The organism is Halomonas sp. BDJS001 (assembly GCF_026104355.1).
Lineage (GTDB): Bacteria > Pseudomonadota > Gammaproteobacteria > Pseudomonadales > Halomonadaceae > Vreelandella.
The window spans coordinates 3,285,166-3,515,112 of the sequence record NZ_CP110535.1 but is presented as its reverse complement, the minus strand read 5'-3'; the positions used below and the strand labels follow the sequence as shown (position 1 = coordinate 3,515,112).

Annotated in this window: 208 protein-coding genes, 1 tRNA gene, 5 pseudogenes and 1 riboswitch (2 of these 215 cut by a window edge); of the genes and pseudogenes, 131 read left to right on the top strand and 83 right to left on the bottom strand. The window is 55.3% G+C overall.

What is annotated here, in order from left to right; all coding sequences use genetic code 11:
- Positions 1 to 492, top strand: partial view of a peroxiredoxin gene (locus OM794_RS16370; RefSeq protein WP_022522333.1) — the 3' portion only. Its footprint begins 159 nt before the window's first position; 492 of the gene's 651 nt are visible here — the last part of the coding sequence; its start codon lies beyond the left edge, outside the window; the stop codon is at positions 490 to 492.
- A gap of 59 nt (positions 493 to 551) precedes the next feature.
- Here the strand turns inward: OM794_RS16370 and OM794_RS16365 are convergent, their stop codons facing one another.
- From OM794_RS16365 to OM794_RS16355, 3 genes are all read right to left on the bottom strand, one after another.
- Positions 552 to 1,820, bottom strand: coding sequence for a PAS domain-containing methyl-accepting chemotaxis protein (locus tag OM794_RS16365; RefSeq protein WP_226247620.1), 1,269 nt, complete (start codon positions 1,818 to 1,820; stop codon positions 552 to 554).
- 420 nt (positions 1,821 to 2,240) lie between these two features.
- Positions 2,241 to 2,438 (bottom strand): zf-HC2 domain-containing protein, encoded by a 198-nt coding sequence (locus tag OM794_RS16360; protein ID WP_226247913.1) that lies wholly within the window; start codon positions 2,436 to 2,438, stop codon positions 2,241 to 2,243.
- A gap of 22 nt (positions 2,439 to 2,460) precedes the next feature.
- Positions 2,461 to 3,030 (bottom strand): sigma-70 family RNA polymerase sigma factor, encoded by a 570-nt coding sequence (locus tag OM794_RS16355; RefSeq protein ID WP_226247618.1) that lies wholly within the window; start codon positions 3,028 to 3,030, stop codon positions 2,461 to 2,463.
- Positions 3,031 to 3,203: 173 nt separating this feature from the next.
- On the opposite strand from OM794_RS16355, the gene OM794_RS16350 reads away from it, so the two are divergent.
- Positions 3,204 to 3,980 carry a ZIP family metal transporter gene (locus OM794_RS16350; protein WP_226247616.1) on the top strand — a complete coding sequence of 259 codons (777 nt, stop codon included), beginning with the start codon at positions 3,204 to 3,206 and terminating at the stop codon, positions 3,978 to 3,980.
- A gap of 2 nt (positions 3,981 to 3,982) precedes the next feature.
- On the opposite strand, the gene OM794_RS16345 is transcribed toward OM794_RS16350, so the two are convergent.
- Positions 3,983 to 4,462 (bottom strand): MerR family transcriptional regulator, encoded by a 480-nt coding sequence (locus tag OM794_RS16345; RefSeq protein WP_226247614.1) that lies wholly within the window; start codon positions 4,460 to 4,462, stop codon positions 3,983 to 3,985.
- Positions 4,463 to 4,530: 68 nt separating this feature from the next.
- On the opposite strand from OM794_RS16345, the gene OM794_RS16340 reads away from it, so the two are divergent.
- The gene (locus OM794_RS16340; protein ID WP_226247611.1) at positions 4,531 to 6,720 is read left to right on the top strand and encodes a heavy metal translocating P-type ATPase; all 2,190 of its coding nucleotides are present in this window, start codon (positions 4,531 to 4,533) and stop codon (positions 6,718 to 6,720) included.
- 25 nt (positions 6,721 to 6,745) lie between these two features.
- On the opposite strand, the gene OM794_RS16335 is transcribed toward OM794_RS16340, so the two are convergent.
- Complete coding sequence (locus OM794_RS16335; protein ID WP_226247609.1) at positions 6,746 to 7,762, bottom strand: isocitrate dehydrogenase; 1,017 nt, start codon at positions 7,760 to 7,762, stop codon at positions 6,746 to 6,748.
- Positions 7,763 to 8,382: 620 nt separating this feature from the next.
- Between OM794_RS16335 and OM794_RS16330 the strand changes: the two genes are divergently transcribed.
- The 3 genes from OM794_RS16330 to cfa all read left to right on the top strand — a co-directional run bounded on the left by OM794_RS16330 (position 8,383) and on the right by cfa (position 12,117).
- Positions 8,383 to 9,873, top strand: a complete 1,491-nt coding sequence (locus tag OM794_RS16330; protein ID WP_226247607.1) for a SulP family inorganic anion transporter — start codon at positions 8,383 to 8,385, stop codon at positions 9,871 to 9,873.
- A 17-nt stretch (positions 9,874 to 9,890) separates the two neighbouring features.
- Positions 9,891 to 10,748 carry a universal stress protein gene (locus OM794_RS16325; protein WP_226247605.1) on the top strand — a complete coding sequence of 286 codons (858 nt, stop codon included), beginning with the start codon at positions 9,891 to 9,893 and terminating at the stop codon, positions 10,746 to 10,748.
- Positions 10,749 to 10,962: 214 nt separating this feature from the next.
- A complete protein-coding gene (cfa, locus tag OM794_RS16320; protein WP_226247603.1) occupies positions 10,963 to 12,117 on the top strand; it encodes a cyclopropane fatty acyl phospholipid synthase in 1,155 nt (384 codons plus the stop codon).
- Here the strand turns inward: cfa and OM794_RS16315 are convergent.
- The 3 genes from OM794_RS16315 to crcB are packed head-to-tail and all read right to left on the bottom strand — an operon-like array spanning position 12,110 to position 13,896.
- On the bottom strand, positions 12,110 to 13,084 hold the full coding sequence (locus tag OM794_RS16315; RefSeq protein ID WP_226247601.1) for an arsenic resistance protein: 975 nt from the start codon (positions 13,082 to 13,084) through the stop codon (positions 12,110 to 12,112). The two genes, cfa and OM794_RS16315, sit on opposite strands and share 8 nt — an antisense overlap.
- A 42-nt stretch (positions 13,085 to 13,126) precedes the next feature.
- Entirely contained in the window at positions 13,127 to 13,513 is a 387-nt protein-coding gene (locus OM794_RS16310; RefSeq protein ID WP_226247598.1) for a fluoride efflux transporter FluC, read from the bottom strand.
- On the bottom strand, positions 13,510 to 13,896 hold the full coding sequence (crcB, locus tag OM794_RS16305) for a fluoride efflux transporter CrcB (RefSeq protein WP_226247596.1): 387 nt from the start codon (positions 13,894 to 13,896) through the stop codon (positions 13,510 to 13,512). The genes OM794_RS16310 and crcB overlap by 4 nt, the downstream gene beginning before the upstream one ends.
- Positions 13,897 to 14,064: 168 nt before the next feature.
- Here crcB and OM794_RS16300 point away from each other — a divergent pair, with 168 nt between their 5' ends.
- Entirely contained in the window at positions 14,065 to 14,919 is an 855-nt protein-coding gene (locus tag OM794_RS16300; RefSeq protein WP_226247593.1) for a universal stress protein, read from the top strand.
- 11 nt (positions 14,920 to 14,930) lie between these two features.
- On the opposite strand, the gene OM794_RS16295 is transcribed toward OM794_RS16300, so the two are convergent.
- Positions 14,931 to 16,127, bottom strand: a complete 1,197-nt coding sequence (locus OM794_RS16295) for an MFS transporter (protein ID WP_226247591.1) — start codon at positions 16,125 to 16,127, stop codon at positions 14,931 to 14,933.
- A gap of 79 nt (positions 16,128 to 16,206) precedes the next feature.
- Here OM794_RS16295 and OM794_RS16290 point away from each other — a divergent pair, with 79 nt between their 5' ends.
- Positions 16,207 to 16,548 (top strand): TraR/DksA family transcriptional regulator, encoded by a 342-nt coding sequence (locus OM794_RS16290; protein WP_226247589.1) that lies wholly within the window; start codon positions 16,207 to 16,209, stop codon positions 16,546 to 16,548.
- Positions 16,549 to 16,573: 25 nt separating this feature from the next.
- Here OM794_RS16290 and OM794_RS16285 read toward each other — a convergent pair whose 3' ends face one another.
- Positions 16,574 to 18,265, bottom strand: a complete 1,692-nt coding sequence (locus OM794_RS16285) for a 2-isopropylmalate synthase (RefSeq protein ID WP_226247586.1) — start codon at positions 18,263 to 18,265, stop codon at positions 16,574 to 16,576.
- Positions 18,266 to 18,466: 201 nt separating this feature from the next.
- Here OM794_RS16285 and OM794_RS16280 point away from each other — a divergent pair, with 201 nt between their 5' ends.
- Complete coding sequence (locus OM794_RS16280) at positions 18,467 to 18,952, top strand: Lrp/AsnC family transcriptional regulator (RefSeq protein WP_226247584.1); 486 nt, start codon at positions 18,467 to 18,469, stop codon at positions 18,950 to 18,952.
- A 72-nt stretch (positions 18,953 to 19,024) separates the two neighbouring features.
- Positions 19,025 to 19,381, top strand: a complete 357-nt coding sequence (locus tag OM794_RS16275; protein ID WP_226247582.1) for a RidA family protein — start codon at positions 19,025 to 19,027, stop codon at positions 19,379 to 19,381.
- Between the two features lie 33 nt (positions 19,382 to 19,414).
- Here OM794_RS16275 and OM794_RS16270 read toward each other — a convergent pair whose 3' ends face one another.
- The 4 genes from OM794_RS16270 to OM794_RS16255 all read right to left on the bottom strand — a co-directional run bounded on the left by OM794_RS16270 (position 19,415) and on the right by OM794_RS16255 (position 25,712).
- Complete coding sequence (locus OM794_RS16270) at positions 19,415 to 20,278, bottom strand: MurR/RpiR family transcriptional regulator (protein WP_226247580.1); 864 nt, start codon at positions 20,276 to 20,278, stop codon at positions 19,415 to 19,417.
- Positions 20,268 to 22,034, bottom strand: a complete 1,767-nt coding sequence (locus tag OM794_RS16265) for a putative bifunctional diguanylate cyclase/phosphodiesterase (RefSeq protein ID WP_265153911.1) — start codon at positions 22,032 to 22,034, stop codon at positions 20,268 to 20,270. The genes OM794_RS16270 and OM794_RS16265 overlap by 11 nt, the downstream gene beginning before the upstream one ends.
- Complete coding sequence (locus OM794_RS16260; protein WP_226247575.1) at positions 22,031 to 24,268, bottom strand: ATP-binding protein; 2,238 nt, start codon at positions 24,266 to 24,268, stop codon at positions 22,031 to 22,033. Before OM794_RS16260 ends, OM794_RS16265 begins: the two co-directional genes overlap by 4 nt.
- Before the next feature lie 88 nt (positions 24,269 to 24,356).
- Positions 24,357 to 25,712, bottom strand: coding sequence for an aldehyde dehydrogenase family protein (locus tag OM794_RS16255; protein WP_226247573.1), 1,356 nt, complete (start codon positions 25,710 to 25,712; stop codon positions 24,357 to 24,359).
- A 220-nt stretch (positions 25,713 to 25,932) separates the two neighbouring features.
- On the opposite strand from OM794_RS16255, the gene OM794_RS16250 reads away from it, so the two are divergent.
- From OM794_RS16250 to lpxL, 12 genes are all read left to right on the top strand, one after another.
- Positions 25,933 to 27,081, top strand: coding sequence for a GNAT family N-acetyltransferase (locus OM794_RS16250; RefSeq protein ID WP_265153910.1), 1,149 nt, complete (start codon positions 25,933 to 25,935; stop codon positions 27,079 to 27,081).
- 181 nt (positions 27,082 to 27,262) lie between these two features.
- Positions 27,263 to 27,601 carry a cell division protein FtsB gene (gene ftsB / locus OM794_RS16245; protein WP_211594773.1) on the top strand — a complete coding sequence of 113 codons (339 nt, stop codon included), beginning with the start codon at positions 27,263 to 27,265 and terminating at the stop codon, positions 27,599 to 27,601.
- Positions 27,598 to 28,305 (top strand): 2-C-methyl-D-erythritol 4-phosphate cytidylyltransferase, encoded by a 708-nt coding sequence (gene ispD / locus OM794_RS16240; RefSeq protein WP_226247571.1) that lies wholly within the window; start codon positions 27,598 to 27,600, stop codon positions 28,303 to 28,305. Before ftsB ends, ispD begins: the two co-directional genes overlap by 4 nt.
- Before the next feature lie 16 nt (positions 28,306 to 28,321).
- Entirely contained in the window at positions 28,322 to 28,810 is a 489-nt protein-coding gene (gene ispF / locus OM794_RS16235) for a 2-C-methyl-D-erythritol 2,4-cyclodiphosphate synthase (protein WP_264167759.1), read from the top strand.
- Positions 28,803 to 29,834 (top strand): tRNA pseudouridine(13) synthase TruD, encoded by a 1,032-nt coding sequence (gene truD, locus OM794_RS16230; protein WP_226247568.1) that lies wholly within the window; start codon positions 28,803 to 28,805, stop codon positions 29,832 to 29,834. The genes ispF and truD overlap by 8 nt, the downstream gene beginning before the upstream one ends.
- 116 nt (positions 29,835 to 29,950) lie before the next feature.
- Entirely contained in the window at positions 29,951 to 30,697 is a 747-nt protein-coding gene (surE, locus tag OM794_RS16225) for a 5'/3'-nucleotidase SurE (RefSeq protein WP_088698873.1), read from the top strand.
- Positions 30,684 to 31,361 (top strand): protein-L-isoaspartate(D-aspartate) O-methyltransferase, encoded by a 678-nt coding sequence (locus OM794_RS16220; RefSeq protein ID WP_226247566.1) that lies wholly within the window; start codon positions 30,684 to 30,686, stop codon positions 31,359 to 31,361. Before surE ends, OM794_RS16220 begins: the two co-directional genes overlap by 14 nt.
- The gene (locus OM794_RS16215) at positions 31,358 to 32,317 is read left to right on the top strand and encodes a DUF368 domain-containing protein (RefSeq protein ID WP_226247564.1); all 960 of its coding nucleotides are present in this window, start codon (positions 31,358 to 31,360) and stop codon (positions 32,315 to 32,317) included. Before OM794_RS16220 ends, OM794_RS16215 begins: the two co-directional genes overlap by 4 nt.
- A 6-nt stretch (positions 32,318 to 32,323) precedes the next feature.
- Positions 32,324 to 33,412, top strand: coding sequence for a peptidoglycan DD-metalloendopeptidase family protein (locus tag OM794_RS16210; protein WP_226247562.1), 1,089 nt, complete (start codon positions 32,324 to 32,326; stop codon positions 33,410 to 33,412).
- Between the two features lie 163 nt (positions 33,413 to 33,575).
- Entirely contained in the window at positions 33,576 to 34,547 is a 972-nt protein-coding gene (gene rpoS, locus OM794_RS16205) for an RNA polymerase sigma factor RpoS (protein WP_088698869.1), read from the top strand.
- Between the two features lie 133 nt (positions 34,548 to 34,680).
- Entirely contained in the window at positions 34,681 to 35,781 is a 1,101-nt protein-coding gene (gene alr / locus OM794_RS16200; protein ID WP_226247559.1) for an alanine racemase, read from the top strand.
- A gap of 12 nt (positions 35,782 to 35,793) precedes the next feature.
- On the top strand, positions 35,794 to 36,708 hold the full coding sequence (lpxL, locus tag OM794_RS16195) for an LpxL/LpxP family Kdo(2)-lipid IV(A) lauroyl/palmitoleoyl acyltransferase (protein WP_226247557.1): 915 nt from the start codon (positions 35,794 to 35,796) through the stop codon (positions 36,706 to 36,708).
- Between the two features lie 81 nt (positions 36,709 to 36,789).
- On the opposite strand, the gene speD is transcribed toward lpxL, so the two are convergent.
- The 5 genes from speD to OM794_RS16170 form a co-directional block, all read right to left on the bottom strand.
- Entirely contained in the window at positions 36,790 to 37,584 is a 795-nt protein-coding gene (gene speD, locus OM794_RS16190; RefSeq protein WP_226247555.1) for an adenosylmethionine decarboxylase, read from the bottom strand.
- Positions 37,581 to 38,009 (bottom strand): OsmC family protein, encoded by a 429-nt coding sequence (locus OM794_RS16185; RefSeq protein ID WP_088698865.1) that lies wholly within the window; start codon positions 38,007 to 38,009, stop codon positions 37,581 to 37,583. The genes speD and OM794_RS16185 overlap by 4 nt, the downstream gene beginning before the upstream one ends.
- A 71-nt stretch (positions 38,010 to 38,080) precedes the next feature.
- Positions 38,081 to 38,503: a gamma-glutamylcyclotransferase gene (locus OM794_RS16180; RefSeq protein WP_226247553.1), complete on the bottom strand. Its 423-nt coding sequence runs from the start codon at positions 38,501 to 38,503 to the stop codon at positions 38,081 to 38,083.
- Between the two features lie 3 nt (positions 38,504 to 38,506).
- Positions 38,507 to 39,175, bottom strand: coding sequence for an N-acetylmuramate alpha-1-phosphate uridylyltransferase MurU (gene murU, locus OM794_RS16175; protein WP_226247551.1), 669 nt, complete (start codon positions 39,173 to 39,175; stop codon positions 38,507 to 38,509).
- Positions 39,175 to 40,179, bottom strand: a complete 1,005-nt coding sequence (locus OM794_RS16170) for an aminoglycoside phosphotransferase family protein (protein WP_226247550.1) — start codon at positions 40,177 to 40,179, stop codon at positions 39,175 to 39,177. The genes murU and OM794_RS16170 overlap by 1 nt, the downstream gene beginning before the upstream one ends.
- A gap of 70 nt (positions 40,180 to 40,249) precedes the next feature.
- Between OM794_RS16170 and OM794_RS16165 the strand changes: the two genes are divergently transcribed.
- Genes OM794_RS16165 through apaG form a run of 5 tightly spaced genes read left to right on the top strand, consistent with a single transcriptional unit; the run spans position 40,250 to position 46,062 of the window.
- Complete coding sequence (locus OM794_RS16165) at positions 40,250 to 42,703, top strand: LPS-assembly protein LptD (RefSeq protein ID WP_265153909.1); 2,454 nt, start codon at positions 40,250 to 40,252, stop codon at positions 42,701 to 42,703.
- Between the two features lie 35 nt (positions 42,704 to 42,738).
- The gene (locus OM794_RS16160; protein WP_226247548.1) at positions 42,739 to 43,764 is read left to right on the top strand and encodes a peptidylprolyl isomerase; all 1,026 of its coding nucleotides are present in this window, start codon (positions 42,739 to 42,741) and stop codon (positions 43,762 to 43,764) included.
- Positions 43,764 to 44,834, top strand: coding sequence for a 4-hydroxythreonine-4-phosphate dehydrogenase PdxA (pdxA, locus tag OM794_RS16155; RefSeq protein WP_226247547.1), 1,071 nt, complete (start codon positions 43,764 to 43,766; stop codon positions 44,832 to 44,834). Before OM794_RS16160 ends, pdxA begins: the two co-directional genes overlap by 1 nt.
- Positions 44,835 to 44,860: 26 nt before the next feature.
- Positions 44,861 to 45,688 (top strand): 16S rRNA (adenine(1518)-N(6)/adenine(1519)-N(6))-dimethyltransferase RsmA, encoded by an 828-nt coding sequence (rsmA, locus tag OM794_RS16150; protein WP_226247545.1) that lies wholly within the window; start codon positions 44,861 to 44,863, stop codon positions 45,686 to 45,688.
- Positions 45,685 to 46,062 carry a Co2+/Mg2+ efflux protein ApaG gene (gene apaG / locus OM794_RS16145; protein WP_226247543.1) on the top strand — a complete coding sequence of 126 codons (378 nt, stop codon included), beginning with the start codon at positions 45,685 to 45,687 and terminating at the stop codon, positions 46,060 to 46,062. Before rsmA ends, apaG begins: the two co-directional genes overlap by 4 nt.
- On the opposite strand, the gene OM794_RS16140 is transcribed toward apaG, so the two are convergent.
- Together OM794_RS16140 and OM794_RS16135 are read right to left on the bottom strand one after the other, a co-directional pair.
- On the bottom strand, positions 46,059 to 47,507 hold the full coding sequence (locus OM794_RS16140; protein ID WP_226247541.1) for a GMC oxidoreductase: 1,449 nt from the start codon (positions 47,505 to 47,507) through the stop codon (positions 46,059 to 46,061). The genes apaG and OM794_RS16140 overlap by 4 nt on opposite strands.
- The gene (locus tag OM794_RS16135; protein ID WP_226247539.1) at positions 47,507 to 47,686 is read right to left on the bottom strand and encodes a hypothetical protein; all 180 of its coding nucleotides are present in this window, start codon (positions 47,684 to 47,686) and stop codon (positions 47,507 to 47,509) included. The genes OM794_RS16140 and OM794_RS16135 overlap by 1 nt, the downstream gene beginning before the upstream one ends.
- A gap of 194 nt (positions 47,687 to 47,880) precedes the next feature.
- Here OM794_RS16135 and OM794_RS16130 point away from each other — a divergent pair.
- Together OM794_RS16130 and OM794_RS16125 are read left to right on the top strand one after the other, a co-directional pair.
- A pseudogene (locus tag OM794_RS16130) lies at positions 47,881 to 48,698 on the top strand (symmetrical bis(5'-nucleosyl)-tetraphosphatase).
- Complete coding sequence (locus tag OM794_RS16125; protein WP_226247536.1) at positions 48,698 to 49,852, top strand: polynucleotide adenylyltransferase; 1,155 nt, start codon at positions 48,698 to 48,700, stop codon at positions 49,850 to 49,852. The pseudogene OM794_RS16130 and the gene OM794_RS16125 overlap by 1 nt, the downstream one beginning before the upstream one ends.
- A gap of 4 nt (positions 49,853 to 49,856) precedes the next feature.
- Here OM794_RS16125 and folK read toward each other — a convergent pair whose 3' ends face one another.
- Complete coding sequence (folK, locus tag OM794_RS16120; RefSeq protein ID WP_226247534.1) at positions 49,857 to 50,405, bottom strand: 2-amino-4-hydroxy-6-hydroxymethyldihydropteridine diphosphokinase; 549 nt, start codon at positions 50,403 to 50,405, stop codon at positions 49,857 to 49,859.
- Positions 50,402 to 50,782 (bottom strand): dihydroneopterin aldolase, encoded by a 381-nt coding sequence (folB, locus tag OM794_RS16115; RefSeq protein WP_088698852.1) that lies wholly within the window; start codon positions 50,780 to 50,782, stop codon positions 50,402 to 50,404. Before folB ends, folK begins: the two co-directional genes overlap by 4 nt.
- Positions 50,783 to 50,872: 90 nt before the next feature.
- On the opposite strand from folB, the gene plsY reads away from it, so the two are divergent.
- Positions 50,873 to 51,445 carry a glycerol-3-phosphate 1-O-acyltransferase PlsY gene (plsY, locus tag OM794_RS16110; protein ID WP_226247532.1) on the top strand — a complete coding sequence of 191 codons (573 nt, stop codon included), beginning with the start codon at positions 50,873 to 50,875 and terminating at the stop codon, positions 51,443 to 51,445.
- A gap of 8 nt (positions 51,446 to 51,453) precedes the next feature.
- On the opposite strand, the gene tsaD is transcribed toward plsY, so the two are convergent.
- Positions 51,454 to 52,503 (bottom strand): tRNA (adenosine(37)-N6)-threonylcarbamoyltransferase complex transferase subunit TsaD, encoded by a 1,050-nt coding sequence (gene tsaD, locus OM794_RS16105; RefSeq protein ID WP_226247530.1) that lies wholly within the window; start codon positions 52,501 to 52,503, stop codon positions 51,454 to 51,456.
- 224 nt (positions 52,504 to 52,727) lie between these two features.
- On the opposite strand from tsaD, the gene rpsU reads away from it, so the two are divergent.
- The 3 genes from rpsU to rpoD all read left to right on the top strand — a co-directional run bounded on the left by rpsU (position 52,728) and on the right by rpoD (position 57,132).
- Entirely contained in the window at positions 52,728 to 52,943 is a 216-nt protein-coding gene (rpsU, locus tag OM794_RS16100; RefSeq protein ID WP_008956349.1) for a 30S ribosomal protein S21, read from the top strand.
- Positions 52,944 to 53,189: 246 nt separating this feature from the next.
- Positions 53,190 to 55,055, top strand: coding sequence for a DNA primase (gene dnaG / locus OM794_RS16095; RefSeq protein WP_226247528.1), 1,866 nt, complete (start codon positions 53,190 to 53,192; stop codon positions 55,053 to 55,055).
- A 226-nt stretch (positions 55,056 to 55,281) separates the two neighbouring features.
- Complete coding sequence (rpoD, locus tag OM794_RS16090) at positions 55,282 to 57,132, top strand: RNA polymerase sigma factor RpoD (protein WP_226247526.1); 1,851 nt, start codon at positions 55,282 to 55,284, stop codon at positions 57,130 to 57,132.
- A 90-nt stretch (positions 57,133 to 57,222) separates the two neighbouring features.
- On the opposite strand, the gene OM794_RS16085 is transcribed toward rpoD, so the two are convergent.
- Together OM794_RS16085 and OM794_RS16080 are read right to left on the bottom strand one after the other, a co-directional pair.
- Positions 57,223 to 58,794 carry an AbgT family transporter gene (locus tag OM794_RS16085; RefSeq protein WP_226247524.1) on the bottom strand — a complete coding sequence of 524 codons (1,572 nt, stop codon included), beginning with the start codon at positions 58,792 to 58,794 and terminating at the stop codon, positions 57,223 to 57,225.
- A gap of 202 nt (positions 58,795 to 58,996) precedes the next feature.
- The gene (locus tag OM794_RS16080) at positions 58,997 to 59,644 is read right to left on the bottom strand and encodes a hypothetical protein (protein ID WP_226247522.1); all 648 of its coding nucleotides are present in this window, start codon (positions 59,642 to 59,644) and stop codon (positions 58,997 to 58,999) included.
- 209 nt (positions 59,645 to 59,853) lie between these two features.
- Here OM794_RS16080 and OM794_RS16075 point away from each other — a divergent pair, with 209 nt between their 5' ends.
- A complete protein-coding gene (locus OM794_RS16075; RefSeq protein WP_226247520.1) occupies positions 59,854 to 61,221 on the top strand; it encodes an L-serine ammonia-lyase in 1,368 nt (455 codons plus the stop codon).
- A gap of 11 nt (positions 61,222 to 61,232) precedes the next feature.
- On the opposite strand, the gene OM794_RS16070 is transcribed toward OM794_RS16075, so the two are convergent.
- Positions 61,233 to 62,129, bottom strand: coding sequence for a LysR family transcriptional regulator (locus OM794_RS16070; protein WP_226247518.1), 897 nt, complete (start codon positions 62,127 to 62,129; stop codon positions 61,233 to 61,235).
- 130 nt (positions 62,130 to 62,259) lie between these two features.
- Between OM794_RS16070 and OM794_RS16065 the strand changes: the two genes are divergently transcribed.
- The 4 genes from OM794_RS16065 to mtgA all read left to right on the top strand — a co-directional run bounded on the left by OM794_RS16065 (position 62,260) and on the right by mtgA (position 66,077).
- Positions 62,260 to 63,243, top strand: a complete 984-nt coding sequence (locus OM794_RS16065) for an MBL fold metallo-hydrolase (RefSeq protein ID WP_226247516.1) — start codon at positions 62,260 to 62,262, stop codon at positions 63,241 to 63,243.
- A gap of 46 nt (positions 63,244 to 63,289) precedes the next feature.
- The gene (locus OM794_RS16060; protein WP_226247513.1) at positions 63,290 to 64,399 is read left to right on the top strand and encodes an S-(hydroxymethyl)glutathione dehydrogenase/class III alcohol dehydrogenase; all 1,110 of its coding nucleotides are present in this window, start codon (positions 63,290 to 63,292) and stop codon (positions 64,397 to 64,399) included.
- 96 nt (positions 64,400 to 64,495) lie between these two features.
- Positions 64,496 to 65,350 carry an S-formylglutathione hydrolase gene (fghA, locus tag OM794_RS16055; RefSeq protein ID WP_226247511.1) on the top strand — a complete coding sequence of 285 codons (855 nt, stop codon included), beginning with the start codon at positions 64,496 to 64,498 and terminating at the stop codon, positions 65,348 to 65,350.
- 10 nt (positions 65,351 to 65,360) lie between these two features.
- On the top strand, positions 65,361 to 66,077 hold the full coding sequence (gene mtgA / locus OM794_RS16050; protein WP_226247509.1) for a monofunctional biosynthetic peptidoglycan transglycosylase: 717 nt from the start codon (positions 65,361 to 65,363) through the stop codon (positions 66,075 to 66,077).
- Positions 66,078 to 66,092: 15 nt separating this feature from the next.
- Here mtgA and OM794_RS16045 read toward each other — a convergent pair whose 3' ends face one another.
- Both OM794_RS16045 and OM794_RS16040 read right to left on the bottom strand, forming a co-directional pair.
- The gene (locus OM794_RS16045; protein ID WP_226247507.1) at positions 66,093 to 66,782 is read right to left on the bottom strand and encodes an EAL domain-containing protein; all 690 of its coding nucleotides are present in this window, start codon (positions 66,780 to 66,782) and stop codon (positions 66,093 to 66,095) included.
- A 144-nt stretch (positions 66,783 to 66,926) separates the two neighbouring features.
- Complete coding sequence (locus tag OM794_RS16040; RefSeq protein WP_413229642.1) at positions 66,927 to 67,841, bottom strand: DMT family transporter; 915 nt, start codon at positions 67,839 to 67,841, stop codon at positions 66,927 to 66,929.
- Positions 67,842 to 67,981: 140 nt separating this feature from the next.
- Between OM794_RS16040 and OM794_RS16035 the strand changes: the two genes are divergently transcribed.
- The 3 genes from OM794_RS16035 (at position 67,982) to OM794_RS16025 (ending at position 71,264) form a co-directional block, all read left to right on the top strand.
- Entirely contained in the window at positions 67,982 to 68,371 is a 390-nt protein-coding gene (locus tag OM794_RS16035) for a DUF4168 domain-containing protein (protein ID WP_088698839.1), read from the top strand.
- A 255-nt stretch (positions 68,372 to 68,626) separates the two neighbouring features.
- Positions 68,627 to 70,537, top strand: coding sequence for a DUF294 nucleotidyltransferase-like domain-containing protein (locus OM794_RS16030; protein WP_226247503.1), 1,911 nt, complete (start codon positions 68,627 to 68,629; stop codon positions 70,535 to 70,537).
- Between the two features lies 1 nt (position 70,538).
- The gene (locus OM794_RS16025) at positions 70,539 to 71,264 is read left to right on the top strand and encodes a 3'-5' exonuclease (RefSeq protein WP_226247500.1); all 726 of its coding nucleotides are present in this window, start codon (positions 70,539 to 70,541) and stop codon (positions 71,262 to 71,264) included.
- Between the two features lie 97 nt (positions 71,265 to 71,361).
- Here the strand turns inward: OM794_RS16025 and OM794_RS16020 are convergent, their stop codons facing one another.
- The 4 genes from OM794_RS16020 to OM794_RS16005 form a co-directional block, all read right to left on the bottom strand.
- Positions 71,362 to 73,002 carry a BCCT family transporter gene (locus OM794_RS16020; RefSeq protein ID WP_226247498.1) on the bottom strand — a complete coding sequence of 547 codons (1,641 nt, stop codon included), beginning with the start codon at positions 73,000 to 73,002 and terminating at the stop codon, positions 71,362 to 71,364.
- 242 nt (positions 73,003 to 73,244) lie between these two features.
- Entirely contained in the window at positions 73,245 to 74,120 is an 876-nt protein-coding gene (locus OM794_RS16015; RefSeq protein WP_226247496.1) for a glycine betaine ABC transporter substrate-binding protein, read from the bottom strand.
- 166 nt (positions 74,121 to 74,286) lie between these two features.
- Positions 74,287 to 75,117, bottom strand: coding sequence for an ABC transporter permease (locus OM794_RS16010; RefSeq protein WP_226247494.1), 831 nt, complete (start codon positions 75,115 to 75,117; stop codon positions 74,287 to 74,289).
- Positions 75,117 to 76,319: a quaternary amine ABC transporter ATP-binding protein gene (locus OM794_RS16005; RefSeq protein WP_226247492.1), complete on the bottom strand. Its 1,203-nt coding sequence runs from the start codon at positions 76,317 to 76,319 to the stop codon at positions 75,117 to 75,119. The genes OM794_RS16010 and OM794_RS16005 overlap by 1 nt, the downstream gene beginning before the upstream one ends.
- 381 nt (positions 76,320 to 76,700) lie before the next feature.
- On the opposite strand from OM794_RS16005, the gene OM794_RS16000 reads away from it, so the two are divergent.
- Positions 76,701 to 77,123: a hypothetical protein gene (locus tag OM794_RS16000; protein WP_226247490.1), complete on the top strand. Its 423-nt coding sequence runs from the start codon at positions 76,701 to 76,703 to the stop codon at positions 77,121 to 77,123.
- A 253-nt stretch (positions 77,124 to 77,376) separates the two neighbouring features.
- Here the strand turns inward: OM794_RS16000 and OM794_RS15995 are convergent, their stop codons facing one another.
- The 5 genes from OM794_RS15995 to OM794_RS15975 form a co-directional block, all read right to left on the bottom strand.
- Positions 77,377 to 78,777 carry a sigma-54-dependent transcriptional regulator gene (locus OM794_RS15995; RefSeq protein ID WP_226247488.1) on the bottom strand — a complete coding sequence of 467 codons (1,401 nt, stop codon included), beginning with the start codon at positions 78,775 to 78,777 and terminating at the stop codon, positions 77,377 to 77,379.
- Between the two features lie 11 nt (positions 78,778 to 78,788).
- A complete protein-coding gene (locus tag OM794_RS15990; protein ID WP_226247486.1) occupies positions 78,789 to 80,234 on the bottom strand; it encodes an ATP-binding protein in 1,446 nt (481 codons plus the stop codon).
- 53 nt (positions 80,235 to 80,287) lie between these two features.
- Complete coding sequence (locus OM794_RS15985; protein ID WP_413229645.1) at positions 80,288 to 81,475, bottom strand: PQQ-dependent sugar dehydrogenase; 1,188 nt, start codon at positions 81,473 to 81,475, stop codon at positions 80,288 to 80,290.
- An 83-nt stretch (positions 81,476 to 81,558) separates the two neighbouring features.
- On the bottom strand, positions 81,559 to 82,434 hold the full coding sequence (locus OM794_RS15980; RefSeq protein ID WP_226247484.1) for an AEC family transporter: 876 nt from the start codon (positions 82,432 to 82,434) through the stop codon (positions 81,559 to 81,561).
- Between the two features lie 78 nt (positions 82,435 to 82,512).
- On the bottom strand, positions 82,513 to 83,427 hold the full coding sequence (locus tag OM794_RS15975; protein ID WP_226247482.1) for a LysR family transcriptional regulator: 915 nt from the start codon (positions 83,425 to 83,427) through the stop codon (positions 82,513 to 82,515).
- A 215-nt stretch (positions 83,428 to 83,642) separates the two neighbouring features.
- On the opposite strand from OM794_RS15975, the gene OM794_RS15970 reads away from it, so the two are divergent.
- A complete protein-coding gene (locus OM794_RS15970) occupies positions 83,643 to 85,607 on the top strand; it encodes a ligand-gated channel protein (protein WP_226247480.1) in 1,965 nt (654 codons plus the stop codon).
- A 161-nt stretch (positions 85,608 to 85,768) separates the two neighbouring features.
- Here OM794_RS15970 and OM794_RS15965 read toward each other — a convergent pair whose 3' ends face one another.
- Positions 85,769 to 87,901: a TonB-dependent receptor domain-containing protein gene (locus OM794_RS15965; protein ID WP_226247477.1), complete on the bottom strand. Its 2,133-nt coding sequence runs from the start codon at positions 87,899 to 87,901 to the stop codon at positions 85,769 to 85,771.
- A 322-nt stretch (positions 87,902 to 88,223) separates the two neighbouring features.
- Here OM794_RS15965 and OM794_RS15960 point away from each other — a divergent pair, with 322 nt between their 5' ends.
- The 5 genes from OM794_RS15960 (at position 88,224) to OM794_RS15940 (ending at position 94,106) form a co-directional block, all read left to right on the top strand.
- The gene (locus OM794_RS15960) at positions 88,224 to 89,159 is read left to right on the top strand and encodes an ABC transporter substrate-binding protein (protein WP_226247905.1); all 936 of its coding nucleotides are present in this window, start codon (positions 88,224 to 88,226) and stop codon (positions 89,157 to 89,159) included.
- A 56-nt stretch (positions 89,160 to 89,215) separates the two neighbouring features.
- A complete protein-coding gene (locus OM794_RS15955; RefSeq protein ID WP_226247903.1) occupies positions 89,216 to 90,184 on the top strand; it encodes a FecCD family ABC transporter permease in 969 nt (322 codons plus the stop codon).
- A gap of 38 nt (positions 90,185 to 90,222) precedes the next feature.
- The gene (locus OM794_RS15950) at positions 90,223 to 91,350 is read left to right on the top strand and encodes a FecCD family ABC transporter permease (RefSeq protein ID WP_226247475.1); all 1,128 of its coding nucleotides are present in this window, start codon (positions 90,223 to 90,225) and stop codon (positions 91,348 to 91,350) included.
- A complete protein-coding gene (locus tag OM794_RS15945; RefSeq protein ID WP_226247473.1) occupies positions 91,347 to 92,165 on the top strand; it encodes an ABC transporter ATP-binding protein in 819 nt (272 codons plus the stop codon). The genes OM794_RS15950 and OM794_RS15945 overlap by 4 nt, the downstream gene beginning before the upstream one ends.
- A gap of 132 nt (positions 92,166 to 92,297) precedes the next feature.
- A complete protein-coding gene (locus OM794_RS15940; RefSeq protein ID WP_226247471.1) occupies positions 92,298 to 94,106 on the top strand; it encodes an ABC transporter ATP-binding protein in 1,809 nt (602 codons plus the stop codon).
- A 10-nt stretch (positions 94,107 to 94,116) separates the two neighbouring features.
- On the opposite strand, the gene OM794_RS15935 is transcribed toward OM794_RS15940, so the two are convergent.
- Positions 94,117 to 94,692 carry a hypothetical protein gene (locus OM794_RS15935; RefSeq protein ID WP_226247470.1) on the bottom strand — a complete coding sequence of 192 codons (576 nt, stop codon included), beginning with the start codon at positions 94,690 to 94,692 and terminating at the stop codon, positions 94,117 to 94,119.
- Between the two features lie 127 nt (positions 94,693 to 94,819).
- Here OM794_RS15935 and OM794_RS15930 point away from each other — a divergent pair.
- Positions 94,820 to 94,896, top strand: a tRNA-Ile gene (locus OM794_RS15930).
- A gap of 287 nt (positions 94,897 to 95,183) precedes the next feature.
- On the opposite strand, the gene nadS is transcribed toward OM794_RS15930, so the two are convergent.
- Together nadS and OM794_RS15920 are read right to left on the bottom strand one after the other, a co-directional pair.
- Positions 95,184 to 95,468, bottom strand: a complete 285-nt coding sequence (gene nadS, locus OM794_RS15925; RefSeq protein WP_226247468.1) for a NadS family protein — start codon at positions 95,466 to 95,468, stop codon at positions 95,184 to 95,186.
- A 16-nt stretch (positions 95,469 to 95,484) separates the two neighbouring features.
- On the bottom strand, positions 95,485 to 95,643 hold the full coding sequence (locus tag OM794_RS15920; RefSeq protein WP_265153906.1) for a type II toxin-antitoxin system RelE/ParE family toxin: 159 nt from the start codon (positions 95,641 to 95,643) through the stop codon (positions 95,485 to 95,487).
- Between the two features lie 231 nt (positions 95,644 to 95,874).
- Between OM794_RS15920 and OM794_RS15915 the strand changes: the two genes are divergently transcribed.
- From OM794_RS15915 to OM794_RS15905, 3 genes are all read left to right on the top strand, one after another.
- Positions 95,875 to 96,291, top strand: coding sequence for a DUF6088 family protein (locus OM794_RS15915; protein ID WP_226247466.1), 417 nt, complete (start codon positions 95,875 to 95,877; stop codon positions 96,289 to 96,291).
- Positions 96,288 to 97,250 (top strand): nucleotidyl transferase AbiEii/AbiGii toxin family protein, encoded by a 963-nt coding sequence (locus OM794_RS15910; RefSeq protein WP_226247465.1) that lies wholly within the window; start codon positions 96,288 to 96,290, stop codon positions 97,248 to 97,250. Before OM794_RS15915 ends, OM794_RS15910 begins: the two co-directional genes overlap by 4 nt.
- A 242-nt stretch (positions 97,251 to 97,492) precedes the next feature.
- Positions 97,493 to 97,738: a helix-turn-helix domain-containing protein gene (locus OM794_RS15905; protein WP_226247900.1), complete on the top strand. Its 246-nt coding sequence runs from the start codon at positions 97,493 to 97,495 to the stop codon at positions 97,736 to 97,738.
- Positions 97,739 to 97,818: 80 nt separating this feature from the next.
- On the opposite strand, the gene OM794_RS15900 is transcribed toward OM794_RS15905, so the two are convergent.
- Positions 97,819 to 98,130 (bottom strand): AzlD family protein, encoded by a 312-nt coding sequence (locus OM794_RS15900; RefSeq protein WP_226247464.1) that lies wholly within the window; start codon positions 98,128 to 98,130, stop codon positions 97,819 to 97,821.
- Positions 98,127 to 98,849, bottom strand: coding sequence for an AzlC family ABC transporter permease (locus tag OM794_RS15895; RefSeq protein ID WP_226247463.1), 723 nt, complete (start codon positions 98,847 to 98,849; stop codon positions 98,127 to 98,129). The genes OM794_RS15900 and OM794_RS15895 overlap by 4 nt, the downstream gene beginning before the upstream one ends.
- A gap of 173 nt (positions 98,850 to 99,022) precedes the next feature.
- On the opposite strand from OM794_RS15895, the gene OM794_RS15890 reads away from it, so the two are divergent.
- From OM794_RS15890 to OM794_RS15850, 10 genes are all read left to right on the top strand, one after another.
- Entirely contained in the window at positions 99,023 to 100,159 is a 1,137-nt protein-coding gene (locus tag OM794_RS15890) for a C4-dicarboxylate TRAP transporter substrate-binding protein (RefSeq protein ID WP_226247461.1), read from the top strand.
- A gap of 56 nt (positions 100,160 to 100,215) precedes the next feature.
- On the top strand, positions 100,216 to 100,845 hold the full coding sequence (locus tag OM794_RS15885) for a TetR/AcrR family transcriptional regulator (protein WP_226247459.1): 630 nt from the start codon (positions 100,216 to 100,218) through the stop codon (positions 100,843 to 100,845).
- A complete protein-coding gene (locus OM794_RS15880; RefSeq protein ID WP_226247457.1) occupies positions 100,842 to 101,342 on the top strand; it encodes a TRAP transporter small permease subunit in 501 nt (166 codons plus the stop codon). Before OM794_RS15885 ends, OM794_RS15880 begins: the two co-directional genes overlap by 4 nt.
- Positions 101,343 to 101,352: 10 nt before the next feature.
- Complete coding sequence (locus tag OM794_RS15875; RefSeq protein ID WP_226247455.1) at positions 101,353 to 102,660, top strand: TRAP transporter large permease; 1,308 nt, start codon at positions 101,353 to 101,355, stop codon at positions 102,658 to 102,660.
- 36 nt (positions 102,661 to 102,696) lie between these two features.
- Complete coding sequence (locus OM794_RS15870) at positions 102,697 to 103,923, top strand: metal-dependent hydrolase family protein (RefSeq protein ID WP_226247454.1); 1,227 nt, start codon at positions 102,697 to 102,699, stop codon at positions 103,921 to 103,923.
- A gap of 260 nt (positions 103,924 to 104,183) precedes the next feature.
- A complete protein-coding gene (locus OM794_RS15865) occupies positions 104,184 to 104,810 on the top strand; it encodes a class I SAM-dependent methyltransferase (protein ID WP_226247452.1) in 627 nt (208 codons plus the stop codon).
- A 46-nt stretch (positions 104,811 to 104,856) separates the two neighbouring features.
- A complete protein-coding gene (locus tag OM794_RS23405) occupies positions 104,857 to 105,291 on the top strand; it encodes a GNAT family N-acetyltransferase (RefSeq protein ID WP_226247450.1) in 435 nt (144 codons plus the stop codon).
- A 179-nt stretch (positions 105,292 to 105,470) separates the two neighbouring features.
- Positions 105,471 to 107,471: a TonB-dependent siderophore receptor gene (locus tag OM794_RS15860; RefSeq protein ID WP_319001057.1), complete on the top strand. Its 2,001-nt coding sequence runs from the start codon at positions 105,471 to 105,473 to the stop codon at positions 107,469 to 107,471.
- A gap of 168 nt (positions 107,472 to 107,639) precedes the next feature.
- The gene (locus tag OM794_RS15855; RefSeq protein WP_226247447.1) at positions 107,640 to 108,983 is read left to right on the top strand and encodes a serine hydrolase domain-containing protein; all 1,344 of its coding nucleotides are present in this window, start codon (positions 107,640 to 107,642) and stop codon (positions 108,981 to 108,983) included.
- A gap of 211 nt (positions 108,984 to 109,194) precedes the next feature.
- A complete protein-coding gene (locus OM794_RS15850) occupies positions 109,195 to 109,455 on the top strand; it encodes an EexN family lipoprotein (RefSeq protein ID WP_226247445.1) in 261 nt (86 codons plus the stop codon).
- 170 nt (positions 109,456 to 109,625) lie between these two features.
- Here OM794_RS15850 and OM794_RS15845 read toward each other — a convergent pair whose 3' ends face one another.
- Positions 109,626 to 110,459: an ABC transporter ATP-binding protein gene (locus OM794_RS15845; RefSeq protein WP_226247443.1), complete on the bottom strand. Its 834-nt coding sequence runs from the start codon at positions 110,457 to 110,459 to the stop codon at positions 109,626 to 109,628.
- A gap of 282 nt (positions 110,460 to 110,741) precedes the next feature.
- Here OM794_RS15845 and OM794_RS15840 point away from each other — a divergent pair, with 282 nt between their 5' ends.
- Positions 110,742 to 112,883, top strand: a complete 2,142-nt coding sequence (locus tag OM794_RS15840; RefSeq protein WP_226247441.1) for a TonB-dependent receptor — start codon at positions 110,742 to 110,744, stop codon at positions 112,881 to 112,883.
- Between the two features lie 68 nt (positions 112,884 to 112,951).
- Here the strand turns inward: OM794_RS15840 and OM794_RS15835 are convergent, their stop codons facing one another.
- The 6 genes from OM794_RS15835 to OM794_RS15810 form a co-directional block, all read right to left on the bottom strand.
- Positions 112,952 to 113,989, bottom strand: coding sequence for a FecCD family ABC transporter permease (locus OM794_RS15835; protein WP_226247439.1), 1,038 nt, complete (start codon positions 113,987 to 113,989; stop codon positions 112,952 to 112,954).
- Positions 113,986 to 114,990, bottom strand: a complete 1,005-nt coding sequence (locus OM794_RS15830) for a FecCD family ABC transporter permease (protein WP_226247437.1) — start codon at positions 114,988 to 114,990, stop codon at positions 113,986 to 113,988. The genes OM794_RS15835 and OM794_RS15830 overlap by 4 nt, the downstream gene beginning before the upstream one ends.
- Positions 114,984 to 115,901, bottom strand: a complete 918-nt coding sequence (locus OM794_RS15825; protein WP_413229641.1) for an ABC transporter substrate-binding protein — start codon at positions 115,899 to 115,901, stop codon at positions 114,984 to 114,986. Before OM794_RS15825 ends, OM794_RS15830 begins: the two co-directional genes overlap by 7 nt.
- A gap of 108 nt (positions 115,902 to 116,009) precedes the next feature.
- Positions 116,010 to 116,345: an AzlD domain-containing protein gene (locus tag OM794_RS15820; RefSeq protein ID WP_226247434.1), complete on the bottom strand. Its 336-nt coding sequence runs from the start codon at positions 116,343 to 116,345 to the stop codon at positions 116,010 to 116,012.
- On the bottom strand, positions 116,342 to 117,082 hold the full coding sequence (locus OM794_RS15815; RefSeq protein ID WP_226247432.1) for an AzlC family ABC transporter permease: 741 nt from the start codon (positions 117,080 to 117,082) through the stop codon (positions 116,342 to 116,344). Before OM794_RS15815 ends, OM794_RS15820 begins: the two co-directional genes overlap by 4 nt.
- Positions 117,079 to 117,609: a helix-turn-helix domain-containing protein gene (locus tag OM794_RS15810; protein WP_226247430.1), complete on the bottom strand. Its 531-nt coding sequence runs from the start codon at positions 117,607 to 117,609 to the stop codon at positions 117,079 to 117,081. The genes OM794_RS15815 and OM794_RS15810 overlap by 4 nt, the downstream gene beginning before the upstream one ends.
- A 129-nt stretch (positions 117,610 to 117,738) precedes the next feature.
- Here OM794_RS15810 and OM794_RS15805 point away from each other — a divergent pair, with 129 nt between their 5' ends.
- Positions 117,739 to 119,043, top strand: coding sequence for an MFS transporter (locus OM794_RS15805; protein WP_226247429.1), 1,305 nt, complete (start codon positions 117,739 to 117,741; stop codon positions 119,041 to 119,043).
- A 70-nt stretch (positions 119,044 to 119,113) separates the two neighbouring features.
- Here OM794_RS15805 and sstT read toward each other — a convergent pair.
- The 3 genes and pseudogenes from sstT to OM794_RS15790 form a co-directional block, all read right to left on the bottom strand.
- A pseudogene (gene sstT, locus OM794_RS15800) lies at positions 119,114 to 120,337 on the bottom strand (serine/threonine transporter SstT).
- Positions 120,338 to 120,592: 255 nt separating this feature from the next.
- The gene (locus tag OM794_RS15795; RefSeq protein WP_226247427.1) at positions 120,593 to 120,913 is read right to left on the bottom strand and encodes a hypothetical protein; all 321 of its coding nucleotides are present in this window, start codon (positions 120,911 to 120,913) and stop codon (positions 120,593 to 120,595) included.
- A 139-nt stretch (positions 120,914 to 121,052) separates the two neighbouring features.
- On the bottom strand, positions 121,053 to 121,682 hold the full coding sequence (locus OM794_RS15790; protein WP_265153905.1) for a CDP-alcohol phosphatidyltransferase family protein: 630 nt from the start codon (positions 121,680 to 121,682) through the stop codon (positions 121,053 to 121,055).
- A 269-nt stretch (positions 121,683 to 121,951) separates the two neighbouring features.
- Here OM794_RS15790 and OM794_RS15785 point away from each other — a divergent pair, with 269 nt between their 5' ends.
- The 7 genes from OM794_RS15785 to OM794_RS15755 all read left to right on the top strand — a co-directional run bounded on the left by OM794_RS15785 (position 121,952) and on the right by OM794_RS15755 (position 130,844).
- Positions 121,952 to 123,604 (top strand): DASS family sodium-coupled anion symporter, encoded by a 1,653-nt coding sequence (locus OM794_RS15785; protein ID WP_226247423.1) that lies wholly within the window; start codon positions 121,952 to 121,954, stop codon positions 123,602 to 123,604.
- Between the two features lie 192 nt (positions 123,605 to 123,796).
- Positions 123,797 to 124,312 (top strand): CinA family protein, encoded by a 516-nt coding sequence (locus tag OM794_RS15780; protein ID WP_226247422.1) that lies wholly within the window; start codon positions 123,797 to 123,799, stop codon positions 124,310 to 124,312.
- Positions 124,313 to 124,511: 199 nt separating this feature from the next.
- Positions 124,512 to 125,177: an ammonia-dependent NAD(+) synthetase gene (nadE, locus tag OM794_RS15775; protein ID WP_413229640.1), complete on the top strand. Its 666-nt coding sequence runs from the start codon at positions 124,512 to 124,514 to the stop codon at positions 125,175 to 125,177.
- 88 nt (positions 125,178 to 125,265) lie between these two features.
- Entirely contained in the window at positions 125,266 to 126,414 is a 1,149-nt protein-coding gene (locus OM794_RS15770) for an exonuclease SbcCD subunit D (RefSeq protein WP_226247421.1), read from the top strand.
- Positions 126,411 to 129,476, top strand: coding sequence for an AAA family ATPase (locus OM794_RS15765; RefSeq protein ID WP_226247420.1), 3,066 nt, complete (start codon positions 126,411 to 126,413; stop codon positions 129,474 to 129,476). Before OM794_RS15770 ends, OM794_RS15765 begins: the two co-directional genes overlap by 4 nt.
- Positions 129,477 to 129,612: 136 nt before the next feature.
- Positions 129,613 to 130,356 carry a tellurite resistance TerB family protein gene (locus OM794_RS15760; protein ID WP_088699777.1) on the top strand — a complete coding sequence of 248 codons (744 nt, stop codon included), beginning with the start codon at positions 129,613 to 129,615 and terminating at the stop codon, positions 130,354 to 130,356.
- Positions 130,356 to 130,844, top strand: coding sequence for a phosphatidylglycerophosphatase A (locus OM794_RS15755; RefSeq protein WP_226247418.1), 489 nt, complete (start codon positions 130,356 to 130,358; stop codon positions 130,842 to 130,844). The genes OM794_RS15760 and OM794_RS15755 overlap by 1 nt, the downstream gene beginning before the upstream one ends.
- A gap of 89 nt (positions 130,845 to 130,933) precedes the next feature.
- On the opposite strand, the gene OM794_RS15750 is transcribed toward OM794_RS15755, so the two are convergent.
- From OM794_RS15750 to OM794_RS15725, 6 genes are all read right to left on the bottom strand, one after another.
- Positions 130,934 to 132,316: an NAD-dependent succinate-semialdehyde dehydrogenase gene (locus tag OM794_RS15750; protein WP_226247416.1), complete on the bottom strand. Its 1,383-nt coding sequence runs from the start codon at positions 132,314 to 132,316 to the stop codon at positions 130,934 to 130,936.
- 216 nt (positions 132,317 to 132,532) lie between these two features.
- The gene (locus OM794_RS15745) at positions 132,533 to 133,351 is read right to left on the bottom strand and encodes an IclR family transcriptional regulator (protein WP_265153904.1); all 819 of its coding nucleotides are present in this window, start codon (positions 133,349 to 133,351) and stop codon (positions 132,533 to 132,535) included.
- Between the two features lie 94 nt (positions 133,352 to 133,445).
- On the bottom strand, positions 133,446 to 134,738 hold the full coding sequence (locus OM794_RS15740) for an NAD(P)/FAD-dependent oxidoreductase (RefSeq protein WP_226247411.1): 1,293 nt from the start codon (positions 134,736 to 134,738) through the stop codon (positions 133,446 to 133,448).
- A gap of 12 nt (positions 134,739 to 134,750) precedes the next feature.
- Positions 134,751 to 135,479: an amino acid ABC transporter ATP-binding protein gene (locus OM794_RS15735; RefSeq protein WP_226247409.1), complete on the bottom strand. Its 729-nt coding sequence runs from the start codon at positions 135,477 to 135,479 to the stop codon at positions 134,751 to 134,753.
- Positions 135,479 to 136,141, bottom strand: coding sequence for an amino acid ABC transporter permease (locus OM794_RS15730; protein WP_226247407.1), 663 nt, complete (start codon positions 136,139 to 136,141; stop codon positions 135,479 to 135,481). The genes OM794_RS15735 and OM794_RS15730 overlap by 1 nt, the downstream gene beginning before the upstream one ends.
- 116 nt (positions 136,142 to 136,257) lie before the next feature.
- On the bottom strand, positions 136,258 to 137,043 hold the full coding sequence (locus OM794_RS15725; protein WP_226247404.1) for an ABC transporter substrate-binding protein: 786 nt from the start codon (positions 137,041 to 137,043) through the stop codon (positions 136,258 to 136,260).
- Between the two features lie 419 nt (positions 137,044 to 137,462).
- On the opposite strand from OM794_RS15725, the gene OM794_RS15720 reads away from it, so the two are divergent.
- The 3 genes from OM794_RS15720 (at position 137,463) to OM794_RS15710 (ending at position 141,800) form a co-directional block, all read left to right on the top strand.
- Positions 137,463 to 138,635, top strand: a complete 1,173-nt coding sequence (locus tag OM794_RS15720; RefSeq protein WP_226247402.1) for an iron-containing alcohol dehydrogenase — start codon at positions 137,463 to 137,465, stop codon at positions 138,633 to 138,635.
- 63 nt (positions 138,636 to 138,698) lie between these two features.
- Positions 138,699 to 140,120, top strand: coding sequence for a hypothetical protein (locus OM794_RS15715; RefSeq protein WP_226247399.1), 1,422 nt, complete (start codon positions 138,699 to 138,701; stop codon positions 140,118 to 140,120).
- Positions 140,121 to 140,213: 93 nt separating this feature from the next.
- A complete protein-coding gene (locus tag OM794_RS15710; RefSeq protein WP_226247397.1) occupies positions 140,214 to 141,800 on the top strand; it encodes a sigma 54-interacting transcriptional regulator in 1,587 nt (528 codons plus the stop codon).
- A 17-nt stretch (positions 141,801 to 141,817) separates the two neighbouring features.
- Here the strand turns inward: OM794_RS15710 and msrA are convergent, their stop codons facing one another.
- Together msrA and OM794_RS15700 are read right to left on the bottom strand one after the other, a co-directional pair.
- Positions 141,818 to 142,471: a peptide-methionine (S)-S-oxide reductase MsrA gene (gene msrA / locus OM794_RS15705; protein ID WP_226247395.1), complete on the bottom strand. Its 654-nt coding sequence runs from the start codon at positions 142,469 to 142,471 to the stop codon at positions 141,818 to 141,820.
- Between the two features lie 105 nt (positions 142,472 to 142,576).
- Positions 142,577 to 143,485 (bottom strand): LysR family transcriptional regulator, encoded by a 909-nt coding sequence (locus OM794_RS15700; RefSeq protein ID WP_226247392.1) that lies wholly within the window; start codon positions 143,483 to 143,485, stop codon positions 142,577 to 142,579.
- Positions 143,486 to 143,637: 152 nt separating this feature from the next.
- On the opposite strand from OM794_RS15700, the gene OM794_RS15695 reads away from it, so the two are divergent.
- The 10 genes from OM794_RS15695 to OM794_RS15650 all read left to right on the top strand — a co-directional run bounded on the left by OM794_RS15695 (position 143,638) and on the right by OM794_RS15650 (position 156,534).
- Positions 143,638 to 145,149 carry a CoA-acylating methylmalonate-semialdehyde dehydrogenase gene (locus tag OM794_RS15695; RefSeq protein ID WP_226247390.1) on the top strand — a complete coding sequence of 504 codons (1,512 nt, stop codon included), beginning with the start codon at positions 143,638 to 143,640 and terminating at the stop codon, positions 145,147 to 145,149.
- Positions 145,150 to 145,175: 26 nt separating this feature from the next.
- Entirely contained in the window at positions 145,176 to 146,852 is a 1,677-nt protein-coding gene (locus OM794_RS15690; protein ID WP_226247388.1) for a GMC family oxidoreductase, read from the top strand.
- A 196-nt stretch (positions 146,853 to 147,048) separates the two neighbouring features.
- A complete protein-coding gene (locus OM794_RS15685) occupies positions 147,049 to 147,252 on the top strand; it encodes a cold-shock protein (protein WP_088699784.1) in 204 nt (67 codons plus the stop codon).
- A gap of 242 nt (positions 147,253 to 147,494) precedes the next feature.
- Complete coding sequence (locus OM794_RS15680) at positions 147,495 to 149,264, top strand: SLC13 family permease (protein ID WP_226247386.1); 1,770 nt, start codon at positions 147,495 to 147,497, stop codon at positions 149,262 to 149,264.
- Between the two features lie 90 nt (positions 149,265 to 149,354).
- Positions 149,355 to 150,020 (top strand): alpha/beta hydrolase, encoded by a 666-nt coding sequence (locus tag OM794_RS15675; protein WP_226247384.1) that lies wholly within the window; start codon positions 149,355 to 149,357, stop codon positions 150,018 to 150,020.
- 40 nt (positions 150,021 to 150,060) lie between these two features.
- Positions 150,061 to 150,756, top strand: a complete 696-nt coding sequence (locus tag OM794_RS15670; protein ID WP_265153903.1) for a hypothetical protein — start codon at positions 150,061 to 150,063, stop codon at positions 150,754 to 150,756.
- Complete coding sequence (locus tag OM794_RS15665; RefSeq protein WP_226247378.1) at positions 150,753 to 152,243, top strand: complex I subunit 5 family protein; 1,491 nt, start codon at positions 150,753 to 150,755, stop codon at positions 152,241 to 152,243. The genes OM794_RS15670 and OM794_RS15665 overlap by 4 nt, the downstream gene beginning before the upstream one ends.
- Entirely contained in the window at positions 152,240 to 153,745 is a 1,506-nt protein-coding gene (locus tag OM794_RS15660) for a complex I subunit 5 family protein (RefSeq protein ID WP_226247376.1), read from the top strand. Before OM794_RS15665 ends, OM794_RS15660 begins: the two co-directional genes overlap by 4 nt.
- Positions 153,742 to 155,514 (top strand): complex I subunit 5 family protein, encoded by a 1,773-nt coding sequence (locus tag OM794_RS15655; protein WP_226247373.1) that lies wholly within the window; start codon positions 153,742 to 153,744, stop codon positions 155,512 to 155,514. Before OM794_RS15660 ends, OM794_RS15655 begins: the two co-directional genes overlap by 4 nt.
- 36 nt (positions 155,515 to 155,550) lie before the next feature.
- On the top strand, positions 155,551 to 156,534 hold the full coding sequence (locus tag OM794_RS15650) for a YihY/virulence factor BrkB family protein (RefSeq protein ID WP_226247371.1): 984 nt from the start codon (positions 155,551 to 155,553) through the stop codon (positions 156,532 to 156,534).
- A gap of 71 nt (positions 156,535 to 156,605) precedes the next feature.
- Here OM794_RS15650 and OM794_RS15645 read toward each other — a convergent pair whose 3' ends face one another.
- Together OM794_RS15645 and OM794_RS15640 are read right to left on the bottom strand one after the other, a co-directional pair.
- On the bottom strand, positions 156,606 to 158,015 hold the full coding sequence (locus tag OM794_RS15645) for a PhoH family protein (protein ID WP_226247368.1): 1,410 nt from the start codon (positions 158,013 to 158,015) through the stop codon (positions 156,606 to 156,608).
- A gap of 194 nt (positions 158,016 to 158,209) precedes the next feature.
- Positions 158,210 to 159,079, bottom strand: a complete 870-nt coding sequence (locus tag OM794_RS15640; protein WP_226247366.1) for a LysR family transcriptional regulator — start codon at positions 159,077 to 159,079, stop codon at positions 158,210 to 158,212.
- Between the two features lie 115 nt (positions 159,080 to 159,194).
- Between OM794_RS15640 and OM794_RS15635 the strand changes: the two genes are divergently transcribed.
- Positions 159,195 to 160,061, top strand: a complete 867-nt coding sequence (locus tag OM794_RS15635) for a cation diffusion facilitator family transporter (protein ID WP_226247363.1) — start codon at positions 159,195 to 159,197, stop codon at positions 160,059 to 160,061.
- Between the two features lie 101 nt (positions 160,062 to 160,162).
- Positions 160,163 to 160,420 (top strand): hypothetical protein, encoded by a 258-nt coding sequence (locus tag OM794_RS15630; protein ID WP_226247360.1) that lies wholly within the window; start codon positions 160,163 to 160,165, stop codon positions 160,418 to 160,420.
- 92 nt (positions 160,421 to 160,512) lie between these two features.
- Here the strand turns inward: OM794_RS15630 and OM794_RS15625 are convergent, their stop codons facing one another.
- On the bottom strand, positions 160,513 to 160,698 hold the full coding sequence (locus OM794_RS15625) for a DUF3008 family protein (protein WP_035584858.1): 186 nt from the start codon (positions 160,696 to 160,698) through the stop codon (positions 160,513 to 160,515).
- Positions 160,699 to 160,911: 213 nt separating this feature from the next.
- Between OM794_RS15625 and ybaK the strand changes: the two genes are divergently transcribed.
- From ybaK to OM794_RS15610, 3 genes and pseudogenes are all read left to right on the top strand, one after another.
- On the top strand, positions 160,912 to 161,379 hold the full coding sequence (gene ybaK, locus OM794_RS15620; RefSeq protein WP_226247358.1) for a Cys-tRNA(Pro) deacylase: 468 nt from the start codon (positions 160,912 to 160,914) through the stop codon (positions 161,377 to 161,379).
- A gap of 101 nt (positions 161,380 to 161,480) precedes the next feature.
- Positions 161,481 to 162,914 carry an ATP-dependent RNA helicase DbpA gene (gene dbpA / locus OM794_RS15615; RefSeq protein WP_226247355.1) on the top strand — a complete coding sequence of 478 codons (1,434 nt, stop codon included), beginning with the start codon at positions 161,481 to 161,483 and terminating at the stop codon, positions 162,912 to 162,914.
- Positions 162,915 to 162,947: 33 nt separating this feature from the next.
- Positions 162,948 to 163,825, top strand: a pseudogene (locus OM794_RS15610) (PA4780 family RIO1-like protein kinase).
- A gap of 91 nt (positions 163,826 to 163,916) precedes the next feature.
- Here OM794_RS15610 and OM794_RS15605 read toward each other — a convergent pair.
- Together OM794_RS15605 and tal are read right to left on the bottom strand one after the other, a co-directional pair.
- Positions 163,917 to 164,078, bottom strand: a complete 162-nt coding sequence (locus OM794_RS15605) for a hypothetical protein (RefSeq protein WP_413229639.1) — start codon at positions 164,076 to 164,078, stop codon at positions 163,917 to 163,919.
- A 64-nt stretch (positions 164,079 to 164,142) separates the two neighbouring features.
- Positions 164,143 to 165,089, bottom strand: a pseudogene (tal, locus tag OM794_RS15600) (transaldolase).
- A gap of 356 nt (positions 165,090 to 165,445) precedes the next feature.
- On the opposite strand from tal, the gene OM794_RS15595 reads away from it, so the two are divergent.
- The 9 genes from OM794_RS15595 to OM794_RS15555 all read left to right on the top strand — a co-directional run bounded on the left by OM794_RS15595 (position 165,446) and on the right by OM794_RS15555 (position 175,662).
- Entirely contained in the window at positions 165,446 to 165,919 is a 474-nt protein-coding gene (locus OM794_RS15595) for an RpiB/LacA/LacB family sugar-phosphate isomerase (protein WP_226247350.1), read from the top strand.
- A gap of 87 nt (positions 165,920 to 166,006) precedes the next feature.
- A complete protein-coding gene (locus tag OM794_RS15590) occupies positions 166,007 to 167,737 on the top strand; it encodes a dihydroxyacetone kinase family protein (protein ID WP_226247348.1) in 1,731 nt (576 codons plus the stop codon).
- Positions 167,738 to 167,775: 38 nt separating this feature from the next.
- Entirely contained in the window at positions 167,776 to 168,756 is a 981-nt protein-coding gene (locus tag OM794_RS15585) for a sugar-binding transcriptional regulator (RefSeq protein WP_226247346.1), read from the top strand.
- A gap of 399 nt (positions 168,757 to 169,155) precedes the next feature.
- Complete coding sequence (locus OM794_RS15580) at positions 169,156 to 170,262, top strand: MDR/zinc-dependent alcohol dehydrogenase-like family protein (protein WP_226247344.1); 1,107 nt, start codon at positions 169,156 to 169,158, stop codon at positions 170,260 to 170,262.
- A 47-nt stretch (positions 170,263 to 170,309) separates the two neighbouring features.
- Positions 170,310 to 170,954 (top strand): DUF2291 family protein, encoded by a 645-nt coding sequence (locus OM794_RS15575; protein WP_226247341.1) that lies wholly within the window; start codon positions 170,310 to 170,312, stop codon positions 170,952 to 170,954.
- Between the two features lie 9 nt (positions 170,955 to 170,963).
- A complete protein-coding gene (locus tag OM794_RS15570; protein ID WP_226247339.1) occupies positions 170,964 to 172,511 on the top strand; it encodes a sugar ABC transporter ATP-binding protein in 1,548 nt (515 codons plus the stop codon).
- Between the two features lie 25 nt (positions 172,512 to 172,536).
- A complete protein-coding gene (locus OM794_RS15565) occupies positions 172,537 to 173,628 on the top strand; it encodes an ABC transporter permease (RefSeq protein WP_226247336.1) in 1,092 nt (363 codons plus the stop codon).
- A 78-nt stretch (positions 173,629 to 173,706) separates the two neighbouring features.
- Positions 173,707 to 174,663, top strand: a complete 957-nt coding sequence (locus OM794_RS15560) for a D-ribose ABC transporter substrate-binding protein (protein WP_226247333.1) — start codon at positions 173,707 to 173,709, stop codon at positions 174,661 to 174,663.
- A gap of 87 nt (positions 174,664 to 174,750) precedes the next feature.
- Positions 174,751 to 175,662: a ribokinase gene (locus OM794_RS15555; protein ID WP_226247331.1), complete on the top strand. Its 912-nt coding sequence runs from the start codon at positions 174,751 to 174,753 to the stop codon at positions 175,660 to 175,662.
- 118 nt (positions 175,663 to 175,780) lie between these two features.
- On the opposite strand, the gene OM794_RS15550 is transcribed toward OM794_RS15555, so the two are convergent.
- Entirely contained in the window at positions 175,781 to 176,257 is a 477-nt protein-coding gene (locus OM794_RS15550) for a 6,7-dimethyl-8-ribityllumazine synthase (RefSeq protein ID WP_226247328.1), read from the bottom strand.
- 97 nt (positions 176,258 to 176,354) lie between these two features.
- A riboswitch (FMN riboswitch) is annotated at positions 176,355 to 176,524 on the bottom strand.
- A gap of 228 nt (positions 176,525 to 176,752) precedes the next feature.
- Here OM794_RS15550 and OM794_RS15545 point away from each other — a divergent pair.
- The 3 genes from OM794_RS15545 to OM794_RS15535 all read left to right on the top strand — a co-directional run bounded on the left by OM794_RS15545 (position 176,753) and on the right by OM794_RS15535 (position 180,833).
- On the top strand, positions 176,753 to 177,796 hold the full coding sequence (locus OM794_RS15545; protein WP_226247326.1) for an AbrB family transcriptional regulator: 1,044 nt from the start codon (positions 176,753 to 176,755) through the stop codon (positions 177,794 to 177,796).
- 86 nt (positions 177,797 to 177,882) lie between these two features.
- Positions 177,883 to 179,781 carry an ABC transporter ATP-binding protein gene (locus OM794_RS15540; RefSeq protein ID WP_265153902.1) on the top strand — a complete coding sequence of 633 codons (1,899 nt, stop codon included), beginning with the start codon at positions 177,883 to 177,885 and terminating at the stop codon, positions 179,779 to 179,781.
- Positions 179,782 to 179,825: 44 nt separating this feature from the next.
- Positions 179,826 to 180,833 carry a zinc-dependent alcohol dehydrogenase family protein gene (locus OM794_RS15535; RefSeq protein ID WP_226247324.1) on the top strand — a complete coding sequence of 336 codons (1,008 nt, stop codon included), beginning with the start codon at positions 179,826 to 179,828 and terminating at the stop codon, positions 180,831 to 180,833.
- A gap of 84 nt (positions 180,834 to 180,917) precedes the next feature.
- Here the strand turns inward: OM794_RS15535 and OM794_RS15530 are convergent, their stop codons facing one another.
- Positions 180,918 to 181,184, bottom strand: coding sequence for a hypothetical protein (locus OM794_RS15530; protein ID WP_088699147.1), 267 nt, complete (start codon positions 181,182 to 181,184; stop codon positions 180,918 to 180,920).
- A 173-nt stretch (positions 181,185 to 181,357) separates the two neighbouring features.
- On the opposite strand from OM794_RS15530, the gene OM794_RS15525 reads away from it, so the two are divergent.
- From OM794_RS15525 to OM794_RS15515, 3 genes are read left to right on the top strand one after another with little or no spacing between them, the layout of a single operon-like run.
- Positions 181,358 to 181,618, top strand: a complete 261-nt coding sequence (locus tag OM794_RS15525; protein ID WP_226247322.1) for a hypothetical protein — start codon at positions 181,358 to 181,360, stop codon at positions 181,616 to 181,618.
- Positions 181,582 to 182,505, top strand: coding sequence for a hypothetical protein (locus tag OM794_RS15520; RefSeq protein ID WP_226247319.1), 924 nt, complete (start codon positions 181,582 to 181,584; stop codon positions 182,503 to 182,505). Before OM794_RS15525 ends, OM794_RS15520 begins: the two co-directional genes overlap by 37 nt.
- 40 nt (positions 182,506 to 182,545) lie before the next feature.
- On the top strand, positions 182,546 to 183,397 hold the full coding sequence (locus OM794_RS15515; protein WP_226247317.1) for a mechanosensitive ion channel family protein: 852 nt from the start codon (positions 182,546 to 182,548) through the stop codon (positions 183,395 to 183,397).
- On the opposite strand, the gene OM794_RS15510 is transcribed toward OM794_RS15515, so the two are convergent.
- The gene (locus tag OM794_RS15510; RefSeq protein ID WP_226247315.1) at positions 183,394 to 184,128 is read right to left on the bottom strand and encodes a YebC/PmpR family DNA-binding transcriptional regulator; all 735 of its coding nucleotides are present in this window, start codon (positions 184,126 to 184,128) and stop codon (positions 183,394 to 183,396) included. The genes OM794_RS15515 and OM794_RS15510 overlap by 4 nt on opposite strands.
- 210 nt (positions 184,129 to 184,338) lie before the next feature.
- On the opposite strand from OM794_RS15510, the gene OM794_RS15505 reads away from it, so the two are divergent.
- Positions 184,339 to 184,956, top strand: coding sequence for a LysE family translocator (locus OM794_RS15505; RefSeq protein WP_226247313.1), 618 nt, complete (start codon positions 184,339 to 184,341; stop codon positions 184,954 to 184,956).
- 58 nt (positions 184,957 to 185,014) lie between these two features.
- Positions 185,015 to 185,506 carry a glutathione peroxidase gene (locus OM794_RS15500; RefSeq protein WP_226247310.1) on the top strand — a complete coding sequence of 164 codons (492 nt, stop codon included), beginning with the start codon at positions 185,015 to 185,017 and terminating at the stop codon, positions 185,504 to 185,506.
- An 11-nt stretch (positions 185,507 to 185,517) separates the two neighbouring features.
- Here the strand turns inward: OM794_RS15500 and OM794_RS15495 are convergent, their stop codons facing one another.
- Entirely contained in the window at positions 185,518 to 185,904 is a 387-nt protein-coding gene (locus tag OM794_RS15495; protein ID WP_226247307.1) for a hypothetical protein, read from the bottom strand.
- Between the two features lie 340 nt (positions 185,905 to 186,244).
- Between OM794_RS15495 and fabV the strand changes: the two genes are divergently transcribed.
- The 3 genes and pseudogenes from fabV to OM794_RS15480 all read left to right on the top strand — a co-directional run bounded on the left by fabV (position 186,245) and on the right by OM794_RS15480 (position 188,894).
- On the top strand, positions 186,245 to 187,456 hold the full coding sequence (gene fabV / locus OM794_RS15490) for an enoyl-ACP reductase FabV (RefSeq protein WP_088699154.1): 1,212 nt from the start codon (positions 186,245 to 186,247) through the stop codon (positions 187,454 to 187,456).
- Between the two features lie 55 nt (positions 187,457 to 187,511).
- Complete coding sequence (locus OM794_RS15485; protein ID WP_226247305.1) at positions 187,512 to 187,727, top strand: hypothetical protein; 216 nt, start codon at positions 187,512 to 187,514, stop codon at positions 187,725 to 187,727.
- A 190-nt stretch (positions 187,728 to 187,917) separates the two neighbouring features.
- A pseudogene (locus OM794_RS15480) lies at positions 187,918 to 188,894 on the top strand (GlxA family transcriptional regulator).
- Between the two features lie 7 nt (positions 188,895 to 188,901).
- On the opposite strand, the gene OM794_RS15475 reads toward OM794_RS15480, so the two are convergent.
- Positions 188,902 to 189,696, bottom strand: coding sequence for an SDR family NAD(P)-dependent oxidoreductase (locus tag OM794_RS15475; RefSeq protein ID WP_226247302.1), 795 nt, complete (start codon positions 189,694 to 189,696; stop codon positions 188,902 to 188,904).
- 220 nt (positions 189,697 to 189,916) lie between these two features.
- Between OM794_RS15475 and OM794_RS15470 the strand changes: the two genes are divergently transcribed.
- The 7 genes from OM794_RS15470 (at position 189,917) to OM794_RS15440 (ending at position 197,324) form a co-directional block, all read left to right on the top strand.
- Positions 189,917 to 191,131 (top strand): aspartate aminotransferase family protein, encoded by a 1,215-nt coding sequence (locus OM794_RS15470; protein WP_226247299.1) that lies wholly within the window; start codon positions 189,917 to 189,919, stop codon positions 191,129 to 191,131.
- Between the two features lie 50 nt (positions 191,132 to 191,181).
- Complete coding sequence (locus OM794_RS15465; RefSeq protein WP_088699157.1) at positions 191,182 to 192,246, top strand: arginine N-succinyltransferase; 1,065 nt, start codon at positions 191,182 to 191,184, stop codon at positions 192,244 to 192,246.
- Positions 192,246 to 193,277: an arginine N-succinyltransferase gene (astA, locus tag OM794_RS15460; RefSeq protein ID WP_226247297.1), complete on the top strand. Its 1,032-nt coding sequence runs from the start codon at positions 192,246 to 192,248 to the stop codon at positions 193,275 to 193,277. The genes OM794_RS15465 and astA overlap by 1 nt, the downstream gene beginning before the upstream one ends.
- A 199-nt stretch (positions 193,278 to 193,476) precedes the next feature.
- Positions 193,477 to 194,949 (top strand): succinylglutamate-semialdehyde dehydrogenase, encoded by a 1,473-nt coding sequence (astD, locus tag OM794_RS15455; RefSeq protein ID WP_226247294.1) that lies wholly within the window; start codon positions 193,477 to 193,479, stop codon positions 194,947 to 194,949.
- Positions 194,946 to 196,313 (top strand): N-succinylarginine dihydrolase, encoded by a 1,368-nt coding sequence (gene astB, locus OM794_RS15450; protein ID WP_226247291.1) that lies wholly within the window; start codon positions 194,946 to 194,948, stop codon positions 196,311 to 196,313. The genes astD and astB overlap by 4 nt, the downstream gene beginning before the upstream one ends.
- Positions 196,314 to 196,399: 86 nt before the next feature.
- Positions 196,400 to 196,876 (top strand): DUF523 domain-containing protein, encoded by a 477-nt coding sequence (locus tag OM794_RS15445; protein WP_264167774.1) that lies wholly within the window; start codon positions 196,400 to 196,402, stop codon positions 196,874 to 196,876.
- Positions 196,877 to 196,898: 22 nt separating this feature from the next.
- Entirely contained in the window at positions 196,899 to 197,324 is a 426-nt protein-coding gene (locus OM794_RS15440; RefSeq protein ID WP_226247288.1) for a GNAT family N-acetyltransferase, read from the top strand.
- A 78-nt stretch (positions 197,325 to 197,402) separates the two neighbouring features.
- Here the strand turns inward: OM794_RS15440 and OM794_RS15435 are convergent, their stop codons facing one another.
- Positions 197,403 to 198,341: a DMT family transporter gene (locus OM794_RS15435; RefSeq protein ID WP_226247286.1), complete on the bottom strand. Its 939-nt coding sequence runs from the start codon at positions 198,339 to 198,341 to the stop codon at positions 197,403 to 197,405.
- Between the two features lie 98 nt (positions 198,342 to 198,439).
- Here OM794_RS15435 and OM794_RS15430 point away from each other — a divergent pair, with 98 nt between their 5' ends.
- The 3 genes from OM794_RS15430 (at position 198,440) to bluB (ending at position 200,697) form a co-directional block, all read left to right on the top strand.
- The gene (locus OM794_RS15430; RefSeq protein WP_226247283.1) at positions 198,440 to 198,928 is read left to right on the top strand and encodes a MarR family winged helix-turn-helix transcriptional regulator; all 489 of its coding nucleotides are present in this window, start codon (positions 198,440 to 198,442) and stop codon (positions 198,926 to 198,928) included.
- A 277-nt stretch (positions 198,929 to 199,205) separates the two neighbouring features.
- Positions 199,206 to 199,961: an NAD(P)H-dependent oxidoreductase gene (locus tag OM794_RS15425; RefSeq protein ID WP_226247280.1), complete on the top strand. Its 756-nt coding sequence runs from the start codon at positions 199,206 to 199,208 to the stop codon at positions 199,959 to 199,961.
- Between the two features lie 58 nt (positions 199,962 to 200,019).
- Positions 200,020 to 200,697, top strand: coding sequence for a 5,6-dimethylbenzimidazole synthase (bluB, locus tag OM794_RS15420; protein ID WP_226247277.1), 678 nt, complete (start codon positions 200,020 to 200,022; stop codon positions 200,695 to 200,697).
- Between the two features lie 8 nt (positions 200,698 to 200,705).
- Here the strand turns inward: bluB and OM794_RS15415 are convergent, their stop codons facing one another.
- Both OM794_RS15415 and OM794_RS15410 read right to left on the bottom strand, forming a co-directional pair.
- Complete coding sequence (locus tag OM794_RS15415) at positions 200,706 to 202,226, bottom strand: diguanylate cyclase domain-containing protein (protein WP_226247274.1); 1,521 nt, start codon at positions 202,224 to 202,226, stop codon at positions 200,706 to 200,708.
- A 115-nt stretch (positions 202,227 to 202,341) separates the two neighbouring features.
- Positions 202,342 to 203,325, bottom strand: a complete 984-nt coding sequence (locus OM794_RS15410) for a helix-turn-helix transcriptional regulator (RefSeq protein ID WP_226247272.1) — start codon at positions 203,323 to 203,325, stop codon at positions 202,342 to 202,344.
- Positions 203,326 to 203,473: 148 nt separating this feature from the next.
- Here OM794_RS15410 and OM794_RS15405 point away from each other — a divergent pair, with 148 nt between their 5' ends.
- From OM794_RS15405 to OM794_RS15370, 8 genes are all read left to right on the top strand, one after another.
- Positions 203,474 to 204,109: a glutathione S-transferase family protein gene (locus tag OM794_RS15405; protein WP_226247269.1), complete on the top strand. Its 636-nt coding sequence runs from the start codon at positions 203,474 to 203,476 to the stop codon at positions 204,107 to 204,109.
- 202 nt (positions 204,110 to 204,311) lie between these two features.
- Entirely contained in the window at positions 204,312 to 204,788 is a 477-nt protein-coding gene (locus OM794_RS15400) for a GNAT family N-acetyltransferase (protein ID WP_144810958.1), read from the top strand.
- A gap of 9 nt (positions 204,789 to 204,797) precedes the next feature.
- Positions 204,798 to 205,709: a LysR family transcriptional regulator gene (locus OM794_RS15395; RefSeq protein WP_226247267.1), complete on the top strand. Its 912-nt coding sequence runs from the start codon at positions 204,798 to 204,800 to the stop codon at positions 205,707 to 205,709.
- Between the two features lie 150 nt (positions 205,710 to 205,859).
- Entirely contained in the window at positions 205,860 to 206,105 is a 246-nt protein-coding gene (locus tag OM794_RS15390) for a hypothetical protein (protein ID WP_265153896.1), read from the top strand.
- Positions 206,072 to 207,268 (top strand): amidase, encoded by a 1,197-nt coding sequence (locus OM794_RS15385; RefSeq protein ID WP_320442887.1) that lies wholly within the window; start codon positions 206,072 to 206,074, stop codon positions 207,266 to 207,268. The genes OM794_RS15390 and OM794_RS15385 overlap by 34 nt, the downstream gene beginning before the upstream one ends.
- 55 nt (positions 207,269 to 207,323) lie before the next feature.
- On the top strand, positions 207,324 to 207,551 hold the full coding sequence (locus OM794_RS15380) for a hypothetical protein (RefSeq protein ID WP_226247262.1): 228 nt from the start codon (positions 207,324 to 207,326) through the stop codon (positions 207,549 to 207,551).
- Positions 207,544 to 209,037: a sodium:solute symporter family protein gene (locus OM794_RS15375; RefSeq protein WP_226247260.1), complete on the top strand. Its 1,494-nt coding sequence runs from the start codon at positions 207,544 to 207,546 to the stop codon at positions 209,035 to 209,037. The genes OM794_RS15380 and OM794_RS15375 overlap by 8 nt, the downstream gene beginning before the upstream one ends.
- A gap of 75 nt (positions 209,038 to 209,112) precedes the next feature.
- On the top strand, positions 209,113 to 210,435 hold the full coding sequence (locus OM794_RS15370; RefSeq protein ID WP_226247258.1) for a DUF2252 domain-containing protein: 1,323 nt from the start codon (positions 209,113 to 209,115) through the stop codon (positions 210,433 to 210,435).
- Positions 210,436 to 210,455: 20 nt separating this feature from the next.
- Here the strand turns inward: OM794_RS15370 and OM794_RS15365 are convergent, their stop codons facing one another.
- From OM794_RS15365 to OM794_RS15355, 3 genes are all read right to left on the bottom strand, one after another.
- Positions 210,456 to 212,255: a GGDEF domain-containing protein gene (locus OM794_RS15365; RefSeq protein WP_226247256.1), complete on the bottom strand. Its 1,800-nt coding sequence runs from the start codon at positions 212,253 to 212,255 to the stop codon at positions 210,456 to 210,458.
- Between the two features lie 300 nt (positions 212,256 to 212,555).
- Positions 212,556 to 213,608 carry an SPFH domain-containing protein gene (locus tag OM794_RS15360; RefSeq protein ID WP_226247254.1) on the bottom strand — a complete coding sequence of 351 codons (1,053 nt, stop codon included), beginning with the start codon at positions 213,606 to 213,608 and terminating at the stop codon, positions 212,556 to 212,558.
- A gap of 2 nt (positions 213,609 to 213,610) precedes the next feature.
- On the bottom strand, positions 213,611 to 214,105 hold the full coding sequence (locus OM794_RS15355) for an NfeD family protein (RefSeq protein WP_226247252.1): 495 nt from the start codon (positions 214,103 to 214,105) through the stop codon (positions 213,611 to 213,613).
- Between the two features lie 173 nt (positions 214,106 to 214,278).
- Between OM794_RS15355 and OM794_RS15350 the strand changes: the two genes are divergently transcribed.
- Complete coding sequence (locus OM794_RS15350) at positions 214,279 to 214,995, top strand: trimeric intracellular cation channel family protein (protein ID WP_226247250.1); 717 nt, start codon at positions 214,279 to 214,281, stop codon at positions 214,993 to 214,995.
- A gap of 2 nt (positions 214,996 to 214,997) precedes the next feature.
- Here OM794_RS15350 and OM794_RS15345 read toward each other — a convergent pair whose 3' ends face one another.
- Entirely contained in the window at positions 214,998 to 217,994 is a 2,997-nt protein-coding gene (locus OM794_RS15345; RefSeq protein WP_226247248.1) for a hypothetical protein, read from the bottom strand.
- Positions 217,995 to 218,103: 109 nt separating this feature from the next.
- Between OM794_RS15345 and OM794_RS15340 the strand changes: the two genes are divergently transcribed.
- Positions 218,104 to 218,817 carry a DUF3581 family protein gene (locus OM794_RS15340; RefSeq protein WP_226247245.1) on the top strand — a complete coding sequence of 238 codons (714 nt, stop codon included), beginning with the start codon at positions 218,104 to 218,106 and terminating at the stop codon, positions 218,815 to 218,817.
- Between the two features lie 96 nt (positions 218,818 to 218,913).
- Here the strand turns inward: OM794_RS15340 and OM794_RS15335 are convergent, their stop codons facing one another.
- From OM794_RS15335 to OM794_RS15320, 4 genes are all read right to left on the bottom strand, one after another.
- Positions 218,914 to 220,650, bottom strand: a complete 1,737-nt coding sequence (locus OM794_RS15335; protein ID WP_226247243.1) for a potassium/proton antiporter — start codon at positions 220,648 to 220,650, stop codon at positions 218,914 to 218,916.
- A 569-nt stretch (positions 220,651 to 221,219) separates the two neighbouring features.
- Entirely contained in the window at positions 221,220 to 222,086 is an 867-nt protein-coding gene (locus tag OM794_RS15330; protein ID WP_226247241.1) for a transglutaminase family protein, read from the bottom strand.
- Positions 222,083 to 224,512: a circularly permuted type 2 ATP-grasp protein gene (locus OM794_RS15325; RefSeq protein WP_226247239.1), complete on the bottom strand. Its 2,430-nt coding sequence runs from the start codon at positions 224,510 to 224,512 to the stop codon at positions 222,083 to 222,085. Before OM794_RS15325 ends, OM794_RS15330 begins: the two co-directional genes overlap by 4 nt.
- 82 nt (positions 224,513 to 224,594) lie before the next feature.
- Complete coding sequence (locus OM794_RS15320; protein ID WP_226247237.1) at positions 224,595 to 227,945, bottom strand: DUF2126 domain-containing protein; 3,351 nt, start codon at positions 227,943 to 227,945, stop codon at positions 224,595 to 224,597.
- Between the two features lie 365 nt (positions 227,946 to 228,310).
- Here OM794_RS15320 and OM794_RS15315 point away from each other — a divergent pair, with 365 nt between their 5' ends.
- Positions 228,311 to 229,792 (top strand): circularly permuted type 2 ATP-grasp protein, encoded by a 1,482-nt coding sequence (locus OM794_RS15315; protein WP_226247236.1) that lies wholly within the window; start codon positions 228,311 to 228,313, stop codon positions 229,790 to 229,792.
- 4 nt (positions 229,793 to 229,796) lie between these two features.
- Positions 229,797 to 229,947: the 5' end (the start) of an alpha-E domain-containing protein gene (locus OM794_RS15310; RefSeq protein ID WP_226247235.1), read on the top strand. Its footprint extends 860 nt past the window's final position; only the first 151 of its 1,011 coding nucleotides appear in the window; its start codon is at positions 229,797 to 229,799; its stop codon lies off the right edge, out of view.

Below are 229,947 nucleotides of genomic sequence, written 5' to 3'. Positions count from 1 at the left end.
CAGCTGAGTGCCGAGTGGAAGAAACGCGGCACCAAAGTGATCGGTGTTTCCGTAGATGGCGTTGAAGACCACAAGCGCTGGGGCAATGACATCCAAACCGTCAGCGGTAGCGAAGTCGATTTTCCGATCATCGCCGATGATGGGCTAACGGTGTCAAAACTGTACGACATGCTGCCAGAAGATGCCTACCTGCCGGATGGGCGTACGCCCGCAGATAGCGCCACGGTGCGCTCGGTGTTTATTATCGGGCCAGATAAGCAGTTGAAGCTTTCCATGACCTACCCGATGACCGTAGGGCGTAACTTTGCAGAAATCCTACGCGCCCTGGATGCATTGCAAACCACGACGAAACACGGCGTTGCCACCCCAGCCGATTGGACGATAGGTCAGGACGTGATTATTCCGCCTAGCGTTTCTGACGCCGATGCCAAGCAGAAGTATGGCGAGTATGAAACGGTTCTGCCTTACCTGCGTAAGACGCCACTGCGCTGATTGCGTTAATAGAGTGGAGTAAAAAGCCAGCGCCTATGCGCTGGCTTTTGCATGGTGCATCAAGCGGACTCTAGCGCAAGCTGTTCAATAGACGTTGAAACGCTGCGTGCCCCAGTGAGTATCTCATTGACGATAATCTCAATTTCACTCACGCTGGTTTGGCTCGACTTGCCTTGCTCCACTACCTGCTGCATGGCTTGAGTGGTGCGCTCTACCAAGGCGCTGTTCTCTTTTAGCACTCGGGTAATATCGTCCACCGCTTCACTAGAGCCTTTGGCCAGGCGGCGCACTTCGTTAGCCACCACCGCAAATCCGCGACCCTGTTCACCTGCGCGTGCGGCTTCCACCGCGGCATTCAGTGATAGCAGGTTAGTCTGGTTAGCGATACGGGCAATCGACTCGGTAATACTATTGATACTCTGTGCCTGTTTGTTAAGCGCGGCGATTAGCTGCTGCGCTTCTGCTAAGGTTAGCGCCGCTTGCTCTGAATCACGCACCACGCGTTGCAGGTGGCTAAGACCGTTTTGGGCGATCTGCTCTGTTTGAGAAGAGGTGCTTTGGGCGGCAGTGACAGCCCGTGTGGCGGATTCTGCTGCCTGAACGGAGCGGGTGATATCGGTGGCGAACTTGACCACTTTGACGACGTTTCCATGGCTATCTTGAATCGGGTTATACGTTGCCTCTAGCCATACGCTGGCGCCACGAGAATCCAAACGTTCAAACTTCCCTTGCATGTACTCACCCTGTGCCAGCCGTTCCCAGAAACGTGGATTGGCTTGTGAAAAATTGGCAGGGCAAAACATTCGGTGGTGCGCGCCCACTAATTCATCATTTCGATACCCCATCACCTGCTCAAAATTGGAGTTGGCATTGAGAATTTCACCACTGGGGGTAAATTCAATCACCGCCATGGAGCTGTTTAGCGCGTCCAGGATGGCATTTTTCCGCTCCGCCTCTTGATGGGCAGCCGTAATGTCATTGGCAATTTTGAGTACCTCTACAACCTTACCCCGCCGATTACTGATCGGTATGTAGGTAGCCTCTAACCAAATTTCCTCGCCCTGGGCATTAGAACGACGAAAGCGGCCTTGTTGACTATGCCCAACTGCCAGGGTTTCCCAAAAGGTGCGGTACTCAAGGCTACGGCTATCTTCTGGGAAGCAGAAAATGCGGTGGTGTTGCCCCTTCACTTGGTCAAGCGTGTAGCCCACGGTGGTTAGGAATTGCTCGCTTGCCTTTTTAATCACCCCTTCAGGTGTAAAAGAGATGTAAGCGGTGTGTTGATATAGTGCACTGTGTAAACCATTGGAAGTGAGAAGTGTGAGCATTGCTAGTCCTGTCAGCGGGGCTATGTAAGTCTTGTGTACAAGATTAGAGCAGTCCTGGTCTATAAGCATTACTTTGTATCTAGATGACACAAAATGTTGCATTTGTAAGTTTTTGGCGTTTTTGATCATTAGTTTTGGCTAATTACCAGGTCAACTAGCCGGACTGTTCATAATAAATAGCTTTAGATGATGCCACCTGAGTAGCTGCTGGTTAGAGAAACTTGCAAAGCGGTGAAAGCTAATCGTTACTTGCAGCTCTTTGTATATTAAGTGTATAAGAATTTATTGTAGAGCAAGTCTTGAATAAAATCACTCATATGTATTGGTTTTGTACAATTTTTTATTGAACGTACGAAGCATTCTGCTGATGGGAAGTGGAAGTTAGAGAGGGCGGTGGTTTGTAGTGTTTGGCTGATGAGACTAATCGTCTAACGTTTGGCGCAAATTATGCTGGGAGGCCGGGTGATGGGTGCCAACTTGGTGTAACAGGTCGAATTGACGGGCGCAGTTGCGACAGGCTTTGCACATCGACAGATGCATACGCAGGGCCATCTTTTCACGCACCGATAGTGTTCTGTCTTGTTTTAAAGACATCAACCTCGTGGCTTCGCGGCACATGAGCATAGCAAGCTCCTTCAAGCTAGTTTAACCAACCATGATCCAAGCACTCTCTTAGCCGTAAACGCGCACGGTGTAAGATGACCCAGCAGTTGGTTTCAGTAATGCCGATTTCCTTACAAATCTCTGATGTGGAAAGCCCCATTAATTCACGCAGGGTAAATACCCGTGCAATGCTCTCCGGTAAGGCGATAAGGCAGGCATCAAATACCTGCCAGAAGCGCTGGTTTTCTAATACCTGTTCAGGCTCGCCCCAGTGGCTAGGGCGGGCAGCGCTCTGCCAGTGACCATCCTGCTGAAACAGGCGGTCAAGGGTATCGTCATCCAAGTCCAGCTCTAACGGTTGCCAAGCTCCTTGGCGGCGCTGTTGCCGGAGTTGATTTAGAATTTTGTATTTCAAAATGCCAAACACCCAGGTCTCGAATTCTGAGCGCCCTTCAAAGGTGGCACTTTTCTCAAAGGCGGTGAGTAAGGTTTCCTGTACCGCATCTTCAGCGGCGGTGGCATCACGTAGCTGCAACCGCGCAAAGGCCACTAAGCGTGGGCGTAGCTGGGTAAAGTGGGCCGCGGCTAATTTAGCGGAAAAAGGCACGATGATCCCTTTAGTAATGTCTCCAGGGCGCACACTTACACCGTGCTGATGAAGACCACCATTATTTATTCATTGGGTGTTAGTGCGTTAAAATACGCACTGATACTACGTTAGACAACAACCTGCCGTTCTCTTTAATGCCTTTCTGATAGCCAACTGGGTTTATGCTGTCCATGGAAAATACGTTGTTACTAGGTTTTTTGGGCAGCTTAATTGCTGGACTGTTGACGGCGGTGGGTGCGTTGCCGGTGCTGTTAGGCAAAACACCTAGCCGGGGTTTTCGCGACCTTGCGTTGGGCTTTGCGGCGGGTGTGATGCTGGCTGCTTCATTTTTCTCGCTGATTATCCCCGCGCTGGATGCTGCAGAAATCTACTATGCCGGTGGCCCTGTGCCCGCCGGGATTGTTTGTGCGGCTATCTTGCTGGGTATGGGCGCCATTGCACTGCTTAACGAGCACTTGCCGCATGAACACTTTGCCCAGGGGCGTGAGGGGCCGGAAGCCGCTTCGCTGCGCCGGGTGTGGCTGTTTGTCTTTGCGATCACCATTCACAACCTGCCGGAAGGCATGGCGGTAGGCGTCGGCTTTGGTGCCAATGGGTTAGAGGGCGGCATGCCGCTGGCGATCGGCATTGGCCTACAGAATATGCCGGAAGGGCTGGCCGTGGCGGTTGCGCTAATGGGCGAGGGCTACTCAAAGCGGCGCTCCTGGTCAATTGCCGCCCTGACTGGGCTCATCGAGCCTATTGGCGGGCTATTTGGCGCCAGTATTGTCAGCGTTTCCCAAATTCTGCTGCCCTGGGGGCTGGCGTTTGCCGCCGGTGCCATGCTGTATGTGATCAGCCACGAAATCATTCCCGAGACTCACCGCTGCGGGCATCAGAAAAAGGCCACCTTTGGTTTGGCCATGGGCCTGGTGATTATGCTGTTTTTGGATGTGTGGCTGGGCTAGTCCTAACCTATGATTTCCGCGCCACCGTGGGGGCCCGCCTGGTGACACAGGCGGTGGTCGCTAAGTACGTCGATGATATGGCACTGGCCAACACTGCCTCCCGCGCACTGATTGATCATGCGTTTTAGCTCATCGCGTACCGCGGTGAGTCGCGCCAGTCTCGCTTCTACCTCGGCAAGATGACGTTTTGCCAGCGTATCCACCTCATGGCAAGGCATCGCGGGGTGGTCAGCCATTTCCAGCAATTCTCTTACCGCCTCCACCGAAAAACCAAAATCCCGCGCATGACGAATAAACGTCAAACGGCGGATAGCAGCTGTGGTGTAGCGCCTTTGGTTACCTTCGTTGCGCGGTGCTGAAGGCAGCAGTCCAATCTGTTCGTAGTAGCGCACCGTTTCTGGCTTGCAACCGGACTCACGTGCCAACTCACCGATGCCAATATGCCGCTCCTGGGCGGGCTGGTCTGAGAGATGTTCTTTCATTACTTGAACCTCTAGTGACTACAGGTATTACGCTGCTCTTAATATAGATGAACTGGGAGCGAAGAGCGATGAGTGGCACCACCCCTGCTAAAACGTCACAACACCAGACGCCACCAGCAGCGAGCGCACCAACTACCCTGCGCGTGCAGGGCATGGACTGCGGCGGCTGCGAACGTAAGGTAGAAACGGCGCTAAAGCGCTTAAGCCACGTTGAACTAGTTTCAGCGAGTTCTGTCACCGGCTCGGTGCGATTAACCGCGTCGCCTGGTAAAACCCTGCCACATTCCGATATTGAGTCAACGATCACGGCGCTGGGCTACCAGGTAATCGATGAGTCGGTGAACACAACTGAATCGGAAAAGTCGTTCTCATGGTGGCAGTCGCCTAAAGGGCGTTTGGTGATTGTCAGTGGTGTATTGCTGGCGCTTGCCTGGGGGCTTAGATTCGCCTGGCCCACCCTGGACAGTTGGCCATTCATCGCCGCAACGGTCGTTGGCCTTGTGCCGGTTATTCAGCGTGCTTGGCAAGCGCTTAAGATGGGTAACCCTTTCACCATTGAAATGCTGATGAGCATCGCAGCCCTAGGGGCACTGGCGATAAACGCCGCCGCTGAAGCGGCAGTGGTGGTGTTTCTATTTGCCGTGGGGGAGATGCTGGAAGGCGTTGCCGCCGCTCAGGCGCGCCGCAGTATTTCGGCGCTTTCCAAGCTGACTCCCTCTACTGCGCGGTTGATGGAGCAGGGCGAAGCTCGGGAAGTTGCTGCCGCGTCTCTGGTGCCGGGGCAACGAGTGCAGGTACGCCCTGGCGACCGTCTGCCCTGTGACGGGCAAATTATTGCCGGTCACTCCTCGATTGATGAATCGCCTGTGAATGGTGAGTCGGTGCCACGGGAGCGTAGCGAAGGCGAGTCAGTATTTGCTGGCACCGTCAATCTGGATGGAGTGCTTGAAGTTGAGGTAACCCGCAGCGCTGAAAACAACACCATCGCCCGAGTGATTAAGCTCGTGGAGGAGGCTCAGGCGGCCAAAGCACCGGTGGCGCGTTTTATTGACCGCTTTGCGTTTTACTATATGCCGGCGGTCGTCGGGGTGGCGCTGCTGGTGGCTATCGTTCCGCCGCTGGTGTCGCCAATGCTGTGGTCTGAATCCATCTACCGCGCCCTGGCGCTACTGCTTATTGCTTGCCCCTGTGCGCTGGTGATTTCGACGCCCGCGGCCATTGCAGCCGGGTTATCGGTGGGCGCTCGCAACGGTCTGCTGATGAAAGGCGGTGCGGTATTAGAGCAGTTAGGCAAACTCAAGCGGGTCGCGCTGGATAAAACCGGCACGCTGACCGCGGGTAAGCCCACAGTGACAGATATAGAGAGCTTTAATGGCGTCAGTGACGATGAAATAGTGCGCCTTGCCGCCGCCCTGGAGCAGGGGTCAAGCCACCCTCTTGCTGTGGCGATTAGCGATTATTTTCAAAATAATAACGGCCAGCAGTCAAAAGCTACGTTGCCTAAAGTTAACGCTAGCCGTGCGTTAGCGGGGCACGGCGTTGCCGGACAGGTGGAAGGGCGTGAATTAATGCTAGTGAGTCCGCGCTACTTACAAACGCTCACCCAGGGCAGCAGCAAGCTAGACACCACTATTACTGCACTGGAAACCCAGGGTAAAAGCCTTGCAGTTCTGTTAGAAAACCAGCGGCCTATCGGTCTAATTGCCTTGCGGGATGAGCCCCGTGAAGATGCTCGCGAAGGTCTTCAAGCGCTAGAGCGCCTAGGTGTGCAAGCCGTGATGCTCAGCGGTGATAATGCCCGCACTGTGGCGGCCATTGGTGAACAGTTGGGCATTGAAGCAGAAGGCGAGCTGATGCCGGAAGATAAAGCCCAGCGCGTGCGCGAGTGGCAGGCGCAAGGGCTTGGGCCAGTGGGTAAAGTGGGCGATGGCATCAACGATGCACCGGCACTCGCAGCGGCAGAAGTGGGTATTGCCATGGGTAGCGGTACCGATGTGGCGCTTGAAACCGCCGACGCCGCGCTGCTTAAAAATCGAGTGGAGGGGATTGCCGAAATGATAGCGCTTTCCCGGGCAACCATGCGCAATGTAAAAACCAACGTGGCCTTGGCGCTTGGCTTCAAAGCGCTGTTTTTGGTCTCTACGGCGCTGGGGATTACGGGGATGTGGGTCGCGGTAATGGCTGACACTGGGGCGACCGTGCTGGTCACCCTCAATGCATTGTACTTATTGCGTTACCGCTTTAATGAAATTGGCTAGAAAGTGATCGACTTAAACGAGTCAACTAGTGGCTCTGTACGTACTCGACCAACGCCTGGGCGAAGGAGTCGGTAGAGCCAGTGCCGCCCATATCGGGGGTGACCATATCGCGGCGGGTTTCCAGCACGGTACGAATACCCTGGCGGATGGCGGTGCCTTTCTCCGTCATGCCCAGGTGGTCAAGCATCTGCGCCGCGGCCAGCAGCAGGGCACAGGGGTTGGCGATGTTTTTGCCTTCGATATCCGGCGCTGAGCCGTGCACCGCTTCAAAGATCGCCGCTTTTTCGCCGATATTGGCCCCTGGAGCCAAACCCAAACCGCCGACTAAGCCAGCACAAAGGTCAGAGAGAATGTCGCCAAACAGGTTGGTAGTGACCACTACATCAAACTGGTGTGGGTTCATGACCAGCTGCATGCAGGCGTTATCGACGATCATCTCCTGGAACTCGATCTCAGGGTACTCTTTGGCAATCTCCCGCGCCACGTCCAGGAACAAACCCGAGCTGGTTTTGATGATATTGGCTTTATGTACCGCGGTGACTTTTTTGCGGCCGTTGCTTTTGGCCAGTTCAAAGGCGTAGCGGACAATGCGTTCGGAGCCTTTGCGGGTGACTTTGATCACCGAAATGCCGGTGTTGCCGTCGTCGATCATCTCCTGGCCGTCGGAAAGGTACGCACCTTCGGTGTTTTCCCGAACCGTGATCATATCGATGTCGTCGTAGCGCGAGCGGGTGCCGGGGAAGCTAATCGCCGGGCGCACGTTGGCATAAAGGTCAAAGTGACGACGTAGCTGTACGTTAATTGAGGAGAAGCCTTTGCCAATCGGCGTGGTCAACGGGCCCTTAAGCGCAATGCCGTATTTTTCGATGGCGTCCAGTGATTCCTGGGGAATCAGCGTTCCATGCTTTTCAAGGGCACCTAAGCCCGCATCAATGTGCTGGTAGGTTAAGCCGCAATCTAACGCGTCGAGTACTTTTAGCGTGGCATCCATAATCTCGGGGCCGATGCCGTCGCCCTTAATGACTGCAATAGATTGGCTCATTTGCTGCTCCTCTTTAATCTGCTTATCGGCGGAAAAACCGTGCCGCTTCAACGTGAATAGTTGGCAATCAATGTCTCTTTTAGCGGCGCAATGATACGTCAAAAGAGGATCAAAGGTCACTCTGTCTAAAGTCGCGACATATCTCTGGGGGCTTTCAGCCCAGGGTTAGACGTTAGGTGCAATGCAGCAGAATTACTGGTAGGATACGGCACTTTGTCGCACCTTGCTTTCGGCAATACGCTCCTTGCGACACGACTTAGGTACAACCCTTTCTTTTCGCAACTGTAAAAGAATCTCTGCCAATGACTGCATTCATACATTGCTTTTCAGGGCTGATGACTCCGCCCTAGCCCCTCGCCCTCTCTATGGTGCTGGTAGTGCATTCACTGTGCTGTCATCGCTTTCTGGTACTTGTTAGCGGCCTAAGCTCTTAACGGCTAGGTGCTTAACGTTCAAGTTTCCAGTACCTGAATTTAGCGGTATCTAACGCTAGCTCATCACTATTTAAAATAAAAAGCTGATCATCCCAGCGTGCCAATATGTTGGCAGTGCTTCCCATAGTTGGCTGCGCTGTTCAACTGCTTTTGGCCTGTTATTAACCAAAAACGTGGATCCCTCGCATGTACGAAAAGTTTAAACAATCTTGGCTCTCCAACCTCAAGGGCGACACCCTGGCGGGGATTGTAGTAGCGCTAGCGCTAATACCCGAGGCCATTGCGTTCTCGATCATCGCAGGCGTTGACCCCAAGGTCGGCCTGTACGCCTCCTTCGCTATTTGTGTGATTATCGCCTTTACTGGTGGCCGTTCCGGCATGATCTCAGCCGCAACCGGCGCCATGGCGCTACTCATGATTACCCTCGTGAAAGAGCACGGTTTAGAGTACCTGCTGGCCGCCACGCTGTTGACGGGCGTGCTACAGATTGTGGCAGGTTATCTAAAGCTTGCTGAGTTGATGCGATTCGTATCGCGCTCGGTGGTGACAGGGTTTGTCAACGCTCTGGCTATCCTAATCTTTATGGCTCAGTTACCAGAGTTAACCGACGTTACCTGGCACGTTTATGCCATGACCATTGCGGGCTTAGCCATCATTTACGGCTTCCCCTATGTGCCGGTAGTGGGTAAAGCCATTCCTTCGCCACTGGTATGTATTGTTGTACTCACTGCCGTGTACATGCTGACTGGCATGGATATTCGCAGCGTTGGCGATATGGGCGAGTTGCCCGATAGCCTGCCGATGTTTTTGTGGCCTGAAGTACCACTGAATTTTGAAACCCTGATGATCATCCTGCCTTATTCGTTAATGTTAACGGTGGTTGGCCTGCTGGAATCGATGATGACAGCAACGATCATCGATGACTTAACCGATACCAAGAGCGATAAAAACCGCGAGTGTAAAGGCCAGGGTATTGCCAACATTGGCGCGGGTTTGATTGGCGGTATGGCGGGTTGCGCCATGATTGGCCAATCGGTGATCAATATTAAATCCGGTGGCCGTCGCCGTACCTCAACATTAATTGCTGGTATCGCACTACTGCTGATGGTGGTTTTCCTGGCCGATTGGGTATCCCAGATCCCCATGGCCGCGCTGGTGGCGGTAATGATTATGGTCTCTATCGGTACCTTTAGCTGGGAGTCGATTCGTGATCTGAAAAAGCATCCTTTGAGCACCAATATCGTCATGGTGGCCACCGTTATCGTAACGGTAGGTACTCACAACTTGGCGATTGGCGTATTTGTTGGTGTGCTGTTAGCGGCGATGTTCTTTGCCAACAAAGTCGGCAACATTATGTATATCGGCTCTAAAGAAATAGAACCGGGGAAAGAGCGTGAATACGAAGTCGTCGGTCAGGTGTTCTTTGCCTCTTCCGAGCGCTTTATCGGTGCCTTTGACTTCAAAGAGAGTATCGACAAAGTCACTATTAACCTATCCCGTGCCCACTTCTGGGACATCACTGCTGTCCAGGCGCTGGATCGCGTGGTGATTAAGTTCCGCCGTGAGGGCACCGAAGTAGAGATGGTGGGCTTGAGCGAAGCCAGCGCGACGGTGGTCGACCGCTACGCGGTGCACAACGACCCCGAAGCGGTTGAAAAGTTAATGGGCGGCCACTAACCAGCAAGGAGAGCGATATGACAGAACAGGTATTTGCCGCTATTGACGGCTCCCAGTTTTCTGAAGGTGTCTGCGATTACGCCGCCTGGGCAAGCTTGGCTATGGATGCACCGTTAACCTTTGTGCATGTGGTCGATAATCACTCCGAGGTGCCCGAAGAGCAAAACCTTTCCGGCAACCTGCGTTTCGGTGCCCGTGAAAGGCTGATGAAAGAGCTTTCCGAGCTCGACGAGCAGCGCGCTAAGGTGAATCGTGAGCAGGGTAAGTGGATGCTGGAAGCGGCCAAAGCGCGAGCTTTGGAAGACGGGGTAAGCGATCCTATTACCCGCCAGCTCAATGGTACACTGGTCGAAACGCTAGTAGAGCTTGAAAAAAATATGCGGCTGCTGGTAGTGGGTAAGCGCGGTGAAACCGCTCATCAGGCCAGTGGCCATCTCGGCTCTAATCTTGAGCGGGTAGTACGTGAACTTCACCGCCCCATCCTGATGGTGCCGAAAACCTTCAAACGTCCTGAAAAGATCTTGATGGCCTTTGACGGCAGCAAAACCGCCCGTAAAGGGGTCGAGATGCTGGCCCGGTCGCCGCTCTTTGCTGGCGCCAAGTGCCATGTGCTGATCGTAGGTGCGGAAACGGCTGAGCGCCGCTCTGAGCTTGAGTGGGCGTTAAACACCTTGCGCGACGGCGGTCATCAAGCCGAAGGCGCCATTCGTGCTGGCGAGGTAGACGAAGCCCTGCAAACCTACGAAAGAGAGCATGCCATCGACTTGCTGGTGATGGGCGCCTACGGGCACTCGCGTATTCGCCACCTATTAGTAGGGAGTACAACGACGGCAATGCTTCGTGGTAGCCACATACCGGTGTTGATTCTGCGTTAACGCTCAACCAAGCGGTAGCGCATCACCGTTAGCTTACGTTGCGATTTATTTCCTGCAGCCGACCCTCTTTTGTTGAGAGGGCCGGCTTTTTATTACCTTTAATGGTTAAAAAATAATTCATCAAATGATGCTAATATTGCAATGCGGTTCTATGCTGATAGACAGGTTGTGACCTATTCATCCCCTGGAATAGCGAGAGGAGCCTGCTGTGAACATGCCCATGTTGAAAAAGTCGCCTATTGGCTTCGATGAAGCTTCCCCCTCCCACCGTTTTGTCGCCGAATTACTCGCCCAAGCCGATATCCGGCTTGATGGTCATCGCCCTTGGGATATTCAGTTGAATGCGCCCGGCGTTATCGATAGCGCCCTTTCGCGAGGCAATCTGGGGCTTGGCGAAAGCTATATGAAGGGGGAGTGGGACGCAGAGCGGCTGGATGAACTGTTTTACCGCTTAATGCGTGCCCGGCTAGGGCAGCGCATCAAACCCACTCAACTCGCTTATCACTCGCTGCGCTCACGCCTGCTGAATCGTCAAACAGCCAAGCGTGCCTGGGAGGTGGGCCAAAAGCACTACGATCTAGGCAACGATTTCTATGCGGCGATGCTCGATCAGCGCATGACCTATACCTGCGGCTACTGGAAAAATGCCCAAAACCTGGACGAGGCCCAGGAGGCCAAACTCGATCTGGTCTGTCGTAAACTGCAATTAAAGCCTGGTATGCGGGTGCTGGATATTGGCTGCGGCTGGGGCAGTTTTATGGCCTATGCGGCCGAGCATTATGGGGTGGAGTGCGTGGGCCTGACGATCTCCAAAGAGCAAGCGGAGTTTGGACAGCGGCTGATCAAAAAAGGGCTGCCGGTAGAGTTTCGTTTGCAGGATTACCGTAATGAAAGCGAGCAGTTTGACCGCATTGTGAGCATCGGTATGTTTGAGCATGTGGGCCATAAAAACTACCGAGAGTATATGAATGTCGCTAACCGCTGTTTGAAAGATGACGGGCTGTTTTTGCTGCATACCATCGGCAAAAACATAGCCAACACGGTGACTGACCCCTGGATTGATAAGTATATCTTCCCCAATGGCGAGCTACCCGCCTTGGGGCAAATCATGGATGCCGCTGAAGCACTGTTTGTAATCGAGGATCTGCATAATTTTGGGGCCGATTACGACCATACCCTGATGGCATGGCACAACAACTTTGAGAAGCACTGGCCCACATTTGCAAGCCAGTATGGCGAGCGTTTTTATCGCATGTGGCGCTACTACTTGCTGAGCTGTGCCGGTGCCTTTCGGGCCAGGGAAATCCATCTGTGGCAACTGGTGATGAGTAAGCAGGGGGTGCTGGGAGGATACACCCGGGTTAGTTAAGTTTTTGCTCTGGTAGCTCTGGTATTAGCCTGCTAGGTACCCAGCGTAAGAACGCCACCATGCCCAATAGTTCTACCAGTGACTGAAACACCACCACCACGACTGCTGCCTGCCATGCGCTAGGTAGCGTCAGGGCGATGGGCAGCATCACAAAAGAGTTACGCGTGCCAAAGCTAAACGCTAGCGTTCTCGCGCTGGCGATGGGTAGTTTAAACAGCTTGCCAAGCCCCTTACCCAATAAAGCTGCAAAGAGTAAAAAACCAATAAAGATGAATACCACCTGCACCAGCACTTGGCTAAGCCCGAACACCGCGTTGACCTGGGAAGTGGCAATTATAAACACCACTAAGGCCAACAAGGGCACTGGCAGTATTCCCAGGTAATACACGGTGCGTTTAACTGCCTTGTGACGCTGGCCTATGTACTCGGTTAACCAGGCGAGTGCTAAAGGCGTGAGAATAAGCCCAGCAAAAGCGCTCAGCAGCTCGCGGGAGAGGGTCAGCCCAAACCACTCACTGCCCAAGAACAGCCACAAATAAACTGGCAGTGTGACCATCTGCACCAGCAGAAGAAGGGGGGTAGCGGCAACCGCCTGAGCGCTATCCCCCTTACCTAAATGGGTGAAGGTGATAAACCAATCGGTGCAGGGCACTAACAGGACAAGCAGAACCCCTGCCAGCACGGCGGGGGAGAGTGGTAGCCAAACAACGGTAACGGCTAAAAAGGCCGGAATGGCCATAAAGTTACCGACCATCAGTGCGGCCATAAAGCGCGTGTCTTTAAAGCTATTGGCAACGCGCAGTAGGGGGATTTGGGTAAAGGTGGCGTAGAGCAGTAGGCCGAGCAGGGGCCAAAGTAGCCCTTCGAGCTGCTCAGCAACGACCGGCGCCTCGACGCCTAGCGTTAACCCCACACCAATGAATAGCAGGTAGAGCCAAGACTGATGCTTTTCCATGTGATCGCGCATCTGGCTAACCCTTTGGTCGACGTATGCTATTAAAACGGATTGTTAACGATTAAGCGCCATACGCTCACCCACCACGGCGGCGCCCAGCCAAAGGGGCAGACTAACCACTATATAAACCAGCGCTATCCCCGGTCGGCCTATCTGCACCAAATGCCATGTCTCTAAGCTAAACAGTGAAAAGGTAGTAAAGCCGCCGCAAAAGCCAGCGACCAGTAATGGCTGTAACGGCGCTAGCTGACCGTGAGGAAAGCGCGAGATAGTGGCCGCCAGCCAGCCAATCAAACAGGAGCCCAGCACGTTGACGACGAGCGTCCCCCACGGAAAGTAGCCCCCCAATGCCGCCTGAGAGAGCAGTGAAATGCCATAGCGCAGCACGCTGCCCAGTCCACTGCCCAGCCCTACGGCTAAGTAGGCTTTCCAGGCACTCATAGCGAGCCCCCCGCTACCATCCAGCCCAGCGCAACCATCGCCAGGCCCAATAGCAGTGTGGCGCCCACGTTAAGAGCGGCACGCAGTGCCTGACCGCCCTGCCACAGCTCAAGCGTTTGTAAACTAAAAGAGGAAACGGTGGTGTAGCCACCCAGCAGGCCTGCCACGGTGAAGAGCCATACAGGTGAGGGAAGGCTGGCTAACCCTTGACTGCCAAGCAGCCACCCGGCAAAAAAGGCGCCACTGGCGTTAACGGCCAGAGTGCCCCAGGGGAAGGCCTTGCCAAAATGGCGGGCCATTAGGTTGGAGATTGCAAAACGTCCCATGCCGCCTAGCGCACCGCCAAGCGCGACTAACAGCACGCCCGTTAGACCATACCCCATACTCTCCCCCGAGTCGCCAGCTTCAATAGGCCGCTAAGTTTAGCATGTGCGTTTTATAGCGTCCGAAGCACGTCAGAGCGTTTTAGGGTGTCGCAGGTCAATGAGTTCGTGTAGAAAAGGAAGAGAATAACAATAATGTTGATGCACCCGCTCAAGGAGAAGTACCCCATGTCAGATCGCGTGTTGGCAGCTATCGATAGTTCTCAGTTTTCAGAAGGTGTGTGTGATTACGCAGTATGGGCTGCCAAAGCACTGAATGCGCCACTTAGTTTTATTCATACTGTGGATAACCACGCCCAGGTAGCCGAGCCGGATTTAACCGGTAATCTGGGGTTGGGTACCCGAGAACACCTGCTGGAAAAGCTGTCAGACATTGAGGAGCAGCATGCAAAAGTCTCCCGTGAACGCGGCCGCCTGTTACTCGACGCCGCCAAGGAACGCGCGGCCAACGCCGGTATTGCCGACCCCCAGTGCTTGCAGCGCAATGGCACCCTGGTGGAAACCCTGGTCGAGCACGAAAAAGACGTAAGGCTTTTGGTGGTGGGCAAACGGGGTGAGACGGCGCACCAGGCCAGCGGTCATTTAGGCTCCAACCTTGAGCGTGTGGTGCGGGAAGTGCACCGGCCAATTCTTATGGTGCCGAAACAGTTTACTCAGCCGCACAATGTGATGATGGCGTTCGACGGCAGTAACACTGCGCGTAAAGGCGTTGAAATGCTGGCCAAAAGCCCCCTGTTTGAGGGTGCCACTTGCCACGTGGTGATTGTGGGTGCGGAAACCGCTGAAAACCGCTCGCAGCTGAGCTGGGCGCTGGAAACCTTACGCGAGGCCGGGCACACCGCCGAAGGGGCGATACGCGCGGGCGAGGTGGAAGAGACGCTGCGTAACTATAAGCAAGAGCATAATATCGACATGCTGGTGATGGGCGCCTACGGCCACTCGCGGATTCGTCACCTGCTGGTCGGCAGTACCACCACCACGATGTTGCGTAAAGCCCAACTGCCGGTGCTGATTTTGCGCTGATTGCGGCACGTTTATGGCTCAGCCGGGATAGTGGAGGCTTCCCGTAGTACGCGCTGAGCCAGTAGCCAACCGGCGATGATAAACACCAGCATGCCCAATAGAAGTGCATGAAAAGGTGCGCCCGCGCTAAGGGCTAACCCCAGTACGGCGGGCGCGACGCCGGTGGAGAACACCATGGCAGCGCTAAGCGCCGAGCGAACCCGGCCTAGGTGCTCAGCCCCCCACAGCTTAATGAGCAGGCCTGAGGCAATCAGCTCTTGCGCGCCCATGGCCAAGCCGCCCCCTACCATCAATGCCCAAATGCTGATATGCCCGCCAATGGTGAGTGCCATCACCATGGCAAAGGCGTAGGGGAGTAGGTAAAGGCGGGCTAGCTTTACGGGGCCCAGTTTATCCACCCAGCGGCCTCCTAATAAGGCCCCCGGCAGTTTGGCGATTCCCATACCCGTCAGCGCCAGGGCATAAACCGCCAGGGAGCTCTCCAGAGACTCCGTTAATTGAGCTTGATAGATAAACAGCCCCGTCATGGTGATGGGAAGGGCCATTAATAGCGGCATTAGCAGCAAAAAGCGTTTTTCTCGAAAGGGGCGAGGGCCGTGAGGCGTTTGTTTTGTTGGCTTAACACCCGGTGCACCAGGCCAGGGTGCTTTTAACAGTAGCCACAGCCAAGGCAAGGCGATGACGCCACACAGTAGCCACCAGAAGGTTTGCCAACTGCTCCAGATAAGCGCAGCCGCCACTAACGGGGGCAGCAGCGCTTCTCCCAGCGGTATCCCTAGGTTAGCCAGGCCAATGGCACGGCCGCGCATGGTGGAAAACTCTCGGGCAGCGAGGGTGTTACCCAAATGGGTCAACATGCCCTGGCCGCATAGCCGCACTATGCCAAGGCCGACTATCCCCAGCCACCACCAGGGCGATAAGGTAAGCAGTACAACGCCGGTTAACAGCAGTGACAAGACGATTGCCGCAAAGCGCTGTGGGTTAATCCAGTCGATGGAGGGCCCAAAGCGCAGCATGCAGAAACCCGCTATCAGGGTAACCACGGCATAGGCGGTGCCAAACTGGCCGACGCTAAGACCCAGGTGGTCTGAAAGGGGCGCTTGAAAAAGACCAATAAAGTAGCTCTGCCCAAGGCTTGAGCTAAACATCGCTAGAAAAGCGATACTGAGTACGCTGCGGTGATCGCGCAGCAGGGTGCGATAGCCCATCGTAACGTTCCCTTCGCGATCAAATAATTAGTAGGTTAACGATTGTTGGTAAATGATTGTAGGCTAGTGGGAGGTGCAGATGAATCACCCTGAGGTGGATATAGTCGTTATCCGTGAGCAATTGCTGGCTCTTGACGCCACGCTCCGCGAGGAGAGCGCCAGCAGTGAAGCGTCCCGTGATACGGTGATGCTGGATCAAACATCGGTGGGTCGGCTGTCGCGAATGGATGCGATGCAAGGGCAGGCGATGGCTAAAGCAGGCGAGCAGCGCCGTCAGCTAAAGCTAAAGCAGATTGCTGCTGCCCTGCAACGTATTGAAGGGGAAAGCTTCGGTGAGTGTGTCGAGTGCGGCGAATGGATTGGGGCCAAACGCCTCACCTGGGATCCGTTAGTGCTGAAGTGTATTGAGTGTGCCGATTAGATCCAGCCTCTTAGAGTCAAGCCGTTTACGCTTCGGCGGCAGCTTCTTGCTGCTGCTCAGTTGTCTGACCTAGGTTACTCGTTGAGTTAATACCCGACAGCAGCGCCTTGAGCGATGCACTCACCGTATCGCTGTCCTCGGCCACTGCGCAGAGCCGCTGGCCATCGATATTTAGCTGTACAAAGGCGATGGCATTGGCTTCACTGCTGGCGCCCAGTGAGTGCTCGCTGTAATCGATAATTCCCACACTGCTGCCGGAGTGGCGCTGCCAGGCATCGGTAAATGCAGACATCGCACCGTTACCCTTGCCAGAGAGGCGCAGGGTTTTATCCCCCTGTTGCAGCGTGACCTCAATGCCCTCTTGCTGCCCTTTGGAGAGCTGGTAATCCATTAGGGATAGCGGTGCTTCCTGGGTGAAGTTGTCGAACATCACCTGGCGAATCATTTCGCTGGAGAGTTCGCTAGCGCGCCGTTCGCTCTCTTGCTGAACAAAGGGCGCCAAGGCCAGCATCATCCAGCGCGGTAGGTTAATGCCGTAATCCCGCTCAAGCAGGAAAGCCATGCCGCCCTTGCCGGACTGACTATTGACGCGAATCACCGCCTGATAGTCGCGGCCGATATCGTGGGGGTCGATGGGCAGATAAGCCACTTGCCAAGGCTCGTCGGGCTTTTGATGCTTGAGGGATTTACGAATCGCATCCTGGTGACTGCCCGAGAAGGCGGTGTAGACCATCTCGCCCACCCAGGGGTGGCGCGGGTGTATAGCGATACCGGTGCACTCGTTAACTACCTGAATGATTTCATCAGGATTGGATAGATCCAGTTCAGGATCGATGCCCTGACTGTAGAGATTCATTGCCAGGGTGACGATATCCATATTGCCCGTGCGCTCGCCATTGCCCAGCAGGGTGCCCTCGACTCGTTCGGCGCCGGCCAACAGGGCGAGTTCGGCAGAGGCTACCGCGCCACCGCGGTCATTGTGGGTGTGCACCGAGATAATCACGCTGTCACGGCGGCTGATGTGCTGGCAGAAGTACTCAATCTGGTCGGCGTGATGGTGCGGCCCGGCCACTTCCACCGTGGTGGGCAGGTTGAGAATGCATTTATTCTCTGGCGTCGGCTGCCACACATCCATCACCGCTTCGCAGATCTCCAGCGAGAAATCGATCTCGGTGCTGGAAAAACTTTCCGGGGTGTACTCGAAACACCACTCAATCTCGGGGTATTGGTCGGCGTAGGTTTTGACCCAGGTGGCCCCTTGTACCGCGATATCGACAATCCCAGCACGATCCATCTCGAACACTCGCTCGCGCTGAATGGTGGAGGTGGAGTTATACAGGTGAACAATGGCGCGCTTGGCACCCACCAACGAGGCAAAGGTCTTCTCAATCAGATGTTCACGGCACTGCACCAGTACCGCAATGGTGACGTCTTCGGGAATTTGATTCTCTTCGATCAGCCAGCGCACAAAGTCGTAGTCGGGCTGGCTGGCCGAAGGAAAGCCTACCATGACTTCTTTAATGCCCACTTTAACGATCTGCTGCCAGAAGCGCTGCTTCTGCTCAACGGTCATCGGCTCAAGCAGCGCCTGATTGCCGTCGCGTAGGTCTTCGCTCACCCAGATCGGGGCGTGATCCAGATCACGATCCGGCCATTGGCGATTGAAGGCAGGCACACGGGGCGCAGGGCGATATTTGCGATGATCGAAAGCAGACATAGTGAACTTCCTGAAGTAGAAAAGAACCGTTTTATGGATAGCGGCTGCTTGTGGCGGCCGTGCTGAGTGATTCGCTGCTTTTGGCAACTCGTATAGTGTAAAGGGTTTGCAGCGCTAGGTTCTTGCGAAGATAGGGAATGTTAGATAATAATTGGCAGGAAGTTTCTTTAATATTTTATTTTTTGGCAGGAGCTGCCTTTTATGTCGGTATCGCCACTGGTATTGGATCGTTTTGATCGCCATATTCTGGATATTGTGCAGCAGGAGGGGCGCATCAGTAATCAGGAGTTGGCTGATCGAATCGGGCTTTCGCCTTCGCCCTGCTTGCGCCGGGTGCGGGCTCTGGAGGAGCACGGCCTAATACTGCGCTACCGTGCGGAGGTCGATTCCCGCCAACTGGGCTATCAGTTAATGGCGCTGCTGCATATTTCCATGGATCAGCATACGCCGGAGCGCTTTGATAATTTTGAGCGTCATATTCGTGAGATACCTAATGTGATCGAGTGTCTGATCATTACCGGTCAGGCGGCGGATTTTCAGCTCAAAATCCTAGTGCGCGATATGGACGACTACCAACACCTGCTGCTGCATGTGATTAACCGCATCGAGGGAGTGACCGGCGCACATACCAGCTTTGTGCTCCGGCGGGTCTTTGAGCATCGCCCGGTGCCGACTGATCGGCTTTGATAAAGAAGGCATGGTCAAGGGTAAGTCAGGCGGTTTAGACTGCTTTTTCTCAACCTATTAGGAGTTTGCACTATGACCATCCAACGTCACGATACAAAAGCTCGCATGAGCCGCGCGGTGATTCACCAGGGTGTGGCCTATCTGTGCGGCCAAGTGGCTGGCCCGGAGGCCCGTGAGGGCGATATCACCGCCCAAACGGAAAGCATGCTGGCGCGGGTGGATGCGCTACTGAAAGAGATTGGTTCAAGCCGTGAGCAGTTATTAAGCGCAACTATTTACCTGAAAGAGGGTGGTGACTTTGCCGCCATGAACGAGGTATGGGATGCCTGGGTACCCGCAGGCTACGCACCGGCGCGCACCTGCGTCTGCGCGCCCATGCCCGCCGATGAACTCAAAGTGGAAATCACCGTCACCGCCGCGGTGAGCTAACTCCTCACCCCTCACTCCTTACTATTTAACCATTCACTTCCCAGACTTTTCCACCGGAAAGCGGGTATCGCGCAGGCTGTCTTTGATTTTCTTGAGGTGGGGTAAGAAGTCTTCACCGCGCCTCAAGGTCACCCCGGTAGCCAGCGCATCAATCAGCGTTAACTGAATGACCCGCGAGGTCATCGGCATGTAGTGGTCGGTGTCTTCGGGGGTGGCGACGTCCAGGGTGGCGGTGCACTCGTTGGCTACCGGCGAGTTGGGCGCGGTGATACCGAGTACCACTGCTCCGGCTTCCCGTGCAAGACGGGCGATATCCACCAACTCACGGGTGCGCCCGGTGTAGGAGATGATCACTACCACATCCCCGGTGTGGCAAGCGGCGGCGACCATGCGCTGCATCAGCACATCGATGTAGGCCATCACCGGCAGGTTGAAGCGGAAGAACTTGTGTTGGGCATCCTGGGCCACCGCGCCGGAGGCGCCCAAGCCAAAAATGTGGATCTGCTTGGCCTGGGTAAGGTAGTCGACCATGCGCTCGACGGCGCTCATATCGATTTCGCGCTGGGCTTGATCAAGGGCGGCGATGGTGGCGCCAAAGATCTTGTGGGTGTACTGGGTGGCAGTGTCACCAGGCTCTACTGCGCGGGTCACGTAGGGCGTACCACCGGCTAAGCTCTGAGCCAGTTTGATCTTGAAATCAGGGTAGCCTTTGGCGCCAAAGTTGCGGCAGAAACGATTAACCGTAGGTTCGCTGACGCTTGCCGCCTGAGCCAGGCTAGCAATGCTGAGACTGGTGGCGACCGTTGGGTCTTCAAGAATTACATTGGCGACTTTACGCTCTGAGCGGTTGAGTTCTTCTAAACGTTCGCGTAAGCGGTCAAGTAAGTCATGAGCCATTAACGGTCTCCATATGGGGGGTGGAACAAAGTGGCTTCCATTCGCTGCACCAGGCCACAAACGCTTCGGCAGGCAGCGGACGAGCATAGAAGTAGCCTTGTGCGGCTTCACAGCCGATAGAGCTTAAATAGGCTGCCTGGGCTGAGTTTTCGATGCCTTCTGCCACTACATCGCAGCCCACACTATGAGCAAGCTGAGTAATGGTATGCGCCAGTTGACGGTCAATCGCGCTGGTTTCCAAGTCCATCACAAAGGCACGATCTATCTTAAGCGTCGAGAAAGGCAACGTTTTAATATACGCCAACGACGATTGACCGGTGCCAAAATCGTCAATGGCCACGGCGATATTCATTGCAGCCAATTGGGCAAGCTGCTGACGAGCGTGATTCATATCGCTCATCAGCCCCGATTCGGTGACTTCCAGGGCCAGGAAGCGCTCGGGAATTTGCCGCTGTTCAAGGCGAACAAGCAGCTGTTGGGCAAAGTCTTTGCGGCTTAACTGACGAGCGGCCACATTCACCGCAATATGAAAATCGTCATTGAGCAGCCCTTGTGCCCGCCAGGTGCTGATATAGCGCATGGCTTCATCGAGCACCCAGTCGCCTATGCAGAGAATATCACCGCTGGCCTCTGCCAGCGGAATAAATTCACCTGGAGAGATGAGGCCGAACTCCGGGTGCTGCCAACGTAGCAGCGCTTCCGCGCCGAGAATCTTGTGGTCAGCCAGCGATAGTTTGGGTTGAAAGGCGAGCGACATCTCGCCACGCTCGGTGGCGCCACGAATCGCCTGCTGAATATGTAGCCGATGCCGTTGCTTGGTCTCAAGCGCTGGTGTGTAGTACTGAACCTTGAGCGATTCCAGAGGTGGCAGCGCTAAGGCCGCCATATGTACCAAGCGTTCTGCCTCAAAGTAGCCTGCATCGGCACTAATGCCGATACGGGCACTGAGGGGAAGCAGCAACTCCTCCAGCGCCTGATCATGGTCGAAACACTCGAGCAGTTGCTCGGCCAGGTGCAGCAGCTGGGTGGAGTTTGCCGTGGGGGTAATGACCAGCAGCTCGCTTCCCCCCCATAACCCGAGTAGGCAGTCAGCGTCGAGCTGTTGGCGCAGCCGTTGGCTAACCGAACACAGCAGTTGATCGGCAACCCGGTAGCCGTGCAGCCGCACCACATCATCGAGTTTATCAATCGCGATAAACAGTAGCCCCGTGCCGGAAGCTTTCAGGGCCGCCTTACGCAACGCCTGGTCTAATCCACGCCGGTTAGGCAACTGGGTAATGGGGTCGGTGCGTGACTGGCGATCTAGCTCTTGGGTGCGTTTGGCGACCATCTGTTCGAGAGTGTCGGCCTGCTTATCACGCACTTGGTAGCGGTGTTCAATGTTTAAGGTATTGCGTATGCGTTGCAATACTTCATCTTGCTTGAATGGTTTGGTGATGAAATCGCGTACGCCCATACTCAGGGCCCGATGGCGGGTCACGTCATCAATTTGCGCCGTCAGCACGATAATCGGCGGCATCTGCTCGGCAAAATGTGCTCTGAGCTCTTCAATCACTGCGTAGCCGTCTAGGTGCGGCATACGGATATCCAGCAGCAGTAGATCCGGTAACTGCTGCTGGCAGTGGCGAAGCACCTCACGGGGGTCATTAATCCCGTGGATGTTTTCAAACCCATACTCGTCAAGAAGATCAAACATGAGCTCGATGTTAACCGTGCTGTCATCCACTATTAACAGATGTTTTTCAGTAAGGCTCATGGTTCCTTCCCTGACGCAGTCTGAATGAACTGGGCAATGGTGGCTTCTAGTTTATCAAGTTCGAGCGGTTTGGTGAGGTAGCCGTTAAAGCCTGCTTCCAAACCGCGCTTGATGTCGCCCGGCAGAGCGTTGGCCGATAGGGCCACCACCGGCAAGGCTTGCAGCTGTGGGTCGCGGCGCATCGCTTCCAATGTCTGGTAGCCGTTCATGCCTGGCAGGTGGACATCCATGAGTACCAGGGCAGGCGAGCAGTGGCGCATTATTTCCAGGCCAATTTCAGCGCTGGGCGCAATCTGCAGCGTTATCTCGCCCAGCTCTTCAATGATGTCTTCCATCAGCCGCTGATTGGCGGGGTTGTCCTCAATATAGAGCAGCGTAAAAGCATTACTAGGCTGAGCATGAACCGGCTGAATCGCAGGAGGCGCGTCGGCGGTAGCGTCTGCGTTAGCAGTGGGTAAGGTAAACCAAAAGGTCGCGCCCTGGCCGGGCTGACTGTCTACGCCCATCTCGCCGTTCATACGCTCGACCAGCTCGCGGGTAATCGCCAGGCCAATACCGGAGCCTTCGATGCTGCCACCTTCTGCATCAAGGCGATTAAAGGGTTCGAATAGCTCGTGCTGGCGTTCAGGGGCGATGCCAGGGCCAGTGTCGGTCACGCTGATGCGCACATGGTCAACCAAGTGGGCCACGGCTATATCGATTGAGCCGTTGGTGCTGTTGTACTTGATCGCATTGGAGAGCAGGTTCAAAAGTATTTGTTTGGTGCGTGTGTAGTCGGCGTTGACCTGCCAACGATCATTGGGCGTCGTATAGCGAAAATGGATGCCTGCTGCCTCGGCGCTGGGTTCCAGTGTGGAGCAGGCGTCGTTAAACACGTTGGCGAGAATAATCGGCTCGATGGAGAGCGTCATATGACCCGCTTCGATCTTGGCCAAATCCAGCACTTCGTTAATCAGGCTAAGCAGATGCTGGCCACTCCGCTCGATTTGGGAGACCTGGCGATGCTGTTTGTCGCCCAGCGGTTCGCGGCGGCTATTGGCCAAAATCTGAGAGAAACCGATTATGGCGTTGAGCGGGGTGCGTAGTTCGTGGCTCATCGACGATAGGAACTCGCTTTTCGCCCGGCTAGCGGTTTCCGCCTGGTCGCGGGCCGCAGCCAAATCACGCATGACCTGTTCGCGCTCGGCCATTTGGCTGTAAAGGTTGATCAATAGCGAGCAGGTGTCGGTAAACGGTTGTAGCCAATCCAGCAACGCTTGGTTAAGCGGCTGTTTACTGTTGGCAATGGCATACATACCGACTAACTGTTCGCCGCTGAAAATGGGCACGCCGAGGTAATTATGCAGGGGCGGATGCCCGGGAGGAAAGCCGCCGCGTTGGGCGTGGCCATACACATCGTCGGTCATAATCACTTCACCGAACGCAAACACCCGGCCCACCAGCGAGTGGGGGTTCGTGATGGTCATGTCGCCGCTACGCAGCTGCTCCATCAGGAGGCGAGACTCTTCACTCCATGACAAATCAGTAATGGCGTGGATTTTAAGGGCATTGGTGGTGTTGGTGGGCAGTACTTCGCCAATCAGGGCGTAGTCGCTATCGGTCAGTTCGCGCAGCGCCTCCATTAGAAACACCCACAGCCGTTTCCCCGACATCAGCGCTTGATAATCCGTAATGCCTTGGTGGAGTACTTTGAGCAGTTTCTGCTCTTTATGCATCCTTTGAGCAGTGTGGGATAGCTCTAGCTGTAGCTTGTGTTGGCGGAGTAGCTCTTCAACCTGACCCGCTAAACTGCTGAGTAGCGTTAAATCCCGCTCGCTAAACTGGCGCGGCTGGCGATCAATAATACACAGCGTACCAATGGCCATGCCTTCCAGCGGTCGCAGTGGATAACCCGCGTAAAAGCGAATGCGCGGCGCGTCGTTGACCAGCGGGTTGTCTGCAAAGCGCGCATCCTTATGGGTGTCCTCAATGACCAGAGGAGCGTCATGGGCGATGGCATGGGCGCAGAATGAGACGGTTCGATTGGTTTCGCACGCCTCAAGCCCCTGATGTGATTTGAACCACTGGCGCTCTTTATCGATCAACGAAACTAATGCAATGGGCACGCCGAACAGGTCGCGTGCCAGTTGCGTCAAACGCTCAAAAGCCGAGTCGTGAGGCGTATCGAGTACCTCTAGAGCATGCAAAACCGCCAGGCGCTCTGTTTCGTTATGAGGAGTGTCTGGGGCGTGCATGGCCGTTCCAAAGCTGAGAGTTAATAAAACCTTCTATAAGGGCGTTAGACTAATAGGTAGTTACATATCGGACATTAACCCACAAGCTTTAGCCAAGACCTATAAGTTTTATTAGCCAGCGCCGGTAAGGTGGATACAGCATGCGGCTAGCCGAGCGTTTAGCTTGATAGAAGATGCCACGCAAATGGCTAAAACGTTCAAAACCGTGACGACCATGGTAGGCCCCCATGCCGCTTTCGCCGACCCCGCCAAAAGGTAATGAGGGCACAGCGTGATGGAGCAGGGTGGCATTAAACACTAGTGCGCCGGAGCGTGTCGTTTGCAGCAACTGCTGCTGTAAGCCCTTGTCATGTGTGAAGGCATACAGCGCTAGCGGGTGGGGGCGGGCATTGACATAGCGTATTGCCGCTGACATATCGCTCACGCCAACCACCGGTAAACAGCGGCCAAAAATCTCTTCGCGCATCACCTGAAGCTCCCGGTGCGGGTCGATAACCAGCGCAGGGGCATGAGGGCCGTGGTCGATGATTCTGCAGCCGTGATTATGGGCTTCTTGCAGCATGGCATCGAGCCGCTGCTGGTGGGCCTCGTTAATCGCGTGGGTGGCCGCATTATCATCGGGTCGCTGGCGTTGAATAGCTTCGCTCAACGCTTTGACCACAGCACTAATATGGCGGCTTTCAACCAGCACGTAGTCGGGAGCGATACAGGTTTGCCCGCCGCTCATGCCTTTACCAAAAATAATATCCGCCGCCGCTTTATCGAAATCCGCATCGCCTGCCACGATGGCGGGCGACTTACCGCCTAGCTCAAGCGTCGTTGGAGTCAAATTCGCCGCGGCTGCTTGAGCCACTTGCCGACCTACCGCGCTGGAGCCTGTGAACACCAGGTGATCGAATGGCAAAGCGCTAAAACGACGCGCCACCTCTGCATCGCCTTCGACGACCTTCAGTTCTTCAGGGGTAAAGTATTGAGGCACCAGCCGTTGCAGGAGGGTGCTGGTAGCGGGGGAGTGCTCGCTGGGTTTAAGCATTACCACATTGCCTGCTGCAAACGCATCCACTATCGGCATTAGCGCCAGGCTCCAGGGGTAATTCCAGGGTGATATCACCCCGACAACACCCAGCGGCTGTGGCGCAATGCGTGCCCGGGCAGGCATTAACCGCCACGGCATACTGACTGACCAAGGGCGCATCCAATGCCATAGATGCAGTCGGGTGTGGCGGATAGCATGCAGCACTGCGCTGATTTCAGCCATGCGTATTTCCACATCGCTGCGCTGGCCAAAATCCGTTTGAATCGCACGGATAATCTCAAGCTGGTGGTGCTTGGTCATACGCGCTAGACGGGCCAACCGGTCACGACGCACCGTTAGCGTCGGGTAGGGCATTTGATCGGCCGCTTGGCGCTGCGTTTGAAAGTCACCCGTTAGATCGCGCGTCATGGCCTCTCCTTATGTGTCGTTCCCGGCGTGGCGTTAACGTTAAGTACGGTAGTTCAATCGCCGCATCTGCTTTCATTGGTTTCGTTGGCACAGCCCTTGATTTAGCTCTTTGAATTAGCCCGTTGATCTGGCCAGCGGGTATAGACGATGAGTGTAAACGGTTTCTATAAACAGTTAGTGTAAAGTGGTCTTTTAGCCTCTATCCGCTCGGGAAGGTGTTATGCCGTTACCCCCACTGTCGACCACTATTCTACCCACCATTGAGGCCATTACGGCAAGCCAGTGGGATTCACTGGTCGATGACGATCAGCCATTTTTGCGTCACGCGTTTTTACACGCCCTGGAGGCCAGTGGGTCTGTCAGCGAGGCTACGGGCTGGGAGCCGTGCCACCTGAGTGTATGGCAAGGCGAACAGTTGGTCGCAGCGCTGCCCATGTATTGCAAGCATCACTCCTACGGTGAGTATGTGTTTGATTGGGGCTGGGCGGAAGCGCTGGAGCGCGCCGGGGGGCGTTACTACCCCAAAGCCCTCAGCGCGGTGCCGTTCACGCCGGTGCCAGGGGCGCGCACGTTAATTGCCAGGCACGCTGATGCCAGTGCCGTCCGTGCACTGCTGGCCAACGCGTGGCGGGAGCAGTGCGAACGCCTTGATCTATCAAGCTGGCACCTGCTGTTTGCCAACGAGGCAGATGTCACCGCCTGGCAGGCACAGTGTCCTGAGTTGATCAGCCGCGAAGGTGTACAGTTTCAGTGGCGGGATCGCGGCTTCGGTGACTTTGAGGGCTTTCTAGCCAGCCTGACCTCGAAACGGCGCAAAATGATCAAGCGCGAGCGGCGTTTGGTCGCAGAGCAAGGCTTACAGGTAGCGCGTTTGGAGGGCGAGGCGATCACCTCAGCGGATATGGCGCACTTCTATCGCTGCTATGCGATCACCTACCATGAACGTGGTCGCCCCCCTTATTTAAATCATGATTTTTTTGAGCGCCTGCGCCAAACCATGCCGGAGACGCTGGTGCTGGTACAGGCTTACATTGAAGGGCGCCCGGTGGCGGCAGCGCTCTATTTTCGTGGCAGTAGCACGCTCTATGGGCGCTACTGGGGAAGCGAAGTGGTCGCTGATTGCCTGCATTTTGAGGCCTGCTACTACCAGGGGATCGACTACTGTTTACAGCGTGGCTTAACCCTGTTTGATCCAGGTACCCAGGGCGAGCATAAGCTGGTACGCGGCTTTGCACCCCAGCGCGTGCGCTCGCTGCACTATATTAGTCATCCTGGGCTTGCCGCGGGTGTCGCCCAGTTTTGCCATCAAGAGGGCGAACATGTCAGCGCCTACCGTGAGGCGGCCCACCAAGCGCTGCCCTTTAAGTAGTCATTTAAGCTGCCATTTAAACGAGGCACGGCTCGCTGGTGTTGCGCCTTGATGGCATAATGCGCGCCAATCAGCGCGTCTGTTTGATACAACTGCTGTTTTAAAACGTGATTTTTACCTGCAGCTTAATCGATCGTAAGCAAACGTTAGGCTGTAATAGATAGGTTATCGGAGAGCAGTAATGCGTAAATGGCTAGTGTTGACATTGCTTGCTGTCTTCGCGCTGCTGCAATACGAGCTGTGGTTAGGCAACGGCGGCTGGCGCGATTTACAGCACGTGGAGCAGCGGGTGGCGATGCAAGAGGCGGCCAATGTGCCCATGCGCGAGCGCAATGCGCGGCTGGCGGCAGAGGTGACGGATTTAAAAACCGGTTTAGACGCGATTGAGGAGCGTGCCCGCAGCGATATGGGCATGGTGCGCACCGATGAGCAGTTCTTCTGGGTGCCGGGAGTGGCGATTGAAAATGAGCTGATCGGTATTAATGCAGGTCTGGTTGCTCCCCAGGAGCCGCCGCAGTGAGTCAAGTCTGGTTAATTGTTCCTGCGGCGGGTCAAGGTCGTCGTATGGGGGCCGATAAACCCAAACAGTATTTGACCTTGGCCGATGAACAGCCGGTGCTGGCGCATACCTTGGCGCGTCTTCATCGTGCTTTTCCTAGCGCTCGTCTGGTGCTCTGCCTGGATGCCGATGACCGCTGGTTTTTACCTCACTGGGTGCCTTTTAATGACTGGCAGCGGGTGGTGGGCGGCAGCGAGCGAATGGACAGCGTATTAAATGCTCTTCATGCGATGGCGGCCGACGATGACGATGTGGTGTTAGTACATGATGTGGCTCGTCCCTGTATTACCGTGAACGATCTTCTTGCGCTTTATCAAGCCGCGGCGACCCACTCCGCAGGTGCTCTTCTGGCGATGCCGGTAGCCGATACCATGAAACGTGCCGATGACCAGTGCCAAAGCGCGCGCACTGAACCCCGGGAGGGGTTGTGGCACGCACTAACCCCCCAGGGCTTTCGCTATGCGCTGCTGAGGCGAGCACTGGAAACTGCTCGCCAGCAGCAAACGCTGGTGACCGATGAGGCCTCGGCGGTTGAAGCCTTGGGCGAGTGCCCACAATTGGTAACGGGGCGGCGCGACAACCTGAAAATTACCCACCCGGATGACTTGGCGCTGGCAGCCGCGATTATGGCGGCACAAGCCGCTAACACGCCAGGCAGGCTTTAATCACTAGGAGCTTATAATGCGTATTGGCCACGGATTCGATGTACACCGTTTCGGCCCCGGCGATCATTTAATGATCGGCGGCGTGAAGCTGCCGTTTGAGCACGGTTTTGTGGCCCACTCCGATGGCGATGTGCTGCTTCATGCCATTAGCGATGCACTGCTGGGCGCCTGTGCGCTGGGCGATATTGGCCGCCACTTTCCGGACACTGACCCGGCATGGGAGGGCGCTGATAGTCGCGAACTGCTACGGCACGTGGTCATGCTTGTTCAGGAACAAGGCTATGGGGTAGTCAATATCGACGCCACGCTGATGGCCCAGGCGCCCAAAATGGCGCCACATATCGAGGCCATGCGGAAAGTCATTGCCGCCGATCTAGACGTTGGGCTTGGCCAAGTCAACGTGAAAGCCACCACCACCGAACGGTTAGGCTTCACCGGGCGTGGTGAAGGTATCGCCGCGGAGGCAGTGGTGGTGCTTGACCGTGCTGAGGCACTTAATGATTAATATGCCGGTGTGGCAGCGCTGTCTCGATGCACAGTTCGGTTCTCCTAAACCGGGCCAGTACCGTGCCCAGCCGGAAGATTTTTGGGTCGATGAGCAGCTTGATTTTACCCCTGAAGGGCACGGGGAGCATCTGTGGTTGCGCGTTGAAAAGCGCAATCAAACCACGTTAGATGTAGTCAAAACCTTAAGTCGGCTTTGTGGCGTAACGCCCCGTGATATTGGTTACTCTGGCATGAAAGACCGCATTGCCGTCACACGCCAGTGGCTAAGTGTGCATCTGCCCGGCCGTGATGCGCCGTCGGAGCTTGAGCAGTCGCTTACTGCGCTGGGTATAACGGTCGTGGAGCAGGCGCGCCACCCCCGTAAGCTGAAACGTGGCGTTCACCGTACGAATCGTTTCGTTTTGCGCTTGAGCGGTGAAGCCATCGAGGGCGACGATTTTATTGGTCGCTGGGAAGCACTCTGTCAGCATGGCGTGCCCAACTATTTTGGCCCCCAGCGCTTTGGCCCGGAGGGACGCAATCTTCAGCGTGCCGAAGCATTACTTAACCGAGGTTGGCGTAAACGCGACGACCGCCAGGGTATGATGCTCTCCACCGCGCGCAGTTTTCTGTTTAATAAACTGCTCAGCGCGCGCATCGCTGATGGCACTTGGTCACAGCCGCTGGCGGGCGATACGTTAATGCTGGACGGCACGCAAAGCGTGTTTCGTATCGATGCCACCGATGCGACGCTACAGGGGCGTGCCGCGGAACTGGATGTGCACCCCACCGGGGTGTTGTGGGGTGTTGGCGAAGCTGGTGAGGGCGACGCTGGGGTTTATGAGGCGCGCTTGCTGCAGCACTATCCAGGTTTATGTAGTGGCTTAGAGCGCAGCGGGGTAAAACAGGCGCGCCGAGCACTGCGTATGCGGCTGCTTAACCCCAAACTCACTTGGGAGCCTGGCGCCGTCCGACTTTCGTTTGCACTGCCGCGGGGTAGTTTCGCCACCGCCGTGCTGGGTGAGCTGATATTAGCGAGCTGACGTAAGGTGGGCTGAATGCAGCCGTCAGTGCCTGGATGACTAATCAGGCTTAAAGGTTAGTAAAAGTGATGGATATGAGCCGTCACATTACGCGCTTATGATCAAGGAGACCCGCCATGCGGCGACTACTGCTTTCCAATGATGATGGTGTGCACGCACCGGGACTGCGTGCGCTGCACGATGCGCTGTTGGCCCATGCCAATATTCGCGTAGTGGCGCCTGACCGTGACCGTAGCGGTGCCAGCAACTCGCTTACTTTGTCACGACCACTCTCGTTGACGCCGCTGGATAATGGCTTTTACAGCGTCGATGGTACGCCCGCGGACTGCGTCTATTTGGGCGTTCACGGTGTGTGGGACGAAAAACCCGATTTAGTTATCTCAGGTATCAACCATGGCAGTAATCTGGGTGACGATGTGCTCTACTCGGGCACCGTTGCAGCGGCGATGGAGGGGCGCAATTTGGGGATGACGGCGATTGCCATGTCGCTGTGTGGCGAGCGCCATTTTGCGACTGCTGCCCGGGTGGCAGGCACCTTGATTGGTGCTGCGGATCAGCTCTCGCTTCCGCCGCGAACACTGCTGAATGTCAATGTGCCCGATGTGCCCTGGGAGGAGATTAAAGGCGTTAAAGTGACGCGCTTAGGCTATCGTGGGCCGGCAGAGAAGCCGTTGGCGGTTCAAGACCCGCGTGGGCGCACGCGCTACTGGATTGCGCCAGTAGCCGCCAATGCTGATGATGGCGATGATACCGATTTTGCTGCCGTCGAAGCGGGCTATGTGTCGATTACCCCCCTACAAACAGACCTAACGCGGCACCCCGCGCTTAACGATGTGCAGGAATGGTTGGATGTTTTTGCCTGATATCTCTCCAGGAGAGTTGCGCGGTCGCGGCATGACCTCCCAGCGCACCCGTGACCGTATGGTCGAACGCCTCATGCAACAGGGCATTAGCGATGCCCGGGTGCTGGAGGTAATGGCCAGTGAACCGCGTCATCTGTTTGTTGACGAAGCGCTGGCTCATCGCGCCTATGAAGATACCGCGCTGCCGATTGGCTTTAGCCAAACGCTCTCGCAGCCGTTTATTGTGGCGCGGATGACAGAGCTCGTGCTGCGCGCCGCGCCGCGCAGAGTGCTCGAACTGGGAACAGGGTCTGGCTATCAGACGCTGATCCTGTCGCGATTGATCGAAGAGCTCTACTCCATTGAGCGTATCAGCGCGCTACACGAGCGAGCGGCGGAGCGCTTAAGACGGCTAGCAGCACCTGCCACCCTGGCGGTGGCAGACGGTGGTTTTGGTTGGCCTGACGCCGCGCCGTTTGACGTTATTTTACTCACCGCCTGTGCTCAGACGGTGCCTACAGCGCTACTTGAGCAATTGAGCCATGATGGGGTGCTCATCGCCCCATTAGAAGAGCCCGATGGCAGCCAGTGGCTTACTCAGGTAAAGCGCATCGGCAGTGCCTTTGAAAAACGTCGGCTTGAGCCCGTGCGTTTTGTACCCTTACTGCAAGGAGTAGTGGATTGAAGCGGCAACCCTTGGGAATATTTTTAAGAGGCGCAGGGATGGGCGCTGCCGACGCGGTGCCCGGCGTGTCGGGAGGAACAATTGCGTTTATTAGCGGTATTTATGAAGAGCTGATCAATACGATCAAACAGTTTGGACCCAGCGCTATTGGCGCTTGGCATCGCGGCGGCTGGCGGGCTCTTGGCAACCATTTGAATCTCGCCTTTCTGGTGCCTCTACTGGCGGGGGTCGCGGTTAGCCTGTTTAGCGTGGCGCATTTAGCACTCTGGTTGATGGAAGCGCACCCGCTGCTGCTGGATGGCTTCTTTTTTGGCCTGGTGGCTGCCTCTGCATTAGTGGTAGGGCAGGCGAGCAGCGGCTGGAAGCTGTGGTATCTAGTACCGCTACTGGTGGGGTTAGTGCTAGCCCGAGCGTTGCCAGGCATGATGCCGTTGGTGTTATTAATTGGTAATGAAGCACTGGTAGTGATGGTGGCAGGCTGTATCGCTATTAGCGCCATGCTGCTGCCGGGCGTGTCAGGCAGCTTTCTATTGCTGACCATGGGTCTCTACGGCACCATCATGGGCGCAATTCGCAGTTTGGATCTGGGCATTATTGTGCTGTTTGGCATGGGCTGTATGGTGGGCTTAGCGCTGTTTTCACGGCTGCTGTCCTGGCTGTTACGGCGCCACCATACCCCGACGATGCAACTGCTATTGGGATTTATTGTTGGTTCGCTGCCGGTTCTCTGGCCATGGCGCGAGCTGTTACGCTACCAAATAGGGCCAGAAGGGCAAATGATTCCTCTGGATTACCGCTATTTATTGCCCGCTGACTATGCCGTATTGACCGGTGCTTCGGCACAAGTGGCCGGTGTTGTCGCGCTAATGGCCGTGGGTACACTCATTGTCGTGTTACTCAACCGACATGCGGATCGTCGGCCAATCGATACCCAGCTTGGCGCTGAAAAGGAGTAGGTTTATATGCGTAAAGGTTATCTACCTAAAGCACTAATGATGTCGGCGCTGGCACTAGCAATCGCTGGCTGTGCCAGCCAGCAAGGCGGAAGCCCCCAGGTGCGGGATTTAAGTCAGGCACGCCAGGCGGTGGAAAACTCACCCCAATATACGGTTAAAGCTGGCGATACCCTGTATGGCATTGCGTGGCAGCACAATTTGGATTATCGCCAGCTCGCGGCAATGAATAACATTAGCCCGCCTTACCAAATCCGGCCAGGGCAAACCATTGCCCTGCGCGAAGGCGCCTCATCAGCGGACAGTAACCAGCCCGCTGCAAATACCTCCCGCGGCGGAGGCGCCGTGGCGACCGGGTTGAGCCCGCAGACGGCCTCCGTGGCGCGTGATGATCAAGAGTTGGATTGGTTGCTGCCCGATGAGTCGGCGATTGAGCGTAATCGGCGCCTTACGGCTGAGCGAGAGGCCGTAGATGCCGCAGAGCAAGTAGCCGAGTCCGCCAATAACCCTTCGTCAACGCCCCAGCCTGAAGTGGTCGCCGCGGCTGACCCAGAGCCCGAACCCGCCGAGCAGTCTGCGCCACAGCCTGAACCAGAACCAGAACCAGAACCAGCGCAAGCGCCAGAACCGCAGCCAGCGTCTGAACCCGAACCCCAGCCTGAAGCCTCCGCTCCTGCTCAAAACGCCAGCGTAGACCGCTCTTCGCGCACCTATACGCCCGCTGAAAACATCGCCTGGCAGTGGCCTGCTGATGGCAATGTAGTCGGAGAATTTGGTCAGGGTAATAGCATCACCGCTGGGATTGATATCGCCGGTGAAAAGGGGCAACCTGTAAAAGCGGCAGGCCCCGGCATCGTGGTCTATGCGGGCAGTGGTGTCAGGGGGTATGGCAACCTCATCCTACTCAAGCACAACGATCAATTCCTGAGTGCGTATGCGCATAATGACAGCTTACGGGTCAGTGAAAATGATGTGGTCGAGGCCGGCGAGGTGATTGCCACAATGGGGGATAGCGATGCAGAAAACGTCAGATTACACTTTGAGGTTCGCCGTGATGGGCAGCCGCAAGATCCCATGGATTTTCTGCCTTCCCGCTAATGTCCTCACAGGGAGGGTGAGCCGTCAGCGTATGACTTCGTTGCCCGAATCGCTGCATTCGAGCGTCATATAACAATTGTCACATAACAATATGGTGTGCGTCCTTGAACGCACCCCTTTGACTTTCTAAATGGCGGGTAGGCGACAAACGAGGGGTAAGGCCATGAGTATGTTGGAGAAAGATCTACAGGAGGTTGACCTGGATGCTGCTGAGGAGGCGCTTGATGATACTGATGATGTCACGGTAGAAGAAGACGCTTTCGAAAAGGCACTAGGGCGCGAGGATCGTCAATCGACCCAAAGCTTGGATGCGACGCAAATCTACCTCAACGAAATCGGCTTTTCGCCACTGTTAACGCCAGAAGAAGAAGTCTATTACGGTCGCTTGGCCCGTAAGGGTGACCCCTTGGGGCGCTCGCGGATGATTGAATCCAACCTGCGGCTGGTGGTAAAGATTGCCCGTCGCTACCTGAACCGGGGCTTGACGCTGCTGGATTTGATCGAAGAGGGCAATTTAGGCTTGATTCGCGCGGTGGAGAAGTTCGACCCCGAACGGGGCTTCCGTTTCTCGACCTACGCGACCTGGTGGATTCGTCAAACCATCGAACGGGCGCTGATGAATCAAACGCGCACCATCCGCTTGCCGATCCATGTGGTCAAAGAGTTGAATATTTACCTGCGTGCGGCGCGGGAATTAACCCAAAAATTTGATCACGAAGCCACCGCTGAAGAGATCGCCGACCATCTGGATAAGCCGGTCGATGTGGTCAAAAAGATGCTCGGACTTAATGAGCGGGTGTCGTCGGTGGATTACCCCATGGGGGGCGAGAGCGATAAGCCACTGATCGATACGCTGGCGGATGATGAAGTGCAGGGCCCTGAAGCACGCTTGGTGGATGGTGACGTCAAAGAGCATGTGGATCTATGGCTGGACGAGCTGAGTGAAAAACAGCGCGAAGTGGTGGTGCGCCGTTTTGGCTTACGCGGCCATGAGTCGGCCACCCTCGAAGAAGTGGGCGCCGAAATTGGTTTAACCCGCGAGCGGGTGCGCCAGATCCAGGTCGAAGCGCTCAAGAAGCTGCGCCGTGCACTGGAAAAACAGGGCCTTTCTTTAGAGGCGCTGTTTGAAACCTGAGTGATTCTTCGGTGCAGGTAACTTGCGCCTCCCCTCTAAGCCGGGCGAGTGACATTGAGCGCTTACCCGGCTTTTTATTGCAGAAATGTTTATTAATAAGCTTTTGTTGCTAAATCAGTAGGTGAGAAAGCACATGCGCCCCCTTGTGGCTGATATTGACCTGGACGCGCTGCGTCACAACTATCAATTGGCGTGCCGTTGCGCGCCCCAAAGCCGCTCAGTGGCAGTGATCAAAGCCGATGGGTATGGGCATGGTGCGCTGGCCTGCGCTCAGGCGCTGGAGAGCTTAGCACCGGCGTTTGCCGTCGCCTGCATTGAAGAGGCGATTACCCTGCGTGAGGGCGGCATTACCCAACCCATTATCCTGCTGGAAGGCATCTTTAGCGCCGACGAGCTGATGTTGGTGGACTCCCACGGTTTTTGGATTGCGGTGCATAGTCAGTGGCAGGTCGATGCCCTGTTGGACGCCTCACCGCAGGCGCCTATACCCGTCTGGTTAAAAGTTGACTCCGGCATGCACCGCCTCGGTTTTGCTATCGACGAGGCCGCCGCCATCTGGCGTCAGCTTAGCGCCGCGCCGAGTGTGGCTTCGCTCCATCTCATGAGCCACTTTGCCAGCGCCGATTCCCGTGATGACGGCTACTTCAAGCAGCAAATGGCCCGGCTGCAAGGGCTTGCCAGTGAGCTGGCAGCCCCGCTGTGCCTGGCCAACTCACCCGCCACCCTAGCGTGGCCAGTGGCCCACGGCGATTGGAACCGGCCAGGGGTCATGCTCTACGGCAGTGATCCCCTGGAAGAGGCCAACGACATCACCCAGCAACTGCAACCGGTGATGACGCTACGCTCGGAAATCATTGCCTTGCGTGAGCTGGAAGAGGGGGAGCCCGTGGGCTACAGCGGTCGCTGGCGTGCACCGCGGCGTTCACGCATTGCTGTGGTTGCCTGTGGCTATGGCGATGGCTACGACCGTCATGCCCGCGATGGTACGCCGGTACTGGTCAACGGCCAACGCTGCGCCATTGCCGGTAAAGTTTCCATGGATATGTTGACCATTGACGTGACGGATGTGCCTGATGTCGCGATCGGCAGCGAGGTCGTCCTCTGGGGCAGAGCCAGCAACGGCGAGGTGCTGTCAGTGGATGAAGTGGCCCGCTATTGCGATACCATCAGCTATACGTTGCTCACAGGGGTACTGCCCCGGGCGCCGCGGCGTTATTATGGGCGTTTTGCTTAAACGGTTGTTTGCATGTCGAAATCACGTTACCCGCGCTCGTTCGCCCACCCGCGATACTGGCCCACATGGCTGGCGATTGGTGCCATGTATATCGCTGCCTGGCTGCCCTGGCGGTTAAAAATGGCCATCGGCAAAGGGCTTGGCCTACTTGCCTGGCGCTTTGCCAAGCGTCGTCGGCATATTACCGAAACCAATATCGCGCTCTGTTTCCCCGAAAAAAGCCCTGAACAGCAGCGACAGCTGGTCAAAGACACTTTTATTGCCAATGGCATTGGCCTGATTGAAACCGCCACGGGTTGGTGTCGGGATAGTGAGCCTCTGCGCCACCGGGTCACCTATATCGGCGAAGAGCATATGGCCCGTGCGGAGGCTAAGGGTAAAGGTGTGATTATTGTCGGTATTCACTTTTCGACGCTTGACTTGGGCGGTGCCCTGCACTCACTGTTTTTTTCTGCCGATGTCGTTTATCGCCCCCATAACAACCCGCTGTTTGAGCGCTTTATGACCCGGGCCCGTAGACGCATTTTTGGTCAGGCGATTGACCGTCATGATCTGCGCGGTGTGGTGCGACAGCTAAAAGCGGGACGTATGGTTTGGTATTCACCAGACCAGGATTTTGGCCGTGATGTGAGTGTGTTTGCACCCCTATTTGGGCAGCCGGCAGCCTCTATTCGTTTGACGGCCAAGCTTGCGCGAATGACAGGCGCGCCGGTAGTGCCGATGATGTTCCATCGCAACCCGGATAATGCGACCTATACGATTGAAAGCCTGCCTGCTTTGGAAGGCTTTCCGAGCAATGACGAAGTAGCCGATGCCACACGGATCAATCAGTTTATTGAGCTGGCCATTCGCAAGCACCCAGAGCAATACCTCTGGTTGCACCGGCGCTTTAAGACCCGTCCTGAAGGCGAGCCAAGCGTTTATTAATCACACATAATCGTCAAAAAAAAAAGCCAGCGCTAGCTGGCTTTTTGGTGTTCTGGTGCTGCGTTGAATCCATGTGAGGGCTTAATCCAGATTGCGGGAGTAGAAAATCTCCAGCATCTCTTTACGCAGACGGCCCTCGATATCCCGTGCTTCTTCAAAGGTAATGTCGCGACGCGATGTGCCGAACAGGTAGTTATCCAGTTCGAAGTCTTTGAGCAACATCTTGGTGTGGAACATGTTTTCCTGATACACGTTGACGTCCATCATCTGGTACGCATTCTTGGTGTCTTCAGCTAGGTAGTCTTGAATGGAGGTAATACCGTGATCGATAAACAGTTTCTTACCATCTACGTCGCGGGTAAAGCCGCGTACCCGGTAATCCATTGTGACGATGTCAGAGTCAAAACTGTGAATCAGGTAGTTCAGCGCTTTTAACGGGCTGATATGACCACAGGTGGAGACATCGATATCTAGGCGGAAGGTGCTGATACCGTTGTCGGGGTGCGACTCGGGGTAGCTGTGCACGGTAACGTGGCTTTTATCCAGGTGTCCAACCACTGTTTCCGGTAGCGGGCCGGGGCCTGGCTTAATCTGCTCAGGTGCCGCCTCGTCAAGCTCATGCTCGGCAATCAAAATCGTCACGCTAGCGCCGTGGGGTTCATAATCCTGGCGGGCGATATTGAGAACATGGGCGCCGATGATGTTGGTGACGTCTTTAAGAATCTGCGTCAGACGCTCAGCATTATAGAGCTCATCGATATAGTCGATGTAAGCCGCTGTTTGCTCTTCGGTTTTGGCATAGCAGATGTCATAAATATTAAAGCTCAGCGAGCTGGTCAGGTTATTAAACCCGTGGAGTCGGAGATTGTCTGTCACGTCCGAGCCTCCTCCATAATCTCAAAGGAATGGGTGATCTTAACGCCGCCGTTAACCAGCATGATCGATGCACTGCAGTACTTTTCCGCGGAGAGCTCAACCGCACGGGCCACCTGCTTCTCTTTCAGCGCGCGCCCGGTTACCACGAAATGGACGTGGATCTTGGTAAAGACGGCGGGCACTTCATCGGCGCGTTCGGCATCCAACTCAGCGACGCAGTCAGTTACATCAGCGCGGGCTTTATCAAGAATATTCAGGATATCAAAAGCGGTGCAGCTGCCCATGCCCATCAGCAGCATTTCCATAGGGCGAGGCCCTGTGTTGCGGCCGCCATGGTCGGGCGGGCCGTCGATCACAACGCTGTGCCCGCTACCGGATTCCGCCACGAATTGGCGGCCTTCTGTCCATTTTACCCGTGCTTTCACGCGGCTCTCCTCATCTAGGCGACGAAAGGTAAGTCGCGCAGCATAACATTTCTTGGCCTGCGCGCCTCTTCTCAACGTTGATGTTGAACATTACTAATGCTCGGCATGTACCAGCCTCCCTCATAAATGGCTGTTTTGCCTGCCACACTGGGATTGTAAAGATAGATCCAGGCGAGACCAAAACAGGTGGTTATCTGCTGGCGGTCATACTCCCCCGTGGCCGGGGCGTTGACACGATAATCCTCTAGCCGGTCTAACTGGGCCAGTTGATCGATGCTTATCTCATACACCTCTATCATGACCCCTTTTGACGGCTGCCATTTAGCGCCGGGGTAGGGGCCGATATCGTAGAGCGTGAGCGCTGAGGTGACGTCGCTCCCCAGCAGCGTGGCACCCTTTAGCCAGTGAGCATTGTTGAAGCCTTGTTTCAGCGTACCGTAGACCGCCACCCGGGGCGTATCAGCGATTGCTTGGCGTAAAAAGTGCGGATGCATAGGCTAACCTCTTTCGCCCATTAGCTGGTTTTCCAGTGCGGTCAGTCGCTCTGGGGTTCCCACGTCGACCCACAGCCCTGCGTACCGTTCGCCGCTTACCCGTTGGTTATCAATAGCGGCTCTCAGGAGTGGCGCCAAGGCAAAGGCTCCCTGGGGCTGATCGGCTAATAGGGCCGGATCAATCACGCTGATACCCGCGTAGGTCAAACGCTCAGGGCTGTTTTGATTCACGCGCCCGCCCACCAACCCAAAATCCCCATTCGCATGGTGAGAGGGGTTTTCCACTAGCACCAAATGAGCCAGGTCGTTACCTTGCAGCGCGTGCTGGTCGGGGAGTGCTTGGCACCAAACGTCACCGTTAACCAGCAGAAAAGGTGCCTCGCCAAGCATCGGCAGTGCTTGCTGAATGCCCCCGCCGGTTTCCAGTGGCACCGCTTCCCGACTCCAGTGAATGCGCACTCCATAGGCGTCACCACTGCCGAGCGCATCAATAATCTGCTCGGCACGGTAGCTGACGTTGATGACGACCTCATGAATGCCCGCCTGGCGAAGTCGCTCCAGGTGGTGCACGATCAGGGGTTTACCCGCCACGGGTAGCAGTGGCTTGGGGCAGTGGTCAGTGAGTGGTCGCATCCGCTTGCCCAGGCCTGCGGCTAAAATCATCGCTTTCATTACATTTCCGCTAATCGTTGCATGATGGCAGGCCGTAAGCTGCGATTGATCCACTCGGCGAACTCAGCCTGCTCGGTCAGGTGCGAAAGGCTATCTTCCAGATGATCCAGAAAGTGCGGTAAGCGCTCCAGATAGCCACTTTTTTGATCGCGCAGGGTTAAACGGCAGAAAATCCCCAACACTTTTAGTGAGCGCTGAGCGGCCATAGCGTGGCACTGGGTGAGAAAAGTGGCAAAATCCATGCTGCTGGAAAGTCGGCCGTCGCTGCGCGCCTGGCGATAAAAAGTATCGACAAAGTAGGCAAACTGCTCATTGCTAAAGCGGCAGTAGCGTCCCCGCAACAGCGAGATTAAATCATAGCTAAGCGGGCCCGCCACGGCGTCCTGAAAGTCGATCATGAACAACTGCTGCTCATGTACCATCAGGTTCATGGCATCAAAATCACGATGCACAGTAACCACCGGCTGCGCTAAGGCGTGCTGGATTAGCTGCTCACGAACGGCGTACCAACTGTCCGGCGGCGGCAGCCTTAACCAGGCGCTGAGACACCATTCGGGAAACAGGTCGAGTTCGCGGCCCAGCAGCGCCGTATCATAAGTGGGGAGCGCGTCAGGGCCCGCGCGGTTTTGCAGCGCGGCGATCAGCGTGAGAGCCTGAGTGTGATAAGCCTGTGTGGTAGCGTCGTCACTAAATAGATGCTGAAGCGACGTATCGCCCAAGTCTTCAAGCAGCAGAAAGCCATCCGCCAGGTTGGTCGCGTGCACCATAGGTACCGGCAGTCCGGCGCTGCGCCAACGCTTGGCGATGTTAACAAACGGCTGGGAGTCCTCTTGTTCAGGGGGGGCATCCATGACCACCTGGGTGGTGCCGTCAGGCAGCGTGAGGCGAAAATAGCGCCGGAAACTCGCATCGCCCACGGCGGATGAAAGCGAAATATCGGCCTGGGATAGGCCATTTTGTTGGGCGGCCCACAGGGTGAGGGCGTTAATCCGATATGAGGACATGCAAGCTCCTTGCTGGTCGGGCATCATGCGGGCTGTATAATACCGATTCTGGATGCCAAGGATAACGAACATGGGCAAGCGATTTTCGCGCACCTTGCCGGTTGCGCATACGCTAATGGGCAGTTTGCTTGCTAGCGCCTCGTTTACGGCGGTGGCTCAGGGTCAAACCATGTCCGCTGAAGCGCTGGATTGGCAACCCTGGGGGGAAGAGGAAGCGGCTAACCAATTGTGCCGCGGGCGCTACGTCATGCCCAACTACCGCTTGCCAGCGGAGGATAACCCGGAAACGCTCTCGCTAGAGGCCAGCGACGTCGATTATGCCGCCGATGGCGAGGCGTTGCTACGCGGGGATGTAGTACTGCGACGCGGTAATGAGGAAGTCCAGGCGGAGCGGGTGTTCTTACCCGCCGACCGTCAGCAGGTCGATGCTGAAGGCAATATCGCCATACGCGACGGGCGCGCTTTAGTGCGTGGCGAGCAGGCGATGCTCCGGCTAAACGAAGACCGGGCCACCCTGGGCAACAGCCACTATGTGCTCTACGAGCAGCATTTACGCGGTCAAGCCAGTCAGCTGGAGCAGACCGGGGAAAACGAGTATCGCCTGCAGGACGCAAGCTTTACCACCTGCGACCCGGGCGCCAATAGCTGGCAGCTTGTCAGCAGTGATATTCGTTTGGATCAGGCCTCAGGCTTTGGTACTGCCCGTCATGCGCGCCTTGAGGTAAAAGATGTGCCGATTTTTTACTGGCCATGGCTGCGCTTTCCCATTGATGATCGCCGCCATACCGGGCTGCTATCGCCATCAATCGGCTTTTCCACGGACGGTGTCGACTACACTCAGCCGTTTTACTGGAATATTGCCGCTAACCACGATGCGACGATTACGCCGCGCTGGATGAGCGACCACGGGTTGTTGATGAACGGTGAGTACCGCTACCTGTTCGAGGAGAGCTCGGGCATCGTTGAAGGCGGCTATTTAAACAGTGACGACGGTGGCTCTGGCGGTGGAGAAAATCGCTTCGAGGGTGATGATCGCTGGTATGTGGATGCCCGTCATGCAGGGCGGGTAAACGGGCGCAGCAATTATCGGCTGCGCTACGGAGCGGCCAGTGACGGACGCTATTTCGATGACTTCGGTGGTGAGTTTGGCGACAGTGATCGCGCCAGTATGGAGCGCTTGGCTCAGGTCGATTACCGCGGCCAGCGCTGGCAGTTGGATGCCCGTGCCCAGGGTTTCCAGCGCCTGGAAGACCCGCTTAGCGATAGCGATAAACCCTTTTACCAACTGCCGAGCCTAAGCGCGAATGCCAACTGGCAGTTCGACAATGGGCTATACACCCAGTGGCGATCGAACGCGACCTATTTCTGGCGCGACGTGGATGAGCGTCGCGTGCCGGAGCGTGAAGCGGCTACTGGTAGCCGTTTGCACCTTATGCCTGCGGTTGGCTGGCGCTTTGAGCGGCCCTGGGGCTACCTGGAGCCGCGCACCGAGCTATGGAACACCGCCTATGAGCTGGATTATGGCGAGCGCGACACGCAGCGTAGCGATTCACCCAGTCGCAGCGTTGCGCTGACCTCCATCGACAGCGGTCTGGTCTTTGAACGTGAGCTGGCACTCGGTGGGCGGGACTACCGCCAAACCCTGGAACCGCGCTTGAACTACGCCTACGTGCCGCGCACCGATCAGAGCGAGCTGCCTGACTTCGACAGCCGCGAGCGCGCTTTTTCCTGGGATCAGCTCTGGTCAGCCCAGCGCTTTTCCGGCACCGACCGAGTGGGCGACCTTAACCGACTCTCTTACGGTATTCAGTCGCGTCTATTGGAAGATGCTTCCGGCCAAGACCGGCTCTCGTTCGGGGTAGGCCAGAGTGTTTACTTTGACGACCGCCGCATCGATAGCGAAGGCGATGCCGATACGCTGCCGGATCGACCGGAAGACAACCCTGGCGTCAATCCAGAAAGCCGTTATCAGGCTACCCGGAATCGTTCGCCGCTGGTGTCCCGCCTGGATTGGCAGATCAATGATCGCTGGAGCAGTGGCGCAGAATGGCTCTACGATGACCACCGGGAACGCACCGAACGCTCCAGCGTTGATGTCGGTTATCGGCATCCCGAAGGGCATGTAGTGAACCTTGGCTATCGTTGGGAGATCGAAGGGTTCGACCCCAGCGTATTGCCGGGCGATGATGGCTTTCGCGACTACAGCCGTGAAGAGTGGGATCTCTCATTTGCTTTGAAAGCCAGCACCAACATTGATTTGATCGGCCGCTACCTGCACGATCAAACCAATGATCGCTCACTGGAGCAGTTGGCAGGTGTGCAGTGGAACAACTGCTGTTACGGTCTGCAGTTGGTGTGGCGCGAATGGGTAGATGACAATGACACTGCCCGCATTAATGATGACTTTAATGATCGCGGGCTGTTTTTACGCTTCGTATTCCGTGGCCTAGGCGGCGTTGGCCAGGATGCGGATAGCTATTTTGAACAGACCATTCCTGGCTATCGTCCGACTGCCCTTAAATGACTTCCAGAGAATGGCTAATGAAAGAGACGTTTGTTATGAAAATGAGAAAGCCCCTGCTAGGCCGCATGAAACAGCTCTCTGCTGGAAGCCTGCTCGCTCTGTGTGTAGGCGCGGGCCTTGCGTTGGCCCCGCTAGCCCTTCAGGCGCAAGACTTCCAATCCACTCAGCGTCAGGCGTTAGACAGTGTGGTGGCAGTGGTTAACGATGATGTGATTATGCGCAGCGAGCTTAATGATCGGATGGCGCAAATCGAGCAGCAGGCGCAAGCTCAGGGCGGCAACCTTCCGCCGCGCTCCCAGTTGGAGCGTCAGGTGCTTGAACGCATGGTGATGGAAGAGATCCAACTGCAAATGGCGAAAGATGCCAATTTGAGCATTGATGATACCGAGCTCAACAGGCAGGTTCGCTCAATTGCTGAATCCAACGGCATGACGCTGGATGAATTTGCCGATGCCGTGGAAGCCGATGGCATGACGCTGGCCAGCGTGCGTGAAGACATTCGCCGCGAAATGTTGATGCGCCAAGTGCAGCAGCGGCAGATCAGTAACCGCGTATCGGTCAGTGACCGCGACGTCGAGCGCTTTCTAAATCAGCAGCCCGGTCAGTCCAGCGAGCAGAACTTTATTGAAGAGGCCCGTGCCCGCCACGTGCTGATTGCCCTGACCCCAAATCGTGATGAAAACCAAGCCCGCGCACGCGCGGAAGAGGTGCGCCAGCGTTTGACACAAGGCGAGGATTTTGCCTCAGTCGCCCGTGAGATGAGTGACGACAGCGGAACGGCCCTCAACGGTGGCGAACTGGGCTGGGTTCGCCCAGGTCAGACCGTTCCCGCCTTTGAAGAAGCGATGCGTGAGCTGGACGTTAACCAGATATCCCAGCCGGTACGTTCTCAGTTTGGCTACCACGTGATTGAGGTAGAGGAGCGTCGTCGTCAAAACGTTACCCAAGAGAGCCAGCGCGAGCAGGTGCGTCAAGCGATCTTCCAGCGTCGCGCTAACGAAGAGTTAGAGACCTGGCAGCAAGAGGTGCGCTCTCAGGCCTTTGTTGATATTCGACTCTAATGGCTGCGGGCGCTTTATCAACCGATAACGCTTTGCCGGTGGTCGTGACCACTGGCGAACCGGCAGGTGTCGGCCCAGAGCTAACGCTCATGCTGGCGGCTCGGGGCAAGCTTCCTGAAAACACGGTGGCCATTGGCGATCCGGATATGTTGCGCCAGCGCGCAACTGCGCTGGGGCTCAATATCACCATTAATGTGTGTTCGCCCGGCGAGCCTCCAAGTGGTTCCAATGGGTTGTGGGTTTGGCCTGTCGTACTGAATGCGCCTGCCACACCAGGCGTGCTCAATCCGGCCAATGCTGATTATGTGCTGGCGACGCTGTCGCTGGCCGTGGATACCTGCCAAAAAGGTTTGGCTTCCGCCATGGTGACGGCGCCGCTGCACAAAGGCGTGATCATCGACGGCGGTCATCCAGGCTTTACCGGCCACACCGAGTGGTTGCGCGACGCCTGCGGCATTGAGGAGGTGGTGATGATGCTCGCCACCGACACGGCACTGCATGCGGTGTCACCAGGCTGGCAAGGGGGTGGCGACCTGCGTGTGGCGCTGGTGACCACTCACTTGCCGCTGCGCAACGTCGCCGACGCTATCACCTTTGAGCGGGTAACGCGTATCAGCCGCTTGCTGGCGGCCGATTTGCAGCACCAGTTTGGGGTTGCCCAGCCACGCATTGCGGTGTGTGGCTTAAACCCTCACGCCGGCGAAGATGGCCACCTCGGGCGCGAAGAGCTGGATGTGATTATTCCCGCCCTTGATGCACTGCGCGCTGAGGGAGTGGATATACTTGGCCCGCTGCCTGCCGATACGCTGTTTACCCCCAGGCATTTGGCTGGTGTCGATGCAGTGCTGGCGATGTACCACGACCAGGGCTTGGCGGTGTTAAAATACGCTGGCTTTGGTCAGGCCGCTAACATTACTCTGGGCTTGCCATTTGTACGCACTTCGGTCGATCATGGCACCGCGCTGGATCTGGCTGGCAAAGGCGTGGCAGACCCCGGCAGCCTAAACGTCGCTATCACCCTTGCGCGCCGTCTAGCCGCGCAGCGGTTGTCTATAAAATCCCCCGATTGAATCCGCACTCCAAGGAACACCGTTTGATGTCTACTGTGCCCCAACACCGCGCCCGTAAACGCTTTGGCCAGAACTTTCTACGCGACCTCGGCATTATTTCGCGGATCGTTCGTGCCGTTGGCCCGCGTTCGACGGATCGCCTGGTCGAAATTGGCCCAGGCCAGGGAGCGCTGACCGAGCCGCTGCTGGAAGCCGCGGGGCACTTGGAAGTGATCGAACTCGACCGCGACCTGATTCCCGGCCTGCGGGTGCAGTTCTTCAACTACCCCGAGTTTGTGATTCATGAAGGCGACGCGCTGAAGTTCGATTTTGCCGCGCTGAAAGGCGATGGGCCCGCGCTGCGTGTGGTGGGCAACCTGCCCTACAACATCTCCACACCACTGATCATTCATCTGCTGGCGGCAGGAAGCGCCATAGAAGATATGCACTTTATGCTGCAAAAAGAGGTGGTTGAACGTTTAGCTGCAGAGCCCGGCGGTACCGACTGGGGGCGTCTGTCGGTGATGGCCCAGTACTACTGCCAGGTCGAGCAGCTGTTTATAGTGCCGCCGGAAGCCTTTGTGCCACGGCCCAAAGTCGACTCGGCCATCGTGCGCTTAACGCCCCACGCAACGCTGCCCCATACCGCGGAAGACCCCGCGCTACTGTTTGAGCTGGTAAAGCTCGCCTTTGGCCAGCGGCGAAAAACGCTACGCAATAATTTCAAAGGGCGGGTAACTGCCGATACCCTGGAAGGGCTGGGCATTGACCCCATTCGCCGCCCCCAAACCTTGACCGTGGCGGAGTACGTGGCCATAGCCAACCGTGTTACCGCCGACGAGCAGGCAAACGGTGAGCGGGGAATCCAAACGTGAGTGACCTGGCGATCAAAGTAAGCGTTGTGCCTGACTATCGTGCCGATGAGTCAAATGATGGAGAGTCACGCTTCGTATTTAGCTACACCGTGACCATCCACAATCAAAGCCCCCACAGCGTTCAGCTTATGGCGCGCTACTGGAAAATTACCCAGGGAGGCGGCGAGTACCAAGAAGTGCGCGGCAAAGGCGTCGTCGGCCAGCAGCCGCTGATCGGGCCCGGCCAAAGCTTTCGCTACACCAGCCGGGCGATTCTCCAGACCCCGGTGGGGGTGATGGAGGGTGCCTATACACTGTTAGACACCTCCACCCAGCGTGTTTTTGAGGTGGCGATTAACCCATTTAGGTTGGCTGTGCCACTCCAGCTCCATTAAGCGCTATGCGTTAGCCTACTCTCCAGATGGTCGCAAAGCCGCAGGGCCAACTGTACAAGGGTTAACGTGGGGTTGGCATGCCCTGCGCTGGCAAAAACGCTGGAGCCCGCCACGTAGACGTTATCCTGGGCAAACAGGCGACAGTCGGCATTAACAATGCCGTCCTCCGCATTCAGGCTCATGCGCGTGCCGCCCATATGGTGGCGCCCCGCCAACTCGCCTTCGCTGGGCAGTTCCACCGGCGTAGCGGCTAGCCAGGGCTCCATTTGCAGCCTACCCACCTCGTTATCGCGCAGATACTCTCCCAGCAGCAGCATACTCTCGCGAATGGTGCGGCGATCCAGATCAGATTGCCGCCATACCAATCGGCTACGCGGCACCCCCAGTTCATCCAGCTCATCGCTCAACTCAATACGATTCTCATAGCGCGGTTCCTGCTCCCAGGCGGCTCTTAGCACTGCACCGTGGATTACCCGCCCCTGGGCCTGCCAGACACGTACCCGGCCGACCAGCCTAGGCGCCTGGTCGGCTAGCTCGTCAATCAGCTCCTGGGTGGCTTCAGCATTCATGCGGTGCAAACGCAGCCCACAATTAAGTATTTGCCGTGTGTTGATGGCGTCAGCGGTAGGGGAGAGGAAAACGTTGTACTCGTCGTCCAAACCCAGGGCGGCGGGTTCAAATAGCAGCGCCTTGCCCACCGTGGCATGAGGGTGCTCCATCCAGTAGCGCCCTAAAGTGTCGGCCTGGGGGATTAGCTGGCCATTTAGTTGCTGGTTGCACCACAGCAGCAAGCGCGAGTTTTCGATGCCGCCGCAGGCGAGCACAAAGTAGCGCGCTTGAACCTTGCGGTAGTCGCCCCGGTAATTTCTAAAAGTGGCGCTGGTGACTTTGCCAGCCTGGGTTTCCAGTGCCACCAAGTTGGCTGTTAGGCAGCACTCCAGCGTGGCCGAATCGCTCAGCGTAGCGGCATGCTTCTCCTTCATGCGTGTGGGGTGACCCAGCGAAAAATAGATGCGTTTTAACCCCGCCTCAGGGATTAAATGGTCGGCTGGTGTGAGCTCCAGGCCGAGCATATTGACGGCTGCGCTGTAGTAAGGCGCTAACGCATCGCGGCCTATAGGCCAGGCCGTTTCGCTGGCGGCGGCTTTGGCATTGAAGTCGTAGCGATCCAAAGGGCGACAAATGCCGCCCCAGTGATTGGTCGACCCACCCAAATGGCGCAGCCGAGCGCCATACAGGGGAATATAGGGGTCGCCGACGACGTCGCCCCGGTAGCTCTCCTGGGAGCGTTCGCTGTAGTCCGCATCGCCGCCTTCGCAGAGCAGTACCCGATGCCCTCGCTCCGCCAGGGTGACGGCCATGGAAATGCCCGCTGCACCTGCGCCGATAATGCAGATATCCCAGGTGTCACTGTGTTCGCTGATATCCTCAAAGGCGATATACATCAGCGGTCACTGCTGTTCAGTAGCCAGCCATTAACCGTCACCGCAACGGGGGGCGGGCCAGGCTTGATAGCAGCAGCACGTGCTGCAGGTAGAAGCGCTGTGCCGGGAAGTATGAGGGCACCAAGGCCTGCCAGTGTTGCAACTCGCAGCAGGCTGCGTCGAGAGTGATCCATTGCCATAGGCGTATCGTTTTCCTTAACGGTGATTACCAGGTGGCTAAGAATGGCTTAAGAGCATCAAAGCGTACTTTTATAGTGAGCCAGGTTCGCGCTTTTAACCAGTGCTAATCATCAACATAAACCGTCTACGGCAGGCAGAGGGTATCGGTGAAGTGGTAGTATTAGCCCACTTATTTTATGAAAAAGGCTCCCGCATGAGTACCTATGCGATCGGCGATCTGCACGGCTGTCACGCCGAATTTGTAGCCCTTCTGGAGAAGCTCAGCTTCAATCCCACTCGGGATACGCTATGGCTGGTGGGTGATTTGATTAATCGTGGCCCAGGCTCTTTAGCGTGCCTGCGCGAAGTGCGTGCGCTGGGGAGCGCTGCCCGCAGCGTACTGGGCAACCACGATTTTCATTTGCTGGTCGTGGCGCGGGGCGGCGGCAAACTGAAGAAAAACGACACCCTGAGCGGTATTCTGGGCGCCCTGATCGCGAAGCGCTACTGGATTGGCTACAGAGCCAACCGCTTTGCGTGATTGAAAACGGTACGCTGATGACCCACGCCGGGCTGCTTCCCCAATGGAGCGTGATCCAGGCCGAGTCGCTGGGGCGTGAAGTGCAGGCGGCGCTGGGCAGTGACGCTTCCGGTAAGTTTTTAACCCAGCTGTTTGGCAACCAGCCAGATAGCTGGCGCGACGATCTAGACGGCATGGATCGTCTGCGGCTGATTGTTAATGTGCTCACCCGTATGCGCTTTATTGATGCCCAGGGGCGTTTGGATTTTGCCGCCAAAGAGGGGCTGGATAGTGCGCCTTCGGGTTTTCTGCCCTGGTTTCAATACCCGCGTGATGATAATACCCGACTGCTTTTCGGCCACTGGGCGGCACTGGAGGGAAGAACCCCGCAGGCGCGGGTCCCCGTGGAGGCGTTGGATACGGGTTGCGTTTGGGGGGGGCGATTAACCGCGCTCAATCTGGACAGCGGAGAGCGAACCAGTGTGGCGAGCCAGCAACGGAGTAGACAGTAGTGAAAGAGACCAATAGCGATCCACGTTTAGCGGGCTTGAACGTGTATCGGGTGGGCGGCGCCGTGCGCGATGAGTTACTCGGCTGGCCGGTCTATGACAATGACTGGGTGGTGGTGGGCGCTACGCCAGACGCCATGCGCAAGCGCGGCTTTAAGCCCGTGGGGCGCGACTTTCCGGTCTTTCTGCATCCGGATACGGCCGAGGAGTATGCCCTGGCCCGCACTGAGCGTAAGTCTGGCCATGGCTATGGCGGGTTTGAAGTGCACGCCAGCCCCGATGTCAGCCTGGAAGAGGATCTGTTGCGGCGTGATCTGACCATTAACGCCATTGCCCAGAACACCGACGGCGAATTAACCGACCCGTTTAATGGACAAGGCGATATCGAACGGCGCGTGTTGCGGCATATCTCTGCGGCATTTAGCGAAGACCCGCTGCGGGTGCTGCGTACCGCACGTTTTCTGGCCCGCTATGCGTCACTCGGTTTCACCATTGCTCCTGAAACTTTGGCGCTTATGCGCACGGTAAGCCAAAGTGGCGAACTTGAACACCTGGCCGCCGAGCGGGTTTGGGTCGAAACGGAAAAGGCCTTGGGTGAACCAAGCCCCGAGGTCTACTTCACCACCCTTGAGCGTTGCGACGCGCTCAGCGTGTGGTGGCCGGAATTGGCGGGCGAAGCGTTGGTGAAGGGCTTGGCAGCGATGGCTCAGGTGCCTGATAGCGACATGTTCCCATTGGCTCATTGGCACCATGCGCAGCTGGTATCGCCGCTAACTGCTGAGCAGCGCGATGCTTTGTCGGAACGACTCAAACTGCCCAATGCGGTTGCCCAATTAGCTCGCCATACCGCGCTTACCCATTCTTTAATAAACCATTCGCTAACAAACCAGGCGCTGCCTTCCGACGCGTTAGAGGGCGCCAACGTGTTGCGGTGGTTGGAGCGTTTGGATGGCTGGCGTAAGCCAGAGCAGGTCGAGGGGCAGCTGGCGTTAGTCAAGGTGCTGGCGCCGGAGCAGGTTGACCCGCTTGAAAGCGCCTGGAAAGCTGCGCGGGCGGTTAGCCCCCAAGCACTGATAGCCGAGGGGTATCAAGGGGCGGCGTTGGGGGAGGCCTTGCGAGATCGCCGCGCGCAGGCCGTGGAGGTGGCACTAACCTAGCCGCTTACCGGCGTGCCGCCGCCAGCAGGGGCTGTTGGTCAGCCTGGGAGATCCAGCGGCCGCGCCAACTGAAATCCACCGCCCAAAGGCGTTGGCTACCAAGCTCAAAGGCGCTCCATAGCGCGGCATAGGGCGTGCCGCAGCGGGGGTGGCGCTCCTCGGGCAGCAGCTCAGCAAGCGGCTGTAGCACAAACGCATTATGGGTGATTTCGCTACGTGGTAAGTCGATTTCGTCAACCGTGCCGCAAAGGCTACCCACGGTGAGCAAGTCGATATCCAGCGCGCGGGGGCTGAATTTGGCAATGTCGGGCAGGCGGCCATGCTCTATTTCCAGCTGCTTGCCCCATGCCTGTAGTTCGCCAGGCGTCCAGGTGCTATAAAATGCCACCACCAGGTTATAGAAATTGCGGGTGTCGGCGAAGCCGACCGGCTCGCTTTCAAACACGCGAGAGATTTGCAGGGAGCCGAAAGTATCAGCAAGCGCATCGAGGCAGCAGCGGATATGCCGAGTGGGGTGAATATTGCTGCCTAAGCTGACGGTCACCAGGTTCATGCGTGGGTCTCCTGGGCTGCCTCCGGCAGAGCGCCGCGAGTAATTTCCAGGCCGACGCTGGCGGCGTTGGGCACCGCCCCCGGTTTACGTACCGTCAAGCGCAGCCAACTGATCGGAAACTCCGTCCGCAGGCACTCAGCGAGCCGTTCGGCAAAGGTCTCGACCAGGGCGAACTGATGGGCATCGGCAAACTGCTGAATGCGCTGGCAGATAGCGGCGTAGTCCAGGGTAAGGCGTAAATCGTCGGTGGCAGCCGCCGAGCGAATGTCGGTCGCCAACACCAGGTCTAAGCTTAGTGACTGTTGAATCGAGCGCTCCCAGTCGTAGACACCAATCACAGTATCGACGCTTAACGCTTCAATCAAAATGCGATCCATCCAGCTTCCCCCTGCGGTAACAAGCGGGCGATTGTACGTTAGGATGGGGGGAAACGACAGTATATCGGGCCACAAAGCGAGCATGGCACCATGGTGTGGATAGTGGTGGGGTATTTAAGTGGCAGTTGGCTGGCAGCGCTAAGCGTTTGCCGCTTGGTGGGCGTGGGCGATCCCCGCCAATTCGGCTCGTTTAATCCCGGCTTTTCCAACGTGCTGCGCTTATATGGCCCCCGTTTAGCGGCAGCCACGCTGCTGTTAGATGCTTTAAAAGCCATGCCTGCTGTTTTGGGCGCAAAGTTGATGGGCTACCCAGTCTGGCTGCAGGGCATCGTGGGATTGGCCGTATTGCTCGGTCACAGCTTTCCACTGTGGCATGGCTTTCGTGGCGGTAAAGCGGTCGCCAGTGCCTTTGGTGTGCTGCTGGTACTGGTGCCTCAGGTAGCGCTCCTGAGTGCATCGATATGGGCGCTGCTGGCGTGGCGACTAAAAACCGCGGCGCTGGCCTCGCTGGTGAGCGCACTCCTGGCGCCGCTGGCCTGTGGCTGGCTGGCGCCGGAATATGTGATGGTGGTGGGGGGCTTCAGCCTGTTGGTGTTGGCCCGCCACGGGCTTAATATTCGCCGACTGCGACGCGGTGAAGAGCCGCCGTTTCGTGGTTCTTAGCGTGGTTGTTAGTTTGAGACAGGCGGGGTCAACTGATCCAGCGGCCAGCGGGGCGTCGCCTGCATCATGCCGGGGGCGTCGTGCTCGCCCGCTGCCAGGCGTTGAGCACCGACATAAGCAATCATGGCGCCATTGTCAGTGCAGAACCGCCCACGCGGGTAGTAGGCGCGGGCCTGGCGTTTTTCACACTCTGCTTGTAACCGTCCGCGCAGGCGATGATTGGCGCTGACTCCGCCCGCCACCACTAGGCGCTTCAAGCCGGTTTGATCCAGCGCTCGACGACACTTGATTACTAGCGTATCGACCACGGCCTCTTCAAAGGCGCGGGCAACGTCGGCACGGGCCTGGGCGTCGAGTTCACCGGCTGTTTCCAGTTGGCTAATAGCCGTCATGGTGTGGGTTTTTAAGCCCGAGAAACTGAAATCAAGCCCTGGACGGTCGGTCATGGGGCGCGGGAAGCGAAAGCGCTTAGGGTCGCCCTGTTCCGCTAACTTGGCGACCTGGGGGCCGCCTGGGTAGGCCAGTCCTAGCATCTTGGCGGCTTTATCAAACGCTTCACCTGCGGCATCGTCCACCGATTCGCCGAGCAACTGATAGCGACCCAACCCCTGAACTTCGACGAGCTGGGTATGGCCGCCGGATACCAGCAGCGCCACGAAAGGGAACTCGGGTGGTTCATCTTCCAGCATCGGTGCCAATAAGTGGCCTTCCATATGGTGTACGCCGAGCACCGGGATATTTAAAGCGCGTGCCATGCCGTGAGCCGTACTGGCGCCCACCATTAATGCGCCGACCAAGCCCGGGCCTGCGGTGTAAGTGATGCCATCCAGGTCATGGCGCGTCAGCTTGGCGTCGCTCAGTACCTGCTCAATCAGCGGCAGTAACTTGCGGGTGTGATCGCGAGAAGCGAGCTCGGGCACCACGCCGCCAAATTCTGCATGCATGGTGATTTGGCTATACAGCGCATCGGCGAGCAGCCCCTTGCCGCCGGTTAACGCGGTGTCGTAAAGCGCGACACCCGTTTCGTCGCAGGATGTTTCAATGCCCAGAACACGCATAAAGAGGGACTCTCAAAGGCTATTCAAAAGATGTAAAAGTGAAAAACACAAGTGCAGTAGTCTAACATTGTCGCAGCAGGTCAGCGTAAGCATTTGCAAAGATGGTCAACGGCGACTAAACTACTGTGCGCTGTAAAACTGGGTCGTACACCGTGTTCTAAAATGTAATATCGCAGTGTACGTACTATCCGAACTCAAGACTCCTTAAGGTAGGTGAGTGCTTAATGCCTTCTGTAAAAGTACGTGATAACGAGCCGTTTGACGTCGCCCTGCGTCGCTTCAAGCGTTCTTGCGAAAAAGCCGGTGTTCTTTCTGAAGTACGCCGCCGCGAGCACTATGAGAAGCCGACTGCTGAGCGCAAGCGCAAAGCGGCAGCTGCCGTAAAACGCCACGCTAAGAAAGTCCAGCGTGAGCAAAAGCGTTTCGAACGGCTCTATTGATCCGTACCCGAGGGGCCGGAGCAGTTAGCTGGTCGTCTCAAGAGGGATGCCAAGCGGCCGCCACTAGGTGGCCGTTTGTTTTTGACTGTTGTTTTGAAAGCCATCGTTGTTCAAAGCGATCGTTCAAGAGCGTCGCTGTTTAAGGTGATCTGGCAATGGGCCTGATGACGTTAAGCAGGGTTGTTAAGAGCGGTTTTTAAAAACAGTCTCGAAAGTTAGCGCTTTGCGCGAGGATGCCCGTAGTTCATGGCAGGCCAAATTCCACAGCGTTTCATTGATGACCTGTTAGGCCGCGTTGATGTGGTCGAGGTGGTTGGTGAGCGTGTGCAGCTTAAAAAGGCTGGCCGCAACTATTCCGGGCTATGTCCCTTCCATCAAGAGAAAACCCCATCGTTCACCGTCAGTGCTGATAAGCAGTTTTATCACTGCTTTGGCTGCGGAGCTAATGGTAATGCACTACGCTTCTTGATGGAGTATGACAAGCTACCGTTTCCGGAAGCGGTAGAGCAGTTGGCTGGACGCCTGGGTATTGAAGTGCCGCGGGAAGGCGCTGATGACCCGCGTGCTCGAGAGCGTGAAAAGAAGCGCAAAGAGGGCGTCAACCTGCTGGAACTCGCGGCCAGTTTTTATCGCGAGCGGTTAAAAATGCAGGAAGGCCAGTCCGCTCAACGCTATTTGTCGGGTCGTGGGCTCTCGGACGACGTGATCAAGGCCTATGGCATTGGTTACGCTCCGGCAGGCTGGGAGGCGCTGAAACAGCACCTCAGCGAGCGCGGTATTGGTGAGCCAGTGCAGGTCGAGTACGGCCTGTTGATTCACCGCGAAGATACCGGACGTACCTATGACCGCTTTCGTGATCGGGTAATGTTCCCGATTCGCGATTTGCGCGGTCGTACGATTGCCTTCGGTGGTCGAGTGATGGGTGATGATCAGCCCAAATACCTTAACTCGCCGGAAACACCAGTGTTCCATAAAGGCCGTGAGCTATACGGCTTGTATGAGGCGCGCCAAGCCTCGAGCAAACTTGAGCAACTGGTCATGGTCGAAGGTTATATGGATGTGGTGGCGCTGGCGCAATACGGTATTCATAACGCCGTGGCCACGCTGGGTACCGCCACCACGGAAGACCATTTGACCCGCCTGTTTCGGTTGGTGAGTCGCGTGGTGTTCTGTTTCGACGGTGACCGTGCAGGCAGGCAGGCGGCCAGTCGGGCGTTGGAAACCGCGCTGCCACAAATGATTGATGGCCGTGAAGCGCGCTTTCTGTTTCTGCCCGAAGGTGATGACCCGGACACCCTGGTGCGTCGTGAAGGCACCCAGGCATTTCAGGATCGTGTGACCTGTGCCATGCCGCTGTCGGAGTTTCTGTTCGAACAGGCGGCCCAGGGGCGCGATTTGAATACCGTGGAAGGGCGCGAACGGTTTGCCAGTCAGGTGCTCGAAGCATTGAACAAAGTGCCTGAAGGCATGCTCAAATCGTTACTGCTAGAGTCATTGGCAAAGCGTAGCGGGTTGGCGCAAGAGCAGTTGAAAGTACTGCTTGAAAAGCGTGCCCAGGCATCGCAGCGATCCGTCGCCCAAGGTGATGTATCGCAGGAGCAGTCAGGGCAAGGGGCGGCTGATGCGGCCTCGTACGCGCCCGGCGCTGTTTTGGCAACGTCAACACGCTCATCGCGCTCACGATCCCAGGCGCTCTCCCCGGTTGGGCGTATCGTGCAACTGTTACTGCATGAGCCCAATCTGGTGGCCACGCTGCCTGATCATTGGGAGTGGTTGCCGGAAGATGACGATGCGCCGCTATGCCGAGAGTTGATTGAATTGCTCAAGGCGGGTCGCTACCGCAGCCCGCAAGTGGTATTGGCGCATTTTCAAGGCAGCCAGCAGGGGCAGGCCTTGGCGGCCTTCGCCAAGCGCGAACTGTTGATTCCCAAAGCAGATCGGGAAGCAGAGCTGCAGGGTTTGGTGGAACACTTGCAGTACGTTCAGCGTCAGCGTTCTCCCCAAGAGGAGTACACGGCGTTGCTGGCGCAGGAGCGCGCTGGGCAAAAGTTGGATAAGGAGCAGCGTCAGCGTTTGGCAAGTTTGGTAATGGAGCTTGCTCAGCGCCAATGAGGCGGTGTCTTGGGCGATGGGGGTTGAATTCCTAACGTTTCAGCACCAGATATAGGGTCAGCCACCGAGCGTTGGCCTAACCGAACAAACTAACACACCTGAATTACCGCGCAAATACGTCGGGCTGGAAAATTTCCTGCTTTTTACGCTATACTGTACGGCTTGTTGAGTTTAATCGATTCAGCGCTCCAGGTGTTTCATTCTTCTTCGTCGAGATAGGGTTTCTATGGCTGGAAATGCGCAGCAGCAGTCGCGTCTGAAGGAGTTGATCGCTCGAGGCAAGGAACAGGGCTACCTGACCTATGCCGAGGTCAACGACCATCTACCCGAGGATATCGCCGACCCGGATCAAGTGGAAGACATCATTGGCATGATCAACGACATGGGTATAAGTGTCGCTGAAGAAGCGCCAGATGAAGACACTTTGATGATGTCGGATCAATCCACGGACGAGTCCGCTGCGGAAGAGGCCGTAGCGGCCCTTGCCGCCGTGGAAAGCGATGTAGGCCGCACCACTGACCCCGTACGCATGTACATGCGTGAAATGGGCACGGTTGAGCTTCTGACCCGTGAAGGCGAAATTGAAATCGCCAAACGGATCGAAGAGGGTACCCGTGAAGTGATGTCGTCTCTGGCCTATTTGCCGGGTGCCGTCGCGTCTATTTTGGACGCTTATGACGCCACTCAGGATGAAGAAGCGCCAGGGCGTCTTTCGGATCTGTTTTCTGGTTTCATCGATCCCGATGAGGGCATCCCTGGTGTTGCCGAAGCAGAGGTGCCCGAACCAGAACCCGAGTCCGAGCTTGAAGAGGATATCGACGACGACGGCGACGATGAAGACGACGACTCCACGGCCAGCGAAGGCGGCCCGGATCCTGAAGAGGCGCGTGCGCGTTTCGAGCAGATTCGTGAGCAGAACGCCTTGGTCGAAGCGGCGTTTGCCAAGTATGGCCGTGGCAGTCCCGAGCTCAAAGCCGAGCAAGCTCGTTTGGCGGTACTTTTCTCGCCCATCAAGCTGGTACCCAAGCATTTTGAGCGCTTAGTGGGTCAAGTGCGTATCAGCGTTGAGCAAGTGCGTGCCCAAGAGAAAGCGGTCATGCAACTGTGCGTGAAAAAAGCCAAGGTGCCGCGTAAGACGTTTATCAAGTCGTTTCCTGGTAATGAGTCGAGCAAAACATGGCTGGATGAATTCCAGGCAGCGCAGAGCAAGTACGCCGACCGCCTTGAGCCGCTGCGCGCCGATATCGCCCGGGCCCAGCGCAAGATCGCCTTCGAAGAGGATATGGTGCAGCTCTCGGTTGCCGACCTTAAAGAGGTGAACCGCAAGCTCTCAATAGGTGAGGCGAAAGCCCGCCGCGCCAAGAAAGAGATGGTTGAGGCTAACCTGCGTCTGGTAATCTCGATCGCCAAGAAGTATACCAACCGGGGTTTGCAGTTCCTGGATCTTATCCAGGAAGGCAACATCGGCTTGATGAAAGCGGTAGATAAGTTCGAGTACCGCCGTGGTTATAAATTCTCGACCTACGCTACTTGGTGGATTCGTCAGGCAATTACCCGTTCGATTGCCGATCAGGCACGCACTATCCGTATTCCGGTGCATATGATTGAGACGATCAACAAGCTCAATCGCGTATCGCGCCAGATGCTGCAGGAAATGGGTCGTGAGCCTACGCCGGAAGAGCTCGGCGAGCGGTTGGAAATGCCGGAAGATAAAGTACGCAAGGTGCTCAAAATCGCCAAAGAGCCGATCTCCATGGAGACGCCGATTGGTGACGACGATGACTCCCATCTGGGCGACTTTATCGAAGATGGCACTATGCTGCTGCCCATCGATATGGCCACCGGTGAAGGCCTTATCGAAGCAACGCGTAACGTGTTAGGCGGCTTGACCGCCCGCGAAGCGAAGGTGTTGCGTATGCGCTTCGGTATCGATATGAACACTGACCATACGCTGGAAGAGGTGGGCAAGCAGTTTGACGTAACCCGTGAGCGAATTCGTCAGATTGAAGCCAAAGCGCTGCGCAAGCTGCGTCACCCCAGCCGCTCCGAGCCGCTGCGTTCGTTCCTCGACGAGTGAATGCCGTAAGTTGCGAATAGTGAGTGATAGATAGTAAAAAGCCCGTCGTTCTCAGAACGACGGGCTTTTTGTTTTATGCCCTGTGAGTGCTTACAACGAGTAGTAAGTGGCAGAACCAGGGCCAACAGGTAACCCAAACACAAACACCCAAACGAAGAACAGTAGGCTCCATCCGATCAGCATGAATAGCGTATAGGGGAGCATAATAGCAACCAGCGTGCCGATGCCCATATTTTTCCGGTAACGTGTTGCTACAGCGAGGATCAGGCCAAAATAGCTCATCATCGGGGTAATGAGGTTGGTGACGGAATCACCGATACGATAGGCTGCTTGGATGACCTCGGGCGCGTAGCCCATTAACATCAACATGGGGACAAAGATGGGAGCCGTCACCGCCCACTGCGCAGAGGCGCTGCCCAACGACAAATTGACGAATGCACACATAATAATGAACAGAGCAAACAGGCCGGGGCCGCGTAGCCCGAGAGACTCCAGCAGATCGGCACCAGCAATTGCGGTCACGGTACCAAAGTTACTCCAGTTAAATAGCGCCACAAACTGAGCAGCGAAGAACACCAGAACGATGTATAGGCCCAGACTGCTCATGCTTTTAGCCATGGCGTTTACCACGTCGCGGTCATTGTGCATGGTGCCTGCTAGGCGACCATAGACAAAGCCTAATAGGGTGAATGACACCGCTACAATCACAACGATTCCGCGTAAAAACGGTGAACCGCTTATCAGCCCCGTTTCAGGGTTACGCAGTATTCCACTCTCAGGCACTACCATCACGGCGACCAGCGCGACTAATGCCAGCGCTGCTAAGCCGGTGCCTTTTAAGGCGCGCTTTTCCGTTGATGAAAGCCCTCCCATGCTTTGTTGGTCAATGTCGTTATCGGCGTAAGCAGGATCAAATTTACCCAGCTTGGGTTCTACGATGCGCTCGGTGACCAGTCCACCAATCAGCGTCACGAAGAACGTGCTGGCAAACATAAAGAACCAATTGGCCTCTGCGCCGACCACATAAGCAGGGTCAAGTAGCCGGGCCGCTTCCTGGGTAATACCTGAAAGTAATGGGTCAACCGTGCCGATTAGCAGGTTAGCGCTGTATCCCCCAGAAACACCACAGAACGCAGCAGCTAGGCCCGCAAGGGGATGGCGGCCCAGTGAGTGGAATATCATAGCGGCAAGTGGAATCAGTACCACATAACCAAGCTCTGCAGCCATATTAGACATGATGCCTGCAAAGACTACCGCGTAAGTAACAATTCGGGGGGAGCGGTTGAGTACTAGGGCGCGCATGCTCGCAGAAAGCAACCCCGAATGCTCGGCAACTCCTACACCTAGCATAGCTACCAACACGGTGCCAAGTGGTGCGAAGCTAGTGAAATTAGTGACCATTTCGGTGACCAGTCGGCGTAAACCTTCTGCATTGAGTAAAGAGTTCACGGCGATCCACTCACCCTCATTGGCGGGTCGTGGATCGGCTACGGAAACCCCCAGTGCAGCCGCAACACCGCTGGCGATAACTACCAATACGCATAGTATTGCAAACAGTGTGACGGGATGAGGCAGCAGGTTACCTAGCCACTCAACGCTATCTAGAAAACGGGTGAAAAAACCACGCTGGAGGTTTTTTTCATTATGTTTGGTTTTATTCATAAGTTTTATGTCGTCAATGTAAGGGTTTGTAGTGAAAAATGTGGCTATGAAGCATAGCGACCGACACTACGTTGAAGCGTAGCGGGTCGCAAACGGCTTTTTGCATAACGAGATTTGAAAAATGAAACGCCGTCTTGCCAAGCAAAGACGGCGCTCGTCACGGATTACCAAGTGGGCTTACATTAAACGGGTATAAGGGGAGTTAAGACGATAATTGGCGGGCTGTGTAGACGCGCCGAGCCAGTAGCAGCAGTTCCAACGTGGCGATCAAAATTAGGCTATAGCCGAGCAGTTCGACGACTTCTTCAGCAACACTCTTAAAGGTTCCCGAGTAGCTCTCTTCAAGAACGGCTTGCCAGAACTCCTGCCGCCCATACAGGCGCGAGAATATATAAGTGGTCAGCACGCCTGCCGTAAACAGGCCAAAGGCGAAGGTGTTGCTGTAATGTGCGAACTCCTCCAGAAAGCGTTGACGCTGTTTAATCACCCAAAAGAGCGTGGGAAGAATAATCAGCGCAACAAGTACCTTCCAGGTGTTATGAGCCACATAGTTATCTAAAAAGTGATCCTGCTCACGCACTAGAGAGGCGGCCACAAATGCCAGTAGCAGCAGTGTAACGGTGGGCCAGACTTTAAGTACCTGACGAATATAAATCAGCATGGCGCAGCAGGTGGCCAGCACCAGCGTTTGGGTGAATTCGGTAAAGCCCAGCTCAGAAAAGCGTACTGAGGGGAGATAGAGCGCTTCTAAATAGGCGCCTTGGGTAATTGCGCCAATAAACAGTACGTACAGCACCGCACGTACTAAGATGGTTTGAAACCCAATGGGCCAGGCAGGGGGGGAAGACATACCAACATCCTTTGTGGGTAAGCAGCGTAGCTACTACACAATTTTGCAATGACATGTGCATATAAATACATGCAGGGTTGAATGTTCATTATATCGTCACACTTATACGTTCGCACGTCGATATTGCGGTTAATCACTCGACGTTTGGTCGTCGGCGCTGCAAAGTGTCCCGTAGGCAGGTAATAACAGTGTTGTGAGGTGAAATAGGCATGGCTATTAGTGTGTTCGATCTTTTCCGAATTGGCATTGGGCCCTCTAGCTCCCACACGGTGGGGCCAATGCGTGCCGCCCGCGACTTTGCCCTGGCGCTTGACGATGCCCGCGTTACCCGGTTGGTGGTGAGGCTGCATGGTTCGCTTGCCGCCACTGGGGTGGGGCATGGTACCGACCAGGCGGTGATCATGGGGCTAATGGGCGAAGCGCCTGAAAGCGTCGATCCGGACACGATTGTCGCGCGGTTAAAGCAGCTTGAAGAGGGCGAGCCGCTGGTGCTTGCCAATGGCCAGTCAATCGCTTTCGACGCGCGTAACGACGTGGAGTGGGATGAGGCCTGCCTGCCGTTTCATCCCAATGCCATGGTGCTGAGTGCCTATTGTGATGATGAGTTGATAGCGACCAATACGTTTTACTCCCTCGGGGGCGGTTTCTATGTCGATCAGGCTAAGGCAGATCAAGGCGAGATGGGGGAAGACGCTACTGAGCTGACTTACCCCTTCAATACGGCTGCCGAGCTGCTCGCGCTATGCCAGCAGCATCAACTGCGTATTAGCCAGTTGATGCTTGAAAATGAAAAAGCCTGGCGTAGCGAATCAGCCATACGTGAAGAGCTGCTGACTATTTGGCACGCCATGAGCGACAGCATCGAGAATGGCCTGCGCGCAACAGGCCATTTGCCTGGGGGCTTGAATGTACGCCGTCGAGCGCAGCTGCTGCATCAACAGTTGCTTAATCCACCGGCCAATCAGCGCCTGATCGTGTCGAGTTTTACCGTGATGGATTGGGTCAATGTCTTTGCGTTGGCGGTCAATGAAGAGAACGCTGCCGGGCGGCGCATGGTCACCGCCCCGACCAATGGCGCGGCGGGGATTGTGCCTGCTGTATTGGCGTACTACTTGAAGTTTGAGCCCGATGCCAGCGAGGCCGATGTGGTGGATTTTCTGCTTACCGCCGGGGCAGTGGGTATTTTATGCAAAAAGAACGCCTCTATTTCCGGTGCGGAAGTAGGTTGTCAGGGTGAAGTGGGCTCCGCCTGTGCCATGGCGGCCGCAGGGCTTGCTGAAGTACTGGGCGGAACACCGGGCCAGGTGGAGAACGCCGCCGAGATTGGCTTGGAGCATAACCTGGGTTTGACCTGTGATCCGGTAGGCGGGCTTGTACAAGTGCCCTGCATCGAGCGCAATGCGATCGCTTCCGTCAAAGCGATCAACGCGGCGCGAATGGCACTACACGGCGATGGCGAGCACTTTATATCACTGGATAAAGTGATTCGTACCATGCGCGACACCGGCCGTGATATGCAGGATAAATACAAAGAGACCTCCAAGGGCGGGCTCGCTGTCAATGCCATCGAGTGCTAGGTCTTTAAGTGTTAAGCCAGCGGCTTATTGGGCAATAAGCTGTCAATGTTGGCGGCCAAGTAGTCGACCAACTGGCGTATTTTGGGCGACAGATGGCGGTGTCGTGGGTAGACCGCCCAGACAGCAGTGTCGTGGTGTCGAAAGGGCTCAAGCACGGCCACCAGTTCACCGCTGGCCAGGTAGGGGCCAACATAATAGTCGGGCAGTTGTGCAAGCCCCAGTCCTTTAAGTGCGGCATCTAATAAAGCCGGGCCTGAATTGGCGCTCCAGCGACCTTCTACGCGCACTTCACGACGCTGGCCGTTCACTTCAAACAACCAATTAGGCCGTGAGCCGATAAGGCAACGATGCTGGTTTAGCTCGCCCAGCGTGTGCGGGCGTGGCGCTTGGCGAAAGTAGCTTTGTGAACCGACGATATACTCGCGGCGGTCGCACAGGCGCCTGGCAATAAGACTGGAATCCTTCAACACTCCCATCCGAATGGCAATGTCGTAGCCCTCCTCAATCAGCTCCACCGGCCGGTTAGTGAAATGCATATGGATGTCCAACTGCGGGTGTAAACACTGAAAATCATTAACCAGTGGGGCGATAAAGCGCTCACCGAAGGTGGTGGCGGAGGTAAGTTTAAGCAGCCCATTGGGCTTATCCTGAAGCTCACTAAGTGCCTGCTCGGCATCCCTTAGACCGTCAAATAGATGGCGGCAGTGCTCCACGTAGGTAGTGCCTGCATCGGTTAAGCGGATCTGGCGGGTGGTGCGGTAGAGCAGTTGTACCCCTAACTGGTTTTCGAGCTGACTAACCAGACGGCTGATATGGGAGGTCGATACCTTCAGGTGACGGGCCGCAGCAGAGAAGGTGCCTAAACGCACCACCTCGACAAAGGCTTCGATACGGCTCCAGTGCTGCATGCTAACTCCCTGGGTCAATGGCGATTGTTGCTGTGTGACAATAATCTTGTGAGTGTATCCCGGTTTATCAAGGGCGCCTAGCTGGCCTACACTGCTACCATCGGTAGCTTATGAATGGAGCCTTTTGCTTATGTCTATATCCTTATCTCAATGGTCGCGTGGTGCCTTGGCAGTGGCCGTGAGTGCTGGCTGGGCAGTCACTGCCCAAGCAGAGTTACCCACTCAGCAGCAGGAGCAAGCGCCGGGCTGGTTTCGTATGATGGTCGGGGAGTATGAGGTGACCGCTCTATACGATGGTCATACGGCTATTGATACCTCCTTGCTAAAAGGCATGGAGCAAGAAGAGATTCTCCGCCATCTGGATGCGTTATTCATTGATGCAGAGAGTGGTATGCAAACCGCGGTAAACGCTTTTCTTATTCACACTGGCGAGAACCTCGTGCTAGTTGATGCCGGTTCTGCCGCCTGCTTTGGCCCCTCCTTGGGCCAGGTAGAGAGCAACCTGCGTGCTTCTGGCTACTCGCCGGAGGATGTTGACACGGTGCTGATGACCCATCTGCATCCTGACCATGTGTGTGGTTTGGCCAATGAGGAGGGCGAAGCGGTTTATCCCAATGCTGAACTGCGTGCCAGCCAAGCGGATGCCGATTTTTGGCTGGATGAGGAGCGTGCGGCTGCGGCGCCTGAAGCCAATCAACCCTTCTTTACCATGGCTCAAAACGCGGTAGCGCCTTATCAGGAAGCTGACCGTTTCAGCCCTTTCACGGCTGGGGATGAAGTGCTGATGGGTATCGTTGCCCAGGATACCCATGGCCACACCGCCGGACACTCAAGCTTTATGCTCAACAGCGATGATGACGCCATGCTGGTATGGGGCGATGTGGTGCACAGTTACGGTGTTCAATTTGCCGACCCTACTGTGGCCATTGAGTTTGATTCTGACCCCGAGCAGGCCATTCGCACCCGGGAAAGCGTGCTCGAAAGCGCGGTTGAAGATAAACACTGGATAGCTGGTGCCCATATGCCTTTCCCTGGTATTGGTCATATCGTAAAAGATGAAGAGGGCTACCGCTGGCTGCCGATTGAGTTTGGCCCAGTGGCAACTGACGAGTAACGTCTTAGTTTTTGTTTTTTGGAATAATGAATATTTAGGAGTCAATATGAAGTCACGCGCAGCTGTTGCATTGGAAGCGGGTAGGCCGCTTGAACTGGTTGAGATCGATGTTGAAGGCCCTAAGGCGGGAGAAGTGTTGGTTAAGATGGCTGCGACAAGCGTTTGCCATACCGATGCTTATACGCTCTCCGGCGCTGATCCCGAAGGTAACTTCCCTGCGGTGCTGGGCCATGAAGGTGCCGGCGTTGTTCAGGAAGTAGGTGAGGGCGTCACTAGCCTTAAGCCAGGCGACCATGTGATTCCGCTCTACACGGCCGAGTGCGGCAAGTGTAAATTCTGTCTGTCGGGTAAAACCAACCTATGTGGTAGCGTGCGCGCTACCCAAGGCAAAGGGGTCATGCCCGACGGCACCTCGCGTTTCTCACTCGATGGCAAAATGCTGCATCACTATATGGGTACCTCCACGTTTAGTGAGTACACCGTGTTGCCCGAAGTCTCCCTGGCAGTGGTTTCTAAAGAAGCACCCATGGATAAAATTTGTCTGCTGGGCTGTGGTGTGACCACCGGTATCGGTGCAGTGCTGAATACTGCAAAAGTTGAGCCGGGTGCTACGGTGGCGGTGTTTGGTCTTGGGGCTATCGGTTTGGCCGTTATTCAAGGCGCGGTAATGGCCAAGGCGGGGCGTATTATTGCCATCGACGTCAATGCGGATAAATTTGAGCTGGCCAAGCAGTTTGGCGCCACCGACTTTGTGAATCCGAAAGAGTACTCAGACCCCATTCAGCAGGTGATTGTTGATCTGACCGACGGCGGCGTCGACTACTCCTTTGAGTGTATCGGCAATGTCAACGTGATGCGTTCGGCGCTGGAGTGTTGCCATAAGGGCTGGGGCGAGTCGATCGTGATCGGTGTCGCCGGTGCAGGCGAAGAGATCTCCACACGTCCGTTCCAACTGGTTACCGGTCGGGTCTGGAAAGGTTCTGCTTTTGGTGGCGTAAAAGGCCGCAGCGAACTGCCGGGCTACGTTGATCGTTATATGAACGGTGAGATCAATATCGACGATTTCATTACCCACGACATGCCGTTCGAGAAAATCAACGAAGCGTTCGAGTTACTGCATGCAGGCAAGAGCATTCGTACCGTGCTGCATTACTAGGCCCAGCATTATTAAGTAGTATAGGAAGCACGTTTGAAACGCTAAAACGCGGTAGGGTAGACCTGCCGCGTTTGCTGCATTTAAAGGAACCTGCCCATGAGCATGAGTGAAACTTTAGAACTGGTGTCTGCCAACCGTAGTTTCGGTGGCTGGCATAAGCGCTACCGCCACTACTCCCGTGCGCTGGATTGCGACATGATCTTCGCCGTTTACTTGCCCCCCCAGGCGGAAAACGAGCGCGTACCGCTGCTGTGGTGGCTCTCAGGGCTGACCTGTAATGATGAAAATTTCATGCAGAAAGCGGGCGCTCACCGTATTGCCGCTGAGCTGGGCGTAGCGATTGTGTGCCCTGATACCAGCCCACGGGGTACCGATTTGCCCGGGGAGCATGAAAGCTATGATTTAGGCTCTGGGGCCGGGTTTTATGTGAATGCCACCGAGTCACCCTGGAAAGCCCACTATCGTATGTACGACTATGTGATTGAGGAGCTGCCTTCCGTGGTGCGTCAGCACTTCCCGGTTAATGGGCGTGAATCGATTAGCGGGCACTCAATGGGGGGGCACGGGGCGTTGATCCTGGCGCTACGTCACCCCGGGCGTTTCCGTTCTGTGTCAGCCTTCTCACCAGTGGTTAATCCGATGAACTGTCCTTGGGGGCAGCAGGCGTTTAACGCCTATTTGGGTGACGATCAGTCCCGCTGGCGTCAGTACGATGCCTGTGAGCTGGTGGCCAACGGTGCATCACGCCAGCGCCTGTTTATCGATCAGGGCGAAGCGGATCAATTCCTGGAGGAGCAGCTTCAGCCAGAGCGTTTAGAAGCCGTTTGCGAAGAGCACGATCATCCGTTAACGCTGCGCCGTCAGCCGGGCTACGATCACAGTTACTTCTTTATAGCCTCGTTCATTGAGGATCATCTGCGCTATCATGCAGACCACCTCATGAAGCGTTAAGGATAACTGGATGCTCAATCGCTCGCTGCGTCGTTTTATGCGTCTGATATGGCGGATTGTTTGGCGCGGCGTTTTAGCGTTTGTGCTGCTGTCAGTTGCGCTGGTACTGCTGTTCCGGATCGTTCCTCCTCCGGGGTCGATGGTGATGGTCGAGCGCAAAATTCAGAGCTGGATCCATAGCGACCCGATTCGTATGCAGCGCGAGTGGCGGGGATGGGATTCGCTCTCTACTAATGCCAAGTTAGCGGTGATTGCAGCAGAGGATCAGCGCTTTCCGCACCACCAGGGGTTTGACCTTGTCGAGCTACGTCGCGCGTTGCAGGCCAGCCAAGATGGGGGGCGACTGCGTGGTGCCAGTACCTTGAGTCAGCAAACGGCGAAAAACGTTTTTCTATGGACAGGCCGCAGTTGGACGCGCAAAGGGTTAGAAGCGTGGTTTACGCTGCTGATAGAAACACTTTGGAGCAAGCAGCGTATTTTGGAGGTCTATCTCAACGTCGCCGAGTGGGATCGTGGTGTATTTGGGCTGGAAGCTGCTGCTCAGCACTATTTCGGCGTCTCTTCCAATTCGTTAACTGAACGTCAGGCAAGCCTTCTTGCGGCTATTCTACCTAGCCCGCTAACGCGCAGCGCCGCACGCCCCGATGCCCAGGTTGAGCGGCGGAGCCAGTGGATTCGCCAGCAGATGCGTAACTTAGGTGGAGCTGATTACTTGCAGCATCTATAGCTGTTTTTAGCCCCGTTAGTCATATTTAGCGTCATCAATCTCCGCCAGTGCTTCTAAGTTGGGATGGGAGAAGTAATAGCCCTGCTGCATGGGAATGCCCAGCGTCAGCAAGCAGCGCGACTCTTCACGGGTTTCCACGCCCTCAGCAATCAGCTTTGTCCCCAGTGTCTCTGCTAGTGCCACTAAGCTACGCAGTATGGCTTGGCGACGCTTGTCGCTATCGCATCCCATTACCAGGTCACGATCGATTTTTAGCGTATCAGGTCGCAGATCGGTCAACAGATCTAGGTTGGCGTAACCGTTACCAAAGTCATCCAGCGAAGTGGTAAAGCCCATTTCGCGATAGCTCTCAATAATGGTGCGCATATGAATGCGGTCTTTGACCCGCTCGGTTTCGATAATTTCGAAATTGAGCCGCTCGGTGGGCCAGCCAACACGACGGGCTGTTTCCAGGGTGGCTTGAATGCACGCCTGCGGCTCATAAACGGCATTAGGCAGAAAGTTAATAGAGAGCCGTTCCTGCATGCCCAGTTCGCTGGCTAGTTCAATCGCTTTAATGCGACATGCCTGGTCAAAACGGTACATCAGCTCATCGGTTACCTGTTCCAGTATTGAAAAAGCGGACTCACCGTTGGGGCCGCGTACTAACGCTTCGTAGTAAATAACTTGTCGCTGACTGACATTGACGATCGGTTGAAACGCCATCGTAAATGCAAAAGGTACCGGAGAGTCGCAACGGTTACAGTGTCCGTTCACCCTGGCACAGTGGTGTTGTGCTGACATGTTTATCCAAGCCCTGGTCTACAGCTGTCGTTAGTTATAAATAGCGCGTTAATTATAAAAAACGCGTCATCGTCTAATCGCCATCACCACCCCAGTAATGGCAACCAACATCCCCAGAAGTCCTAGCAGGGGAAGACGTTCGTCAAAAAGCCACCACGCCTGAAGCGCCGTGACCGGTGGCACAAGATAAAAAAGACTCGCCACACGTGAGGCTTCCCCCTTTTTAATCAAGGCCATGAGTAACAGGATAGCGGCAATTGAGAGAATCAACACCAGCCAACCCAAGGTGAGGAGAAAGGTGCTGCTCCACTCCACTTGGCGGCTCTCAAATAACAGCGCACCTATCCCGAGCAGAGCGCCCGCCGCCAGGTACTGAATCACTGCCCCGGAAAGTAGCGGCATACTGGTGCAGTACCTCTTCTGATAGAGAGTACCCAGCGAAATCCCCATCAAAGCGGCGGTGACACACAGCAGAGCGCTAATCCCGAAACCGTCAAACAGCGACTCACCCACCTCAAGCTTACTACCCAATACCAAACTGATACCTATGAGGCCCAGTCCTAGCCCTAACCATTGACGCCAAGAGAGCTGCTCGCCTAACAGTGGCCCGGCGAAAGCGGCGGTCAGGAGCGGCTGAAGCCCAACCAGTAGTGCTGCTAAACCGGCGGGCATACCCAGGTAAATGCCATAGAAGACACCCCCCAAGTAGGCGCCATGAACTAGAAAACCCGATATAGCGATATGTGTCCATAACCTGGGTGATGAGGGCCAGGGTATGCGCATCACTAATACCAGTGGAATCAGCAGCAGCAGCGTGAGTACAAAGCGAATAAACAGGAACGTAAAGGGTTCTGCATAAGGCAGCCCGAATTTGGCGCCGATAAAGCCGGTACTCCAAAGCAGCACAAAAAGTGCTGGCATGGCGGCAAGTCCTGCCGCAGACAGATTGTTTCTTCCTAACTCTTTGAATTTTATGATCATATTCTTTCCGTGGTGGCGTGCATAACTCGATTTTTGATACGTTTTGTTCTTTTTGTTACTAACTTTTACATAAAAGATTGAACCTGGTTGAATACGGCGCGTCACAGTGGGCACATACACAACGCAATACTGAGGTTCTTATGCAACGTATGACTGCTCTGTTCTCCGCTGCCCTGCTCGCGACTGGTCTGATGACGGCTACTGCCCACGCCCAAGAAGAGCAAGGCGCTGCACAAGATCCAATGGCAACCCAGCAAGCACCTGCCCAGGATTTCTCTGACGACCAGCTCCAGCAGTTTGCCGATGCTTCTCAAGAAATTGCGGTTATTTCTCAAGAATATACTCAGCGTCTGCAGGAAGCGGAAGATGAATCAGCGCAACAGGAAGTGCGCACCGAAGCTAATGACCGCATGATCGAAGTGGTTGAAGACAGCGGCCTAGATGTTGATACCTTCAATGCTATTGGTCAATCTATTCAACAAGACCCGGAAATGATGCAGCGCGTGCAGGAAATGGCTAACCAGTCGTAAGTCATACTTGCTGAACGCGATCGAGGTCATTTTTGCTAATGTTGGTATTGCTTATATAGCAACCTCTATCTAGCAGCCTACATGACTTTGACCACAAAGCCCGGTGCTTAATTGCACCGGGCTTTTTTATGGGTCATTCAACTTCAGGATAGTTTTATTATACTGGGAGGGGTTTACCTGACTTAGCCTTCCCGCCACACTTTAGATAACGCGTTGGTTATCCCGCCTATTGTCCGGCAAGCCCAAGGAGTCCGTATGGATGTCGAGCTGTTAGAAATACGCCAACATATGGGGCGGTTTCCCCCTTTTGATGGGCTGTCGGATGATCTCCTGGATGCCATTGCTGAGCAGGTGGAAGTGAGCTACTTCAAAACCGGCAGCAGCATATTGGCGCTCAACGAGATGCTCAATGATCTTTGCTATATCCGCAGTGGCGCCGTGGAAGTTTATCGTAGCCAGGGAGAGCTGTATAACCGCTTGGGTGAGGGCGATATTTTTGGTCACTTTAGCTTGCTGCGTAACCATAAAGTGCGTTTTCCCGCTCAGGCGATTGAAGATACCCTGATCTACTTTATTCCCAAGGCGGTCTTCCTTCGGCTGTGTGAGGAGGATGAGCACTTTGCTGATTTCGTAGAGCTGGAACGACCGCGTCTTGAGAGCGCTGCCGAGCAGCAGAAGAAGTCCAACGATATGATGGTCACCCGGATACGCAAACTGCTGACCCGCTATCCGGTAATGGTGGAAACGTCTACCAGCGTTCAGCAAGCCGCGCAGCAGATGAGCGAAGCGCAAGCATCCGCACTGCTGGTAATAAAAGAGGGGAGTGATAACCCACGCTTCAGTTTCAAAGATAGCGAAGGCCAGACTTGGCAGATGTGCGGGATTTTAACCGACAGCGATTTTCGTACCCGCGTGGTCGCCGAGGGGCTATCGCCGCAAACCGCGGTCGGTGAGGTGGTTTCCTCAAGGCTAATCACCATTCAATCGGACGCCTCTGTTTATGAGGCCATGCTGATGATGCTGCGCAGTAACGTGCATCACCTCCCTGTCTTGTATCGTCAACGCCCGGTGGGCGTGGTGCACCTTTCGGATATTATCCGCTACGAGACCCATAGCGGACTCTACCTGGTCAGCAATATTTTTCATCAGTCCAGCGCCCAGGGGCTGGCACGCTTGGCACCGGATGTGAGCGCGGCGTTTGTGCGTATGGTGCAGGAGGGGGCTAATTCGCAAATGGTGGGTAGCGCCCTTTCCACGATCGGACGCAGTTTTACTCGGCGGTTGCTGGAAATGGCCGAAGCCGAACTGGGCCCACCGCCGGTGCCTTACTGTTTTATGGTCAATGGCTCCATGGCCCGCAATGAGCAGAGCATCGTCACTGATCAGGATAATGCGTTGATTCTCTCTGATGACTTTGTTCCTGATCAGCATGACGACTACTTTTATGCACTGGCAAAAATTGTCAGCGATGGCTTGGACGCCTGCGGCTATACATATTGTAAAGGCGATGTTATGGCGACCAACGCTCAATGGCGTCAACCGCTTAGCGTTTGGAAGGGCTATTTTCAGGATTGGATGGCTAAACCCACGCCTGAACGACTGCTGCACAGCTCGATTTTCTTTGATCTTGATAGTTGCTACGGCGAAGACCTCTATGTGGAAACGCTACAGGATTTAATTGCTGAGACCGCACCAAAATCACCGCTGTTTTTAGCCGCCATGGCGCGCAATGCCCTGAACCGTACGCCACCGCTTGGGTTTTTCCGCACCTTTGTGATGGAGCAGGATGGAAAGCACAACAACTCGATCAACTTGAAGCGCCGCGGTACGGCGCCGATGGTGGATTTGGTGCGTATTCACGCCTTGGCCTGCGGCTCAAAAGCGCAAAACTCATTTCAGCGCTTAAATGACATCAGCAAGACCCAGCTATTGGCGAATGGTATGAGCGACAAGCTGAGCTATGCATTTGAATTTTTATGTATGTCGCGGATTCGCCATCAAATGATCGATCTTCAGGAGGATCGTCTGCCGGATAACAATATCGAGCCTGAAAACGTGGCGGATAGCGAACGGCACACCCTCAAAGACGCTTTCCAGGTGTTGAGCAATGCGCAAAAGTTTCTGAAATACCGCTACCCTATGCCCGCCCAGCGGCAGGGGCGTTAAGATGCTCGATATACGCCCGCGTCAGAAAATTACCCAGGCCGACTGGAAGGGCTACATGGCCCAGCGGGCTCAGCAAGCGAAAAATCCTGCGCTTCAGCAATTTTTTGGTACGCCGTTGCCTGACCCTGAAACACCTATTTCCGAGGTGCCTATGGTGGCGCTGGATATGGAAACCACTGGGCTGGATGAGAGGCGACATGCGATTGTCAGTATCGGCCTTGTGCCCTTTACACTAAATCGTATCAAATTGGCTGAGCGGCGTTACTGGGTAGTGAAACCTTCGAGACCGCTAGCAGAAGCCTCAATTACCTACCACCATATTACTCACTCAGAGATCGCCCATGCGCCCGACTTGGAAGAGGTTCTGGACGCACTGTTGGCCCAGTTAGCGGGTCGCCTGGTGGTGGTGCATTTTCGCAATATTGAACGACCCTTTTTGAACGCGGCGGTCAAAACCCGGCGTGGGGAAGGGGTGTTGTTTCCGATGATTGATACCATGTCGCTGGAAGCGCGGCTGCATCGCCAAACCCTATGGGCGCGTTTTCGCCGCTGGCTGGGGCGCCCACCGGTTTCCATCCGCCTGCACGCAAGCCGTGAGCGCTACGGCTTACCTGCTTACCAGGGGCACCATGCCCTGGTCGATGCGCTGGCCACTGCAGAGCTGCTGCAGGCCCAAATTGCCACCCACTATCGCCCTGACACGCCCTTAAAAGATATGTGGTGTTGAAGGCTATCTATCAGCCTACCAAAAAAACGGGCAACCCAGTGGGTTACCCGTTTTACTTACTCGCTAGGTTTAAACCGACGATCGGTTTACAACAGTGCTAGACCGCCTTGGGTTCACTCATCAATCCCTTGATAATGGCATAACAGGCCACTAGCAGAATGATGGTGAACGGGAAGCCGGTAGAAACCGCCATGGTTTGCAGCGCTGTCAGGCCACCACCTAGCAGTAGCGCAATGGCAATCGCGCCTTCTATGATCGCCCAGAAAACGCGCTGTGGCGTCGGTGCATCGACCTTACCGCCAGCGGTGATGGAATCAATTACGAGCGAACCGGAGTCAGAAGAGGTGACGAAGAACACGATTACCAACACAATCGCCACGAATGACGTGATCTGTGATAGCGGCAGTTGCTCCAGCATAATGAAGAGCTGTAGATCCACTCCAGCGTCACGTACGGCTTCAATACCCTGAGTCACATACTGGTCGATAGCGGTGCCGCCGAAAGTGGTCATCCATAGCACCGAGACAACAGAGGGCACGATCAGCACGGAGATCAGGAACTCGCGAACGGTACGACCACGGGATACCCGGGCGATAAACATACCGACGTACGGAGACCAGGAGATCCACCACGCCCAATAGAAGGCGGTCCAGCCCTGGCTAAAGTTGGCATCTTCACGGCCGAAAGGATTCGACAGTGCAGGCAAGTGCATCGCATAGCTCCATAGGTTCTCAAAGAAGCCAGTGAGAATCAGTAGGGTAGGGCCAACCGCAATCACAAAGAACAACAGGGCTGCCGCCATGGCGATATTGATTTTGGAGAGCAGTTGTACGCCCTTATCAACACCCGCAACGATAGAGGCGATGGCGATCATCGTAATGCCGATGATCAGCAGAATCATGGTGATATCGCTTTCCGGTGCGCCAAACAGGTAGGAAAGGCCCGCAGCGGCCTGGGTAGCCCCTAGGCCTAGTGATGTGGCCAAACCAAACAGCGTGGCAAACACCGCCAGAATATCGATCAAATGGCCTGGCCAACCCCAAACGCGTTCGCCCAAAATCGGGTAAAACACTGAACGCATGGAGAGTGGCAAGCCCTTATTGAATGAGAAAAGTGCCAGGGAAAGTGCAACAACGGCATAAATTGCCCAGGGGTGTAGGCCCCAGTGGAAGATGGTTGCTGCCATGGCCAACGCTTCCGCACCGGCTGCATTACCTTCCGCGCCCGCCAATGGCGCCCAGCTGCCCCCATCAAAGGAGGTGCCAAAGTGCGTCAGCGGTTCGTTGACGCCGAAGAACATCAGGCCAATTCCCATGCCCGCGGCAAACAGCATTGAAAACCAACCCATATAGGTAAAATCCGGTTTGGCTTCAGCGCCACCAATACGGATTTTACCGAGGGGGGAGAAGATCAGACCAAGACACAAGATGACAAATATATTCGCCGCTAAAATAAAGAACCACGCAAGGTTGCCGGTCAAAAAACCAAAAATAGCATCATAAATAGGCGCAATCGTATCTTGCAGCGCCAGGGTTAGCACCACAAACAACAGCACGATGATTGCCGAAATGCTAAACACCTTGCCGTGCAGGTCAAGATTGAGACCCATGGTGTTAGTAGTGATGTTGTCTTGGCCGATGACATAATCGGTGTCGATCAGGTTAGCCGGGCCGTCTGGGGCGGGTATGCCCTCAGAGACGGGCTCTTTAGGGGGGCGTTTATCGTCGTGGTTATCCACAGGAACCTCTCTATTTCGATCAAGAAGTGTCGATCAAAAGGGTGAACAGAAACCAAAGTGTGGTCATCAACCCACATCGCATGGCGAGCGCTTAGGGGCTCACAGTAGCAAATCTGTAATGACAGTATTCAACGTAATGTGAACCTTGGCGCTTAAACAGTACTTAATAGCAGGGCTTAAAACAGTTCTTAAAACGACAGCAGAGGGCCGAAGCCCCCTGCTACCGCGACTGTTTGGCTCGTTTAGCTATCGAGCCACTCTGCGACTACGTCTTGGTTATCTTCAACCCATTGCTTCGCGTTTTCGTAGGGGTCGCTGCCATCTTCCTGGTTCATTAGCATGACTTCGCCCATCTGCTCAGGCGTCCACTCGAAAGCGTCGAGAATCGCATATGCTTCCGGCATGTCATCTTCCAGGCCTTGGCGAACCGCGGTATGGATCTGCTCCGCGCCGCCATAGACGTTCTCGGGATCTTCTAGATACTTCAGATCAAAGCGGGCAAACATCCAGTGGGGCGTCCAGCCAGTAACAACAACATCTTCTTCGTTATTGATCGCGCTGGATAATGCAGCGGTCATGGTGGCGCCGCTGCCGCTACGCAGATTCAGTTCAAGGTCATAGGTATCCACAACCTCTTCGGTGAGGCTCATTAAGCCTGCACCGGGGTCAATACCGATGATCTCGCCATTAAAGCTGTCAGCGTTATCGTTAAGGTCAGTAATCGAGTCGACGTCGGTGTATGACGGAACAACGAGACCTAGCTTGGTGCCGTCCAGGTTGGGGCCAAGGTCTTCAATGCTATCACCCAAGCGCTCCATGTAATCAGCGTGAGTGGTTGGCAACCAAGCAGCAACGATAGCATCCGCATCGCCAGTGGAGAGCGCTTGGAACATGGCCGCTGCTGAGAGTGAGGTTAGGTCAACCTCATAGCCTGCCTGCTCAAGCACCGCGGCAATGACGTTAGTAGAAGCGACTTCAGATGACCACTCCACGTAGGCCAGGTTGATCGTGCCTTTCTCTTCTTCGGCTTGCGCCGCGCTGCTGACGGCAACGCCTGCACCTGCAAGCAGTGCCAGTGACGCAAGACGGATACGGAGGTTCAATGTGCGATGTTTCATTCACTTTCTCCCTTGGGTATAAAGTTATTAACGTACACAGTTATCAACAAACACAGCTGCTGCAAAACACAGCATGGTGAGCATAGGGCGACTTAGCAAGCTAATGGCTCAACGCAGCCGCTTCTGCTCTCTTACTTTATCGTTTTACGTTACCCGTGCATTTTCGCTATTGTCGGGTTTTTCTGAGTGACTGCGTTAAGCGGTCAAGCAGCATGGCCAGAATAACCACTGCGATACCTGCTTCAAAGCCGTCGCCAGGGCGCAAACGTTGAATAGCGCGCCATACTTCGCTGCCCAAGCCATCCGCACCAATCATGGCGGCAATAACCACCATGGAGAGAGCCAGCATAATCGTCTGGTTGATACCCGCCATAACGGTGGGCAGTGACAGCGGTAGCTGTACTTTGATTAGCTTCTGACCACGGGTGGCACCGTAGGCATCGGCGGCTTCGATCAGCTCCACCGGTACTTGACGAATGCCCAGGGTGGTAAAGCGAATAGCCGGGGGCATTGAGAAAATCACTGTGGCAAAAATCGCCGAGACCGAGCCAATCCCGAAAAAGGGAATCGCTGGAATTAAATAAACGAAGGCAGGCATGGTCTGCATAAAATCCAGAATCGGCATAATGACCCGGTAAAGCCGATTGGATAGCGCCGCCGCAATACCTACCGGTAAGGCGATGACCACCGCCACCATAGTAGCGAACACCACCAGCGTGAGCGTCTCGATCATCGGATTCCAGAGACCGAGGTTCCAAATCAGTGCCAAACCAGCGGCGGCGCCGATTGCAAGCCGAGGGCCCGCCAACTTCCAGCAGAGCAGTGCGATCAACGCGAGCAGCGCCCACTCAGGCAACCACATCAAGCTGTCATTTAAAACATCGATACCGGTTTGCGTGAAACGCGATATACCGCGGGTAACCAGGGAGTATTCGCTGGTCAACCAAGTCAGACCGCTTTCAATCCATTCACCTAGCGGGATGCGTGGGATATCCATTATTGCTCTCCTGCACGTGCCAGTTCATCGAGTACTGCGCCTTTAACCACCACACCCAGGAGCTGTTCCTGCTTATCAATAACGGCGATAGGGAAGCTCTTTTCACTAAACATGGCGAACAGGTTGTGCAGCGGCTCATCCATGGGGACTTTGCGGAAATCTTGGGTTAAGTAGGGGATGATCGAGTCGGCACCCGCTTGAATGGCCTTGCTGGCGGCATCGGCCTCAAGCAGGCCGAGCAGGCGGCGGTCGCGGTCAACCACATAGATAGAGTCGATTGCATGGTCACGCATGCGGTGTAGTGCCGTGCGTGGGCCATCGCTCTCCCGTGCGGTGGAGCGCAGTGGCCGCATGGCGCTCTCGGCGGTCAAAATACGCGCTCGATCGACGCCTTCGATAAAGCGCCGCACGTAGTCGTCCGCTGGTTTGGTGAGGATCTCTTCCGGCGTGCCGATCTGTACCACTTCGCCATCTTTCAGCAGCACGATGCGGTCGCCAATATTGAGCGCCTCATCCAAATCGTGGGTGATGAAAACCGTCGTCTTCTGCATTTTGGATTGCAGCTGTAAAAGTTCTTGCTGCATATCTTTGCGAATCAGCGGGTCGAGCGCTGAGAAGGCTTCGTCCATCAGTAGAACGGTGGCATCGTTCGCCAGTGCGCGGGCTAGACCAACCCGCTGCTGCATGCCGCCGGAAAGCTGGTTGGGGTAGGCGTCTTCCCAGCCCTCCAGGCCCACCTGCTTCAGCGCGTTGTGGGCAATTTTTTGCCGCTCAGTCTTCTCTACGCCGCGAATTTCCAAACCGAACTCGGCATTTTGCTGCACAGTGCGGTGGGGAAATAGCGCGAAATTTTGAAATACCATAGAGAAGTGGCGGCGGCGACACTCTAACAGCGCTTTCTCTTTTAGCGTCGGAATGTTTTCACCGTCGATAATGATTTCACCTTCGGTGGTTTCAATCAGACGGTTCAGGCAGCGGATCAAGGTCGATTTGCCCGACCCTGATAGCCCCATGATGACGAGTAGCTCGCCTTCATAAACATCAAATGAAATATTGGATAGCCCCAGCGTCTGGCCGGATTTCTCCAGGATTTCGGGGCGTTTCATTCCCTGGTTACGTAGCTCAATGGCTTTTTGTGGTTGCTTGCCAAAGACTTTGCTTAAGCCGCGCACTTTAATTTTGACGGGTCGTGTCTCGTCCATCGGCGATGCCTTTTTGTTGAACAGAATGGGCGGATGTCATTGCTTAGCCATTCATAAAGAAATAAGAGTTTGAGTCGGATGATTTATTAAAAATTATTATACATAGGTAGGGTCAGTGTGTCACAACGGCTCGCTCAACGGGGCAATTAACGTTACATGTGTCATTTTTCACCCACAGGGGTGTTTCGCTGTGCGCTTATTGCGATATGCTTGTTTTTATTTAAGCTTTTGATTTTAATTATTTTATTTTTATTTTGGCGGATTTGGCATGCAAAGTGAATAGGCTAGGTGTAGGCGACCTATTATCTGTGTAAAACTGGTTAGCCATAAGTCAGCGAAGACGTTTAGAAACATACGGTGTTAGCAATGGAGGTGGGTATTATGGATAAGCATCACGACCACATTGAGAGTAAGCAGGTTTCCAACCGCCCACGCTGGTTAACGCTATGTATGATGGCGACGGCAGCAAGTGTACTTGTACTAGCCGGTTGCGGTGACAATGAAGAGGCAGCGCCGCCTGCGGATGAAGCTTCTCCCCTAGAGCAGGACGCGACTTCTCAGCCAGAACCGAGCATGAACGAAGAGCCCGCTATGGAGGAGGATCCTGGTTTAGGTGATGATCCCGCCACAGAAGGCAATATGTCACAGTCTGAAGGAGCGACATCTGAAGGCTCCATGCCAGAAGACACCATGGACGAGCCAGCAGAAGGCACGATGAACCCTGATGAGGACGAGCCTGGTTTTGGTGAAGGGACTGATCCTATGCCCGGTACTGAAGATGATGAGAATTCAACTGCTAATTAATTAGTTAACTTTTAAGTAACTGTTTTTAATCCACTGTTTTAAGTTTGAGCAAGTGTGCCGCTCCCTACGATGGTAAATCGACCCAGCTGTTTGTTCCCTGCGGCTGCTCCACACGGTTTACCATCCTTTCCACCCCCGCGCCCGCGGGGGTTTTTTTGTCTGCTTTTTAGCTCTTGCCTGCTTTCTTGCCTACTTTCTAATTAGCGTTTGTCGTTTCTCAATTGCGCTACTTGATTTTACTGCTTGGCGGCGGCTACTCCTCATTATCTTCCAGACGGCGATAAAGCGTCCGACGAGCAATTCCAAGAACTTCGGCAGTGCGTCGCTTGTTCCCACCGGTGGCTTCCAGCACTTTGTTAATATAGCGCTTTTCGACCTCTTCTAAACTGGGCCAGCGGATTGGCGGTGGTGTGGGCATCTGTCCGCCTGCTAGCACTTCACCGCTCACAGTGGGCACCAAAGGGCTACCGGTTTCCACCGTCGATTGCTCACGCAGACGCTCGGGCAGATCTTTATAGCTGAGCGAGCCATCCTCGCTTAGGGTAACGGCCCGCATAATGGCGTTTTCCAGTTCGCGAACGTTACCTGGGTAGGCGTAGTTGAGCAGGTTATTGAGCGCTTCCGGCTCGATTTGCTCAATCTGTTTACCCTGGGCTTCCGCGTGCTTATCGATAAGCGCAAACACTAGGTGCTCGATATCGGTACCGCGCTCGCGCAGCGGGGGGATACGCAGTGAAAATGTCTCCAAGCGGTAGAATAAGTCGCTGCGGAAATTCTCCTGTTCGATCTCTTTTTCCAGGTTGCGGTGAGTTGCGGCGATAATGCGTACATCAACCGATTCTTCTCTTTCTCCGCCCACCGGGCGCACGGTCTTTTCCTGTAACGCGCGCAGTAGTTTAGCCTGCAGATTGATGGGCATTTCACCAATCTCATCTAAAAACAGGCTGCCACCCTGAGCGCTTTGGAAGAGTCCTTTGCGTGCTTCATTAGCCCCGGTAAAGGCGCCTTTAACATGACCAAAGAACTCACTCTCCATCAAGTCCGCGGGAATGCTCGCACAGTTGATCGGTACAAAAGGCTGGTCATGGCGAGGACTTTCCTGGTGAATGGCGCGGGCAAGTAGCTCTTTGCCAGTGCCGCTTTCACCCAAGATCAGAATGGGAGCATCGCTTTTGGCAAGGCGGGAGGCGTCATGAAATAGCGTCTGCATGATCTGGCTTTTACCCACAATGCCGTGGAAGTGGCTGATGTCAGCGTCGTGGGAAACTGTCAGACGTTGACGCTCCAGCACACGAAATACGGCATCGCGTATGGCATCAAGGTCTAACGGCTTGGTTAAAAAGTCGTCAGCCCCTAGCTTAAGTGCCTCAACCGCCTGGTCGATGGTACCAAAAGCGGTAATCACAATGATGCCCAGCTCACTGCCCGCCTGGCGGAGCTGTTGAAGTAGTTGAATGCCGGTCATGCCCGGCAGTCGCACATCGGTAATCACCAATGAGACGGAGGTGTGGCTTAGTAAGGCGATTGCCTCTTCAGCGCTAGGTACGCCGAGCGTCGTGTAGCCTGCATCCTGCAGTTCTTCTTCTAATAACTCGCGTATAGCGGCGTCATCTTCCACCACCAACAAAGGTAAAAGGGATTCCTGTTGGGTCACAAATGTTGTCCTCACGCGGATGCGGTTTCACTAATAGGTAGTGTAATTTCAAATCCAGCGCCGCCAAGGGCGCTGTTAAACACGCCGATCGTACCGCCGTGGTCGTTAATAATGCGATGTACCATAGAGAGCCCCAGCCCGCTGCCTTGGCCGACCGGTTTGGTAGTGAAAAAAGGGTCGAACACCTTATGGTGGTGAGAGCTGGGTATCCCCGGCCCATCATCTTCCACCCACAGTATCAATTCGTGTTCTTGCTGCTGGGCGTGTACGCGAATGCGGCTTACTTCGGGGGCTTGCGCGGCATTGCGCAGTAAATTGGTCAGCACCTGTACAATTTGTTGGCCGTTAGCGAGTAAGTTGGGTGTCGGCTTCGGTAATTCAACGTCTAAACGAATATTGCGTGGTTCCAGCTCATCTTCCACCAGGTCTTTGGCACTTATAATAAGCTGATCGAGCGCTTGTTCACCTTTTTCCACGTTATGTTGGCGGCCTAATTCCATCAGTTGGCGCACAATTTCAACGATGCGCTCAACTTCGCCGCGTATGCGGCCCAATCGCGCTCGTTCGTCATCACCAATAATACTGCGGCGAGCCAGGCGCTGGGCCTGGCCGTTAATCACCGTCAGCGGCGCACCTATCTCGTGGGCCACGCCGGCTGCCAGTACGCCCAGTTCAGCCAGCTTTTTCGATTTACGCAGGCGCTTTTCAAGCTCTATTTCGCGCCGCTGGCGCTCCTCGATTTCATGGTCTTTCTCGGCCATCGCGTCCAGCATGCCATTCAAACCGGAAGCGAGGCGGCGGTATTCGGTGGGGCCGTTTTCGGTGGCACGCTGGCTGCGATCACCATCTTCTACCAGCAGCATTACGTGCAGCAGCCGGTTAAGCGGCCGCTCGATATGGCGCCGGAACCCCCACCAAATACTAAACACGATCCCGGCGGCGCCAATCACAAACACCAACACGGCCACAATGCTGATAAACCCCGTGTAGTTCTCAATGCCGGTATTGAGCCGATTGACCTGTAGTACGCCATACACAGTGCCATCCTGGGAGCGCAATGGTGTCAACGCAGAGTAGTAATTCCAACCATCGTGTTGGCGATAATTGCTATATAAATCGTCGCGCTCAATGACTTGCTGAATCTCCTCGCGACTGAAAATATCTTTACCAAGACCCAGGCCGTAAATATCGCGACCCTGCGTATCGAATACATAAGCGCCGTAAATGCGGTGGAATGAAAACGCTGACTGAAGTGCTTCTTCAAGCGGTGTACTGCTGTCTGGCGTCACTGCGTAGCTGAGCGAAGAGCTCAGCGTTCGGGTAATAATCTCCACTTCAGTTTGTAGCTTCGAGCGTACGTTATCCTCAAGCGACTTGATCGCCACCAAGCTAAACACCACTAGGATGACAAACAGCGGCACAATCACCGTTAAAATAATTAAATTGCGTAGTCGCATGGGGCATCCATGGTGGTGTTAATACGGGTTAGTATCAGCGGGTGAATGGAGCGCTACTGATCTGTTGGCGCCAGGCGATACAAGCCGCCCTGTGGGTCATCAGTAAGCAGATAAATAGCGTCATCAGGGCCTTGGCGAACATCTCGAATACGGCCTACTTCGCCCTGTAAAATCAGCTCTTCTTCGGCGACTTGGCCCTCTTCCAGGCGCAAACGCAGCAGTTTCTCGCTACCTAAGCCGCCGGCTAATAAGCTGCCCTGCCACTCACCGAAGGCTTCACTGGTGACTTCAGCAAGCCCGGCAGGGGCAAAGCGACCTTCAAAGAGATATACGGGATCCACCATGCCGGGTAACGAATCTTCGCCAATGGGCTCATTGGTCGCGTAGTCATTGCCCTGGCTGACAGTTGGCCAGCCATAATTGTTGCCCGCTTCGATATGATTCAGCTCGTCGCCGGTGCGGGGGCCATGTTCTGACGCCCAAGCTTCGCCGTTACTGAGCACGGTCATGCCCTGAATATTGCGGTTACCCATGGAGTAAATTTCATCCAGCGTGGTGTCATCGCCGACAAAGGGGTTGTCATCTGGCACGCCGCCCGTGTCGGTAAGGCGCAGGGTAGAGCCTGCATGGTCATCGCTTGCCTGGGCGCGGGGTGGTTCACTGCCACGGTCACCAATACTCATCAGTAGGGTGCCGTCGGGCAACCACGCTAACCTTGAGCCGTAGTGGCGGCCTGGCCCAGAAGCGCGATCCTGTTCAAACAAGTGCTCCACCTCACCCAGCCGGTCATTTTGCCATTTTACCCGCGATAATGCCGAGCGGCTGTTGTTGCCGTCGGGCTTGCTCCAGGTGAAATAGATCCAGTCGTTATCACCGTTGCTATTTTCGCCTTCGAAATCAGGATGTAACGTCACGTCCAGCAGTCCGCCCTGGCCCTGAGTACTCACGTCGGGCATGCCTTCCAAAGTGTTGGCTTCACCGCTTTCGGGTTCGACGAGTTTCAACTGCCCGCTGCGTTCGCTCACCAGGTAGCGGCCATCGGGTAGAAACGCCACCGCCCATGGGTGCTCGAACCCATCAGCGATGCGTTCAATGGAGAGCGTCAGGTGATCGGTCTCCATTGATTCCTGAATGATTTCCGCCTTTGCTGTATTGATAGCGCTCGCCAGCACTAACCCGCTGAACCCAGCCAAAACCGCAGGCTTCAGTCGGGTCGAGTGGCTGTTGTTCATATAAAGCATAGCGTGCCCTCTGGTGAAATTAATCATTGGCATCCTTGCCAGTAGTCTAGCAGTGACCTTATCGCCACGTGGGGGTTCCACTATTACATCAGCAGGGCAAGTAGCATGGGCAGATAAAACAGCGCTAACAACGTTGAGCAGAAGACCAGGCTGGCGACATAAACGGGTTCGCGCTGGGCACGCTGAGCAAAGAGATAGTTGAAGACCGCGACCGGCATGCACATTTGCAGTACTAAAATGCTCTGCGCCAAAGGTGGAAGTCCCACCCAGCCAGCGATCAGCCAGGCGACACCGGCGGCGAGCGGCACCCGCACCAGGCTAAAACCTAGCCCTGAACGCAGATTCTTCACCTGAATGCTGGCCAGTGATACGCCCAGGGTAATGAGCATGAGCGGTACCGTGAACCCCGACATCAAGTCCACCGTGTTGGCCAACCAGGGCGGCAGGGCAGTGTCTGTCAGCAGCAGCGCCATGGAGATGGCGATGGCGTACACCGTGGGTGTTTTGACAAGGGTTTTGAGAGGGTTGCCCTGACTATTCAGTACGGCCCCTAAGGTGAACTGAAACAGCGATACGGTCACCATCACCGTAATGCCGTAGGCAAACCCGGCACTACCAAAGGCATAGAGCACCACAGGCAAGCCCATGTTGCCGGTATTGGGGTACATCATGGGGGCAAGTAAAACCCGCCAACTGCGGCGCAACAGTTTTGCCACCAAAAAAGTCGCGGCCCCCATAGTGAGGATCACTAACGCAGCGGCCAGCATGGTTTGGCCAAAGGTGGTGGCATCAATATCAGCGCCCGCAAGAGAGGCCAATACCAGTGAGGGCGTACCAATGTTAAACACTAGCCGGGTAATGAAGTCGACCGGGTAGGGATGGCCTAAGCGTACCCACAGGTAGCCGAGCCCTGCACCAGCCAGCACGGGCGCCATGACGGCAAAAAGTTCGGCAAGCATTGGCTGTCCTTGGCAATCGTTAGCCGCCCATTGTCGTTAATAAGCGGGCTAACTGGCAAGGCAAACACTCGAATTAACCTACACCGTCGCGGCTGACGTGCGCCACGGTGCGGGTACTTGGCTACGTAAAAACTCTAGCAGCGCGTGGGTACGGCGGGTCTGGTGACCGTAAGCATAGAGCAGTGTGATCGGGAGTGGCACTGGCTCCCAGCCGGCCAGGCAGTTAATCAGCTCGCCTGGATGATGCTGTTCGCGTTTTGCGGTTAACCAGTGTGAGAGCAAGCCGATACCCTGGCTGCGCGCAATGGCATCTATATGCAGGGTAGTGAGATCAACCCGTAGCCGTGAACGGGGCGGGTTAAAGGTGTATTCGCCATGCTCTGGATGAGTGAGCAATAGCCCGTCAGAAGCCGTGCCCAACAGGTCTATCCAGGCGTGGTGGTTTAACTCATCGGGATGGTGCGGCGTGCCAGCCGCTGCTAAATAGCGTGGGCTAGCATAAAGCCCGCGGGATAGGTGGCCCAGGCGCTCCTGGTTTAGCCCGCACTCATGAGTCGGCCCAAGCCAGACATGCACGCTATTGCTGTGCATTTTAGTGGGCGGCGTTTCTCGAGTGTGTAGCGTTAGCTCTACCTTGGGATGACGGTTTAAGAACGCATCAATGGCACTGGCTAACCAGCTGCGGGCCAGGGCACCGTGCACTTCAAGGGTAATTTCGCCGCTAATCTCCTCGCGCAGCTCAGCCAGGGCTTCCTGGCTATGCGCTGCCATTGCCAAAAGCTCAGTGCAGTAGTTGTGAAACAGCAGCCCCGCCTCGGTGGGAATTAAGCGGTTTGCCTGGCGCCGCAGCAGCGGCTGGTTAAGCCGGGCTTCAAGCTGGCTGATGCGGCGGCTAAGGGTCGATTTGGCTAATCCGAGCTTCTGAGCACTGCGTGTCAAACTACCCGTGGTCATTACATCGGCAAAGGCGGTCAGTTCGTCAAAGTCATACATGGTCAGGCCCACGGGAAAAGGGAGAAGGCTGATTGTGCCATTTTTCGGTGCGAATAGAAATAATAGGCATTTGTGTTCCGGTATGTTGAACGTACCGTCTCACCCCGATGTGCAAAGAGTGTGTAAAAATATTAATGCTAATAATTCGCATTTAATAGAGCGGATGCTTATCCACATTGCTCGCACACTTCTCAAACACTATGAAGGACGAAGTTATGTCTCCCTGTTTGCGCCGTACGCTGCTGGCCAGCGCTATCTCTTCGCTTGCCAGTAGTGCTCTTTGGGCACAAGAAACGCCCCGCTTAGACGATATGGTGGTAACCGCGTCAGGTTTTGAACAGCAGATCACCAATGCACCTGCCTCTATCAGCGTGGTTTCCCGGGAAGAGTTGGAACAAGGCCACTATCAGAGTGTTACCGATGCGCTGCGCGATGTGCCCGGTGTGATTGTCACCGGCGGCGGAAGAGGGGATAACGGCCAGGATATCTCCATTAGAGGTATGCCTTCACAGTACACCCTGATACTGGTCGATGGTCGCCCGCAGAATTCCCGTGAGTCTCGCCCTAATGGCGATGCAGGTTTTGAGCAAGACTGGCTGCCGCCGCTACAGGCCATCGAACGTATTGAGGTAGTGCGCGGCCCCATGTCGACGCTTTACGGCTCTGATGCGATTGGCGGGGTGATCAATGTGATTACCCGCAAGGTGGCTCAGCAGTGGCATGGCAATGTTCAACTCGACACCGTGCTTCAGGAAGACAGCGACTCCGGCGACAGTCGCCAAGCCAATTTTTACCTCAGCGGCCCGCTGGTAGGCGACCGCTTAGGGCTTCAGCTCTATGGCCGCACCTCTCAGCGTGACGAAGACACTATTCTCAACGGCTACGAAGATAAAAGCCTGCAAAGCCTTACTGCACGGCTAAGCCTAGCGGCAACCGAGAATCATGACGTTACGTTTGAAGCCGGCATTACTGAGCAAGACCGTCAGTCGCTAATGGGTAAATCCGCGCCCTCTGAGGGCTGTCGCGGCGGCTGCTCCGATAGCTTTAATGAGTTTACCCACCAGCATGTCGCGGTGACACACAGCGGGCGCTTCGAGTGGGGCACCAGCGAAACTTACCTTCAGCGTGAAAGTAGCGAAAACAAATCGCGGGATATTGAAATCACCAACACCACCGCCAAAACCAGCGTGGTCATTCCGCTAGGCATGCATATGCTGACGGTAGGCGCTAGCTACGAAGAGGAGTCGCTCGACGACAGTACGACGAATCAGTTGCCTGGCTCTGATCGTAGTGAGATTGAGAATAGCCAGTGGGCCCTCTTTGTGGAAGACGAGTGGATGCTCACCGATGCTTGGGCACTGACCGGCGGGCTGCGTATTGATGACGATGATAACTACGGCAGCCACCTTAGCCCGCGGCTTTACAGCGTGTGGAATATGACGCCTGACTGGACGCTGAAGGGCGGCGTCTCGACCGGTTATCGAGCGCCGAATCTGCGCGAGATCACCCCTGACTGGGGGCAGGTCAGCCGTGGGGGTAATATCTACGGTAACCCTGACCTTGAGCCAGAGACCTCACTCAATAAAGAATTGGCCCTGCTTTATGCCAACGATAGGGGCTTGAGCGGCAGCGTCACGCTGTTCCATAACGACTTTGACGATAAAATTACCCGAATAGCTTGTCCCATTGATATCTGTACGGACGGCGCTAACCAGTTTGGCAGCGACCCGACTTATCGCGTTAACGTTGATGAAGCGGTGACTCAGGGCGTAGAGGCGAGTGTGGCTGCGCCGTTAACCGATACCGTTGAGCTAACGGCCAGCTACACCTATACCGATAGCGAGCAAAAGAGCGGTGAGTATGCCGGCGAGCCGTTAACACAGCTGCCTAAGCACCAGGTATCCGCTTCGTTGGATTGGCAAGTCTCTGCCAAGTTGAGTCAATGGACAAAAGTCACTTACCGCGGCGAAGAGAGTCAACCGACTACCGGCCCTTCGAGCAGTACCATTGTGGCTCCTTCCTATACCTTTGTAGATGCAGGCGTTGGCTACCAGTTGAACGAAAGTACTCAACTGAACGCGGGTATTTACAACCTGTTCGACGAAACGATCAACTATGACGAGTACGGCTATGTGGAAGATGGTCGTCGGGTTTGGCTAGGCCTTAATGTTGCCTTCTAAGCGCTAGCTCGCTGTCATAAGCGCAACACTGAAGCGGCTATCCCAGCGACAGCCGCTTTTTTTGCTGCTTAGGAAAGGGGGGAGAGGGAAAGAAACAAAAAAGCCCCAGCGCATGGCTGGGGCAGAAGGTGAGCATCGAAACAGTAGCGAGCTGAAACCGATTAGAACTCGTAGCGGGCGGAGAGCCACAGGCGGCGGCCCTCTTCGCTATTGGCGTATACGTTGCCAAAACTAGTGCCATCGCCGTATGCGCGGTAGTCGACAAAGTCTTTGTCAAACAGGTTGTAGATGGTCGCGCTCAGATTAAGCTGATTGGTGACCGCGTAATTACCGCCTAAGTGAAACAGCGAATAGGCTTTAAAGTCGCCCAGGTCATCAAACGAGGGGGCGCCGCGGACGCTTTCGCGGTTACGGTAGCGCTCGCTGCGGTACTCTGCTGAGAGCCAGGTATCCAGCTTGGCCGTTGCCTGCCAGCGCAGGGTGGCGTTAATGGCGTGTTCCGGGGTATCCGTCAGCGGCTCGCCCTTGTTATCGCCACTCTTCTGTTCGCTATCGGTGTAGGTGTAGTTGGCATTAATGCGCCAATCAGGGGCGAACTGGTAGCCGGTAGAGAGTTCCACTCCTTGGGTGATCGCCTCGTCGACGTTGACCTGTTGGCTGTAAAGGCCGTCAGGAATCAGCGGGTCGTTTTCCACCAGGATATCGCTGCCGCTGGCAATCTTGTCGTCAAACTGGTTGTGGAACAGCGTGGCGCTGGCAGTGAAACCCTGTTGGTTATCGTAATGCGCACCGATCTCGCTGCTGGTGCTGGTTTCCGGCTCAAGATCCGGGTTACCAATCGTGAGTATCGTGCCCTGGCCGGTTACCCCGTTAATGCCGTCATGTAGGTCATTAAGCGTGGGCGTTTTATAGCCGCGGCTTACGCCACCTTTTAGCGTCCAGTTGGACGTCGTGTTCCACACCAGGTAGCCGCGCGGGCTGAACTGGCTGCCGAAGGCGTCGTGGTGATCGTAGCGCCCGCCCAGGGTTAGCGCTAAATCGTCCCGTAGCAGCCACTCATCTTCCGCAAATAGCGACCAGGTAGTCTGCTCAAAGGTTTCACCGGCCAAGCCATCGTCAAGTTCCGCATCCCACCACTGCATACCTACAGTGGCCATGTGATTGTCTAGCGGCATGATGAACTTGCTGTCGAGTACGGTATTAGTGGTTTCAAGCTCCCGCGGGGCGCCGCCGACAATGCTGGGAAAACCTTCATACGCGACGCCTACATCACCAGGGATCGTGCGGCCTTTGGTTTCGGTGGTGTTGCGCATCAGGCTAGATTCCAACGTACCCGAGGCAAAACGGCCAGTGTGGCCAAGGGCGATCTGCTCGCGCTCAAAGCGGAGTTCATCCGCATAGCCGTTGGCGCTGCCAGGGTCGGGCTCACAGCTACGAGTGCGACCATCCAGGGTGCCTAGCTGGCACTCATCGTTGTCGTAGCGCTGACGGCTGATTTCACCATCCAGCCATAGGTCGTGGCTGTCAGTGGGTGTCCAAGTTAGCTTACCACCCAGGCTGTAGGTATCGCCTTCCACAGGGCTAGGGCCGCGCTGGTCGACTTCAATAGGGTCACCGTTGTTATCGGTATAGGTAAGCTCGGAAGCGTCGCGCTCATAAACCCGCCCGCGCAGTTGAAGGCCCAGCGTATCCTCAATAAGTGGGCCACTGGTATAGAGGTTGATCTCGCGACGGTCGCCAAAATCGCGATCTTCGTTAAAGGTATTTTCGACCCCAACAGAGCCTGTCCACTCGCGGCCCACCCGACGGGTAATAATGTTGATTACCCCGCCCATGGCGTCAGAGCCATACAGTGTCGACATCGGCCCACGAATCACCTCAATGCGCTCAATGCTGGAAATGGGCGGAAAGAAGCTGGTGGAGGTTTCACCAAAGCCATTGGGGGTCACGCTGCCCGCCGCATTTTGACGGCGGCCATCAATCAGGATCAGCGTATAGTCGCTGGGCATTCCACGGATACTAATGTTGCGCCCGCCGGTTTTACCTACCGCTCCACCCACATCGACCCCTTCAACGTTGCGCAGTGCATCGGCGATGCTTGTCACCCGCGTGCGTTCCAACTCTTCACGAGAGATCACCGAGATACTGGCAGGCGCGTCGACCATTGCCTGCTCAAACCCGCTGGCCGAGACAACGATGTTGTCCAATTGCTGATTTTCTTGGGCGGAGGCGGTGCCTGCAGAAACAGCGAGTGTGACGGCGCTAGCCAGAACAGAGCGGGTAAAGCGTGGCATGTTATTCCTCTTGGTGACGATAATTATTAGCTAATGATACTAATTGTCAAATAGGGGCGAGAGTCTAAAAAGAAAAGTTCCCAAACGCGAGGGTACGATCATGGAACGTTGCGTTGCGTAAACTGAAACATGTGTGCGGCGCAGGGTGGTGGGTAAGAGTTGCACAAAATGGAACACGCTATTCCCAGGAATAGTAGTGCAAGTGTTTTTGAGAATCGTTATTATCCGTTGCAATGTATCGTACCGAGAGAAACTTATGTTTGTTAAAACTGTGCTGGTGAAAACTGTGCTGGTGAAAACGGCGCTGGATAAAACGACCTCAATGACAGCTACCCTCACTAAAGGTGCGCGTTTAGGCGTGGTCAGCGTTCTGCTAAGCGTTTTAGTGGCAGGCACCGCGCAAGCGCGCACGCTGAATACCGCCTTTGGCGAGGTAGAGGTGGAGGGAACCCCTGAGCGGGTTGTGACCCTTTACGAAGGCGCACTGGATGCTGCCCTAGCGGCTGGCATCACGCCACTAGGCGCCGTCACCACACGCGGTGGTGATAACGTCGCCGAGTATGTGGAGGCCCATTTGGGCGATGATCGTCCCGCCATTATGGGCGTTGTTAGGGAAATCAATATTGAAGCCGTGCTGGCGCAGCAGCCGGATCTGATTTTGGCGCCCGCCCAGCTTTCCGATGAACAGTACCAACTGCTTTCACGTATTGCGCCAACCGTTGTGCCGCATACCCAGCCGTTAGCCGCGGATAACTGGAAAGCTGAGGCGCGACTTTACGGCGAAGCATTAAACCGTAAAGATGTGATTGAAGAAGCCATTGCCACGGTAGATCAGCGCGCCACGCAACTAGCCGACGCATTAGCGGATGCAGACGTAGGCGGCACCGCCTTTTTAGTGCGCTGGATGCCCGGTGGCCCGATGGTAATGTCGGAAAAACTGATTGCCACGGGGCTGTTAGAGCAGGTTGGCCTTGACGTACAAGGCGCCGATTTAATTGGCGAGCGCGGCGTACACAGCGATGTACTCAGCCTGGAAAACCTTGCCCAAGTAGATGGCGACTGGCTATTCCTGGCAACCCTCAATGAAGATGGCCAACAAGCCTTGGACGCCGCTAAACAGAGCCCTGCGTTCACTCGCCTTAACGTGGTTCAGCGAGAGCAGGTGGTGCCAGTGAATGGCCAGCTGTGGAGCAGTGCCAATGGCCCACTGGCCGCGCAAGCCATTCTTGATGATATAGAGGCTGCGCTGTTGCCGTGACGGTACCTCGTTTTGCAACGCCTGGAGTCGCCAGGCGTTCCAGCCATCGTACGTTAATGCTGTTACTACTCACCGCCCTTGTGGCGGCGAGTGGCGTTAGTTTATTGATGGGCGCAGGCAGTGTCGGCCCACTGCGGGTGCTGGCGCTACTAGGTGGCGTACAGGACAGTGAGGCGAGTTTCATTGTCTGGGAACTGCGTGCCCCGCGTACTTTAATTGGCATTGCGGTGGGCGTGGCGTTGGGGGTAGCAGGGGCGTTATTACAAGCGGTGGCGCGCAATCCGCTGGCCGAACCGGGTTTGTTAGGGGTGAGCGCAGGAGCGGCGTTTGCCGTGGCACTGGCCTTGGTACTGGGTGCCAGCGCCGCCACTCTGCGCATTTCAGTCGCACAGCTCGGCGCCTTGGTGGGCTGTGTCTGCGTATTAAGCGTGGCGCGCTTTCGCGGTGTGGGTAATGACCCTATTCGGCTCGTTCTCGCAGGTGCCGCGTTTTCGGGGCTGCTCGCTTCGTTAACCTCGCTGCTGCTGCTTTACGACCAACGTGCCGCTGATGAAATTCGTTTCTGGGTGATTGGCAGTTTGGCTGGACGCCGCTTAGACGACCTGCTGGCCGTGCTGCCCAGTCTGCTGGTGGCATCCGTGATAGTTGCGCTGATCGCCCGGCCTTTAGCCGCGCTAGCGCTAGGCGAACGGGTTGCTTCGGGGTTGGGGCACCACCCCAACCTGATCCGCTGGCTGGTCGTCGCCTGCGTGGCGCTTTTGGTGGGCGCTGCTACCGCCATCGCCGGGCCCATCGCCTTTGTTGGGTTGGTGGTGCCGTTTGTGGCACGGGCTCTTGCCGGGCCTGATATTCGTCGCACGCTATGGTTTTGCCTGCCCATTGGGCCGCTGATGGTACTCGCCGCCGATATCATTTCCCGCGTGGTGGTGGCGCCTTCGGAACTACCGCTGGGTGTGCTCACTGCGCTATGTGGCGCCCCCGTATTAGTCGCCGTCGTGCGTGCACGCCGCCTCCCGATGTTATAAGTGGGTTTATGAAAACCGCATCCAGGTCTTCTTCATCAATGACTGTCTCAACGGGCAAACCGGCTGCTATGCCTTTCTCTCATGCGACCCCAGCGGTCTCGGCTGAAAACGCCACCGTATTGCCGCCTCAAGGATACTGGCGCTTAGCCTGGCAAAGTCAACGGGGGGTGAATAGCATCCTGTTTGAACAGCGGGCGGTGGTAGTCAATCTGGGACTGTTTGCCGCGCTACTGGTCGCCAGCGTTATCTATCTAAGCCTCGGCAGCGTTAAGGTCGCACCAGCCGCTGTGCTGCAGGCGCTGTTGGACAATGCGGATATGATGGCGAGTTTTGTGGTGTTAGAGCTGCGCTTGCCACGCTTGGCCGCCGCCTGCAGTACCGGGGCCGCCTTTGCACTGGCCGGTATCCTAATGCAAACCCTGGCCCGCAATCGCTTGGCAACACCCGGGATTATTGGCATTGATAATGGCGCAACGGCCTTTGCCGTGGCCTCCATCGTGGGTATAGGTGTTTCCATCGCACCACCCGCCATGGCGCTAGCCGGCGCAACGACCGCCGCGGTACTCACCTTTGGTTTAGCTGCGGGCAGCGGTACCCAGGGCTATCGGTTTATCGTTGCGGGCATTGGCGTTGGCGCGGTGTTTGGCGCGGTGACCCAACTGATGCTGGCGCGAGTCGCGATTGACACTGCCAATGCTGCCTACCCATGGACAGTGGGTTCGCTCAATGCCCGCCCCAGCGGGGCGCTTCAATTACTGATGCTGGGGCTAGCGTTAGGGCTGGCCACGGCATTGGCGCTAGCCCGTTCGCTAACGCTGCTGCGTTTTAAAGATGCCACCGCCAGTGGATTAGGCGTGAACGTCAAGCGGCGCCGGTTGGAAGTTTTGCTGCTATCTGTCGCACTAACCGGCCTGGCGGTTACCGTGGCTGGCCCTGTGGGCATGGTGGGGTTGATTGGCCCCGAGATTGCTCGGTCACTGTCGAGCTCCCGCAGCGTACCAGTGTTGGCGGCTACGCTGGCGGGGGCGCTGGTGATGGTACTTGCCGATTTGGCCGGGCGTACGCTGCTGGCGCCGATCGAGGTTCCGGTGGGGATCGTTACCGCTGTGGTCGGCGGGCCCTGGTTACTTTGGATATTAATGCGTCCGCAACGGAGCTTCACATGAGCCAATCTCCAACACCCACCATGCCTTCTCTTGCCACGCAGTCGCTCGGGATGAATTATGGCACCCGGCAGGTGATCGATGGCTTGGATATCACCCTGCCCAGCGGCCAAGTCACCGCCATTGTGGGCCCCAACGGCTGCGGTAAATCAACGCTGCTGGCCGGTCTTGCGCGTTTACATAAACCCGATAGCGGCGCGGTATTGCTCGATGGCGCCGATATTCAGCGCCTGCCCATCCGTCAACTGGCGACCCAACTGGCGCTACTGCCCCAGGAGGCCGTGGCGCCGGAAGGGCTCACCGTGACCGAGTTAATCCGCTTTGGTCGCCAGCCCCACCAGGGCTGGCTGCGCCAGTGGTCGGCAGAAGACCAGCGCGTGGTGCAGCACGCGCTGGCGGCGGCGGGACTTGAACAACTCGCTGACAGACCGATTGATGCGCTCTCCGGTGGCCAGCGGCAGCGCGCCTGGATCGCCATGACCATCGCCCAACAAACCCCGCTGCTGCTGCTGGATGAACCCACTTCCGCACTGGATCTGGGCCACCAGATTGAAGTGTTCGAGCTGGTGAAACATCTTGCCCACCACGGCCGTACGGTGGTGATGGTGCTGCACGACCTCGCCAGCGCCTGCCGCTACGCTGACCATCTTATCGCCATGCGCGAAGGTCAAATTATCGCTGCTGGAGCTCCGGCTACAGTGGTTACGACTGACCTGGTGCGAACGCTCTATCAAGTGGAGTGCACGTTGCTCACCGACCCTGATACCGGCAGCCCCTTGCTCGCCAATGTTCGCCGCTCCGCGGTGCCCGCTTACTAAGCAGGCTCTAGCCTTGCGCCGCATTGCTACAGTTGCGTTAAGTTGATGCCCTGCTAGAGATAGCGGGGCGATTTCATTACTCTATTGCCTCTAAACCTATTTCAGCTATAACAACCTCAGTAAGGAACACTCGTGTCCTCTCCTGCACACAGTTTTCAAGCGTTGCTGCGGCTACTGCGCTACGCCAAAGGCTATCGGCGGCGCATCATTGCCGCCACCGCCTGTTCGATTATCAATAAGCTGTTTGATATTGCTCCAGAGATTCTGATTGGTGTCGCCATCGATGTGGTGGTCAACCAAGAGCAGAGTTTTGTGGCCAGCCTCGGGTTTGAAACGCCCCAGCAGCAGATCACCATGCTAGCGGTGCTGACGTTTGTTATCTGGGCAGGGGAGTCGCTGTTTGAGTACCTGTTCCAAATTTTATGGCGCAACTTGGCCCAACGTTTACAAGCGGATATGCGTCAGGATACCTACGAGCACGCTCAGCGGCTGGATATGGCGTTCTTTGAGTCGAAAAGCTCCGGCCAGTTGGTGGCCACCATGAACGATGACGTCAACCAGCTTGAGCGTTTTCTGGACGGCGGGGCCAATTCGATTATTCAGGTGGTCGTCACCGTGGTGGCGGTAGGCGCGGTCTTCTTTGTGCTTTCACCACTGATTGCGCTGCTGGCGTTTACGCCTATCCCGCTGATTATCTGGGGCGCGTTCTTCTTCCAGCGTAAAGCCGGGCCGCTGTATAGCGATGTACGTGAAAAGGTCGGGGATCTGGCCAGCCGTTTATCCAATAACCTCAGCGGCATTGCGACGATTAAAAGCTTTACCAGCGAAGAACGCGAAGCCGAGCGCCTGCGCGATGCCAGCGAAGCCTACGTAGACGCCAACAGACGGGCGATCAAGGTTAGCTCCGCGTTTATTCCGGTGATCCGCATGGCGATTTTGGCCGGTTTTCTGGCCACCTTTACAGTGGGCGGCATGATGGCGCTTAACGGCTCGCTGAACGTGGGGGCTTATGGCGTGCTGGTGTTTTTGACCCAACGCCTGCTCTGGCCGCTGACCGGCCTGGCTCAAGTGATCGACCTGTTCGAGCGCGCTATGGCCAGCACACGACGGATTCTCGATCTGCTCGAAGTGCCGATTACCGTTAAAGATGACAGCACCACGCCGCTTACCCAACCGGTGCGCGGCGAGGTGACGGTAGACAACGTGAGCTTTCACTACGCCACCAGCGGCGTAGGAGTGGATGGCATTCACCTGCACGTGCCTGCAGGTAATACCCTGGCGTTGGTGGGAGCGACAGGGTCGGGAAAATCCACCCTGATCAAACTGCTGCTGCGGTTTTACGACCCCGAAAATGGCCGCGTGCTCATTGATGGGCAGCCCATCACCGAAGTGAGTATGAACTCACTTCGCCAATCGATTGGTTTGGTCAGTCAGGATGTTTACCTGTTTGAAGGCAGCATTCGCGACAATATTGCTTACGGCAAGCCGGACGCTGATGAAGCCGCGATTGTGGATGCCGCCAAAACCGCTGAAGCGTGGAGCTTTATCGAAACGCTGCCCCAAGGGTTGGACACGCCGGTAGGCGAGCGGGGCGTAAGGCTTTCCGGTGGCCAACGCCAACGGCTTTCACTGGCCAGGGCACTGCTTAAAGACCCGCCGATTCTGGTGCTGGATGAAGCCACCAGCGCGGTGGACAACGAGACCGAAGCGGCCATTCAGCGCTCGCTTAAACGCATCGCCCATGGCCGTACGGTGATTATGATTGCCCACCGGCTCTCTACCATTGTGCACGCCGATGAGATCGTGGTGATCGAGAAGGGCCGAGTGGCCGAGCGAGGCAGCCACTCAAGCCTGTTGGCCGCTGACGGCCACTACGCCGCCCAGTGGCGGGTGCAAACTGGCGAAGCCCAAGCGGGGGATATGGAGGTGCTCAGTCGTTAATCTTTAACGGCTAGCGATTAACCAAAAGTGCATTAAGAGTGACGGGCACATGCTCGTCGATCTCTTGGTAGCCCAGCAGCGACAGCACGGTTTTTACCGTGCTGTTCGCCATCAGCGCTCGCCCATCCATCGCCATGGGCTCGGCGTGGGTAATCCGTATCTCATTCAAGCCTTCGCGAGTAAACCGCAGTGGCACGGATTCCTGTTGGTTAACCATGTCGGATTGCACGCTAAACGTCAGCGTCTCCACCAGTGATTCGCCAATATCCAAACTATCCAATCGCTCTGGCGGCATTTGCGCTTCCAGCGTTACCAGGGTGGTATTTGCCAACAAACCTATCCACGGTGGTAGCTCGCCAAAGCGCTCAAGCACATCCGTTTGGCTGAGTTTTAACGGCAAACGCAGGGTGCCATCGCTGGAGATATCACCCTGCAGATCACGCACCTGGTGGTGATGAGTTTGCGGGGTTTCACCGTTCAGCTGGGTAATCGACGCCTGCACCCGCGACTGGGCAGGATCAAGCTGCCAATCAGCGTGCACGGGCAACACCAATAATAAAGGAACTAGAGCAATCAATGCTTTCACAGCGCGTCTCCGCATAAAGAACTACTCACCAGACTGCCCAATCCACATAAAGTGCCGTAATGACATCAAGATAGCGCAATGGGGCTAGCCTCACACCGCCACATTCGCTATGATATGCACGCTTTTCGGGCCTATAGCTCAGTTGGTTAGAGCAGGGGACTCATAATCCCTTGGTCGTAGGTTCAAGTCCTACTGGGCCCACCAATCTTGCTTGTTCAAGCAAGGGATTATGAGTCCCTTGGTTCTCTGTGGTACTAAGCTGCTCGATTTCTCCTTCCTCCGCGTTTACGTCTCGCCTGCTTGCGCTGGACGCCTCATAGTCTGTTGATAGGCGTGTATGATATTGGTCTTTAATTGTTTATTGGTAGCGTTGGTAAGCAAGCTACTTTGAAGCCGCAAGTGTGGCGGTCAATACCAGCTCAAGCTATGTCTCCCGTACGTACCAGTACGACGTTGAATTACCTTTTTTACTCATGCTAATGAAATAAGTGTTAGTGCGAAGCAAGCTCGTTGAAAAAAGCTGGGTTGTCCTGAATCGTCGCCAGTGCCTTAGCTGCTAGCCCCGTCGGGTTACGGCGCTTGGTTTCCCAGCTTTTGATGGTGTCTACACTGGTTCCCATAGCCTTGGCAAACTCTGCCTGGGATACGTGTAGCTGGGCGCGAATAGTTTTTACATCAGTCACCTCATGGCGTGTGATGCGACTGGCCTGCGCTTTACCATGTTTAATCTCAACGGCTTCCTGCAGTGAAGATTGCAGCTCGTCAAAGATGCTCATTTGGAAACCTCCCCCTTCATTGGTGGGTCAGTGTTTTCAGTGCGGCCGTTTCAGCGGGCGTTAAGCTGTCCTTCACGCTCTTGGGGTAGGCCAATATCAGGTAGATTCTCTCTGCTGTTGCCAAAAAGTAGATAACCCTGGCACCACCATTCTTACCTTGGTTGCCCAGCGCCATGCGTATTTTCGCGGACTTTTATATCAGCACCTTACTTGCTTTTGGGCGGCTCATAATAGAGGCTGTTTTGTGCCGCGTTTGCGGCGGTTTTTATTTTTAAAATTTTATAAAAATAATTGATTTTATTGAATAAATTTATTGTTTTGGTTTGGTTGTAGTGTCGTGTTTTTGAATTTCTCAGCCTGAAGGTATAAAGTAACTATCGTCATTGTCCAGCTATGGAGGCGTTGCATGACCACTCAAACGCTTGAGTCACGCATCCGTGACAAAATTCGCAGAAGTCGGCGAACGGTATTTCTACGTGATGATTTCGCTGCACTGGGTGGTTATGACCAAGTAGGCCGGGTGCTTCGGCAATTGGAGGCGCAGGGACGATTGGTGCGTATTGGTAAAGGCCTATACGCCAAAGCGCGCCCAAACCGTATTACAGGCAAACCAATGCTTGCAGCGCCCGGTGGCTTTGACCAAGCAGCCAAAGAGGCATTAAACCGCCTAGGAGTACAGTGGGAGCCAGCCAGTGCAGAAAAAGCTTATCAGGCGGGGCGCACACAAATTCCGGCGCGAGTGGTGGTCAGAGTCAAAGGCCCGTTTCATCGCCAGATTGCCTACGGTAAATATCGCTTAGGTATCGAGCAAGTTTCTGCATGAACATTGATTCTGGAATGTTTCCCGATGTGGCGGATGCGCTGGGTATCGACAGCCCCGCTATTGTCGAAAAAGATGTCTATGCCGTTCAGTTATTGAGTCTACTTTCAACGCTGCGTTCGGAGGCGTTTGAGCTGGTATTCGCAGGGGGTACCAGCTTAGCCAAAGCCCACCACAAGCTTTTCCGCATGTCTGAGGATATTGACATCAAGCTTGTTGCTCGCGATGGGGTAGTAACAAGTATGTCTAGAACGGCTCTAAAGGCAGAACGAAAAGCGATGCTGGCCGAAATAGAAACAGTTATCAGCCGCTCTCCGATCCTAGGGCTTGATCCCGATGCTGGGATCGTCAAGCGTAACGAGTACCGGTATGCGGAGTTTACCGTTCGCTATCCCCGTACCCAGGGCAGCATCTCTGCGCTTCGGCCTGACTTGAAGCTAGACGTTACAGCATCAGAACTTTATGAGCCCGCCGTGGTGTGTTCTGTCAGCTCCTTGTATGCCGATGTTCTTCATTTACCCCCAGAGGTAGCTTCCATTCCGGTGGTTAGCCTGCCTGCCACGATCAGCGAGAAGCTGGTGGCATTGCTACGTCGCACAGCCCACGTGAGCCGTGATCCTTCCCGAAAAGATGACGAAACGCTGGTGAGGCACGTCTACGATCTTCATATGGCGACATCCGGCGGATATGACATGGCTGCATTACGCACGCTGGTACAGGCAGTAATACAGACGGACGTGACTCAGTTCGGCAACCAGCATACACAATTTGTCACTAACCCAGCAGATGAGCTGCTCTATGGCCTAGGGTGCTTACAGGCAAACCCCATCCATCAGGATCGCTACGAGCGTTTTATCGGCCCGCTGGTTTATCACGATGAGCCCGCGTCCTGGGATGAAGCCTTACAGAAAGTAAATGAATTGGCCCAACAGCTGCTGTCGGAGGGTAGGGCTGAGAGCTAACATCTACTTTTCCAAATACTTACCGTCTGTAATTTACTCATCACGTGACACCTAAAATAATTTCCTCAGCCGCTTTATGCGGCTCGCTATGTCGTCCCTGTAGTATTGCCAGCGGTGGCAATTTGGTTGCTAACTGGTCGTCATTTGGCTGCTCACAGGGTGAAAACCATGTGAGTAATGTAAACCATGGAAAATTTAACTCATTGAAAAACCTTTAGCGCTTTGCAAGTGTATGGGACGCCATTGAAGATACGCCAGCAGAAGCTGAAAATATGAAGCTGCGCTCAATGTTGATGATGGCTCTTAAAGATCACATTGATCGTGCTGGTTTGAACCAGTCTCAAGCGGCCAAATTGTTTGGTGTCACGCAACCGCGTGTTTCCGACTTGATGCGTGGCAAGATATCTTTGTTTGGCCTAGATGCTCTCGTGAACATGGCTGCCGCTGCTGGCCTGCATGTGGAAATGCGCGTCACTGTGGCAGCATAGCGCATAAGTGATGCCCTTGGCCGCAGAAGCTGAGTGCAACACCTGAGCATTTCGCTAAGGTGTTGTGTTTACGCACAACATTACCCAACCCACCAGCGCCAACCCGCAGCGCAAACCATACCCATGGCAATCGATACCAACGGATTCCTCATCACTACTGCCACAGTACCCGCCGCAATGGCTGCGAGCCGAACGCCGCCGTCACCATGCACGATGATGGGCGTAATAACGGCAATCAGAACTGAGCTAGACATGGCATCGACGAATCGCCTAACGCGAGGGCCTAGCGGTACATGCGACATGACCAGTAGCCCCAGCACTCTGGAGCCATAAGCAATGACTACCATTAGCATGATGGCTATCAACGACTGCCACACTGAGGATGAACTCATAAGGCGCTTTCCCTGAACCAGCGTCCAGGCAATAGCACGGCTACCACGCCACCGGTGAAGGCACCCACCATCACATGTAGGTAAGGCGGCAACCACCAGTACGCCATTAATGCACTCGCCGCTGCTGCCAGCCAGGGTAGTGCCATTGCTGCTCTTGGGTTCCCACCGACAACTATCATTAACAAAAAGCACAGCATGATCACATCAAGGCCGAAGCGTTCAGGTTCGGTAATGCCTCCACCAAAGGCTAGCCCTATCGCAGTGCCCCCGACCCAGGCGCCCCACAGCGCTATCCCGCCACCTAAAAGAATGCCTAGGTTTCGCTCGCCGCGCTGATACTCTCCCAGCGCCATTGCCCAGTTGGAGTCGGTTAGCAGAATCACCATCGCGAATTGCTGGCGTTGAGGTAACGCCTTGAGCCAGGGGTAGAGCGCCGCACTCATTAGCATATGCCGGGTATGAATCGCGAGTGTGACCGCCGCCAGAGCAAGCAGTGGCAGAGGCGAATGCCACATTTCTAGGGCAGCAAATTGGGATGGAGCCGCGAAGACAAACAGGCTCATTAGCATCGCTTCCCAGTCGGCCAACCCTTGGTGCACGGCGGCTACGCTAAACGCCAATCCAAAAGCGATGGTAAAAACCGCCAAAGGCAGCATCATGCGAATCCCTCGCCAGGTGCCCGCTGTATCAAGCCGAGTGGGATTTTCCTTTACTTTCATTACTTAACCTTTCTCCGCGAAACTGGCCATGTTAAAAACAAACAGACCTGCTTGTTTTTTTATTATTTGAAGTCTAGATTGAATTATGAACACGCGCCATAGCTGGTGACGTGTCAACGAGATGAAGCAATACAACAGAAAAAACAGCCGATTAAATCGGCACGGGAAACTATATGAAATTTACTCGTAATACGCTGACACTCGCCGTTGCGGCGCTGGTCTTGCCGGCCGTTGCTTCTTCGGCTCATGCCGCAACATCCTTTATTGCCAATTCTTTCTACGACCAGCAGCATCCCCACTCCCGTTACGGTTACATCGAGTGGGCAGAAATGGTCAAGGAACTCTCGAACGGCGAACTGCAACCCGAAGTTTATACCGGCACCGTGCTGCTGGCACCGCGGGCTAACCTGCAGGGTATCCAGGATAACGTGGTTCAGGTTGCTCACCACGCGGCTATCTACACGCCTTCTGAAATGCCGGTCGCGAATGCTGTGCAGGAGTTGGGGTTTAACTATGATGACCCGCTGATAGGCATACTGGCGGTGACAGACTTCAGCCTTAATAATCCCACTCAGCTAGCCGAGTGGGAGGAGCTGGATATTGTCTACCTGGGCGCCTATAACACGCCTTCCTATGTGCTGTTTTGCCGCGAGCCAGTCCGCAATCTTGAAGAGCTGCGGGGTAAGCGTATTCGTACCGCAGGCTCGACTGTTTCTGCCTGGGTCGAGCAAGCCGGGGGAACACCCGTCAATGTGCCTTCCAGTGAGATGTACAGCGGCCTCGATCGTGGTTCGTTGGACTGCGCCTCTAATGCAGCTAACGACTTGATTGACCGCTCACTGTGGGAGGTTGCCGAACACACGACGCTGCTGCCTACCGGCATGTATTGGTCCGGCCCTCAGTGGGGCTTCAATTCGGGTTTTTGGGCTAGCCTCAGCGATGAGGAGCGCGATGTCTTCAAAGAAGCGACGGCCAAGGCAATGACACGCATGATTGTCCAGTATCTGGACGCTTCTGAAGCCGCACTGGAAGAAGCCGCCTCCCACGGCAACAACATCTACGAGCCCGAAGAGGATTTGATGGCTTCCGTGGAGGCTTTCCGCGATGAAGCCTTGGCTAATGTCTACGATAAGGCCCGTGATGAGTACGGCGTTGAAGACCCAGAGGCGCTGATTGATGATTTTATCGCGACCTACGAAAAGTGGGATGCCTTAATCAGCGAAGTTGATCGCGAAGACGAAGAGGCCCTGGCCGAACTGGCCATGGAAGAGATCTACAATAAGCTTCCTGCTGACTATGGAATCTATTAACGCTGGAACACTTAGGCCGTCGCATTGAGGCGGCCTAGGCCAAATAAGGGTTCGCTATGACGAAGCGACAGAATCAAGAAGAACGCTCACGCCAAACCCAGGCTCGGGTGACGCAAGCGACTATCGAGTGCATTCTCGAGAAGGGCATTCGTGCCACTTCAACCGTGGATGTCGCACGTCTGGCGGGCGTTTCCCGTGGCGCTTTAGTTCACCATTACCCCTCTAAGACATTGTTGATGCAGGCGGCGCTTGAGGACTTGCTGAGCCGCGAAGTGGAAAGCGTAAGGGAGATGGCCGTAAAGGTTAAAGCAGGGGAGCTTAACTTTGACAGCCTGCTTAAAGCGCTACATGAGCATTTCAAAGGTGACCTATACATGGTGACTCTCGAATACCTCACGAATGCGCGAACCGACCCCGATATCATGAAAGTGCTGGTACCGCTGGCCGCAAAGTTCAATGACTCTTTGGAGCAGATTTGGGAACAGTTGGTCGCCAGTTCCAAGCACACCTCACATCAGAATCGCGTCGCCCTAAACGCCACTTTGTGCATGATGCGGGGTATGGGAGCGCAAAGCATTTGGCGTGATGACCCTGAACTCTACCGCGATATGCTGCTGTTCTGGAAAGAGACGCTTCTGGAGCTGGGTTTTTCTGCCTCAGATGCGAAGAGGAGTGAGCCCGCATGATGGCCAAACACGTCGAATCACTGAGCCAGTGGGTCGCCAAAAGTGCCATGGTGCTGGCGGCACTGTTTCTGGTGCTGATGGCGCTGCATGTGTCACTCGATGTAGGGCTTCGCTACTTATTCGGAAAGTCATTTACCGGCACCCTGGAGTTTGTCTCTTTTTACTACATGGTCGCCGTCGTCTTTCTACCGCTTGCCTATGTGGAGCTTCAGCGGGAACACATCAGCGTGGATGTGCTGGTGGGAAGGCTTCCGCCTATTGCCCAACTAACGCTTTACCTGTTCGCCAGCATCCTTGGGCTCCTCTATTTCGGCATGCTCTGCTATCAGAGCTATCTAGATGCCGTTCGCGCTACGGTTCGAATGGAAACTGCCATGGCCAATTTCACCTTCTATCTATGGCCCAGTCGTTGGGCGTTACCGGTTGGCTTTGCAGCTATGTGCCTGGCCATCCTCGCCAACATGATTAAGGCGCTGCAACAACGCCGAGCCCTGTAGGAGTTTCCTAATGAGTAATATAGAGATAGGCGTGGCAGGCATTGCCATTGCCTTGGCCCTGATCGCCTTGCGCGTGCCAATCGGCGTTGCACTGGGTTTGGTGTCGATCATCGGCATTGGTGAAATGACCAGCATGCGCGTGGCCTGGGGGATGATTTCGGCCACTCCGTTTGACTTTGCAGGTACCTGGGAACTGACCGCTGCACCTATGTTCCTGTTTATGGGCTATTTGTGTACCAGCACCAATATGACCCAAGGCCTGTTTCATGCCATGCGCCTTTATCTGGCGCGCCTGCCTGGCGGTTTGGCTGTTTCCAGTGTCATGGCTTCTGCCTTCTTTGCCGCAGCTTCGGGCTCTAGCGTAGCAACATCGGCGGCCATGTCGCGTATTGCCGTGCCTGAAATGCTCAAGCATAACTACGATAAGGGGCTGGCCACAGGTACCGTTGCCGCATCAGGAACACTCGGCTCGCTGATTCCCCCAAGCGTGCTGCTGGTGCTCTATGGCGTTTATGCCCAGGTGTCGGTGGGGCAGCTGTTTATGGCGGGATTCATTCCCGGTGTGCTTTCAGCGCTGCTCTACATCGCTATGATTATGGTGCGCACCAAGCTTAATCCCAACCTGGCGGGCAACACCGATGTACGCTCTAGCTGGGACGAGAAGTGGGATGCCTTTAAGCATATTTGGCCGTTGCCGCTGCTGATCGGCTCAGTTCTTGGTGGGATTTTTCTGGGTATTTTCTCACCTACCGAAGCGGGGGCAGTGGGTACTTCCATTGCAGCTCTGATCGCCTTGGCACGGCGCACGCTAACCTTTTCAGCCATTCGGGAAGCGCTGATTCGCACGGCGGTAAGCACGGCAAGCATCTTCATTATTCTCATCGGGTCGCTGTTTTTCACCCGTTTTCTAGCCATGAGTGGCGTACCCGCGGCGTTTTCCGAGTTGATTCTTGGCGTTAGTACTGAGACCTGGTGGATCATTCTCGCGGTGGCACTGATTTATCTGGTGCTGGGTATGTTTATCGACTCCATTGGCCTGCTGCTGCTCACTCTGCCGTTAATCCTCCCCTTAGTAGAAGGCGCAGACCTTAACTTGATCTGGTTCGGGATCATCGTCGTCAAGCTGCTTGAAGTGGGGCTGGTCACTCCGCCTATCGGGCTCAATGTGTATGTCATCAAAGGTGCCTTGGGCAATAGCGTCACCCTGTCTGAAGTGTTCAAGGGCGTCACCTGGTTCATCGTCATGGATATTGTTGCCCTGTTGCTGATCGTGCTGATTCCAGCGCTTTCTCTCTATCTCCCTCAAAAAATGTTTTAACGCCACTCTCACATGGAATACCCACAAGGAACACTCATGACAACGACACGCTTTATTAATGCCAACGTTATCGACACGCGCAACGGAAAGGTACTCGCCAACCAGCAGGTGCGCATTCAGGACGGCCGTATCGTCGATGTTAGCGATTCGCCGCTAGAGGGCAGTGATGATCAAGTCATCGATATTCAAGGCCACTTCCTGATGCCCGGTTTGGTTGATTCGCATGTACATGTCACGGCAATTACACCCAATTTTGCTCTGCTTGAGACGCTTTCGCCTTTCTATGTCGGTGCCAAATCAAGCGAGCTGCTGGAAGCCATGTTGATGCGCGGATTCACTACCGTGCGCGATGCCGGTGGAGCAGATTATGGACTTGCCAAAGCGGTAGACGAAGGCGCTTTGATCGGCCCGCGCATCATGTACGCAGGGAATGCTCTTTCCCAGACAGGCGGTCATGCCGACATGCGTGGCCCTGGGCAGCAAACCTTTGAAGGCTGCTTCTGCTGCGCGGGTCTAGGTCGTGTTTGTGACGGTGTTAGTGAAGTACGCCGGGCCGCCCGGGATGAGATCAGAAAGGGGGCCACCCAGATTAAGATTATGGCGTCTGGCGGCGTCTCTTCACCTACCGACCGTATAGACAGCACTCAGTTTTCGCTTGAGGAAATTGATGCCATTGTGGAAGAGGCCACCGCCGCCAATATTCATACCATGGCCCATGCTTATACGGCGCGCGCTATCAACCGGCTTATCCCCAGAGGCGTCAAGACCATTGAGCATGGCAACCTCATGGATGAGGAGAGCTGTCGGCTATTCCTTGAGTACGATGCTTATCTTACGCCGACTCTCTGCACTTACGATGCCTTGGCGAAGGAGGGCGTCGAAGCGGGCATGGCCGAGCACCTACAGCGCAAGGTTTATGATGTGCTGGATGCTGGCGGTAAGGCATTAGAAATGGCCCAACGTTTCGGCGTTAAGATGTTATACGGTTCCGATTTGCTGGGCCGGATGCAGCGCCACCAGCTTAATGAGTTTAATTTACGCAAAGATGTGGTGCCCACTGACGAGTTAATTCGTGCAGCCACCAGTCACGCCGCCGACGCCTATGGCCACACTGGTGATTTTGGCGAGATTATCCCAGGCGCAAGGGGAGACGTAATCGTGCTTAAAGATAATCCGTTGGATGACATCAATGTGCTTACTCAGCCTGATGAGCAGCTCATGGTGATTATGAAGGGGGGAGTGGCTTACAAAAACCTGCTTTAGTCATCTAAGTGTCAATCGAATATCTCAAGCCGAACATGATCGTGTCTCTTAAGTGATCGAGGCAAGAAGCGTCCGGTATCCGCTGGTACAGATGCCATATAAAGTGATTTCGGTTCTTTAAAAGCACTATTACCTGTGATGCCAATTTCTGGCTTAGGGCTTGGGTCTCTAATCGCCCTGAATTGATCAGCCTAGAGTGTTGACCCTCACGTTACGTGAGGCTCTAGAGTCGGGCCTTGTTAAAAATGATGGAGCTAACAATGCCAGACTCAGTGATGACTCAGAATTTAAGCGCCAATCCAAACGGCTCTGCCCATCGTGTGGCGATTGCCCGGGCGGTACACCAGCTATTGGACGAGCCGAAAGTGGTGGATGACGCTTTGAGCTTACCTCTGCTTGGGCCAGAGCTTGGTAAAGCAGTAAGCGATGACCCCTTTGCTTATAACGACCCTAGTGCTCGCTCTATGCGTGCAGGGATCGTTGCCCGCAGCCTGCTGGCAGAAAATGTACTGAATGCCGCTGTCGCCAGGGGAGTGTCTCAGGTAGTGAGCCTCGGCGCCGGCTTGGATACCTACGCTCTGCGCCATGGTGCAAGCATACCCCAAGTTAGTCTGTACGAGGTGGATCAGCCAGCAATGCTGGAGCTCAAGCAGGCTCGGGCGGTTCAGGCCGGACTGAAGATACCCGCCAGAATGCGCTTTGTCGTCGCTGACCTGGCGCGGCAGTGTTGGCTTGAGATGCTAGCTAGGTCGGGTTTTGACAGTGCTCAGCCTGTTGCCATTAGTTGGATGGGCGTTAGTCCTTACCTTACGCCGGAGCAGGTGCGCAGTGTGTTGGCTTGGGTGGCTGGTTTGGCTCCAGGGTCGGTTATCGCCTTCCGACATTGAGAGATCAGCGGCTAAGATATTTCCCAGTGATGTACTCCCGCCTGAGATGCGCACCGGCACCGTTCCCCTTGAGCAGTTGGAGGCTGCTTATGTAGAGAAGCGGCTATGGACAGTGTTAACAAAAGCAGGGAGCCCCGTCGGCTTTGCGATTGCGCTACGCAAGTCAGGCTCTGCGTTTCTGCAAGAGGTCAGTGTGCATCCTGTTCATCAACAAAAAGGACTAGGGCGACAATTAGTCCTCCGTGCCATCAGTTGGGCTGAAAAACACGAGTACTCTTGCGTCACGCTTACGACGTTTGAACACATACCATGGAATGCGCCATTCTATTTGAGACTTGGGTTTCGCAAGCTTACCGAGCAGGAGCTCAGCTGTGAGCTACTTAGCCAACTTCAAAATGAGTACCGTCTAGGGCTACGTCATCGCGTTGCTATGCAGTTTGACCTTGCTGAACACTCGAGTAGTACGCTTCAGCTGCTATGAAGCGTTGCCGTCTAGTGAGTGATTGTGAGTGTGAATATAAATCGGTATCATTCGTTTTATAATAATATATTCCTCCTCATACTTGCTGAGACTTTCCCATGCTTCCTACGTCCATGTCGTTTTCTTTCGCGCCGCTGACCGCGGCGGTTCGTCGCTCATTGGCGATATCGCTTGGTGGAATGCTTAGCGTTGCTCCCTTGGCGGCACTAGCTCAGGAAGAGTCCACTTCCAATGATACTGTTGTGGTCACAGCCACGGCGCTAAAAGTCGATACCCCGCTAGTAGAGACGCCACGTCCGGTCTCAAGCGTTGACCGTGAAGAACTGGAAGCCCGTAACGTCCAACAGCTAGATGAAACGTTCCGCTATCGTGCGGGCGTGTTGTCGGGCCATTACGGTAGCGATAACAATACTGATTGGCTCAAGGTGCGCGGTTTTGATCAATCGACTTACCAAGATGGTCTGCGAATCTACCGCGAAGGGTTTTATCAGTGGCTACCCGAGCCTTATGGTTTAGAGCGTATCGAGGTATTTAAAGGGCCTTCATCGATTCTATACGGTGAGGCACCTCCTGGGGGCTTGATCAATGCAGTCAGTAAGCGTCCGACTGAGACGCCTCAAGGGGAGGTTAATTTACAGCTTGGCAACCGCAACCACCGCCAAGTCGGCATCGACACCAGCGGGCCGCTGGGAGAGTCAGACGATGTGCGCTATCGCTTGGTGGGATTATACAAAGAGCGCGACGGCGATTTAAACGCCACGGATAACGAGCGCTACTATTTTGCTCCGAGCCTGGCGGTTGATCTTAGTGAAGATACTACCGTTACCTTTTTAGCCAGCGTGCAAAAAGATGATGGCGTTCCCGTTAATGGCTTTAAGCTGCCCTATGGCACTGTGGAAAACACCCCCTTTGGCCGCATCGACCCACAGACCAACTTGAGCGAACCTGGATACGACCAGGATAAACGCACTCAGTGGGGACTTGGTTATGAGCTTCGCCACGCTATTAACGATACCTGGTCGTTTGAACAAGATCTGCGCTATAGCGAACTGGACTTAGAGCTGCGCAGCACCTACGCACTCTCCATGGTAGATGATCGACGCGCATCCCGTGGACTGGTTTATCGCGATGGTTCCATTGATAGCTGGACGGTTGATAACCGCATGGTGGGTACTTGGTACGGTGATCGCACTGAGAATACGCTGCTGCTGGGTGTTGATTACCAAAACTTGAGCTTGCGCGGCCAGGAAGGGGATAACTATGCGTTCGGCGAGCCGATTGATATTTTTAACCCAACCTACGGTAACTTCACGCCGATTGCGGAAGAAGATCTGCTAACTCGGGAAATCGATAAAGAGCAGACCGGCCTGTATGCTCAAAACCAGCTGCGTATCGATGACCGTTGGGTACTGCTGGGCGGCGTACGCTACGACCAGGCGGAAACGGATAACCGTAATCAAACCGCAGGAACCACTCAGCGCTCAGATGATGACCAAGTGTCTTGGTCAGGTGGCGCGATGTACCTGGGTGAAAACGGCGTTAATCCTTACGTTAGCTACACTGAGTCATTTGACCCAGTGGGTCGAGTTGATGATGCGGGCGACCTGTATGACCCCCGCGAAGGTCGTCAGTGGGAAATAGGCGCTAAGTTGGCGCCGTTCGACTGGGATGGCTATGTAACGGCGGCAGTTTTTGATCTGGAAGAGACCAATACTCTAGTGACCTCTCCAGCAGGCTTCCAGGTACAAGAGGGTAAGCGTACCTCTCAAGGCTTTGAGCTGGAAGGTGTTGGTTATATTACCGATGCGTTAAAAGTCACCGCGGCCTACACCTACACCGATGCTCGCCTGGAAGACGATGAGCGTGCGCCGTTAATCCCGCGCCACCAGGCCTCAACTTGGTTGGATTACGCCTTCACCGGCGGCGCGTTAAATGGCGTGACGCTAGGTGGCGGGGTGCGTTATGTGGGCAGCACCGTTGATACCAGCGTCGCCGACAACACAGCCGTGGATAGCTACACTCTGGTTGATGCCATGGTGGGCTATGAGTTTGCTGACGGCTGGCAGGCCCAGGTCAACGTCAACAACCTCACCGATAAAGAGTACGTGGCCAGCTGTGAATACTGGTGCTACTACGGTGAATCCCGCAGTGTGATTGGCAGCGTGAAATATAGTTGGTAAGGCCCAGTGCAAACCACAACGCCCGGTCATATAGGTCGGGCGTTTGCGCATCTGGGTTATGTCTTAGGGGCTTGAGGTATATCTAGGTACGGTATCGTGTGTTTCTAGCTATACTGAGGACGCTGACTGCTCTTCTTCTATGCAGAACAGCTAACTCAGGAGTCAGTTATGCCACGTTTAATCCGTCGATTTAACAGTGTTTTTCCGCTTGCGCTGCACGCGATACTAGTTGGTTGGGCTTCCTCCGCCGTCGCGCATACACATGACAGTGGCATGTTAAGCGCCGAGGAGTCAGACCCCAACCGTTTGGGTTGGATGCAGGGATTTCCGCCTGTTTCTGAACGGGTAATTGGCCAACCTGACTCCAATTACTTTAGCTTTCCTAAAATGCGCTGGACGGTGTGCCACTTCCGCGAATTGCTGCCCACTAAACAGGTAAGCCGTGGGTTGGGATCACCTTCGCCGCTTACCTACGCGCTGGATGACGCTATCAATGATGTGATGTTTACCCCGCTTGACGGCAGTGAACCCATGTCATGGCAGGCATCCTTGAACGAGAATTACACCGATGGCTTGCTGATTCTGCATCAGGGGCAAGTGGTGTATGAGTACTATGCAGGCTGTTTAGATGAGGCGGGCCAGCATGGGGCAATGTCGGTGACTAAGTCGATGACCGGCCTGTTGGGGGAAATACTGGTAGCGGAAGGAGCGTTGGATGAAGAGGCGCTCGTCGGCGATATATTGCCAGAGCTGGCCAATAGCGCTTTTGGCAATGCCACCGTGCAGCAGCTGTTAGAAATGACTACAGGCCTTGCCTATAGCGAAGATTACAGCGACCCCAGTGCGGAAATATGGGCGTACAACGCAGCGGCAAGCCCACTTCCTAAGCCAGAAGGCTACTCTGGGCCACGCACGTACTATGAGTATTTAGCCACCGTGCAGCCGGAAGGTGAGCATGGTCAGGTGTTTGGCTACAAAACAATCAATACCGATGCGCTCGGTTGGGTAATTGCGCGCACCACGGGCGAGTCGGTGACGTCGTTACTGTCGTCGCGAATTTGGCAACGCATAGGCGCTGAGCAGGATGGCTACTTTACCGTTGACTCCATCGGTACACCGTTTGCTGGTGGTGGTTTAAGTGCAGGCCTGCGGGATATGGCCAGAGTGGGGCAGTTGGTGCTGAGTGAAGGTGTTATTGACGGAGAACGGCTGTTTCCTGCTGCGGCGATAGAACGTATTCGTCAAGGAGGTGACAGGCAAGCGTTTGCCGCTGCAGGTTACCGCTATTTACCTGGCGGCAGTTACCGTGGCATGTGGTGGTCGCTGCATAACGACCATGGCGCATTCGCGGCTCGCGGCGTGCATGGGCAAACGATATACATCGACCCCACTGCCGAGATGGTAATAGTGCGCTTTGCATCACACCCGGTGGCAGGCAATGCCGCCAACGACCCCACCTCACTCCCAGCCTATCAAGCGGTAGCTGAGTATTTGTTGGAGAAAGCCCCTTAGCCCAGAACATACGAGGTCTGATGCATCAATTGGCTCTACCAAATATTGTAGTTCTAGGTCGAGTAGAGTACTTAAAGAATGCTAAAAGATGCGTTAAATTCTTCTTTGACTGATATAGCTTATCTTGGTAATCTTAATTAGGTTTTTTAATTTAAAATTTTTAGAAAGGAAATCTTATGTGTATGACGTTAAAATTTAAGTGGAGTGCACTATGATATTCTTGCACCCACGAAATTTAGCAATCATTGCTCTAGCCGACCTTACACTTACAGGGTGTTTTGATGACGCTGCCGAGACAACCCTTCCCACTCATGATGTAGAGTGGTTCAAATCTCACGATGATGAGCGCAAGACAACACTAACGGAGTGCTCAAATAATCCTGGCGAGTTAAAAGACACGCCGAATTGCTCTAATGCACTTGAAGCTGAGCAGCAGCTTTCTTCAGGTTCATTGCGTAACGTCGATTGGTAATCGTATCGCTTATGTCTGTAGTGGTTCAATAAAGTCGGACACCACTTAAGAGATAATATTGCTACTAGTATGTGAGGTGTTTAATAAAAAACTTCTCAATATTTAGGTTAGCATATCCACTTTATACGACGCTGATGAAACAGTTATATGCCTTACATTGCACAGCATTTCTAAAAAAACACCTCCGATGCAGTGGCGGTCTGATACCGTTTACGCGGCACACAAATCGGGCTGCCGCTTTCGGGGTCTTGGATGACATGGGCATCCAGGTCGAACACGCGCTTGAGATTGGTGGCGGTAAAGACTTCGCTTGGCGCGCCGCTGGTGACAATACGGCCATCGCACATCATCACTAAATGATCAGCGTAGGCAGCGGCCAGGTTCAGGTCGTGGAGCACCAGCAGCAGGGTGCGGCCTTTCTCATGGGCCAGGCGCGAAAGCAGCTCCAGCAAATCCACCTGTACCTTCAGATCCAGAAATGTTGTGGGCTCGTCAAGCAGGATCAGGTCGGTTTGCTGAGCCAGCACCATGGCAATCCAGCAGCGCTGGCGCTGGCCGCCGGAAAGCGCATCAACGTTGCGCTCGGCAAACTCCGTCACGTGGGTATAAGCCATGGCTTCACGAATGGCCTCGGCATCCTGCTGAGCATTTTTCTGCCATAACCCCTGGTGCGGAAAGCGGCCCATGCCCACTAACTGCTTTACGCTCAGCCCCTCGGGCGCCACCGGGCCTTGGGGCAGAATCCCCAGGCGCTTGGCGACCTCCCGCGTCTTGCTGCGATGAATATCCTTGCCGTCCAAATACACATGCCCGTCACTCGGTGTGAGCGTGCGGGCAAGGGTTTTCAGCAGTGTCGACTTGCCACTGCCGTTCGGCCCTAACAGCACCGTGAGCTTGCCTTCCTCAATCGCGATGTCGACACCATCCAGCACACGTCGAGTGTCATAGCCCGCGTGTAGGGCTTCGCCCGTCAAGCGAGGTGGTTGATGAGAAGGGTGTGTCATGAATGTGCTCATTGGGGTTGTTTAAGCAGGCAGAACCGTAAGCCAAAATATTCTCATTTTCAATACTTGCCGTTGCTCAGCAAACAATTGCTCACTGCTTTAAGCGTCGGCTGTAGAGGAAATAGGGGGTAAGGGAGGGGAGAAATAGTGCCGTTATCCTGAACGGTTCGTACCGCTAAGTAGACCTTTGTGAACAATATGCATAAAATAATCATTATTATTTAGATGTAGATTACGTTTTCAGGGGTGAACTCACTAAAAAGCAGGGGGGATGAACACTCGATGTACATTAAGAAACGCCAGGTATTTTGGCCTACGGTGACGCTTGCGGGATTAATAGCAGCCACACAGGGACACGCTCAGGAAACGGCAACCAACGATGCACAGAGTGGACGAGGTGACTCAAATCAGACAGTCGTGGTGACCGCCTCGCGGACTAATGCAACAAAAGAAGATTCGCCTCAAACGGTGCGCATCATCAACGAGCAGGAGGTTAATCAGCAGCGACAAATTACCAGCGACTCTTCACAAATTCTGAGCAACCTGTTGCCTTCCTACTCACCTAGCCGCCAGAAAATGAGCGGCAGCGGTGAGACGTTGCGTGGGCGTACGCCGTTGATCCTGATTGACGGCATTCCACAATCTAATCCATTGCGTCCCACTGGTCGTGAAGCTCATGTCATCGATTTCTCCATGGTGGAGCAGATCGAAGTGATTCAAGGTGCCAATGCTACCAATGGGGTAGGTGCGGCGGGTGGTGTGATTAACTTGATCACTAAACGCCCTGAGCCAGGGTCTTTTAATCAGTATATTGAAGCTCAGGTAACAACGCCCACCAGTGAGCTGGACAGCGACACGATCAGTTATAAATCCACCTACGGCATCAGTGGCAATAGCGGCGATGTGGATTACCTGTTCTCGGCAAGTTATGAGGATCAAGGCCTGTTCCTGGATGGCAATGGCGACCCCGTCGGTGTGGACAACACCCAGGGTGACCTGATGGATGCCCGCTCATTCGATATTTTGGGCAAGCTCGCTTATTGGTTCGATGAAAATCAGCGGCTGCAGTTTACCTTGAACCATTACAATATTGAGGGGCATAACAACTACGTCAGCGTGACGGGGGATCGTGCGAATGGCGTGGTAACGACATCAGAGCGTGGTACACCAGAAGGTGATGCGCCCTACAATCGAGTGTGGACGACTGGGCTAAGTTACGATCACTACGACTTAGCCGGTATGCACCTGAGCGCGCAGGCGTTTTATCAAGATTATGAGGCGTTGTTTGGAGCCACGAATTCAGCGACGTTCCAAGATCCTGCGATTGCCCCCGTGGGTACGTTTTATGACCAAACCATGGCGGCCACCAGCAAATTCGGTACCAAAGTCTCGCTGACCAAAGATGATCTTTGGAATGAGCGCCTGAAGATGACCGTTGGTTTTGATACCCTGTTTGATGAAACCGAGCAGTACCTTTACCAAAGTGACCGCACTTACGTGCCGCCCACCGAATATACCGACCTGTCGCCCTTCCTACAGGTTGATCTGCGCCCGGTAGACTCGCTACTGCTTTCCGCTGGCGCGCGCTATGAGTATGCCAAGCTCGATATCAACAGTTACCAGACGGTAGCGGCCAATAATGGCGTTGCTGTCGAGGGGGGCGACCCCAGTTTCAATGAAACGCTTTATAACCTTGGTGCCGTGTGGAAGCCGGTCGACCACTGGAGCCTGTTTGCCAACTACTCAGAAGGATTCTCTATTCCGGATGTGGGGCGTGCATTGAGGGGGATCAGTACGCCGAATCAATCAGTCAACAACATTGAGAATCTGAGCCCCATTGTTACTGACAACATCGAGACTGGGGTGCGTTTTGAGAATGGGCGCTTAGCCGCCGAACTTAGCTATTACGAATCCTCTTCTGACTTCGGTAGCCGTCTCACAGAGGTAGATGATGTCTTTTATATGCAGCGTCAAGAAACAGAGATTAAAGGTTTTGAGGCCGCGGTCGATTATCAGTTTAATGATCAACACTCTGGTCGCTTGGCTTATTCACGTATGGAAGGGCGCTACGATAGCAACGATGACGGTAACTTAGATGCCAAACTATCGGGGTTGGATGTCTCTCCGGATCGCCTGACGGCCACTTGGTCAGCTAATTGGTCAGATGAGCTCTCTACCTTTGTTCAGGCCAACTACGCCTTCGATGAAACCTTCGATGAAGCCAATCGTGAGTTTGATGGCTACCTGTTGATGGATGCTGCCGTGGGTTACCAACTACCCGTTGGTCAGGTCAATGTAGGGGTATCCAACCTGCTTGATGAGCAGTACGTCACGTATTACTCGCAAAGCGCTCTAGTGAATGATGAGCGCTACTTTGCCGGGCGAGGCCGCACCTTAACGCTGGGTTATCGTTTGGATTTCTAATCAGCCGCTTTCTATGCTCGTTACTGTTTGGCGGCGCCTTTGGGGCGCCGCTTTTTTGTCAATTCGCTCTAAAAGCGAGCTCGCGATCTATGCAGTAAATAAACGAAGAAGGGCGCGCCTATCCCGGCAACAAAGATGCCCGCAGGTAAATCTTTGGGCAAAAACGCTACCCGGCCCAGCAGGTCGGCGTAAAGCACAATCAAGGCGCCAACCAGCGCTGATGCTGGCACCAGGCGTGCCATGTTTCGCCCCACCAGCCTAGCGGCCAGGTGGGGCGCAATTAGTCCCACAAAGCTCAAACCACCGGCAAACGCCACAGCGGCACCTGCCAGCACCACGCTGCAGGCCAGCAATACCAATCGACTGCGTAGAATCGCCACCCCGAGCCCTTCGGCAACGGTGTCGCCCAGTGCCATGGCGTCTGCATGGCGGGCGAAGGCTAGGCTGATAGGTACAGCGACTAATAACCACGGTAATAGACCCCGTACATCGTCCCATTGCGCTGCATACAGGCTGCCGGTGAGCCAGACATAGGCGGTCATGGCAGCCGAGTCATCGCTGATGACGATTAACAGGGTGGTGCCAGCGCCCATGGCCGCCGCCAAGCCAATACCGACCAGTACCATGCGCGATGGGCTGATGCCGTTTTTCCAAGCCAAGCTAACCACCAACAGGGCGGATAGCAGCGCCCCCAGCATGGCCGCCACGGGCAGCCAGTGAATGCTCAAGGTTGTGCTCAATAGCGCTAAAAACAGCACCGCCGCGAGCGCCGCACCGCTGGTAATGCCGATCACATCCGGTGACGCCAGTGGGTTGCGCACAATGCTCTGCAGAATCGCCCCCGCTATCGCCAGGGCGACGCCGACCAGTATCGCTAGGGCAATACGTGGCAGCCTTAACTCCCAAACGATAAAAGTGATATCGCTATTCTGTGGGGCTGTCAGCGCGTGAAGCACCTGCAGAGGCGGTGTGGGGAAACTGCCTAAACAGAGTGACAGCCCAGCGCTTGCGATCAGTAACAGGCTTAACGTCAGCAGGCTGCGCAGTAAGCGATTACTTTCGCTCTTTGCTTGACTGTTGAGCGGTAACGTTGCATTTGCTCTCATTGGCCAGCCATTTTGCGTCGTGCCAGGTAGATAAAGAAGGGCGTGCCGATCAGCGCAGTCATCACACCGACCGGGATCTCCTGGGGCGGCATTAAAAAACGCGAGGCAAGATCGGCCAGCAGTAGCAAACAAGCCCCCAGTAGGGCGCAGGCAGGTAGCAGCCAGCGGTGGTCGATACCAAATAACCCCCGCGCCATATGGGGCACAATCAGGCCGACAAAACCGATCATGCCCGCCAGCGCCACGGAGCTACCTGCCAGCACAATCACAATAAGCCCGAGCAGCAGCTTGATGGTGGTGGCCTGCATGCCCAGCCCGGTGACCATATCATCGCCCAGCAGCAGCGCGTTGGCGTGGCGGGTTAGCAGTGCACTGAGCAGCAGCGCTGCGCCGAAAAGTGGCAGTAAGGGCGCTATCAATGAAAGATCGCGCCCCGACACCGAACCCGCCAGCCAGTAAAGCACGCTTTCAAAACTTTGCTGATCAATCACCAGCAGCCCCTGGCTGAACGATACAAACATCGCCGTTACCGCCACACCTGCCAGCACAACCCGCAGAGGGGAGAGCTCTCCGTGGCGGCCACGGCTTAACACTACTACCAGTACGGCCGCCACCAGTGCGCCCAGCAGTGCGGCCCAAACGTAGTGGGCGGGCGTGTGCAGCGGCAATAGCGCAACCGCGACCACCACAAAGAACATCGCGCCAGCGTTAATGCCGAGAATGCCCGGCGATGCCAGCGGGTTGCGCGTCATGGTCTGCATGAGTGCCCCGGCAATCGCCAGGCTGGCGCCTACCAGAGCGGCGATCACCGCGCGGGGCAGGCGTTCAGTTAAAAGAATGATGTGGGCGATATTGGTCGGGTCGTAATGGGCGAGCGAGCCGAACAGAGACGATAGGGCGATCTCCGTTGTGCCTAGCATTACGCTGGCAAAAAAGGCGCCCAGTGCCATCAGCCCCCCCAACAGCAGGCCAATACTTTTTGCGGCAGCGCTGTTTAGCATGAGGGATCCTCGCCGTGGTTAGGCAAGTTGGCGTGGCAAGTTAATCCATAGTGGCTATATAGATCATCCAGCATGGCGTTGGCCGCTAATATACCGCCGCCCATCATCCAACTGACCGGATCGACTTCAAAAACGCGTCCACTTTGAACGGCTGACAGCTGTTGCCAGAGAGGGTGGGAGGCCCAGTGCCGGTAATTATCTGCAATGGCGGGGTCATCCGGTTCCAGCAGAATAAACAGGGCATCGGCATCCAGCACGGGAATGTTTTCCGTACTGGAAAGCTTCATTCCCCAGCTCTGGCTTTGCAGGGTATCCGGTTGCGCAAAGCCCAGCTCGTTCAGAATCGAGCCTGCAAAGCCGCTGGTATAGATACGCACATGGTCGCTTTTAAAACGCACCACAGCGACCTTTTGGGGCCACTCACTGCCCAGTTTGGTGGCAATCTGCTGACGAAAGTCGGCTATTCGTGCCTCCCAGTCTTGCAGTAGCTGGCTGGCATAAGCTTCACGGTCGGTGGCATCAGCCACCATCGTGAGGGTGGTCTTGAAGTTAAACACTGTCGGCGCTGAAACTGTGGGGGCAATCGCATTCAATAGCGGCGCTATACGCCCGTGGCGAAAGTTGCTGGCAATCACCAAGTCTGGGTCTAGCCAGGCAATCTTTTCCAGATTGGGTTGGGTCTCCAGCCCCACATGCTCAACGCTCTCAAGCGCATCGCGCAGATAGCGGTACATGGGTTTTTCCAGCCAGGAATCGACTACGCCAATAGGCGTCAGTCCAAGGGCGACGGCGCTGTCGGTAGCCCCCTGGTAAAGCGTCACAATGCGTGGCGATTCCGGGGGGCTGCTCGGCGTGTTAGCGGCTGCCATTAAGGGCAGTAGCGCCGTCAGCGTTAACAGCAACACACTCATAAAAACCTGCTTGCGATGGGTGTGTGCTTTTAACATTAATGTCACTTTACGATTGGCTCGGAGTTAAGAGCCGGGATAATGGCATGACGTAAAAGCTAATGCAAAGCATTACCAAATGAAGGCCGCGACCTCCACCATCCCAAATACTGCGACACCAGCCGCGACAGGCCAGCCAAGTGAGCGTACCCGCGACCACACCAGCAGCGTGACAGAAAGCCCGATGGCGGTGGCGGCCCAGGAAACAGCGCTTGGGTTAACCGGTACAATGGACACCCCCAGCACGGCGGCAATCATCAGCGGGCCGAGAATACCCAGCCACTGGGGCATGTTATTAAGGCCGCTTTCGCTGTTGAGACGGCGCTGCATCCATAAAAACGGCACTACCCGCATCAACAACGTGCCAATGGCGGAAACCGCGACCGCTAGCCAAAGTGCAGTGCTCATGATTCACGCCTCCTGCTGGTGGTGAATTTCACCGTATAGAACTGCATGGAGTAGAAGCACAGCGCGCCGCAGGCGGCGGCTAAGGGAATCGCCACGTTGCCCCAGCCGACCAGGGTCATACACAGCGCCGCTAAAATGGTGCAGCCCATGGCGACTGCCCAACGCTTGTCGGTAAAGCGCGGCGCCACCATGGTCAAAAACAGCGCGGGCAGCGCGAAGGGCATAATCTCACCCAGCAGCGGCCAGCGGGCGGTAAAGGCCTCACCGGCGGTAGCCCCCACCGCGGTGCCAATTATCCAGGCGCCCCAGGCCAGCAGTGATGCGCCCAAAAACCAGCTAAAACGCTTTACCTCAGGCAGTTGGGGCAGTCGGGTTAGGGCCAGTGCAAACACCTGGTCGGTGAGGCCGTGCATCAACCAGGGCCAGTGGCGGCTGCGCGGCAGTAGTCCCGCCAGGTTAGGGCCGTACACCACATGGCGCACGTTAATCAGCAGCGTCATCGCCACCACCAGCCACAGCGGGGCGCCGGTGGCGATCATCCCGACAAATAGAAATTGTGAGGCCCCGGCGTAAATCAGCGCTGAAATAGCCGTGGCCTCTAGCGTGCTGAAGCCTGCCTGGGTGGCGACTAAGCCAAATGACAACGCCACTGGAATATAGCCGCCCAGTAGTGGGATGGCCTCACGCACGCCCTGCAGCGCGCTACGAACGGGAGAGTGGCTGGCAGCTTGGCTCATGGTGTTTGGCCTTCCACACCATAGGTGATGGTCATTATCAACGTGGCCTCCGCTTCGTGGGTACGGTAAAGGTGCGGTTGGTCGGCGGCGAAGGTGATGGCTTCTCCCGGTGTTAGCACCGCGGTGGCGCCCTCTGGCCCCGCTTCCAACCAGCCGCTAATCAGCGTGAGTGATTCACGGGTGCCGGGGGTGTGGGCTTCAGCGTGGCGCAATGTATGCGGTGCGCAGCGCATCCAGTAGGCGTCTACCTGGGGAGTATCTTTGCCTTGATCGATTAAGCGCACCTGTACACCATCTTCACCCAGCGGCACGTTGATTGGCGCTACCAGCGTGCCGAAAGGCACATTGAGCTGCACCGCCAGCCGCCAAATGGTATCCAGGGTCGGGTTGCCGTTGCCCTGTTCAAGGCGACACAGGTTGGATTTGGCAATCCCCGCCTCATTGGCCAACTGCGACAGCGACCAGCCCCGCTCAAGGCGAAGGGCTTGAAGGTGTTGGCCTAGGGTGTTGAGTGAGGGTTTATCCATCTTGTCATCTCGCGTTCCTTTTATAGAACGTTCTATATAAAGAACATTAGCCTGTCAATGATTGTGACAACCGCTTTCAGTGGCACTCTTTATGCATGACCTTTAGGTTGGCTGCTGCGAGGAAGCGCAATGCGTTCATTGGCAATGCTCAAACCGGTTAAATCGATCCTATATAGCGTGGCGTTACTGCTGCTGGGCAACGGCTTACTGAATACGCTGCTGACGCTGCGGGGTACGGGGGAGGGCTTCTCCAGCGCGGTGCTGGGGATGATTATGTCCGGCTACTTTGTCGGCTTTATCTGCGGTACCTGGGTGAGCGGGCGCTTAATACGGCGCATAGGGCATATCCGCACCTTTGGCTTCTGTGCCTCTATTTGTGCATCGGTGGCGCTGTTGCATCTGGTGTTTATTAACCCCTGGGTATGGCTACCGTTGCGGGTGATCTATGGGCTTTCGTTTATCACCTTGGTGACCGTGATTGAGAGCTGGCTGAATAGCCAAGCCGCCAGCCATGAGCGGGGGCGTATTTTTGCGGTATACATGGTGGTTAACCTGGGCGCATTGGCACTGGCCCAGCAGTTGCTGCGCCTCTCTTCACCGGAAGGGTTTTTGCTCTTTGTGGTGATCGCTATCTTGATCAGTTGGGCGCTGCTGCCCATCACCATGACCCGTCGCGTGCAGCCCAAAATACCTGAGCGGCCCAAAAGTAGCCTGCGTGCGCTGTTAGGCTTTGCGCCATTGGCAGTGGCTTCCGCCGCGTTATCGGGGCTTGCCATGGGCGCCTTTTGGTCGATGACACCGATATACGCGACTCAGTTGGGGTTTGATATTGGCGGTGTTGGCTTGGTAATGAGCGTGGCGATTATTGGTGGGGCGCTGCTACAGATTCCCATCGGGCGCTTCTCTGATAAACACGACCGCCCTATGGTCATGATCTGGGTGGTGCTGCTCGCGGCCTTGATCGCAGCGGCCATGCCCTTTGCGCCCAGCCACGAGGTGTTGCTGGGGCTCTATTTTATTTGGGGCGGTTTGGCGTTTTCGCTCTATCCGCTGGCGGTAGCGCAGTTGATCGACCAGCTTCACACGGATGAAATTGTCTCCGGTTCGGCGGATATGCTGGTAATGCACGGCGCGGGCTGTGCCGTGGCGCCGATAGCGGCGGGGTCACTGATGAACGTAGTGGGCAGTCATGGCCTGCCGCTCTATATTGCCTGTGTGTTCACCTTGCTGGGTATCTATGCGCTGTATCGCCGCCGCCGCGTCAGGGCAGTGGTCACGCATACAGCGCACTTTGAGCCGATGGTGCAAAGTAGTGCAGAAGTGTTGGAAATGATCTTTGATGATACCCAGCGCGACCTATTTGATGACCCGAGTTTTTATGAAGAGGATGAACGGGAGCGTTTGGCGAGGCTGGTCAAAACATCCACCGGTTAATGCGGAGGCGTAGTGGAGAAAAGTACGCGGGGAGTGGTTGTGATAAGCAGCCACTCCCCTGGGCGAATGGTTAAGGGCGTTTCGCCTCTTGCGACTGGCAGGCGGCGGCGGTGAACAGAACATCGGTGGAGGAGTTGAGCGCGGTTTCGGTGGAGTCCTGCACCACGCTGATCACAAAACCAATCGCTACTGCCTGCATGGCCACTTCTGTAGAGATTCCGAACAGACTGGCAGCCATGGGGATCAACATCAGTGAACCGCCCGCCACGCCGGAAACGCCGCAGGCTGCCAGCGCTGACACCACACACAGCAGCAGCGCTGTGGGGAAGTCAACGCTAATACCCAGGGTGTGCGTAGTCGCCAAGGTGATCACCGTAATCGTAATGGCCGCGCCGCACATATTGATCGTCGCACCCAGTGGAATGGATATGGAGTAGGTGTCCGGGTCGAGCTTTAGGCGGCGGCACAGCTCCAGGTTGACCGGGATATTCGCTGCCGAGCTGCGGGTGAAAAAAGCGGTAATCGCGCTCCCCCGCAGACAGGTAAACACCAGCGGGTAAGGATTTTGTCGAGTGGTTAGGTAGACCAGCAGAGGGTTGCTAACCAGCGCGACAAACAGCATGCAGCCCACAATCACACCCAGCAGCTGGGCGTAGTTAAGCAACGACGCAACGCCGGATTCCGCCAGCGTGCCAGCTACCAAGCCAAAGATACCCAGCGGTGCCTAACGAATCACCAGCGTGACGATACGGGTGACCGCTGTGGATAAATCACTCAGCGCTTGGCGGGTAGTATCGCTGGCTTGACGCAGTGCCAAGCCCAGGCCGATGGCCCAGGCCAGAATAGCGATAAAGTTCGCCTCCATCAGCGCGCTAACCGGGTTGGCCACCGCGTTCAACAGCAGGTCGCGCAGAACGCTAAAAATATCCCCGGGTGGGTTGCCGTCAACCTGACCTGTATTCAATGAAAGCTCGGTGGGAAATAGAAAGCTGGCTGCCACTGCAATTAACGCAGCGGTCAATGTGCCCACTACATACAGTACCAGCACGGGGCGAATGTGGGTCGGCTGGCCTTTCTGATGGGCAGAGATTGCCGCGGCTACCAGCACAAACACCAAAATGGGCGCCACCGCCTGCAAAGCGGCGATAAAGAGCTGGCCAAGCAGGGCCACGTCGCTTGCAATGTTTGGTGCAAACAGGGCGAGTGCTACCCCGGCAATGATACCAATTAAAATCTGCGGGATAAGGCCCAGCCGTATAAGTGGCCGGAAAACGGTGCGGGCGGTGGCGATCATTGCGCAACTCTCAGGTGGTAAAGGTGTGTGGCGTTATTGGGTTTGCCGCTAACGCGCCTGAAAGGGGCAGTATTCTATCAGTTGCTGGCTGCCGACGTTACGCCGATGTTCACTTCGCCGAGGAGATGACGAGTGTTAAAGATCAGCGATAACACTCCGATTGATATAATAAAAAAAGCCCCTGCTCGCTTAACCGGGCAGGGGCTGATCGATTATGTTTTCTTCACTGACAAGCTAGCTGTGCTGATTTGCTAGCTAGGCCGCTACGACCTCTAGGTTCGCTGGAGCGGTTTTGGAGGGCTTTTTGATGATTTCATCATTACCCGCCAGCAGTAGACTGCTGGCATTCATTTCCGCATAACCGCGTTGATTTAAATCAAGCACCTCGGGGGAAGTGCCCCACTTCATCAGCATCTCATCAAGTAGCTGCGCTGCTTCTTCTGTTTGTCCCCAACGGGTAAGCAGTTGGGCAATGGCAAAGTCACACTCGGGGGTGTCGAAGAGTTCATCCTTGAGGTCTTGAATGGCGATGTGAAGACCTGCCTGAGAAAGGTCGTTTGATGTTTCGTTATGCATATCACGGCTCCGTGTGATTGCTAATATGGCGGCGGTTAGCTTACGGTAACTGCCTGAATTTGAGTTGTACGCGTGTTGTACGAAACTGAGCTTAATATAGCCGTGAGTGAGAAGCAAATGCGAAGAAGGGGGCTGTAAACTACTCTCTTTCAGCAATATGCCTGCGCAGTGTCCAGTAACCCCCCCATAGCCGTGTCACCACCGTCACCAGACAAGCAATCGCAAATAGTGTTGCCAGTGTTGGAAAATGGTCAGGGAATAAACAGAAAATCACCAGCGCCAGCACGGTTTCAGTGCCTTCGGTTAATCCCTCTAAATAGTAGAACGCTTTGTTGGGAAAGTGAGGGCGCTCTATGGCCTGCTGTTTGGCGGCAATTGCAAAGGCAAGAAAGGAGGTGCCTGTACCGATAAAGGCAAATAACAGCAACGCAGCGACGAGCGCGTTCTGGCTGGGGTTAGCCAGCGCAAAACCCAGTACCACTGCGGCGTAGAAGACAAAATCGAGGCCTATATCAAGAAAGCCACCGGCATCGCTGGTGTTATTACTTAACCGCGCCAATGCGCCATCAATGCCATCACCGAGCCGGTTGAGCAAAATGACCAGCAGGGCTAGCCCATACTGCTCATAGGCCAAAAGCGGTAAGGCCGTCATGCCCATCAAAAATGTGCCCAGCGTCACCTGATCGGGAGAGATGCCTTTTTGATGCAACGGCTGCGCGATTCGTTGCAGAGGGCCATGTGTTAGCGGCATTGTCCAACGATCAAGCACGCGGTTCTCCTCAAGGTAGGGGAAAAATTGACGTTATATAGTACCTTTAACTTACCCGGTTCATACGTTTATGCCACTGTTCGCATTTACGCATAGCTAAACTAAAGTTGTTAGACTTTGGTTGTAATCACAGGTAAAGCACTGGACTAATTGCCTATTGCAGTTAATAAAGGGCGCCAAAAGAGGTTCCGCGTTGCCCATCGGGTGGATTATTTACCTGGATGTTGGCTCTTATTCTTTTCACTCTGACCGTAAGTGGCGCAAATAGTATGCATAAAACTGCCCTGATGACGGTATGGGATCAGCTATGGCACTCCCACTACCAAGCCAAAAACCTATTGATGTGCGCGCTGCCAACGGGTGGGGCCGCCAACGCCGCGGCTTCCAATGCCAAGCGCCGCGATCCTTCCCATCAACCCAAGCCGCCTGCCTACACTACGCCGCAGAAGGTTGGCCTGCTGCTTGGCCCGCTGTTGTTCGCTTTTGTGGTGATGTTCTTTCACCCTGAGGACTTAAGCTTTGAAGGGCGCATGGTGCTCGCTACCACTCTGTGGGTGGCGGTATGGTGGATCACTGAAGCCATTCCTATTCCCGCCACCTCGTTGTTGCCCATTGTGCTTTTACCGATTACCGGTGCGCTGGATGGTAATACGGTGACTGCTGCTTACGGCAATCCGATTATTTTCCTTTTCCTGGGTGGCTTTATGATCGCCCTGGCGATGGAAAAGTGGGATTTACACAAGCGTATCGCGCTGTCGATTATTGCCGTGCTGGGCACCAGTATTAATAGCATCGTGTTTGGTTTTATGGCCGCGACTGGCTTTTTGTCGATGTGGGTCTCCAACACCGCCTCGGTGATGATGATGCTCCCCATCGGTACCGCTATCGTGTATCAGGTGAGCCAAGAGCTGGCTAAGAGTGACGGCGACCACAGCGCTGAAATCGATAAATTCAGCAAAACACTCATTTTTGGTATCGGCTACGGCGGTACCATTGGTGGATTGGGCACGCTCATTGGTACTCCGCCCAATATCATCCTGGCCGCGATTGTCAATGAGCTGTTTGGCATTGAGATCTCCTTTGCCGGCTGGCTGATGTTTGCTTTCCCTGTGGTAGTGGTGCTGCTGTTTAGCACTTGGCTGCTACTGACGCGGGTATTTTTCCGCATCGAGTTTAGTCACCTGCCGGGTGGCCGAGAGCTGATTAACAAGGAAAAAGCGGCGCTGGGTAACACCAGCTTCGAAGAGAAAGCGGTGCTGGCGGTTTTCCTGTTTGCGGCCTTTATGTGGATCACCCGTTCGTTTTTGTGGCAAGGTCAGATCATCAATATCCCCGGTATCAATGACACCATGATCGCGATTGTCGCCGCGCTCCTGCTGTTTCTGATCCCCTCGAAAAACAAAGGCGGCTGCCTGCTGGGTTGGGACGTGGCAAAAGACGTCCCCTGGGGCATTCTGCTGCTATTCGGAGGAGGGTTGGCGATTGCTGCAGGCTTCGGTTCGTCCGGCCTGGCGGAGTGGATCGGCGGGCAGATGAGCGTGCTGGAGGGCGTCAACTTCCTGCTGGTGATTCTGCTGGCGACCGGCATGGTGCTGTTCTTAACCGAAATCACTTCAAATACCGCTACGGCCACCATGATTCTGCCGGTGCTGGCGTCGTTGGCGCTGGCGCTGGATATCCACCCCTTCGTGCTGATGGTGCCCGCGGCCATGGCCGCCAACTGCGCCTTTATGCTGCCGGTGGGCACCCCGCCCAACGCCATTATCTTTGCCACTGGCAAGCTAAAAATCATCGAGATGGTGCGTACCGGCTTCTGGATCAACATCATCGCCATGTTGCTGATTGTGGCAGCGGTGTATTTCCTTCTGCCGATTATGTGGGGGGTTGATCTCACCAATTACCCTGACGCTTTCCGACGTTAGAAACGCTGTTGAGTGATTAGTCGCCCCGCCATATTGAGCGGGGCTTTTTATTAGCAACTGGTAAGACGCGCTATGAGCATAAACAATATTAAGATTCACCGCAGAGGTTAGACAAATCAAAGCTCTTAACTATAGTGCCTAAATGGCGCCAAAAAGAACGTTGGGGTTCATGGCGTGATAAGGAGATGAGCAATGGAACTGCTTGAAAAAGTTAGCGAGTATTTACAAAAGCATGAACTTAAAATGGCCACAGCGGAGTCTTGTACTGCGGGGTTAATTGTTTCCGAACTCGCCAGAGTGCCGGGCAGCGGGCAATCGATAGACTGTGGATTAGCGGTTTACTCACCCAAGGCCAAAAACCGCTACTTGGCCGTCAGTTTTAAAACCATCGATAACCACGGGTTAACCAGTGAAGCAACCGTGCGTGAAATGGCATTGGGCGCATTAAATAATAATGACGCCAATGTAGCGCTGGCCAATACGGGGATTGCGGGGCCTGAGCCTCACGATGGAATACCCGTCGGTACGGTATGCTTTGCCTGGGCCTTTCGGCATAACCAACAGATATTCCTAACCACCGAAACGCGGCGTTTCTCAGGTGACCGGAATCAGGTTCGTCTCGCTGCCGCCCACTACGCTCTGGAAATGGTTCCGCAGCAGCATGGTGAGGTGCTGGCAGGTAACGCGCCGCGCGTGGATGAGTCGTAACAACGGTTCTCTATTAATTGCATGGAGGCAGAACGAGCAATGACTCAACAAGCAGATCAGCAACAGCTTATTCAGTCAGCGTTACAGGTGAAGGCATCTATTGCGCCGCGTGATGAAATCAATACTCGGGTCGAGTTTCTTTGCAGCCAAATGCTAGAGACAGGCCAGCACGGGCTGGTACTGGGTAATCAGTGGTGGCGTGGACTCAACTGTTGCGGGGCGGTTAGCCCAGTTAGCCGTCGAAAAAGCCCGCGATAAAGGGTTTGACGCCTGTTTCTACGCGATGCGCTTGCCTTACGGAAACCAGAAAGATGAAGAGGACGCTCAACAGGCACTCACCTTTATCGGCCCCGATGAAGTGTTAGCAGTAAACGTAAAGCCTGCTAGCGACGCTATGCTAACTTCTCTGGAAGAAGGGGGGCTGGAGTTTAAAGATGCTGCTCAGAGGGACTTTGTATTGGGCAATATCAAGGCGCGACAGCGCATGGTTGCCCAATATGCCGTCGCGGGGGCTAAGTCAGGTTTAGTGGTGGGGACTGATCAAGCGGCGGAAGCGTTGATGGGTTTTTTCACCAAATATGGTGACGGTGCATGCGACTTGGCGCCACTGACCGGTCTTACCAAAGCGCAGGTAAGAGAGATTGGCGCCGCCTTGGGTGCGCCCGCCTCCCTGGTCGAGAAACTGCCCACTGCGGATTTGGAATCACTGAAACCTCAATTGGCTGATGAAGAGGCAATGGGGGTCACCTACGCTGAAATCGACGCGTTTCTTAGCGGCCAGGAGGTGAGCGAGCAGGCTTACACAACCATTACCCGCACCTATCAACGCACCGAACATAAACGCCAGCTACCCAAAACGCCGTAGCACCATTTGATACAAGCTCACGCAAGCGCTAAACGCAGCCCTATTAGGTTGTTATGATGCCGCTACACTATTGGCAGTTGAGCTTGTTATGCGTCTACTTCACACCGCCGATTGGCACCTGGGGCGGCTGTTCCACAACCTTTCGTTGCTGGATGATCAGCGCTATGTGCTCGATCAACTTATTGAGATCATCGACCGGGAGAACGTCGATGCGGTGCTGATCGCGGGCGATATCTACGACCGTTCGGTGCCACCCTCTGCGGCGGTAACGCTGCTGGATGACGTGCTCCACGCGTTCTGCGAAGAGCGCAAATTGCCGGTAGTGATGATCTCAGGCAACCACGACGGAGCCGAACGTTTACGCTTCGGCGCCCGCCACCTGCGCCAGGCCGGGTTGCATATTCTTTCCGACCTCGCCGACTTTGCCACTCCCGTCACGCTGGCGATTAAGGGCGTTGAAGTCGATGTGTTCGGCATTCCCTACGCCGACCCTGAGCATGTGCGCAGCCAGTTTAACGTTGAGGTACGCGATTTTGACGCTGCCCACCGCTATTTGGTTGAACGTATCGAAGAGCAGCGCCACCCCGCACGCCCCTGCATTTTGATGAGCCACTGCTTTGTGGATGGCGGTAGTGCTTCTGACTCTGAACGCCCGCTGACCCTGGGCGGCGCCGAAAGCGTCGCCTGGGAGCCGATGCAAGGCTTTGATTACGTAGCGCTTGGCCACCTGCATGGCCCTCAGTACCGCGGTGGCGAGCATATTCGCTACAGCGGCTCGCTGCTCAAGTACAGCTTTTCCGAAGCCAGCCAGCGTAAAGGCGTAACGCTGGTGGATCTTGATGCGACCGGCGTCACTCGGATTGAACAGGTTCCGTTACTACCCAGCCGTGAAGTGCGCGTACTAGAGGGCGAGATTGATGCATTGATCGCCCAGGGGCGAACAGACCCTCAAGCTGATGACTATCTGCTGGTGAGGCTTACCGATCGTCACGCCATTCTCGACCCCATGGGCAAGCTGCGTGAGGTGTATCCCAACGTGCTGCACCTGGAGAAGCCTGGCATGCTGGATGCCCGTGGTAATCAGCAGCTCGACCGCGAGCGGCTGAAGTTCAGCACCCTGGATATGTTCAGCGACTTCTTCGCCCAGGCCAGTGGTGAGCCCCTGACCGACCAACAAACCGAGGCGATAAGCACACTAATAGGCGAGCTTAGCCGTGATGAAGAGGCTCAGGGATGACACCGCTAACCCTTACCATGCAGGCGTTTGGGCCCTTTGCGGGCAGTGAGACCATCGACTTCACCGCGCTTGGAAGAAGTCCGCTGTTTCTGATTAATGGCCCCACCGGCGCCGGTAAAAGCTCGATTCTCGATGCGCTCTGTTTTGCGCTCTACGGCCAGACCACGGGCAATGAGCGTGATCCGGCGCAGATGCGCTGCGACCAGGCCGATGCCTCCCTGCTAACCGAAGTGACGCTGGACTTTCGCCTGCGGGGTGTGGATTACCGGGTGCGCCGGGTTCCCCAGCAGGAGCGCCCCAAAGCCCGCGGCGAAGGCACCACCACTCATAACGCGGAAGCCCAGCTGTGGCGATTAAAAGCCGATGGTGATGTAGAGACCTGCCTGGTGGCGCGCAAGGTCAACGATGCCACCGCCGAGCTACAAACCCTGATCGGCCTGGATGCCAACCAGTTTCGCCAAGTGATGGTGCTCCCCCAGGGCAAGTTTCGTGAACTGCTGCTGGCAGGCTCCAAAGAGCGCGAAGTGATTTTCTCCCAGCTGTTTCAAACCCAGATTTTTCAGCGAATCGAAGAACGCCTGCGCACCCAGGCCAATCAAATCGAGCGGGCAGTGAGTGATCATCGCCAGCATATCAGTGGCATCCTCGCCGGGGGAGAGCTTGAGAGCGAAGCCGCGTTAGGGCAAGAGCTTGAAGCGCTGACACCCCAGGTAGACCAAGCGCGGCAACGCTTTGAAACCGCCCAGCAGCAGCGACGTAGCGCCGAAAAGCAGCGTGATGAGGCCATGGCACTGCAGCGCCAATTTGAGGCCCGGGATCAGCTGGCGGCGGATAAAGCCCGCCATCTTGAGCAGCACGCTGAGATAGAAAGCTGTAAGGAGCGTTTAGCGCAAAGCACCCACGCCCAGGCGCTGCGCCCACAGAGAGCTGCCTTAGACCAAGCGCAGCAGACGCTGAACACCGCCCAGGCCGAGCAGCGACTGGCGCAAGCCGCGTTAGCCACACAACGTACTAACGCAGAGCAGGCGCAGCAGGCGTTAGAAGTGGCACGCCAGCGTCAGGCAGAGCTCCCCGCCCTCCGGGAACGGCATCGGCAATTGGGCGAATTTATTCATAAAAGCCAGCAGTTAAGCGAGTTGCAGGCGCGTTTTAAAACGGTGCAGGCCACCTGGCAACACGCTGATAGTGCGCTCAAGCGTGATGAGGCGCAGCTAGACAATATTCGCCAGCAGGGCGAAGCGATTAGCGTTAATCTGGAACGCTTACAGACAGAGTTTCAGCAACTGGCCAGCGCCCCCGCTGAGCTAAGCCGCCATAACGACCTGCTGACCCAGCGCCAAGAGCTGGATGAACTCGCCCGGCAAGCGCGTGAGTTAACCAGCCAACAGCAGCAGGCGACAGAGACACTCAACCGTCTGCAAAGCGAAGCAGAGCACGCGCAACGCCACGCCACTGAGCAGGAGATGCGCTGGCACCAGGGGCAGGCCGCACTGTTAGCGCTTACTCTTGAACAGGATGTGCCCTGCCCGGTGTGTGGCAGCCTGGAGCATCCAGCCCCAGCGGTTGATAGTGCCAATGTGGTCAGTCAGGCGCAGGTTGAAGAAGCCAGGATGGCGCAAGAGCAGGCCCGCCAAGCGCGTCAGGGTGCCGAACGTCATCACCATCAGCTCACTCAGCAGATTAACTACAATACAGAACAGGCCCAGCGGCTTGCCCAACAGTTGGGCGAGTGGGCTAGTCACCCGCTGGCTGAGCTGCAAAATGCCTGCGAAGGCTTGCGCCGCCAAGTGCAGCGCCGGGAAAGCGTTGAACGTGAGATTAGCCAGCAGACCACCGCTCGCGAAGCGCTGCGCCGCGAGTGGGGCGCGCTGGATAAGCAGCTTAAAACCCAGCGTTCCGAGGTGGAGAAGGCGAAAGAGGAGGCGTTACGCCTGGAGAGTCAGCGCGATCAGCTGAGCCAATCGCTGCCTGAAGATGCCCGCGACCCTGAGGCAATGCGCCGAACCCTCACTGAGCTTGAACACCAGATCGCACAACTTGAAAAAGCCTGGGAGAGCGCCCAGCAGATGCTCTCGACCAGCCAAACCCAGCTGGCCCGGGCGGAAGAGCAGCTACGCGGCGCGAACGAGCGAATCGAACGTAGTGAGCAGACGCTAAAGCAGGTGCAAACAGAGTGGCAAACTGCCCTGCAGGCTAGTCCCTTTGGTGATGAGGCGGCGTTTCAGGCTGCGCAGTTGGATGATGCTCAGCGTCAAGAGTTGACTCGGCAAGTAGAGGCGTACCAACGCCGCCTGGCCGAGCTTGAGGGCGCGCTGGAGAACTACCAAACCCAGCTTGCGGACAAAACGCCGCCAAATATGGCCGCGCTGAACAGCCTAGCCGAGGCGGCCCAGGTCGAAGAGAACACCCAGCTAGAGGCGTGGCGGGGGCTGGATGGGAGGCTGACCACGCTGCGAGGCATTCGTCAAAAGCTTGCGACTGCCCAAACGGCGCAGGCAGAGCTCGAAGCCCAGTATCAGCTGTGGGGCACGCTCAGCGAGGTTGCTAACGGCCGTACGGGGCACCGTATTAGCCTGCAGCGTTTTGTGCTGGGAGTGTTGCTGGATGACGTATTGATTCAAGCTTCGGAGCGGTTGGTACGCATGAGCCGCGGGCGTTATCAGTTGGTGCGCCGGGAAGATCCCTCCAAAGGTAACAGAGCCTCAGGGCTGGAGCTTGATGTGGCCGACACCTACACCGGTAAGAACCGTTCGGTAGCGACACTCTCAGGCGGGGAGTCGTTTATGGCCGCGCTCTCGCTGGCGCTAGGGCTCTCGGATGTAGTGCAGGCGTACGCTGGCGGCATTCAACTGGATACGCTATTCATCGATGAGGGCTTTGGCAGCCTGGATCAGGATGCGCTGGATCAAGCCATTGCCATGCTCAGCGAACTGCAAATGGGCGGGCGCATGATCGGCGTGATCTCCCATGTCAGCGAACTCAAAGAGCAAATGCCAGTCCGTATAGACGTGCGTGCCAGCCGGCAGGGGAGCTCAGTGGAAGTAAAGGGCGCACTTCTTTAACGCTTAACGCCGCATGGCCGATTGCAGGCAGTTTTCCTCCAAGGCCTGGTTCATGCTGCGTTCATATAGAATGTTTTATAAAGTGACTTAATCGTCAAACGAGCTCTGAAGATACTATCTACTTAGGAGTACAAGGATGAACGCAAGCAAAATTTTACAGCAGCTGATGCAGCAAGCTGGCGGAAGTCAGAAGGGCGGTAGTGGCAGTGGTGTTGATGTTAAAGGCATGCTGAGCGGGCTCTCTAAGCAGCTAGGCAGTGGCAGCAGTGGTCAAGGTGGCGGCTCCTCCAGTGGCTTCGATGTTAAGAGCCTGCTCGGTGGCGGCGCCATGGGTATGTTGGTCGGCTCCAAACGCGGCCGCAGCATGGGCGGTAAAGCGCTGAAATACGGCGCCATTGCTGGGGTGGGCGTGCTGGCGTGGAAAGCGTGGCAGAGCTCCCAGGCGGCAAAAAATGGCAATGCCCAGCAAAATACGGCCCAGAATGCGCCAGAGGGCGAGCGAGTAGAAGTGCTTAGCGGTGAGTACCAGGAGCGCCGCAGCCTGGAGTTACTGCAGGCGATGATTATGGCTGCCCGGGCCGATGGCCATATTGATGAGCAGGAGCAGGCGCTGATTACCGAGCAGATTGATGCCCTGGGTGCCGACCAGGAGATGCATAACTGGGTGGAGCAGCAGCTAAAAGCACCGCTGGATGCCCAAGCGCTGGCTCGCGAAGCGGACTCCCCTCAAGCGGCCCGGGAAATGTACCTGATCAGCGTGGCCGTGACCGATGATCAAAACCCCATGGAGCGCGCCTGGCTCGACCAGTTAGCCAGTGCGCTTAACTTACCCAAAGAGATGACTGACGAACTTGAGCGTCAAGCGCAGCAGGCGGGTTAATGCTGGATACGGTTAATTTTTGGCTAGCTACCGGCTTTGGGCTGGGGCTAGCGCCGATGGCGCCGGGTACCTTTGGCTCGCTGCTGGGCATCCCTCTGGCGTGGTGGCTGTTAAGCCGTCCGCTAGGTCAGCAAGGCGCTATCATGGCAACGCTGCTGCTACTTGCGATACCGGTTTGCCACGTCGCTGCCCGGCACTACGCCGGGTTGGATCATGGCAGTATCGTTGCCGATGAATATGTGGCGTTTCCGCTGGCGGTAATTGGGTTAGCCGGCGCGCGCCACCCAGCGGTGATAGCGCTGGCATTTGTTGTCTACCGTTTTTTCGATGGATTGAAGCCTCCGCCGATTCATCTGGCAGAGTATGTTCATGGCGGTTTTGGCATTGTGTTAGACGATGTGATTGCGGCGCTGGTGGCCTGGGTGGTAATGGCGATTGGGATAAAGCTATGGCAGCGTCGATCCTCCAGGCAACAGTTAAACTCGTAATAGAGCTCGCAACGAAAAAAGCGCCGCTAGCCTGATGAAAAGCTAGCGGCGCTCTCGGTCATCACTCACGATTTTGAGCGCTTACAGCCTTACTCTTGAACGACAATCACCGACTTGGCATTGACGAACTCGTGCATGCCGAAGCCGCCGTGCTCGCGACCGTAACCGGAGTTTTTAACGCCGCCGAAAGGCATTTCCGGGGTAGCAACACCAAAGCCGTTGATAAACACCATGCCGGTATCAAAGTACTTGCTGGCTAGCTCGGTGGCGCGTTTCACATCTTTAGAGATGATGCCGCCGCCCAGGCCGTAACGGCTGTCGTTGGCAATGCGCATGGCATCTTCGTCATCTTTGGCACGAATCAGCGCAGCGACGGGGCCAAACAGCTCGTCGTCGTAAGCGGGCTGGCCGGGAGTCACGTTATCCAGCACGGTGACCGGGTAAAATGCGCCCTTACCGGATGGCTTTTCGCCACCGCAGAGAATCTTCGCACCCTTGCGCACGCTCTCTTCCACTTGGTCGTGGAGGTCATCGCGCAGATCCACGCGGGCCATCGGGCCCAGGTCGCTGTCTTCTTGGGTCGGGTCACCCGCTTTAAGCGACTGCATACGTTCTACATAGCGCTTTTTAAACGTTTCGTAGTTCTTTTCAGTGACCACAAAACGCTTGGCCGCGACGCAGGTTTGACCGCCGTTGTAGACGCGCCCCTGTACGCAGGTGTCGATGGCGACATCCATATCGGCGTCATCGAGCACCAGGTAGGCGTCGTTAGAGCCCAGTTCAAGCACGGTCTTTTTAAGGTGCTCAGCCGCTTTACCAGCGACTTTACGGCCTGCGCCATCGCTACCCGTTAGCGTTACGCCACGTACCGCAGAATGAGCAATCACCTCATCAGACACACCGTGAGAGATCACCAGCGTACGGAAGACGTTTTCCGGAAGACCCGCTTCGCGGTAGATTTTTTCCAGCAATAGGCCACTGCCAGTCACGTTTTCAGCGTGTTTCAGCAGCACGCCGTTACCTGCCATAAGATTAGCGATGGAGTAACGGATCACCTGATACGCCGGGAAGTTCCAGGGCTGAATGCCGTAGATCACACCCATGGGTGAGTAGGTCACGAAACCGCGCTCGCCATTGCCAGGCTGGCGCTCTTCGTCGGCCAGTTTTTTCGGGCCGTGCTCAGCGGTGTAGTCACAGATACCGGTACACAGATCCACTTCCTGGCGGGCCTGAGAAGGCAGTTTGCCCATCTCTTTGACCATCAGGTCGGCAAGCTCGTCTTTATGCTTTTGCAGCGCCTGGCCAATGGCTTTGACCGTTTTAGCGCGGCTTTCCAGGGACTCTAAGCGCCAATCGAGAAACGCCTCGTAGCAGGCGTCCACTACCTGCTTGGCTTCCGCGCTGCTCATTAGCGCATAGGTTGCGAGGGTTTCACCATTGGTGGGATTGATCGTCTTAATACTGTTGCTCATAAGATCTCCTATCTATAGATCAACGTAGGGTCAAAGCGTCCAGCTCCAGGGCGCATAATCGACCGGTCTATTAATGATGCACGATCACTGTAGTACAAAAAGAGCGACCATGCATAACATCGGCGTTATCTATCCGGCAGTGGTAAGAGTGATCAGTTCCAAGTATTGCTAATGGAATTTGAGCGCAGCAATCTGTATCAGTTAGATGTTTAATGCTTATTGAAAAAAATTATTAAACGCGATAGCGTTAACTACGCATGCGGGCGCCTTGGTTATCGCCCGAGCACACTCCATTAACGAGGGGGTCAACTGTTCCAATGCTCGATCAAGGTTCCAGCGGCTACTGGGGGTTGTGATGTGCACAGCGGCTACCGGTAAACCGGCGGCGTTTCGTATCGGTGCAGCGATGTTGATATCCCCCAGAAAGTATTCAGCATCGTTCCAAGCGACCCCGCGTGAACGACATTCACGGATCAGTTCGGTTAGGGTGCTTATATCGGTAATCGTATTGGGAGTATGAGCCTTTAACTCGCAGGCGGTTAAGTACTCTTGAACGCGGGTGTCGTCTAGCGCCGATAAAAACGCTCTGCCAGAGGCGGAGCAGTACATCGGTACGCTGCTGCCCACCGGCATATGAATGGGAATGTAATGGCGGCTGGTAAAACGGGCCATGTAGATCATGTCGAGCCCGCAGGGTTCGGTTAGCGACACGGTTTCCAGGCAACTGTTGCTCAATTCCGACAGGTAGGGGTTGGCGCAATCGACCAGTAAGTCGGCTTCCAAATAGTTGGCGGAGAGGGTCATCAGGCGAATGCCGAGCCGGTACTTGCGGCTGGCGGGCGCTTTGACCAAATAGCCGAGTTGTTCGAGCGTGTGGGTGATGCGCTGCACCGAGCCCATACTTAGCGCCGAAAACCTGGCGATTTCCGACAGACTGAGTTCGCTGTGCTGAGCATCAAACAGCTCAAGTAGTGCAAACGCTTTCTCCAGCGATTGATTGAATTGCGGTGAGCGTGGTTCGTTGGCGTGCTTCATGCTTTTATAGGATTCCTTACGTGTTCCCCTTGGGTGGCGAACCCAAGAGGAGCATCTCTATCGCTTGCGTTTTGGTCTCGGAGTGGTCGGGCGCTCAGCGCTCCAGCCAATCCCTGGCTCGATAGTAGTTGACCACCGTTTCAACATACAGTCTTTGTAGACCGTGCATGGGAATCGGCTTGATGGGGGTAAATGGAAAGGGAAGCACTTCCTTCAGCGTAGGCTCCCCCAGATGCTCGCCGATTAGCTTGCCTAGATGTGTACCCATCGCCACACCACGGCCATTATAGCCCAGTGCCACGGTGAGCCCAGGTTGGGGTTCGTGTAGGTGGGGAAGCGAATCCTGGGTGATGGCGATGCGTCCTGCCCAGCGAAAGGCGATCTCGACGTCCTTCAGCTGGGGGTAGAGTTTGCTTATGGCGTTTTCGAGGTGCCGGAAGTCGCTGGGTTTACGCGGGTCGTTGAAGGAACCACGACCACCCATTAGCAGGCGCCCTGCCTGATCGCGGCGAAAGTAAAGCAGCAGCTTGCGGGCATCTGACGCCACTTCGCCACCTGGTAAAATATGGCTGCCTTCCTCTGCCGTGAGGGGGCGGGTGGCAATCTGATAGCTATTAGCGGCGATCAGGCTGCTGGCAAGTTTAGGCTGCAGGGCGTCGCTGTAACCGTTGGTACAGAGCAGGACGCGTTCCGCCTGAATTTCTGCCCCGCCTTCCGCCATTACACGCCAACGCCCTTCGACGCGGGTCAATGAGGTTACGCGGGTATGTTCATGCAGCGTTGCACCGCTGTCGTGGGCTGCCTGTGCCAGCCCACGGGCGTAGGCGAGCGGATTCAACCCGCCGGCTCTGGGGTCTACCCAGCCGCCAAGATACTCAGAGGTGCCGAGGCGCTCCGCACACTGCTGCTGATCTAGCCAGACGATATCGACGCCGCGGGACTGCCATTGGCGGGCTCGGGATTCAATCGATTTCAGGCTGGCGTGGGTAACGGCGGGTTGAATCCAGCCGCGCTGCTGCGCGTCGCAGTCAATGTTGTGCTGCTTTATAAGCTCAAACACCACATCGGCATTGCGGGCTGAGAGCGCTATCATGCGTTGGCCGCGCTCTTCGCCATAGCGTGTGATGAGTTCATCCGGGTCGTATTTGAGACCGGGGATGACTTGTCCGCCGTTACGGCCAGATGCGCCCCAGCCGATACTTTCGGCTTCCAATAAGGTGACGCTTATACCGCGCTTGGCGAGTGCCAGGGCGGCGGAAAGGCCGGTGAAACCGCCGCCGATAATCACCACATCGCTGCGCTGAGCGCCTTGCAGCGTTGGGTAGTTTCTGCCCGCGGGGGCTGTGTCAGCCCACAGGGAGGGGGGCATATGGGATGCGATTGCCATCCTTGGTCTCCGTTAATGGTTTAGCACGCGGCGCAGAAAATCCTGGGTACGCTCGTGAGAAGGCTGGGTAAGCAGCGTATGGGCATCGCCGGATTCGACAATCTGCCCGCCATACAGAAAGCAGACTCGGTCGGCGACTTCTTTGGCAAAGCCCATTTCATGGGTGACGACCACCATGGTCATGCCTTCGTTGGCCAGGTCACGCATGACGGTTAACACATCGCCCACCAGCTCGGGGTCGAGTGCGGAGGTGGGCTCATCGAACAGAATCGCTTCCGGTTGCATGGCCAGGGCGCGGGCAATTGCGACACGTTGCTGTTGGCCGCCGGACAGCTGCTGCGGGTAGGCATTGACTTTATCGCCCAGCCCGACTTTCTCCAATAAGGCGACGGCATTGGCGTGGGCGATATTGCGGGGTTCGTTTTTGACGAAGATCGGGCCCTCCATGACGTTTTCGACCACCGTGCGGTGGGGAAATAGGTTGAAGCGCTGGAAGACCATGCCGACTTGAGTTCGTAGGTCGTTAATATCTTTGCTGGCCACATCGACCTGGCGGTCGTTGATCGTAATGCTGCCCTGGTCATAGGACTCCAGGCCATTGATACAGCGAAGCACGGTCGATTTGCCAGAACCTGAGGGGCCAATCAGACAAACCACTTCTCCCTTTGCGACCGTTAGGCTGACCCCTTTGAGCACTTCTACGTCGCCAAAGGATTTATGAATAGCGTTGATATTGATCATTATTGGCCTCCTTTCGCTGACTTTCCGAAATAGCGCTCTAGGCGGTTAACGCCAAAAATCAGCGGTAGGCTAAGGCAGAGGTAGAGCAGGGCCACCAGGGTGTAGACCGTGGTGTTCTGAAAGGTGGAGGCGGCAATTAACTGCCCGGCCCGGGTCATTTCGGCCACGGTGATGGTGGAGGCGAGCGATGAGTCTTTCAGAATCATGACGGCTGTGTTGCCGTAGGGAGGTAGCGCAATACGGATCGCTTGGGGAAGCACTACGCGGCGCATGATGAGTTTGCTTTTCATGCCGATGGATCTGGCGGCTTCGATCTGGCCTGCTTCGATCGCTTCTATACCGGCGCGGAAATTTTCCGCTTGATAGGCGCTGTAGGCGACGCCGAGCCCGATAATACTTGCCTGGAAGGCACTAAGCTGGATGCCGAGTTCGGGGAGTACGAAGTAGATATAAAACAGTTGAACAATAATCGGTAGACCGCGCACCACATTGATGAAGGTGCCTGCCGCAAGCGATAGCGCCCGCACGGGTGAGAGCTTCATCAGGGCTAAGAGCAGGCCGAGCAGGGTGCTGAGCAGTAGGGCGCCAATGGTGATCTGCACCGTAATCAGAGCACCTTTTAATAGAATGGGTAGAAAGGCGGTGATGTCCGAAAACTCCATGGGAAGCCTTTATTTTGCATGCACTTTTTTCAACTACCCCCGAAGGGGCAGTGAAGCGGTGCTGGGTGATCATTAGCAGGCGGGGTCGTTAACGCTGCCGGTGGGCTACCTGTGGGTTATAAACCCCACTCTTCGAAGATGGCATCGAGGGTGCCATTCTCTTTCAGGCGAGCAAGTGAGGTGTTCACTTGTTCCAGCAGCTCGGTGTTCTCCTGGTCAACCGCAAAGCCAATATGGCCAACCATTTGTGGCTCGTAGTTGTCGGCTAGCTGAAGTTCTGGAAAGCGGTCTTGGCTGAGGTGATAGCCCATGATGGGCGCGTCACCGACACCCGCCACAATGCGACCTAACGAGATGTCGCGCATCATGTCTGCCAGTGAGTCGTAATTGCGGATTTCGGGAAAAATGCCCATGTTGTTGAGCTGTTCCACATAAGTGGTGCCTACCTGGGCGCCAATCACTTCGCCTGAGAGGTCTTCCAGTGTGTTGATCTCGCCATCGTAGTCCTGACGGGTCACAACGCCTTCACCGTAGGGATAGACATCATCGCTGAACGCGACCTGTTTGGCGCGCTCTTCGGTCTTCAGCATCGCGGCGGAAATGATGTCGATATGTCCAGCGGTCAGCGAGGGTATTAATGCGTTGAACTGAGACTCCTGAATAGTGACCTCATAACCCATATCTTCGCCGAGTGCATTGACCAGGTCGACCATCGCGCCGGTGATTTCATTGGTTTGCACGTCCAGGAACGTAAACGGAATCCCGCTTGGCGTTCCGCCCGCTTTCAGCACGTCCTGTGCGTTGGCTGTGGTACCGAGCGATAAGGCTGCGCCCAGTACTGCCGGTAACAGCATCGCTTTTTTAAAGTGAAGAAGAGGTTGATTGTTGGATTTAGGTTTCATTGGGTCACCATCGAGAGTGTTAGGGGTTGTTATTTACGCTTTGTTAAAAACTTTTCGATACGTCACTTCTGAGCCTAGGTGACTTTTTATTTATCGGCAAGAGTTATTATTTATCGCATAGCGATAAGTAAAGGTAAGGTTTGTTTTAAGCGCGCGCCTTCTGAGCTCTTGGCCAACGCACTTATAGGTTGATGAATAAAATCATCAAAATGTAGGTTTCCGATGATTTTTGGCTCGCTTAGGTCTGCCACGTATTTATGCAAAGTTGTATGTTAAATATTTTTCCTTAAAAATCAGTTGATTGATTGTTTTTTTAGGTTGGCACAGCGTTTGCTATGTAACAAGTAGCCAGCATGCATACCTCTATGGAGCGACGGCGCTGGTACAACAACTAATAAATCGCTAATAGGAAACGCCAGATGCAGTTAAGTAGCCTTAATCGAGTAAGCAGCTTTAAAAGTGCCGGTAAGTTGATTACCGGCCAAGGGGCTGCACAGCAGTTGCAGTTATACGTCCAATCGCTGGGCATGAAGTGCCCCTTGCTTGTTACCGACAGCGGTGTGGTGGCTTCAGGCACGCTGGAGATCATCACCGAGCAGCTCATGGCGCTCAATGTGACCTATGAGGTGTTTGATCAGGTAACGCCCGAGCCAGAAGTCGAAATTGTTGAAATCTGCACCCGCGCTTTTATTGCTGGCCAGCACGATAGCGTCATCGCTATTGGCGGTGGCAGTGCTATGGATATCGCTAAGTGTGTGGCGGTTTATGCGCGCTATGAGGGGCCGCTTGAGGGATTGTTTGGCGAGAATAAAATCGACCGGCGTGAGGTGCCTTTAATTGCTATGCCCACTACTGCGGGTACGGGCTCTGAAGTCACTAACATTGCGATTTTGTCGGATAAAGCCCAGCAAATGAAGAAAGGCATAGTAAGCGATTGCTTACTACCTGATGTGGCCATTGTCGCTCCTGAGCTGACGCTAAGCTGCCCGCGCTCGGTGACGGCGGCTAGCGGTGTGGATGCACTGGTGCATGCGGTGGAAGCCTACCTTTCAAACTTTGCCACGCCCATTACCGATGCGTTGGCGGTGAAAGCCATGAACCTGATTGTGCACGCGCTGCCCAAGGCGTTTGCCAATCCTAACCATCTGCAGGCCCGTGAGGATATGGCCACCGGCAGTCTGTTGGCGGGGCTGGCGTTTGGTAATGCGGGGGTAGGCGCGGTGCATGCGTTGGCATATCCATTGGGCGGGCGTTACCACTTAGCCCATGGGGTCACCAATGCGCTCTTGCTTCCCTTCGTCATGGAGTGGAATAGGTTGGCTTGCGTTGAGCGCTTTCGGGGTATTGCGGTGGCATTCGAAGAGCCAGTCACGGGCCTTTCCGATGATGCGGTGGCGGATCTGGTTATCAAGCGCTTACACAAACTGTGCGCTGATGTGGAGATCCCTTCTGGCCTGCGCTCGTTTGATATTCCCGAGTCTGCCATTCCGGCATTAGCTGCTGAGGCGATTAATGTTGAGCGCTTATTGCGCAATAACCCACGGGTATTAACTCAGGCGGATATTGAAGCGATTTATCACGCCGCTTATTAACGTTTAATAACAACAAAGCGTCTATCTAAAAATACTAACAATTTTAAAACAGGAGTCCATGCCATGAGTGCTTGGAAGCATCGCGTTGACGGTGAAGAGAGCCCGTATACCCCACTAGGGCCATTTAAACTACGCCTGCCTTTTTATCACTACCGTTTTGAGCTGCCCGACTATTTGCAAGGGCTATTAATGTGTGCAGTGGATCTTGCCGCGATTCCATTAATGATGCAGCTGTTAGGAATGCCGTTTGAAGCGGCGTTGGCCATAGTGATCTTAAATGGCTTGCTCTATTTGATGCATCACTTGCTGGGTGACCCGGTTATTCCTGGTTGGATTACTCCTGCGATCCCTTTGTTGATGGCTTATGTGTCGACCTTTCCAGAGGGGGTAGACAGAGTTCATGCGCTGATTGCCTTCCAGATGATGCTGGGGGCGCTGGCTCTGGGTCTGGGGGCAACCGGCATGGCCAGTAAGGTGGTGCGGCTGATTCCTTCAGCTATCAAAGCAGGGGTCATTATGGGCGCTGGGCTGGCAGCCATTGTGGTGGTGTTCGATGAAGGTGGCCGCTTTGAGCAGTACCCATTCACCATTGCGATTGCTGTGGGGGTTGCGTTTTATCTGATTTTCTCTCGCCATTTTAACAAGCTGAAATCACAGGGAGGCCTGTGGGGCGCCATAGGTAAGCTGGGTATTTTCCCAATCATCGTGCTGGCAATTGTGGTGGCTCCGCTGTTTGGCGAAGCGCCGTGGCCCGATGTGGAGTGGGGGTTTAGCCAGCCCGATTTTGCGTTGATGTTTAGCGAATACACGGTGTTTGGCGTTGGCTTACCGCCGCTGGCGATGTTTTTAACCGCGCTACCCACCGTTATTGCGGCCTATATTGTGCTATTTGGCGATGTGCTACAGAGCAAGGCTCTGCTGGAAGAGGCCGATGAGAAACGCCAGGATGAAAAAATTGACTATAGCCCTAACCGCGCCCATATGATTTTTGGTGGGCGTAATTTCGGGATGAGTATCTTTGGCCCTGATGTGGTGATGTGTGGCCCGCTGTGGGCTGCGATGCATGTGGTGACGGTGGAGCGTTACAAACAGGGCAAAGCGGCGATGAACTCTATCTTTGGCGGCTCTGGCTCTTTTCGCTGGGGCACCAATACGGGCTTGTTGCTACTGCCGATCGTGAGCTTGGTGGAGCCCATCCTGGGAATTGCCCTGGCGCTGACGCTGTTGATTCAGGGCTACGTGAGTGTGCGTATTGGCATTATGGAGGCGCGCAGCCAGCGGGATTTGGGTATCGCGGGCATTATTGCCGCCATGTTAGTCATTAAAGGTGCTACTTGGGCTTTTGCGGTAGGTATCTTGCTCTGTGCGTTAATTTACGGCAAACGCTTCTTCTCAGGCGAGGTGGATAAAACCTTCGTGAAAGATTGGGATGAGGCATTGCTACCAGAGACTGATCCTGAACCGGTGGTGCCTTTGCGCAAATAACAGACTCTGCCTTTATAGTGACTTAAAAACTATTGGATTTAGAGCCAGTGTCCACCGTGAAAGCGGTGGACGCGGTCTATCAGGGGAGTTGTTATGCAACGTATCGAAGAGTGCCTTTCGTTGGAAGCCGCGCTGCCGTTATTTGATTTGCACGGCACTGATGCGGTTGAGGTATTTGATACCCACGGTCAGGTGATTGGGGTATTAACCCGCACCGATATTGAAAAGGCACAGCGGGATGCGGCGCTAGGCCAATTGGTAGGCGAGTGTTTACGCTACCGTGTAACAGGCATTAAACCTCAGACGGAGGCTGAATGCGTTGATGCATCTGGCTTTGACCAAGAGCCATTACGTTCTTTTCTGGATGCCTTGCATGACGGTGTTTATATCACCGATGCCAATGGTATTACGGTGACGATCAATAAAGCTTATGAACGTATCACGGGTATTTCGCGCGCGGAGGTAGTGGGCTTTCATATGGCTGACTTGGTGAAGGCGGGGTTTATTTCTAAGTCAGCCTCGTTGGAGGTTATCCGGGAACGTCGTCCGATTACGCTGGTGCAGACCGTTCATGGCAGTCGCAAGATCGTTGTGACCGGGACGCCCATGTTCAATGCCGATGGCTCCATTGCCTACGTGGTTACCAGTGTGCGTGACATTACTGAGCTGCTGCTGGCGAAACATGCACAGGAGCAGCTGGAGCAGATCCAGCGCATTCGTGAGGCGTATAAAGTACCTGAGATAACGTCACTGAGTGCGCCAGGGGTGATCACCAGCCAACAAACGGAACCCTGTTTTGCGCTTGCTAAGCGAGTGGCAAAATCAACCGCGAAGATCCTGATTCAAGGAGAAACGGGGACGGGTAAAACGCTGTTGGCGCGCTATATCCATCAGCAAAGTGACCGTATGGAAGGGCCGTTTATGGAGTTAAACTGTGCGGCATTTCCGGAAGGGTTGCTGGAAGCAGAACTGTTTGGCTATGCCGCTGGGGCGTTTACCGGGGCTGCGCCAAGAGGTAAGCAGGGGCTACTGGATGTGGCCCATGGCGGCACGCTTTTTCTGGATGAAATTGGTGATTTACCCCTCGCGTTGCAGGTGAAACTACTCAAAGTGGTGGAAGAAAATCGCTATTTGCCAGTAGGCGGGACAGCTTTCCGTCACACCAATGTGCGCCTGATTACCGCGACCCATCAGGATTTAAATGACCACGTTAAGAAAGGGAGCTTTCGTGAGGATCTATTTTATCGCATAAGCGTGGTGCCGCTATGGTTACCGCCTTTGCGGCAACGTCGCGATGAGGTAATCCCCTTACTGAACTATTACCTAGACCACTTCAATCAGTTGCACGATGTTAATAGGCGCTGGAACCCCGAGGCGTTGGAGCTACTTTCGAACTACTTATGGCCTGGCAATATCCGCGAGCTGATCAATTTGACCGAGCGCTTAGCCGTTACGGCAGTAGAGGATGAGATCACTACCACTACGTTGCCGAGTGAGATATTTCCTGCTCTGCCCCATAATTTAGAGACCGTGAGTGGTGATCTTCGGCAGCAGGTTAGGCGGTTTGAACAGCAACTCATTCAACAAGCGCTTGCCAAGCATGGCACGACGCGCGCAGCGGCCGCTGTGCTGGGAATCGATCAGTCGACGTTGGTGAAAAAGCAGCGGCGCTGGCGTTAGTTCATATTGTGCACCTGCTACTCAAACGTAGGCCCGCCGGCTTCTTCACCCCACACTTCTTCCAGGCGGCCATCACGACCACAGCTGTAGCGGTAAAATTTATAGCGCACGGGGTTCTTTTGATAATAGTCCTGGTGATACTCCTCAGCAGGCCAGAAGGTGTTCGCCGGTGCTATTTGGGTGGCGATCTCTCGATCAAAGCGTTCTTCCATTTCCGCTTTGGACGCTTCGGCCAGTTCGCGCTGCTCATCGTCATGATAGAAGATCGCCGAGCGGTATTGATCGCCCACATCGCAGAATTGACGGTCGACCGCAAAGGGGTCGATGTTGCGCCAGAAGATTTCTAATAACTGTTCGTAGCTGATCTGCTCGGGGTCGTATTCGATTTGCACGACTTCAGCATGGCCAGTACCGCCCTGGGAGATTTCTTCGTAGCTGGGGTTCTCTAGCTCGCCGCCGATATAGCCGGAAGTGGTGGCAGTGACGCCGGGTTGGTTATCGTACGGCGGCTCCATACACCAGAAGCAGCCACCAGCGAAGGTTGCTTCCGCACTGCTCTGTTGTTGCGAGGTCTGGTCTTGAGAGGACTGAGCTTGAAGCGAAGGGCTGGCTAGGCCAGCGGCAGCCAACACGCTAAGCGTGAATGGACGAAGAGGGGACAGACGGATCATTGCAAGCACTCCAGTGGCGGGGGCGAGTTACTGCTTATTACTAAGCTGCTTAGTGGCTTGGTGTTCCCTTTCCTTACAGCCCCTTTGTCACAGCTTTTTTATGACTTAGCCTAGACGATGAGGCCATACCTCATCCAGCGTGCTAAGCGCCGCGCTAACGGTGGGTTCGTTGGTGCTTTCATGACGCCAGATAAAGCTTAATGCGCAGGGCAGGCGAATATTGTCCGCCACTGCCAAGCCACTCTCCTGGCGCTCGGTCATCGCCAGAGCGTCCCGGGCCAGGCTTAAGCCAACGCCTGCGCGCACCAGGTCAAGCATGCAGGCCTCCTGGTCAACTTGGGCCACCCGGTTGGGCACTGCGCCGCTCGGTGCCAGCGCCTGCTTTAACAGCCGGTAGTGGGCGGAGTCTTGGGGCGTCACAATCCATGGCAGCGTCGCCAGATGCGCCCAACAGGTGTCAGTAAGCCGATTTTCCCACCCCGCAGGGGCAATCACATGGTAATCAAAGTGGGTTAGCTCACGCCAAGCGAGCCCTCCATGCTCTTGGCCCGAACCTTCGCCGGGCGGCGCCAGATAAAAGCCGACATCCAAATCACCTTGTTCAATGCGATTAAGCACGCTGCCGCTCATGCCATGGTGCAGCTCGGTTTCTAACTGGGGCGCACGGGCCATCAGGCGGCTTAGAAATGCCCCCAGGCGGAGAAATTCCGGGTCAACAATAGTGCCGATTGAGAGCTTGCCGCGCAGCGTGCTATGTAGCGTTCCTGCGGTCTGTTCAAACGCCTGGGCGCTGGCCAGGGCTTTTTCAGCGGCAGGTAGCAGCGCATGGCCGTCGGCCGTCAAGGCAAGGCCCTGAGGGCGGCGGCTAAACAGCGTGAGGCCCAAATTGGCCTGTAGCTGCTTCAACTTTAGGCTAATAGCCGGTTGCGTCAGGTGTAGCTGCTCTGCAGCTCGCGATACGCTGCCCGTTCGTGCCACGGCCACAAAGGCGCGCAGCGAGGCGTACTCTTGCATAATTAGCCTCAAATATTTGTCATGATATTAGTAGAGCTTATAACTGGCTTTTAAATAACTCAATTGATCCGTTCGCTGGGCCCAGTAGGCTAGGCTGAAAGTAAGCTCTCTGCACACCCTCTCGGCGTGCGTTCTTAAAAACAGGTACTCCCATGACAACTACAGCGATTCAGCACTTTATTAATGGTCAGGTCACCGCTGGTGAGTCTGCTCAATCCCAAGACGTTTTTAACCCCGCCACTGGCCGAGTTACCGGCCGTGTATCGCTAGCTTCCCCGGCGGACGTCAATACGGCGGTAGCGGCTGCCCAAGCCGCTTTCCCCGCTTGGGCTGATACCCCGCCCATCCGCCGCGCCCGGGTGATGTTCAAGTTTTTAGAGCTGTTGAACGCACATAAAGATGAGCTAGCCGAAGCGATTACCAAAGAGCACGGCAAGGTGTTCACCGACGCCCAGGGTGAAGTGGCCCGTGGTATCGATATTGTTGAATTTGCCTGCGGTATCCCGCAGCTGTTAAAGGGCGATTATACCGAGCAGGTGAGCACAGGGATCGATAATTGGACGACGCGCCAGCCGTTAGGTGTCGTCGCTGGTATAACGCCATTTAATTTCCCGGCCATGGTGCCGATGTGGATGTTCCCGCTGGCAATTGCGGCGGGTAATACGTTTATTTTGAAGCCAAGCCCGCTCGACCCCAGCGCTTCACTGCTGATGGCGGACTTGCTAAAGCAGGCAGGCCTGCCCGATGGCGTATTTAACGTTGTGCAGGGTGATAAAGACTCCGTGGAAGCACTCATCGACCATCCGCATGTTAAAGCGCTGTCGTTTGTGGGCTCAACGCCGATTGCCAACCTGATCTACGAGCGTGGCGCCCGCAACGGCAAGCGCATTCAAGCCTTGGGCGGGGCCAAAAACCATATGGTCGTGATGCCCGATGCACATTTGGATAAAGCCGTCGACGCATTGATCGGTGCCGCCTATGGCTCCGCCGGCGAGCGCTGTATGGCGATTAGCGTGGCGGTGTTGGTGGGTGATGTGGCTGATAAGGTCGTCCCAACATTGGCAGAGCGTGCTAAAGCGCTGAAAGTAAAAGATGGTATGCAGTTGGATGCGGAAATGGGCCCCATTGTGACTCACCAAGCCCACCAGCGAATTACCGGGTATATCGAAAAAGGCGTGGCGGAAGGCGCCGAACTGGTGGTCGATGGCCGCGATTTTAATGCCTCCGAGGCGGGTGATGAGTGTGCTGAAGGGTTCTGGATGGGCGGCACGCTGTTTGACAATGTCACCCCCGAGATGACGATCTACAAAGAGGAAATTTTTGGCCCGGTGCTGGTCTGCGTGCGGGTGCCGGATATTGCCACCGCGATCCAGTTGATTAACGACCATGAGTTCGGCAACGGCGTTAGCTGCTTTACCGAAAGCGGCACGGTAGCAAGGGAGTTTGGCCGCCGTATTCAGGTCGGTATGGTGGGTATCAATGTGCCCATTCCGGTGCCTATGGCGTGGCACGGTTTTGGCGGCTGGAAGCGCTCAATGTTTGGTGATACCCATGCCTATGGCGAAGAGGGCGTGCGTTTCTACACCAAGCAGAAATCGATTATGCAGCGCTGGTCGGATTCGATTGATGCCGGGGCTGAATTTGTAATGCCCACGGCGAAGTAACGCCCACACGTTACCGGAGCCGACTAATGTCAGAACCCACCAATAACAATTTCGACTATATCGTGATTGGCGCAGGCACCGCGGGGTGCCTGCTGGCTAATCGTTTGAGTGCCAACCCCCGTAATAAGGTGCTGCTGATAGAAGCGGGCGGTCGCGATAACTACCACTGGATTCATATTCCGGTGGGGTATCTCTACTGCATCAATAACCCGCGCACTGATTGGCTGTTTCGCACTGAGCCTGATAAAGGTCTCAATGGCCGTTCGCTGATTTACCCGCGGGGGAAAACTCTGGGCGGCTGCTCCAGCATCAACGGCATGATCTATATGCGCGGCCAGGCGCGGGACTACGACCACTGGGCGGACGTCACCGGCGACGACGCTTGGCGCTGGGAGAACTGCCTTCCCGACTTTATCAAACACGAAGACCACTACCGTCTGGACGAGGGCGGAGATGCAGACGCCCAGCACCGGGATTTTCACGGCCACGGTGGGGAGTGGCGGATCGAAAAGCAGCGCCTCAAGTGGCAGGTGCTGGATGATTTCGCCGAAGCAGCCGTCCAGGCGGGCATCCCGCGTACCGACGATTTTAACCGCGGCTCCAATGAGGGCGTGGCCTACTTTGAGGTCAATCAGCGCTCGGGCTGGCGCTGGAATACCGCCAAAGCGTTTTTGCGCCCCGCGCTGAAACGCCAAAACTTAACGCTCTGGCACTCCACGCAGGTCAATCGCCTGCTGTTTGATAAGAGTGGAGAAGCACTGCGCTGCAGGGGTGTGGAGGTGGAGCGTAATGGCGACTCCCAACGTGCCATGGTGAGCGGAGAGGTGGTGCTTTGCGCCGGTGCAATCGGTACACCCCATTTACTCCAGCTTTCTGGGGTTGGGCCAGCCGAACTGCTGCGCGAAAAAGGTGTTGAGGTAGTGCATGAACTGTCCGGCGTGGGAGAGAATCTGCAGGATCATCTACAGATTCGGTCGATATATAAAATCACCAATGGCAAAACCCTCAATGCCATGGCCAGCACGCTGTGGGGTAAAGCAGGCATTGGCTTGGAGTACCTGCTTAAACGCTCGGGGCCGATGAGTATGGCGCCTTCGCAATTGGGGGCCTTTACCCGCAGCACCCAGGATCAACCGCACCCTAACATTCAGTACCACGTGCAGCCGCTAAGCCTGGAAGCCTTTGGTCAGCCGCTACACCCTTACCCAGCGATTACTGCCAGTGTCTGCAATCTGAACCCTACTAGCCGGGGAACGGTACGACTTAAAAGCAGCGACCCGCGCCAGGCCCCGGCGATTTCTCCCAATTACTTGAGTACTCCAGAGGATCGCAAGGTGGCGGCGGACTCCCTGCGCGTGACACGGCGCATCGCCGAGCAACCTGCGTTTGCCAAATACGCGCCGGAAGAAGTGAAACCCGGCGTCGAGTACCAAAGCGATGAGGAGCTTGCCCGGTTGGCCGGCGATATCGGCACGACGATTTTCCACCCGGTGGGCACCGCACGAATGGGCCGCGAGGATGATGCCATGGCTGTGGTCGATGCGCGGCTGCGAGTGCGCGGTATTGATGGATTGAGAGTGGCCGACGCCAGCGTGATGCCGACGATCACCAGCGGCAATACCAACTCGCCCACGCTAATGATTGCGGAGAAGGCTGCTAGTTGGTTACTGGCAGAGCGTGGAGAAGTTTCTGGTAGCTCGTAGAGCTATTAATCGGCGTTTATCGGGGTGTTGACGTGGGAGGGTGGTTAAGCGCAAAATGGCGGAAGTAGGTTAGCAAGTCGAACGTTGTCAGCAGTATAGAAGCGCCTCTAGCGTTAAATCTGGTGAAAGTCTCTTGTTATACCCACTGTAATTCGGGTATTTCCCGGTTTAATTAGCAACATCGAGGATTTCGATCATGGCAACTGGTACCGTTAAGTGGTTTAACGACACTAAAGGTTTCGGCTTCATTTCTCCTGACGACAATGGCGACGATCTGTTCGCGCATTTCTCAGAAATTCAGGCTGAAGGCTTCAAATCTCTGCAAGACGGCCAGAAGGTTTCCTTCGACGTCACCCAGGGTAAAAAAGGCCTTCAGGCTTCTAACATCAAAGTTATTTAAGTTAATTCTTAAGCAATGAGATGTTAGCAATCACCGCTTAGCGTTGATTGACCAGAAAACCCCGCCAAAAACGCGGGGTTTTTGCTTTTTAGGTTTGGTAATTTAAACTTGCCTCACACCTCACACCTCACACCTCACACCATATTCCATTTCGATCTTTAAATGTTTCTAAAAATAACTTTTTAGAATATAAGATTGGCTTCACAATACCGCCATGCTTATTTGTTAAGGATGTCGTGGTTATGTCGCTGGATGCTTGGATAGCGGTCGGGGTGGTGCTCACCATCTTCCCGTTGATGGCCTTTTCACGCCTGGGGCCAGATATTATCTTGCTGGGCGCGGTTATTTTACTGATGACGCTGGGTGTGATTGACCCACAGCAGGCGCTGGGGGGCTTCTCCAATAGCGGTCTGTTTACCGTGGCGTTTATGTATGTGCTGGTGGCCAGCATTCGCGAAACCGGCGGCATCGACCTGATTATTCGCTATGTGCTTAAACGGCCCAAAAGTGAGCGAGGTGCGCTGGTTCGCCTGCTGCTGCCGGTGGCCTCGCTTAGCGGCTTTGTTAATAATACCCCCGTCGTTGCTACCTATATCCCCGCGGTCATGAGCTGGAGCCGTCGGCTGCGCCTGTCACCCCAACGGCTGCTGATGCCGCTTAGTTTCGCCTCTATTCTGGGGGGCACCATCACGCTGTTTGGCACCAGCACTAACTTAGTGGTGCATGGGCTGCTGTTGGAGCGCTACCCTGAGCTTGGCATGGGCCTGTTGGATTTGGCCTGGGTAGGTGTACCCGTGGCAATCGCAGGACTTGCTTATCTCGTCTTGTTAGGGCCACGTTTGTTGCCCGCTAGGGAAGGGCTGGCCAATGCGTTTGCCAACCCACGTGAGTTCACTATCGAAATGGAAGTCGACCCGGCAGGCGTGCTGGTGGATCGCACCGTTGAAGAGGCGGGATTACGTCACCTACAGGAGCTGTTTCTGGTCGAGATTGAACGCGCAGGCAACGTGGTGAGCGTGGTAGGGCCTGGTGAGCAGCTCAAAGGCGGCGACCGCTTGGTGTTTGTAGGCACCTCTGATGCAGCAGTTGAGTTGCAGCAAATCCGTGGCTTGATCCCCTCCCGGGATGGCACTTCCAGTTTGGAGAAGGAGTTTAAAGAGCGCCGCCTGGTTGAGGCGGTGGTCTCCAACCAGTGTCAGTTTATAGGCCAGCGTATTCGCGATGGTCACTTTAGAACCCTTTATGGGGCAGCGGTGCTGGCGATTTGCCGTGGCGGAGAGCGGGTTAAGGGTAATCTTGGCCAAGTGCGACTGCAGCCCGCCGATGTGCTGTTGCTGGAGGCGCGGCCCCCCTTTATTGAGCGGCATCGACAGTCGCGGGACTTTTTGCTGATTAGTGAGCTCAATGGCGCGGCGCGGCCTATCCATGAGAAAGCGCCGCTAGCGTGGGGCTTACTGCTAGGCGCCGTGCTGCTCGCCGCCTTCGGTGTGCTGAGCATGCTCAACGCTGCCATGCTGGGGGCTGCATTGGCGCTACTCACGGGCTGCTGTTCGGTGGGCGCCGCCAAACGTGGCTTGGATACCCAGGTGCTGCTCACCATTGCCGCGTCGTTTGGGGTAGGGGCGGCTCTGCAGAGCTCCGGTGCTGCCGGCGTGATCGGCGGTGGGGTGTTGACCCTGGTGGCAGGTAATCCACTGCTGCTGTTAATTGGCACATACTGCGTGGTGGCGCTGCTGACCGAACTGGTGACGAATAACGCAGCGGCGGTGATTATTTTTCCGGTGGTGATGAGTGCCGCAGAAAGCTTGGGCGTTAGCCCGATGCCCTATGTGGTGGCGGTGATGTTTGCCGCCTCAGCGAGCTTTTTAACCCCCATCGGCTATCAAACCAATTTGATGGTGTATGGCCCTGGTGGTTACCGGGTGAGCGATTTCTTACGCCTGGGCAGTGGATTAAATATACTGACGGGTGCCATAGCGCTGGTTTTAATACCTCTGGTCTGGCCTTTTTAAATGTGTTGTCACGATTTTAGGCACTCTCCCGCTCGCTGTTAACGCGGGTTTGCGCTAGGGTGACGCTTTTTGCATAAGGAATGCGACGTTATGACTGCTCCTGGCGAACTGGTTATTGAGCCGAAAGATGGTCAACCCGCCGATGCCTGTGTGTTTATTATTCACGGTTTGGGCGCGGATGGGCACGATTTTGAGCCGCTGGTGCCCGCACTAGCGCTGCCCAAAGATTCTCACGTGCGCTTTGTCATGCCCCATGCGCCACGCCTGCCGGTGACGATTAATGGCGGTATGGTGATGCCTGCCTGGTACGATATTTTAGCCATGGATTTGGGCCGCCGGGTCGATGAGGTGCAGCTCAAGAAATCGGCTGAGCGAATCCAGGCGCTGATTCAAGAGCAGATCGATCAGGGTATCGATAGCCAACGCATTATCGTGGCGGGCTTTTCGCAAGGGGGCGCGGTTGCCTACCATGCCGCGCTGACGTTCCCTGCGCCGCTAGGAGGGCTGTTGGCCATGTCGACTTACTTTGCGACCGCCGACAATATCGACCTCGCGGAAGCCAATCGTCAGATCCCTATTGAGGTTCAACACGGTAACTTTGACCCCATTGTGCCTGAAAGCCTGGGGCGCAGCGGCGCCGAGCGCTTAAAAGCGATGGGCTACGCGGTCAACTACCGCCAATACCCCATGGCCCATGCGCTCTGCCCACAGCAGGTCAATGATATCGGCAAGTGGCTGAGTTCGCGGTTGAACTGAGCACCTATTCGTGACCGATGCAAGGATGTAGCGAAAACGAATGATAGCTTTCTTTGAGGCGATAGCCGCTTTTGGTGTAATCGAAGTGCTGCTGGCGCTGGGCCTGATGGTATCGGCGCTGGTGTGTCTGTTTGATCGCCATCTGGTGCGTGCCTGCTACTTTTTTGTGGTCTTTGCGGCTGCAATGACGGTGGCATGGTGGCAACTCGGTACTCCCTGGCTGGCAACTGCTGAGCTGGTGCTGGGGCTAGGGTTAACCGGCCCTGTTTTTTTATGCCTGGGCCACGTTTTCCCCGGCGCTTCCTCCTCTCTTGAGCGCGATAACTTCAGCGAGCCTAGATCGCGGGTGGCGATACGGGTGCTCTTGGCGCTCGCCTGGTTTGTCATGGTGGGCGCCGCGATTCGCACGGTAATCGCCGACATGGCGTATTCGCCTTTAGAGCATCCGTTGCTGCTTGCCGGGGTGGTGATTGCCGCCAGTGCCTTAGGCGCCTTTGCGCTTCACCGTCATTTGCTGCGCCGTTTGCTGGCGTTCAATATTCTCGGCTCAGGAGTGTTTATGCTGCTGGCAGGCGTGGCAGGTACCTCGGCGACTGCTCAGGCACTGATTAGTGTAGGGCTGCTAGTCGCCTGGCAGGGGTCAATGCTGGGTGCGCTGTTGATTCGGCAGCTTTTGCATTTGGAAGGGGTCGGGGCTTTGGGGCGTGACGGTAAACCTAAAGAGGGCGCCATATGATTTGGCGCTTTGGCCTTTTCGATAGCACCTTTGACCCCCTTCTCCCTACCCACTGGGCGCTGCTAGCGGCGCTTGGCTTACCGCCACTACTGGGCATGCTGGCGGCACTCTTTCCTCCTAAGCGGGCATGGCCCGTCTTGCTAGCCAGTCTGCCAGTATTGGTCTCTGGGCTAATGCTGCTCTCTGCTTACGATCAAGCTGGACTACTGCGCTGGCAGTGGGAAATCGCCGGTATCCTGCTGTCGTTGCGTCTAAACGGACTGAGCGTGCTACTGCTGTTAATGACCCAGGTGATCGGCGTTGCGGCAGCGCTCTATACGCCGGGATATTTGCGTTTAAGCGAAACGGGGCCGTTGGCACGCTGGCTGTGGCCTTTGATGGGTGTTGTGCTTAGCGCGCTATCGTTAATTTGGCTGGCCACCGACCTATTGACCCTTTATGCAGCGCTGGAGCTAATGGGGCTGGCGGCGGTCGGCATGCTGATGCTATCGGGAAAGGCGCCCGCACTCGTGGCAGGAATGCGCTATCTGCTGCTGGCGCTGGTGGGCTCGCTCACCTATCTACTCGGAGTGGCGCTGATTTTGGGCCACTGGGGCCGGTTGGATTTGCCAGGCTTGGCTGAGGTCGTAGAGCCAGGGCCGGTGGCGTGGTTTGCCGCTGCGCTGATCGGTGCGGGGCTGGCTTTAAAAGCCGCGCTATTTCCCCTACATGCGTGGCTGACACCCGTCCATGAGAGCGCCTGGACGCCGGTAAGCGTGCTGCATGCGGCGCTGGTGATCAAGGCGTCGCTGTTTATATTGCTGCAGCTGTGGAGCATTCTGCTCCCTGATGCTTTCTATGCCCCGCGTGTTATCGCCTGGCTAGGCATGCTGGCGATTGTATGGGGCGGGCTGCTGGCATGGCGTACCGATTCACTTAAAACCCTGGTGGCTTCATCCACCGTGGCGCAGTTGGGGTATCTCATGGTGGCTTTTCCGCTGCTGCTGGGGCCGGATATTACGCCGCTACCCCGTGCGTTAGCCTGGGAAGGGTTTTGGCTGCAGCTGATGGGCCACGCCTTTGCCAAAGCCGCCATGTTTATGGCCGCAGGCAACCTGATACTGGCCACCGGGGAGAGCACGCTCAAAGGTTTGGCCGGTACCAGTCGCCGTTTGCCACTGTCGCTATTGGTGTTTGGCATCGCTTCCATCACCCTGATGGGCCTTCCGCCCAGTGCGGGCTTCACGGCTAAATGGATGCTGCTTCAGGCGATGATCATCACCCAGCAGTGGTGGGCGGTAGCGGCGCTATTAACCGGTACGCTGCTAACCGCGGCCTATGTGTTTCGCATGTTTCGCTACTCCTTTGATGAGACCGCCCCACGGCATCGTTATCAACCCTTGGCGCCGGGTATGGATCTGATCGCACTAACGCTTGCTCTGATTGCGTTCGCTCTAGGGCTATTGGCGCATTTCCCGCTGGAATTGATGCATGGAGGTAGCCCATGAACGCCGCCTGGTTACCGCTGACTGCTTTGGCCACTTCGCTACTGGTGGTGGTGATTATCTTTGCGCTGCCGGAAGACGCCCGGCGGCTGCGCACGACGATTAACCTAGCGGCGGCGGTGGTTAAAATTGTTCTGGTCGCCCTGATGGTCAGGCGGGTAGCCGCGGGACATGAGGATATTTTTAGCTTTCAGGTAGTAGGGGGCGTTGATTTTGTCCTGCGCAGCGATGCGCTAGGGGTGATGTTCGCCGGGTTATCGTCGCTGCTTTGGCTATGCACTACCGTTTATGCCATCGGCTATCTGGAAGGCTCTGCCAACCGGAAGCGCTTTTTTGGCTTTTTTAGTCTCTGCGTAGCGAGCACGATTGGCATTGCCCTTGCCGATAACCTGTTTACCTTCCTGGTTTTTTACGAAATGTTGACGCTCTCCACCTACCCGTTGGTGGTTCACAAGGGCACCCAGCAAGCCCTCAATGCGGGACGCGTCTATTTACGCTATACACTAAGCGCTGGTGTGGTGCTGCTACTGGGGGCTGTGCTGCTGTATAGCCTGACCGGGGATCAATCGTTCTCTTCAGAAGAGGGGTTGGGCGACTATGTGAACGATCACCGTGGCCTGCTAACGCTGATATTTGCGCTGTTAGTGGGTGGGCTGGCGGTAAAAGCGGCTATGGTGCCCCTGCACGGTTGGCTACCCAGAGCCATGGTGGCGCCCGCGCCGGTGAGTGCGCTGCTTCACGCGGTAGCGGTGGTAAAGGCGGGGGCATTCGGGATTCTGCGAGTCGTTTACGATTTGTTTGGCATTGAACTGAGCGTGGAGCTGGGCGTTATCACCGCGTTAGCGGTAGCGGCCTCTATTACGATTATCTATGGCTCGTTAAGGGCGATTGCTCAAGAGGAGCTCAAACCACGCCTCGCGTTCTCCACGATTAGCCAGGTCTCCTACGTCATTCTCGGCATCGGCTTATTCGGCCCTTTCGGCACCGTCGGTGCTTTAGCGCACTTGCTGCATCAGGGCTTAATGAAGGTCACGCTGTTCTTCTGTGCGGGTAACTATGCCGAGGAGCTGGGGATTCATCGTATTGATGAAATGGACGGTGCCGGCAAACGTATGCCGTTGACCAGCATTGCGTTTACCATCGGCGCGCTGGGTATGATTGGCCTTCCGCCGGTAGCGGGGTTTATTACCAAGTGGTACCTCGGGGTTGGCGCCATTCAAGCCGAGATGTACTGGGTGGTCGTTGTGCTAGTGGCGAGCAGTACCCTCAACGCCATGTATTTTTTACCCATTGTGCACCGTTTGTGGTTCCGCGTAGGGCCCGCCCATGGCAAAGGCAGTTGGCCCAAAGAGCAGCGTCTAGGCCGTTTAGAAACCCATGGCTGGTTACTTTGGCCCATGGTGTTTACCGCCATGGCAAGCCTGGGAGCCGGACTGTTTGCCGGGCTGCCCTTTAGCCCCTTGGATTGGGCCGCTCGTGTCGCGTCCGGGGAGTATCTGCCATGATGACGCTGCTGCTTGCTCTGGCGCTACTTTGGCCGCTGGTCGTCGTCGGTTGGACGCTATGGAGCGCCTACCGCACTCCCGCTGCGCAGCAGGGCTATTTTTCAGCACTATGGCTAAGCGCCGCTTGGCCCGCGCTGCTGTTAGCCTACGGCGGTGAAGCGCAGTGGACGATTGATGCCTGGATGCTGGGCGGCGAATGGGCGCTCAACTCGCTAAGCCGTCCCTGGCTTGCGTTTACCGCGCTGCTCTGGAGCCTGGCAGCGTTTCATGCCAGAGGCTATTTTGCCGCGGAGCAGGCGAAGGCCCAAAACGGTGATCAAGACGCCGAGCGACGCCTGTTGCGTTTAGCGCTGCTCTGGCCGCTGACACTGCTTGGTAACGTACTGCTGATTATTGCCCAGGATATCGCCAGTTTTTACCTAGGTTTTGCGCTGATGACCTTTGCTGCCTACGCCCTGGTGGTGCATAGCGGTACCGAAGAGGCTCGGCTGGGAGCCAAGGCCTATTTGATGTTAGCCGTGGTGGGGGAAGGGTTAATTCTAGGCGGCTTTCTATGGGCGGCTGGTGAGGCGAATACGCTGACGTTGCAAGGAGTGCGTGAAAGTATTCTGGAGGCGGAACAGGGGGCATGGATGGCCACTCTGCTGTGCTTGGGCTTTGGCGTAAAAGCCGGGGTCATTGGCTTGCATGTGTGGCTACCGCTGGCCCATCCGGTGGCACCAGCCCCTGCCAGCGCCGTGCTGAGTGGGGCGATGATTAAGGCGGGGCTGCTGGGTTGGATCAACGTGCTGCCGCTAGGCGAGGAGCAGGTGTCGCAATCGCTAGCCCAGTTTGGCAACTACATGTTAATCGCAGGGCTGGCGGCGGCCTTTGGTGCCGCCCTGTATGGCGTTTTTCAACGCCACCCAAAAGCCGTGTTGGCATACTCTAGTATCAGTCAAATGGGCATGATGACCGCGCTAGTGGCCATGGGGTTAGTCGCGCCAGAGGTATGGTCGCTTCTATGGCCAGGCTTGGTACTCTTTGCCGCCCATCACGCGCTGGCCAAAGGTTCGCTGTTTATGGGTACCAGTATCAGCGAGCACTTACCGCGCTGGCCGCTGCCGTTGGTCTGGGGGGGGCTGGCCCTACCGGGGATCTCGTTGGCGGGAGCCATTGGTGCGGGTCTGATCACCAAGTGGGGCGTGAAGAATCCGCTCTACGAAATGCACCATGAATCGCTGATCAAGCTGCTCAGCTGGGCGGCTGTTGGCACAGCGGCGCTCGTGAGCGTTGCCCTTTGGCGTCAGTGGCAGCAGCGTCATAACGGGGGCAGTAACCGCGAGCAGTGGGGCGCCTGGCTAGTCGCCATCGCCGCAGCGCTGTTAACGCCTCTTTGGCTCCCTCTACCTGCGGGCAGTATTGAGATGCCGCCCCTGAAAGAGTGGCTGGGGATTATCTGGCCATTCCCGGTGGGGATGCTGTTCGCCGCGGTGGGTTGGCTACTAACCCGCCCGCTTAAGGGTAAATCCCTCCCCGCCGGTGATCTATGGTGGCTCTATGCGGGGATGGTCGGCACTGCATTGGTGCCGATACGTCTGTTTGGGCAGTATTGTGCCGAGCTTAAAGCGGCGAGTGTGCTCGCTGGAGAAAAAGTGGAGGAGGGATTCATGCGCCGTTTAACGCCTTTGTTGTCGTCTGAGTTCTGGTTGCGTCACCATACCAGCGGGTTGATGATGGTGCTTGCCGTGCTACTTGCGGCGCTAATGATGTGGGAAGGTCAGCGATGAGACGACTGTGTGGGATGAACTCGTCAGGAGCCTGCTATGGGTAAACTCCCCCGTGGCCGCCGCGCGCAGGTACCTGGCGATATTCCTCAGCGGGGGTGGCACGACATTATCTGGCGGGTAGTGCGCGCCGCGCGTCGTAACCGCCTGACCATGCTGGCGGCTGGGGTGGCTTTTTACGCCTTGCTGGCGCTGTTTCCTACTATCGCGGCGGTCATTTCCCTCTGGGGGCTACTGTTTGACCCCTATGAAGCTGGCCAGCAGCTGTATGAAATCAGTCGTTTTATGCCGCCGGATGCTGCCGAGTTAATCGATAAGCAGGCCCAGCAGGTAGTTGAAAGTGCGGAGTCAGGTAGCTTTCTGGGGGCTCTAGCCGGGTTGCTGATTGCGATGTTTATCGCTTCCAAAGGGGTAGCAGTGCTGGTTGTTGGCCTTAATGTGGTATACGGCGAAACCGAAAAACGCAGCCTGATACACCGCACTGTGGTATTGGTCGCGCTGACTTTTGGCTTGATTTTTATGACGCTGATCTCGCTAGCGTTTATCGCCATCGTACCGGTGGTAGTCAACTCCCTGGCGATTGATCCGCCGCTGAATCAGATTTTGCAGTGGCTGCGCTGGCCTGCACTGTTGGTTGTAATGAGTATGCTAATAGCGCTGCTCTACCGCTATGCGCCTTATCGACGTTCGGTCCAGTGGAGCTGGTTGAGTTACGGCACTCTGCTGGCAACGGGGATGTGGCTGTTAGGTTCCGGCGGCCTTTCGCTCTACGTTCGCTACTTTTCTACCTTTAGCGAGCTATACGGCTCACTGGGGGCGGTGGTAGCGCTGATGCTCTGGTTCTGGCTGTCTGCCTTTGTGGTGCTGTTTGGTGCAGAGGTCAACTGTGAGATGGAGCGCCAAACCTTCAACGACACCACCATTGGCGAGGCGCGTCCGTTAGGGGAACGCGAGGCGTTTGCCGCGGACACCATTGGCGCCCCCCGGCCGTGGAGGGATATTGAGGAGAGTAACGATACTTGAGGGTGGTGGAGCGCCTCCCACCAGCGGTGGGAGGCGGTTAGTTTTAAAAAAGCAGGTTTAAAGAAGAAAGCTTAAAGCAGCTCTTCCGCCGCCAGAGCCAAGCGTGAGCGTTCAACGCTTTTCAGTGTGATATGCCCAGCGTGGGGCCAATCACGGAAGCGCTCAACTACTGCGGCCATACCGCAGGTGTTGGCCGTTAGATAGGGTGTATCAATCTGCCCGACGTTGCCCAGACAGACAATCTTGGTGTTACGCCCCGCCCGTGTCACCAGCGATTTAAGCTGTTTGGGGGTGAAGTTTTGCGCCTCATCAATGATTAAAAAGGTGTCATTCAGGGTGCGACCACGCATAAAACTTGGTGAGCGGATCTGTACCCGTGAGCCAATCAGCTGTCGCGTAGCGCCATTATCCCAGCTGGTTTCTCCCTCCTCGTTGCGCAGCAGGTTATCCATATTGTCGTGGAAGGCACCCATCCACGGTGACATCTTCTCCTCCTCGGTGCCGGGTAGAAAGCCAATGTCTTCCCCCATGGGGATCGGCGCGCGGGTAAACACAATACGCTCAAATAGCTTGGCATCCAGGGTCTGCTGAAAAGCGGCAGCCAGGGTCATAAAGGTCTTACCCGTACCGGCATTACCCGCAATGGTGACCAGATCAATATCGGGATCCATGAGCAGGTTTAAGGTGAAGTTTTGCCGACTGTCGTGGGCGTGAACGCCCCAAACGCCCGCGTGGTGGCGATAGTTCGTCAGCAACTGAAGGCGCGCCGAAGAGGGCCCCAGTTCACGAACGATTGCTTCGAACTCTGCCCCGTTTTCGCTATCCGAGACCAGCATGCCCACGTGCCAGTGGCGGGGCATAGTGCCAGTGAGCTGGTAGAAAGTGTGGTGATCCAGGCGCTCAACGGTGACGTCGACATTCAACGCTTCCCACAGGGAAGCGCCATGCTGGCCAGCGGAGGCGTAGACCTGAGCGCCCTCAATCATGGCGTCGCTGTCGGAGAAGGCGCGATCGTTGAGGTAATCTTCAACGGGCACTTTCAGCGCGGCGGCTTTAACGCGGAGGTTGATGTCTTTGGTGATCAGAATGACCGAGGCGTCGGGGCGTTCTTCGCGAAGGCGGCAGGTCTCCGCCAGTATGCGGTTATCGGGGCTATCGTCGAGGGCGTCAAAGAGCTTTAAATCGTTGTAGCATAAAAAGTGCAGGCGTCCTGTGTCGCCGCTGAGTCGGGGAATCGGAATACCGCGTTGGATCTCATCAAAGGTGACTTGGCTGGTAAGGTCAGAGAGCGTACGGCTGATTTGGCGAGCCGTGCGGGCAATTTCACGTACACCATTTTTGTGCTTATCAAGTTCCTCCAGGACGGTCATGGGGATAACAACGTCGTGCTCATCGAAGTGGTAGAGCGCGGTGGGGTCATGAATGAGGACATTGGTGTCCAACACATACAGCCGAGTGGCTTTCTTATCGAGTCGTACCATCGTTGGAATCACTCCTTGGTTGACGGCAACATCGACACTGGCAGGTGCGTATTACGCCCAGATGACACTTACCAGTGTTCCTCACGTGGCGTGTCCTGGCGGCTCCTTATTTAGCTCTTTGTAATAGCGTGGAAGGCTTTGGTGTTTTTTTCCATAAAAAGATTTCAACGATATGTCAGTGGGTTCGTATTGGCTTAATTGAGCGTAGCCAAAAAATGCGTCACTTTATTTAACAGTGCAGTGGCGACCACGCCGCAGTTATCACTCTCCACATAACGGTAATAGTGGCTGTCTAGCGCTAGATCGTGATTTAGCGTGCAGAGCGTGCCCGCTTCCAAGGCGCCTTTGACTAAAGGGTAAGGCAGCAGCGCCCAGCCGGTCGCGTTGATGACGGCATCGCGAATCACCTCAAACATGGTGAGGCCAAGATAGTTACCTGAAAACAGCGCTTCGCTGATCAGCTTGTCATCCTGCACGTGGGTAAAACACACTTGAGTGTACTGGGCCAAGTCGTCGCGGTTAACGCTGGGGAGGCGGCTTAGTGGGTGGTGGGGCGCTGCCACTAAACGCATGTTGACGGGAGCCAGGTTGGCTGCGCTGGCATCAATGCCTTCGGCGGTATACAGCCCAAAGGCAATATCCACCGTTTGGCGCTGCACAAACTGGGTATGTTCCTGGGGCGGCACCAGGTATACCGAAATCGCGGTTAGCGGAAATTGCTGTTTTAAATCATGCATCACCTGGCGCCAAAACACCTCGGGCAGGGCGTCATCCCGGGCGATGCCGAGCTGGCTTTCAACGCCCTGCAAGTGCTGGTGGCAGTGTTTTTTGATCCGACTGGCGCTAGTCAGCAGCCGATAGCAGTCGGGAAGCACGCTGTCGCCCACGGCGGTCAGCATTAGGCTATTGCCCGAACGCTCAAATAGCGCCACACCCAGGCTATCTTCCAGCGCATTGACGGCGGCACTCAGTGTGCTCCGTTTTAAGCCGGTGTGCCGTGCAGCGGCAGCAAAGGAACCGTGCTCGGTGACATCAATAAAAGCCTGTACCTGTTCAGCGCGCATAGTCATCTCGTTTAATGCGTTGAGCGCCAGTTAACTTGGCGCTGAGCGATTCGTGATTGTCATAACTCTTCTCTATTATGGCGTACAATTCGCCTAACGTGATGGAGTTATCCGCGTGACCCCCTTTATTGCCGAGCGCCGTGCGCTAAGATTTTCAGCCATTTCTGCTAGCCTGTTTGCGTTTACCGGGCTGGCGCTAGGGTTGACCAGTGGTTCTATAACGATTCTTTTTGATAGCGGTTACTCGCTGTTAAGCCTTGTGCTGGCGTCGCTATCGTTATTTGCACTAAAGCAGGCGCGTAAACCTGCAGACGATCACTACCCCTTTGGGCGGCTGACGGTAGAGCCACTTGCAGTGCTGCTCAAAGGTGTGGTGATCGCTATGGTCTGTATCGTTTCGCTGGTTTCGGCGTTATGGAGCCTGCTTGACGGCGGGCGGCTGGTCACGCTGGATTTGGCGCTGATGTTTGGTGTGGTCAACGTCACGGGCTGTTTATTAACCTGGTGGTGGCTGGCGCGCTACGCCCGGGTGGCGCGCTCTTCGCTGTTGGCCGCCGAGCTACGTCAGTGGCAGATGGATACCTGGCTGAGTGCCGCCGTTATGCTGGGGTTTGGGCTGACCTGGCTGTTAACCCAGTCGCCCTGGGCCAGCTACGCACGCTTTGCCGACCCGGTGATGGTACTGATTATTGCGGGTTACTTCCTACCCATGCCTATCCGTATGGTGAAGGGGGCGCTGCGTGAGCTGATGTTTGGTGGCTCATGCAGCAGCGTGCGGCGCGATGTGGTGGAGGATGTCGCTGACTTTGATGTCAGCGCCGACGATGTGCGCCTGGCCCAGGTGGGCAGCTTTTTAATGGTCGATATTCAGCTCGATAAGCAGCAATTCGACGACGCCCAAGAGATTGTGGATAGCGTAGAAAAGCGCTGTAAACGGCTAAACCTGCGCCCGGTTACCAGTCTTACCTTAGTCACTGGCTGAGGGGGGTGAAAAAAGATTGACGTGCTGTTAGCGGCAGTGCTATTTAGCGCTACCGACAATAGGTGTCGGCTTAATAGTGCTACGTTGAGGGTTGTAAAAACATGCCACTGCGCCGCTGTTTACCCGCACTGGTCGCTGGCTGTGCAAGTTCTACCATTGCGCCAAGCTATACCACCGACAATCCTGACGTCATGCGGATTGGTGGTGAGCGCCCGGCCAACCGCGATGCGAGCGTTGAAAGCACTGGATCGTTCTGCCTGGAAACCGCCGAACGCTGGAATGAGCACGGCCGTACACCGGATGGCCAAACGCTTTGGGCAAAAGACACCCTGCGTAAAGTGGTGCCTTGCAAGCAGTGACGGTTAGCTAGTCAATACCAACAGCGCCAGCTTATCGAAGCTGGCGCTGTTGCCTTACATGGCTCTTTTCGCAGGCAGGGGCAAGAGGATGATCAATCCTGTTTCTTTTCCGGCTTGCCTTTGCGCTTTGTGCTCGCGAAGTCTTCTAGCTCCTCCTCGCTCATGGAGTCATACATCTCTTTAGACGAACCATAAAGTTCACTGGGCTTGGTTTCTCCGCGCTTAGCAGAGAGTGCCGCGCCCGCTGCTTTCTGTTGCGCTTTAGAGGTTGCTGGCATTGCTGATCTCCTTTCATTTAGCTTCCATTTACCTACTGCACTATTGAGCATTGCACTGATAAGGATAGTCGCTAGAGCTCAGCTTTCCATTCATAGCGTGCTAATATTCATGCCCCCGTTGACTTCCCTTTGCCTGCCACGTTATTAACCTATTAGGCGAAGTGGGCCACTCTGTAACGTCATCGTATCAACGCTGTTAAAGAAGAGAACGACATGACACCGGCTATCAATAGCGCGAAACACGCAGGCATTGCCTTTCAAATCCATGAGTACGATCACGACGTCACTGCACACTCCTATGGATTGGAGGCGGCTGAAAAACTAGGCGTTGCGGTGGAGCAGGTATTTAAAACTCTAGTAGTGAAGCTGGATGGCAAACAGCTGGCGGTAGGCATTGTGCCGGTCAATGGCCAGCTGGGGTTAAAGCAGATCGCCAAAGCTGCCGGCGCAAAGAAAGCCACTATGGCGGAGCCGTCGGAAGTAGAGCGCACCACCGGCTATGTGCTAGGAGGGGTTAGCCCTTTAGGGCAGAAAAAGCGCTTGGCCACCTTTATTGATCACTCTGCCGAACATTTTGCCAGTATCTATGTGAGTGCCGGGCGACGCGGGCTTGAAATCGAGCTGGCGCCTGGGGACTTAGCCAAGCTAAGTCAGGCCATCTTTGTGCCCCTTGCAAGCTGATGTCGATGTGATGGCGGCGCAGCCCCGGGCACTTTCTGGTATGGTGCGGTAATATTTGCGTGTGTCATTTGCCCTTAAGGTAGCGCACGCTGTTTTTTTCGATGGCCACCTCGCTGTGGCCCAAGCAAGGTAATACCGTGTCTGACTCCTCTTTCTCCTCGTTAGCGTTGCCAAACGTTCTGCTAAGCAACCTTGCGTCCCTTGGCTACCACGAAATGTCGCCGGTGCAGGCGGAGAGCCTGCCGCCCATGCTGGCCGGGCGCGATGTATTGGCCCAGGCGAAAACCGGCTCAGGGAAAACGGCGGCGTTTGGTTTGGCCCTGCTGGCTAAATTGAAAGTAGAGAGCTTCGCGGTGCAAGGCTTGGTGTTGTGCCCCACAAGGGAGCTGGCCGATCAGGTGGCAGAAGAACTGCGCCGGTTAGCTCGTGGCATGGCCAACGTAAAAATACTCACCCTCTGCGGCGGCGCGCCCTTTGGCCCTCAGCTCGGTTCTTTAGAGCACGGCGCGCACATTGTGGTGGGCACACCGGGGCGTATAGACGAGCATTTGCGCAAAGGCTCGCTCACCCTGGAGTCCCTCACGACGCTGGTGCTGGACGAAGCGGATCGGATGCTGGATATGGGCTTCCAGGCGACCATTGATGACATTATTGCTGAGACCCCAGCCGACCGCCAAACGCTGCTGTTCAGCGCGACTTTCCCAGACGAGCAGTCATCGGGCGGCCTAACGGCGATGACCCGCGGCATTATGCGTGAACCGGTGATGGTCAAAATCGCCGAGGTACACGACGCCACTACGATCCAGCAGCATTTTTATAGTGTCGCTGATGAAGAGACGCGATTCGACGCCCTGCGCCAACTGTTACTGGTCTATCGGCCCGCGACCAGCGTGGTATTCTGTAACACTAAACGCGAAACCCAGGCAGTGGCTGAGCAACTGACCGATGCAGGGTTTAGTGCCGTGGCGTTAAACGGTGATTTAGAGCAGAAAGACCGCGATCGCATACTTATTCTGTTCTCTAACCAGAGTACCTCTATTTTGGTGGCCACCGACGTTGCCGCCCGTGGCCTGGATATTGCCCAACTGGACGCCGTGTTTAACTACCAAATTGCCCGCGAGCTTGATGTTCATGTGCACCGGGTCGGTCGCACCGGGCGTGCCGGGGCCAGTGGCATTGCCTGCACGTTGGTAACCCCTAAAGAGAGTTACCGGCTGGAGCGGCTGGAAGGGTTGCTGGAGCAGGCGATTAAAACCGAGCCCCTGCCGAAACCCCAGTACTCGGTACCGTTCGAGCCGCTAATGGCGACGCTGCAGTTAGCTGGTGGTAAGAAAGATAAGCTGCGCCCCGGTGATATTCTGGGAGCGCTAACCAGTGAAGGTGGGCTGCGCGGCGATCAAGTGGGTAAAATCAAAGTGCTCGCCCGCAGTGCCTATGTGGCCGTTGAGCGAGACGTGATTCAACAAGCTCAGGCCAAACTCGAGCGTGATAAATTAAAAGGGCGTGCTTTCCGTGTTCGCCGTATCCGTTACTGAACGCGTACCAAAGAGGAGCCGACGCAGCTAACCATGAAAATCCCTAAGCGATTACAACCTCTTGTCGATGATGGAATGATCGACGAGGTGTTGGTGCAGTTAATGAGTGGCAAGGAAGCGCAGGTCTACGTAGTGCGCTGCGGTGAGGAAGTGCGTTGCGCCAAGGTATTTAAAGAGGCTAAACAGCGCAGCTTTAAACAGGCCGTTCAGTATCAAGAGGGGCGTAAAGAGCGCAATAGCCGCCGCTCGCGGGCAATGGCCAAAAAACCCGTTACGGTCAGAAAGAGCAGGAGCAGGCGTGGCTGAATGCTGAAGTCGATGCCCTCTATCGTCTTGCTTCGGCGGGTGTGCGGGTACCTGAGCCTCATGGCTTTGTGGACGGCGTACTGTTGATGGAGATGATCAGCGACGCCGAAGGCAACGTCGCGCCGCGCTTGGACGAAGTGACGCTAACGCCAGAGCAGGCCCAGACCTACTACGCCAAGGTCATTCAAGACGTGGTGAAAATGCTCTGCGCGGGCCTGATTCACGGCGATTTGTCGGAATTTAACGTGCTGGTCGATGCCTCCGGCCCGGTGATTATCGATTTGCCCCAGGCCGTTGATGCCGCCGGCAATAACAGCGCGGCCGCGATGCTGTATCGCGATGTGGATAACATGCGCAATTACTTCGGCCAGTTTGCGCCAGAGCTTCTAAACACCGAATATGGCAGAGAGATGTGGGCGCTGTACGAAACCGGTGAACTGCATCCGGATAGTAAGCTCACCGGCCACTTCGATGCCGACACCCATATTGCTAACGTCGATGAGTTGATGGAAGTTATCGACGATGCCAAAGAGGAGGAGGCGGAGCGCCAAGCGCGTATGCGCGATGACGACGATGATGATGGCGAGATTCCCCAGCCTTACTAAGCTGTTTTTGCTAGCTTCACCCAAGCCAATGGCGTCATGGGTAAGGACGTAGATCACCTGCTGGCCCATCAATGCTGCCATCCGTTTCGAGTTACGCCATGTACGCCATAAAGATCAGGAAGGTGGCGCCATCATGAGTGGCAACAGACCTGCCGTGCAGGTAGTTACCGCTGGCGTTTTCGGGCGTGACCGCTTTAGCGCCTTTCCGGAAGGTTAGCGCTAAATCGGCGCTACCGCCCAGTGGTTCAGGCATTGGCGAACTCAAAGCGGCTATTCATAGCAGTGATACCTTGGCTGTTCTATTGTGTGGCGGTTCGTTAGGCGCGGGCAGTCAAGCGCTGAGTAATCAACGACGCTAATGTTTGCTGGTCGTTGGCGAAGCGTCGGATTCCGTCACCCAGCATCTCGTTGGCCATTGCATCTTGGTTGTGTTGCCAACGAAAGCCTGCTTCTGATAGCGGTGTGAATGCTTCACGAGTGACGGTTTTCTGTTGGATTTTTGAGGCCACCTCTCCTTCCATGCGATCAAGCTGTTCTAGCAGTGCAGGAGAGATGGTCAGGCGATGGCAGCCCGCCAATGCTAAGACCTGATCGGTGGTACGAAAACTTGCCCCCATGACGACAGTGTCGTAATGACCAGCGGCAGCTCTCTCGCAAACCCCCTTTACAAATAGCACGCCAGGGTCTTCTTCTGGGGTGAACTGCTTATCTGTTGTTTTTGGTACCAATCGCTAACGCGGCCAACGAAGGGCGATATCAGGTACACCCCCGCATCGAAGCAGGCCTGCGCCTGAGCATCGCTGAACAAGAGCGTTAAGTTGCAGTTGATGCCTTCACGCTCTAATTGCTCAGCCGCACGGATCCCTTCCCAGGTAGACGCGAGCTTGATCAGCACACGGCTGCGACTAATACCCATTTGTTCGTAGTGCTCAATCAGTTCGTAGGCCTTGTGAATACTGGCTTGGGTGTTAAAAGAGAGGTGTGCGGACACTTCTGTCGATATTCGTCCAGGCACCACATTGGCAATTTGCCCGCCAATCGCAACCGAAAGTTGGTCAACTATCCGGCTCAGGTCGCTCTCATCACGACATGATTCAGCAAGCACCTTGTCGATCAACGCTTGATAACGAGGCAGTTCGAAGGCCTTGAGAATCAATGAGGGGTTAGTGGTAGCGTCCTGCGGTTGATAGCGTTTTATAACCTCCAGGTCGCCCGTGTCGGCCACGACCAAAGAGTGCTCGCGTAATCCATCCAGAAGCGACATTGCCTACTCTCCGTAAAAATGAACAATATGTGTTCAAATGATTGTCTATTTGTACCGATTTAGTCAAACAGGTCTGCTGATGAAATCGATTTCAAGGCCGTCGAACAAAAGTATAGTGCTTGGTAGGTAATGTTTTATTTCCAGATAATTCTTTTATTATCAAATACTTGTTGTTTTTATCTTTGTTTTTGTCTTTAGGTATCTCAAAAAATGCAAATGGATCTTATGATCGATGTGTTTACAAATGCTCGGTTAGTGATAGATTGAATAGCGTCAGTAGACGGCTGGCAACTGCGGGGCGGTATTCATCGTTGTTAGTCGTCCGCGTTTCTATTGCTTAGAAAGGGAGAGCATGAATGTCTAGTGCGATGTCTTCTCTCAGAGTCGCCATTGGCGGTGATGAGGCCGCTTACGACTTGAAAGAGATTCTTATTGGTTATATCCGAGAGTTAGGCTACGAGGTTGAAGATTTTGGCACTTTTAATGCCCAGCCGGTGCTGTACCCCGATGTTGCCTTTGAGGTGGCGACGGCGATTAAGGAGGGGCGCTTCGATCGTGCAGTACTGGTATGTGGCACGGGAATCGGAGTGGCTATTTCTGCCAATAAGGTGCCCGGTATCCGCGCTGCGCAGGCACACGATACTTACTCAGCAGCAAAGGCGCGCACCAGTAATAATGCACAGATTGTCACGCTGGGATCCAGAGTGATTGGGCCGGAGTTGGCTAAATCAATAGTGGCAACCTTTTTGGATAGCCACTTTTCGGGTGGAAATTCCGAATTAAAAATAGCAAAGATTGACGAATATGAGTCTCGCTTGAATACTCCGTAACCGTGGGATTGCTCATATTCGTCGACTAATAACAACAGCATGCAAGCTGTGATAACGCAGTTTGGCCTCACTCCAGAGGATATAATAATGACACGCCTATTTAATGATCCAAGTGATTTCCCTGAAGAAGCTCGTTTAGGTTTGGTAGCTGCTCATCGCGATAAGCTGATGGCTGTACCGGGAGGCGTCGTACGCAGTACGCGCAGCCAGCCAGATAGTGTTGCGGTCGTGGTTGGCGGTGGTAGTGGCCATTACCCCACCTTTGCGGGATTGGTTGGGCAAGGGTTGGCCCATGGAGCGGTCATGGGAAATCTGTTTTGCTCGCCTTCTGCACAGCAAGTTTATTCCGTCGCCAAAGCCGCCAACAACGGCGGTGGTGTGCTGCTCTCATTTGGAAATTATGCGGGGGACGTGCTGCATTTTGGCGAGGCGCGAGAGCGTTTGATCGCGGACGGTATTCCCTGTGAAATCGTGCTGGTCACTGATGATGTCGCCAGTGCGCCCTTGGCGGAGATGGATAAGCGCCGTGGCATCGCCGGTGATCTAACCGTTTTCAAGGCCGCCGCCGCTGCAGCAGAAAAGGGATTATCACTGGAAGAAGTGGTTCAAGTGGCGAAGGAGGCAAATCGCTGCACGCGCTCTTTTGGAGTGGCGTTTGAGGGATGCACGTTACCGGGTGCGGCCGATTCGCTCTTTCATGTGCCCGAAGGCAGGATGGCCATAGGCCTGGGGATTCACGGTGAGCCGGGTATTAGTGAGACGGATATCCCTTCCGCAGACGGCTTGGCAGAGATCCTCGTTACCCGATTATTGGAAGAAGTACCAGAAGGTATCAATCTTAAAGGAGCGCGGGTGGCGCCGATACTCAATGGCTTGGGTACCGTTAAGTATGAAGAGCTGTTCGTTATTTATCGTAAGGTTGACGAGCTGCTGCAGGAGGCTGGTGTGATCATCGTCGAGCCGGATGTGGGCGAGCTAGTGACCAGTCTTGATATGGCCGGGGTTTCGCTGACGCTGTTCTGGCTTGATAAAGGCATGGAGCCGCTGTGGACCGCCGCTGCGGATGCGCCGGGCTATCGAAAAGGCAGCGTGACGCCAGCGCAGGCGCTGGATCCTGCCGAGGTAGAGTTGGTTACGCAAGATGAGATTCCCGAGGCGAGCGATGCCTCGCGAGCATTAGCCAGGGGCGTCGTTGAGGCGCTCGAAGTGCTCGCCAATACGGTCAATGAAAACTGCGAGATGCTGGGCCAGATTGATGCGGTTGCTGGGGATGGTGATCACGGTATTGGTATGCAGCGAGGCAGCAGGGCTGCGCTTGAGGCGGCTAAAGAGGCGCTTGACGGCGGGGCGGGCGCGGAGACGGTGCTGCAGTGGGCTGGGCAGCGCTGGTCGGATAAAGCGGGTGGCACCTCTGGTGCTATCTGGCGGGTGATCTTAAAAGCGATGGGCGAGTCGCTTGGCAATGAGCAGCCGCTCTCAGGGCGGCGTCTTGCCGCTGGAGTGGTCAAGGCCCGCCAACAAGTGATGGCATTCGGCAAGGCTGAGTTGGGTGATAAAACCCTTGTCGATGTGCTGGTGCCTTTTGCCGATGCCTTGTCTTGGGAGGCTGAGCAAGGCCAGGGTGCTTTGGTTTGCTGGGAATCTTCTGCACGCATAGCGAGTGAGGCGGCTGAGGCTACCAGGCAGCTAATTCCCCGTGTTGGTCGCGCGCGCCCATTAGCCGAAAAAAGCGTGGGTACGCCTGATGCCGGCTCAGTTTCATTGGCACTGATTATTCAGGCGCTGATTCCTGTGTTGAAAAAGTGTCAAGCAAACTGACATGATACATGCCCTCCAACAACTCCTGGATGCCGAGGATGAATGGTCAAGACGCTGCAGATATAGACTTAATGACAGAGATTTCAACGCTCTACTATGTGCAGGGGGAAACGCAGGAAGCGATCGCCAATAGGCTCGGCCACTCGCGTGTGCGAATAGGGCGGCTGCTCAAGCGTGCTCAGGCAGAAGGAATTGTCGATGTTCGCGTGCGCCTGCATCCCGCCGTGAGTGTTGAGATCGAGCAGGAGCTCAAACGGCGCTTTGGCCTGAAGCGAGCATTGATCGCTCTGGATAATGCCGATCCGGATGTACAGCGCTCGTCGGTTGCGAGTCTGGTCGCCGACCATTTGTCGCGTAGCTTGACCGATGGCCAGATTGTGGCCGTTGGGATGGGGCGTAACGTCGCCGCGGTGGCGGATAACGTTTTCCTGGCGGAGTCTTTAAAAGTTTCATTTGTGTGCGCAATCGGTGGCTCGCTGCGCGCAGGTGAGCATATGAATCCCGACCATATTTGTCGACGTTTGGCGAGTAGGTTTGGCGGTGACAGTGAGACGCTGTATGCCCCTGCGCTGGTGCAGAATGGGGAGCTTAGGGATGCGTTGTATGAAAACTCCACCGTGCGCCAGACGCTAGACCGGGCTCGACGCGCGGATACTGCTTTGATTGGTGTAGGCGATGTCAGTGAAGACAGTAATATGGTGCGCATGGGGTGGTTTTCGGCCCAGGAGATTGCTGAAGCACGGCTCTCTGGAACCGTGGGCGATATGATGGGTTATGACTTTATCGATATCCATGGGAAGCCTTCTGCCACGCAGATGCAGGGGCGTGTGGTGGGGCTCAATATCCAGGATCTCACGCGTATTCCCGACGTTATCGCTATCGCCAGTGAGAATACTAAAGCGGTCGGCATACTCGGTGCTCTGCGTACTGGGGTCATTGATACATTGGCCACTAGCGTCACTAACGCACACACTATTCTGCGTCTTGATGAGGCGACTCAAGGAGAGGCGCGCGCTTAATTTGTACTCAAACGTAGCTCTCTTTTAAAGATTCTGGGGTGCATTGCGCCCAACCCAGCTCTGCTCCCTGAGGCATGTTCACTTATGGCATGCCTGGTTTACCTACCCGTCTCCCGCCAAGATATCGGTAGCGACTAGCTAATATCTGTTCATATGAACAATAATAGAACATATTTTATGCCTTAAGTTGGTATTGCCGCTTAACAAATATTTTCCATTTTTTAAATTTAAGTATAAAAATCAATAAATTGAATTGTTGGCCTAAAGTATAAGATTAGAAAATGCCATTATGGATTGACTCAGCTATGCTTAAAGCAGTTAATTCATATGTACATAATAAGATCTTTTGTAATGCAGGCTTCGCTAGCTAGGCACTACAAGATACATTAGGAGTGAATAATGCATAATGCTGATAACAACAATCCCACCGAACTACCACTGACCATGCAAGCCGTCGTCGCCTACGCGCCTGGTGATTATCGCCTTGAAGAGGTGGACGTGCCGAAGGCGGGAGAGGGTGAAGTACTGATTAAGGTCGAAGCGTGCGGCATCTGTGCTGGCGATCTCAAAGCCTATGAAGGCGCCCCCAGCTTTTGGGGAGACGAAACCCAGCCTGCCTATATCAAAGCGCCGATGATTCCAGGTCATGAGTTTATTGGTCATGTGATGGCAATGGGGGAGGGTGTACAGAGTTTCGAAATCGGTGATCGCGTTATTTCTGAGCAAATTGTGCCTTGCTGGGAGTGCCGATTCTGTCACCGTGGTCAGTACTGGATGTGTGAAAAGCACGATGTCTATGGGTTTCAACATAACGTGAATGGCGGTATGGCCGAATATATGGTCTTTCCCAAAGAAGCCATTAATCACAAGTTGCCCGATGAGATTCCAATGGAGAAGGCGGTTCTTATTGAACCCTATGCGTGTTCGTTACACGCCGTTAAGCGTGCGCAGATTGAGCTGGGTGATGTGGTTGTACTCTCCGGTGCTGGAACCCTGGGGCTGGGGATGATTGGCGCAATCAAAAAGTCCGGGCCTTCCAAACTGGTCGTGCTGGATCTCAACAATAAGCGCTTAGAACTTGCCAAACAGTTTGGTGCCGACATTGTCCTGAATCCTGCTGATGTCGATGTTGTTGACTACGTGAAAAGTATTACCGAAGGCTATGGCTGCGATATCTATATTGAGGCCACCGGTGCCGTTAAGTCGGTTGAGCAAGGTCTTTATATGATTCGTAAACTTGGCCGTTTCGTCGAGTTTAGCGTATTCAAAGAGCCTGTGACGGTTGATTGGAGCATTATTAGCGATCGTAAAGAGCTCGATATTCTGGGGGCGCATCTAGGCCCCTATTGCTACCCGCTTGTGATCGAAGGCATCGGTAATGGTGATTTTCCAACGGATCACGTAGTGACGCATAAGCTGCCGTTAACAAAGTTCCATGAAGGGCTAGATTTAATGCGCAATGATCCTGATGCGTTGAAGGTTGTGCTTATACCTGACGGGAAATAGATGACGGAAGTTTCTTCTTTATAAATACAATGATAACCGGAGTGATTATGTCGGCGACATTAAATTCGGTGCCCGGTGAAAAGCGTATAAGGGTCTATGTGGCAACTGCTTTTGTGTTAGTGCTGTTTGCACTCATGGCGTTTGATACCAAAGTCATTAGCCTGACTGAACTTGAGAGCGAGGTGGGGTTTTCACCCCAGCAGTTCGCTCAGGAAACATTTCCAGAGATCCAGGCATATGTCGAGGATAACGCTGTAGATGCATCGGTATTGGCGCCAGAAGTGCTTCAAGATGCCGGCGCGGCAGGTGAGAGGTACGGTGTAGCTGCTGGCATTGGTCATATTGTGCCAGTCTCTTTCTCCGGTATTGCCGTAGAAGGGCGAGGAGGTGTTTATACCCTTGATGTTGCCGATGTGTCTTCAGATATCGTCATTCGTGTACAAACAGGCCCTGCCATTAATGGAACTACGCTGAGAGATACAACCGGCACTATTCAATTTGGTGACTTCACCAATCAGATTGAGTACCAAGATGCCGGTGCGGCACTCAATGACGAAATGAAGCGTCAAGTGCTGGCGGACATTTCCGGACAAGACTTAACCGGAAAAACGTTAGAAGTAGTCGGCTCCTTTACCATGATAAATCCTAATAACTGGCTAATTACTCCCGTGAGTATAGCGATCATTGAGTGAGGGGTGGCGATGAGTATCGATAGATCAACACTTGAAGTGGCTCCACCCGAGGTGATTCTTTCTGCACGCAATATCGAAAAACGTTTCGGTGCCGTGCAAGCCCTCAAAGAGGTGAACTTCGATATATATCGAGGACAGGTGACAACGCTGTTTGGTGAAAATGGCGCGGGTAAATCCACGCTGATGAAAATTTTGTCTGGCGTCATTGCTCAGACGGCGGGTGAGATTGTATTGGAAGGCGAGAGTGTCAGCTTTTCGTCGCCGTCGGATGCTGAAGCGCTGGGGATTGCCATTATTCATCAGGAGTTGAGCTTGGCCCCTAACCTGAATGTGCGCGACAACATTTTTATGGGTCGTGAACTGACGAAAGGGAGGGGCAGCGTCGATTATAAAGAGGAAGCGCGTCAGGCTGAGCTGTTAATGGAGGAGCTTGACGAGCCGATCCACCCGCTCACTCTAGTCGAAGACCTGCGAGTGGGGCAGCAGCAAATCGTTGAAATCGCTAGAGCGCTGTCCAAGAACTCACGCATTTTGATTATGGATGAACCGACTTCCGCACTGAGTGCAACGGAAGTAGAGACGTTATTCAAAGTCGTCCAGGATCTCAAAAACAAGGGTGTCTCGATTGTTTATATTTCTCACCATTTGGAAGAAGCGCTAAAGATTACCGATCATGCCGTTGTTCTCCGCGATGGTGCCATGACTGCTTACGCCCCACGTAGTGATATCGACCTGCAGTGGATTGTTAGGAATATGGTGGGAGAGCATTTCGATCTTGGCTCACCGCCCACGGGGTATGAGCAGGGCTCCATCGCGCTCTCCATCCAGAACCTTTACGTAAGCGACGATAAAGTGGCAGATCGCTATGTTGTTGAGGACTTTTCACTTGATGTGCGTGCAGGCGAGATTGTCTGCATTTATGGGCTAATGGGTGCTGGAAGAACAGAATTATTGGAGTGCGTGGCAGGACGAACCCGGCAGTCCATGGGAGATATTTTGCTCAATTCAAATGATGTCTCGCATTACGACATTGCGCAGCGAATCGAGAGAGGGTTGGTGTTAGTGCCTGAGGATCGTCAGCGTGATGGCTTAGTGCCCACCCTGTCCGTCGGTAGAAATCTGTCACTAGCCAGTATTCATGCGTTTACTCGCAAGGGGCTTACGTCATCCGGCCTGGAGGCAGAAATGATTAAATCAGCTATCGATAGGGTGCACATCAAAACAGACGGTGGAGAGGCTGCTATTGGTTCACTGTCTGGCGGTAACCAGCAGAAAGTGGTCATCGGGAAGATGTTGGCGACGCATCCCGACGTCATCATGCTCGATGAGCCAAGCCGCGGCATTGATGTGGGCGCCAAGGCCGAAGTATTCAAGTTATTGAGCCAAGGGGCCCGGCGGGGGTTGGCGGTTGTCTTTACAACGTCTGAAGTAAGCGAGTGCTTGAGTATCCCGCACAGAGTGCTGGTGATGAGCAAAGGGCGGATCTCTGCTGAATTTAAACCGGGTGTAACGAAAGATGAAATTATGGCTGCTTCGGGCGAATCAGTTGCTGCATGATTACTCAATCGGATAGGTAATGACTATGTCTTATCACAACAGTAACGCAGTTGAAAAAGGCAGTATCGATATCGTCAAGGTTTTGCTGGAAGGTCGGGCTTTTTTCGCATTAATCGTAATCATTATTGTCTTTTCCATGCTCTCGCCTGTTTACTTTTCAACGGGTAACTTTTTAACCATGTCTTCACATGTGGCTGTTTTTGGCTTGCTAGGCATCGGTATGCTGTTTGTCATTCTGACTGGCGGTATTGATCTGTCGGTTGGTTCTACGCTGGCACTTTGCGGAGTGTTCGCCGGTATGTTGCTAGAAGGGATAGAGGTTGAGGCGCTTGATTTAGCTCTCTTTCCTTCAGTCTGGGTCGTCGTGGTGCTTACCTGCTTGCTAGGCGGGCTAGTAGGGACGATCAATGGCGTATTAGTTGCCTACTTCAAAGTGCCTGCTTTTGTGGCCACACTGGGTATGTTGTATGTTGCGCGCGGCGCCGCCCTCTTGCTAACGGATGGCTTAACTTTCAATAGTTTAAGTGGTGAGCCCGCATTGGGTAATACGGGGTTTGAGTGGCTTGGATTTAATAAGCTATTAGGTATTCCGGTAGGCGTTTTGATTCTGTTTGTTGTCGCGATTATCTGCATGTTGGCGCTCAGCCGTACGCCTTTTGGCCGGTGGATTTACTCTACAGGTGGCAATGCGCGTGCTGCCGAGCTTTCTGGGGTTCCTGTCAATCGCGTTAAGCTCTCTGTCTATATCATTTCTGGCGTATGTGCTGCCATGGCTGGAATTGTGCTCGCCTCACAGTTGACGTCTGCCGGGCCTACGGCAGGAACAACGTACGAGCTGACCGCGATTGCGGCAGTCGTGATTGGTGGTGCTTCACTAATGGGGGGGCGCGGCACGGTTCGCAATACATTATTGGGTGCTTTTGTGATTGGTTTTCTGGCTGATGGTCTTGTCATCATCGGTGTGTCTGCCTACTGGCAGATGGTATTCACGGGCAGTGTTATCGTCTTCGCTGTCATGCTAAATAATGTTCAATACAGCGCTAAAAACAAGTCCTCGAAAAAGGCTGAGAAAGCTGCAGAAATTAAGCGCGAAGGTTCTAGGGCAAGCGCTACTTAACGTAGCACTGCTTAGAAGCGTGACCTGCTCAGGTCTACCGATTTAAAGACTAACAATCATAACGATGAGGTAATAATCATGCTTCCAAAAAGTAAAAAAATGCTTTTTACAGCACTCGCCAGTGTCTCGATGCTCTTTAGCGGCTCTATTTTTGCTCAGGAAAAGGGGCTGATCTCAATTATTGTCAATGATATGTCAAATCCCTATTGGCAAACGGAAGGCACCATTGCTGAACGCACAGCAGAGGAGTTGGGCTATGACGCAAATGTAAGTTCCCATGTGGGTGATACCAACACTGAGAGCAATCAGGTCGATACGGCAATTACCAATGGGGCTAAAGCGATCATTCTGGATCCTGCTAACGCGGATGGCTCAATAGGTGCTGTGCGAAGAGCAATTGATGCGGGAATTCCGGTATTTATTATTAACGCTGAGATTAACCAGCAGGGGTTGGCCAAGGCGCAACTGGTTTCCAATAATGCACAGGGTGCCGCGTTAGGTGCGCAAGAGTGGGCAATGCAATTGGATGGCGAGGGATCATATATAGAATTAAAAGGGCCTCCTTCTGATAACAATGCTGCGACACGATCCAATGGCTATGAGACGGTGTTAAGCCAGTACCCCGACCTTACCCTGGCGGCATCTGACATCGCTAATTGGGATCGAACCGAAGGGCGTAATAAAATGCAGAGCATGCTCCGTTCTCATCCTGATATCAGAGGTGTCATTAGCGGTAACGACGAAATGGCCTTAGGCGCTATTGTCGCCCTAAAGCAGGAGGGGCTGCTCGATGATGTATTGGTTGGTGGGTTTGACGGTTCACCCGATGCGGTTGATGCGGTTCGCTCGGGGGAGTTGGCTTATACTGTTCTACAACCGGTAGCCGTATTTGCAGAAGATGCGGTAAAAATCGCTGATCATTACATCAATACAGGTGAAACAGGGCTAGATAGTGAAAAGCAGCTTTATGACTGTATCCTTATTACGTCTGATAATGTTGATAACTATACCTCTCCTTTTGTTCTAGAAGAGTAGGGTTTAGAAGAGCAAGGATTGGAAAGTCATGATGAGAAGCCAGCCAGCGTTAACGCTGGCTGGCTTTTTGAATAAGAGGGCGTGTCAATGATCTTTAATTTTGGTTCTATCAATATCGATTATACTTATCGTGTACCCTATTTTGTTCGGCCCGGCGAAACCTTGGAAAGCGGTGAGTATAATATTGGCTTGGGTGGGAAGGGCGTCAATCAGTCGTTGGCGATAGCACGCGCCAAGGGGGCGGTGAGCCACTGGGGGCGAGTGTCATCGATAGATGCCTGGGTGACCAGTGAGCTTGAGTCTGCGGGTGTTGGTGTGAAAGATATCGAATTGACCCCAGAGCCAAGTGGGCATGCCATTATTCAAATTGACGCACTGGGTGAAAACGCTATTCTTCTATTCTCAGGCGCTAATCATGGTTTTACGCGGGAGAGAATGGCAGCGCTGATTGCGCAAACCGAGCCTGGCGACACACTACTTATTCAGAACGAATGTAACGGGCTTGATCAGCTTATTCCATTAGCAGTGAGCCACGGCTGCAAAGTGATATTTAACCCTGCACCAATGACCACGAAGGTGGCATCACTGCCTTTAGAGCAGTGTGAACTACTTTTCTTTAACCGCACAGAGGCCGCCGCTTTATTACAAATGCCGGTAGAGTCGAGTGCTGCAGATTTACTAAGACGTTGTAAAGAAACGCTTGGCGATGTCGAGGTAGTGCTTACTTTAGGTAGCGAGGGGGCTTGGTATCAGTGCCGCAGCGAAACCCTTTTTCAACCGGCCTTAAAGGTAAAAGCCATTGATACAACAGCCGCAGGCGATACCTTTGTGGGCTACTTCCTTGCTGCGAGGCAAGCTGGCCGAACGCCCTCAACGTGCTTGCAACGGGCAACAGCGGCGGCTGCCCTGGCGGTACAAAAACGCGGCGCTGCTAGTAGCATTCCGATGGCGGAAGAGGTTGATGGGGTGATGTGTAGTGTCCTGGAATATAGTGAGTGAGTAAACGACCTTACCACTCCGTAATATCGCAGATTTGAAAACGTTTCTGAATAGCTTAGGCAACGACCAATCCTTAGACTGCCCGCTACCTAAGCGTAACCAGAGGTTAGGCAGTGACCTACCGTAGCCCTTGAATCCTTTTATGATTTTCCAGGGTCATGACCAACGCTTCAGCAGCTTCTTTGCCTTTGGCACGGAAATGATCAAAGAAAAAATCATGGTGCGTGCTGTGTTCATGGAAGTGATGAGGCGTTAGCACAACCGAAAGAATGGGGATTTCGGTTTCCAGTTGCGCCTGCATCATGCCTTCAATGACTGCTTGAGCAACAAATTCATGCCGATAGATACCGCCATCAATGACAAATCCTGCCCCCACAATGGCGCTATAACGGCCAGTTTTGGCGAGCAGTTTCGCTTGAAGCGGGATTTCGTAAGCCCCTGCGACTTGGAATATTTCGACTTGGTCTGCTGAAAAGCCGTGCTCGCCGGTAAGTTGAGCCATAAAGGCTGTTCTGGCCTGAGTAACAATATCGTGGTGCCAAGACGCTTCGATAAAGGCAACGCGAGGGGATGAAGAAGGTTGGGTCTGATTCATGGTTATCCTTTAGGGATTGTTTACCAGAACCAGGGCATGAGGCATCCAATAGCACAGCACCCGCATGCGTTGGAACGCTACGGGTAATATCACTAGGAAACCTTCTCTTTTATCCGGACTATGACCGTCGGCTTCGGGATCTCACCGAATCTGCTGTCCTCAACTGTTGGGTTACACCCTTTGGCTGAGCGCTCGTGGGCTTGTCCGCATCTATTAAGATATGGCATTACCACCGGTGGGGACTTACACCCCGCCCTGAGAAAGTTCGCCATTACTGGCGGTGGGTATTATACGCTTGCTTGCGGGCTAACGGATACTATTAGCATGACAAGAAACGGTGATTCAGGATCACGGCTAAAAGCCGATTCCAACAATAGAAGAGGCCTGCCTCCGCCACCCTAAAGCCCAAGTTGCTGGTTCAGTGGTAGACTACGATGCTCTTAGCAGGTTAATTATTATCTCAGGGGGCTGAGTGGTGAGATATAGGGAGGCGGTGTGAAGGGCATCATGCTGAGTGCAGGAAGCGCTAAAGCGCTGTCAGTGTCGCTAATCGTTGGCGCCGCGGGTGGCACGCTATTCCAACTCACCGGTTTGCCCCTGGCCTGGATGCTGGGCCCGCTGATTGCCAACCTGCTGGCCTCTTCACAAGGTGTTAAGGTCTCGGTACCTGAGCCGCTACGTAATGTCTTTTTAGCCGTCATGGGCCTGGTGCTGGGTAGCCAGGTTACGCCGCAGTTGGCGCATCGTGTGCTGGATTGGCCTGTTTCTGCCGCGCTATTGCTGCTGGGAGTAGCCGCTTCCACCGCGGTGGCTGCTGCCTGGTATCGGCGTTGCGGGTTTGATCCGGTTAGCGCCTGGTTCGGTGCCTCGCCTGGTGCTATGACGGCGATGATCCTGCTGGGTGAAAAGTGCGGCGGCGACCCCCAGCGTATTGCAGTGGCGCAGTCGCTGCGGATCATTTTAGTGATTTTGGTGTTGCCGCCGCTGTTTTGGGCCTATGAGGGTGGTGGCGAGGGCATCGGCCCTGTACAAAGTGGTTTGGAACATGGCTGGATGCTACTGATGATCCCGTTACTGTTGCCGCTGGGCCGATGGCTGCGCATTCCTAGCCCCGCTTTACTGGCGCCACTGCTGGTCGCTGCTCTATTATCCGGTGTTGATATTGCCAGCCTTACGCTACCGGAGTGGGGAATGAACCTGATGCTGTGGGTGCTGGGTAGCGCCATTGGTTCGCGCTTTCAGGGCATGACGCGGCAGCTCTTTGGGCGCTATCTATGGCAGTCTGGCGTGGCGACACTGTTAGCGCTGCTTGTGCTGGCGCTATTTGCCGAGCTGATTCACCAACTGCTCGGGGTAGGGCGCGATGTGGCGCTGCTGGCGCTGGCACCGGGCGGCATTGGCGAGATGGCCATTTTGGCCGTGGCGTTAAATATTGATCCGGTATTTGTCGCTTTTCATCACCTGTTGCGTATGGTGACGCTGATGATTATTGCACCGTTCTGGGCGCGTTGGCTGCTGCGCCACTCCCATCCTTCATGACATTTTAACGACATCTACCCTCTGCACACTTACACATAACAAATTAAAGACCGTTAATACCAACGCCAGTAACGTAAGGAAGCCTCATGCTATCGCGTGTTTTACAGCCGTTATTTCGTTACTTTGAAACGCGGGTTAACCCCTATCCAGAAGGTAAGGTGGAAACGCCGCCCAAAGGCTTAATGCCCTTTATTGTGCACTTCTCACGGCCGATGTTGCCGCTGTTACTGCTTATGACGATGTTTACAGCGCTAGTGTCGGCAGCGGAAGTGGTTTTTTTTAGCTACATGGGCCAACTGGTCGATTGGCTGGGCAACGTTGAACGGGCAGGCTTTTGGGCGGATAACGGCCTCTGGCTTGCTGGCCTGGGGTTGCTGCTACTGATCGGTTTGCCACTCTTGGTGCTGATGCAGTCACTTGTCACCCATCAGAGTATTTTCGGTAACTACCCGATGATTGGACGCTGGTTATCCCACCGCCATATGCTGAGCCAGAGCCTGGCATTTTATCAGGACGAGTTTGCCGGGCGGGTGTCGCAAAAGGTGATGCAAACGGCACTGGCGATCCGCGAGACCGTCACCAAGGTGATGGATCTGCTGGTTTACGCCATCGTCTACTTCACCGGCGCGGCCTATCTGCTGGGCCGGGCAGATTGGCTGCTGCTGATCCCGCTGGGGCTGTGGTTAGTGGGTTATTTGGGGATCATGCGCTACTTCGTACCGCGTTTGCGGGATGTCTCCATGGCCCAGGCGGACGCCCGCGCCCAGATGACGGGACGGGTAGTGGACAGCTACAGCAATATCCAAACTATTAAGCTGTTTGCAGATACTGAGCGGGAACAAGGCTACGCCAAGGATGCCATGGAAGGCTTTATGGTCACCGTGCATCGCCAGATGCGCTTGGTGACGATCATGAGTGTGGGGTTGACGCTGCTGAATACGGCGCTGTTAGTGGGCACTGCGGCCATGGCGATCAGCGCCTGGTACACGGAGGCGATTTCGCTAGGCGTGCTGGCGATTGCTATCGCGCTGGTGATGCGCATCCGCTTTATGTCTGACTGGATCTTGTGGGAAGTCGCCGGGCTGTTTGAAAATATCGGCACCGTCCAGGATGGCATGAACACCATTGCCCAGGAGCCAACCATCAACGATGCGCCCAATGCGAAAGCGCTTCAGGTTCCCCATGGGGAAATTGTGTTTGACCAGTTGCGCTTTCAATACGCTCAGGCGAAAGGGGAGAGTAAAAACGTCTTTGATGGACTAAGCCTGACCATCAAGCCCGGCGAGAAAATCGGTCTGATCGGCCGTTCAGGCGCGGGTAAATCGACTCTCGCCAATCTGCTGCTGCGTTTTTACGACGTGCAGGGTGGGCGGATTTTGATCGATGGGCAGAACATTGCCGAGGTGACCCAAACCTCCCTGCGCCACCAGATTGGCATGGTCACCCAGGACACCTCGCTGCTACATCGCTCGCTGCGTGACAACATCCGTTACGGCAGTCCACACGCCAGCGACGAAGACGTTTGGAGCGCGGTGTGCCGCGCCCATGCGGACACCTTTATCAATGACCTGGTCGACCCGAAAGGGCGCCGCGGGCTGGATGCTCATGTGGGCGAGCGCGGTGTGAAGCTTTCCGGCGGTCAGCGCCAGCGGATTGCGATTGCTCGGGTGCTGCTCAAAAATGCCCCGATTCTGGTGCTGGACGAGGCCACCTCCGCGCTGGACTCAGAAGTGGAAGCCGCCATTCAAGAACAGCTGGATACCTTGATGGAAGGCAAAACAGTGATTGCTATTGCCCATCGGCTTTCCACCATTGCCATGCTCGACCGGCTGATTGTGGTGGATGAGGGCCGTATCGTCGAAACCGGCTCGCACCAGGAGCTATTGGCGAAAGGGGGGATCTATGCCAGCCTTTGGCAGCGTCAGTCGGGTGGTTTTTTAGGTCACGACCTTGATCTTGAAGAGAGTGCCCTCATCTCAAAATAGACCAGTCGTTTTTTTTAACGACATGCGTTCAATAGGAGGTAGTGATGCAAGCCATTCAGCTTCGAGAGCCCGGCGGTTTAGACAAGCTAGAGGTCGTTGAACTAGCGGCCCCAGGCGAGCCTGGCCCTGGTGAAATTAAAGTACGCCTTCATGCAAGTTCCTTGAATTTCCACGACTACGCAGTGGTTGCCGGGATGATCTCGACAGAGCAAAACCGCATTCCCATGTCGGACGGCGCGGGGGTGGTGGAAGCGGTCGGCGAAGGCGTCAGCGAATTCGCCGTTGGCGACCGAGTGGTCTCAACCTTCTTCCCGCACTGGCTGGAAGGCCCGGCGAGAGTGGGCGATTTTCGCACCACGCCGGGCGACGGCGTGGATGGCTACGCGCGTGAGCAGGTGGTGCGCCCGGTCGAGTGGTTTACTCATCAGCCCAAGGGCTATAGCCACGCAGAGTCCGCTACCTTAACCACCGCTGGCTTAACCGCTTGGCGTGCGCTCGTCGTCGATGGCGGTATCAAAGCGGGGGATAGCGTGCTGGTGCTGGGCACTGGTGGGGTATCGATTTTTGCCCTGCAGTTTGCCCGCCTGATGGGCGCGCGGGTCATCGCGACCTCATCATCAAACGAAAAGCTGGCGCGGCTGCGCGAGATGGGCGCCGAGCACACCATCAACTACAAAGAGACGCCTGATTGGGGTAAGCGTGTCAAAGAGCTCACCAACGGCGAAGGCGTTGATCATATCGTCGAAGTGGGCGGCCCTGGTACGCTGCCACAATCCTTTGATGCGATTAAAATCGGCGGGCATATCGCCCTGATTGGCATACTCACCGGCCGTGAAGGTGAGCTGCCTACGGCCAAGTTAATGGCCAAGCAGGCGAACTTGAAGGGCTTGATTGTGGGCAGTCGTCGCCAGCAAATAGAGATGATTCGCGCCCTTGAAACCCTTGATATGCATCCGGTCATTGACCGCGAGTTCCCGCTTGCCGAGATTGCCGACGCTTTCCGCTATCAGGAGTCTGGGCAGCACTTCGGCAAGATCTGCCTGACGTTTTAAATCAGTTGGCTTACTTTCGAGGAAGTGAGTCATAGACAAAACAGTTTGCACGCCTTGCGTATTTGCCGGGCGTGCAAGTGCAGACTATTCTGGTAAACGGCTGTAGACCACGCCCTTTACTTCAAGCTCCAGTATCTCGTCGTAGGGCACCATGACGCCTTCGACGTCACCCGGTGTGCGCTGGCTGTTCTTAATCTCGGTTTCAGGTATCACCTTCACGCCCATCAATCCTACGTGCTGGATTCTGGCACTAAAGCGATTCCCTTCATGCTCAATCAGCAGCCGTTCACCGGCAATACACTTCTCAAGTTTGGCGTGCAGCTCTGCTTCGCTAACGGGGACAACACTCATCGCTTTCTCCTTTTAGCTTCTGCTATTGCTTTCGCAATAAAAAATAGTCCGTTAAGTGCGCTAACTACTGCTTGTAAAGACTTTATTTTAGACCATAAGTTCGTATTGGAGATCAGCTGTTGGGCGCGCCGTGCTAAGGTTGATGTCTACCGCTAGCCAAAAGGGAAATAGTCATGGGGGAGCAACCATCGTGGGTGGATACGCCGCTTTGGGAGGTCGTGGAACTAGATCAATTTCGTACCCCCGAGCAGACCCAGGCGAGCCAGTGGCGACGTTCGTTACATTCAATCTCAACGTGGTTGGGGGGCAAAAACAGCACCGAGCAGCAGGTGAAAGACGAAAGCGAGCTGCGTGCGCTACCTGAGGTTCGGCTAGCGCATTTAGTGCCGCCTATTGATTGGGCTCCCGCGGCGAGCGCATTGGACAGCAGCTAGAAGGCCAGGATGCGCCGGTAACGTTCTTTATTACCACGCCCTACAGCGGCCATGCTTCGGTGGTAACTCATTGGGCTGAAACGCATCAGGTTGCCTGCTTAGCGCCGCCCACGCTTAGCGAAATAGCTGAGGGTAGTACTCAGTGGGTAGAGCAGTGTGTCAGTCAACGAGAATGGGCCATTCCCGCTCTGGAACGCTTTTTTTTACGCCACATCCAGGGTATTCAGGGCGTTCGGGAGTTTCTTGAGCGTGCTTTAAGTGGACGTTTGGGCAAAGGAGTGATTGGTTGTGACAGCTGGACCTACGCTTTCCTTCAACATGTAATCGGTATTGATGGGGCGCCGGTGTTTACCCTTCAATCCATGGAAGGCGAGCAGCTGGCACGCTATTTTGCACAAATTGCGACCCATTCGGGGGAGCCACCGCCTGTTTACAGCACGCGAACCGGTAAGCAGGTATTGTTCGACTCAGCATCTAATCAAAAGAGTAAGGCGCCTAATAAAGAACTGCAGCGCTTAGCGGCTCACTGCCGCGGTCATATAGGTCTTGCTTGGCACTATTGGCGCGAGCGGCTTCGTGAGCCAAAAGCAGGTGATGACGAGGCCCTGTGGCTAGTGGATGCCCTAGCAGAGGCGGAGCTTTCCGTTGATACCGAGGATATCGCCACGCTGGTGCTACATGCGCTAGTGGTTCATGGCGGTCTGGATGACGACTCTTTGGGAGAAGTGCTGCCGTTCTCACACCATGAAGCACTCAATGCCCGTCTAGCCCTGCAGCGCAAAGGCATTGTTTCAAGCTGTGAAGGACGTTGGCAGATTGCACCTTTAAGCTACGCGAGCGTTCGGCAGTTACTAGAGTCGCGAAACTATCTAGTGGATCCTCTCTAAGTAGACCCGCTATAAGTGACAGGCCCGTGGAGGGCGACCCATGGAAGAACAGCAGAAATATGCGCGACTGTTTAACGATATCGATAGCCAAGCGCTGATTACCCTTGGGATGGTGCTGCTATCAGCCATCGTACTGATTATTGTCAGCCAACGGGGGCTGAACTGGATCGGCAACCGAATGCATGGCCAAGTTCGCTTTCGTATTTTTGCTCTGGTGCCGATGACGCGCTTGCTGATATTGATTACTGCACTTGCCATCATCGTACCAATTATTATTGAGCCGTCGCTGCGCAATATGGTGACCCTGTTGGGTGCACTGGGCTTAGCCATTGGCTTTGCCATGAAAGATTACGTGAGCAGCTTAATAGCGGGCGTTGTTTCGGCGGTAGAGCTCCCTTATCGACCCGGCGACTGGGTTCAAATTGAAGATACCTACGGCGAAGTCAAACACGTGGGCTTACGCACTGTTGACATCCAAACCCCCGACGATGATTTGGTCTATGTACCGCATTTAAAGCTGTGGGATCACGCCGTTTATAATGCCAACAACGGCGGTACCAGCCTGCAGTGCGTAGCGAGCTTTTATCTTCACCCTGAGCACGAGGCAGGCTGGGTGCGGAAAGCGCTGCGTGACGTAGCGCTGACCAGTGCCTACCTTAAATTCGACCAGCCGATCATTGTGGTGGCTGAGGAGAAACCCTGGGGCACTCACTACCGCATACGCGCCTATCCGGTGGATCCCCGTCAGCAGTTTCTATTTATTACCGACCTCACCGTACGCGGCAAAACTGTGCTGAGTGCCGCGGGTGTGCAGTCAGCGATGTTACCACCGGATGCGGCCTTGGATACCCGCAACGCGGTGGGGTCAGCTTACTCAAGAGGTGGTGACTAGCTATCACTCTCTGCGGGCAATTCACCACTGTGATAGACGTTTTGCACATCGTCCAGCTCATTAAGCATGGCAAGAAACTTTTCAAACATCGCTACGTCATCGCCTTCCACCGGGGTGGTGGTTTGCGGGAGGAACTGAATCTCGTCCGCCTCAAAGTCAATCTCACCGAACGCATCCAGTAGCGCCTGCTTGGCTTTGGCATAGTCGGTGTGCGGAGCGAAAACGGTGATGCGCTCGCCCTCTTGCTCAATGTCGGTGACATCCACATCGGCTTCCATCAGTGCTTCCAGCACAGCCTCTTCATCGCTTCCAGCGAAGGAGAAGATGGCACAGTGGTCAAACATATGGCTGACGCTGCCGGGAGTGCCGATTTTGCTCTTGGTTTTGGTGAAGCAGCCGCGCACATCGCCAAAGGTGCGGTTGGGGTTGTCGGTAAGGCAGTCGACAATCACCATCACATTACCGGGGCCGAAGCCTTCGTAACGGGCGGGGGAGAAATCTTCGCCACCGGCGCCACTGGCCTTGTCGAGCGCTTTATCAATCACGTGAGAGGGAACCTGGTCTTTCTTGGCCCGCTCTATTAAGCCGCGCAGCGCCAGGTTGCCATTAGGGTCAGTGCCGCCCGCTTTGGCGCAAACGTAAATCTCGCGTCCATATTTGCTGTAGACCTTGGTCTTTGCATCGGCCGTTTTGGCCATGGATTCCTTACGGTTCTGAAAAGCCCTACCCATGTTGCCGTCCTATGTTTTCTATACGCCCCAGCAGCGAGCGCTGGGGTGGATGTTTTCAAAAGAGTCAAAGAGCGAAAAGAGTAAATTTTACCCAACAGCGTACCATGCTAACAGCGTTATTTAAGGCGCTCGCCGAAGCATTGCTTGGCTTGGCGTATACTGACCGCCAGTCCCCTCAGGGTAATATCAACTATTCAAGGAGAAACAGGCATGCCGTTGACACTCTGGCTATCACTCGCTGCGATTTGTGCCATGGGGGCTATGTCGCCGGGGCCGAGTTTGGCACTGGTGTTGCGCCATACGTTAGGCGGCGGTCGCTTTACCGGGGTGACGGCCGCCATCTTCCATGCTTTTGGTGTGGGCTTCTATGCGCTGCTGACTGTTTGGGGCCTAGGCGCCTTAATCGCCGGTTTTCCGCTGCTGTTCCAATTGATTACCTGGTTCGGCGCGGCTTACCTGGCGTGGTTAGGCATTAAGGCGCTGCGCGCTGGTAGAGCCGGTGCTTTAGAGCCCAGTGCTGTTGCCACTAATCGGAGCCAGGCCGCCAAAGAGGGCGTACTGGTGGCATTAGGCAACCCGAAGCTGATTCTGTTCTTTGTTGCACTACTGAGCCAGTTTGTAACCCCGGAGATGAGTGGTGCCGCTAAAGCTATCATTGTATTAACAGCGATGATTATTGACGGGGGTTGGTACGTGTTGGTGGCGGTGGTGCTTTCCCACTCGCAGATTCTGCCCTGGCTGCAGCAGCGTGCCCACTGGATTAACCGCATTACCGGGGTACTTTTAATCGCACTGGCACTACGTGTGGTTGCCGGACCGCTGGTGTAAAAAGTCTAGCCGTGGCATGGTGATACCTATGCCGTTTGGGGTTTTGTGGGGCTGAGTGATGCAAATTTATGACAATGACTGCTATACCCACCAAGGGCTGCCGTTCAATTTACGTGCGCTACGCGGCCAAGTGTTGCTGGTGGTTAACGTTGCCAGCCAGTGTGGTTTTACCCCGCAGCTAAGAGAGCTCGAAACCCTTTTTCAGCGTTACCGGGATCGTGGCTTCACCGTGCTCGGTTTCCCGTGTAACCAATTTGGCCGCCAGTCGCCGGAAAGCGCCCAAGCGTTTTGTCAGTTTGGCGAAAAGCAGTTTGGGGTCAGTTTTCCATTGCTGGAGAAGGTTAATGTCAATGGTAGCCATGCCCATCCGCTGTTTGTCCATCTCAAACGTGAGGCGCCTGGCGTGCTGGGTACACAGCTGATCAAGTGGAATTTCACCAAGTTTCTGGTAGGCCGCGATGGCAAGGTGATTGCCCGCTTTGGGCCGCGCGACCACGGGCGCCCACTACGCCTGGCAGTGGAAGAGGCTCTGGATCAACGCTATCCATAGCGTCGAGGCTGCTAGACTTTTTCGCCCCGAGAAACGGCCACGCGATTCATGACCGCGTTCCAGCGATGTCGCACCATCATGGTGGTTAGCCCTGAAAAAAGCGCCCAACTTTTGCGCCGCCAGCCTTTCAGCCGCAGGTTGTGGCTTACCAACTGTTTCATCAGCTTGTAGTCGTCAAATTGTCGCCATTCGCTGGCGATTGACAGCTGATGGCGAGACATCACCGGTGCCATTTCCAGGCGGAACATCCATTCAAGCTCGTTAAGGGTCATATCATAGCGCTCTATGACCTCGACCATACGCGCGTAATCGCGCTCGCTGGGTTCACGATCCAGCCACAGCGGGGCTAGCGCTAACCAAAGGTCGCCGCGTTCATCTACTAGCTGCTGTGCATTCATGCTCGCCTCTTGGTAAGTCGTTGCTGATATAAGCACCGACATAAGTACCTACAACATAAGTACCTACAATAAGTGTCTATATACATGCATAGACGGCTATCGTGACGCGAAAGCGTCGTTAGCTCAAGGGAGAATAATAGCTCAGCGGACAATAGCTTAATAGCGGACAGGGCGTCGCTAGACCGCTAGAATACTCCCTATGAGTCATAACACTGCCATGGCAAAAACGATATGAACACGATATCAAATACTGTGCCAAAAACTTTGGCACAGACTATGGCAAAACGATGTCGCTGGTTATGATGTCAAAAGCGAAATCAATCCGATAACGAGGTTCGATGTGATTATTAAACCCAAAGTGCGCGGCTTTATTTGTACCACTACGCATCCAATTGGCTGCGAGCAGAACGTTCGCGAACAGATTGAAGCGACCCGTGCTCGCGGCTTGGATAAGCAGGCTGGCCCAAAAAAAGTGCTCGTCATTGGGGCTTCAAGTGGCTACGGCTTGGCTGCCCGGATTACCGCGGCGTTTGGCTACGGCGCCGACACCCTGGGTGTGTTCTTTGAAAAGCCCGCCACCGACAAAAAGCCGGGCACCGCGGGTTGGTACAACAGTGCCGCTTTCGATAAGTTTGCCAAGCAGGAAGGGCTATATAGCAAGTCGATTAATGGCGATGCCTTCTCCCATGAAGCGCGGGAAAAAGCCATTGAATTGATCAAGCAGGACATGGGCGAGATTGACCTGGTGGTCTACTCGCTGGCATCACCCGTTCGCAAACTGCCGGATAGCGGCGAAGTGAAACGCTCAAGCCTTAAGCCAATTGGCGAAACCTACCGTGCCACTGCTATCGATACCAATAAAGATGCGATTATCGAAGCGGAAGTGGAGCCTGCTACCCAGCAGGAGATCGACGACACCATTACTGTGATGGGTGGCGAAGATTGGGAACTGTGGATGGACGCGCTTGACCAAGCGGGTGTGCTTGCTAAAGGTGCGCGGAGCGTGGCGTTTAGCTATATCGGCACTGAAATCACCTGGCCGATCTACTGGCACGGTGCGCTGGGTAAAGCCAAAGAAGACCTTGACCGCGCTGCAGCGGCGATCGATGCCAAGCTGAAAGAGAGCGGTGGCGGTGCCAATGTGGCGGTGCTCAAATCGGTGGTCACTCAGGCGAGTGCTGCGATTCCGGTAATGCCGCTGTATATCGCCATGGTCTACCGCATCATGAAAGAGCAGGGCCTGCACGAAGGCACGATCGATCAGTTGAACCGTCTATTCGGCGAGCAGCTCTACTCGGCCAAGGGACTACGCGGCGAGTTTACCACTGACGACGTTGGACGCCTGCGTTTGGATGACTGGGAGTTGCGCGATGACGTTCAAAAGGCGTGTCAGGATCTTTGGCCGGAAGTCACCACTGAAAACTTATTCGAAATTACCGACTATGCTGGTTATAAGCACGAATTCTTGAAGCTGTTTGGCTTTGAGCGTGATGATGTCGATTACGATGCCGACGTCAATCCAGAGGTGACGTTTGATGTCGTGAATCTGTAAGCCATTCACAGAGGCGGTAGAGCCGCCCAATTCGACCGGAACGCTGGAGGTGTTTATGGATACTAGGGAAAGCAAAACCCCGGAAGAAGAGAAGCAGCATATTATCAATGAGCGGGTACCTGAGGATTATGAAACCTCAAAACCGCATCTACAGCCTGAAGCCAAGAAGCGGCCAGACGGGCTGTATAAGCTACTCCCGCTAGTGGTGATCATTCTCGGCGTGATTGTGGTCAGTATCGTCGTGTTAGGCATTATTAACCGGGGCAACTAGTACTTAGCCATGCACTCTTATTTGCCGGGCCTTGCGCCCGGCAATTTGCATTCATGCGTCACGTTTTTGCTGCAGTGGTCATAACACTGCCATCCGCTACGCAATTGGGTAAGATGGTCGTTTACCTACGGCGATGGCGGTTTTTCATGCAGCGTTTCAAGCATCTTTTCAAGCAGCTCAATCAGTTATCATGCAGCCTAACCCGTTAGCCTCACAGGCAGCGCCGCCCCGTCGACGGGTGGCCTTTCTGCTGTTGCCGGGGTTTTCGTTATTGACCCACGCCAGTGCACTGGAACCGCTGCAAATGGCCAATCAGCTGAGTGGGCAGATGCTTTATCACACCGTCACGCTAAGCCTCAATGACGAGCCCGTGCGCAGTGGCGCCCAGCTTTCGCTAATCGCGCAGCATGAGCTAAGCACTGCTCTAGGCCCACTCGACCTGCTGTTAGTATGCGCACCAACGCCGTTGCCCTATACGCTGCCCGCCAAGTTGAATGAGTGGTTAAGAGGGCACCAGGGGCGCGGCGTGGCTCTGGGGGGGCTGGCCGGTGGCACAGAGGTATTGGCACGCTGTGGGTTGCTTGAAGGCTATCGAGCAACGCTCCCCTGGCAGCGTTTTGAAGCGTTTTCCCAGGCCTATCCCCAAGTAACCCTTTCTCAACAGCTGTTTGAAATTGACTGCGACAGGCTGACCTGCGCGGGCGGTACCGCGGCCATGGATCTTATGCTTACGCTGATTGGCCAGCATCACGGCGCGCGTTTGGCGGAGCAGGTGTCAGAGCAGTTTGTCTGTGATCGCATTCGCTTGGCCGATGAGCGCCAACACGTGCCGCTGCGCAGCCGCCTGGGCCATGCGCCACAAAGCCTGGTGGAGGCTGTCACGCTGATGGAAGCCAATATAGAGGAGCCGCTCTCGACCCTGGAGCTTGCCGAGCACCTGGGAATTTCCCGGCGTCAGTTGGAGCGGCTATTTAGAAGTATCTGCAGGCAGTGCCCAGCCGCTACTATCTCGATTTGCGCTTGCAGGAAGCCCGCAAGCAGCTTAGAGAGAGTGACCGGCCGGTAGGCGATATTGCCTTTGCCACGGGGTTTTCCTCTGGCGCCCACTTCTCTACCGCCTACCGGCACCATTTCGGCATGACACCGCGGGAAGAGCGCCTGGGTTAGAAAAGGATTAGGTTAAGGTATCCACAATGCCGCCTTCCACGCGCAGTGCCACACCGGTGGTGGCGCTGGCCTGGGGCGAGGCAGCGTAAACGCTCATGCTCGCCACCTCTTCGGGTGTCGCCAAACGCTGAATGATTGAAGAGGGGCGGTTCTCCTGCACGAAGCGTTCTTCCATCTCTTGCTGAGAAATACCCTCTTTCTCTGCCATTTCCCCAATCATCTTGAGCACGCCTTCTGAACGGGTCGGCCCGGGGAGAATGGCATTCACGGTGACCTGGGTGCCGCTGAGCACTTTGGCCAGCCCGCGAGAGACGGAGAGCAACGCCGATTTGGTCATGCCGTAATGCACCATCTCGCTAGGGATGTTGATCCCCGACTCGCTGGAGATGAACTGTATGCGGCCCCAGTCGCGCTCGCGCATGCCCTGGGCATAGTGGCGGGAAAGCCGCACCGCGCTCATGATATTAATATCGAAAAATTGCTGCCACGTAGCGTCATCTACATCGAAAAAGTCCTGCGGACCGAAAATGCCTACGTTATTGATCAGTATATCCGCGCTTGGCTGCTGCTTAATAAGCGTTTGGCAACCTTCAGCAGTGCCGAGATCAGCCGCTACGCCTTCTACTTTTGCATTGGGGGTAGCGTTTTTAAGCGCGGTGATGGCGTCATCAACTCGTGCTTGGGTGCGTCCTGTCACGACCACGTGAGCACCAGCATTGGCGAGTCCTTGAGCAATTGCAAAACCGATGCCTGCCGTCGAGCCGGTGATAATGGCGTGTTTGCCGCTTAGATCAATATGCATACGTTGGTCTCCTCTCGTCCTGAGTATCAATACCTCGCTACACAACGGATAGCTTCATAGCTTGCTAATAAGTATGGGACTCTTTTAGGGTTCTTCAAGGTGGCCACTAGCATCACTAAGCGCCGCTATTCATAATTTGCCGTCCCATTGCTGAAAGCGGTTAAGCCGGCTGGCCCCTTATACTGTTTTCATTCCTTTCCTCCACTGGAGATAGCGTGCCATGAGCCATACCCCAAGCCGTCAAGATTACGACCACTACATGACGCCTAACTACTCCCCGCAGCAGGTCATTCCTGTGCGTGGTGAAGGTAGCCGCTTGTGGGATCAACAAGGGCGTGAATATATCGACTTTGCTGGGGGCATCGCGGTTAACTCCCTTGGTCATTGCCATCCAGTGCTGGTCAATGCGCTCAAAGAGCAGGGCGAGAAGCTGTGGCACCTTTCCAACGTATATACCAACGAGCCAGCGCTAAACTTGGCCAAGACGCTGGTGGAGCGCACCTTCGCCGATAAGGTGTTCTTGTGCTCATCCGGTGGTGAAGCCAACGAGGCCGCGCTGAAGCTGGCGCGCCGCTGGGCAGTGGATAACTACGGTGAGCATAAAGATAAAATCATCTCGTTTTATCAGTCATTCCATGGCCGCACCTTCTTCACCGTCAGCGTTGGCGGTCAGCCCAAGTACTCTCAGGGCTTTGGTCCGGTGCCTGGCGGTATTTTACACGCTGACTACAACGACCTAGAAAGCGTGCGCAAGCTGGTGGGCGACGACACCTGCGCAATTATGGTCGAACCCATGCAGGGCGAGGGCGGTATCGTGCCGGGCACCCAAGAATTCCTCCAAGGGCTGCGCGATCTATGCGACGAGCACAATGCGCTGCTGATTTTTGATGAGGTGCAGACCGGCGTTGGTCGTAGCGGCGAACTCTACGCTTATAAGAACTACGGTATCACGCCGGATATTCTTACCAGTGCCAAATCCCTGGGCGGCGGTTTCCCCATTGGCGCCATGCTGGCAATCGACTCGGTGGCCAAATCGCTGGTGGTGGGCACCCACGGTTCTACTTACGGCGGCAATGCGCTGGCATCAGCCGTTGCCCTGGCGGCGGTTGAGTTTATCGACACCCCTGAGGTGCTCGAAGGCGTTAAACACCGTCACGACCTGTTTCGTGAACACCTGGAAACCATCAACCGCAAGCACGGGGTGTTTAAAGAGATTCGTGGTATGGGCCTGCTGATAGGCGCCCAGATGTCGGATGCCTATGAAGGGCGGGCCAAAGACATTCTACCGCTGGCGATTGAAGAGGGCTTAATGGCACTGATCGCCGGCCCGAACGTACTGCGCATGGCGCCTTCCCTGGTGATTCCGGAAGCGGATATCGCCGAGGGTATGGTTCGCCTAGAGCGCGCGATTGAGCGGTTAGTTGCGAGCGCATGAGTGAGCAACAGGCTGCGTCAATCGTGCTAACTGAAGGGGAGGCGTCGAGGATGCTGGTAGTTCGACCCGTTAAAGCGGCTGACCTGATGGCGCTGGAGCAACTGGCTGAGCACGCGGTGCCGAGGCTCACCAACTTGCCCGCAAATCGCGAACGGCTCCAGGAGCGTATTGCGCGCTCCCAGGACGCCTTCAACGGCGATGTCGAGTTTCCTGAGGATGAGCACTATACGTTTGTACTCGCCGACGATAGTCGCGAGGAAGTGCTAGGTACGGCCACTATCCGTGCCCAGGCGGGCGCCAATGAAGCCTATTACACCTACCGCCAGGAAACGCTGATTCACGCTTCACAGCAGTTGAACGTTCGCCGTGAAGTACAGACGCTGGCGCTCTCCCATGAAGTCTCGGACGCCACCCTGCTGTGCGCCTTTTCGCTTAACCCGCGTTATAAAGGCACTAGTGCGGAGAGCCTGCTGCGCCGTGCGCGGCTGATGTTTATCGCCCAGTACCCCGAGCGTTTTTCGCGCATTCTGGCGGTGGCGTTTCCCGGCTACTTGGATGCTCGCAATGAGTCGCCGTTCTGGGAGAGCGTCGGGCGGCACTTTTTCGCCCGCAGCTTTCAGGACATGAATCATATTGCCGGGGTACGCTCGAAAAGCTTTATCGCCGAAGTGATGCCCCAGTTCCCGCTCTATTTGCCGCTGCTAACGCCCCAGGCGCGGGCGGCGATTGGTCGCGAACACCCCGCACACGAAGAGGCGCTGGAGGAGATGCTGGCGGAGGGCTTTGTGCGCTCGCGGCATGTGGATATTTTCGACGCAGGGCCGATCGTCAAAGCCGAGCGCGAGCGGCTGGAAACCTTCCGCAGTGCCGCCTGGCACCCGGTGCGCATTCGTCCTGAACACGCGTTGCCCGATGCCGAGCCCGCGCTGGTTGCCAATCAAAAACTGGGTGAGTTCCGCTGTATCGTCGCGCGCTACGCGCTCTCGCCCACGGGCCAGTTGATGCTCTCAGCGGAGCACGCCGAGCGGTTGGGCGTGACCGAAGGGCGAGCAGTATTGGCTGCGCCGCTGACGCTACCCACTGCGGTAGACGCGCTCGATGAAGGAGAAATGTAATGCGCATTCGACCCATTGCCCGTGATGATTTGGATGGGCTTCAGGCGCTTGCGCAGCAGGCGGGCGTTGGCTTTACCTCGCTGCCGGATAACCGCGAGTTTCTAGCCGGTAAGATTGAAGCGGCCGCCAGTGCCTTTGAAGAGCGTACCCCTGTGGATGACCGGCTCTACTTCTTTGTGCTGGAAGATGAAGTAAGCGGCGAGCTGGCGGGCTGCTGCGCCATAGAGGGCCAAGTCGGCCGTGAAGTGCCGTTCTACAACTACCGGCTGGGTACCCTGGCCCACTCCTCGGTACAGCTGGATCTGCACCGCACTATCGACACGCTGTTTTTAAGCTCCGACCATACCGGTGATGCCGAGGTGTGCTCGCTATTTCTGCGCCCGGAATACCGCGGCGAAGCCAATAAACATTTGCGCAACGGCGCGCTGCTCTCCAAAGCGCGCTGGCTGTTTATCGCCCAGTTCCGTGACCGCTTCCCCGATAAAGTGCTGGCGGAAATGCGTGGCGTGTTTGATGAAAACAACACCAGCCCTTTCTGGGAGAGCCTGGGCAAACATTTCTTTCCCATGGATTTCAGCGAAGCGGATCGCCTCACCGGCCTGGGGCAGAAGAGCTTTATCGGCGAGCTGATGCCCAAGTTCCCCATCTACACTACCTTTATGGCTGAAGAAGCGCGGGCCTGCATTGGTCAGGTGCATCGCCACACCCGCCCGGCGCTGGAGATGCTTAAGAAAGAGGGGCTGCGTTGGGAAGGCTATATCGATATTTTCGACGGTGGCCCCACGGTGGAGGCGTACATTGATGACGTACGTGCCATCCGCAACTCACGGCTCTGCCAGGTGGAGGTCTCTGCCGCTGCCAGTGAAGAGAGTGTCAGCCGCTGGCTGGCGGCCACCACCCAGATGCTCAACTTTACCGCCAGCTGGATAGGCCGCGCGCCCAACGAAGACAACACCGTCGTGCTGAGCGAACAAGAAGCGCAGCGCTTAGGCGTTTCCACTGGCGATACCTTACGGCTACTCGAGACCTAAGGAGCCTCTGATTAATGTGATGAGCGCAGGCCAGACAAGGCAAAAATCAACGAAAAAAGGATCGGATTCGCGTGCGAGTTTACGGGGTGTAAATGAGCATTTTGATCGGACTCGCGCACGAGGCGATTTTTAACGCAGTATGGCCAAGCGTAATAGTTAATCAGAGGTTTCCTAGGCGACGTTTACAGGAGAGTTTTTTATGCACGCCCAACAGCAGCAACTGATCAATGGCGCCTGGGTCGTAGGCGACGCAGAGTCGTTGAGCAAGTACGACCCCGTTTCTGGCAAGTCGCTATGGCAAGCAGCGACGGCTAGCTCAGAACAGGTCACGGCCGCTGTGAAAGCCGCCCGCGGTGCCTTCCCCGGTTGGGCACGTACACCCTTTGCCGAGCGCCAGGCCCTTGTCGAGCGTTTTGCCGAGGTGCTGAAAGCACGTGGTGAAGACCTGGCCGTGGCGATTGCTTCAGAGACCGGCAAGCCGCTTTGGGAGGCGCGCACCGAAGCGGGAGCCATGGTGGGCAAGGTGGCGCTGTCGGTTAAGGCGTATAACGAGCGCACCGGGGAACGGGCAAAAGTGGTGGGCAGTGCAAATGCGGTGCTGCGCCATCGTCCTCATGGTGTGATGGCGGTGTTTGGCCCTTACAACTTCCCTGGACACCTGCCCAACGGCCATATGGTGCCTGCGCTATTGGCGGGTAACTGTGTGGTTTTTAAACCCAGTGACCAGGCGCCGCTCACGGCGGATTTAACCCTACAGTGCTGGCTAGAGGCCGGGCTTCCGGCAGGCGTCATTAACCTGGTGCAAGGCGGTGTGCCGGTAGGCCAGGCGCTGGCAGGTAACCCCGATATTGATGGACTGCTGTTTACCGGCAGCGCCAAAGTGGGCGGTATGCTGCACCAGCAGTTTGCCGGACAGTTGGATAAAATTCTGGCGCTGGAACTGGGCGGCAATAATCCCCTGATAGTGAAAGATGTCGACGACGAGCGCGCCGCGATATTGACCATTCTGCAGTCGGCGTATCTCTCCGGCGGCCAGCGATGCACCTGCGCGCGGCGCTTAATGGTGCCGGAGGGCGCAGTAGGCGATCGCTTGATCGATGCGCTTTCAGAGGCGATCACCAAGCTACACGTGGCGGGGCAGTTCGAAGAAAATCCTGCGCCGTTCTATGGCGGTTTGGTCAGCGTAGCGGCGGCGGATGGCCTGCTTAAGGCTCAAGATGAGCTGGAGTCCATGGGGGGCATAGTGATCAATCGCATGCAGCGCCTGAAAGAGAACACCAGCCTGTTAAGTCCCGCGCTAATTGATGTGACCGGACTTGCCGTGCCGGATGAGGAGCATTTCGGCCCGCTGCTGAAAATCCACCGCTATCGCGATTGGGATGAAGCGCTACAGCTTGCCAACAATACCCGTTACGGGCTCTCCGCCGGTTTAATTGGCGGTGATCGAACCGATTGGGATGACTTCCTGCTGCGTATTCGCGCCGGGATCGTCAACTGGAATCGCCAAACCACCGGTGCCTCCGGCGATGCGCCTTTCGGCGGCGTTGGTGACAGCGGCAACCACCGCCCCAGCGCGTTTTATGCGGCGGACTACTGCGCCTACCCGGTGGCCTCCATGGAAGCCGACAGCCTGGAGATGCCCGAGACCCTGCCGCCGGGAGTGAGCCTATGAGTGCCGCCGACATCAGCAGCGCCAGGGAAGTTAATTTTGACGGCTTGGTCGGCCCAACCCACAACTACTCTGGGTTGGCCGTGGGCAATGTCGCGTCCATGAGTCACGGCGGCCTGGTCTCCAACCCCAAAGAGGGCGCGTTGCAGGGTCTTCTCAAGATGAAGTCGTTGATGGACGCGGGCTATGCCCAAGGGGTGTTGCCACCCCAGCAGCGCCCAGATATTGGCGCGCTGCGCGATTTAGGCTTTAGCGGCAGCAATAGCGACGTGCTGGCTCGCGCGGCAAAAGAGGCACCCGAACTACTGCGGGCGGTATGTTCAGCTTCCAGTATGTGGACAGCTAACGCGGGCACGATGACGCCCAGCATGGATGTACCGGATAGTCGGGTACATTTCACCCCAGCGAATCTACAATCCAGCTTTCACCGCTATTTAGAACCACAAACCACCGGTCGCGTGCTGCAGGCAATTTTCCGCGACGAACAGCACTTCGCCCACCATCCGGTGCTGCCTGCAACGCCAGCCTTTTCCGATGAAGGGGCGGCTAATCACACCCGTTTATGTGGTGAGTACGGTGAACCCGGCGTCCATCTGTTTGTGTATGGCCGCCATGCGTTTGGTGACGTGCGTAGCGGCGAGCGTGAGCCAACACGATTCCCAGCCAGGCAAACCCTGGAAGCCAGTCAGGCTGTAGCCCGCCAGCACGGGCTTACGGAAGCGCAAACAGTGTTTGCCCAGCAGCATCCGGATGCCATCGACGCTGGTGTCTTCCATAACGATGTCATTGCAGTCGGCAACGGCCCTGTACTGCTCTACCACGAAATGGCGTTTCTGGACGAAGAGGGCACCCTGGATGAGCTGCGCGCCAAAATGAGTACGCCCCTTATCCCGGTGCGGGTGCCCCTTGAAGCAGTGAGTATGGAAGATGCCGTGGCATCGTATCTTTTCAATTCGCAGTTGCTCTCCAACCCGGACGGCACCATGACCCTGGTAGTGCCCGGCGAATGCCAGGAACGCGAAGCGGTATGGAACACCATCCAAAATCACCTGCTAGCAGGTAATAACCCGATCAGTGAAGTGATCGTCAAAGACGTTAAGCAGAGCATGCGCAACGGCGGCGGCCCCGCCTGCCTGCGCCTGCGCGTGGTGCTAACGGACGCCGAACGCGCAGCGCTCACCGGCCGCGTGCTGCTCACCGATGCGCTTTATGATGAACTGACCGCGTGGGTGCATCGTCACTACCGCGACCGGCTGGCCCCGTATGATTTGGCCGATCCACAGCTGGCAGAAGAGTCCCTCACCGCGCTGGATGAACTCACTCAACTGCTGAAAATTGGCCCGGTTTATCCGTTTCAGTTGGGGTAGGGGATAAGTTAAGCAGTAAGATAAAACGCCAAGGTCATGCCTTGGCGTTTCGCATTGATTGGAGCGGTGATTTGAAGAAGGTATTAATGAGTGCCTGTCTGTTGGGTAAAAAGGTTCGCTATGATGGTGGCGCCCTTTCCGTGGATGATCAGATCGTTGAGCAGTGGCGTTCTGAAGGCCGAATCGTTTCTGTTTGTCCTGAAGTTGAGGCGGGGATGAGTATTCCCAGGCCGCCTGCGGAGATTTTCAAGGGCAGTGGTAAGGGCGTTTTAAACGGTGAGGTCGATGTTATCGAAAACGATGGGGGCAAGGTGACCAATGAATTTTTAGCAGGTGCCTCTATCGCTTTGAACTTGTGCCGTAAATTCGATATCGATATCGCAGTGCTTGCTGAGTTCAGCCCCTCATGCGGAAGCACCGCTATTTATGACGGCAGTTTCTCTGGTAAAAAAGTACCGGGTATGGGAGTAACAGCCGCACTGCTCCAGGAACATGGTGTGCACGTGTTTAGTCAGTATGAAATAGCCCAAGCTAACACTGCACTTCTTGCTACAAGTTCGTGAAAGCAGCACTAGGATTCGAGATATGACGCCTATTATTCGGTCTACTAACGACAAGGCGTTTGCGGAAAAATTAATTCGCCAAAATATGTCTGCCTACTACGAACAGTTGGATATGCGCTGGAATACAGCCCTGTTTGATAAACAATGGGATGAGTTAGACAGCTACGAATTAGTTATTAACGCTAGCCCAGTAGGGTTGTTATGCATAAATCACGATGAAGCCGCTTACTATATTCGAGAGCTACAAATTGATCAGAAGTGGCAGCGTCAAGGCTTAGGCACAACGGCCATTCACTACACGGAGGAAATCGCCCAACAGTCGGGCATCCGCTTGCTTCGGCTGCGTGTGTTTTGTATCAACCCAGCAATAGCGCTATACGAGCGTATGGGGTTTCGTATTTGTAAAACTGAAGATAATACTCACTACATGCAGCGGCGCATTTTTTAATGGTAAAAATAAGTCTGTTTAACGGCTACTGGTGAGCCCCTTTACTGGGCGTCTAGCCATGATCGTGGTTCTCTTCGTTTAGGCGGTTTTATTAGGCGCTTGTTTGGCTTTGCCAATATTGAGCAGGGCAATACCGGCACCAATTAACAGGGTGCCTAGCAGTAAGCCCTCGGGGGCGGTTTCTCCCTGCAGCACTATGGCGACCGGAACGCCTACCACGGCGCCAACGGAACCCAGCAGGCTTAGAAACACCGGGCCGCCACTTTTCTGTAGCAGGAAGAGCAGTAAGAACTGGCCTGCGAAGACCATTGCCTGGAGTGCAATTAGCAAGAACGGTAGGGAGCGTTCTATCGGAACGTTCAGTGAGAAGCCCGGCAGAAACCCCACACTGAGTAAAATGGTGGCCGCGGCGATAAGCATCCCCGGCGCCAGAGCATCGCTGGAGACGCCTTCTGGCCAGCGCAAGGTTCTGTAAAGATTACCGATGGCCAGCAGTACGGGGCCGATTAAGGCAAGGAAAATCCAGAGATAATTGGCATCCGGCGCGGAAAGCTTATGGAAAGCCAGGGTGACGGCCCCCGCCAGGGCTGATATTACCCCCGCTGCGCGCAACACCTGAAACCGTTCCATTTTTAACGCTAAGGCGCCGACGTAGGTGAGTAGCGGTGGAAGGGTGATGATTAATGCCACGAACCCCGCACCCACATGGGGGATAGCTGAGAAAAAAAGCAGGTTGGCACCCGCTACGCCAAGCAGCCCGGAAATAGCGTAATACTCAATGGTGCGAGCGTTAACTGGCGGTAGATTTCGGCGGAAGGCGGCGAGAACCAATAAAATAAGCGCCGCACCTGAAATCGACCAAAACAGAAAAGCGAGCGCTGGTAGCTGAATGTCACCGGCAAGTTTTGCCAAATTAGTCGATAAACCCAGCAAGGCACCACCGGATAACAGATACACCAGTGGGGCAAGCCAAGCTCTTTTGCGTGAGTGTGTGCAGGTAGTGCTTGATGATGTCATTAGCGATGTTCTCATTCATACCGTTTTTGAAAGTATCTTGATATCAAGGTATGTGCGATTAGTCTTGACGTCAAGATAATTAAGCGCAAAATACGCTTATGGATCATGTAGACAACATTCTCAAACAGTGGCGGCAGGAGCGGCCTGACCTTGAAGTAGCCCCGATGGGTACCATCGGGCGGGTCAAACGGCTTAACCACGCTTTAATGCGCGCAATGGAGAAGACCTGGGCGAAATACGGTCTGACTGATGCGAGCTTTGATGTTCTGGCGACCCTTCGTAGAGAGGGGGAACCCTACGCGCTATCGCCGGGTGATTTAATGACATCCACGATGGTGACCTCAGGCACCATGACTCACCGCATTAACCAACTGGAAAAGGTGGGTTTGATCAAACGGGTCAAAAACCCTGACGATGGTCGTGGTTTCCTCATCTCACTTTCTCAACGTGGATTCGAGTTAATCGATGAAGCCGTTGCTGCTCATGTGGAAACCCAGGCGCGGCTGGTCAGCGCCCTGACTGAAGAGCAACGAGCGCAACTCGATGTTCTGCTTAAGCAGTTCTTAGCGGGGGTTGAGCAGGAGTGAGGTTTGTCATAGTGGCAAATTCGCCACTATTGAAAAGAGTCATGTCTAGATCTTGTTCCATTTCGCTTAAATACCTGTAGACGTTGGCATGGCTGATACACAGCGCGCGGCTGATGCCGGATAGCGCCCCACCTTTGTAGTCGCGAGGACAATTGCTAGATCGTCCCACTTTATTTGCTGTTCATTCATGCAAGCTGAGTTGTTATTTTTCGCGAATGTTTGAGCGTATTTGTACAGGTTAGTCTGTCGTTGAACCAATCAATAGGGGCAGCGCAGAATGAATGTATTGATCGTCTTGGCTCATCCTGAACGCAAGTCGTTTAATGGCGGCTTGGTGGATGTGGCGGTAAAACAGCTAGAGGACGCGGGTCATCAAGTTGAGGTGGATGATCTCTATGCTGAACAGTTTGATCCGGTAGAGCACGCTGAGCAATATCCGCATAGCGCCGTGGCGTCGGGCTACTTCTATCCCCTCAATGAGCAGCGGGCTCACTACCAGCAAAACACATTACCGCAGGATGTTCAGCGGGAGTTGGGGCGGTTGGAGTGGGCTGACCTAGTGATCTTCCAGTTCCCTTTATGGTGGCACGCCCAGCCCGCTATTTTGAAAGGCTGGTTTGATCGCGTACTGGTATATGGAGGGCGCTACACAAGCCGTATGCGTTACGATCATGGCTACTTTCGTGGCAAACGTGCCATGCTCTCAGTCACCGTCGGCTCTCCTGAAAAAGCCTTTCAGCCCTTTGGGCGTGCGGGTGATATGGTCGCTTGGCTATGGCCTATGCACGCATCATTATATTACGTTGGCTTTGACGTGTTAGCGCCTCAGGTGAGCTACGGGATTCAGGGTGGCGGTATTCGCTATCAAGAAGAGGCTGACATCATTAACCATCTAGAGGCTTGCAAGGCGGCCTGGGCATCTCGTCTGGTGAGCTTGAGTGGCGAACGCCCCATCCCCTTTACGGGTTGGGACGACTGGGACGATGAGGGCGTTTTACATCAGACAAACCCGCTGCGATGGCGGCTAGGCTGAGCTCGTGTAGACTCTCACTTGTCTCTACCACCGATCAGTAAAAGGCCCGAGCAGCGCCATGAACAACGCGAACCACCTATTTTCCGATGCTGAGCGGCGTGGGCTCTACCGCGCCATATATGAGCGGCGCGATGTGCGCGCGCAGTTTCTGCCCGTCCCCATTCCCAAGGATGTGCTGGCCCGACTGCTGGAAGCTGCGCATCATGCGCCTTCTGTGGGATTTATGCAGCCCTGGGATTTCATCGTGATTGAGAGTCGCGACGTCAGGGAGACGGTGCTGGCGATGTTTGAGCAAGAGAACCAGAAGGCCGCCGAGCGCTTTGAAGGTGAGCGTAAAGAGCATTATCGCAGCCTTAAGCTGCAAGGGATTATGGAAAGCCCGCTTAATCTCTGCATTACCTGCGACCGCAGCCGAGGCGGCCCCCATGTGCTAGGGCGCAATAGCATTGTGGAAACCGACCTGTTTAGCACTTGTTTAGCCGTGCAAAACCTCTGGCTGGCAGCGCGGGCGGAAGGGATTGGCGTTGGTTGGGTGAGTATTCTTGACCAGGAACAGCTGAGCACTGCGTTAAATCTGCCTGAGCACGTCTACCCGCTGGCGTATCTCTGCCTTGGCTACGTGAGTGAGTTTTTAGATCAGCCAGAGCTTGAAGCGCAAGGCTGGCGTTCCCGCCTGCCTTTAAGTGACTTGGTGCATGGCGATAAGTGGGGGCAGCCGTTTAGCAGTGGGTTGTGAGCACGCTTCTATAGGAAGGGCCTGCTTGCTGTGCCCAGTCCATCTGCCCATTGCTTACGGCGTTGGCTTTTATTTGCGTACATGCGCTCGTCTGCCAACGCAAACACCTGTTGGGCGGGAACTTCACTGGAGCTGGCGCAGCCTATGCTCACATGAAGCATGAGTTCTTCATGTTCACCGCTGGCGGTGTCGATAGTGCAGCGCTGTTCAGGCAAGTTTTCCTGGATCAAGTTGGCCATACGCCTAGCTGCCGTTAGGTCGGCAGAGGGGAACAGAATGACGAATTCATCGCCACCGTAGCGAGCCAGTATATCGCTGTCTCTGCAGTGAAATTGCAGGTACTGGGCAACGCAGGCAATTAGTTGGTCGCCTGCCACGTGCCCATAATGGTCGTTTACGTCCTTGAGCCTATCGACATCCAGCATCAGCACCGCAAAATCCAGGTTTGGCGTCTGCACCTTGCCCTGAATACTCATTTGCAGCGCTGATTCCAAGAAGCCTCGGTTATAAAGCCCGGTGAGTCCGTCACGCTCAGCCGTTTTCTTCAGTTCCAAATGCAGCAATTTATTCTCGGTAGCCGCCGCCAACTGGTCGGCAAACAAAGACAGTATTTGCTCCAACCCGTCGTCCCGACTGGGAGCTTTCACAATCAGCCAGCCTTCATACATGCTTAGCCGGCCCGCCATCGACGCGACATACAGATTCTCGCCTGCCTCTGTTTGTGGCAGTGTGGCCGGGTCTCCTCCTTGCCCATGAACGTTTGCTAATAAACATCTTAGACGTTTTTCATCCTCTGAGCTTAGCCCTGCAACAGCCGCGAAGCGTGTCACTTCTGAACGCTGCCGTTCTTGTAGAAAAACCGCAAATCCGTAGTCGGGGAAGTGGGTCTGTAGGTGGTTTAAGGAGTCAACCAGCAGCGTATGGATATTGATCGCGCGGTTTGCGACGGCTCCTAGATCAAGCAAGGCGTGAAAGACTCGGTTCTGAAACCTAGTTTCGCCTATGCTGCGGCCAATCTGGCGATTCTGACTGTAGGTGACGCGGCCAATGGTTAGAAAATAGACCACTGCACCGGCCCATTGATAGATGTCTAAACGGTTGCTTACATAGGGACGAAAAGTGAACCCCGTTAGGGCGCTTCCAAACAAAGCTGCAAGAATGAAAAGTCCGGCTGCAATAAGCATTTTCCGCACTCCACCAACCACTAAATTATTCATCAAACAGGCAAGCCCAATGGTGATGGTCGCTAAAACGTAAAAATCCAGTACGCTGCACCAAAAACCAAATAGCAGGCTGTCAAAGAGAAGGTTCCTGAACTCGGCACGCTTGGAGTTCTGGGCGTGTGCGGCAAGCGCATAGGCGACGACGGGCCATAGCAGCAGCAACATCCCAGGTAGAATAAGCGTCCAGCCGCTGCCTTCTGCGACGGCGATCCATACGGTTAGCCCGAAGGTATGGCAAAAGGCAAAAATGCGTGGGGCAATTATTGCCAATGCAAGACGGTGTGGGCGTCTCAAAGAAGGTTGCATTCGTGAGTCTTTATTTAACGTTATTTGACCAACAGACTAGCACCTAAGCGGCTAAGAAGCCCTATCCTGGCGTCAGACGAATAGTGCGTTTCATTCTCATAAGTTGCAGACAGTGTCAGGGCGTATCGATTGGATATGATGAAGCTGTCTCGCAACTGGCCAGTAAATGGTTGGCGTGCTCGCGAAGTGCCGCTTTGAGGCCATCTGGCTTGAGAACGGTAAATCGAAACGGGAGCTGTGCCAGCCAATAGGCAAACCACTCGAAGCTGTCGGTTCGGGTGTTGAGCAGTAATCCACCTTCAACCTCCTCGAACGGTCCTGCACAGAAAAATCGGTTCTCAACGTCAGCGGACACGGCATGATCGATGTGTAGCACCAGTGATACTTCATGAGTTGGGCCCCAGGACATGAGGCTTTCGCTCAAAAAATCGGCTGCATTGAAGTGAGCGGGGCGTAAGAAGGTATCATCTAGTAGGTGCACACCGCTGATACGATCCAGCCTAAATGAGCGCATGGCGCCCCTCAGGTGGCAAAAACCAACGGCATACCACCGGCCCTGTTGGAAAACCAGTCCATAGGGGTCGATCCGACGCTCAATCTGGTCGTGCTGCGGAGAGTGGTAAATCAGCCCGACGGTTCGCATGGCTTCAGTAGCTTTCGTCAGCGTCTCAAGTGCAAGGTCATCACGGCTGGGTTCACGCCGGGGTAAAATCACCTGAGTGGTCTCACTGATACCGCGCACCCGTCTTTGTAAATTCGTAGGCATCACTCGTTCGAGCTTTGCTTGCACGCTGGCAATGGCGGGCGCTGCGTTTGTTAGTCCCAGCTGGCTGGCGGCCAATAAGCCTAACGAAACGGCGAATGTCTCTTCGTCGGTAAACATCATCGGTGGCAGCTTGAAGCCAGCCACCAGTCGATAGCCACCGTAGCGCCCCTGTTCGGTCACTATCGGCACACCTATATCTTCCAGCGCCGTAATGTAACGCCGTATAGTGCGTCGATCCACGCCCAGGCGTTCGGCCAACTCTGCGCCGCCCATCTGACCATTAGCCTGCAGCAACTCAAGCACCGCAAGTATGCGTGTTGTGGGGCCTGCCATTAGCGCCTCCCTCCTGAAGCCATCGTTAAAGTCTTGCAGAAAAATGCATTGTTGCTTTTATTTAGGACGGATTATCACCTATTAACACACTAATCTGATCTGGCAGTACCTTATGTCACCGAAAAATTGACTGAAAAAGGAGCCTAATATGTCAGAGCTAACGTTTTACACTCACCCTATGTCTCGCGGGCGCGTGGTGCGCTGGATGCTGGAAGAAGTAGGCATAGCCTACTCGGTAAAGGCGATGGAGTTCGGCCCCGAGATGAAAACCGAAGACTACTTGGCCATCAACCCCATGGGGAAAGTGCCTGCCATCAAACATGGCAACACTGTGGTGACGGAAGTAGCGGCTATCTGCGCGTACCTGGCAGATCAGTTTCCAGATAAAAAGCTGTCACCGTCCCCGCAATCTCCCGAACGTGGCGTTTACTATCGCTGGCTGTTTTTTATGGCGGGCCCGTTCGAAATGGCCACCAGCGCCATGACTTATGATTGGAAAATCGACAGCAGCAACTCACAGGCTGTCGGCTGTGGCCAAGTGGAAGACAGTATCAATACGCTTGAAAAAGCACTCAGTGAAAATGCTTATATCTGCGGCGATCAGTTTACTGCCGCAGATATCTTGGTTAGCAGTTATCTCTGGTGGGAAACGATGCAGAAGAACATCCCGCCCAACAAGGTGTTCAAGCAGTACATTGAGCGCATGGAAAGCAGGCCAGCAGCCAAGCGTGCCAATGAGTTGGATGATGAACTGGCTAAGCACTTAAAGCCTGTGACCGCCTGATGAATTGACTGTGTTGCTGCCCAGCCCTTAAGCGAACAGGGCTTGTTGCAAGGTGAGATTAGCCCTACCTAGTTGCAGTTTTTTGACAGCGCATGGTGCTGAGAACTCTGGCTAGCGGCGTGTGCAGAAGGTATCGGTGCTAGCCAGCCTATTCATATATCGCTACTGTATTTGCTTGTGCTAAATAAGACAGGCGCCACTTATGCAATGCGATATCACCCTCCAGCGGCTAAGAGCCGACGACCCTAATGCTGAAATAGTCGCGGGCTGGACATTTGAATCCTGGGGGCATTTGCACCCAGGCTTAACGCTGGAACAGGCTATTGAGCGTTTCAAGGCTGAATGTGGACAGGGCGGTGTGCCCTCAATCTTTGTGGCGATGCACGGCGAAACCCCCGTGGGAACTGCCAGCTTGATTGCTGATGATATGAGTATTCGCCGTGAATTTACCCCCTGGCTGGCCTCCGTATTCGTCGTGCTTGAATGGCGCGGGCAGGGTATTGCCTCTGCGTTGGTACGCCGGGTAGAAGCCGAAGCAGCGACGCATGGCTTTGAGCGCTTCTATCTCTATACTCCTGATCAACAGGCGCTTTATCGACGCCTGGGGTGGCAGGCGTTAGAAAGCCTTGAGTACCGGGGTGAGACCGTCACAGTGATGTCACGGCAGTTGGGGCTTTAAGGGGCGCTTATGATCAGTGGCCGCGCATTACGCTATTTCGATACTGTGGCCCGGTGTCGTTCGCTGCGCCAAGCCGCTGCCCAGCTGCATATCGCCCCTACGGCGATTAGCCGTCAGATCGATCTGCTCGAACATCAGCTTGGCGCACCGCTCATCGAGCGCGGCCCCAATGGTATTAGCCTAACAGCAGCGGGGGAGCTATTAGCTGCCCAGGCACAGCGCACGCTGCGTGATCTTGAGCGGGTGCAGGAGCATATTGCCGACCTTAAAGGTTTACGCACTGGCCGGGTCAGTTTGCAGGTGGCGGAAGGCGTTGTGGCTGGCCTGTTAGCCCCTGCGTTAGCCAAGATGGGGCAACGCTATCCTCATTTGAGTTTTGATATCGGAATCGCCAGCGCCAGCCAAATGGTGGAGGCACTGCGCCGAGGCGATTCGGATATTGGCCTGTCGTTCTTTATGCCCCGCCATGATGACATTGTGCCTTTTGCCAGCGCCGAGTTACATCACCATGCCGTGATAGCCCCGAATCATCCGCTGGCCGCAGCTACTGAGGTAAGCCTTCACACCTTGGCAGAGCACCGGCTGATTCTGCCTGATGAATCCTATGGCGCTCGCCAAGCGCTGGAGCGTGCCGCTCATCAGGCCGGGATCGTGCTGGCCCCCACCTTCAAAACTGCTTCACTGGAAACCCAAAAAGCACTCGCCCTTAACGGCGCAGGTGTTCTGGTATTGCCACCGATGGCGGTAGCTCGGGAGTGCCAATTGGGTCAACTCGTTAGCATTCCCTTATCTCCTTTAGAGCTTGAAGCAGCGCGGGTAGATCTCTGCGTTTATCGCCATCGCCAGCGTAGTTTTGCCACCGAGGCGTGCCTTTCGTTGCTGGCAAGTGCCCTACAAACACTGCAATCTCCATCATCTTGAAAGATATTGAAAGAAGATCCTGAAAGACTAGAGTGCACACAAAAAGTGGACACGCTGCAGTCAATATTGAAATAGCAGAGTGCGCTATGTGGGTTCATGCTGAGGTTATTGATAGTGACAATCTGATAACAACAGCAAAAAGGTAATGTGATGCCTGAACTACACCAACTCACCGCCACTCAATTAATTGATGGCTACCGCGCTAAAACGTTTTCCCCTTATGAGCTGGCGGATGCCTTGGTTAAGCATGTAGCCCGGTGGGAGCCGCACATTAACGCGCTGTATGCCTATCAGCCCGATGGCTTCATGCAAGCAGCAGAAGCGTCTACCCAGCGCTGGCAAAAGGCAAGCCAAGCGGCGCTTTGGATGGTGTCCCGGTCACCCTTAAAGAGTTGATTGCAACGAAAGGTATGCCGGTACCGGTAGGCACCGGGCTGGGAGAGCAGATGGCTGCCACTGAGGATGCCCCACCCGCTGCGCGTCTAGCAGAAGACAACGCCCTGCTGTTGGCAAAAACTACCTGCCCCGACTTTGGCATGCTCTCATCCGGCCTTTCATCATTTCATGGTTTAACCCGCAACCCCTGGGATTTAGCCTGTAATACTGGCGGTTCAAGCTCGGGGGCGGGTGCTGCGGCGGCCGCTGGGCTTGGGCCGCTGCATGTGGGTACCGATATTGGTGGCTCGGTACGCCTGCCAGCGGCGTGGTGCGGCGTCATCGGCTTTAAGCCCACCCTGGGTCGGGTACCTATAGACCCTTACTATGTAGGCCGCTGTGCTGGGCCAATGACTCGTAGCGTCGAGGATGCCGCGCTTATGATGATAGCGCTTGCCCGCACGGATCGACGCGATGCGATGCGCCTGCCGCCGGAAACGATTGATTGGATGGATCTGGAACTCGACGTTAAAGGTTTGCGAGTGGGCGTGATGATGGCGGCGGGCTGTGGGTTAGCTTTGGATGATGAGATTCGCCACCACGTGGAACAGGCCGCAAAGCAGTTGGAAGCCGCTGGGGCAACGCTGGTGCCGCTGGCGCCAGTGCTCACCCGGGAAATGCTGGATGGGCTGGATCACTTCTGGCAAGCCCGACAGTGGAGCGAGCTGTTACAGCTCTCGCCAGAAGAGCGTGAGCAGGTACTGCCTGCCATTTTAGCCTGGGCCGACGGTGGCGCGCTCTTAAGTGGTGTAGAGGCGGTGCAAGGTTTTCAGCAAACCATGGCGATGCGACGTGCCACCGAAGCCGTATTTGATAAGGTCGATGCGGTGATGTCACCCACCACACCCAACATTGCCTTTCCGGCCGAGTGGCCATCGCCCACCAACGATCCGCGTCAGCCCTTTGAGCACATTGCCTATACCGTGCCGTGGAATATGGGGGAGCAGCCTGCGATCTCGCTCAATGCGGGATTTAGCCGTGGAGATATGCCTATTGGGGTGCAGCTGGTTGGCCCACGTTTTGCCGATCACTTTGTGCTGAAGCTTGCGCGGCAATTAGAAGCGCGCTTAGCCTTGCCAGCTCGCTGGCCTGCGCTGCCAGATGGTAAATCGGCTGTTCTATAAAATCACTTTTAAAACGGTCTTTAAAAACGGTCTTTAAAAACTAAGGGGAACTCTTATGGGACGTTTGTTGGTGCTGCCTACCTCCCGAGCGGGCTGGGGGCTGTTAATTGCGTTTGTGGCGTTGGTCATGGCGGGAACGTGGCCGGTCATCGGCTTGGTCAATCGGGCAACGCTGGTAATGGGGCTGCCTTTAATGGTGGTGTGGAGCTACCTGGTAATTTTTGCCTGCGTGGTGGTGATGCTGATCGGCAACCGTATCGTGGAGCGAGACGACCATGAATAGTCCTTGGCCACTGTTGATTACCTTGACCTATGTCGCTATCGCCATGGTGATTGGCCTGCGCGCCAGGGCAGGGCGCTCCATGAATAGCTTGGAGGAGTGGGGCGTGGCGGGCCGCAGCATGGGGCCGGTGACGCTCTACCTGCTGATCGCCGCCGGTAGTGTAAGTGCTTACACCTTTATGGGCGCACCCGGCTGGGCTTACTCCAAAGGCGTCGCGGTGTTTTATGTGGCGATTTATCTTGCTTACCTGGCATTGGTGGCGTGGTACTTCGGGCCGAAGGTGTGGCAGTTTGGCGAGCAGTTTGGTCATGTTACCCAGGCAAGCGCCATTTCAGACCGCTACCAAAGCCCCGCGTTGGGTGCGCTGGCGGCGCTCGTGATGGCCATTGGCTCTATTGCCTACGCGGTACTGCAAACCATTGGCTCAGCCTATATTCTGTTTGTGATGAGCGGTGGTTTGATTCCTATTTGGCTAGGTGTCGTGCTGGTGCTGGCTTGCATAGCCGTCTATCTCTACGCCAGTGGTCAGCGGGCGATTGGTCGCACCAATGCCTTTCAAGGCGTGTTGATGCTGATTGTGGCTTGGGCCGTTGGCCTTTGGGCCATGCATAGCGCAACCGGTGGCTTAAGTTTCGCTGGGGTATTCGAGCGCATTCAGGCCGAGCATAGTGAGTTTCTCACCCTGCCAGGCGCAGGCGGTGATATGAGCTTTAGCTTCTGGACGACCTCGATCGTCGTTTCCATGTTCTCATTTATGCCGCCGGTGTGGACGCAGTGGATGAGTGCGGCCTCGGCACGCACTATCCGCCGTAGCGCGACGTGGCTGCCTACGTATTACGTGGTTATTCTGCCTATGGTCGTTGTAGGCTTTATCGGAATCTTTTCGCTACCTGACCTGGCCCGAGCAGACACTGTGGTACTTGAGTATGCCATGCAGCACTTGCCGGTAGTATTAGTAGGATTGCTAGGTGCGGGTACCCTGGCGGCTTCAATGTCTTCCAGCGAGCCATTTATTCATTCGGTATCGCTGTCGCTGAGCAAAGATGTTCTTCAGCCGGTGCTAAAGCTCTCTGATGGTGTTACCGGAAAGCTCGCCCGGTTGCTGATTCTGCCCATTATGTTCTTCGTGGTCGCGCCGCTGGCAATTGCCGAGCCCGGCAGTTTGGTGATGATTCTGTTAGTGGGGCTGGGTTTTGCCTCCCAGGTGTTGCCTGCCTTTATCGGCATGTTCTTTTGGCCGCGGGCTTCTCGCTTGGGTGTCATGGCGGGCATCGTGATAGGTTTTTTGATCACCACGGCATTTACTGTCCTTTGGCCACACCCACTGGGTATTCACGCGGGCTTCTGGGGGCTGATGCTCAATCTGCCGGTATTTGTCGCTGTCTCTTTGATGACGCCTGCTACCCACGCTGAGGTGGTGGAGCGCTTCTTTAGGATTGCTGCTCCAAGAGGTTTTACCCAGCGGAGATGTAGTGCTGCGGGGTGAGTGCTGACTTAATCTATTCATGGTTATCGACTACCTTTGTACTAAAGTTTTTTTTGCATCAACAAAGGTAATTCGATGAGTCATGCATTGACTGGACATAACCGCCCTCAGCGGGTGATTGAGGCAACCCAACAGGCAAATAACACCTTGCCAACGGCCACTCGCCAAGCCAAGTACGCCAAAATGGCTGCGTCGCCCTACCGCTTTTTCCGCGGCAGCAATCATCTGTACTGGAATGATGTATGGCACGATTGGCGTTTTGCCCTGTTTGGCGGCTGGCCGGAGACCCAAACCTGGTTGCAGGGCGACGCCCACGTCTACAATTTTGGCGCTTATGGTCATCATGATGATCAAGTGCGCTACGGCATGGATGACTTCGATGATGCGCTGATTGGCGACTACCAATATGACTTGTGGCGGTTGGCTATCAGCGTCGTATTAGATGCTCGTGAAAATGCTGAGCTGGATCCAAAAGCGATTGGTAAAGCGCTAAAAAAGTTAATAAAGGGCTATTACCAAACCCTGGCGAACCATGTTGACGGCAAACCTGTTCACGCCGTGACCCTTGATAGCGCCAAAGGCACGCTAAAGCCCTTTATGAGCAAAGTTGCCGATAAGCAGAGCCGTGCGCGCATGCTCGAAAAGTGGACGACCCTGGATGAGCAGAAAGGCCGCCAGTTCGCCGAGCGGCCTGGCAAACTGGCTAACCTGCCGGCAGATGTGGCCAGCCAGTTGCGCCGCCTAATTGAGCAGGAGTACCAACAAACGCTGCAACAGGCGGTTAAAGAGAGTGATCCCCACCATTTTCGCGTCAAGGATACGGCACGGCGTTTGGATGCAGGCACTGGTTCGTTGGGTGTGGAACGCTATTACGTCTTGATTGAGGGCGGCGTTGAGCACGAGCACGATGACATTATCCTGGACGTTAAGGAGCAGGTTCCCCCCGAAGCGTTTCGCTTGATGGATAAACACCAGCAGCAGGCGTGGCGTAAATTGTTTCCTAACGAGGCCATCCGCCATGCAGCTGCTTTCCACGCCATTGCCGAGCATCCGGACGCTTATCTCGGCTGGCTAACCATGAACGGAAAGGTATTTTCGGTGCGTGAGCGCTCGCCGTTCAAGAAAGACTTTCCGACCCATAAACTTTCAGGCGGTAAGTCATATCGAAAACTGGCTCGGCAGTGGGGAGAAATTCTCGCCCGTGAACATCTGCGCGGTGCCCAGGCGCTTAACCAGGGTGACTCAACACGCTTTGCCAAGGCCGTTGGCCAGCGATTAAAAGGGCGTGAAGAGCTGTTTGTTGAGGTGGTGTCGACACTGGCGGTTGCTTACGCTGACTGCACAGAGCAGGATTATGCGGTGTTTATTGATCACTTTCTGGCCGCGGGGACGGCTTAAACAGCCAATCGCCTGGACGGTTACAGCGGCTGCTGCCTACCCAGCATAAATCCCTGCTCTTCAAGTGTCTCTTCCCAAACGACACAGCGGTTACGGCCGCTGTGCTTGGCTTGATAAAGCGCTTCATCGGCAAGTCGTAGCAATTTCTTAGGATCTTGAGTGTGATCAGGGTACGTTGCTACCCCGCAGGAGAGTGTGATTCTCCGTAGTGGAGTGCCCTGATGGGTAAATGTCTGATGAGCAATGGACGTTAACAGCGCCTTGGCGCGTGTTTCGGCAGCGATTCGAGAGGTGGCGGGCAGTAAGGCAATAAATTCTTCACCCCCAAAGCGACAGATTACGTCCAAATCCCGAAGGTGATGCCGCAATAACAAGGCGATTTCGACCAGTACGGCATCGCCTGCATCGTGACCGAAATCGTCATTGATTAGCTTGAAGTGATCTACATCCATCATCAGTACGGAAAGATGACTGGCATGCTGCTTTACGCGCTGGCACTGGTGTTCGAATGCCATATCGAAATGACGTCGGTTATGCAGGCCTGTTAGCGGATCCTTGCGCGAAAGACCTTCCAGCTCTTGCACTAACCGGTCAAGGTCGGCGGTTCGCGCTGCAACTTGCTGCTCTAGGGTCTCGTTGGCCATCGCCAGCTGTTGCTGTGTATGTCGGTAGTGCCACAGAAAAATAGCTGCGTTAGCTAAAGAAAAAACCAATGTGCCGTAGCTCAAGGGCACGCTGCGCCAGTCTACAAAACCGTGGGCAACCACCATGTCAGCCAACAACAGCGGGGCAAAAAAAGTAAAACTCACTACCAGAAGGCGTTGTTCCAGAGAGAGCCGTTGAAAGCGGATGAGCGCGAGCGCCAACATGATGGGGAGCGTTATCGCCAGCATGACATCAAATACGGGGAAGGTGAGTGAAAGGCTCACCACCCCCAGTTGAACCGAGCCAATCGCAACAATGAGATACGCCAAATGGAGAATCCACAGGCGTGTTATCCAGCGCCTAGCGGCGCCTTCCAACCAGTGGCTGAGCAGCATTCCTAGTGCCACCGGCAAGGTGTAGTAGCTGCCGGCGCGGAGGGTGTCCCAGGCCAGTGGCCCATCAGCAATGAATTGACGTGCAGGTGTCTCAGCCAGAAGCATTAATCCCGAAGCGTAGGCAAACAATGCAATAGACCCGAAACCACGGCGCTCAGGACCTATTAACGCGAAAATGGTGGCCAGGATAGCGAGTACCAGAACCAGCGCACTGACGCCGAGATCCTGAGCGGAGTCATGAATAACTTGCTTGAGAACGTCAATGCGTTCCATTACCTGTACTTGGCCCCATAAGCCAATACTGGTGTAGTAAGAGTAGAAGCGAAAGGTGAGCGTTTGTCCGGCGGCATCGTGTGGGAGATCGATCATGTGCCAGGGCCAGCCTGCAAAATCGCCTTTGCCCTGATCGTCAAACTCACCATATTGATAGATAAGTTCGTCGCCTAGATACACTTGCCCAATCAAATTGATGCTGGTGATAAAGAGGACTGGGTCGCTCCAGTCACCCGCGGGAAGCGTTGTGCGTAACCAGAGGTGTTCGCGCCCATTGCGACCAGGTGGGTTAGAAGGGGAGTCGATCGACTGCCACTCGGTTGAGTCACTTTGTAGCCATTGAGGGCGGTTATTGCCATCATAAGGAGAGTCGCCCCAGCGATACTCCCAGCTTTGCAGCGGTTGAGGCAGAGCAGCAGCCTGGAGGCCACTGGGAAGCATCACCAGGATGACCAGGAGGAGAAGTAGCTGAGCATAGTGACGTAGGGCAAGCCAACGTGGCAGCATGATAGTCTTACTCACCTCTTGGTTATGATACTTCTACTGGTCAGTGCTTCAACTGGTGTCTATCGATGGGGTGGTGAGCGCATAAGCAAGCACTTATTTTAGGCGCCAGTTTACTGTGTCAGGTGATGGCGACGCCTCCACCAGCACTCTATAGCACTCAAGGGTTAAAAAGGTATAGCTGGATCTCCCACGATCCAGCCAAATCGTGCTTTGCGCCGCCACTATAAATAGCACTAAGCACACTCGTATTGAAATAGGACTTTTTAAACGATTAGGCAGTCATTATTAATCGCTACAACGTTAATTGCCCCCTGCGGCGCCACCGACAATGCCACTGCGAAGGTTATTGTCGCTGCCATTGCTTCTCTTCAGGTGGTTAGCCACGGTGTCCTCTGGTGAGCCAGCCATTTCACGGAACATACCCATAGAGCCAAGCAGGGCAGAGGACTCATAGGGCACAAATACCCGTTCGCCATTTTGCGCCATATGGGGTAGTACCTTGATATAACTCTGTCCCAGCAAGTAGCCCACGACGGTACGTTTGTTCTCTTCGCTATCGCCAATAGCACTCAGAACCAGTTTAATGGACTCCTGCTCACCCTGGGCGCGAAGGATGGCCGACTCTTTGTCCCCCTGAGCGTTAAGGATTGAGGATTCGCGCTGCCCCTGGGCCATGGCAATCGCCGCTGACTTTTCCCCTTCGGCTTCGGTCACGGTGGCGCGGCGCTTGCGCTCGGCGGCCATTTGCAAACGCATGGCACTCTCCACCTCTTCCGGCATGGCAATATCCTGTACTTCGACCCGGGAAATCTTGACGCCCCATTTGGAGGCAGGCTCTTCCATCGCCGCCTGGATCTCGTTATTCACTTCCGCACGGGACTCAAACAGTTTATCCAGCTCCATCTTGCCGACCACTGAGCGCAGCGTGGTTTTGGCCAGTACTTCTACGGCTTGGCTCATATTTTCTACTTCATAAACGGCCCGCTTAGGGTCGATGATTTGGTAGTAGAGCGCACCGTTGATACGCACGGTGACGTTGTCGGTGGTGACCACTGGCTGACCGGGAAAATCCATCACCGTCTCGCGGCGGTCAATGCGGGTTTCATCGGAGGTAATGGCGGTGTACTCCTCGCCCATTTTGCGATAACGCAGCATGGTGATTGCGCGAGGTTGCTCAATAAACGGAATAATGATGTTAATACCGCTTTCCAGCACACGGTGGAACGAGCCAAGTCGCTCAACCACCATCACTTCCGATTGACGAATAATAATCAGACCTTTTGAAATGATCAGTACCGCGATCACGACGATAATAAGGCTTATCAATAAACCTGGGCTTATAGGTAAATCCATGGTTAAGGCTCCTTGCGTTGGGAATTGTCATCTTGCGGGGTGATGTGAGCAGGCTGATGTAGTGTGACCAGCGCAGTGGTTCCTTCAAAGCGTCGAAATACGACCTGAGTACCGTTGGGTAATTCGGTTTCACCACTTTCCAGTACCCGTAACCGGTAGAAGTCACCGTTCACTTTAATGCCCGTGGCATCATCAAAATCGCGGCGTAGAGTAGTATAGCGATTACCTTTTTCCACACCTGTACCTGTTGTGCCATAAGCAACGCCGCGGGGAGAGAAGCGAGGGCGAATGACCAGAATGCAAATAGGCATTAACACGCCGGTAAAGATAGCCATACTCAGTAGCTGCCAGGGGAGTGAAAGTCCCAAGGCGGTGACTGCAGCGGTTAGGGCTGCGGCAATGCCGATCGCAAGCAGCACCATCGCGCCAGAAGTTAGCTCTGCCAAACTCAGCAATAAAGCGAGTACTAGCCAGCTATAAGCTGGGTTCCAGTCCATGGGCTCTCCTATTCATGGCGATGTTCACGTTTGCGCTTAAGCGTAACGCATTTAAGTAGATGGCGTTCAAGATCAGCATGAAATAAGGCTCAGCATTGCTCGTCGAGGTGCTGAGCGGCCAGGAGTGCTATCCTGCCTGCCTTTAACGATAGCGAGTATTAAAGGAGAGGGGCGTGTCGGGCGTTGTTTACTGGCTGGATATGGCGGGTGTCATCGTGTTCGCGCTTTCGGGTGTGATTTTGGCGTGCCGGTCACGTATGGATCCTATAGGTATGCTGGTGCTGGCAGCCGTTACGGGCATTGGTGGAGGGACGCTGAGGGATTTAGTGCTAGGCGTAAGACCGGTTTTTTGGGTGACGGATCCAGCCTACCTTTGGGTGATCTTAGCGACCGTGGGCGTATCGTTGATGGGGTTTCACTATATCCATCGCCTGTCGCGGGGCTTTTTACCGTTTGCCGATGCGTTTGGGTTAGCACTGTTTACGGTGATTGGCACTCATAAAGCATTGCTGCTGGGTACCTCTGGCACGGTGGCGGTGTTAATGGGCATGATGACCGGTGTGGCAGGTGGCATGATTCGTGATGTGCTGGCCCAGCGGGTGCCCATGGTGCTGCGCGAAGAGATTTATGCGACCGCTGCGATGGCGGGGGGAATCGTCTACGTAGCGCTAAATGCGCTGGCGGTGCCGCTAACGCTGACCATTGCTGCCTCACTCAGCGTCACCCTTGGGCTGCGTTTGGCGGCTATTCATTGGCGCCTGGCATTGCCGGTGTTTGCCTGGGTCACAGTACCGCCTAAAAACCATGACGAGGCGTCGGCGCCGCTCTCTACCCCGCAAAAGGCCAAAGAGCGGGTGAGGATGATTCGCCGGGAACGCAAAAAACGTTAAGTCTAATTATTAGGGCCTTGGGAGCGGTTTGTTTCACGCCAGCGGTCAAACCAGCGGCGTGGTTGAATAACCCGCAAGGTTGGCTCGCTGTCGTTAAGCTCTACCCCTAACCCAAGCACGCCGAGGCGGGCATAGAGCGCGCCATTGGCACTGCGCTTGGCCAGCGTGACATCCGAAAGGAGCAACAGTGGGCCGCCGGTGAGTGTTAAGTCGCTCAGGCTAATTTGCTCGCCGCTGGTCGCTAGTTGTGCCGTGCCCTCGATATCGTGAACATTCAACAGTCGTCCTAGCCAGTCGCTGTCCCTTGCCCGGGCGAGGAACAGCCTGGCGAGTAAGCCAGTATCGCGCATCTCAAGGCGGAGCTGGCTAGCGAGGCGAATAGGGTCTGCCCACACTAACTGCGCATCCAACATGGAAAGCGTTACCCACCAACCGGCATCTGCGGAGTCGTTGTCACTCTGGCGGCTTACATTTTCCAAGCGTAGGAAGGAGTCGTTGGCGGTAAAGCGGCGTGTTTCCAGGTCTCCCTCGGTTAGCGCTAGATAAAGGTGCAAGTCGCCGCGTAGCCGCTGATCCAGCAACGCTAACTCTGCGCCAAAAGCGCGTAGGGTGATTTCGCCCTGGGCATTTAAGCCTTCCAGCAGCCACTCGCTCTCCAGGCTGGCTTGCCCGTCCAGCAACCTGATACCCGCGCTTTCGGGCAGGTAGCGGTTGTAGCGGGTGAAGTCGGGCACTTCGGTAATTGGCAGCGCGATGCGGGTGGTGAAGTGCTCCGGCTGGGGAGATTCAAGCACGTCGCTAAAGTGCTCAGTTTGCGTGGTGAGGGCAAAGTGGCGACCCTCCAGGTGGGGACTGTTGTCGTCTTGGCGTCTTAAGGCGAAGCGGGGGATGCCCAGTGAGAGCTGGGCTTGTTCGGCGCTATCCAATTGGGCGGTGAGTTCACCGCGCCCGGTGGCGAGATAATCTAAAAACGAAACCTCTAGCTGGTCGGCGTTAACCCTCAGTCGGGTAGGGGCCAGCAAGCGGTTATTTCGAAAGGCTCCCTGGGCGAAGAGCTGGCCTTCGCCCGCAATCGCCAAACCATGCGCATCAGGCAGGAAAGCATTCAAAAAGCCCAGTTGTTGTACGCTTCCTTCCAGCGAAAACTGCCCACTCGGTGCGTTACCACGACGTTGAAAACGGCCGTCGGTTAATACCAGTACACTCGCTAGGCGCTCGCCCGGTTGATCAGCGTCGGCTACTTGCCAATTCAATCGGGTGCCGCTGATATTCAAGGTTGAGCCATCCATTGCCGCCTGCCGAATAGGCAGAAAAAGCTGCATATCACTGGTTAGCGTGCCGACTTGCTCTTCGCTCTGCCAGCGAGTAGTAAGCCCCTCTCCGGCTACATTCACCTCACCGCTGAGCTGCTCGGCGGTGATATCGAGTCGTCCATGGCTCGCGGCTTGCCCGCTAAGCAGCTGTAGCGGTGCCGGGTCGGGTAAAATGGTGCCTAGATAGGTTTGTAACACATTAATATTTGGCAGACGTGCGGATTGCCAACGCAGCGTTGCCGAGGCTTTTTCACGCACTTTTTGCGGGTCAATGGGGCTGGTGGCGACGATGTTGATGTCGGCTTCGTCAAGCAGCAACCGCTCTTGGTGGTGCAGCGTGGCATCGGCAAAGCTAAGCGTTGCCTCTATGATCTCCTGCGGCGTCAGTTGGGCGTTAAGTGAGCCGCTGCCGTGGGCGATGAAGCCAAGTGTATCGGCGGCCAGTTCTGGCGCTTGAATCGTCAACTTGGCATCATGGGGGCGTGAGTCGCGAATGCTGGCATGGGCCTGAATTTGACCATGACCGGAAAGGTGGATGTTACCTTCATTGTTAACTGGGCTAACGGGAGACTCCATGCCAGACGCTTCGTTATCAAGAGCGAGGAAGCGATCAAGCATATTCAAGCGCGTGATATCGCCCTTTAACGCAAGTGTCGCTGTCGTGGGTAGCTCAAGCTGATCCAGGCGTTGGTTGGGAATTTGGGACGCTAAATGAAGGTCGGTATTCTCGGCGTAAGGATGAGTGTCAGCAAGCGTTACATCGTTGAGCTGGGTCGAAAAATGCAGTTGATCACTCTCAACGGCCAAACGAACCTGGCCTTGGCCGGTGGCTGTGTGGCGTGGCGGTGGATCGTCGGCAATTAGCCAGTTTGGTGTGTCAGTGGGTGCGCGTAAACGCTGCTCATCGACGGCTAAACGCAGCAAGGGGGCGTTCAGGGTAACGTTGCTACCGGCTTGTAACTTGCCAGCGATGAGCTCTAGTGTTCCCGTCAGTGCCCCGCGGCCCTCCAGGGTTAACCAGGGGAGGGCGTCCAGGTAGGGCATAAAGACATCCCAGGCATCCGCTTGGGCATCCAACTGTAGTTGCGCGGAGAGCGCTGCCAGCAGGTTGGAGTTCAGCTCGCCGCTGCGGGCATTGACAGGGGTTATCGTTTTGAGCGTCGCCTCAGCGTTAAGATTGATAGCGCTTACCAGGGTCGCTTGATCACTTAGGCGAACTAAACGACCATTAGTGATGGCGAGGGAGACGTTAGGGATCGCGAGGGTGTCACGGCTTAGCGTCGTTTCTGCCACCTGCAACTGGCCGTCAGCTTCAAGCGCAATGTCACCAACGGTCAGGCGGCGAATACCCTTTGCATCGAGTGCCTCGATATGCAGCTCGCCGCGCAGTAGGGCCAGTAGCGAGAGCGAAAGAGTGGCGTGTTCGGCCTCAATCGAGATGGGCAGTGCTTCATCTTCACGAGCCAGATAGAGCCCCTCTACTTCCCAGCGGCCTGGGTGTCGGCTAACGCCCTGTTCCCAGCGGATATCGACGCCCTCAAACTGTGAAAGGCGCGCTGGCAACCACTGGCTATTAAGCAGCCAATAACTGCCTGCCACCCAAACAAGGATGATAAAGAGTAGGCCGATCAATACCCTCAGCAGCAGGCGAGGTAGGCGATTTTTACGAGTGTTCGCGTCTGACATAGTGGCTTCCCTAGCAGATAGCTCCTGTTGGGGCGTATTTTGTGGCAATATGCGCGACGTTGGGCAGTGACGGGTTTTCGATTTCAACGCTAGGCAGGCAACAAACGCCATGTTCAAGGATTTTTACACGCAGCGCGGAGAGTATGTGGTGATCTCCGCAGAGCAGGCCAGTCGTTTCGCCAAAGGCGTGGCGGGTGACTACAACCCTATTCATAACCCGGATGCACGCCGCTTTTGTGTCCCCGGTGACTTGCTGTTTGCGCTGGTTCTCGCAACGTTTGGGCTATCACGGCAAATGGAATTTCGCTTCACCAATATGGTGGGAGCCGACACGCCGCTTAAGTTTAGCGAAGCAGACGATGGCACGCTGCACGTCTGCGATGATAGCGGTAAGTGCTACCTGCAGGTGGTGCGCAGCGGCGAAATTACCCGCGATACGGCAGCGGTGGAAGCATTTGCACGCTGCTACGTGGCATTCTCTGGCAAAAATTTCCCCCACTATCTCAAGCCATTGATGGAGCAACACGGGGTAATGTTTAACCCTAAACGCCCTTTGGTTATCTACGATAGCATGGGGTTTTCGCTTGAGCGATTGGATGGCTTTTCCCCCGGTTTAACGTTGAACCACTCCTCGTTAGAGGTATATGGCAAGCGCGCTGACGCACTGCTGGACTTCTCGATTGAGTCTGCGGGTGAAGCGGTTGGCGTTGGTTCAAAAAAGCTCGTAGTGAGCGGTCTTTGTGATTATGACGCCGATGAAATGGCCGCCATTGTCGAAGAGTTTTATCGTCTCAAGGCCGCCTATGAGACGGCCTCAGCGTAGCAACGTGCTTAATAATAAGGGTGTTTCTTTCTAGCCTCGTGAGAGGCTAGGTGCTGTTGGCGTTTCATCGTGGCCGTGCGTGAAACGTCAACGGACTCAAGCCCTGGCAGCCGTTAATGAGGATCCTTGAACCGTTAAGCCTACCGTGGTGATACGACCGCCGAGTGTTTCCAGCACTGCTAACGAGATGCCCTCTATTTGCATTGAATCGCCTACTTCGGGCTGTTTAGATAAGTGGTTGCGCAGTAGTGTATCCAGCGTCATTTGCCCATTCTGCTCCTTGATGAACAAGCCATAGGAGTGGCGTAAATCATCTATTTTTGTGCTGCCTTTCAGCTTTAATTCCTGGTCGGGAAGCTCTTCACTCACCACGCCAATGGCGTCTGAAAAGACGCAGTCTATAAAGGGGCGCGTTTCTGGGCGCAGCACTACAAATAAGTGGTCGCCCGCCATTAGCTCTGTTGAGCCTCGTGGGGGAATCACATCTTTACCCCGGGTAATCATGGCGACCACCGTGGTGTCGGGCAGTGCCATTTGTGAAAGCCTTCGACCTGCGGCTCGTGGGTGATCACTCAGGGTGTACTCCACAATATCGGCATCCACCTCCTCCAGCGCGGTAATTTCAAGACTTGCAGCAGGTACTGCGGGGGGCATCTCGGTCAATCTTAATTTACGTGCCACGATAGGCAGAGTAGTACCTTGGATCGTTGCTGAAATCAGTACCACGAAAAACACCACGTTAAAGATTAACTCTGCTCCTTCCAGGCCAAACATAAGTGGAAAAATAGCCAGGATGATGGGCACGGAACCGCGTAAACCCACCCAGGCGACTAAACTGGTTTCACGAGCATTAAAACCAAACAGTTTCATGATAGGGAAGACTGCAATGGGGCGTGCAATTAAAATAAGCACTGCCGCAATTAATAAACCTTCCAGCCATACATCCAGCAGTGATACGGGATTAATCAGTAAGCCGAGTACCACAAACATGACGATTTGGCTTAACCAGGCGAGCCCATCATGAAACAAGAAAGTGCTGCGTTGAAAAGCAATTCGATGATTGCCAATAAATACCCCGGTTAAGAAAATGGCCAGGAACCCGCTGCCGCCCAGGTTGGCTGAGATGCCGAAGGAGAGAAAGCCGCAAGCTGCGACCATGACCGGGTAAAGCCCAGAGGCGACCAGGTGGATACGGTTGATGAGTTTTACTGATACCCAGCCAACCCCTAACCCCACTAATCCACCCAGGCCCATCTGTAGTATAAAAAGCTTCAGTAATCCCGTGCCTGGCTGCATGTTGTTAACCAGCACTTCCAGCAGGCCGACCGTCAAGAAAATAGCCATCGGGTCGTTCGAGGCGCTTTCAATCTCCAAGGTCGACTTAAGCTTTTTATTAATATGTATGCCAGCATTGCGCAGTAACGAAAACACCGCTGCAGCGTCTGTTGAGCCTACAATGGCGCCTAGTAAGAAACCCTCTAAAAGTGGCAGGCCTAAAATATAGGCAGCGGCTAAACCGGTAATAAGGGCGGTAATCAATACCCCTAACGTGGCGAGTAGAGAAGCAGGTTTCCAGACTTTTTTAATCGAGGCAGTGGGGGTTTGTAGCCCGCCATCGAACAGGATCATCGCCAGCGCCAGCGTACCTAGCGCATGGGCGCCTGCTGGATTGTCGAAGGCAATACCGCCAATGCCACTCTCACCGGCCAGCATGCCGATCACTAAAAATAGTACCAACACTGGCAAGCCAAGACGCGCAGAGAGCTTGCTGGAAACAATGCCCACTAATATTAAAATCGCAGCAAGTAGAATGAGATGATCAACGGGAAACATAAAAGGAGAGCCCTTTTAAACAATACCTATAGCACGTACTGGCAGTTAATTTCTTTGCAGCCAGCAACCATTAAGCAATCGTTAGATAACGGATTGTGATGTGAGGTGGAGCTCGCGTTGGGGGGAGAGTAGTGCGGCTGGAGTGGGAGCAGAGGAACGCTACCCTGGCTAACACAGCGTGATACAAAATTACTGGCGGTAGTGTGTTAATAGCGCCTGGAAATAGCTCATCATTGATAGGTAGAACCAAACTCTCCGCTACAGCTTCATCTGCCAGCCACTTGGTTGATTCATGTCTAATACGTAGTTTAGCGGGAAGCGAGGTAACACTGTACTGGGTTGAATGGCTTTGCAGATCTTCATCGGCCTGATGAAATGCCGCGAAATGAGGTTGGTGAAATTGCTCAATAGCGCCAAACAGTAATACTAAAAAACAACCTAAGAGTAGGCCCCGGGAAACCAGGTGAGGCATATAGCTAACATTTTGACCGCTCATACCATGCCGCATCGAGTCTTCCTTGCACCTGCTAAGCGTACTGCTGTTATACCTTAGGTGGGGGCTGTTTGCATTAGCTAGCTAAAGGCATCACATCGACTTCGACCTCCAGTTGATGCTCGCCGCCGCCGTTCATAACCCCTTTGAGCGGGGCAACATCGGCATAATCCCGACCCCAGGCCAGCACCGGATGCTGCTCTCCAGCCACGGTGCCGTTGGTAGGGTCGAGGGCCAGCCAGCCCCATTCGGGAATCCAGGTCGCCAGCCAGGCATGGGAAGCATCTGCGCCTATTAGGCGTGGCTGCCCAGGCGGCGGCTGTGTTTCCAGGTAGCCGCTGACATAGCGGGCGACGAGGCCGACCGAGCGCAGCGCACCAATGGCCAGGTGGGCGAAGTCCTGACACACGCCGCGCCGGTTGGCGAGCACCTCGCTTAGCGGCGTCGCCAGTGTAGTAAAGCTAGGGTCATACTCAAAGGTTTGATGAATCAGTTGATTAAGCGCCAGTGCCGCTTCAACTATTGGCCTGCCTGGGGTGAAGCAGCTGTGAGCAAAGGCCGCTAATTCAGCGTTACGGCGAATAAACGGGGAGTCGAGACGGTAGAGTTGAAGGTCAAAGCTATTGGTCTGACTCAACTGCTGAGCAACGTTTTCCCACGCTGAGGAAGCATGTGGCAACGCTGATAAGGGTTGCGTGCTTAGTGGCGTTATCACCGTGACATCCAGCGTCTTATGAACCTCCTCCATGGCGAAATAGAGCACTCGATTGCCAAATACGTCGCGACGCTCCATTTGCACCTGTGGCGCGGGGCTGATCTTCAGCTCTGAAGCGCCACACTGCTGATATGGCGTTTTACGAGGTAGCATCCGCGCTTCGCTATGGCACAGGGTCACCGGGGCGCTGTAGTGGTAACGGGTGGTATGGCGCAACGTGTAGTTCATGCATCGGGCTCCATACTGACTAACTGGCGCGGTCGCTCCACGTGGCTGAAATGACTCTGGCTGATGGCTTCAGAAAGCGCGCTTAAAGGCTCAATCAGAGCATCCAGCAGTTGCGCTAAGGCATCTTGTGCCTCTGAGGTATCGGCCAAGTGGCTTAAGCGGTCAATGTCGGCCAGGTGCAGTGCCGCATTGGCTTGAATCAGCAGTCGCCGTTCAGCGTTCCGGTAGGGGGATGAGCTGCCGGGCAGGCGATCCATCTGTCGCTCAATACGTTTGAGCATATAGCCCACCGAGCGGGGATTGGTCTCATCGAACAGCAGTAGATCCAGAATCGCTGCAGGATGAAGCTCGCTGCGGTAGCGGCGGCGATAGGCAGTGAAGTTATCGGTGGTGGCGAGCACCACCTCCCACAGTGCTAACCCCGGCGAGTGGGGCGCATTGAGGGTCAGCTTGAGCAGCGAAAGCAGCCCCAGTACGCGATCCAGGAAACGGCCAATATCCATAAACCGCCAGCCGTAGTGATGGGGCATGGTTTCGTTACAAAGGCCAAAGAAGGCGGCTAGCTGGGAAGAAAGCCCTTCGCAGGCGCGTCGTGCAGCGCTGGCACCTAAGCTGGGATTAAAGGTCGCCATGCGCTGGCGCAGTTGATGCACTACTCGCCAGGAGTCGTCGCCCAAGTGGTCCCGCACGCTGCGTGCGTTGCGCAATAACTGTGCAAAAAGCGGTTGCAAGGCTTGGGGGTCTACGTCGTCAAACTGGGCCAGCAGCGCGGTGCGCTTTAACTCAAAGCCAATGAGTGGTGCCTTCAGCCGCTGTTCGTCCTCTTCGTTTAGGGTGGTGATATCGAGCGCTAGCAGGAGTTCATCGAGCAGTTGATCGGCGATCTCATCCTGGTCGTACTCCATCAGCCTGAGCAACGCTTCACGTAGCAGTCGCGCACGGGTATCTAACCGTTCGCCGTAACGGCCGAGCCAGAATAGGCTTTCGGCTACTCGGCTGGGTAGGTCTATGCCGTCGCGGGTGGCCACCACCGGGCCGCGGGCTTGGCGGAGCTGGCTAACATGGGGCTGGGGCGAGGAGGCCGTCACCCAAACATCCTTAACGATGGTACTGCTGAGTGATGGCAAACCTGGCTCGCCAACCCAGGCTAAACCACCGGGCATGACCTGGTATTCGCTGCCTGGACGGCTTGTGGCAGTGGCGCTGTTTTTAGCCGTCGCGCTGCCCGGTGTGCGTGTCACAAAGCAGCGTAGGTTGAGTTTGGTGGGCTCCAGGCGCTGTAGGTGACTATCGAAAACTGGCGCAGTGGCTGGCTGCGTCGTGGCATCGGCGTTGGGCAGTAGCAGGGTCTCACCTAGCAGGTGCTCGCACAGCATCGGTAAGTAGTCTGCCAGCACCGGCGCTTCCAGAATGCCTACACCCAAGGCGTTGGATAGCGCCACGCCGCCAGCGCGCATGGCCTGGAGTAGCCCGGGAACGCCCAGTTGGGAGTCCCCCCGCAGCTCTAACGGGTCGCAGTAAGCGTCGTCGCAGTGGCGCAGTATCACATCCACCGGCTGTAAGCCCCCCAGAGTGCGCAGCCATACTTGAGTGTCACGTACCACCAAATCCTGACCCTCTACCAGGGCAATATTGAGGTAGTTGGCCAAATAGGCGTGCTCAAAATAGCGTGGACTCCCTGGCCCCGGCGTTAGCAAGATAAGTGTGGGGTTATCGCGGTGCTGATAGGCCATGGCGATCAGCGTGCGGTGGTGGAGGTCAAGAAAACCGGCAAGCCGCTTTAAGGGGGCATTGCGATACATATCCGGCAGCGCGCGGGCCATCAATATGCGGTTTTCAAGCGCAAACCCTGTGCCTGACGGGGCCTGTAGTCGATCTGCCATCACCCGCCACTGCCCCTGGGTATCCTGAATCACATCCACGCCGTGAAAAATAATCGGCGCGCGGTCATTGGGCAGCGACTGGTGGCAGGGCAGTAATAAATGCGCTGAGGAAAGCAGTTCCTGGGTGGGCAGCAGCCCCACCTCAAAGAGCGTTTTGGGCCCATAGATATCGTCGTAGAGGGCGCTCAGCAGACGGCTGCGCTGGATGAGCCCCGCTTCCAAAGCATGCCATTGTGGCTCATCAATCACCCACGGGAGCGGGTCAAGCCGCCATGAACGCCCCTGGGTTTCATCGTGCATATTAAAAATAACGCCGTTTTCTGCCAGCAGACGCTGTATTTCTTCATGCTGCTGTAAGCGCCCCGAGGAGCTCATGCCTTCCAGAGAGTCCAATATGCTCTGCCAACCGGGGCGTAACTGCCCCTGGCCATCGAGCATGGCGTCAAACGTGCCGGGCTGTCCCTTGCCTAGCTGGTGTAAGTAATCCTCAACGAGCCCTTGAGCCACGGGCGCGAGAAGTGAGGTAGAGACAGGGGCCGTCATTATCCTTGTAATCCTGATGGGTAAGGGGCGGATTATCCTGTACCGGGCGTTAAGAGAAAAGCCTTAGCTTTGTTAAAAAACTTTAACTCGGCGTCCAACGCAGATCGAGGGTTTGCGGCAGTTCCAGACTGGGCGTTTCCAATTTGGGTACCTGATGGCCATGGCGATGACCGCTGTCACTGAAACGCCCCAGGCGGCGCGCTTCGGCTTCAAATGCATTGATCGGGAAAGTGTCGAAATTGCGCCCTGTGGGGTGCACCACGTAATAGGTACAGCCCGCCACAGAGCGCTGGTTCCAGGTGTCGATGACATCAAACACCAGCGGCGCGTGAATGGGAATTTGCGGATGCAGCGCAGACGGTGGCTGCCAGGCGCGGTAGCGCACCCCGGCCACCGCTTCGCCGTTTCTCCCTGTGGCAGAAAGGGGCACCCGACGACCGTTGCAGGTCACCACATAACGGTCACCGCTCATGCCGCTGACTTTGACTTCCAGGCGCTCGACTGATGAGTCCACATAGCGGGCAGTGCCGCCAGCCGAGGCTTCTTCGCCCAATACATGCCAGGGTTCGATCGCCTGGCGCAGCTCAATATCCAACATGGGGGTGTGCAAGCGCCCATGCAGCGGGAAGCGGAACTCCAGGAAAGGGGCGAACCACTCCAGGTCAAAATCGAAACCGTGACGACGCAAGTCACCCAGTACGTCGTCAAGGTCACTCCACAGATAGTGAGGCAGCATCCAGCGATCCTGCAGTGCGCTACCCCAGCGCACCGGCTTGGCCCGGTAGGGCGTTTTCCAGCAGCGTGCTACCAACGCGCGAATCAGCAGCATCTGCATCAATCCCATGCGGGCGTGGGGTGGCATTTCAAAACCGCGTAGCTCCAATAAACCGAGGCGACCGCTGTCGCTATCCGGCGAATAGAGTTTATCGATACAGAACTCGGCACGGTGGGTATTGCCGGTTAAATCCGTCAGCAGGTGGCGTAATAGACGATCCACCAGCCAGGGCTGTACCACCTCGCCTTCGGGCATTTGTTGAAGGGCAATTTCCAATTCGTAAAGCGCTTCATGACGCGCTTCATCCACCCGCGGCGCCTGGCTGGTGGGGCCAATGAACAGACCGGAAAACAGATAAGAGAGGCTGGGGTGGTGCTGCCAGTAGGTGACCAGGCTGGCGAGCAGATCCGGGCGGCGCAAAAACGGTGAGTCGTCAGGCGTCAACCCGCCAAGGGTGACATGGTTGCCGCCGCCGGTGCCGGTATGGCGGCCATCGAGCATAAATTTCTCGGTGCCCAGGCGGGTTTTTCTCGCTTCTTCATATAGACGTTCGGTTTGGGCGACCAGTGTTTGCCAACTGGCCGCGGGCATAATATTCACTTCGATCACGCCCGGGTCGGGGGTGATCATAAAGCTCTCCAGGCGTGGATCCCGGGGCGGCGAGTAGCCCTCTACCATGACCGGGCAAGCGAGCGCTTTGGCGCACTCCTCAACGGTGCTAATCAGGTCGAGATAGTGCTCCAGGCTGGTCAGCGGCGGCAGAAAAATGTGCAGGCGGCCATCGCGTGGCTCCACGCAGAGGCTGGTATGAATAACGCCACTCTCCTGGTCGCTATCGGCCCTTGGCTGCTGTTGAACGGCTTCGCCCTCGGGGTGCGTTAGGCTAGGGTGGCTGGAGCGCCCCAATCGCTCGGCATCGCTGATATGCAGCTGTTCCGCGTTGCGCCGGGCTACTTCACCATGAATATCACCCAGTGCCGGGCGCGGCGCGAATAGCGATTCAGGCTGGGGTTGCTCTTCTGGGTCAGCCCACGGCAGCGCCGAAAGGGGTAAGCGCAGCCCCATGGGGGAGTCACCGGGTACCAGGAACAGGTGTTCACGCTTGAGCGGCCAGCGGCCGCTCTCCCAGCGGTGGGCTTGGCTAATCGAGTGGCGCAGCGGTAGGGCGTAGCCCACCACTTCATCCAGCCCTTGCTCCAACAAACGGGCTAGACGGTGGCGTTCGGCGTCATCTTTGAGATTGGCTTCCCGTGGGTCAATATTGACCGGCAGTGACTGCTCTTTCCAGAGGTAGTAATAGGCATCTTCGAACGCCGGTATCCAGTAGCGCTCGGCCACGCCCAAGCGTTCGCTAAGGGCTTTGGTGAAGCGCTGTGCCATTGCCCTGTCGACGTCGACCTTGGGCGCACCTTCCATGCAGGCGAGCCATTTTGGATTTCGCCACAGTGGCACGCCATCTTTACGCCAGTAGCAGGCCAGCGCCCAGCGGGGCAGCGGTTCGCCGGGGTACCACTTGCCTTGCTGTTGTTGAATAGCGCTACCGGGCGCATAGGCGGATTGCAGGCGGGTTAGCAGCGCCTCGGCGCGCTTGCGCTTATGTTCGCCCAATGCTTCGGTATTCCACTGCGGGCTCTCCATATCGTCAATAGAGACAAAGGTGGGTTCGCCCCCCATGGTAAGACGCACGTCTTCGTGCAACAGCTCGGCATCTACTTCGTCACCCAATGCGCAGATACGCTGCCACTGCTCATCGCTATAGGGCTTGGTGACCCGTGGGTCTTCGTGGATGCGCTCCACTTCCATAGTGACATCGAAAGTGACTTCACACTTATCCGAAAAGCCGGTGATAGCCGCGGCGCTGCCTGTGGTCGGCGTGGCAGCAAGGGGGATGTGACCTTCGCCGGCGAACAGCCCTGAAGTGGGGTCGAGACCTACCCAGCCAGCGCCGGGCAGGAAAACTTCTGTCCAGGCGTGCAGGTCAGTGAAGTCCACCTCGCTGCCGCTGGGTCCATCCAACGCTTTGACATCGGGTTTAAGCTGAATGAGGTAACCGGAGACAAAGCGTGCGGCGAGGCCCAGATGGCGAAAAATCTGCACCAGCAGCCAAGCGCTGTCTCGGCAGGAGCCGCTGGCGAGTGTTAGCGTCTCTTCGCAGCTCTGAACACCGGGTTCCAGGCGTACCAGGTAGCCAATGTCGTCCTGGAGGCGCTGATTAAGCGCGACCAGAAAATCGACGGTGGTGGTCGGTTCGCGGGAAACGGCTTTTAGCCACTCCATTAGCCGTGGCCCTGACTCGGTGATTTCAAGGTAGGGGCTTAGTTCCTGGCGTAGTGCTTCCGGGTACGTAAAGGGAATCTTTTGCGCAATGTCGTCCAAGAAGAAATCGAACGGGTTGATCACTGTCATCGGGGCAATTAGCTCGACGGCAATGGTTAACTCTTTGCGCGGTTCGGGGAACACTACGCGGGCATTAAAATTGCCAAACGGATCCTGTTGCCAGTTTAAAAAGTGGTCGTCGCCGGAGAGTTTAAGCGAGTACGCCTCGATATGGGTGCGGCAGTGGGGGGCTGGCCGCAGCCGAATAACGTGGGGCGAAAGACGCACCGGACGGTCAAAGTGGTAGGTCGTACGATGGTACAAGGCAACGCGAATGGTCATGGGCCACCCTCTAAGGAACCGTTATCAACCGGTTTATCGGCTGGGTTAGGGAATAACCGAACGTTTCGCAAGTATCGTTCCACTTTTACTTTTTTGCAGCCGCTATCTCAACTAAGGCGTTTAACTAAAGTGGAAATCGCTTTGTGCACCAACTTGAAGCTGCTTATGTGCACCATGCCAGAGCGAAAAGGCGTCTCATGTTACTCCTGGCTCCCTGTCAAGTAGCGTTTCGGTAAGCAAACGTTGAAATATCGCAAAAGATGGTACGTATTTTGCTGTCAATTGTTTGATTGTTTTGCGCGCGGCAGGCCTACACTGAGCATTAAGGAAGTTGCCGCTTCCACCCCAGCGCCAGGAGAGCGCCCATGAGCCAAGTGAATTGGAAAAACTATGCGTGCCGTGACTATTACGATGAGCTGATGGCCGCACCCGGTCAGCCACGCGAGTCTGCGGGTGAACTCTGCAACATGTTGGCAAGGTTTAGCGCCGAGGAGTTGGCCGAGCGGAAAACCGCGGCGGAGATCGCGATTCGCACCATGGGAATTACCTTCACGGTTTACTCTGAAGGCGCAATGATCGACCGCGCCTGGCCATTTGATATTGTGCCGCGAATTATCCCCGCCAGTGAGTGGCGCAAAACCGAGGCGGGCCTCAAACAACGCGTGCAGGCGCTGAATCTGTTTATTGATGACCTCTACCACGACCAAAAAGTCATTAAGGACAAAGTGCTGCCCGCCGAGGTGCTGGCGCAGTCGGTTAATTTTCGCCCCCAGTGCGTGGGCATTAATCCTTCCCACGGCGTATGGGCCCATGTGTGTGGCTCAGACCTTGTACGTGACGGCGACGGAACGCTGTATGTGCTGGAAGATAACTTACGCATTCCTTCCGGCGTCTCCTATATGTTGGAAAACCGTAACGTTACCAAGCGGGTACTGCCGGAGCTGTTTGCCTCTGGAAAAATTCTGCCCGTTGATGATTACGTCGCGCAGCTTTATGACATGCTGGCGGCGATGTCGCCAAGGCCGGGGGATGACCCCCAGGTAGTGGTGCTGACGCCTGGAATCTATAACTCTGCCTACTTTGAGCACGCCTACCTTGCCCAGCAAATGGGTGTCGAGCTGGTGCAGGGCAGCGACCTGCTAGTCGATGACAATGATGTAGTGTATATGCGCACCGTGGAAGGGCTGCGCCGGGTCGATGTTATTTACCGCCGCGTAGACGATGAGTTCCTCGACCCGGAAGCGTTTAACCCGGAATCCATGCTGGGGGTGGCGGGACTGATGCGGGCTTGGCGGGCGGGAAAAGTCGCGCTGGCCAATGCACCCGGTGCTGGCGTGGCGGATGATAAGGTGGTTTATGCATTCGTGCCTGCGCTGATTCGCTACTATCTCGACCAGGAGCCGCTGCTGCCCAACGTGCCCAGCTATCTGTGTATGTTCGAGGACGACCGACGCTATGTGCTTGATCACCTGGATGAATTGGTGGTGAAGCCGGCCAATGAGTCGGGGGGCTATGGCATGCTGATTGGCCCGCGCTCAACCAAAGAGACCCGCGAAGAGTTTGCCCGTTTGATTAAGGCGAACCCACGCAACTATATGGCACAGCCTACTCTTGCCCTGTCGACGACGCCTACGCTGGCGAATGGCTTACCGCAGCCACGCCATGTGGATTTACGCCCCTTCATACTCTCTGGGCCTGAAATTCATGTCACTACCGGGGGGCTGACTCGGGTGGCATTGATCGAGGGGTCACTGGTGGTGAACTCTTCTCAAGGTGGCGGCAGTAAAGATACCTGGATTGTAGAAACTGACGAAAAGGCGGCAGCGGCCGCGGTGCAAGGAGTCTAACGCCATGCTGTCACGCGTTGCAGAGAACCTCTACTGGATGGCGCGCTATATTGAGCGCGCTGAAGATACCGCCCGTTTGCTGAGCGTCAACAGTCACCTTATGCTCGATTTGCCGGGGCGCCTGCCGCTGGGTTGGGCGCCGCTTATCGAAATGA

Coding starts and splice junctions, on each gene's coding strand:
- OM794_RS16365 (WP_226247620.1), bottom strand. CDS start 1,820: ATGCTCACACTTCTCACTTCCAATGGTTTACACAGTGCACTATATCAA.
- OM794_RS16360 (WP_226247913.1), bottom strand. CDS start 2,438: ATGTGCCGCGAAGCCACGAGGTTGATGTCTTTAAAACAAGACAGAACA.
- OM794_RS16350 (WP_226247616.1), top strand. CDS start 3,204: ATGGAAAATACGTTGTTACTAGGTTTTTTGGGCAGCTTAATTGCTGGA.
- OM794_RS16345 (WP_226247614.1), bottom strand. CDS start 4,462: ATGAAAGAACATCTCTCAGACCAGCCCGCCCAGGAGCGGCATATTGGC.
- OM794_RS16340 (WP_226247611.1), top strand. CDS start 4,531: ATGAGTGGCACCACCCCTGCTAAAACGTCACAACACCAGACGCCACCA.
- OM794_RS16335 (WP_226247609.1), bottom strand. CDS start 7,762: ATGAGCCAATCTATTGCAGTCATTAAGGGCGACGGCATCGGCCCCGAG.
- OM794_RS16330 (WP_226247607.1), top strand. CDS start 8,383: ATGTACGAAAAGTTTAAACAATCTTGGCTCTCCAACCTCAAGGGCGAC.
- OM794_RS16325 (WP_226247605.1), top strand. CDS start 9,891: ATGACAGAACAGGTATTTGCCGCTATTGACGGCTCCCAGTTTTCTGAA.
- cfa (WP_226247603.1), top strand. CDS start 10,963: ATGCCCATGTTGAAAAAGTCGCCTATTGGCTTCGATGAAGCTTCCCCC.
- OM794_RS16315 (WP_226247601.1), bottom strand. CDS start 13,084: ATGCGCGATCACATGGAAAAGCATCAGTCTTGGCTCTACCTGCTATTC.
- OM794_RS16310 (WP_226247598.1), bottom strand. CDS start 13,513: ATGAGTGCCTGGAAAGCCTACTTAGCCGTAGGGCTGGGCAGTGGACTG.
- crcB (WP_226247596.1), bottom strand. CDS start 13,896: ATGGGGTATGGTCTAACGGGCGTGCTGTTAGTCGCGCTTGGCGGTGCG.
- OM794_RS16300 (WP_226247593.1), top strand. CDS start 14,065: ATGTCAGATCGCGTGTTGGCAGCTATCGATAGTTCTCAGTTTTCAGAA.
- OM794_RS16295 (WP_226247591.1), bottom strand. CDS start 16,127: ATGGGCTATCGCACCCTGCTGCGCGATCACCGCAGCGTACTCAGTATC.
- OM794_RS16290 (WP_226247589.1), top strand. CDS start 16,207: ATGAATCACCCTGAGGTGGATATAGTCGTTATCCGTGAGCAATTGCTG.
- OM794_RS16285 (WP_226247586.1), bottom strand. CDS start 18,265: ATGTCTGCTTTCGATCATCGCAAATATCGCCCTGCGCCCCGTGTGCCT.
- OM794_RS16280 (WP_226247584.1), top strand. CDS start 18,467: ATGTCGGTATCGCCACTGGTATTGGATCGTTTTGATCGCCATATTCTG.
- OM794_RS16275 (WP_226247582.1), top strand. CDS start 19,025: ATGACCATCCAACGTCACGATACAAAAGCTCGCATGAGCCGCGCGGTG.
- OM794_RS16270 (WP_226247580.1), bottom strand. CDS start 20,278: ATGGCTCATGACTTACTTGACCGCTTACGCGAACGTTTAGAAGAACTC.
- OM794_RS16265 (WP_265153911.1), bottom strand. CDS start 22,034: ATGAGCCTTACTGAAAAACATCTGTTAATAGTGGATGACAGCACGGTT.
- OM794_RS16260 (WP_226247575.1), bottom strand. CDS start 24,268: ATGCACGCCCCAGACACTCCTCATAACGAAACAGAGCGCCTGGCGGTT.
- OM794_RS16255 (WP_226247573.1), bottom strand. CDS start 25,712: ATGACGCGCGATCTAACGGGTGACTTTCAAACGCAGCGCCAAGCGGCC.
- OM794_RS16250 (WP_265153910.1), top strand. CDS start 25,933: ATGCCGTTACCCCCACTGTCGACCACTATTCTACCCACCATTGAGGCC.
- ftsB (WP_211594773.1), top strand. CDS start 27,263: ATGCGTAAATGGCTAGTGTTGACATTGCTTGCTGTCTTCGCGCTGCTG.
- ispF (WP_264167759.1), top strand. CDS start 28,322: ATGCGTATTGGCCACGGATTCGATGTACACCGTTTCGGCCCCGGCGAT.
- truD (WP_226247568.1), top strand. CDS start 28,803: ATGATTAATATGCCGGTGTGGCAGCGCTGTCTCGATGCACAGTTCGGT.
- surE (WP_088698873.1), top strand. CDS start 29,951: ATGCGGCGACTACTGCTTTCCAATGATGATGGTGTGCACGCACCGGGA.
- OM794_RS16220 (WP_226247566.1), top strand. CDS start 30,684: ATGTTTTTGCCTGATATCTCTCCAGGAGAGTTGCGCGGTCGCGGCATG.
- OM794_RS16210 (WP_226247562.1), top strand. CDS start 32,324: ATGCGTAAAGGTTATCTACCTAAAGCACTAATGATGTCGGCGCTGGCA.
- rpoS (WP_088698869.1), top strand. CDS start 33,576: ATGAGTATGTTGGAGAAAGATCTACAGGAGGTTGACCTGGATGCTGCT.
- alr (WP_226247559.1), top strand. CDS start 34,681: ATGCGCCCCCTTGTGGCTGATATTGACCTGGACGCGCTGCGTCACAAC.
- lpxL (WP_226247557.1), top strand. CDS start 35,794: ATGTCGAAATCACGTTACCCGCGCTCGTTCGCCCACCCGCGATACTGG.
- OM794_RS16180 (WP_226247553.1), bottom strand. CDS start 38,503: ATGCATCCGCACTTTTTACGCCAAGCAATCGCTGATACGCCCCGGGTG.
- murU (WP_226247551.1), bottom strand. CDS start 39,175: ATGAAAGCGATGATTTTAGCCGCAGGCCTGGGCAAGCGGATGCGACCA.
- OM794_RS16170 (WP_226247550.1), bottom strand. CDS start 40,179: ATGTCCTCATATCGGATTAACGCCCTCACCCTGTGGGCCGCCCAACAA.
- OM794_RS16165 (WP_265153909.1), top strand. CDS start 40,250: ATGGGCAAGCGATTTTCGCGCACCTTGCCGGTTGCGCATACGCTAATG.
- OM794_RS16160 (WP_226247548.1), top strand. CDS start 42,739: ATGAAAATGAGAAAGCCCCTGCTAGGCCGCATGAAACAGCTCTCTGCT.
- pdxA (WP_226247547.1), top strand. CDS start 43,764: ATGGCTGCGGGCGCTTTATCAACCGATAACGCTTTGCCGGTGGTCGTG.
- rsmA (WP_226247545.1), top strand. CDS start 44,861: ATGTCTACTGTGCCCCAACACCGCGCCCGTAAACGCTTTGGCCAGAAC.
- OM794_RS16140 (WP_226247541.1), bottom strand. CDS start 47,507: ATGTATATCGCCTTTGAGGATATCAGCGAACACAGTGACACCTGGGAT.
- OM794_RS16135 (WP_226247539.1), bottom strand. CDS start 47,686: ATGGCAATGGATCACTCTCGACGCAGCCTGCTGCGAGTTGCAACACTG.
- folK (WP_226247534.1), bottom strand. CDS start 50,405: ATGAACCTGGTGACCGTCAGCTTAGGCAGCAATATTCACCCCACTCGG.
- folB (WP_088698852.1), bottom strand. CDS start 50,782: ATGGATCGCATTTTGATTGAAGCGTTAAGCGTCGATACTGTGATTGGT.
- plsY (WP_226247532.1), top strand. CDS start 50,873: ATGGTGTGGATAGTGGTGGGGTATTTAAGTGGCAGTTGGCTGGCAGCG.
- tsaD (WP_226247530.1), bottom strand. CDS start 52,503: ATGCGTGTTCTGGGCATTGAAACATCCTGCGACGAAACGGGTGTCGCG.
- rpsU (WP_008956349.1), top strand. CDS start 52,728: ATGCCTTCTGTAAAAGTACGTGATAACGAGCCGTTTGACGTCGCCCTG.
- dnaG (WP_226247528.1), top strand. CDS start 53,190: ATGGCAGGCCAAATTCCACAGCGTTTCATTGATGACCTGTTAGGCCGC.
- rpoD (WP_226247526.1), top strand. CDS start 55,282: ATGGCTGGAAATGCGCAGCAGCAGTCGCGTCTGAAGGAGTTGATCGCT.
- OM794_RS16085 (WP_226247524.1), bottom strand. CDS start 58,794: ATGAATAAAACCAAACATAATGAAAAAAACCTCCAGCGTGGTTTTTTC.
- OM794_RS16080 (WP_226247522.1), bottom strand. CDS start 59,644: ATGTCTTCCCCCCCTGCCTGGCCCATTGGGTTTCAAACCATCTTAGTA.
- OM794_RS16075 (WP_226247520.1), top strand. CDS start 59,854: ATGGCTATTAGTGTGTTCGATCTTTTCCGAATTGGCATTGGGCCCTCT.
- OM794_RS16070 (WP_226247518.1), bottom strand. CDS start 62,129: ATGCAGCACTGGAGCCGTATCGAAGCCTTTGTCGAGGTGGTGCGTTTA.
- OM794_RS16065 (WP_226247516.1), top strand. CDS start 62,260: ATGTCTATATCCTTATCTCAATGGTCGCGTGGTGCCTTGGCAGTGGCC.
- OM794_RS16060 (WP_226247513.1), top strand. CDS start 63,290: ATGAAGTCACGCGCAGCTGTTGCATTGGAAGCGGGTAGGCCGCTTGAA.
- fghA (WP_226247511.1), top strand. CDS start 64,496: ATGAGCATGAGTGAAACTTTAGAACTGGTGTCTGCCAACCGTAGTTTC.
- mtgA (WP_226247509.1), top strand. CDS start 65,361: ATGCTCAATCGCTCGCTGCGTCGTTTTATGCGTCTGATATGGCGGATT.
- OM794_RS16045 (WP_226247507.1), bottom strand. CDS start 66,782: ATGGCGTTTCAACCGATCGTCAATGTCAGTCAGCGACAAGTTATTTAC.
- OM794_RS16040 (WP_413229642.1), bottom strand. CDS start 67,841: ATGATCATAAAATTCAAAGAGTTAGGAAGAAACAATCTGTCTGCGGCA.
- OM794_RS16035 (WP_088698839.1), top strand. CDS start 67,982: ATGCAACGTATGACTGCTCTGTTCTCCGCTGCCCTGCTCGCGACTGGT.
- OM794_RS16030 (WP_226247503.1), top strand. CDS start 68,627: ATGGATGTCGAGCTGTTAGAAATACGCCAACATATGGGGCGGTTTCCC.
- OM794_RS16025 (WP_226247500.1), top strand. CDS start 70,539: ATGCTCGATATACGCCCGCGTCAGAAAATTACCCAGGCCGACTGGAAG.
- OM794_RS16015 (WP_226247496.1), bottom strand. CDS start 74,120: ATGAAACATCGCACATTGAACCTCCGTATCCGTCTTGCGTCACTGGCA.
- OM794_RS16010 (WP_226247494.1), bottom strand. CDS start 75,117: ATGGATATCCCACGCATCCCGCTAGGTGAATGGATTGAAAGCGGTCTG.
- OM794_RS16005 (WP_226247492.1), bottom strand. CDS start 76,319: ATGGACGAGACACGACCCGTCAAAATTAAAGTGCGCGGCTTAAGCAAA.
- OM794_RS16000 (WP_226247490.1), top strand. CDS start 76,701: ATGGATAAGCATCACGACCACATTGAGAGTAAGCAGGTTTCCAACCGC.
- OM794_RS15990 (WP_226247486.1), bottom strand. CDS start 80,234: ATGCGACTACGCAATTTAATTATTTTAACGGTGATTGTGCCGCTGTTT.
- OM794_RS15985 (WP_413229645.1), bottom strand. CDS start 81,475: ATGCTTTATATGAACAACAGCCACTCGACCCGACTGAAGCCTGCGGTT.
- OM794_RS15980 (WP_226247484.1), bottom strand. CDS start 82,434: ATGCTTGCCGAACTTTTTGCCGTCATGGCGCCCGTGCTGGCTGGTGCA.
- OM794_RS15975 (WP_226247482.1), bottom strand. CDS start 83,427: ATGTATGACTTTGACGAACTGACCGCCTTTGCCGATGTAATGACCACG.
- OM794_RS15970 (WP_226247480.1), top strand. CDS start 83,643: ATGTCTCCCTGTTTGCGCCGTACGCTGCTGGCCAGCGCTATCTCTTCG.
- OM794_RS15965 (WP_226247477.1), bottom strand. CDS start 87,901: ATGCCACGCTTTACCCGCTCTGTTCTGGCTAGCGCCGTCACACTCGCT.
- OM794_RS15960 (WP_226247905.1), top strand. CDS start 88,224: ATGACAGCTACCCTCACTAAAGGTGCGCGTTTAGGCGTGGTCAGCGTT.
- OM794_RS15955 (WP_226247903.1), top strand. CDS start 89,216: ATGCTGTTACTACTCACCGCCCTTGTGGCGGCGAGTGGCGTTAGTTTA.
- OM794_RS15950 (WP_226247475.1), top strand. CDS start 90,223: ATGACTGTCTCAACGGGCAAACCGGCTGCTATGCCTTTCTCTCATGCG.
- OM794_RS15945 (WP_226247473.1), top strand. CDS start 91,347: ATGAGCCAATCTCCAACACCCACCATGCCTTCTCTTGCCACGCAGTCG.
- nadS (WP_226247468.1), bottom strand. CDS start 95,468: ATGAGCATCTTTGACGAGCTGCAATCTTCACTGCAGGAAGCCGTTGAG.
- OM794_RS15920 (WP_265153906.1), bottom strand. CDS start 95,643: ATGGCGCTGGGCAACCAAGGTAAGAATGGTGGTGCCAGGGTTATCTAC.
- OM794_RS15915 (WP_226247466.1), top strand. CDS start 95,875: ATGACCACTCAAACGCTTGAGTCACGCATCCGTGACAAAATTCGCAGA.
- OM794_RS15910 (WP_226247465.1), top strand. CDS start 96,288: ATGAACATTGATTCTGGAATGTTTCCCGATGTGGCGGATGCGCTGGGT.
- OM794_RS15900 (WP_226247464.1), bottom strand. CDS start 98,130: ATGAGTTCATCCTCAGTGTGGCAGTCGTTGATAGCCATCATGCTAATG.
- OM794_RS15895 (WP_226247463.1), bottom strand. CDS start 98,849: ATGAAAGTAAAGGAAAATCCCACTCGGCTTGATACAGCGGGCACCTGG.
- OM794_RS15890 (WP_226247461.1), top strand. CDS start 99,023: ATGAAATTTACTCGTAATACGCTGACACTCGCCGTTGCGGCGCTGGTC.
- OM794_RS15885 (WP_226247459.1), top strand. CDS start 100,216: ATGACGAAGCGACAGAATCAAGAAGAACGCTCACGCCAAACCCAGGCT.
- OM794_RS15880 (WP_226247457.1), top strand. CDS start 100,842: ATGATGGCCAAACACGTCGAATCACTGAGCCAGTGGGTCGCCAAAAGT.
- OM794_RS15875 (WP_226247455.1), top strand. CDS start 101,353: ATGAGTAATATAGAGATAGGCGTGGCAGGCATTGCCATTGCCTTGGCC.
- OM794_RS15870 (WP_226247454.1), top strand. CDS start 102,697: ATGACAACGACACGCTTTATTAATGCCAACGTTATCGACACGCGCAAC.
- OM794_RS15865 (WP_226247452.1), top strand. CDS start 104,184: ATGCCAGACTCAGTGATGACTCAGAATTTAAGCGCCAATCCAAACGGC.
- OM794_RS23405 (WP_226247450.1), top strand. CDS start 104,857: ATGCGCACCGGCACCGTTCCCCTTGAGCAGTTGGAGGCTGCTTATGTA.
- OM794_RS15860 (WP_319001057.1), top strand. CDS start 105,471: ATGCTTAGCGTTGCTCCCTTGGCGGCACTAGCTCAGGAAGAGTCCACT.
- OM794_RS15855 (WP_226247447.1), top strand. CDS start 107,640: ATGCCACGTTTAATCCGTCGATTTAACAGTGTTTTTCCGCTTGCGCTG.
- OM794_RS15850 (WP_226247445.1), top strand. CDS start 109,195: ATGATATTCTTGCACCCACGAAATTTAGCAATCATTGCTCTAGCCGAC.
- OM794_RS15845 (WP_226247443.1), bottom strand. CDS start 110,459: ATGACACACCCTTCTCATCAACCACCTCGCTTGACGGGCGAAGCCCTA.
- OM794_RS15840 (WP_226247441.1), top strand. CDS start 110,742: ATGTACATTAAGAAACGCCAGGTATTTTGGCCTACGGTGACGCTTGCG.
- OM794_RS15835 (WP_226247439.1), bottom strand. CDS start 113,989: ATGAGAGCAAATGCAACGTTACCGCTCAACAGTCAAGCAAAGAGCGAA.
- OM794_RS15830 (WP_226247437.1), bottom strand. CDS start 114,990: ATGCTAAACAGCGCTGCCGCAAAAAGTATTGGCCTGCTGTTGGGGGGG.
- OM794_RS15825 (WP_413229641.1), bottom strand. CDS start 115,901: ATGAGTGTGTTGCTGTTAACGCTGACGGCGCTACTGCCCTTAATGGCA.
- OM794_RS15820 (WP_226247434.1), bottom strand. CDS start 116,345: ATGAGCACTGCACTTTGGCTAGCGGTCGCGGTTTCCGCCATTGGCACG.
- OM794_RS15815 (WP_226247432.1), bottom strand. CDS start 117,082: ATGAGCCAAGCTGCCAGCCACTCTCCCGTTCGTAGCGCGCTGCAGGGC.
- OM794_RS15810 (WP_226247430.1), bottom strand. CDS start 117,609: ATGGATAAACCCTCACTCAACACCCTAGGCCAACACCTTCAAGCCCTT.
- OM794_RS15805 (WP_226247429.1), top strand. CDS start 117,739: ATGCGTTCATTGGCAATGCTCAAACCGGTTAAATCGATCCTATATAGC.
- OM794_RS15795 (WP_226247427.1), bottom strand. CDS start 120,913: ATGCATAACGAAACATCAAACGACCTTTCTCAGGCAGGTCTTCACATC.
- OM794_RS15785 (WP_226247423.1), top strand. CDS start 121,952: ATGCATAAAACTGCCCTGATGACGGTATGGGATCAGCTATGGCACTCC.
- OM794_RS15780 (WP_226247422.1), top strand. CDS start 123,797: ATGGAACTGCTTGAAAAAGTTAGCGAGTATTTACAAAAGCATGAACTT.
- OM794_RS15770 (WP_226247421.1), top strand. CDS start 125,266: ATGCGTCTACTTCACACCGCCGATTGGCACCTGGGGCGGCTGTTCCAC.
- OM794_RS15765 (WP_226247420.1), top strand. CDS start 126,411: ATGACACCGCTAACCCTTACCATGCAGGCGTTTGGGCCCTTTGCGGGC.
- OM794_RS15760 (WP_088699777.1), top strand. CDS start 129,613: ATGAACGCAAGCAAAATTTTACAGCAGCTGATGCAGCAAGCTGGCGGA.
- OM794_RS15755 (WP_226247418.1), top strand. CDS start 130,356: ATGCTGGATACGGTTAATTTTTGGCTAGCTACCGGCTTTGGGCTGGGG.
- OM794_RS15750 (WP_226247416.1), bottom strand. CDS start 132,316: ATGAGCAACAGTATTAAGACGATCAATCCCACCAATGGTGAAACCCTC.
- OM794_RS15745 (WP_265153904.1), bottom strand. CDS start 133,351: ATGAAGCACGCCAACGAACCACGCTCACCGCAATTCAATCAATCGCTG.
- OM794_RS15740 (WP_226247411.1), bottom strand. CDS start 134,738: ATGGCAATCGCATCCCATATGCCCCCCTCCCTGTGGGCTGACACAGCC.
- OM794_RS15735 (WP_226247409.1), bottom strand. CDS start 135,479: ATGATCAATATCAACGCTATTCATAAATCCTTTGGCGACGTAGAAGTG.
- OM794_RS15730 (WP_226247407.1), bottom strand. CDS start 136,141: ATGGAGTTTTCGGACATCACCGCCTTTCTACCCATTCTATTAAAAGGT.
- OM794_RS15725 (WP_226247404.1), bottom strand. CDS start 137,043: ATGAAACCTAAATCCAACAATCAACCTCTTCTTCACTTTAAAAAAGCG.
- OM794_RS15720 (WP_226247402.1), top strand. CDS start 137,463: ATGCAGTTAAGTAGCCTTAATCGAGTAAGCAGCTTTAAAAGTGCCGGT.
- OM794_RS15715 (WP_226247399.1), top strand. CDS start 138,699: ATGAGTGCTTGGAAGCATCGCGTTGACGGTGAAGAGAGCCCGTATACC.
- OM794_RS15710 (WP_226247397.1), top strand. CDS start 140,214: ATGCAACGTATCGAAGAGTGCCTTTCGTTGGAAGCCGCGCTGCCGTTA.
- msrA (WP_226247395.1), bottom strand. CDS start 142,471: ATGATCCGTCTGTCCCCTCTTCGTCCATTCACGCTTAGCGTGTTGGCT.
- OM794_RS15700 (WP_226247392.1), bottom strand. CDS start 143,485: ATGCAAGAGTACGCCTCGCTGCGCGCCTTTGTGGCCGTGGCACGAACG.
- OM794_RS15695 (WP_226247390.1), top strand. CDS start 143,638: ATGACAACTACAGCGATTCAGCACTTTATTAATGGTCAGGTCACCGCT.
- OM794_RS15690 (WP_226247388.1), top strand. CDS start 145,176: ATGTCAGAACCCACCAATAACAATTTCGACTATATCGTGATTGGCGCA.
- OM794_RS15685 (WP_088699784.1), top strand. CDS start 147,049: ATGGCAACTGGTACCGTTAAGTGGTTTAACGACACTAAAGGTTTCGGC.
- OM794_RS15680 (WP_226247386.1), top strand. CDS start 147,495: ATGTCGCTGGATGCTTGGATAGCGGTCGGGGTGGTGCTCACCATCTTC.
- OM794_RS15675 (WP_226247384.1), top strand. CDS start 149,355: ATGACTGCTCCTGGCGAACTGGTTATTGAGCCGAAAGATGGTCAACCC.
- OM794_RS15670 (WP_265153903.1), top strand. CDS start 150,061: ATGATAGCTTTCTTTGAGGCGATAGCCGCTTTTGGTGTAATCGAAGTG.
- OM794_RS15665 (WP_226247378.1), top strand. CDS start 150,753: ATGATTTGGCGCTTTGGCCTTTTCGATAGCACCTTTGACCCCCTTCTC.
- OM794_RS15660 (WP_226247376.1), top strand. CDS start 152,240: ATGAACGCCGCCTGGTTACCGCTGACTGCTTTGGCCACTTCGCTACTG.
- OM794_RS15655 (WP_226247373.1), top strand. CDS start 153,742: ATGATGACGCTGCTGCTTGCTCTGGCGCTACTTTGGCCGCTGGTCGTC.
- OM794_RS15650 (WP_226247371.1), top strand. CDS start 155,551: ATGGGTAAACTCCCCCGTGGCCGCCGCGCGCAGGTACCTGGCGATATT.
- OM794_RS15645 (WP_226247368.1), bottom strand. CDS start 158,015: ATGGTACGACTCGATAAGAAAGCCACTCGGCTGTATGTGTTGGACACC.
- OM794_RS15640 (WP_226247366.1), bottom strand. CDS start 159,079: ATGCGCGCTGAACAGGTACAGGCTTTTATTGATGTCACCGAGCACGGT.
- OM794_RS15630 (WP_226247360.1), top strand. CDS start 160,163: ATGCCACTGCGCCGCTGTTTACCCGCACTGGTCGCTGGCTGTGCAAGT.
- OM794_RS15625 (WP_035584858.1), bottom strand. CDS start 160,698: ATGCCAGCAACCTCTAAAGCGCAACAGAAAGCAGCGGGCGCGGCACTC.
- ybaK (WP_226247358.1), top strand. CDS start 160,912: ATGACACCGGCTATCAATAGCGCGAAACACGCAGGCATTGCCTTTCAA.
- dbpA (WP_226247355.1), top strand. CDS start 161,481: ATGGCCACCTCGCTGTGGCCCAAGCAAGGTAATACCGTGTCTGACTCC.
- OM794_RS15605 (WP_413229639.1), bottom strand. CDS start 164,078: ATGCCTGAACCACTGGGCGGTAGCGCCGATTTAGCGCTAACCTTCCGG.
- OM794_RS15595 (WP_226247350.1), top strand. CDS start 165,446: ATGTCTAGTGCGATGTCTTCTCTCAGAGTCGCCATTGGCGGTGATGAG.
- OM794_RS15590 (WP_226247348.1), top strand. CDS start 166,007: ATGACACGCCTATTTAATGATCCAAGTGATTTCCCTGAAGAAGCTCGT.
- OM794_RS15585 (WP_226247346.1), top strand. CDS start 167,776: ATGAATGGTCAAGACGCTGCAGATATAGACTTAATGACAGAGATTTCA.
- OM794_RS15580 (WP_226247344.1), top strand. CDS start 169,156: ATGCATAATGCTGATAACAACAATCCCACCGAACTACCACTGACCATG.
- OM794_RS15575 (WP_226247341.1), top strand. CDS start 170,310: ATGTCGGCGACATTAAATTCGGTGCCCGGTGAAAAGCGTATAAGGGTC.
- OM794_RS15570 (WP_226247339.1), top strand. CDS start 170,964: ATGAGTATCGATAGATCAACACTTGAAGTGGCTCCACCCGAGGTGATT.
- OM794_RS15565 (WP_226247336.1), top strand. CDS start 172,537: ATGTCTTATCACAACAGTAACGCAGTTGAAAAAGGCAGTATCGATATC.
- OM794_RS15560 (WP_226247333.1), top strand. CDS start 173,707: ATGCTTCCAAAAAGTAAAAAAATGCTTTTTACAGCACTCGCCAGTGTC.
- OM794_RS15555 (WP_226247331.1), top strand. CDS start 174,751: ATGATCTTTAATTTTGGTTCTATCAATATCGATTATACTTATCGTGTA.
- OM794_RS15550 (WP_226247328.1), bottom strand. CDS start 176,257: ATGAATCAGACCCAACCTTCTTCATCCCCTCGCGTTGCCTTTATCGAA.
- OM794_RS15540 (WP_265153902.1), top strand. CDS start 177,883: ATGCTATCGCGTGTTTTACAGCCGTTATTTCGTTACTTTGAAACGCGG.
- OM794_RS15535 (WP_226247324.1), top strand. CDS start 179,826: ATGCAAGCCATTCAGCTTCGAGAGCCCGGCGGTTTAGACAAGCTAGAG.
- OM794_RS15530 (WP_088699147.1), bottom strand. CDS start 181,184: ATGAGTGTTGTCCCCGTTAGCGAAGCAGAGCTGCACGCCAAACTTGAG.
- OM794_RS15525 (WP_226247322.1), top strand. CDS start 181,358: ATGGGGGAGCAACCATCGTGGGTGGATACGCCGCTTTGGGAGGTCGTG.
- OM794_RS15515 (WP_226247317.1), top strand. CDS start 182,546: ATGGAAGAACAGCAGAAATATGCGCGACTGTTTAACGATATCGATAGC.
- OM794_RS15510 (WP_226247315.1), bottom strand. CDS start 184,128: ATGGGTAGGGCTTTTCAGAACCGTAAGGAATCCATGGCCAAAACGGCC.
- OM794_RS15505 (WP_226247313.1), top strand. CDS start 184,339: ATGCCGTTGACACTCTGGCTATCACTCGCTGCGATTTGTGCCATGGGG.
- OM794_RS15500 (WP_226247310.1), top strand. CDS start 185,015: ATGCAAATTTATGACAATGACTGCTATACCCACCAAGGGCTGCCGTTC.
- OM794_RS15495 (WP_226247307.1), bottom strand. CDS start 185,904: ATGAATGCACAGCAGCTAGTAGATGAACGCGGCGACCTTTGGTTAGCG.
- OM794_RS15485 (WP_226247305.1), top strand. CDS start 187,512: ATGGATACTAGGGAAAGCAAAACCCCGGAAGAAGAGAAGCAGCATATT.
- OM794_RS15475 (WP_226247302.1), bottom strand. CDS start 189,696: ATGCATATTGATCTAAGCGGCAAACACGCCATTATCACCGGCTCGACG.
- OM794_RS15470 (WP_226247299.1), top strand. CDS start 189,917: ATGAGCCATACCCCAAGCCGTCAAGATTACGACCACTACATGACGCCT.
- OM794_RS15465 (WP_088699157.1), top strand. CDS start 191,182: ATGCTGGTAGTTCGACCCGTTAAAGCGGCTGACCTGATGGCGCTGGAG.
- astA (WP_226247297.1), top strand. CDS start 192,246: ATGCGCATTCGACCCATTGCCCGTGATGATTTGGATGGGCTTCAGGCG.
- astD (WP_226247294.1), top strand. CDS start 193,477: ATGCACGCCCAACAGCAGCAACTGATCAATGGCGCCTGGGTCGTAGGC.
- astB (WP_226247291.1), top strand. CDS start 194,946: ATGAGTGCCGCCGACATCAGCAGCGCCAGGGAAGTTAATTTTGACGGC.
- OM794_RS15445 (WP_264167774.1), top strand. CDS start 196,400: ATGAGTGCCTGTCTGTTGGGTAAAAAGGTTCGCTATGATGGTGGCGCC.
- OM794_RS15440 (WP_226247288.1), top strand. CDS start 196,899: ATGACGCCTATTATTCGGTCTACTAACGACAAGGCGTTTGCGGAAAAA.
- OM794_RS15435 (WP_226247286.1), bottom strand. CDS start 198,341: ATGACATCATCAAGCACTACCTGCACACACTCACGCAAAAGAGCTTGG.
- OM794_RS15430 (WP_226247283.1), top strand. CDS start 198,440: ATGGATCATGTAGACAACATTCTCAAACAGTGGCGGCAGGAGCGGCCT.
- OM794_RS15425 (WP_226247280.1), top strand. CDS start 199,206: ATGAATGTATTGATCGTCTTGGCTCATCCTGAACGCAAGTCGTTTAAT.
- bluB (WP_226247277.1), top strand. CDS start 200,020: ATGAACAACGCGAACCACCTATTTTCCGATGCTGAGCGGCGTGGGCTC.
- OM794_RS15415 (WP_226247274.1), bottom strand. CDS start 202,226: ATGCAACCTTCTTTGAGACGCCCACACCGTCTTGCATTGGCAATAATT.
- OM794_RS15410 (WP_226247272.1), bottom strand. CDS start 203,325: ATGGCAGGCCCCACAACACGCATACTTGCGGTGCTTGAGTTGCTGCAG.
- OM794_RS15405 (WP_226247269.1), top strand. CDS start 203,474: ATGTCAGAGCTAACGTTTTACACTCACCCTATGTCTCGCGGGCGCGTG.
- OM794_RS15400 (WP_144810958.1), top strand. CDS start 204,312: ATGCAATGCGATATCACCCTCCAGCGGCTAAGAGCCGACGACCCTAAT.
- OM794_RS15395 (WP_226247267.1), top strand. CDS start 204,798: ATGATCAGTGGCCGCGCATTACGCTATTTCGATACTGTGGCCCGGTGT.
- OM794_RS15390 (WP_265153896.1), top strand. CDS start 205,860: ATGCCTGAACTACACCAACTCACCGCCACTCAATTAATTGATGGCTAC.
- OM794_RS15380 (WP_226247262.1), top strand. CDS start 207,324: ATGGGACGTTTGTTGGTGCTGCCTACCTCCCGAGCGGGCTGGGGGCTG.
- OM794_RS15375 (WP_226247260.1), top strand. CDS start 207,544: ATGAATAGTCCTTGGCCACTGTTGATTACCTTGACCTATGTCGCTATC.
- OM794_RS15370 (WP_226247258.1), top strand. CDS start 209,113: ATGAGTCATGCATTGACTGGACATAACCGCCCTCAGCGGGTGATTGAG.
- OM794_RS15365 (WP_226247256.1), bottom strand. CDS start 212,255: ATGCTGCCACGTTGGCTTGCCCTACGTCACTATGCTCAGCTACTTCTC.
- OM794_RS15360 (WP_226247254.1), bottom strand. CDS start 213,608: ATGGATTTACCTATAAGCCCAGGTTTATTGATAAGCCTTATTATCGTC.
- OM794_RS15355 (WP_226247252.1), bottom strand. CDS start 214,105: ATGGACTGGAACCCAGCTTATAGCTGGCTAGTACTCGCTTTATTGCTG.
- OM794_RS15345 (WP_226247248.1), bottom strand. CDS start 217,994: ATGTCAGACGCGAACACTCGTAAAAATCGCCTACCTCGCCTGCTGCTG.
- OM794_RS15340 (WP_226247245.1), top strand. CDS start 218,104: ATGTTCAAGGATTTTTACACGCAGCGCGGAGAGTATGTGGTGATCTCC.
- OM794_RS15335 (WP_226247243.1), bottom strand. CDS start 220,650: ATGTTTCCCGTTGATCATCTCATTCTACTTGCTGCGATTTTAATATTA.
- OM794_RS15330 (WP_226247241.1), bottom strand. CDS start 222,086: ATGAACTACACGTTGCGCCATACCACCCGTTACCACTACAGCGCCCCG.
- OM794_RS15325 (WP_226247239.1), bottom strand. CDS start 224,512: ATGACGGCCCCTGTCTCTACCTCACTTCTCGCGCCCGTGGCTCAAGGG.
- OM794_RS15320 (WP_226247237.1), bottom strand. CDS start 227,945: ATGACCATTCGCGTTGCCTTGTACCATCGTACGACCTACCACTTTGAC.
- OM794_RS15315 (WP_226247236.1), top strand. CDS start 228,311: ATGAGCCAAGTGAATTGGAAAAACTATGCGTGCCGTGACTATTACGAT.